At 51.3% G+C, this 230,686-nt stretch carries 205 protein-coding genes, 2 tRNA genes, 2 pseudogenes and 5 riboswitches (1 of these 214 running past the window's edge); of the genes and pseudogenes, 140 read left to right on the top strand and 69 right to left on the bottom strand.

Translation table 11 applies throughout. The features are described from left to right. Window positions 1–200 precede the first annotated feature (200 nt). The 3 genes from NSS79_RS01650 to NSS79_RS01660 all read left to right on the top strand — a co-directional run bounded on the left by NSS79_RS01650 (window position 201) and on the right by NSS79_RS01660 (window position 3,569). The gene (locus tag NSS79_RS01650) at window positions 201–896 is read left to right on the top strand and encodes a response regulator transcription factor (protein WP_342438036.1); all 696 of its coding nucleotides are present in this window, start codon (window positions 201–203) and stop codon (window positions 894–896) included. Beyond that, window positions 893–2,362, top strand: a complete 1,470-nt coding sequence (locus NSS79_RS01655) for a HAMP domain-containing sensor histidine kinase (protein ID WP_342438037.1) — start codon at window positions 893–895, stop codon at window positions 2,360–2,362. Before NSS79_RS01650 ends, NSS79_RS01655 begins: the two co-directional genes overlap by 4 nt. 85 nt (window positions 2,363–2,447) lie before the next feature. Further along, the gene (locus NSS79_RS01660) at window positions 2,448–3,569 is read left to right on the top strand and encodes a hypothetical protein (RefSeq protein WP_342438038.1); all 1,122 of its coding nucleotides are present in this window, start codon (window positions 2,448–2,450) and stop codon (window positions 3,567–3,569) included. Window positions 3,570–3,650: 81 nt separating this feature from the next. Here NSS79_RS01660 and NSS79_RS01665 read toward each other — a convergent pair whose 3' ends face one another. After that, window positions 3,651–4,037 (bottom strand): hypothetical protein, encoded by a 387-nt coding sequence (locus tag NSS79_RS01665; protein WP_342438039.1) that lies wholly within the window; start codon window positions 4,035–4,037, stop codon window positions 3,651–3,653. A gap of 174 nt (window positions 4,038–4,211) precedes the next feature. On the opposite strand from NSS79_RS01665, the gene NSS79_RS01670 reads away from it, so the two are divergent. Next, window positions 4,212–4,448, top strand: coding sequence for a hypothetical protein (locus NSS79_RS01670; protein WP_342438040.1), 237 nt, complete (start codon window positions 4,212–4,214; stop codon window positions 4,446–4,448). Window positions 4,449–4,572: 124 nt separating this feature from the next. Here NSS79_RS01670 and NSS79_RS01675 read toward each other — a convergent pair whose 3' ends face one another. Genes NSS79_RS01675 through NSS79_RS01685 form a run of 3 tightly spaced genes read right to left on the bottom strand, consistent with a single transcriptional unit; the run spans window position 4,573 to window position 7,938 of the window. Then, complete coding sequence (locus tag NSS79_RS01675) at window positions 4,573–5,655, bottom strand: mannose-1-phosphate guanylyltransferase (protein ID WP_342438041.1); 1,083 nt, start codon at window positions 5,653–5,655, stop codon at window positions 4,573–4,575. Beyond that, window positions 5,648–6,754, bottom strand: a complete 1,107-nt coding sequence (locus tag NSS79_RS01680) for a glycosyltransferase (protein ID WP_342438042.1) — start codon at window positions 6,752–6,754, stop codon at window positions 5,648–5,650. The genes NSS79_RS01675 and NSS79_RS01680 overlap by 8 nt, the downstream gene beginning before the upstream one ends. Beyond that, window positions 6,754–7,938, bottom strand: coding sequence for a glycosyltransferase family 4 protein (locus NSS79_RS01685; RefSeq protein WP_342438043.1), 1,185 nt, complete (start codon window positions 7,936–7,938; stop codon window positions 6,754–6,756). Before NSS79_RS01685 ends, NSS79_RS01680 begins: the two co-directional genes overlap by 1 nt. A gap of 187 nt (window positions 7,939–8,125) precedes the next feature. Here NSS79_RS01685 and NSS79_RS01690 point away from each other — a divergent pair, with 187 nt between their 5' ends. The 3 genes from NSS79_RS01690 to NSS79_RS01700 all read left to right on the top strand — a co-directional run bounded on the left by NSS79_RS01690 (window position 8,126) and on the right by NSS79_RS01700 (window position 10,004). After that, window positions 8,126–8,422 carry a helix-turn-helix transcriptional regulator gene (locus NSS79_RS01690; RefSeq protein ID WP_052091753.1) on the top strand — a complete coding sequence of 99 codons (297 nt, stop codon included), beginning with the start codon at window positions 8,126–8,128 and terminating at the stop codon, window positions 8,420–8,422. Further along, window positions 8,388–9,332: a DUF1861 family protein gene (locus NSS79_RS01695; RefSeq protein WP_342438044.1), complete on the top strand. Its 945-nt coding sequence runs from the start codon at window positions 8,388–8,390 to the stop codon at window positions 9,330–9,332. Before NSS79_RS01690 ends, NSS79_RS01695 begins: the two co-directional genes overlap by 35 nt. A gap of 84 nt (window positions 9,333–9,416) precedes the next feature. Beyond that, window positions 9,417–10,004, top strand: coding sequence for a 50S ribosomal protein L25 (locus NSS79_RS01700; RefSeq protein WP_038584991.1), 588 nt, complete (start codon window positions 9,417–9,419; stop codon window positions 10,002–10,004). Window positions 10,005–10,104: 100 nt separating this feature from the next. On the opposite strand, the gene NSS79_RS01705 is transcribed toward NSS79_RS01700, so the two are convergent. After that, a complete protein-coding gene (locus tag NSS79_RS01705) occupies window positions 10,105–12,429 on the bottom strand; it encodes a UvrD-helicase domain-containing protein (protein WP_342438045.1) in 2,325 nt (774 codons plus the stop codon). A 166-nt stretch (window positions 12,430–12,595) separates the two neighbouring features. Between NSS79_RS01705 and NSS79_RS01710 the strand changes: the two genes are divergently transcribed. Beyond that, window positions 12,596–13,477 (top strand): AraC family transcriptional regulator, encoded by an 882-nt coding sequence (locus tag NSS79_RS01710; protein WP_342438046.1) that lies wholly within the window; start codon window positions 12,596–12,598, stop codon window positions 13,475–13,477. A gap of 62 nt (window positions 13,478–13,539) precedes the next feature. On the opposite strand, the gene NSS79_RS01715 is transcribed toward NSS79_RS01710, so the two are convergent. Together NSS79_RS01715 and NSS79_RS01720 are read right to left on the bottom strand one after the other, a co-directional pair. Then, on the bottom strand, window positions 13,540–13,995 hold the full coding sequence (locus NSS79_RS01715) for an Imm30 family immunity protein (RefSeq protein ID WP_342438047.1): 456 nt from the start codon (window positions 13,993–13,995) through the stop codon (window positions 13,540–13,542). 11 nt (window positions 13,996–14,006) lie between these two features. Then, window positions 14,007–14,870: a Cof-type HAD-IIB family hydrolase gene (locus NSS79_RS01720; RefSeq protein WP_342438048.1), complete on the bottom strand. Its 864-nt coding sequence runs from the start codon at window positions 14,868–14,870 to the stop codon at window positions 14,007–14,009. A 554-nt stretch (window positions 14,871–15,424) separates the two neighbouring features. Between NSS79_RS01720 and NSS79_RS01725 the strand changes: the two genes are divergently transcribed. Continuing rightward, window positions 15,425–16,666, top strand: a complete 1,242-nt coding sequence (locus NSS79_RS01725) for a DUF445 domain-containing protein (RefSeq protein ID WP_342438049.1) — start codon at window positions 15,425–15,427, stop codon at window positions 16,664–16,666. 117 nt (window positions 16,667–16,783) lie between these two features. Here the strand turns inward: NSS79_RS01725 and NSS79_RS01730 are convergent, their stop codons facing one another. The 3 genes from NSS79_RS01730 to NSS79_RS01740 form a co-directional block, all read right to left on the bottom strand. Then, window positions 16,784–17,110, bottom strand: a complete 327-nt coding sequence (locus NSS79_RS01730) for a P-II family nitrogen regulator (protein ID WP_342438050.1) — start codon at window positions 17,108–17,110, stop codon at window positions 16,784–16,786. Window positions 17,111–17,316: 206 nt separating this feature from the next. Beyond that, a complete protein-coding gene (locus tag NSS79_RS01735) occupies window positions 17,317–18,417 on the bottom strand; it encodes a glycosyltransferase family 4 protein (protein WP_342438051.1) in 1,101 nt (366 codons plus the stop codon). A gap of 88 nt (window positions 18,418–18,505) precedes the next feature. Then, window positions 18,506–19,324, bottom strand: a complete 819-nt coding sequence (locus tag NSS79_RS01740) for a hypothetical protein (protein ID WP_342438052.1) — start codon at window positions 19,322–19,324, stop codon at window positions 18,506–18,508. Between the two features lie 284 nt (window positions 19,325–19,608). On the opposite strand from NSS79_RS01740, the gene NSS79_RS01745 reads away from it, so the two are divergent. From NSS79_RS01745 to NSS79_RS01870, 26 genes are all read left to right on the top strand, one after another. Continuing rightward, on the top strand, window positions 19,609–23,157 hold the full coding sequence (locus tag NSS79_RS01745) for a PAS domain S-box protein (protein ID WP_342438053.1): 3,549 nt from the start codon (window positions 19,609–19,611) through the stop codon (window positions 23,155–23,157). Beyond that, on the top strand, window positions 23,154–23,789 hold the full coding sequence (locus NSS79_RS01750; RefSeq protein WP_342438054.1) for a C39 family peptidase: 636 nt from the start codon (window positions 23,154–23,156) through the stop codon (window positions 23,787–23,789). Before NSS79_RS01745 ends, NSS79_RS01750 begins: the two co-directional genes overlap by 4 nt. Before the next feature lie 113 nt (window positions 23,790–23,902). Further along, on the top strand, window positions 23,903–25,861 hold the full coding sequence (gene pulA, locus NSS79_RS01755; RefSeq protein WP_340895310.1) for a type I pullulanase: 1,959 nt from the start codon (window positions 23,903–23,905) through the stop codon (window positions 25,859–25,861). 331 nt (window positions 25,862–26,192) lie between these two features. Next, complete coding sequence (locus NSS79_RS01760; protein WP_342438055.1) at window positions 26,193–26,519, top strand: PadR family transcriptional regulator; 327 nt, start codon at window positions 26,193–26,195, stop codon at window positions 26,517–26,519. Between the two features lie 5 nt (window positions 26,520–26,524). Beyond that, window positions 26,525–27,295 carry a permease prefix domain 1-containing protein gene (locus tag NSS79_RS01765; protein WP_340895309.1) on the top strand — a complete coding sequence of 257 codons (771 nt, stop codon included), beginning with the start codon at window positions 26,525–26,527 and terminating at the stop codon, window positions 27,293–27,295. Window positions 27,296–27,789: 494 nt separating this feature from the next. Further along, entirely contained in the window at window positions 27,790–29,274 is a 1,485-nt protein-coding gene (locus NSS79_RS01770) for a glutamate synthase subunit beta (RefSeq protein WP_342438056.1), read from the top strand. Window positions 29,275–29,401: 127 nt separating this feature from the next. After that, the gene (gene yfcE, locus NSS79_RS01775) at window positions 29,402–29,944 is read left to right on the top strand and encodes a phosphodiesterase (protein WP_340895304.1); all 543 of its coding nucleotides are present in this window, start codon (window positions 29,402–29,404) and stop codon (window positions 29,942–29,944) included. A gap of 111 nt (window positions 29,945–30,055) precedes the next feature. Further along, a complete protein-coding gene (locus NSS79_RS01780; protein ID WP_340895302.1) occupies window positions 30,056–31,084 on the top strand; it encodes an agmatine deiminase family protein in 1,029 nt (342 codons plus the stop codon). A 25-nt stretch (window positions 31,085–31,109) separates the two neighbouring features. Further along, window positions 31,110–31,985, top strand: a complete 876-nt coding sequence (gene aguB, locus NSS79_RS01785) for an N-carbamoylputrescine amidase (RefSeq protein WP_038585030.1) — start codon at window positions 31,110–31,112, stop codon at window positions 31,983–31,985. A gap of 255 nt (window positions 31,986–32,240) precedes the next feature. Continuing rightward, window positions 32,241–33,056 (top strand): transporter substrate-binding domain-containing protein, encoded by an 816-nt coding sequence (locus tag NSS79_RS01790; RefSeq protein WP_342438057.1) that lies wholly within the window; start codon window positions 32,241–32,243, stop codon window positions 33,054–33,056. A gap of 92 nt (window positions 33,057–33,148) precedes the next feature. Then, on the top strand, window positions 33,149–33,796 hold the full coding sequence (locus tag NSS79_RS01795; RefSeq protein ID WP_038585035.1) for an amino acid ABC transporter permease: 648 nt from the start codon (window positions 33,149–33,151) through the stop codon (window positions 33,794–33,796). Window positions 33,797–33,811: 15 nt separating this feature from the next. Beyond that, window positions 33,812–34,534, top strand: a complete 723-nt coding sequence (locus NSS79_RS01800) for an amino acid ABC transporter ATP-binding protein (protein ID WP_342440284.1) — start codon at window positions 33,812–33,814, stop codon at window positions 34,532–34,534. A gap of 155 nt (window positions 34,535–34,689) precedes the next feature. After that, window positions 34,690–35,136: a tellurite resistance TerB family protein gene (locus tag NSS79_RS01805; RefSeq protein WP_076111584.1), complete on the top strand. Its 447-nt coding sequence runs from the start codon at window positions 34,690–34,692 to the stop codon at window positions 35,134–35,136. 123 nt (window positions 35,137–35,259) lie between these two features. Then, window positions 35,260–35,856 (top strand): TerD family protein, encoded by a 597-nt coding sequence (locus NSS79_RS01810; protein WP_342438058.1) that lies wholly within the window; start codon window positions 35,260–35,262, stop codon window positions 35,854–35,856. A 30-nt stretch (window positions 35,857–35,886) separates the two neighbouring features. Further along, complete coding sequence (locus NSS79_RS01815; RefSeq protein ID WP_038585044.1) at window positions 35,887–36,462, top strand: TerD family protein; 576 nt, start codon at window positions 35,887–35,889, stop codon at window positions 36,460–36,462. 68 nt (window positions 36,463–36,530) lie between these two features. Further along, window positions 36,531–37,112 (top strand): TerD family protein, encoded by a 582-nt coding sequence (locus NSS79_RS01820; RefSeq protein WP_038585047.1) that lies wholly within the window; start codon window positions 36,531–36,533, stop codon window positions 37,110–37,112. Window positions 37,113–37,193: 81 nt separating this feature from the next. Then, window positions 37,194–38,498 carry a TerD family protein gene (locus NSS79_RS01825; RefSeq protein ID WP_342438059.1) on the top strand — a complete coding sequence of 435 codons (1,305 nt, stop codon included), beginning with the start codon at window positions 37,194–37,196 and terminating at the stop codon, window positions 38,496–38,498. A gap of 27 nt (window positions 38,499–38,525) precedes the next feature. Continuing rightward, complete coding sequence (locus NSS79_RS01830; RefSeq protein WP_038585053.1) at window positions 38,526–39,278, top strand: TerC family protein; 753 nt, start codon at window positions 38,526–38,528, stop codon at window positions 39,276–39,278. 213 nt (window positions 39,279–39,491) lie between these two features. Further along, window positions 39,492–40,700 (top strand): HpcH/HpaI aldolase/citrate lyase family protein, encoded by a 1,209-nt coding sequence (locus NSS79_RS01835; RefSeq protein ID WP_340895291.1) that lies wholly within the window; start codon window positions 39,492–39,494, stop codon window positions 40,698–40,700. 76 nt (window positions 40,701–40,776) lie between these two features. Further along, window positions 40,777–42,090, top strand: coding sequence for a phosphoribosyltransferase family protein (locus NSS79_RS01840; RefSeq protein WP_342440285.1), 1,314 nt, complete (start codon window positions 40,777–40,779; stop codon window positions 42,088–42,090). Beyond that, the gene (locus NSS79_RS01845) at window positions 42,074–43,234 is read left to right on the top strand and encodes a cysteine protease StiP family protein (protein WP_340895289.1); all 1,161 of its coding nucleotides are present in this window, start codon (window positions 42,074–42,076) and stop codon (window positions 43,232–43,234) included. Before NSS79_RS01840 ends, NSS79_RS01845 begins: the two co-directional genes overlap by 17 nt. Then, the gene (locus tag NSS79_RS01850) at window positions 43,231–44,064 is read left to right on the top strand and encodes an HAD family hydrolase (RefSeq protein ID WP_038585059.1); all 834 of its coding nucleotides are present in this window, start codon (window positions 43,231–43,233) and stop codon (window positions 44,062–44,064) included. Before NSS79_RS01845 ends, NSS79_RS01850 begins: the two co-directional genes overlap by 4 nt. Continuing rightward, window positions 44,061–45,116 (top strand): ATP-grasp domain-containing protein, encoded by a 1,056-nt coding sequence (locus tag NSS79_RS01855; RefSeq protein WP_342438060.1) that lies wholly within the window; start codon window positions 44,061–44,063, stop codon window positions 45,114–45,116. Before NSS79_RS01850 ends, NSS79_RS01855 begins: the two co-directional genes overlap by 4 nt. An 82-nt stretch (window positions 45,117–45,198) precedes the next feature. After that, complete coding sequence (locus tag NSS79_RS01860; RefSeq protein WP_342438061.1) at window positions 45,199–45,861, top strand: hypothetical protein; 663 nt, start codon at window positions 45,199–45,201, stop codon at window positions 45,859–45,861. An 11-nt stretch (window positions 45,862–45,872) separates the two neighbouring features. Next, window positions 45,873–46,973, top strand: a complete 1,101-nt coding sequence (locus NSS79_RS01865; protein ID WP_076111594.1) for a toxic anion resistance protein — start codon at window positions 45,873–45,875, stop codon at window positions 46,971–46,973. 435 nt (window positions 46,974–47,408) lie between these two features. Continuing rightward, on the top strand, window positions 47,409–48,215 hold the full coding sequence (locus tag NSS79_RS01870; RefSeq protein WP_076111595.1) for a formate/nitrite transporter family protein: 807 nt from the start codon (window positions 47,409–47,411) through the stop codon (window positions 48,213–48,215). Window positions 48,216–48,319: 104 nt separating this feature from the next. Here the strand turns inward: NSS79_RS01870 and NSS79_RS01875 are convergent, their stop codons facing one another. The 6 genes from NSS79_RS01875 to NSS79_RS01900 form a co-directional block, all read right to left on the bottom strand. After that, on the bottom strand, window positions 48,320–48,976 hold the full coding sequence (locus NSS79_RS01875) for a 3-oxoacid CoA-transferase subunit B (RefSeq protein ID WP_076111597.1): 657 nt from the start codon (window positions 48,974–48,976) through the stop codon (window positions 48,320–48,322). Further along, on the bottom strand, window positions 48,969–49,637 hold the full coding sequence (locus NSS79_RS01880) for a CoA transferase subunit A (protein WP_342438062.1): 669 nt from the start codon (window positions 49,635–49,637) through the stop codon (window positions 48,969–48,971). The genes NSS79_RS01875 and NSS79_RS01880 overlap by 8 nt, the downstream gene beginning before the upstream one ends. Window positions 49,638–49,774: 137 nt before the next feature. Continuing rightward, the gene (locus NSS79_RS01885; protein WP_342438063.1) at window positions 49,775–50,515 is read right to left on the bottom strand and encodes an acetoacetate decarboxylase; all 741 of its coding nucleotides are present in this window, start codon (window positions 50,513–50,515) and stop codon (window positions 49,775–49,777) included. Between the two features lie 33 nt (window positions 50,516–50,548). Then, the gene (locus NSS79_RS01890; protein ID WP_076111603.1) at window positions 50,549–51,733 is read right to left on the bottom strand and encodes an acetyl-CoA C-acetyltransferase; all 1,185 of its coding nucleotides are present in this window, start codon (window positions 51,731–51,733) and stop codon (window positions 50,549–50,551) included. Window positions 51,734–52,099: 366 nt separating this feature from the next. Beyond that, a complete protein-coding gene (locus NSS79_RS01895) occupies window positions 52,100–54,331 on the bottom strand; it encodes a TPM domain-containing protein (protein WP_342438064.1) in 2,232 nt (743 codons plus the stop codon). Between the two features lie 452 nt (window positions 54,332–54,783). Continuing rightward, a complete protein-coding gene (locus tag NSS79_RS01900) occupies window positions 54,784–54,927 on the bottom strand; it encodes a hypothetical protein (RefSeq protein WP_179091777.1) in 144 nt (47 codons plus the stop codon). 314 nt (window positions 54,928–55,241) lie between these two features. On the opposite strand from NSS79_RS01900, the gene NSS79_RS01905 reads away from it, so the two are divergent. After that, window positions 55,242–58,352, top strand: a complete 3,111-nt coding sequence (locus tag NSS79_RS01905) for an EAL domain-containing protein (RefSeq protein ID WP_342438065.1) — start codon at window positions 55,242–55,244, stop codon at window positions 58,350–58,352. 120 nt (window positions 58,353–58,472) lie between these two features. Here NSS79_RS01905 and NSS79_RS01910 read toward each other — a convergent pair whose 3' ends face one another. Then, window positions 58,473–58,892 (bottom strand): GGDEF domain-containing protein, encoded by a 420-nt coding sequence (locus NSS79_RS01910; RefSeq protein WP_342440286.1) that lies wholly within the window; start codon window positions 58,890–58,892, stop codon window positions 58,473–58,475. A 368-nt stretch (window positions 58,893–59,260) separates the two neighbouring features. Then, window positions 59,261–59,360, top strand: a riboswitch (purine riboswitch). Window positions 59,361–59,482: 122 nt separating this feature from the next. Between NSS79_RS01910 and NSS79_RS01915 the strand changes: the two genes are divergently transcribed. Further along, window positions 59,483–60,919: an NAD(P)/FAD-dependent oxidoreductase gene (locus tag NSS79_RS01915; protein WP_342438066.1), complete on the top strand. Its 1,437-nt coding sequence runs from the start codon at window positions 59,483–59,485 to the stop codon at window positions 60,917–60,919. Window positions 60,920–61,067: 148 nt separating this feature from the next. Then, window positions 61,068–62,018, top strand: a complete 951-nt coding sequence (locus NSS79_RS01920; protein ID WP_342438067.1) for a VanZ family protein — start codon at window positions 61,068–61,070, stop codon at window positions 62,016–62,018. A 7-nt stretch (window positions 62,019–62,025) separates the two neighbouring features. Here NSS79_RS01920 and NSS79_RS01925 read toward each other — a convergent pair whose 3' ends face one another. After that, window positions 62,026–62,628, bottom strand: coding sequence for a nucleotidyltransferase family protein (locus NSS79_RS01925; protein WP_342440287.1), 603 nt, complete (start codon window positions 62,626–62,628; stop codon window positions 62,026–62,028). 562 nt (window positions 62,629–63,190) lie between these two features. Here NSS79_RS01925 and NSS79_RS01930 point away from each other — a divergent pair. The 3 genes from NSS79_RS01930 (at window position 63,191) to NSS79_RS01940 (ending at window position 66,970) form a co-directional block, all read left to right on the top strand. Beyond that, entirely contained in the window at window positions 63,191–64,852 is a 1,662-nt protein-coding gene (locus NSS79_RS01930; RefSeq protein ID WP_342438068.1) for a sensor histidine kinase, read from the top strand. Then, on the top strand, window positions 64,849–65,577 hold the full coding sequence (locus tag NSS79_RS01935) for a LytTR family DNA-binding domain-containing protein (protein ID WP_342438069.1): 729 nt from the start codon (window positions 64,849–64,851) through the stop codon (window positions 65,575–65,577). Before NSS79_RS01930 ends, NSS79_RS01935 begins: the two co-directional genes overlap by 4 nt. A 124-nt stretch (window positions 65,578–65,701) precedes the next feature. Continuing rightward, a complete protein-coding gene (locus tag NSS79_RS01940) occupies window positions 65,702–66,970 on the top strand; it encodes an OFA family MFS transporter (RefSeq protein WP_342438070.1) in 1,269 nt (422 codons plus the stop codon). 228 nt (window positions 66,971–67,198) lie between these two features. Here NSS79_RS01940 and NSS79_RS01945 read toward each other — a convergent pair whose 3' ends face one another. The 4 genes from NSS79_RS01945 to NSS79_RS01960 form a co-directional block, all read right to left on the bottom strand. Continuing rightward, window positions 67,199–67,639 carry a MerR family transcriptional regulator gene (locus tag NSS79_RS01945; RefSeq protein ID WP_342438071.1) on the bottom strand — a complete coding sequence of 147 codons (441 nt, stop codon included), beginning with the start codon at window positions 67,637–67,639 and terminating at the stop codon, window positions 67,199–67,201. A gap of 20 nt (window positions 67,640–67,659) precedes the next feature. Then, window positions 67,660–68,295, bottom strand: coding sequence for an SDR family oxidoreductase (locus tag NSS79_RS01950; RefSeq protein ID WP_342438072.1), 636 nt, complete (start codon window positions 68,293–68,295; stop codon window positions 67,660–67,662). A gap of 144 nt (window positions 68,296–68,439) precedes the next feature. Then, complete coding sequence (gene odhB, locus NSS79_RS01955) at window positions 68,440–69,753, bottom strand: 2-oxoglutarate dehydrogenase complex dihydrolipoyllysine-residue succinyltransferase (protein ID WP_342438073.1); 1,314 nt, start codon at window positions 69,751–69,753, stop codon at window positions 68,440–68,442. 54 nt (window positions 69,754–69,807) lie between these two features. Then, window positions 69,808–72,675, bottom strand: coding sequence for a 2-oxoglutarate dehydrogenase E1 component (locus tag NSS79_RS01960; RefSeq protein ID WP_342438074.1), 2,868 nt, complete (start codon window positions 72,673–72,675; stop codon window positions 69,808–69,810). A gap of 484 nt (window positions 72,676–73,159) precedes the next feature. Then, window positions 73,160–73,244, top strand: a riboswitch (cyclic di-GMP riboswitch). Between the two features lie 27 nt (window positions 73,245–73,271). On the opposite strand from NSS79_RS01960, the gene NSS79_RS01965 reads away from it, so the two are divergent. Continuing rightward, window positions 73,272–73,424, top strand: a complete 153-nt coding sequence (locus NSS79_RS01965; RefSeq protein WP_081965649.1) for an anti-repressor SinI family protein — start codon at window positions 73,272–73,274, stop codon at window positions 73,422–73,424. A 100-nt stretch (window positions 73,425–73,524) separates the two neighbouring features. On the opposite strand, the gene NSS79_RS01970 is transcribed toward NSS79_RS01965, so the two are convergent. Further along, on the bottom strand, window positions 73,525–73,857 hold the full coding sequence (locus NSS79_RS01970; RefSeq protein WP_038585105.1) for a helix-turn-helix domain-containing protein: 333 nt from the start codon (window positions 73,855–73,857) through the stop codon (window positions 73,525–73,527). A 421-nt stretch (window positions 73,858–74,278) separates the two neighbouring features. On the opposite strand from NSS79_RS01970, the gene NSS79_RS01975 reads away from it, so the two are divergent. The 4 genes from NSS79_RS01975 to NSS79_RS01990 all read left to right on the top strand — a co-directional run bounded on the left by NSS79_RS01975 (window position 74,279) and on the right by NSS79_RS01990 (window position 77,406). Further along, a complete protein-coding gene (locus tag NSS79_RS01975) occupies window positions 74,279–75,301 on the top strand; it encodes a hypothetical protein (protein WP_342438075.1) in 1,023 nt (340 codons plus the stop codon). Window positions 75,302–75,319: 18 nt separating this feature from the next. Continuing rightward, window positions 75,320–75,913, top strand: coding sequence for a signal peptidase I (locus tag NSS79_RS01980; protein ID WP_342438076.1), 594 nt, complete (start codon window positions 75,320–75,322; stop codon window positions 75,911–75,913). An 86-nt stretch (window positions 75,914–75,999) separates the two neighbouring features. Next, entirely contained in the window at window positions 76,000–76,503 is a 504-nt protein-coding gene (locus tag NSS79_RS01985) for a TasA family protein (RefSeq protein ID WP_052091759.1), read from the top strand. 81 nt (window positions 76,504–76,584) lie between these two features. Further along, window positions 76,585–77,406 (top strand): TasA family protein, encoded by an 822-nt coding sequence (locus tag NSS79_RS01990; RefSeq protein WP_342438077.1) that lies wholly within the window; start codon window positions 76,585–76,587, stop codon window positions 77,404–77,406. A gap of 90 nt (window positions 77,407–77,496) precedes the next feature. Here the strand turns inward: NSS79_RS01990 and NSS79_RS01995 are convergent, their stop codons facing one another. The 6 genes from NSS79_RS01995 to NSS79_RS02020 form a co-directional block, all read right to left on the bottom strand. Then, window positions 77,497–78,471: an aldo/keto reductase gene (locus NSS79_RS01995; RefSeq protein ID WP_342440288.1), complete on the bottom strand. Its 975-nt coding sequence runs from the start codon at window positions 78,469–78,471 to the stop codon at window positions 77,497–77,499. 53 nt (window positions 78,472–78,524) lie between these two features. Continuing rightward, a complete protein-coding gene (locus tag NSS79_RS02000) occupies window positions 78,525–78,737 on the bottom strand; it encodes a hypothetical protein (RefSeq protein ID WP_340895250.1) in 213 nt (70 codons plus the stop codon). A gap of 146 nt (window positions 78,738–78,883) precedes the next feature. After that, a complete protein-coding gene (locus NSS79_RS02005) occupies window positions 78,884–79,447 on the bottom strand; it encodes a PadR family transcriptional regulator (protein WP_340895249.1) in 564 nt (187 codons plus the stop codon). Between the two features lie 6 nt (window positions 79,448–79,453). Further along, a complete protein-coding gene (locus NSS79_RS02010) occupies window positions 79,454–80,974 on the bottom strand; it encodes an MDR family MFS transporter (RefSeq protein WP_342438078.1) in 1,521 nt (506 codons plus the stop codon). Window positions 80,975–81,190: 216 nt separating this feature from the next. After that, the gene (locus tag NSS79_RS02015; protein ID WP_342438079.1) at window positions 81,191–83,029 is read right to left on the bottom strand and encodes a diguanylate cyclase; all 1,839 of its coding nucleotides are present in this window, start codon (window positions 83,027–83,029) and stop codon (window positions 81,191–81,193) included. Window positions 83,030–83,285: 256 nt separating this feature from the next. Beyond that, window positions 83,286–83,873 carry a DUF5317 domain-containing protein gene (locus tag NSS79_RS02020; RefSeq protein ID WP_342438080.1) on the bottom strand — a complete coding sequence of 196 codons (588 nt, stop codon included), beginning with the start codon at window positions 83,871–83,873 and terminating at the stop codon, window positions 83,286–83,288. A 172-nt stretch (window positions 83,874–84,045) separates the two neighbouring features. On the opposite strand from NSS79_RS02020, the gene NSS79_RS02025 reads away from it, so the two are divergent. The 3 genes from NSS79_RS02025 to NSS79_RS02035 all read left to right on the top strand — a co-directional run bounded on the left by NSS79_RS02025 (window position 84,046) and on the right by NSS79_RS02035 (window position 87,281). Further along, entirely contained in the window at window positions 84,046–84,387 is a 342-nt protein-coding gene (locus NSS79_RS02025; RefSeq protein ID WP_038585124.1) for a metal-sensitive transcriptional regulator, read from the top strand. Window positions 84,388–84,511: 124 nt separating this feature from the next. Next, window positions 84,512–84,712, top strand: a complete 201-nt coding sequence (locus tag NSS79_RS02030; RefSeq protein WP_038585127.1) for a copper ion binding protein — start codon at window positions 84,512–84,514, stop codon at window positions 84,710–84,712. Between the two features lie 115 nt (window positions 84,713–84,827). After that, the gene (locus tag NSS79_RS02035) at window positions 84,828–87,281 is read left to right on the top strand and encodes a heavy metal translocating P-type ATPase (protein ID WP_342438081.1); all 2,454 of its coding nucleotides are present in this window, start codon (window positions 84,828–84,830) and stop codon (window positions 87,279–87,281) included. Between the two features lie 69 nt (window positions 87,282–87,350). Here the strand turns inward: NSS79_RS02035 and NSS79_RS02040 are convergent, their stop codons facing one another. Then, window positions 87,351–88,271 carry a DMT family transporter gene (locus NSS79_RS02040; RefSeq protein ID WP_342438082.1) on the bottom strand — a complete coding sequence of 307 codons (921 nt, stop codon included), beginning with the start codon at window positions 88,269–88,271 and terminating at the stop codon, window positions 87,351–87,353. A gap of 205 nt (window positions 88,272–88,476) precedes the next feature. Between NSS79_RS02040 and NSS79_RS02045 the strand changes: the two genes are divergently transcribed. The 6 genes from NSS79_RS02045 to NSS79_RS02070 all read left to right on the top strand — a co-directional run bounded on the left by NSS79_RS02045 (window position 88,477) and on the right by NSS79_RS02070 (window position 94,289). Continuing rightward, window positions 88,477–89,820 carry a PLP-dependent aminotransferase family protein gene (locus tag NSS79_RS02045; RefSeq protein ID WP_342438083.1) on the top strand — a complete coding sequence of 448 codons (1,344 nt, stop codon included), beginning with the start codon at window positions 88,477–88,479 and terminating at the stop codon, window positions 89,818–89,820. A 108-nt stretch (window positions 89,821–89,928) separates the two neighbouring features. Beyond that, window positions 89,929–90,678 carry an oxygen-insensitive NADPH nitroreductase gene (gene nfsA, locus NSS79_RS02050; protein WP_342438084.1) on the top strand — a complete coding sequence of 250 codons (750 nt, stop codon included), beginning with the start codon at window positions 89,929–89,931 and terminating at the stop codon, window positions 90,676–90,678. 208 nt (window positions 90,679–90,886) lie between these two features. Then, window positions 90,887–91,801, top strand: a complete 915-nt coding sequence (locus NSS79_RS02055; protein ID WP_342440289.1) for an ABC transporter ATP-binding protein — start codon at window positions 90,887–90,889, stop codon at window positions 91,799–91,801. Beyond that, complete coding sequence (locus NSS79_RS02060) at window positions 91,798–92,535, top strand: ABC transporter permease (protein ID WP_342438085.1); 738 nt, start codon at window positions 91,798–91,800, stop codon at window positions 92,533–92,535. Before NSS79_RS02055 ends, NSS79_RS02060 begins: the two co-directional genes overlap by 4 nt. 27 nt (window positions 92,536–92,562) lie before the next feature. Beyond that, window positions 92,563–93,690, top strand: coding sequence for a sensor histidine kinase (locus NSS79_RS02065; RefSeq protein WP_342438086.1), 1,128 nt, complete (start codon window positions 92,563–92,565; stop codon window positions 93,688–93,690). Next, window positions 93,687–94,289: a response regulator transcription factor gene (locus tag NSS79_RS02070; protein WP_038585146.1), complete on the top strand. Its 603-nt coding sequence runs from the start codon at window positions 93,687–93,689 to the stop codon at window positions 94,287–94,289. Before NSS79_RS02065 ends, NSS79_RS02070 begins: the two co-directional genes overlap by 4 nt. A 395-nt stretch (window positions 94,290–94,684) precedes the next feature. Here NSS79_RS02070 and NSS79_RS02075 read toward each other — a convergent pair whose 3' ends face one another. From NSS79_RS02075 to NSS79_RS02105, 7 genes are all read right to left on the bottom strand, one after another. Continuing rightward, window positions 94,685–95,527 carry an ABC transporter ATP-binding protein gene (locus tag NSS79_RS02075; RefSeq protein ID WP_342438087.1) on the bottom strand — a complete coding sequence of 281 codons (843 nt, stop codon included), beginning with the start codon at window positions 95,525–95,527 and terminating at the stop codon, window positions 94,685–94,687. Between the two features lie 19 nt (window positions 95,528–95,546). Continuing rightward, window positions 95,547–96,308 carry an ABC transporter permease gene (locus NSS79_RS02080; protein WP_038585149.1) on the bottom strand — a complete coding sequence of 254 codons (762 nt, stop codon included), beginning with the start codon at window positions 96,306–96,308 and terminating at the stop codon, window positions 95,547–95,549. Continuing rightward, window positions 96,305–96,598: a thiamine-binding protein gene (locus NSS79_RS02085; protein WP_342438088.1), complete on the bottom strand. Its 294-nt coding sequence runs from the start codon at window positions 96,596–96,598 to the stop codon at window positions 96,305–96,307. The genes NSS79_RS02080 and NSS79_RS02085 overlap by 4 nt, the downstream gene beginning before the upstream one ends. Before the next feature lie 40 nt (window positions 96,599–96,638). Then, window positions 96,639–97,709: an ABC transporter substrate-binding protein gene (locus tag NSS79_RS02090; RefSeq protein ID WP_342438089.1), complete on the bottom strand. Its 1,071-nt coding sequence runs from the start codon at window positions 97,707–97,709 to the stop codon at window positions 96,639–96,641. A 124-nt stretch (window positions 97,710–97,833) separates the two neighbouring features. Continuing rightward, window positions 97,834–97,944, bottom strand: a riboswitch (TPP riboswitch). Between the two features lie 73 nt (window positions 97,945–98,017). Then, window positions 98,018–99,415, bottom strand: coding sequence for a hypothetical protein (locus tag NSS79_RS02095; protein ID WP_342438090.1), 1,398 nt, complete (start codon window positions 99,413–99,415; stop codon window positions 98,018–98,020). Continuing rightward, window positions 99,393–99,998, bottom strand: coding sequence for a sigma-70 family RNA polymerase sigma factor (locus NSS79_RS02100; protein ID WP_342438091.1), 606 nt, complete (start codon window positions 99,996–99,998; stop codon window positions 99,393–99,395). The genes NSS79_RS02095 and NSS79_RS02100 overlap by 23 nt, the downstream gene beginning before the upstream one ends. 79 nt (window positions 99,999–100,077) lie before the next feature. Next, window positions 100,078–101,541 (bottom strand): hypothetical protein, encoded by a 1,464-nt coding sequence (locus NSS79_RS02105; protein WP_342438092.1) that lies wholly within the window; start codon window positions 101,539–101,541, stop codon window positions 100,078–100,080. A 247-nt stretch (window positions 101,542–101,788) separates the two neighbouring features. Between NSS79_RS02105 and NSS79_RS02110 the strand changes: the two genes are divergently transcribed. The 8 genes from NSS79_RS02110 (at window position 101,789) to NSS79_RS02145 (ending at window position 108,542) form a co-directional block, all read left to right on the top strand. Next, the gene (locus NSS79_RS02110; RefSeq protein WP_342438093.1) at window positions 101,789–102,229 is read left to right on the top strand and encodes a pyridoxamine 5'-phosphate oxidase family protein; all 441 of its coding nucleotides are present in this window, start codon (window positions 101,789–101,791) and stop codon (window positions 102,227–102,229) included. A 142-nt stretch (window positions 102,230–102,371) separates the two neighbouring features. After that, window positions 102,372–103,409 carry an EAL domain-containing protein gene (locus NSS79_RS02115; protein ID WP_342438094.1) on the top strand — a complete coding sequence of 346 codons (1,038 nt, stop codon included), beginning with the start codon at window positions 102,372–102,374 and terminating at the stop codon, window positions 103,407–103,409. A 103-nt stretch (window positions 103,410–103,512) separates the two neighbouring features. Then, window positions 103,513–104,187: a response regulator transcription factor gene (locus NSS79_RS02120; RefSeq protein ID WP_342438095.1), complete on the top strand. Its 675-nt coding sequence runs from the start codon at window positions 103,513–103,515 to the stop codon at window positions 104,185–104,187. After that, window positions 104,184–105,611: a HAMP domain-containing sensor histidine kinase gene (locus NSS79_RS02125; RefSeq protein ID WP_342438096.1), complete on the top strand. Its 1,428-nt coding sequence runs from the start codon at window positions 104,184–104,186 to the stop codon at window positions 105,609–105,611. Before NSS79_RS02120 ends, NSS79_RS02125 begins: the two co-directional genes overlap by 4 nt. A gap of 71 nt (window positions 105,612–105,682) precedes the next feature. Beyond that, window positions 105,683–106,594: an ABC transporter ATP-binding protein gene (locus NSS79_RS02130; protein WP_038585166.1), complete on the top strand. Its 912-nt coding sequence runs from the start codon at window positions 105,683–105,685 to the stop codon at window positions 106,592–106,594. Further along, window positions 106,591–107,307: an ABC transporter permease gene (locus NSS79_RS02135; protein WP_076111666.1), complete on the top strand. Its 717-nt coding sequence runs from the start codon at window positions 106,591–106,593 to the stop codon at window positions 107,305–107,307. The genes NSS79_RS02130 and NSS79_RS02135 overlap by 4 nt, the downstream gene beginning before the upstream one ends. Window position 107,308: 1 nt before the next feature. Then, the gene (locus NSS79_RS02140; protein WP_342438097.1) at window positions 107,309–108,046 is read left to right on the top strand and encodes an ABC transporter permease; all 738 of its coding nucleotides are present in this window, start codon (window positions 107,309–107,311) and stop codon (window positions 108,044–108,046) included. 130 nt (window positions 108,047–108,176) lie between these two features. Next, window positions 108,177–108,542, top strand: a complete 366-nt coding sequence (locus NSS79_RS02145; RefSeq protein WP_038585175.1) for a metalloregulator ArsR/SmtB family transcription factor — start codon at window positions 108,177–108,179, stop codon at window positions 108,540–108,542. 107 nt (window positions 108,543–108,649) lie between these two features. On the opposite strand, the gene NSS79_RS02150 is transcribed toward NSS79_RS02145, so the two are convergent. Then, window positions 108,650–109,633 carry a cation diffusion facilitator family transporter gene (locus tag NSS79_RS02150; protein WP_342438098.1) on the bottom strand — a complete coding sequence of 328 codons (984 nt, stop codon included), beginning with the start codon at window positions 109,631–109,633 and terminating at the stop codon, window positions 108,650–108,652. A 229-nt stretch (window positions 109,634–109,862) separates the two neighbouring features. Here NSS79_RS02150 and NSS79_RS02155 point away from each other — a divergent pair, with 229 nt between their 5' ends. Both NSS79_RS02155 and NSS79_RS02160 read left to right on the top strand, forming a co-directional pair. Then, window positions 109,863–112,199: a heavy metal translocating P-type ATPase gene (locus NSS79_RS02155; RefSeq protein ID WP_342438099.1), complete on the top strand. Its 2,337-nt coding sequence runs from the start codon at window positions 109,863–109,865 to the stop codon at window positions 112,197–112,199. Between the two features lie 209 nt (window positions 112,200–112,408). Beyond that, the gene (locus NSS79_RS02160) at window positions 112,409–114,439 is read left to right on the top strand and encodes a methyl-accepting chemotaxis protein (RefSeq protein WP_342438100.1); all 2,031 of its coding nucleotides are present in this window, start codon (window positions 112,409–112,411) and stop codon (window positions 114,437–114,439) included. An 80-nt stretch (window positions 114,440–114,519) separates the two neighbouring features. On the opposite strand, the gene NSS79_RS02165 is transcribed toward NSS79_RS02160, so the two are convergent. From NSS79_RS02165 to NSS79_RS02175, 3 genes are all read right to left on the bottom strand, one after another. Continuing rightward, window positions 114,520–115,482 (bottom strand): L-lactate dehydrogenase, encoded by a 963-nt coding sequence (locus NSS79_RS02165; protein WP_342438101.1) that lies wholly within the window; start codon window positions 115,480–115,482, stop codon window positions 114,520–114,522. Window positions 115,483–115,767: 285 nt separating this feature from the next. Continuing rightward, a complete protein-coding gene (locus NSS79_RS02170) occupies window positions 115,768–116,274 on the bottom strand; it encodes a cytochrome c biogenesis protein CcdC (protein WP_038585185.1) in 507 nt (168 codons plus the stop codon). Window positions 116,275–116,484: 210 nt separating this feature from the next. Beyond that, on the bottom strand, window positions 116,485–116,745 hold the full coding sequence (locus NSS79_RS02175) for a GlsB/YeaQ/YmgE family stress response membrane protein (protein WP_038585188.1): 261 nt from the start codon (window positions 116,743–116,745) through the stop codon (window positions 116,485–116,487). A gap of 318 nt (window positions 116,746–117,063) precedes the next feature. Here NSS79_RS02175 and NSS79_RS02180 point away from each other — a divergent pair, with 318 nt between their 5' ends. After that, window positions 117,064–118,113: a lactonase family protein gene (locus tag NSS79_RS02180; RefSeq protein ID WP_342438102.1), complete on the top strand. Its 1,050-nt coding sequence runs from the start codon at window positions 117,064–117,066 to the stop codon at window positions 118,111–118,113. A gap of 88 nt (window positions 118,114–118,201) precedes the next feature. Here NSS79_RS02180 and NSS79_RS02185 read toward each other — a convergent pair whose 3' ends face one another. After that, entirely contained in the window at window positions 118,202–120,505 is a 2,304-nt protein-coding gene (locus NSS79_RS02185) for an alpha/beta hydrolase (RefSeq protein WP_342438103.1), read from the bottom strand. A gap of 416 nt (window positions 120,506–120,921) precedes the next feature. On the opposite strand from NSS79_RS02185, the gene NSS79_RS02190 reads away from it, so the two are divergent. The 4 genes from NSS79_RS02190 (at window position 120,922) to NSS79_RS02205 (ending at window position 124,434) form a co-directional block, all read left to right on the top strand. Further along, window positions 120,922–122,037, top strand: a complete 1,116-nt coding sequence (locus NSS79_RS02190) for a sulfate ABC transporter substrate-binding protein (protein ID WP_342438104.1) — start codon at window positions 120,922–120,924, stop codon at window positions 122,035–122,037. 143 nt (window positions 122,038–122,180) lie between these two features. After that, window positions 122,181–123,020: a sulfate ABC transporter permease subunit CysT gene (cysT, locus tag NSS79_RS02195; RefSeq protein WP_340895194.1), complete on the top strand. Its 840-nt coding sequence runs from the start codon at window positions 122,181–122,183 to the stop codon at window positions 123,018–123,020. Window positions 123,021–123,244: 224 nt separating this feature from the next. Continuing rightward, a complete protein-coding gene (cysW, locus tag NSS79_RS02200) occupies window positions 123,245–124,108 on the top strand; it encodes a sulfate ABC transporter permease subunit CysW (RefSeq protein ID WP_342438105.1) in 864 nt (287 codons plus the stop codon). A gap of 104 nt (window positions 124,109–124,212) precedes the next feature. Further along, the gene (locus tag NSS79_RS02205) at window positions 124,213–124,434 is read left to right on the top strand and encodes a YezD family protein (RefSeq protein WP_341089447.1); all 222 of its coding nucleotides are present in this window, start codon (window positions 124,213–124,215) and stop codon (window positions 124,432–124,434) included. A 175-nt stretch (window positions 124,435–124,609) separates the two neighbouring features. On the opposite strand, the gene NSS79_RS02210 is transcribed toward NSS79_RS02205, so the two are convergent. Beyond that, window positions 124,610–124,897: a hypothetical protein gene (locus NSS79_RS02210; protein WP_231578364.1), complete on the bottom strand. Its 288-nt coding sequence runs from the start codon at window positions 124,895–124,897 to the stop codon at window positions 124,610–124,612. 293 nt (window positions 124,898–125,190) lie between these two features. On the opposite strand from NSS79_RS02210, the gene NSS79_RS02215 reads away from it, so the two are divergent. The 3 genes from NSS79_RS02215 to NSS79_RS02225 all read left to right on the top strand — a co-directional run bounded on the left by NSS79_RS02215 (window position 125,191) and on the right by NSS79_RS02225 (window position 128,381). Continuing rightward, window positions 125,191–125,604 carry a GNAT family N-acetyltransferase gene (locus NSS79_RS02215; protein ID WP_342438106.1) on the top strand — a complete coding sequence of 138 codons (414 nt, stop codon included), beginning with the start codon at window positions 125,191–125,193 and terminating at the stop codon, window positions 125,602–125,604. A gap of 154 nt (window positions 125,605–125,758) precedes the next feature. Next, window positions 125,759–126,391 (top strand): NAD(P)H-binding protein, encoded by a 633-nt coding sequence (locus tag NSS79_RS02220; protein WP_342438107.1) that lies wholly within the window; start codon window positions 125,759–125,761, stop codon window positions 126,389–126,391. A 178-nt stretch (window positions 126,392–126,569) separates the two neighbouring features. After that, entirely contained in the window at window positions 126,570–128,381 is a 1,812-nt protein-coding gene (locus tag NSS79_RS02225) for an NAD(P)H-hydrate dehydratase (RefSeq protein ID WP_342438108.1), read from the top strand. Between the two features lie 88 nt (window positions 128,382–128,469). On the opposite strand, the gene NSS79_RS02230 is transcribed toward NSS79_RS02225, so the two are convergent. Beyond that, on the bottom strand, window positions 128,470–128,925 hold the full coding sequence (locus NSS79_RS02230; RefSeq protein ID WP_038585218.1) for a hypothetical protein: 456 nt from the start codon (window positions 128,923–128,925) through the stop codon (window positions 128,470–128,472). A gap of 68 nt (window positions 128,926–128,993) precedes the next feature. After that, window positions 128,994–129,893, bottom strand: a complete 900-nt coding sequence (locus NSS79_RS02235) for an SDR family oxidoreductase (RefSeq protein WP_342438109.1) — start codon at window positions 129,891–129,893, stop codon at window positions 128,994–128,996. A 167-nt stretch (window positions 129,894–130,060) separates the two neighbouring features. On the opposite strand from NSS79_RS02235, the gene NSS79_RS02240 reads away from it, so the two are divergent. From NSS79_RS02240 to sdaAA, 4 genes are all read left to right on the top strand, one after another. After that, complete coding sequence (locus NSS79_RS02240) at window positions 130,061–130,648, top strand: DUF4269 domain-containing protein (RefSeq protein WP_342438110.1); 588 nt, start codon at window positions 130,061–130,063, stop codon at window positions 130,646–130,648. A 24-nt stretch (window positions 130,649–130,672) separates the two neighbouring features. Further along, complete coding sequence (locus NSS79_RS02245; protein ID WP_340895187.1) at window positions 130,673–131,089, top strand: GNAT family N-acetyltransferase; 417 nt, start codon at window positions 130,673–130,675, stop codon at window positions 131,087–131,089. Between the two features lie 142 nt (window positions 131,090–131,231). Next, window positions 131,232–131,942: an L-serine ammonia-lyase, iron-sulfur-dependent subunit beta gene (sdaAB, locus tag NSS79_RS02250; RefSeq protein ID WP_342438111.1), complete on the top strand. Its 711-nt coding sequence runs from the start codon at window positions 131,232–131,234 to the stop codon at window positions 131,940–131,942. Next, window positions 131,939–132,817 carry an L-serine ammonia-lyase, iron-sulfur-dependent, subunit alpha gene (gene sdaAA, locus NSS79_RS02255; RefSeq protein ID WP_038585233.1) on the top strand — a complete coding sequence of 293 codons (879 nt, stop codon included), beginning with the start codon at window positions 131,939–131,941 and terminating at the stop codon, window positions 132,815–132,817. The genes sdaAB and sdaAA overlap by 4 nt, the downstream gene beginning before the upstream one ends. A gap of 25 nt (window positions 132,818–132,842) precedes the next feature. Here the strand turns inward: sdaAA and NSS79_RS02260 are convergent, their stop codons facing one another. Then, window positions 132,843–133,145, bottom strand: a complete 303-nt coding sequence (locus NSS79_RS02260; RefSeq protein WP_340895182.1) for a hypothetical protein — start codon at window positions 133,143–133,145, stop codon at window positions 132,843–132,845. Window positions 133,146–133,214: 69 nt separating this feature from the next. Here NSS79_RS02260 and NSS79_RS02265 point away from each other — a divergent pair, with 69 nt between their 5' ends. After that, window positions 133,215–133,409 carry a YwbE family protein gene (locus tag NSS79_RS02265; RefSeq protein WP_038585239.1) on the top strand — a complete coding sequence of 65 codons (195 nt, stop codon included), beginning with the start codon at window positions 133,215–133,217 and terminating at the stop codon, window positions 133,407–133,409. A gap of 276 nt (window positions 133,410–133,685) precedes the next feature. Here NSS79_RS02265 and NSS79_RS02270 read toward each other — a convergent pair whose 3' ends face one another. Further along, window positions 133,686–134,531, bottom strand: a complete 846-nt coding sequence (locus NSS79_RS02270; protein WP_342438112.1) for an HNH endonuclease — start codon at window positions 134,529–134,531, stop codon at window positions 133,686–133,688. 221 nt (window positions 134,532–134,752) lie between these two features. Between NSS79_RS02270 and NSS79_RS02275 the strand changes: the two genes are divergently transcribed. The 11 genes from NSS79_RS02275 (at window position 134,753) to NSS79_RS02325 (ending at window position 150,190) form a co-directional block, all read left to right on the top strand. Next, complete coding sequence (locus NSS79_RS02275; protein WP_340895180.1) at window positions 134,753–135,235, top strand: hypothetical protein; 483 nt, start codon at window positions 134,753–134,755, stop codon at window positions 135,233–135,235. Window positions 135,236–135,288: 53 nt separating this feature from the next. Beyond that, window positions 135,289–136,305 (top strand): LacI family DNA-binding transcriptional regulator, encoded by a 1,017-nt coding sequence (locus tag NSS79_RS02280; RefSeq protein ID WP_342438113.1) that lies wholly within the window; start codon window positions 135,289–135,291, stop codon window positions 136,303–136,305. Between the two features lie 96 nt (window positions 136,306–136,401). Then, the gene (locus NSS79_RS02285) at window positions 136,402–137,739 is read left to right on the top strand and encodes a glycoside hydrolase family 30 protein (RefSeq protein ID WP_342438114.1); all 1,338 of its coding nucleotides are present in this window, start codon (window positions 136,402–136,404) and stop codon (window positions 137,737–137,739) included. Between the two features lie 233 nt (window positions 137,740–137,972). Beyond that, window positions 137,973–141,200, top strand: coding sequence for a cellobiose phosphorylase (locus tag NSS79_RS02290; RefSeq protein WP_342438115.1), 3,228 nt, complete (start codon window positions 137,973–137,975; stop codon window positions 141,198–141,200). 198 nt (window positions 141,201–141,398) lie between these two features. Next, complete coding sequence (locus tag NSS79_RS02295; RefSeq protein WP_342438116.1) at window positions 141,399–142,388, top strand: ABC transporter permease subunit; 990 nt, start codon at window positions 141,399–141,401, stop codon at window positions 142,386–142,388. A gap of 18 nt (window positions 142,389–142,406) precedes the next feature. Beyond that, window positions 142,407–143,297, top strand: coding sequence for a carbohydrate ABC transporter permease (locus tag NSS79_RS02300; RefSeq protein WP_076113869.1), 891 nt, complete (start codon window positions 142,407–142,409; stop codon window positions 143,295–143,297). A 114-nt stretch (window positions 143,298–143,411) separates the two neighbouring features. Next, window positions 143,412–145,103, top strand: coding sequence for an extracellular solute-binding protein (locus tag NSS79_RS02305; RefSeq protein ID WP_342438117.1), 1,692 nt, complete (start codon window positions 143,412–143,414; stop codon window positions 145,101–145,103). A gap of 203 nt (window positions 145,104–145,306) precedes the next feature. Beyond that, on the top strand, window positions 145,307–147,091 hold the full coding sequence (locus tag NSS79_RS02310; protein ID WP_342438118.1) for a histidine kinase: 1,785 nt from the start codon (window positions 145,307–145,309) through the stop codon (window positions 147,089–147,091). After that, window positions 147,088–148,674, top strand: coding sequence for a response regulator (locus NSS79_RS02315; RefSeq protein ID WP_342438119.1), 1,587 nt, complete (start codon window positions 147,088–147,090; stop codon window positions 148,672–148,674). The genes NSS79_RS02310 and NSS79_RS02315 overlap by 4 nt, the downstream gene beginning before the upstream one ends. 18 nt (window positions 148,675–148,692) lie before the next feature. After that, window positions 148,693–149,529 carry an AAC(3) family N-acetyltransferase gene (locus tag NSS79_RS02320; protein ID WP_342438120.1) on the top strand — a complete coding sequence of 279 codons (837 nt, stop codon included), beginning with the start codon at window positions 148,693–148,695 and terminating at the stop codon, window positions 149,527–149,529. Window positions 149,530–149,551: 22 nt separating this feature from the next. Beyond that, on the top strand, window positions 149,552–150,190 hold the full coding sequence (locus NSS79_RS02325) for a histidine phosphatase family protein (protein ID WP_342438121.1): 639 nt from the start codon (window positions 149,552–149,554) through the stop codon (window positions 150,188–150,190). A gap of 137 nt (window positions 150,191–150,327) precedes the next feature. Here NSS79_RS02325 and NSS79_RS02330 read toward each other — a convergent pair whose 3' ends face one another. The 4 genes from NSS79_RS02330 to serS all read right to left on the bottom strand — a co-directional run bounded on the left by NSS79_RS02330 (window position 150,328) and on the right by serS (window position 161,515). Further along, window positions 150,328–151,602 (bottom strand): MFS transporter, encoded by a 1,275-nt coding sequence (locus tag NSS79_RS02330; RefSeq protein ID WP_342438122.1) that lies wholly within the window; start codon window positions 151,600–151,602, stop codon window positions 150,328–150,330. Between the two features lie 54 nt (window positions 151,603–151,656). Further along, window positions 151,657–152,559 (bottom strand): winged helix-turn-helix domain-containing protein, encoded by a 903-nt coding sequence (locus NSS79_RS02335; protein WP_342438123.1) that lies wholly within the window; start codon window positions 152,557–152,559, stop codon window positions 151,657–151,659. A gap of 200 nt (window positions 152,560–152,759) precedes the next feature. Beyond that, window positions 152,760–159,866, bottom strand: a complete 7,107-nt coding sequence (locus NSS79_RS02340) for a 5'-nucleotidase C-terminal domain-containing protein (protein ID WP_342438124.1) — start codon at window positions 159,864–159,866, stop codon at window positions 152,760–152,762. Between the two features lie 353 nt (window positions 159,867–160,219). Next, the gene (gene serS / locus NSS79_RS02345; protein ID WP_342438125.1) at window positions 160,220–161,515 is read right to left on the bottom strand and encodes a serine--tRNA ligase; all 1,296 of its coding nucleotides are present in this window, start codon (window positions 161,513–161,515) and stop codon (window positions 160,220–160,222) included. 406 nt (window positions 161,516–161,921) lie between these two features. Between serS and ssuE the strand changes: the two genes are divergently transcribed. Beyond that, window positions 161,922–162,476, top strand: a complete 555-nt coding sequence (ssuE, locus tag NSS79_RS02350) for an NADPH-dependent FMN reductase (RefSeq protein WP_342438126.1) — start codon at window positions 161,922–161,924, stop codon at window positions 162,474–162,476. Between the two features lie 264 nt (window positions 162,477–162,740). Further along, window positions 162,741–163,622 (top strand): copper amine oxidase N-terminal domain-containing protein, encoded by an 882-nt coding sequence (locus tag NSS79_RS02355; RefSeq protein ID WP_342438127.1) that lies wholly within the window; start codon window positions 162,741–162,743, stop codon window positions 163,620–163,622. Between the two features lie 538 nt (window positions 163,623–164,160). On the opposite strand, the gene NSS79_RS02360 is transcribed toward NSS79_RS02355, so the two are convergent. The 4 genes from NSS79_RS02360 to NSS79_RS02375 form a co-directional block, all read right to left on the bottom strand. Next, complete coding sequence (locus NSS79_RS02360) at window positions 164,161–165,192, bottom strand: ribonucleotide-diphosphate reductase subunit beta (RefSeq protein ID WP_076113857.1); 1,032 nt, start codon at window positions 165,190–165,192, stop codon at window positions 164,161–164,163. 615 nt (window positions 165,193–165,807) lie between these two features. Beyond that, a complete protein-coding gene (locus NSS79_RS02365) occupies window positions 165,808–168,141 on the bottom strand; it encodes a ribonucleoside-diphosphate reductase subunit alpha (RefSeq protein WP_342438128.1) in 2,334 nt (777 codons plus the stop codon). Window positions 168,142–168,347: 206 nt separating this feature from the next. After that, a complete protein-coding gene (gene nrdG, locus NSS79_RS02370; RefSeq protein WP_341089483.1) occupies window positions 168,348–168,863 on the bottom strand; it encodes an anaerobic ribonucleoside-triphosphate reductase activating protein in 516 nt (171 codons plus the stop codon). Next, on the bottom strand, window positions 168,860–170,845 hold the full coding sequence (locus NSS79_RS02375) for an anaerobic ribonucleoside triphosphate reductase (RefSeq protein WP_342438129.1): 1,986 nt from the start codon (window positions 170,843–170,845) through the stop codon (window positions 168,860–168,862). Before NSS79_RS02375 ends, nrdG begins: the two co-directional genes overlap by 4 nt. A 335-nt stretch (window positions 170,846–171,180) precedes the next feature. Next, window positions 171,181–171,413, bottom strand: a riboswitch (cobalamin riboswitch). Between the two features lie 478 nt (window positions 171,414–171,891). On the opposite strand from NSS79_RS02375, the gene NSS79_RS02380 reads away from it, so the two are divergent. From NSS79_RS02380 to NSS79_RS02400, 5 genes are all read left to right on the top strand, one after another. Beyond that, window positions 171,892–172,200, top strand: a complete 309-nt coding sequence (locus tag NSS79_RS02380) for an MTH1187 family thiamine-binding protein (protein WP_342438130.1) — start codon at window positions 171,892–171,894, stop codon at window positions 172,198–172,200. A gap of 81 nt (window positions 172,201–172,281) precedes the next feature. Further along, window positions 172,282–172,353 (top strand) — tRNA-Thr (locus tag NSS79_RS02385). 153 nt (window positions 172,354–172,506) lie between these two features. Then, window positions 172,507–173,556: a tyrosine-type recombinase/integrase gene (locus tag NSS79_RS02390; RefSeq protein ID WP_342438131.1), complete on the top strand. Its 1,050-nt coding sequence runs from the start codon at window positions 172,507–172,509 to the stop codon at window positions 173,554–173,556. A 562-nt stretch (window positions 173,557–174,118) separates the two neighbouring features. Continuing rightward, window positions 174,119–175,066: a tyrosine-type recombinase/integrase gene (locus NSS79_RS02395; protein ID WP_342438132.1), complete on the top strand. Its 948-nt coding sequence runs from the start codon at window positions 174,119–174,121 to the stop codon at window positions 175,064–175,066. A gap of 247 nt (window positions 175,067–175,313) precedes the next feature. Further along, complete coding sequence (locus NSS79_RS02400) at window positions 175,314–175,715, top strand: helix-turn-helix domain-containing protein (RefSeq protein WP_342438133.1); 402 nt, start codon at window positions 175,314–175,316, stop codon at window positions 175,713–175,715. Window positions 175,716–175,782: 67 nt separating this feature from the next. Here the strand turns inward: NSS79_RS02400 and NSS79_RS02405 are convergent, their stop codons facing one another. Both NSS79_RS02405 and NSS79_RS02410 read right to left on the bottom strand, forming a co-directional pair. Then, window positions 175,783–176,160 carry a DUF3102 domain-containing protein gene (locus tag NSS79_RS02405; protein WP_342438134.1) on the bottom strand — a complete coding sequence of 126 codons (378 nt, stop codon included), beginning with the start codon at window positions 176,158–176,160 and terminating at the stop codon, window positions 175,783–175,785. 92 nt (window positions 176,161–176,252) lie between these two features. Further along, window positions 176,253–176,471, bottom strand: a complete 219-nt coding sequence (locus tag NSS79_RS02410) for a helix-turn-helix transcriptional regulator (RefSeq protein ID WP_342438135.1) — start codon at window positions 176,469–176,471, stop codon at window positions 176,253–176,255. A 166-nt stretch (window positions 176,472–176,637) separates the two neighbouring features. On the opposite strand from NSS79_RS02410, the gene NSS79_RS02415 reads away from it, so the two are divergent. The 20 genes from NSS79_RS02415 to NSS79_RS02510 all read left to right on the top strand — a co-directional run bounded on the left by NSS79_RS02415 (window position 176,638) and on the right by NSS79_RS02510 (window position 187,819). Continuing rightward, a complete protein-coding gene (locus NSS79_RS02415) occupies window positions 176,638–176,808 on the top strand; it encodes a hypothetical protein (protein ID WP_342438136.1) in 171 nt (56 codons plus the stop codon). 106 nt (window positions 176,809–176,914) lie between these two features. After that, a complete protein-coding gene (locus tag NSS79_RS02420; protein ID WP_342438137.1) occupies window positions 176,915–177,187 on the top strand; it encodes a hypothetical protein in 273 nt (90 codons plus the stop codon). After that, window positions 177,165–177,488: a hypothetical protein gene (locus NSS79_RS02425; protein ID WP_342438138.1), complete on the top strand. Its 324-nt coding sequence runs from the start codon at window positions 177,165–177,167 to the stop codon at window positions 177,486–177,488. The genes NSS79_RS02420 and NSS79_RS02425 overlap by 23 nt, the downstream gene beginning before the upstream one ends. Before the next feature lie 966 nt (window positions 177,489–178,454). After that, the gene (locus tag NSS79_RS02430) at window positions 178,455–178,871 is read left to right on the top strand and encodes a hypothetical protein (protein ID WP_342438139.1); all 417 of its coding nucleotides are present in this window, start codon (window positions 178,455–178,457) and stop codon (window positions 178,869–178,871) included. Window positions 178,872–179,146: 275 nt separating this feature from the next. Further along, window positions 179,147–179,377, top strand: a complete 231-nt coding sequence (locus NSS79_RS02435) for a helix-turn-helix transcriptional regulator (RefSeq protein ID WP_342438140.1) — start codon at window positions 179,147–179,149, stop codon at window positions 179,375–179,377. 533 nt (window positions 179,378–179,910) lie between these two features. Further along, a complete protein-coding gene (locus NSS79_RS02440; RefSeq protein WP_342438141.1) occupies window positions 179,911–180,825 on the top strand; it encodes a hypothetical protein in 915 nt (304 codons plus the stop codon). Window positions 180,826–180,985: 160 nt separating this feature from the next. Further along, window positions 180,986–181,126: a hypothetical protein gene (locus NSS79_RS02445; RefSeq protein WP_342438142.1), complete on the top strand. Its 141-nt coding sequence runs from the start codon at window positions 180,986–180,988 to the stop codon at window positions 181,124–181,126. 128 nt (window positions 181,127–181,254) lie between these two features. Next, on the top strand, window positions 181,255–181,521 hold the full coding sequence (locus NSS79_RS02450; protein ID WP_342438143.1) for a hypothetical protein: 267 nt from the start codon (window positions 181,255–181,257) through the stop codon (window positions 181,519–181,521). A 179-nt stretch (window positions 181,522–181,700) separates the two neighbouring features. Further along, window positions 181,701–181,898: a hypothetical protein gene (locus NSS79_RS02455; protein ID WP_342438144.1), complete on the top strand. Its 198-nt coding sequence runs from the start codon at window positions 181,701–181,703 to the stop codon at window positions 181,896–181,898. Then, a complete protein-coding gene (locus NSS79_RS02460) occupies window positions 181,895–182,224 on the top strand; it encodes a cold shock domain-containing protein (RefSeq protein WP_342438145.1) in 330 nt (109 codons plus the stop codon). The genes NSS79_RS02455 and NSS79_RS02460 overlap by 4 nt, the downstream gene beginning before the upstream one ends. Next, window positions 182,221–182,682, top strand: coding sequence for a hypothetical protein (locus NSS79_RS02465; protein WP_342438146.1), 462 nt, complete (start codon window positions 182,221–182,223; stop codon window positions 182,680–182,682). The genes NSS79_RS02460 and NSS79_RS02465 overlap by 4 nt, the downstream gene beginning before the upstream one ends. After that, the gene (locus tag NSS79_RS02470; RefSeq protein ID WP_342438147.1) at window positions 182,672–183,274 is read left to right on the top strand and encodes a hypothetical protein; all 603 of its coding nucleotides are present in this window, start codon (window positions 182,672–182,674) and stop codon (window positions 183,272–183,274) included. The genes NSS79_RS02465 and NSS79_RS02470 overlap by 11 nt, the downstream gene beginning before the upstream one ends. A 2-nt stretch (window positions 183,275–183,276) precedes the next feature. Continuing rightward, window positions 183,277–183,873, top strand: coding sequence for a hypothetical protein (locus NSS79_RS02475; protein WP_342438148.1), 597 nt, complete (start codon window positions 183,277–183,279; stop codon window positions 183,871–183,873). Then, entirely contained in the window at window positions 183,873–184,169 is a 297-nt protein-coding gene (locus NSS79_RS02480; protein WP_342438149.1) for a hypothetical protein, read from the top strand. Before NSS79_RS02475 ends, NSS79_RS02480 begins: the two co-directional genes overlap by 1 nt. A gap of 282 nt (window positions 184,170–184,451) precedes the next feature. Beyond that, window positions 184,452–184,628, top strand: a complete 177-nt coding sequence (locus NSS79_RS02485; protein WP_342438150.1) for a hypothetical protein — start codon at window positions 184,452–184,454, stop codon at window positions 184,626–184,628. A 164-nt stretch (window positions 184,629–184,792) separates the two neighbouring features. Further along, the gene (locus NSS79_RS02490) at window positions 184,793–185,017 is read left to right on the top strand and encodes a hypothetical protein (RefSeq protein WP_342438151.1); all 225 of its coding nucleotides are present in this window, start codon (window positions 184,793–184,795) and stop codon (window positions 185,015–185,017) included. Between the two features lie 191 nt (window positions 185,018–185,208). Continuing rightward, window positions 185,209–186,348: a hypothetical protein gene (locus NSS79_RS02495; RefSeq protein WP_342438152.1), complete on the top strand. Its 1,140-nt coding sequence runs from the start codon at window positions 185,209–185,211 to the stop codon at window positions 186,346–186,348. 141 nt (window positions 186,349–186,489) lie between these two features. Beyond that, window positions 186,490–187,023 (top strand): hypothetical protein, encoded by a 534-nt coding sequence (locus tag NSS79_RS02500; protein ID WP_342438153.1) that lies wholly within the window; start codon window positions 186,490–186,492, stop codon window positions 187,021–187,023. Between the two features lie 132 nt (window positions 187,024–187,155). Further along, complete coding sequence (locus tag NSS79_RS02505; RefSeq protein WP_342438154.1) at window positions 187,156–187,545, top strand: phBC6A51 family helix-turn-helix protein; 390 nt, start codon at window positions 187,156–187,158, stop codon at window positions 187,543–187,545. Next, window positions 187,532–187,819 (top strand): helix-turn-helix domain-containing protein, encoded by a 288-nt coding sequence (locus tag NSS79_RS02510; protein WP_342438155.1) that lies wholly within the window; start codon window positions 187,532–187,534, stop codon window positions 187,817–187,819. Before NSS79_RS02505 ends, NSS79_RS02510 begins: the two co-directional genes overlap by 14 nt. A gap of 608 nt (window positions 187,820–188,427) precedes the next feature. Here the strand turns inward: NSS79_RS02510 and NSS79_RS02515 are convergent. Further along, entirely contained in the window at window positions 188,428–188,772 is a 345-nt protein-coding gene (locus NSS79_RS02515) for a hypothetical protein (protein WP_342438156.1), read from the bottom strand. Window positions 188,773–189,040: 268 nt separating this feature from the next. On the opposite strand from NSS79_RS02515, the gene NSS79_RS02520 reads away from it, so the two are divergent. Then, a tRNA-Thr gene (locus NSS79_RS02520) sits at window positions 189,041–189,102 on the top strand. A gap of 652 nt (window positions 189,103–189,754) precedes the next feature. On the opposite strand, the gene NSS79_RS02525 is transcribed toward NSS79_RS02520, so the two are convergent. Beyond that, window positions 189,755–190,588, bottom strand: a complete 834-nt coding sequence (locus NSS79_RS02525; RefSeq protein WP_342438157.1) for a hypothetical protein — start codon at window positions 190,586–190,588, stop codon at window positions 189,755–189,757. Window positions 190,589–190,737: 149 nt separating this feature from the next. On the opposite strand from NSS79_RS02525, the gene NSS79_RS02530 reads away from it, so the two are divergent. Continuing rightward, window positions 190,738–191,082: a hypothetical protein gene (locus NSS79_RS02530; protein ID WP_342438159.1), complete on the top strand. Its 345-nt coding sequence runs from the start codon at window positions 190,738–190,740 to the stop codon at window positions 191,080–191,082. A gap of 1,519 nt (window positions 191,083–192,601) precedes the next feature. Here NSS79_RS02530 and NSS79_RS02535 read toward each other — a convergent pair. Then, window positions 192,602–192,889 carry a phosphatidylinositol kinase gene (locus NSS79_RS02535; RefSeq protein ID WP_342438160.1) on the bottom strand — a complete coding sequence of 96 codons (288 nt, stop codon included), beginning with the start codon at window positions 192,887–192,889 and terminating at the stop codon, window positions 192,602–192,604. Between the two features lie 121 nt (window positions 192,890–193,010). Beyond that, window positions 193,011–193,775 carry a copper amine oxidase N-terminal domain-containing protein gene (locus tag NSS79_RS02540; protein ID WP_342438161.1) on the bottom strand — a complete coding sequence of 255 codons (765 nt, stop codon included), beginning with the start codon at window positions 193,773–193,775 and terminating at the stop codon, window positions 193,011–193,013. Between the two features lie 495 nt (window positions 193,776–194,270). Between NSS79_RS02540 and NSS79_RS02545 the strand changes: the two genes are divergently transcribed. Then, window positions 194,271–194,693 carry an ASCH domain-containing protein gene (locus NSS79_RS02545; protein WP_340895149.1) on the top strand — a complete coding sequence of 141 codons (423 nt, stop codon included), beginning with the start codon at window positions 194,271–194,273 and terminating at the stop codon, window positions 194,691–194,693. Between the two features lie 405 nt (window positions 194,694–195,098). On the opposite strand, the gene NSS79_RS02550 is transcribed toward NSS79_RS02545, so the two are convergent. Beyond that, entirely contained in the window at window positions 195,099–195,512 is a 414-nt protein-coding gene (locus NSS79_RS02550) for a hypothetical protein (protein ID WP_342438162.1), read from the bottom strand. Window positions 195,513–196,135: 623 nt separating this feature from the next. Beyond that, a riboswitch (cyclic di-GMP riboswitch) is annotated at window positions 196,136–196,225 on the top strand. An 86-nt stretch (window positions 196,226–196,311) separates the two neighbouring features. Here NSS79_RS02550 and NSS79_RS02555 point away from each other — a divergent pair. Both NSS79_RS02555 and NSS79_RS02560 read left to right on the top strand, forming a co-directional pair. Beyond that, entirely contained in the window at window positions 196,312–198,501 is a 2,190-nt protein-coding gene (locus NSS79_RS02555) for a collagen-binding domain-containing protein (protein ID WP_342438163.1), read from the top strand. 286 nt (window positions 198,502–198,787) lie between these two features. Beyond that, window positions 198,788–199,729, top strand: a complete 942-nt coding sequence (locus NSS79_RS02560; RefSeq protein ID WP_342438164.1) for an alpha/beta hydrolase — start codon at window positions 198,788–198,790, stop codon at window positions 199,727–199,729. 204 nt (window positions 199,730–199,933) lie between these two features. Here the strand turns inward: NSS79_RS02560 and NSS79_RS02565 are convergent, their stop codons facing one another. After that, on the bottom strand, window positions 199,934–200,482 hold the full coding sequence (locus NSS79_RS02565; protein WP_342438165.1) for a hypothetical protein: 549 nt from the start codon (window positions 200,480–200,482) through the stop codon (window positions 199,934–199,936). Between the two features lie 191 nt (window positions 200,483–200,673). Between NSS79_RS02565 and NSS79_RS02570 the strand changes: the two are divergent. The 10 genes and pseudogenes from NSS79_RS02570 to NSS79_RS02615 all read left to right on the top strand — a co-directional run. Then, window positions 200,674–200,908: pseudogene (locus NSS79_RS02570) on the top strand (alpha/beta hydrolase); the annotation flags it as partial. 503 nt (window positions 200,909–201,411) lie between these two features. Then, window positions 201,412–202,944 carry an HD domain-containing phosphohydrolase gene (locus NSS79_RS02575; protein ID WP_342438166.1) on the top strand — a complete coding sequence of 511 codons (1,533 nt, stop codon included), beginning with the start codon at window positions 201,412–201,414 and terminating at the stop codon, window positions 202,942–202,944. Window positions 202,945–203,159: 215 nt separating this feature from the next. Beyond that, window positions 203,160–203,543 (top strand): NusG domain II-containing protein, encoded by a 384-nt coding sequence (locus tag NSS79_RS02580; RefSeq protein ID WP_342438167.1) that lies wholly within the window; start codon window positions 203,160–203,162, stop codon window positions 203,541–203,543. After that, on the top strand, window positions 203,527–204,090 hold the full coding sequence (locus tag NSS79_RS02585) for a Gx transporter family protein (protein ID WP_076113706.1): 564 nt from the start codon (window positions 203,527–203,529) through the stop codon (window positions 204,088–204,090). The genes NSS79_RS02580 and NSS79_RS02585 overlap by 17 nt, the downstream gene beginning before the upstream one ends. Before the next feature lie 18 nt (window positions 204,091–204,108). Further along, a complete protein-coding gene (locus NSS79_RS02590) occupies window positions 204,109–204,975 on the top strand; it encodes an ATP-binding cassette domain-containing protein (RefSeq protein WP_342438168.1) in 867 nt (288 codons plus the stop codon). Continuing rightward, window positions 204,951–205,850 carry an energy-coupling factor transporter ATPase gene (locus tag NSS79_RS02595; RefSeq protein ID WP_341377159.1) on the top strand — a complete coding sequence of 300 codons (900 nt, stop codon included), beginning with the start codon at window positions 204,951–204,953 and terminating at the stop codon, window positions 205,848–205,850. Before NSS79_RS02590 ends, NSS79_RS02595 begins: the two co-directional genes overlap by 25 nt. After that, entirely contained in the window at window positions 205,843–206,634 is a 792-nt protein-coding gene (locus NSS79_RS02600) for an energy-coupling factor transporter transmembrane component T (protein ID WP_342438169.1), read from the top strand. The genes NSS79_RS02595 and NSS79_RS02600 overlap by 8 nt, the downstream gene beginning before the upstream one ends. 18 nt (window positions 206,635–206,652) lie before the next feature. Next, on the top strand, window positions 206,653–208,578 hold the full coding sequence (locus tag NSS79_RS02605; protein ID WP_342438170.1) for a U32 family peptidase: 1,926 nt from the start codon (window positions 206,653–206,655) through the stop codon (window positions 208,576–208,578). Between the two features lie 144 nt (window positions 208,579–208,722). Further along, window positions 208,723–210,021, top strand: coding sequence for an aspartate aminotransferase family protein (locus tag NSS79_RS02610; protein ID WP_342438171.1), 1,299 nt, complete (start codon window positions 208,723–208,725; stop codon window positions 210,019–210,021). A gap of 18 nt (window positions 210,022–210,039) precedes the next feature. Beyond that, on the top strand, window positions 210,040–210,924 hold the full coding sequence (locus NSS79_RS02615) for a UbiA-like polyprenyltransferase (RefSeq protein ID WP_038585336.1): 885 nt from the start codon (window positions 210,040–210,042) through the stop codon (window positions 210,922–210,924). Window positions 210,925–211,893: 969 nt separating this feature from the next. Here the strand turns inward: NSS79_RS02615 and NSS79_RS02620 are convergent. From NSS79_RS02620 to NSS79_RS02635, 4 genes are all read right to left on the bottom strand, one after another. Continuing rightward, window positions 211,894–212,874 (bottom strand): polyprenyl synthetase family protein, encoded by a 981-nt coding sequence (locus NSS79_RS02620; RefSeq protein WP_342438172.1) that lies wholly within the window; start codon window positions 212,872–212,874, stop codon window positions 211,894–211,896. Window positions 212,875–212,891: 17 nt separating this feature from the next. Then, window positions 212,892–213,344: a hypothetical protein gene (locus tag NSS79_RS02625; protein ID WP_342438173.1), complete on the bottom strand. Its 453-nt coding sequence runs from the start codon at window positions 213,342–213,344 to the stop codon at window positions 212,892–212,894. Window positions 213,345–213,592: 248 nt separating this feature from the next. Continuing rightward, on the bottom strand, window positions 213,593–215,473 hold the full coding sequence (locus NSS79_RS02630) for an FAD-dependent oxidoreductase (protein WP_342438174.1): 1,881 nt from the start codon (window positions 215,471–215,473) through the stop codon (window positions 213,593–213,595). Window positions 215,474–215,522: 49 nt separating this feature from the next. Continuing rightward, window positions 215,523–216,431: an FMN-binding protein gene (locus NSS79_RS02635; RefSeq protein ID WP_342438175.1), complete on the bottom strand. Its 909-nt coding sequence runs from the start codon at window positions 216,429–216,431 to the stop codon at window positions 215,523–215,525. Between the two features lie 446 nt (window positions 216,432–216,877). Here NSS79_RS02635 and NSS79_RS02640 point away from each other — a divergent pair, with 446 nt between their 5' ends. The 5 genes from NSS79_RS02640 to NSS79_RS02660 all read left to right on the top strand — a co-directional run bounded on the left by NSS79_RS02640 (window position 216,878) and on the right by NSS79_RS02660 (window position 221,391). Further along, window positions 216,878–217,081 (top strand): CsbD family protein, encoded by a 204-nt coding sequence (locus NSS79_RS02640; RefSeq protein ID WP_342438176.1) that lies wholly within the window; start codon window positions 216,878–216,880, stop codon window positions 217,079–217,081. Between the two features lie 328 nt (window positions 217,082–217,409). Then, entirely contained in the window at window positions 217,410–218,807 is a 1,398-nt protein-coding gene (locus tag NSS79_RS02645; protein WP_342438177.1) for an ATP-binding protein, read from the top strand. 118 nt (window positions 218,808–218,925) lie between these two features. Beyond that, window positions 218,926–220,200 carry an MFS transporter gene (locus NSS79_RS02650; protein ID WP_342438178.1) on the top strand — a complete coding sequence of 425 codons (1,275 nt, stop codon included), beginning with the start codon at window positions 218,926–218,928 and terminating at the stop codon, window positions 220,198–220,200. A 46-nt stretch (window positions 220,201–220,246) separates the two neighbouring features. Continuing rightward, window positions 220,247–220,909 (top strand): oxidoreductase, encoded by a 663-nt coding sequence (locus tag NSS79_RS02655; protein WP_342438179.1) that lies wholly within the window; start codon window positions 220,247–220,249, stop codon window positions 220,907–220,909. A 101-nt stretch (window positions 220,910–221,010) separates the two neighbouring features. Next, a complete protein-coding gene (locus NSS79_RS02660; RefSeq protein WP_076113717.1) occupies window positions 221,011–221,391 on the top strand; it encodes a RidA family protein in 381 nt (126 codons plus the stop codon). Window positions 221,392–221,537: 146 nt separating this feature from the next. Here the strand turns inward: NSS79_RS02660 and NSS79_RS02665 are convergent. Next, a pseudogene (locus tag NSS79_RS02665) lies at window positions 221,538–222,158 on the bottom strand (TspO/MBR family protein); the annotation flags it as partial. A 213-nt stretch (window positions 222,159–222,371) separates the two neighbouring features. Between NSS79_RS02665 and NSS79_RS02670 the strand changes: the two are divergent. From NSS79_RS02670 to NSS79_RS02685, 4 genes are all read left to right on the top strand, one after another. Further along, on the top strand, window positions 222,372–224,828 hold the full coding sequence (locus NSS79_RS02670) for a TIM-barrel domain-containing protein (protein WP_342438180.1): 2,457 nt from the start codon (window positions 222,372–222,374) through the stop codon (window positions 224,826–224,828). 353 nt (window positions 224,829–225,181) lie between these two features. Beyond that, window positions 225,182–228,271 carry a DEAD/DEAH box helicase gene (locus NSS79_RS02675; RefSeq protein ID WP_342438181.1) on the top strand — a complete coding sequence of 1,030 codons (3,090 nt, stop codon included), beginning with the start codon at window positions 225,182–225,184 and terminating at the stop codon, window positions 228,269–228,271. Window positions 228,272–228,304: 33 nt separating this feature from the next. Further along, window positions 228,305–229,090: a hypothetical protein gene (locus NSS79_RS02680; protein ID WP_342438182.1), complete on the top strand. Its 786-nt coding sequence runs from the start codon at window positions 228,305–228,307 to the stop codon at window positions 229,088–229,090. Window positions 229,091–229,210: 120 nt separating this feature from the next. After that, window positions 229,211–230,332, top strand: a complete 1,122-nt coding sequence (locus tag NSS79_RS02685) for a hypothetical protein (RefSeq protein WP_342438183.1) — start codon at window positions 229,211–229,213, stop codon at window positions 230,330–230,332. Window positions 230,333–230,425: 93 nt separating this feature from the next. On the opposite strand, the gene NSS79_RS02690 is transcribed toward NSS79_RS02685, so the two are convergent. Next, window positions 230,426–230,686, bottom strand: the final stretch of a protein-coding gene (locus tag NSS79_RS02690) for a GTP pyrophosphokinase family protein (RefSeq protein ID WP_269322562.1). It continues 435 nt past the right edge of the window; only the last 261 of its 696 coding nucleotides appear in the window; its start codon lies off the right edge, out of view; it ends in the stop codon at window positions 230,426–230,428.

Genomic DNA, 230,686 nt, shown 5'->3' on the forward strand with positions numbered 1-230,686 from the left:
GAAGCTGAGGCTAAGCTTAAGTCTGGTTTAAGATAACCTAAAAATTGGGCTCCTGACGACTACTACGTTTAAATTGGCAAGCGGGTTCGTTTTTTTGGAAGCAGGCAAGGATTTTGGTCAAACAGGCGAACAAAGGTATACTACAAATAGAACAATTGGCCAAGAAATAATTAAACCGGAAGCGGGAAGGTGAACCGAAGATGGCTAAAAAAGTGCTTGTTGTCGATGACGAGCCGGGCATTGTGAGTGCGATTGCCTATGCGCTCCGCCGTGAAGGTTACGAGGTGGACACCGCCGCTGACGGCGAAGAGGCGCTTGGCAAGGTGTCGACCTTCCGCCCGAATGCCATGGTGCTGGATGTGATGATGCCGAAGCTGAGCGGATACGATGTATGCCGCAGGCTGGAGAACCGGAAGGATATCGGGATTATTCTGCTGACCGTCAAAAATGATATCGTCGATAAAATCGTCGGCCTGGAGCTGGGCGCGGATGATTATATGACCAAGCCGTTCGAAATCCGTGAGCTGCTGGCCCGTGTCAAGGCGCTCTTGCGCAGGCTCGACAAACAAGGCGGAGAGACTCCGGGCGAGATTATCGAATACGGGGCGCTGCGCGTGTATCCCGGCCGGCGAAGCGCCGAGCTTGACGGGCAGCAGCTTGAGCTGACACCGAAGGAATTTGATCTGCTGCTTCTCCTGCTGTCCCACCCGCAGCGTGTCTATATGCGCGAAGAGCTGCTGGAACAGGTATGGGAAATGGATTACGCCGGAGGCACGCGTACGGTGGACATCCACATCCAGCGGCTGCGCAAAAAGCTGGGCGAGCCGTACCAGAATGTGCTGCAAACCGTCTATGGGGTCGGCTATAAAGCCATTCCTGCCGGGAGTTACCCATGAGGATCAGCATCAAGCTGAAATTCAGCCTGTTCCTGGCCGTGCTGCTCATTCTGGCTGTAAGTGTGCTGAGCTATTTTGTGCTGCAAGGTGTAGCCAGGAACCAGCAGCTGCAGGCTGAAGACTACCTGGACCAGCATGTCAAAACAGTGAATCTGCGGGTGAAGCAGACGTATTATACGGGTGCCCGTCTCGAACCGCAGGCATTCATGCAGCAACGGGGCAGATCGCTGGCGGTGGAGCTGGCCGGGTTCACCGGCCTGGAAGTCACACTTTACGATGCGGCGGGGCAGGTCGTTGGCAGCTCGGTCCAAGGAGAGACTGCCCCGGCAGGGCAGGATGTCTCCGGTGCGCTGGCCTATGCGCTGCAGAATAAAATTGCCTACCAGAACGCAGCGGATGATAAGCTGCTTTATCTGGCTCCTGTGCAAGGACCGGAGAAGCAGATGGGTGTTGTGCAGCTGCAGTATTCGCTGAAGAGCGCCCAAAGCTTCCAACAAACCTTACAGAACCTGTTCTTGACGACCGGTGCGGCCGTGCTGGTGCTCAGCTTTATCGTCGGCTATCTATATTTCAACCGCGCCGCTGCGGCGATCGGGCGGCTTAAGAAGGCGGCAGAGTCGATCCGCCGCGCCGAATATATCTCTGCTCCACCGGTAAAGCGGAAGGATGAGCTGGGCGAGCTGGCCGATGGCATTTATTTCATGAGCCGCGAGATTGAGAGCAGCATTGCCGCTAAGGATGAGGAGCAGCGCAAGCTGCAGCTGGCCGTCACCAAGCTGCAGGCGCTGGAGCAGCAGCAGAAGCAGTATATTGGCAATATCAGCCATGAATTCAAGACGCCGCTGACCTCCATAAAAGCTTATGTAGACCTGTTGAATATGTATGACGATGATCCCAAGCTGTTGTTTGATGCCAAGCTCAACATTGCCAAAGAAACGGAGCGGTTGTATGAGATGGTTGAGAAGGTACTGCAGCTGACAGCGCTGGAGAAATACGATTTCGAGTCACAGGCTGAACGGCTGGAGGTGGCTGAGGGCCTGCAGGATATTTGCGGGCGCATGAACGGCAAGGCGGAGCGCTACGGGCTTACGATTACGCTGGACGCCGAGCCCGCCCATATCTGGATTGATAAGGAGAGCTTTATGCATATCTTTATCAATCTGCTCGACAATGCGATCAAATATAATGTTCCGCAAGGGAGCGTTCATCTTCATAGCGAGGTCAGAGACCAGCGGGTATGGATCACCATCAAGGATTCCGGTATCGGGATTCCATCCGAAGCCCGCGACAAGATTTTTGAACCCTTCTTCACGGTCAACCGTGACCGTTCCAGAGCCTCAGGCGGGACTGGACTGGGCCTATCCTTGGTGCGCAATCTGGCGGAGAAGCAGAACGGAACCATTACCCTGCTGGAGACAGAAGGGGAAGGGGCGGCATTTGAACTGTCTTTTCCGAGGGTCTCTTAATTTACAATTTGGAAACATCCGGAGGTGCTTTGGAAATACTCTTCCGGTATGCTTGGAGCAACTTAAGCTTGTAGGGGGAACGATCATGGCTGCAAAGATAGGCGGAAAGCCGGGCAAGGCGGCGCTGTTTCTGTTGTGCACGGCAGTATTGTTGTCCACGGCGGCTTGCAATACGGGAGAAACGGAGTCCCGGCAGGTCATAGAGAAATCCGGCCAGAAGATCACCGTTCTGGACAATACCAGCGAATCCGTCTACACGAAGCTGGAGCTGGAGGGCATTGACAAGGTGGAGAATGTCCGTGGAATGGATTTTGTCAGTGAAGACAGCCTCGTTGTGGATAAGGAGAATCGCCAGCTTCCTGCGCAGACGGTTGAGGGCCAGAAACGTTATCCGCATAATCTCTATCTGCATAACCTATCCACGGGTGAAGATACTCCGCTCCTGGTAGGGGAGAAGAATTACGGCTCGGCCCTGCTGTCTCCCGACAAGAAGCATCTTCTCTACAAAGAGTTGGAGGATTTCACCGGCTTTGGCTACATTATGAATCTGGAGACCGGAGTATCCGTACAGGTGGACGATACGCAGTTCAGGAGCGAAGAGGGGAAATGGATTGATAACGGGCAGATTCTTTTTCCCGATATGGAGGGCAACATCCTAAGAGTCGATCTGAAAGGTGATCAAAAAATTGTGGTTAAGCCCGGTGCGGCGTATGTTCATGAGGTGGTGCAGTCGGGAAGCCTGATCTATTACGTCACAGGTGAAGAGGCGGAGTTGAACGCTTACAATACCGAAACGAAGCAATCCAAGCTGCTGAAGAAAAGTGTCATGTGGGTCATTCCTTCACCGGACGGGAGCAGGCTGGCTATTGTAAAACGGACCAAGCCGGGAGAGATGGTCCTGGTTCTCTGCGACACGGAGGGCAATGAGCAGTCAACACTGGCTTCGGCGCAGCAAATATTCGGAACCAGCTGGTCCCCGGACGGCAGCAAGCTGGCTTATGCACTGACTGCCGGAAACGCTGCTTCGGGTCAGGACGGTTTATTTATCACCGAAGTAGAAACGGGCGAACAAACACCGGTTTTGGCTGACATTGAAGTGGCCGACCAGCTGCGCTGGAGCCCTTCCGGCAAGAAGCTGCTCGCTTCTTCCGGCATTTTGAAGGATAATGCTTACCAGTTCATAACTTACGTGATCCGGTTAACTTAAGATGAAGATACGGGGCATCCTGCGGGATGCTTTTTAAATGAGCAGTGAAATAATGCCCTTCCCCTTCCTACTCGATTAACCCTAATAAGCAGAGTTACGCACTCTCAGCTGTTTTTTTGCCATATACACGGACATAACCGATAGGATGATAAATGAAGAATACAAGCTAAAAATGGGTAACTGATGAAGCAGATAGGCAGGCAGTGCAGTCAACAGCAGCCCCACAATATTAAACAGAACAAGCCGCAAGATAGTTGATTTGCAGAAAAGGGACAGTGCGAAGTTTATTACACTCACGATCAGATTATAAAAATATATAAACAGAAAAATACCGAGAAAATTAAACCCCCAGGAGAACCCCAGCGGGGACTCATCGTTAACTGTCGCTACTATACCTGCAAAAACCGCACTAATTCCAAGGGAGAGATAGACCGTATTCAGAAATAACTCTTTGTACGCTTTATTCATTTTCAGTTCCTCCGGAAGATCGGAATCTTACTTTCTGTAAATACTGACGCAGTGAAGTGATATAAGTTTCATCTGGACACTTACACCTGATCTGGACGTTTCCAGAGTCCGTTGCTATTTATGCTATAATGGGGGAACATTGAAATAGAGGATGATCGAAAGGGGCAACACCTGATGGAAGTTACTGCGCAAGAGGTTGCGGAGTGGATGGTCAAGGAGATCCAATTTACCGGAACCTTGTACCAGGCCGCTGCGATTGAATATGTGAAAGCGAATTTTGGCGAGCAATTTGTATTTGTGAACGAGAACGGAAATGCTTCGCTGTCCAAGGATGTGAAGAAGGCTTTCCGCAAGCTGCATGCCGGAAGGATTGCCTGGGACCGTGACGGCTTCCTGTGGGCATGGACCTAATTGCGGGAACCCCGAACATAAATAAATGAATTCATTAAAAAGTGACCGTTGCTATCAGAGCAACGGTCACTTTTTTTGAAATAAACAAGCCGGGAGCCACAGCCATTCTTACATTTGGCGGAATTTAGATATATGAAGTCATACCCTTTTCCTTGAGCAGATCGACGATGTCCTTGACGGATTGAGCTTTGTCCTTGGGGCAGATGAGGACCGCATCCCCGGTATCGGCAATGATAAATCCGTCTACATCTATCGTGGTGATCAGCCGCCCGTTCCCGTAAATGATCGAATTGCGGGTATCAATGCCTATATGGTTGGCTTTAATAATGTTGCCGGACTCATCCGGAGGGAAGATAGCGCCGAGCGCATCCCAACTGCCGATATCATTCCATCCGAATTGGCCGGACAGGACTACCACCTCGTCAGAACGCTCCAGGATTCCGTAATCAATCGAAATATTTTGAAGCAGGGGATAAATGCGGTTAATCGTCTCCGCTTCCTGATCTGTGCCAAGCGCCTCGCTGATCGGCAGCATGGTGTTGTACAGCCGGGGCAGGTAACGCTTGAAATTATCAAGGATTACGGATGTCTTCCAGATGAAAATCCCGCTGTTCCATAAATAATTGCCTGACGCGAGATAACCCTGGGCTTTCTGGAAGTTCGGCTTCTCCACAAATTCAGCCACATCATAGACCGCTACCGGACTTGCTGAGATGGGTTCTTTGTCATAAGCGATGTAACCATAACCCGTAGAAGGGAAGGTAGGCTTGATGCCGATTGTGACAATCCGGTCATTTTCCATGGCTACCGTACAGGCCTCATCCAGCGTAAGCCGGAACTGCGGTTCATCAGTGATATAGTGATCGGAGGGCAGGACGACCATTAAGGAATCCTCTTGGGCCATATGCTGTATAGAGAACGCAGCGAACAGGATACTGGCGGAGGTATTGCGGGCCACGGGTTCAATCAGAATATTGCTCTTCTGCACGCTGCTGTGCATAATGCTCTCCAGCAGCACGGCCTGGGTGCGGTTTGTCACGATGACGGTGTTCTCCTGGGGAATAATGCCCTTGAAGCGTTCAATCGTATCGTTGAGCATGATGTCATTGCCGCTGATATTGAGCAGCTGTTTGGGAATTTCCTGTCTGGACAGCGGCCAGAACCGGGTGCCCCCTCCGCCGGCAAGGATGGTCGCGTATTTATCCATGATGGGTCACCAGGTGGGCAATGGAGAAGGAAATGATGCTTTCCGAGCCTTGATTCAGATTCAGCCCGCTGCTGTGGATACCGTCATAGCAAGCCCCGGATTGTGGATCAATCAGCGGCAGATTTAAGGAATTATGCCCTGTATACCATGCATAGCATAAGTCAGCCTGCTGCAGATAAGACGGGTCCTGAAGCACGGAGGCAGCCTCACGGCAGGTCAGCAGCATTTCGCAGGCTTCAATTGGCTGCTCGTCGTAGAGAGCCGGCTCCCCGCCGCGCAGCAGCCAGCCGTGGCTGCCGATGGGCTTGTAATAGCCCTCCCGGGCAAAAGTCCGTGAAGCAAGGAAATCAAGGCTTTCTTTAGCTGTATGCTTAAGCGCAGCATTTCCGGACAGCTTGTAAGCTCTCAGCAGCGCCCAGGGAAGCATGGAATTTCCGTACGTAAGGCTGTCTTCGTACCAGTTCCAGCCGTCTCCCTTGGTGCGGTTATACTGATTATGCAGCCGGACAGCGATGCGCTCAATCAGGCCGGTGATGAAGTCTTTGGATAGAAATGCCTTTTCCTCTGCCGTACTTGGCGTATGGGGATAGGGAAAGGAGTAGGTTAACGCGCCGGGCGTTTTGATCAGATAACTGAGGCCTACGACGGCATAAGCTACGGCACGGGGCGAACCAAGCTTTTCTATATGCGGCAGCGCCTGATTGATCAGATAACGGCAGGTATTCAGCAGGTTGTCGGGCAGGATCGACGAGTAGGAAAGTGCGAAGCCAAGTGCCCAAAGCGTACGCCCCTGGCAATCCTCGGAGCCGTTGTCCTCGAGAAATGAACGGCTATAATCCATGAAGTTCCGGAAGTTGCCCTGCTCATTTTGTGCGTGATGTATGAAGGAGAGATACGTGTGAATCAGGTCGAGCGAGACGGCATCCTGATCCTTCTTATACAACAGAACCGCAGCAATTAAAGCCCGGGCGTTGTCATCGGTCGTATAGCCCTTTGAACGGTCGGGGACGCCAAACTTGGTATGCTGGAAAATCCCCGTATCATCGGTTATTCTGCGCATGTAATCCGCCTTGAACGTAACAGCAACGGAGGTTTGCATCAAATCACACTCCGGTCTGCCAGGCTCGCTTGCGAAATTTTCTCCTGAAAAATCGCAGCGTAGGATTTAGCGACTTCATTCCACATCATCGTTTGTCCCAGCTCTTGGGTCCGTTTTTCCATGGCCTCTACTTTGGCCGGATCATCCAGCAGTTCGAGGATGCAGTCTTCCAGCGAAGCTGAATCACGGAATTTTGCCAGCAGGCCTCTGCCTTCGGCAAGCATTTCTTCGGCATAACGGTAAGGGGTGGAAACAATTACTCTTCCATAACCAACGCCATAGGCAAGTGTGCCGCTTACGGCTTGATCCTTGCCGAGATAGGGGGTCAAGTAGATGTCGGACATCACCAGCGACTCAATAACTTCTTCCTGGGTCAACAGCTTATCGACAAAGAGCACATTATCGGATAGACCGAATTCGCTGACGAGGTCCGTCAGTTTTTGCCGGTACACTTCACCTGTTTCCAGCTTGACCACCGGATGGGTTTTGCCCCAGATGATATATAGTGCATCCGGGTGCTGCTTCACCACTCCGCGCATGGCCTGAATAGCAAATTCAATCCCCTTGCCGGGACTTAAAAAGCCGAAGGTAGAGAGGATTTTGCGTTCTCCGAAACCATACTGCACTTTAAGCTCCGCTCTAGGGGCTGTTTTTACATAAGGTACACCGTGATGGATACAGGCGATCTTCGAATCCTCGATATTATAGATGGAGGTCAGATCGTGCAGGGTGGATTGGGCCATCGTTACTACCTTGACACTTCCCTTTGCAATCCGGCTGATAATAAGGTGCTGCTTGGCTGTAGGTTCTCTTAATACGGTATGGAAAATAGCTACATACGGCAATTCGAGCCTTTCGATCAATGACAGCAGATATTCTCCGCTTTCCCCGCCGTAGATACCGAATTCATGCTGGATAACGAGCAAATGGGCGTCTGATTTGTTAAGCTCATCGGCGGCCTCTATATAGTCAGACAACTTATCTTGGTTAATTTCCCTCATGACCTGGTCGCTGTACTGGTAAGTTTCATTGTTGTTCATGGCGATAACCCGAGGCGTATTGAAGCCCGGCAGCCCGGTAAATTGATCTAATAAATCCTGGGTAAACGTAGCAATTCCGCATTCTCTAGGCAGGCTTGTAGATAGGAAAACAATGTTTCGGTTGTTGCTGTCATGATTTAACATAAAGAGCCTCCTAAGAATTTTTATGAAAAAAAAAGAAAATAAGGAGTTCTTATTTTCTAAAGGGAAGTGGTATAAAATTTGACTTCTGCAATTTATTTCCTTCCCATACTATAACATGACCATTTTTTCTTGTCAATTTATTGACTCTCCTCTGTTCTCCAGATATAGTGATGTAGGAGGTGGAGGAATGCCGGTTATACGCAGTAAATTAAGTGAGGTTATGGAGAAACATGACCCCAAATTATCGATCCGCAAGCTTGCCAAAGAGATTAACTACCATTTCGATTCCGTCCGGCGGATGTACAAAGACGAGATGGTGCAGTATCCCCGGGATCTGCTGCTGAAGCTCTGTACCTATTTCAATATCCAGCCCGGTGAATTGATCCGGATGGAAGCGGATGAGAACGATTGGGCAATTGATAAAGCAAACGAATATGAGGAGGAAGGCAATGACAAGGAGACCGTTCAAGACGGCAACCTGTAACGAACTGCTGGACACCTTTTATGCTAGGCTCCGTCATGTGAGCGTGGAGAAGCTGGTTTTTTCCGGTGTTGGGAAACGTGATGTATACAATATAACGGCCCCGTTTGTACATGACGGGGAGGAAGTGATTCTGGGAAGAGTTGAGGAACGGGACAGTGAGTTCTCTCAAGTCTTCTTTTTTACACTCTGCGATGGCGTTTGGATACCCCGTGCGCATACACATACCTATAATCTGCAGGACCCCTGTGTAACCCACATCAAGGGAGAACTGATTGTGGGCGGGGTTGAAGTGATTACCGCAGGGGATGACCCGCAGAAAATTGTCTCGTGGGTTACGCAGTTCTACCGAGGGTACCGCATTGATTCCATGCGCCACTTCTCGTCCGGGCCGGCATTGATGAAGGATATCCGGCTGATAGAGCTTCAGGATGGCCGGATTGGTGTATTCACTCGGCCGCAAGGAGAGAAGGGCGGAAGAGGGATGATCGGCTTCACGATTATCGATTCGCTGGAGGAATTAAATGAGCAGACCTTTCTGGAAGCGGAAATATTTCAAGATCAGTTTGTTCCCGAGGAGTGGGGCGGGGCAAACGAAGCGCATTTATTGAAGAACGGTCATGTAGGCGTTCTGGGACATATCGCCTGTTTTGACCGCTTAGGAAAAAAACATTACTACTCCATGGTCTTCTCGCTTAATCCCGGTACGTTTGAAACTACACCGGTCAAAATTATTGCCGCCAGGAGTGACTTTCCGATCGGTCCCGGCAAACGCCCGGATCTTCAGGACGTGATCTTTAGCGGCGGACTGGTACGGGGTGAGCAGGGCCGGGCGGTATTGTCAGTGGGCGTCAGCGATGCCGAAGCCTACAGAATTGAACTTCCTGATCCCTTTTTGGAGTATGAGCAATAAACGGGTGAGAATTGACTAGATTCTATGGTCGTGTTATGCTTCTAATGACAAGAATTTATGGTCGAAGAGAGCGGGAAAACAAAAATGAGTAAATTTATTCTATTGAACAATCGTACGGAAGAAACACAGTCCAACTTGAACGTCGCAAGAAAGCAAGGACGGATCCCGGCTGTGCTGTATGGTATTGGTAAAGATACTCTAAGCCTTGAAGTGGGAGAGAAAGAGCTGTTGAACGTGATTAGAACCAATCCGCGGGCAATCCTGCAAGGGAAATTGTCCGACGATACGGTGGTTCCGGTAGTTGTTCAACATATCCAGAAGGACTCCATTTCAGGCAAAGTGCAGCATATCGATTTTCAGCATGTGAATATGTCGATCAGCATGGACAGTAAGGTAACGATCCATTTTGCCGGTGAAGCTGCTGGTGTCAAAGCTGGCGGGGTACTTCAAGTTGAAATCTATGAAGTAGAAGTTCGCTGCATGCCGGGCGATCTGCCTTCTTCCATGGAAGTAGATATCAGCGGTCTGGAAATTGGCGACCAGTTGGCTGTCTCCGATCTGATCTTCCAGAAGGGCATTGAGGTGCTGACGGATCCAAGCACAGTAATGATTCAGATCAAAACAGTACATGAAGAAGTTGAAGAACCGGCGGAGACTCCGGCTCAAGTATAAGAAGACATTAATAGCCCCTTCCGGCAGCAGTGCAGGGAACTCATGGTTTCATGATTCCAGCCAAAGCTGCCTGAAGGGGCTTTTTTTTGCGAAATATCTGTTATACGGGAACTACCCGTGTGCTTTGTTCCATAGGGGAGCTGCAGAGCGGGCAGGGCTTGGAGGGTAAGTGATCCTCGGCTCCGCCGGCTTTCATCCGGGTCCAGCCCGGACAATTTGCACCGGTGCATTTCCAGACGGCAACGGTATGGGTTCTTGCCGCTGACGTTCTGGTGGAGTTGTGCTCTGTTCTGGTATACCCGCTTCTTAGTCCCGATACAGCAGGTGCAGAAGAAGCTACCGCAGAGCGGAAGGCGGACAGCATAAAGCGGGAGACCTCGGCTTTTTTGCCCCGATGCCTTGCGGGCGAGCTGATGAACAACTCTTCCCGGGCTCTTGTGACGGCAACATAGGCCAGTCTGCGTTCTTCTTCCAGCGCCGCAATGCCGGACTCCGGCCCGGCCTTCAGGGGACTGCCTACTGTCGGTTTTGCTGTCTTCCGGTCCTTCAGCCGGTCACCCTCCAGCGCGGAACTGTGGGGAAGAATCCCCTCAGAGGCTCCGATCAGGAAGACTACCGGGAATTCCAGCCCTTTGGATTTGTGGATGGTCATGAGGGCAATCCGGTTGCCTTGCTCTTTCAGGCCGGTCTGGCGGCTTAGCTCATTCCGCTCGGTAATGTTATCGATAAAATCAAGGAAGACGGTAATGTTGTCGAACCGTTCTGCTGAGGTTTCCAGCTCGTCCAGCATTTCCTTTAGCGTTTCCCGGTGCAGTGTAGCCTGATGACGCTCGTTGGCTTCAATGAAGTAATCATAGAAGTTGATGCGGATCTGGCGGATAGCCTGTACTGGAGTGACGCTGCCCAGCCCCCGGATCAGCTCCAGCCGTTCCCGCAGCTTGGTCCCTTTGAAATCCTCCATGCCGGGCATCGACAGCAGATGGATCAGCGGCCCCTGCTTGGGCTGGATGGCCTCCATCCGGCGGATATGGTCCATGCCCTTTTCGCGGTTCATATAGAGGGTCGGCAGAATATTCTCCATCGCGGCAAAGTTCCGGCGGTTCACGGACAGCCGCAGGTGGTCCAGCACGGGGGAAATCAGCCAATGCTCGTAGAGCAGCTGCCCCTCGCCGTAATCAATGTAGGGAATATCGCGCAGCAGCAGCAGCTCCAGAATCGCCCGGTTGCTGCTCGACGCCCGGTACAGCAGTGCGAAATCGCGGTATTCCCGGGAATGGCCGTCAACCTGGCTTACAATATGCTCCACAATTTGCTCGGCTTCCTCGTCCGCCGTCTGCGGGCGCAGGTACCGGGGCGGGCTGCCGCCATTTTTGGCTGCTTGCAGCGTTTTGGAGCGCCGCCGCGTATTATGCCGGATGATTCCATTGCCCAGCCCGACAATCGCCGGACCGGAACGGTAATTGATATCCAGCGTAATAACCTTTGCGCCCGGATAAAGCTTCTCGAATTCAAGAATGAACTCGCTGCGCGCTCCGTTAAATGAGTATATCGTCTGGTCATCATCCCCGACGACCATCAGATTATGCTGCGGATGGGCGATCATTTTGACGAGTTCATATTGCAGCGCATTCGTATCCTGAAACTCATCAACCATTACATATTGAAATTTATTCTGCAATTCCTGCAGCAGCGCCGGCTGCTTCCGCAGCATCCTGTAGGCAATCAGCAGCACATCGTCGAAATCAATTTTGTGATTATCCCGTTTCCACTGTTCATACAGGGCCAGGACGGCCTTCATTTCCTGCTCGGCGGTTGTAGTTTCCGGCAGATTCTCCGGCTCACCCATATTCATCTTGCAGGAAGAGAGCAGGGCAAGCAGGGTTTCCGGCGGATAAGCATCCTTTGGCAGCCCCAGCTCGCGCATGATCTGCTTCAGCAAAATGTGCTGGCGGCGTGTCTCATGGAAGATGTCCTGCCGCAGACCCTGACGCCTCAGGAAATAGAGGAAAAAGGAGTGGAACGTGCGGGCCTGCAGGCGCGCTGCGTCGTTTTCGCTCACGCCCGGCAGCACTGCAATGCGTTCGCGCATTTCCGCTGCCGCTTTGCTGGAGAAGGTCAACAGCAGCAGGCGGCTGGGGGATATGCCGCGCACCGACAGCAAATAGCCGGTTCTGCAGATCAGAACCGAAGTTTTGCCGGAGCCTGCCCCGGCCAGTGTCAGCAGCGGACCCTGGTAATGCCGCACTGCGGCGATCTGCGGCTGATTCAGCAGAATTCCGCCCTCCTCCAGCAAACGGAAATAAGCCGCATCACCGTCCTCCGGCTTCACCATGTCGCGGCTGGTCCGGGCTGAGGCGATTGCCGCCTGGGGAATCCGTTCGCCGGTAGCGCCCAGCGGTATATTATGAAATAAGAGCTTGTTCATTAGATTCACCTTCGTTTGTTTACAATGCGGGTTTGGTTTAATTTTTAGCCAGTTTACACTATACCACTGTATTTCCCTTTCTGTATAGAACAGCCGATTTATGAGATAAAAGATCAAATATCCGTTTGGCCGCTATGTTATTTTTGGAACAGAGGAGGGAACGCCAATGAGCGATAAAATGCACTTCAAAACGGTGAGAAGCTCACTGGACTATATAGAGAGGAACCTCACAGAGCAGATTACCCTAAGGGAAGTATCGGTGCACAGCAAATTTTCTACCCACCATTTCTACCGGATTTTCTATGCAGTAGTAGGGCAAACCTTGGCAGATTACGTAAGGCGGAGAAGACTTGCGAAAGCGGCAGGTGAACTGATCTACAGCAATAAGCGTATTCTCGATATCGCCCTGGAGTACCATTTTCAGTCTCAGGAGGCCTTCTCCCGAGCTTTCAAAAAAGCATACCGGCTCACCCCCGGACAATACCGGACCTATTCGAGAGAACTTAATAAAGGAGAGATCAGGATGAGTACAGAAAAGGCATTGCAGGGCTGGACCATAACCGGCATGAACGGCGGCGGCTATGATGTTAAGGTGGACAAGTCGGAAGTGCATATGGGCAAGGCATCGGCGTTGCTGCAAGCCGGTAATGCAAGCGAAAACGGATTTGTTACACTCATGCAAATATTCAGCTCGGAAGCCTACCGCGGGCAGAGGCTGAAGCTGTCTGCTTTTGTCAAAGCAGGTGATATTTTCGGATGGGCCGGCTTATGGATGAGAGTCGATGCCGCGAACGGGGAAATGCTGGAATTTGATAATATGGCCCATAGGCCAATTAAAGGTTCCAGAGAATGGAATCAATACAACGTCATTCTGGATATTCCGCAGGACAGCCATGCGATAGCTTTCGGGGTCCTGCTGAACGGCTCCGGCAAGGCCTGGGTCGATCAGTTCCGCTTCGAAGTCGTAGATGCCAAGACGCCCACGACAGATGAAGGCGGGGAAGACACCCTGCCGCTTGCGCCGGTCAATCTCGATTTTGAACAATAATAGGCTTCTGCAGCCCCTTCCCTTGCAAAGTGAAGTATCCTGGGAAAGGGGTTTTGCTGTGCTTACTTTATTTTCCCCAGAATAGAATTGGCTCTGCGCTCGAACAGCCGCGGCTTGTCTTCCTTGATTTCTTCCAGCAGGAACGCCAGGCATCTCTTGATCCGCAGGGGCATGCCGGCGGCGATGTCGGCAAATTCCTTGCGGTAGATATCATCGCCCAGTATTCTCTGGATCAGAATGATCGCCCAATTACGGCCTGTCTCCAGCAGCTCCGGCAGCGATTCCAGCAGTTGGGTCAGGTACATCTCCATTTGGTAGCTCTCCAGAAAATGAACAAGACCGAACATAACCTCCTCCTGTTCGGTATCATCATCGAACACCTTGAAAATCTGCTGGATCACAGCATCCTCCGTATCCCCAGCCAGGCCTTCCAGGGCCTGCTCAAACTGTTCGCACTCCAGCTCCGTGCGCAGCAGCCGATTGTCATACAGCAGGGCAATGCCTGGATACATGTTCATTTAGATTCCCCCTACGCCTTGTTCAAAAGATGGCGGATTCCCGCTGCCACGCCATGTTCTGCATTGCTGAGTGTGATGAAATTGGCCGTTTCCTTGAGGATTGAAGCAGCATTCTCCATGGCGATCCGGTAGCCGGCCACCTCAAACATCGGCAGATCGTTGTAACTGTCGCCCATTACAGCTACCTGCTCCAGAGCCATGCCGAAATGCTCAGCCAGCATGGTTACACCGGCCCCTTTATTAGCGTCCTGATGGTTAATCTCAATATTGTTGGCATGAGAAGCGGTGATAATAAGTCCGGGAATGGCGGCGAATCGTGTAGAGGCTTCTTTCAGAAGCTCAAGGTTCAGCGAGAACGCCAGCGTCTTGTAGATGACTTTGTCCTCTTTGCCCCAGATTTCCTCCATGTCCTCCACATAGGTCACGGCAGCCTGCTGAAACTGCTGGTCGATCATGGCCTTAAGCAGCCAGCGGAGTTCTTCCGGCACCTCGTCATCCTTAAGCTCCGATATTTTCTCCAGATGCACCCGTTTATCTAGCTCTACATACACGTTATCCTCTGTGTATACCTCATAATACAATTCGGAAATTTCGTTCATCCAGCGCAGCGCGGGAATAATATTCTCTTTGTTCAGCGGCTTGCTTGCCACAAGCGTCCCGTCAGCCAGCGTCACTACGGCTCCATTCAGACTGACTACCGGACATTCCAGCCCGGCCAGCCGCAGCTGCCGCTCGGCATCCATGTAAGAGCGTCCTGTGGCGATGATTACAATATGTCCCTGGTTTTGGGCGTGTACTATCGCTTCCCTGTTCTCCGGGCTAATGTTTCCTTCTTCGTTAAGCAGTGTTCCATCCATATCGAGTGCTATAAGCATATCGTTTGCATTCCTTCCTGTACCGCAGGTTGTCCCCTTCAAGGGCAATGAGATCGTTCCTAGTATCTTATCATTAATGTTCTGAAAATAAAAAATCCATTTTCATGAAAAGAAACCATATAGATTGAACTTAAGGTTTTAGAGTACAGGATCAGTCGCAACTACGGTGAATATTTGGACTTCCGGCCGCTGTTGTCGTAAGAATTTCTTGATCAATACCGCAATTAGCGGTGGAAATCCGAAGATTGCTTATGCTTTCGATGCTAGCTTTCCTTCGGAAAGCTTTCAGGCGGACACTACCGCTCCTCCAGTTCCAAAATCCCCCTCCGTTGCTCCTTTCCCTTATCTCAAGTTTTTAAGTTCAATCTATATAACCGTAGAAAATTGTGCAGTGCACTGCATTTTCAGAAAGGAGTTTACTCGTGGTACAATGAAAGGCAGACTAACAAGTGAACGGCCGCCGTAATCGTCAGTTCATAGGGTCACAATGTGATTGGCGGTATTTCCCTGTCCAGGGAAACAGCTGTCCGACGCTTTAGGTAAGGGGGATAAAGATGAAATCCAGAAATTTAGCTACGATATCGCTGGCTGTCATGGCCTGCGGTTTTCTGCTTACACTGTTTTTGCCGGATAATCTGGCTGTTGTTCTGCTGAGAGGCGGCTTCGAAGCCGGGCTGGTAGGGGGGATTGCCGACTGGTTTGCAGTTACCGCACTGTTCCGCCATCCGCTGGGTTTGCCAATACCGCATACCTCGCTTCTGCTGAAGAACCGGGATAAGATCATTCAGTCTCTTATCTCCGCTATGGAGAATGAGCTGCTGAACAAAGAGAGCATCGAGAACAAACTGCGCAAGATCCGCTTCGTGTCGCTCGGCAGCGGACTGCTGACGAAGTTTGTAGCAAGGAAAAAAGCAAGAGCTGACATGCTTGAGCAGCTCAGCACCTTTGTTCAGCGGCTTCCGGTAGATAAGGCGATTCCCTATCTTCAGACGGCGGTTGCAGATTACATCCGTGAAGCGGAGCTTGGTACCGCCGCCGACAGCATCGTCACCAAACTAATGAACGACGGCAAGGATATTGCCGCGCTCGATTATGCGCTTGAAGGCATCTCCGGCTGGAGCAGCCGCCCTGAGACGCGGGCGATGCTGGGCAAGATCGCCAGTGAGAAACTGGCCGAGGTGAAGCTGGGAGGGCTGAAAGGTATGGCCTTTCAGGCATTTGTCGGATTTGTGGATGCAGATATGCTGGGAGAAATGCTCCAGGGCATGCTGCAATCCGGTATCCGGGATTTCCGTGAAGCGGATAATCCTTACCGTGAGCAGATCATCCAGGAAATCCGCGTCGCCCTGTTTCAGCTTGTGAACGACGAGGCGCGGATCCTTTCACTGAAGGAATGGGCGCTCGAGGAGCTGCAAGGCGAAGCGGCTTCAGCGTTTCTGTTTAAGCAATTGGAAGCTCTGCGCGGCAAGGCGGTTGCCATGCTGGAAGAGGACCGCGGCTCCGGAGGACGCAAACTGTTTGCGCTGTATGCCTTGTTGGCCCGGCGCATCAGTACGGAAAAAGAGTGGACGGAGAGCTGGGAGGAGCGGATTCGCGCTTCATTAATCGCTTTCGTGGAAGCTAACCATTACCGGCTTGGCGTATTGGTCAAGGAGAACCTTGATCAAATGGATGATGACAGCCTGGTGAATATGCTGGAGGACAAGGTGGGTAAGGATCTGCAGTGGATTCGTGTCAACGGCGCGGTATGCGGCTTTGTCGTGGGACTTGTGCTTACAGTCATTCAGATGATCTAAAGTCAGAAGACTACAACATCAAGAGGCAGCAAAGCGTACCCTTGAACCGGAACAGCCGGAACCGGGGGATGTTTTGCTGCCTCTTTTCTATTGACCTATTGATCAAAGGGACAAGGGTTACAGTTGGTTTTTACCGTTGCTGATGGTGAAGGTTTCCAGCACAGGAAGCACGAAGATTTTACCGTCACCGAAGGAGCCGTGCTCACCTGTTCTTGCTGTTCTCATAATAATGCTGATTACATCGTCCTTCTCATCATCATGGATAACAATCATCAGCAGCTTCTTGGAAATTTGATTGTAATAGTTGGTTCCGACCTGAATTCCCTTTTGTTTCCCGCGGCCGAGCAAATCCATCTTGCTGATGGAGGGGAAGCCGGCAAGCATTAATTCAGCCATGACTTCATCCGCTTTCTCAGGTCTAACTATAGCTTTGATCATTAACATAACGATGCACCCTTTCTACAGCCAATAGTGTGTGTTGTAGGGGGTTGCCAATTTCATGATAGCGGTATAAGCAATACATTTCGTTAATGGCAACGCTTACAATATGAGTATAATATTTACTGTAGGCCATATCCTGCGAATAAGATCACTAATTTCTTGTTACACATTGTCACATAGCAGAGGAGCGCCCCTGCGGCAGACCTCTGCTATTGCGGCAAAAGCGAGTGGTACAGCTCCTCCAATTGTGATGTGGTATGCCTCCACTCAAAAGCCCGCAGGGCATCACTCCGTCCTTGCATCCCGATCTTCGCCGCCTTCGCCGGATTGCGTCCGATCATCAGTAAACGTCTGGCAAAGGGGGCGGCCTGACGGTAACGGTCCACCAGGTAGCCGTTGTGGCCTGACGTGATGATCTCACGGATGCCGCCGTTATTCGAAGCAATAACCGGAAGCCCGGAGGCCATGGCCTCCACATTGACCAATCCAAAGGATTCATGCCCTTGGGAAGGGCAGACGAAGCAATCGGCCATCTGATACAGGCTGTGGATATCTTCGTGGGCGATGTTACCAACGAAAGTTACAGATACACCCAGTCTCCGCGCGAGGGTTTTGAGCCGCTGGATATATGGAGGTTTACCCCGGCCGGCTATGATCAGATGGGAGGGCAGGCGTTTATTGAGAATGTGCATGGCCTGCAGCAGTACGGGTACTCCCTTACGGGGGATCACCCGCCCGACGAACAGCACCGTGAACACTTGCGGGAGCCTGTATAACCGCCGGAGACGCTGCCGTTCCGGTTCTTCGGCAGGTATGAACCGGGACAGGTCCGCTCCCAGCGGAATAACACTGAGTTTCTTGTCCAAGCCGGGAAAACGCCGGGAAATTCTTTGCTGCAGGGAGCGGCTGTTGGCAGCGATGCCGTCAGCCTTCGCCAGGCTGCGGGCAATTCGGCGTTCTGCCGGTACGAACGTCAGAGAGTGCAGATACAGCAGTACCGGAGTCAGGGGATGCTGGTGTTTCACGGCGGCCATCAGCAGCGGCCGGTTATCGATCTGAATCATATCGAAGGACGTCTTCTCAAGATATTTAAGTACCGAGGCGAGATAACGGGAAGGACTGCCTGAAGCCAGACGGATAATCCGGACCTGTTCAAGCTCTGCGGAGTCGGGCAGTCCTGGTGACTTGCGGCTTAGTACCGTTACCATATGCCGCCGGGCCAGCCTTCTGGCAATCGCCCAGATGCAGATCTCCACTGAACCGTTCCCCGGTACCGGGAACTGTTCCGGTGCAATAATACAGATATGCATAATATAAGCCTCCTCAAGGCCCGCTGATGGATATTGTCTCTACCTACCATATGCGGACCAAGAGTCGGAAGACACATTCCTTCAGCAATCATGCTGCGATTTGCTTGGCCGCGTCCGCAATCACACCGGCAATCTTTTGCTCAAGCTCAATGATCTTCAGCTTGCTGGCAGCCATTTGACGGTAGCCTGAGACAAGGGATGACAGGGATTGAGCGGTCAAAGCCTGATTTTGCTTGCGGATAGCTGATTTGAAGTCGCTGAAATCCGCCGATATCCGTTTGTTCAAGGAGGCTGCCACGCTTTTCTGGGACTTGATAGAGGCCTGGGGGCTTTCGATCCCCGCCAAGGTTTTACGTGCGGCGGCCATCTTTTTGGCGCGGGTTTCTTTGGCCGCTTTCAGCAGGGCTTCTTTATTGCGGATATCCTCACGGGCGAATTGAACGAGAATTTTCATAGCATCAGCCTGTGTGCGGAGCACATCCTTCAAGACCTTGTCCTTCAGCCCTCTGAGGAGGTTAATCCGGCGGTTGAGCGCGCTGTATTGATCAAAGAGAGGCTGGTAACGTTCTTTGGTGCTGCTTACGGCTGTGGACAGCCGGGTCACGGTGGACTGATCAATTTCCTTAATTTGGTTTCTGACAATGATCAGCGTTTGCGTATTGCTGTCATGCAGCCGGCGGATTTGTGCCTCACGGCTGTCATACTGGGTGATCAGGACGGATAAATCACTGTAATACCCTTTAAGTCGGGTCCTTGTTGGATCATCGGCAGTGGCGGCAGTCAGTTCAAACGAGGCTTGAATCGAAGGGGTCAGCGCCGTTCCTGATGCATTCACCGCACCTGCTGAAGATAATACTGCAAGCAGAAGTGCCAGCATTGCCAGGGAAATCTTCTTGAGCTTGTTCATCTTTTTCCTCCTTATTCTCATCCCTAATTCCGCAACAACAAAAAAGCACCCGCAGTAAAGGCAATAAAGCCTTTATTACGGGTGCTTCCGTCGTAATAGGTCACGAATGAAATATTATCTAAACTATAAGGGAAGGACAAAACCCAGTCAATATTTGTAATTTAAACTTTTTTTCATGGAAACCGGGCTGCGCGTTTATTCCGAACTTCTCTTATCGTATACTGGTTAATAATACAACAGAGAGCTGCATACGAGCCGGCTCATGACGAAGGGGGCCTTGTTTAATGGAATTGGCATATAATAGCGATATTTTGGATCAAGCCTTCATGATGTCTCCGGTAGGAATGGCCGTCCTGGCCTCAGAAAAGGACAAATGGATAAAGGTCAATTCCGCTTTTTGCAACATCCTCGGCTGCAGTGAAACGGAATTTCTAGCCGGAGCTTTATTGAGAAATAAGAGTGCGTCACACCCAGAACAGGAAGACCGGGAAGGGCTCACACTAATGAGTGTATTGGAGGGTTTTTCATACACCTCCGGTGATACCTTAAAGAGTGAACAGAGGTATCATAATTGTGCAGGACATTCTGTATGGGTTTCCCTTACCTTCGTGCGGGCTGATGCAGGACAAGACTCTTCACATATTATTGTATACGCGCAGGATATTACTGACCGGAAAATCGCTGATCAGCTGACAGTAGACAGCCGTGACTTGTACGATTTATTTCTAAAAGACGATCAGAGTATGATTTCGTTCACCTTGCCCGACGGCACACTAAGCTTCATCTCCCCCTCATCTCTTTCGTTAATCGGATTTGCCCCTGAGGAAATGATCGGCAAAAACCGGCTGGAATTTTATCATCCTGATGATATCGAGGGCATGGACAAGTCTGAGGGTCTTCTGAAGAATGACATCTATGTTCGCCGTTTACGCCATAAAGATGGGCATTATTTGTGGTTCGAAAGCTCTTTTCATGTGATCCGGGGAGAAAACAATGAAATCATCCGGATCATGGGTATTGGCCGCAACGTGACGGGCCGCAAACATAATGAGGAGGCTTTGGCCACGGCGCAAAGAGTTGCCAGAATCGGTTCCTGGGTATGGGATTTGACGAAAGGCAAGCTGTCCTTCTCGGAAGAACTGCAGCGGATGCTGAAGCATGGTATTGGAGCTTCCGAGGTCGATTACCGGACATTCCTGGAGCTGGTTCATCCGGATGACATCAACGACATGTTCACAAGGGTGCGCGAGACGCTGGAAAACGGGAAGTCCGGTGAGAGTACCTACCGGCTGGTTCTTGCAGATGGAACTCTGCTTGCGGTGCATATTCAGTGGGATACGGTACTGGGACCGGCCGGCCAGCCTGTTCAGCTTATCGGAATGATGCAGGATATCACTGAACGCCAGCAGATGCAGCAGCAGCTTAGAGAAAATGAGCGGAATTACCGGCTGATGTCGGAAAATTCACTGGATCTGATCTCGCGCCACGCGATAGAAGACAGCATATTCTTATACTGCTCTCCGGCCAGCCGCTCTCTGCTCGGCTATGAGCCGGAGGAGATGGTCGGCACCAGTGCTTTTGATTATCTGCATCCCGACGATTTAATAGTAATGAAAGAAATGATGGCAAAAAGTGAGCAGACCGGCTTCATCCCGGCGGCGGTCTACCGTTACCGGCGCAAGGATGGCAGCTATGTCTGGTTTGAGACGAACAGCAGGTATATTTTAGATGAGCAGGGCGGGATTGTGGAGATTATTGCCGTCGGCCGTGACATAACGGAGCGCAAGCAATTTGAGTCCAAACTTCAAGAGAACGAACAGCGCTATAAGTCGCTGTTTGAATATAATCCGTCAGCCGTATACTCCATGAATCTGCAGGGGGATTACTTAACCTGCAACTCCAATCTGGAGGTGCTGAGCGGATATTCAATGGAGGAGCTGGTAGGCAACTATTTCGGCCCTCTGGTGCATGAGAAGGATAAGGCGAAGACACAGTATCATTTTAATCTGGCTTGCCAGGGAATGCCTCAAAGCTATGATCTGACCCTTATTCATAAAGATGGCCATCTGGTAGAAATCAGTACGACCAACATTCCGATTATTGTCGGGGACAAGGTTGTCGGCGTGTACGGAATTTCCCGTGACATTACGGACCGTATCCGGTATACCGAGCAGATTGAGAAGCTGGGCAATGATTACACACTAATCTTAAATGCAGTCTCCGAAGGCATATTTGGCCTTGATACGGAGGGGAGGGTAACCTTCATCAATCCGGCGGGGGCGCAGATGCTGGACTTCGCCTACGGTGAAATTATGGGACATCCTTATCTGGATCACATACAGCACACAGCGCTGGATGGCCTCCATTACCGGCCGGAGGATTCTCCGCTGATGCAGGCCGTCCGTGCCGGGGAATCCCATCAGAGCAAAGATGCGGTATTGTGGCGCAAAGACGGTTCAAGCTTTCTGGCCGAGTATCAGGTTACTCCGCTGTTTGATAAAGGAGACCGTAAGGGTGCGGTTGTTGTGTTCCGTGACATTACGGATGAGAAGGAGATTATCCGCGCCAAGGAATCGGCAGAGAAAGCGGATCAGGCGAAATCGGAGTTTCTGGCGATTATGAGCCATGAGCTGCGGACGCCGATGAACGGAATTATGGGGATGACGGATCTCCTGTCAGAAACCGAGCTGGATGAAGAGCAGCGCGGATATGCGGAGATTATTAGCCAGAGCAGTACTTCTCTGCTGTATATCCTCAATGAAATTCTGGATCTCAGCAAAATAGAAGCCGGAAAAATGATCCTTGTGCATGAGCCGGTAAGTCTTGAATGGGTCTTGGAAAGCGTAACCGAGCTGTTCTCGCTGAAAGCGAAAGAGAAGAACCTGGAATTGACCTGCCAAGCTGCTTCCGATGTTCCGGAGTTGATCATGGGCGATGCGGCCCGGCTGCGCCAGATATTGGTGAATCTGGTCAGCAACGCAGTGAAATTTACTGAAGAGGGTCATATCTCTATTGAGGTGGGGACGGAATTCTGTCCTAACCAGAATAAGCTGACTCTGAAGTTTAATGTTAGGGATACGGGAATCGGAATTCCGCCGGAGAAACAGTCTCTGCTGTTCCAATCGTTCTCCCAGCTGCACCCGTCCATTAACCGTAAGTATGGCGGAACCGGACTGGGACTTTCCATCTGCAAGCGGCTGGTTGAGCTTATGGGCGGAGCGATTGCAGTGGACAGTGTGGAAGGCGAAGGCTCAAACTTCTACTTTACCTTGCCCTTGGATATTGATCATGATCCTAGTGATTTGAAGGAGGAGACGGTACAGGTGCAGACTCCATCAGTACCGGTGGTGATTAGCCTTGATGATGCCGAGCCCGATGATAATTCCCGGATTGAGGAGGAAGGAAGTGGCCTTCTGCTTACTGGAGGTCTTCCTCAGTTGGAGCCGAAATACGGTCCGCTGCGGATTCTGGTCGCAGAAGATCATCCCGTTAATCAAAAGCTTCTATTGATTATGCTGGAGAAACGCGGATATACTGCGGACCTGGTGGAGAACGGCCAGCAGGCGCTGCAAGCCGTTCTGCAGCAGCCTTATGATCTGGTATTTATGGATGTGCAGATGCCGGAGATGAGCGGGCTTACCGCAGCGGCCAGAATCAGAGAACAGCTCCCCCAGGCCAAGCGGCCCTTTATGGTGGCTGTGACTGCTAATGCCGGACGGGAGGATCGTGAAAGATGCTTGGCTGTAGGTATGGAAGATTTCATCAGCAAACCGTTTCTCACCTCCGACATTGAACGGATACTGCAGCAGCGTCAGGAGAAGACATCCTTATGAGGAGAGCACCGCGGCAGCACAAGCTGCTCGCTGAACCTTATACGCAGTGGGAACCGGGTGTTGCTTCACCCGGCTCAGCCTGCGGTCCGGCGACCATCGCCGCATTAATGGAATATTGGCGCACGCGGAAAGGCCGGACTTTTATTCCCGGAGCAAGTCATTTTGCTTCCAAAGCGGCGCATATTAATCACATATACAGCCATCATGGCGGAACACCTTGGGGAATGAGTGTGGGCAGATTTACCAAAGGCGTCAAAGCTTATATCCGGTCTTCTGCTCCTCTGGAGGCGAAGGAACGCGGACTATTCTCCGTAAGTGTGTTTAATGATATAGACCGGTACAAAGCAGAGATTGATGCGGAGCGGCCGGTGGCGCTCAAATTCGATAAATGGCTCACGTTTCGCTGGCGGGGAAAATACGCCTATGATTATCATTGGGTGCTGGGAATCGGTTATCAGGAGCCTGAGGGCGGAGCAGGCCCTGTACTTATTGTTCATGATAACGGGATGCGGCATAAGCACGGCGGGTTCACCCCCGGCCAGGCACGCCTTATCCCTTATACCGTCAATAAAGATGTTATAACCATGGTGGCTTTGGATATCAAGGAAGCTTCCATAGGGCATCAGCTGTAACCTTCAGGCGGCAGGAAGGGCAGCTTGATGAAATCGTCGAGTACAAACGTTTGCACAAAATCGGTAATTAGGATATAATTCCAATTATTAAAGGGTAAAGGAGACAGATGGCCTTGTCCGTACAAAAGGAATTGAAAGAACCGATTTATTATGGTGATCCGGCGGCTACCGGAGGAATATCCGTGTTCGCCCAGGAATTTGATGAGCTTTTCAGTTATGACGGGGATGACCTTGGCGTGACGTATACGCCTGCTTCCTCGGCCTTTTGCCTGTGGGCACCTACCGCGCAGGAAGCAGCGGTTGTGCTTTATGGCTCATGGCACGAAGCCGCCGGAGATATCTTGCCGATGATCCGTGATGTCAGGGGGACATGGCGTTTGAGCGTGGCCGGGAACTTGGAGGGCAAGTTCTACACCTATCGTGTGCGTATCGGAGAGCAGTGGAATGAAGCGGCCGATCCTTACGCCCGGGCCGTCGGTGTGAATGGAGATCGAGCGGCGATTCTCGATTTGCGCAAGACGGATCCCCAGCGATGGACAGAAGATAAGCCGCCCCTGGCTAACCCTGTGGACGCGGTGATTTACGAGCTTCATCTGCGTGATCTGTCTGTTCATCCGGCTAGCGGCATTGCCCATAAGGGACAATATCTGGGTCTGGCCGAAGAAGGGACGCGCGGACCGGACGGGATTTTTACCGGACTGGATCATATATCCGATCTCGGAGTGACCCATGTGCAGCTGCTCCCTATTTATGATTATTCCACAGAAAGTGTTGATGAGACTAAGCTGGACCAGCCTCATTACAACTGGGGTTATGACCCCAAAAATTTCAATGCTCCGGAAGGCTCCTACGCTACGGATCCGTATGATCCGGCTCTGCGAATCCGCGAGCTGAAGACAATGATCCAGACCCTGCATGACCGCGGACTGCGCGTAATCATGGATGTGGTCTACAATCATGTGTATGACGGCTATCTTGTAAATTTCACCAAGCTTGTTCCCGGCTACTATCTGCGTTATAAGCAGAACGGCAGTCTGTCGAACGGCTCGGGCTGCGGCAATGATGTTGCCTCTGAGCGGATCATGATGACCCGCTTTATTGTGGAGTCGGTGCTGTACTGGGCTCAGGAATATCATATCGACGGTTTCCGCTTTGATCTGATGGGATTGCTCGATATAGAAACCATGCAGGAGGTCCGCCGCCGTCTGGACGAAATTGATCCTTCACTGATGACTATCGGGGAAGGCTGGATCCTGGATACGGAGCTTCCGGCGGAGCGCCTTGCCAGCCAGAACAATGCGGATGCGCTTCCGGGCATCGGACAGTTCAACGACGGGTTCCGCGATGCGGTAAAGGGGAATATTTTCCGCTATGAAGAGCCTGGATTTATCGGCGGCAAGACGGGTCTCGAACAGGCGGTGAAGACGGGGATTACCGGAGGCGTCGTGTACGGTCAATCCATGGGGGCGTTCGCTGATGAGCCGCAGCAGTGTGTGAACTTCGTTGAATGCCACGACAACCATACCCTCTGGGATAAAATTGTAATTTCCACCAAAGGGGAAAGCGATGAGCGGCGCAGAGGGATGCATCGTCTGGCTTCGGCAATGGTAATGACGAGCCAGGGGATTCCGTTTCTTCATGCAGGACAGGAATTTATGCGTACGAAGGACGGGGTGGAGAACAGCTTTAAGTCTCCCGTTGAGATCAACCGCATGGACTGGGAACGCGCAGCGGCGCATGTGGAGGATATTACTTATATGAAGCAGTTGATTGCGCTAAGGCAAGCCCACCCGGCATTTCGCCTGCGCAGCGCGGAGGAAATTCGCGCACAGCTGATGTTTGAGAAGGCGCCTGCCGGGGCAATAGCCTATACACTCCGGGATCACGCCGGAGGCGATCCGGCGCTGCACTTATACGTGCTTTATAATTCAAATACAGCCGAAGTGTCATTGGATGTGCCGCAGCTTGGCGAGTGGAGCATCCTGTTCGGCGAGGATCTGGTCTCGAAGCTTGCCGGGGGCAAGCTGACCGCCAAGGGTATTGGAATGGTTGTATTGGCCGTCCAGCAATAAGTGCCAGCTGCACTGTATATAATAGTTTGATAAAAATGGATGCCACTCGGTTGAGAGTGGCATCCATTTTTTTGCGTCGATCCATATCGTCCCAATTCGGCGACTCCGTGGGCGTTATCTGCCCGTTAGGGAAGAACGCAGGTGGCAATCTGGAGAGATAACGCCGTTAGCGTCCGCAAACCGTAATAAACGGACCGCAGTCACCCAATAAGGACACTGGAGTCCGACGGCCTATTTTTTCCCAAAACTACTTTATCTGTCGTAGTAATTATGCTACAATGCTATTACTACGACAGATGAAGTAATGAGGGATAAGTTAGGAGGATGAATTGTGATCAGCAGTGATGTCATACGGGGATATAACGATACGCTCATCCTCTATATGCTTCTGGACGGAGAGTCCTATGGCTATGAGATTTCCAAGAACATCCGGAAGCTGTCGGAGGAGAAGTACATCATGAAGGAGACTACGCTGTACTCCGCATTCGCCCGGCTTGAGAAGAATGGGTACATCGATTCCTTTTTTATGGATGAGACCTTTGGGAAACGACGCACCTATTACCGTATAACTCCGCAAGGTCTGGCTTATTATCTGGAAAAATGCGAGGAATGGAAAGTTACGCAAGAGGTCGTCAACAAATTCATAAAGGAGCTGTGATCAGGATGGATACCATTAGGGGCTATTTGAACAACATGTTTACTTCCCTGCCCAGGACAGAGCAAACATATAAGCTGAAGCAGGATCTGCTGGCTAGTATGGAGGAGAAATATTACGAACTGAAGAAGGAAGGCAAATCAGAGAATGAGGCGGTCGGCATTGTCATCTCCGAGTTCGGCAACATCGATGAGCTGATTGACGAGCTTGGGATTACAGTGGGGGGAGAGGATACGCTGCTTCCTGTACTTGCTCCGGAGGATACATGGGGGTATCTGGCTGCCAAGAAGACTAGCGGTTTTATGGTGGGGATTGGTGTAATGCTGTGCATCATCGGCCCGGCACTGCTAATTCTGCTTGTTACCCTGGCGGAATTTGGTTTTCTCCGCGGGGTGATTTCGGAAGACACTGCCGGAATTATTGGCGTGATCGTGCTGCTGCTGCTGGTGGCGCTGGCGGTTGGGCTATTCATATTCAGCGACACAAAGCTGGAGCGATACAAATATCTGCAAAAGGGTTTTAATCTGCCCTATTTTTTGCGGACCGAGATCGAGCAGCGCAGCCGTGCATTTGCCCCTACCTATACCCTGTCTCTGACTCTGGGTGTATCCCTGTGTGTACTCTCTCCGGTTCCTGTCCTTGCCTGGTCTGCAATCAATGAGGATGCCAGCGGATACGGGGTCACTATTCTGCTTGCGCTCATTGCGCTGCCTGTCTTCCTGTTCATCTACTATGGGAGTATCAAGGAAAGCTTTGGCTTTCTGCTCAAGGAGAAGTAGTACACTGAGGCTCCTGAAGAGAAAGAGGAAAAACACTTCAAGAGCTCTATCGCATCCATCTTTTGGCCGCTGGTTACCGGCTGTTTTCTGATCAGCGGATTTATTTTTGAGCGCTGGGATATCAACTGGGTGATCTTCCCGGTTACAGCGATTTTGCTGGAAGAATTAAATGCTGTGTATAAAATGATTAAGGTGAAATATCGCTTTCAGCCAGCTCTGCCCATTCTCCGGAATTTTATCTAAAAAAGTGACATTGCTCATTTAGGGTATAGTGGAACAATGATAATATTAAGGCATTTCAATCCACGACAGTACCTGGCAGGACCTGTGAAGGAGGGGGAACTTGGCCTCCTCGCAGTTTTTTGCTTTGCTGCTTTACAGTGACAAATGATCAGTCGGTGACAGAGAGTAACTGCCTTTTTGGAGCCGAATGGGCAACATGCCGCCCTTGAAGTTTTCGGCGGTCAATCAGAGAGACTCGGAGGATGACAGGAATGGGTAAAGCAACCGGATTTTTGGAATATCAGCGGCAGACTCCTGCGGAGTGTGAGCCTTTAGAACGGATTAAGAACTGGAATGAATTTTCGGTGCCCCTGGAAGAGGAGAAGCTGCGGGAGCAGGGAGCGCGCTGCATGGATTGCGGAACACCGTTCTGCCATGTAGGACGGCTGCTGTCCGGGATGGCCTCCGGCTGTCCGCTTCATAATCTCATTCCGGAATGGAATGACATGGTCTACCGCGGCAATTGGGAAGTTGCGCTGAAACGGCTGCACAAGACCAATAACTTTCCTGAATTTACAGGACGCGTGTGTCCGGCTCCTTGTGAAGGTGCCTGTACCGTGGGCCTTCATGGTAATCCCGTAACGATTAAATCCATTGAAAAGTCGATTGTAGATAGAGGATTCACCGAGGGCTGGATTGTTCCCGAGCCGCCTTTGACCCGTACGGGCAAAAAAGTAGCCGTAGTCGGCTCCGGACCGGCCGGCCTTGCCTGTGCCGCACAGCTTAACAAAGCAGGCCATAGTGTAACCGTATATGAACGGGCTGACCGGATCGGAGGTCTGCTAACCTACGGCATTCCGAACATGAAGCTGGATAAAAAAACCGTGCAGCGGCGGGTGGATTTGCTGGCGGCGGAAGGCATTACCTTTGTAACCCGGACCGAAATCGGCAGAGACATTACTGCTTCGCAGCTCAAGGAAGATAATGATGCTGTCGTGCTCTGCAGCGGCTCGACACAAGCCCGCGATCTTCCGCTGGAAGGCCGCGAGCTTCGGGGAATCCATCAGGCGATGGAATTTCTGACGCTGAGTACGAAAAGTCTGCTTGACTCTGATTTGGCTGACGGTGAATATTTGTCTGCGGCCGGCAAGGATGTAGTTGTGATTGGGGGCGGAGACACCGGCACCGACTGTGTAGCTACCTCGATCCGGCACGGCTGCCGCAGTGTCATCCAACTGGAAATTATGCCACAGTCTCCATTGACCCGCCAATCCAACAATCCTTGGCCGGAATGGCCAAAAGTACTCAAAGTGGACTACGGCCAGCAGGAAGCCGCTGCTTTGTATAAGGAAGATCCGCGCCGTTACCTCGTTTCCACGAAACGTTTTGTTGGTGATGACGGCGGACATGTGCAGGAGCTGCACACGGTGCGCATCGAATGGACGCGCAATGAGCAGGGCCGGATGGTTCCGGTAGAAGTTCCGGGCAGCGAAGAGGTAATTAAGGCACAGCTGGTGCTGCTGGCGCTGGGTTTCACCGGTCCGGAAGAAACGGTGCTGAATGAGCTTGGGATAGAACGTGATGAACGCTCCAACGCCAAAGCGGAATTCGGTGCGCAGGCGACTAACGTCGAGGGTGTATTTGCCGCAGGAGACATCCGCCGCGGCCAGAGTCTTGTGGTCTGGGCAATTAATGAGGGACGCCAGGCTGCACGCGAAGTCGACCGCTTCCTGATGGGAGCCTCCAATTTGCCTTAAGTATATCTTGGATAGGTGCTTCATGTGGACGTCCCGGCGGGGCGTCCGCTTTGCGTTCCGGGGCCAAGGAAAGTTAAGATAAAAGATAAGCTATTTAAACGGGTTAAACAGAAAGGGAGATTATACGATGAAGCTGATGTTTATTTCCGATATTCATGGGTCGTTATTTTGGCTGGAGCAGGCTTTGGCAAAAGTAGAGGAGGAGCAGCCGCATACGCTAGTGATTCTGGGGGACTTCTTATATCACGGTCCGAGAAATCCACTGCCGGACGGTTATAATCCCCAGGGAGTCGCAGCGAAGCTTAACGCGTACGGGAAATCTCTGGTGGCTGTTAGAGGTAACTGCGATGCCGAGGTGGATCAGATGCTGCTGGAGTTCCCGATGATGGGGGATTATGTATTGATTCTCCACGAAGGCCGGAAAATCTATGCCACTCACGGGCATGGCTTCAGCATTGACCATTTGCCTGCACTTGCTGAAGGAGATGTATTTATCCAAGGACATACCCATCTGCCGGTAGCCGATATAAAAGAAGGCATCTATGTGCTGAATCCAGGCTCAATCTCGCTGCCAAAAAAGAATAACCCGAATTCCTACGGAATTCTTGAGAACGGGGAGTTCACGGTTAAAGATTTTACGGGCAACGTCGTTAAGCATCTCAAACTGTAGGGTGACCTTATTCTGCGCGGCATTGAGCGTAATGACGGTTTATTGTATGATGGGTAAGGAGCTTTCAGGGATCTTCCCGCTTCAAATATAAACAGCAGAGGTAAACAACAAATGTATCCTAAAGATATGAACTATACAATGCCGGCGGAATGGGGCAAGCATGAGCGGACCTTCATCTCCTGGCCGGTTCAGGCGTCCATGGTTTTTCCGGACAACCATAAATCCGTTTGTGACGGCTATGCCGAAATCATCCGTGCCATTGCTGAGTTCGAGCCGGTTACCGTAGTTGTCAATCCGGACGATCTGGGGATGGTAGAGGAACTGGAACTCGGGGCGAATGTAACGCTGCTGCCGATCCGGCATAATGACGCCTGGCTGCGTGATAACGGGCCGACGTTTGTTCTAGGTGAAGACGGCGTGCTCGCCGGTGTGAACTGGAAATTTAACGCCTGGGGCGGCAAATATTCGCCGTGGGATCTGGATGATGAGGTGGCTCCGCAAATTCTGGAGCAGCTGAAGATGAAACGTTTTGACGCACCGCTGGTAATGGAAGGCGGCTCTATCCATACCGATGGTGAAGGCACACTGATCACCACGGAGGAATGTCTGCTGAACACGAACCGCAATCCGGAGCTGGGCCGGGCAGACATTGAAGAATATGTACGGAAATATACCGGCACCGAGTCGATCATCTGGCTGAAGCGCGGCCTCAGCGGTGACGAGACTGACGGCCATGTAGATAATATTGCCTGCTTCGCCGCTCCGGGCAAAGTCATCATTCAGGTCTGCGGCGACCCGCAGGATGAGAACTTCGGCATCACTCAGGAGAATCTCCGTATTCTGGAGAATGCGGTGGATGCCAAAGGCCGGAAGCTGGAGATTATCCAGATTCAGCAGCCGCCCCGTGTGGACTATGAGGACAGCCGCCTGACGCTTAGCTATTTGAATTTCTATTTCGTCAACGGCGGCATTATACTGCCGATATTCGGCGGGACGGCTTCCGAGACAGATAAGCTGGCGGAGCAGAGTCTGGCTGCCTTATTCCCGGACCGCAGAATCCGTACGGTAAACGGTATGGCGGTCATCGGCGAAGGCGGAAACGTGCACTGCACGACCCAACAGATGCCTGCTGCAAAGTAATTTACTCGCTAGGGAGGACAGAATCATGAGAAAAGTAAAAGTAGCCGCTACACAAATGAGCTGTTCCGGCGACATTGATGAGAATATTCGCAAGGCTGACAGTCTGGTCAGAGAAGCAGCGGCTCAAGGCGCGCAGATTATTTTGCTGCAGGAGCTGTTCGAAACCCCGTATTTCTGCCAGAAGGAGAAATCTGATTATTACGTCTACGCTACTGAGCTGGAGCAGAATAAAGCAGTGAATCATTTCAAGGCTGTGGCCAAAGAGCTGCAAGTCGTGCTGCCGATCAGTTTCTACGAGAAAAAGAACTATGCCCGTTACAACTCGCTGGCGGTAATTGATGCCGACGGCACGGTGCTGGGCAAATACCGCAAGAGCCATATTCCTGACGGTCCCGGCTATGAAGAGAAATTCTATTTCAATCCGGGGGATACCGGGTTTAAGGTATGGAATACCCGCTATGCCAAGATCGGTGTCGGCGTCTGCTGGGACCAGTGGTACCCGGAAGCCGCCAGAGTCATGAGTCTAATGGGCGCGGAGATTCTGTTCTATCCGACAGCCATCGGTTCAGAACCGCAGGACGGATCCATTGATTCCAAAGATCACTGGCAGACCTGCATGCTGGGCCATGCGGCGGCGAATCTGATTCCTGTCGTGGCCTCCAACCGGATCGGCGAGGAAATTGATGAGGATTCCAGCATTAACTTCTACGGCTCCTCGTTCATTGCCGGCCCGCAGGGCAACAAAATCGTCGAAGCCGGGCGGGATGAGCAGACGGTACTGGTCAGCGAATTCGATCTGGATGCGTTGGAAGTGGGCCGGATTGAGTGGGGCATTTTCCGGGACCGCCGTCCGGAGCTGTACAGAATGATATCTTCGTATGATGGGGACTTAACCTTTTAAGGAATAATCGAACAGAAGTATATAACATGGAATAATAAGGCACTGCCAGGGAGGATTATGATCTCTTGGCCGTGTCTTTTTTGCTTTGATGGCATGTTCATGGGAGATAAGAGGGTCGTGTCTAGCGATAAATGTTACAATCTATGAATTTAGTGTTATATAACATTACACATTTGAGAAAAGTTAATTGTCATCACCACAGTGATCTGTTAAAATCTCCTTAAGTATTTTACAAAATGAGTGGGGGATTGGAAAATGGGGATCAGAAAAAAGTGGGCAATGTCAGCGTTGGTAGCATTTTTGGTCTTGTCTATGGTGGGCTGTGGTTCCAACAATAACGCCAAAAGCGGAGATGTGGCAGGAGAGTCGATCAAATTCGCAAGTGACGCCAGCTACGCGCCAATGGAGTATATGGACACGGATACGATCAAGGGTTTTGACATTGATTTCATCAAGGCGGTTATGGAAGAAGCGGGTATCGATTATACAGTGACGAATACGGGATGGGACACGATGCTTTCCAGTGTGAAGCAGGGCACGGAATATCAGGCAGGTCTATCCTCGGTATCCATTACGGACGAACGCAAGGAAACCTATGACTACTCTATCCCCTACTTTGAATCCACTAATATGATTATGGTTAAAGAGGGCAGTGACATTAAGAATGCGCTGGACCTGAAAGATAAAACCGTAGCGGTACAAGGGGCTACAACGGCCGATGATCTGATGAGCGGGATTATGGGGGTCGACAACACCAAGCTGAGACGTTTTGAAAGCAATGCGGTAGCGCTGATGGAACTGAAAGGCGGCGGAGCCGACGCGGTGGTGGCTGATATCGCCATCGTGAATGAATACATTAAGAACAATCCGAAAGAAAAAGTAACGGGCATCCTCGATAAGGAGAACTTTGGTTCCGAATATTACGGCATTCTGTACCCTAAGGGCAGTGAGTGGAAAGCCAAACTGGATCCGGCAATCAAAACTGTTATAGAGAACGGGAAGTATGCCGAGATCTACAAAACCTGGTTCGGGGAAGAACCGGATACAGCCACTCTTCTTAGCGCGGAGTAAGCAAGCAGGGAGACGACAAAGCGTGCGTAATGATTGCTATTGCGCATGCTTCTTTTTTTGAAATTTAGAGCAGAAGAGAAGGGAAGAATTCTATGGACTTCAGATTCGACATCATCGTTCATTATTTGCCGGTCTTACTGAAGGGAACGTTATTCACAATTGGAGTATCTATTGTATCTATTCTTTGCGGCTCGATCCTGGGCTTGGGGATGGGCTTTGGCAAAATGGCTCCGAAATGGTATTTCCGCTGGCCGTTCCATTCCTATATTAACTTCTTTCGTGGCACACCGCTGTATGTACAGATCCTGATCGTGCATTTTGGGGTAATTCCACTTTTTTACGGCACGACCAACGTCCTGATGACCTCATTTGTCGCGCTTTCGCTGAATTCTGCCGCCTATTCCGCCGAGATTTTTCGTGCCGGTATCCAGTCGATCGATCCTGGGCAGCGGGAAGCCGCGTTGTCGCTTGGAATGAGCAAATGGCAGGCGATGCGTTTTATCATTCTGCCGCAGGCGATCAAACGGATGGTTCCGGCGTTCGGGAATGAATTTATTGTCCTGGTCAAGGATTCCTCCTTGCTTGCGCTTATTGCCGCACCAGAGATTATGTACTGGAGCAATACGATGAAAGGCCAATACTTGCGGATATGGGAGCCTTATTTGACCGCTGCCTTTATCTATTTCATTCTTACCTATTCACTCAGCAAGCTGCTCAATTATATTGAACGGAAGGTGTAACCTTATATGACGCCTATTATTTCGGTACGGCATTTACATAAATCATTCGGTGCCCATCAGGTGCTGACCGATATTAACGTGGATATCCACGGCCGGGAGGTTGTGGTGGTAATCGGGCCATCGGGTTCGGGAAAATCGACCTTTTTACGCTGCCTTAATCTGCTGGAGGAGCCGCAAGAGGGTGATGTCATCATTGAAGGAACTTCCTTGATGGCCAAAAGTACAAGAATTAACGATATCCGTACAGAGGTTGGCATGGTGTTTCAGCAATTTAATTTGTTTCCGCACAAGAAGGTCATTGAGAACATTATGCTGGCCCCGATGCAGGTTCGTAAATGGCCTGCGGACAAAGCGCGGCAGAAGGCGCTGGAACTGCTGCAAAAGGTCGGCTTAAGCGAGAAGGCGGAAATGTATCCGGCATCCCTGTCGGGCGGGCAGGCCCAGCGGGTCGCAATTGCCCGGGCGCTGGCGATGGAACCGAAGATCATGCTCTTCGATGAGCCGACATCGGCGCTGGACCCGGAAATGGTCGGTGAGGTGCTGGCGGTAATGAAGGAACTGGCCCGCGAAGGTATGACTATGGTTGTAGTCACGCATGAGATGGGTTTTGCGCGCGAAGTAGGCGATCGTGTACTTTTTATGGAACAGGGCGTGGTGGTTGAGGAGGGTATTCCGGAACAGTTGTTTGGCAATCCTTCACATGAAAGAACTAAGGAATTTTTGTCGAAAGTACTGTGAAATTGTGGCAAACTAGAATATTGTTTTTCTATCGGTTATATTAGAATAGTAAACTTACGGATCGACAAATACTAAGAATATCTGTCGAATAGAAGGAGAGGAGGCTCTGGGATATCTTTATTTATCATACTCTATAATGATAGAAGGAGAATACGATGAGCACATTTAAAAATTGGTTGAATACAACAAAGAGCGGGTTAACGGAACAAGTTAAGAAATTTAAAAATAAAGATTTCATGAACGCGGTAGTTGCAGGCTGCGCGCTGGTTGCGGCGGCTGATGGCAAGATTGAAGAAACCGAAAAGAACAAAATGGCGGGGTATATGAATCTCAGCAATGAACTAAAAGTGTTTGACATGAGAGATGTCATTGCCCAGTTCAATTTCTACGTAAGCAATTTTGAGTTTTCCCCGGAAATCGGCAAACAGGAAGCACTCAAAGCTATTGCTAAATTCAGCAGCAAGCCGGAAATTGGACGCGTAATTGTTGGTGTGTGTTCGGCTATCGGTGCAGCAGACGGTGATTTTGATGAGCATGAGAAAGCGGTTGTGCGGAATATCTGCAGTGTACTGGGACTAAGCCCAAGCGAATTCAGTCTCTAAAACAGGAACAAATATCCACTAATCGGATGAAACGGATTGGGTTTTTTTCCGTATGAGTGGTATAACATCCAAAATGCTAGACTTACAGGCTGTGATTCTTTTCGGAAACGGAGGTACGTAAAGTTGGCTGGAATTAATTTGGTAAAAGGACAGAAGATTGATTTAACTAAAGGAAATGCCGGGCTGGCTAACGTTATTGTAGGTTTGGGCTGGGACCCTGCCGAACCTGCCCGCGGGTTCTTCGGTGCGAAGAAACAGGCGAATGTGGACTGCGACGCTTCGGCGCTGCTGCTGAGCGAGAATGGTAAGCTGACCAGCAAGATGAATTTGGTATGCTTTCACAACAAGCAGAATCCGAACAATTCCGTTGTTCATTCCGGGGATAACCTGACGGGTGATGGTGACGGGGACGATGAGCAAATTAATGTCAATCTGAAGGCGATCCCTTCCGATGTGCACAAGGTACTTGTAGTAGTTAACATTTATGATGCCGTGAACCGCAAGCAGGATTTCGGCATGATCAAATCGGCGTATATCCGCATTATCAATGCTGCCGGAAATACCGAGCTGATCCGGTTTAATCTGACCGACAATTACACAGGCTTTACGGCGCTGATTTGTGGAGAGCTTTACCGGCACGGCGAAGAATGGAAATTTGCCGCAATCGGTGAAGGTGCTCATGCCGCACATATCAATCAATTGGCTGAACGATACATTTAAATCTAATTTCGGAAAGAAGGTTTAATAACTATGGCAATTAATTTATCCAAAGGGCAAAAGATCGATTTGACTAAAAGCAATCCGGGATTGTCCAAAATCAAAGTCGGCCTCGGCTGGGATACCAACAAATACGATGGCGGCAAGGATTTTGACCTCGACGTTTCCGTCTTTCTGACAAATGCTGCAGGTAAAGTTGGGAAAGAAAGCAACTTCATCTTCTTCAACAATAAGCAGAATGAGAATGCTTCCGTTGTTCATGCCGGCGATAACCGTACCGGTGAAGGTGATGGCGATGATGAAGTGATTGAAGTGGATCTGAAGAACATCCCTGCTGATGTGGAGAAGGTTGCTTTTACCATTACCATTTATGAAGCGGAGTCCAGAAGCCAGAACTTTGGACAAGTATCCCGTTCTTATGTGCGTATCGTCAACGAGGAGAACAATGAGGAGCTGATCCGCTTCGACCTTGGTGAAGATTTCTCCGTTGAAACGGGCGTGGTAGTTGGTGAACTGTACCGTCACGGCGCAGAGTGGAAATTTAATGCTATCGGCGCAGGCTACAAAGACGGTCTTGCCGGTCTGACACGCGATTACGGACTGCAATAAAATTTACTGCAGCCAACCTAGACATCTAGACCTTAGATGAAACCATTCACGAAAGAGGGTTGATGCCAGTGACGATCAGTCTTTCTAAAGGACAACGGATCGATCTTACCAAGACTAATCCGGGTCTGACGAAGGTAGTGGTGGGACTCGGCTGGGATACGAACAAATACAGTGGCGGCAAGGATTTTGACCTGGATGCTTCAGCGTTCCTGCTGCATGAAGACGGCAAGGCCAAAGGGGCGGACGACTTTGTATTCTACAATAATCCGACCGGCGGCGCAGGCTCCTTAACCTATACGGGGGATAACCGTACAGGAGAGGGCGACGGGGATGACGAGCAGATCATTGTTGATTTCAGCAAAGTTCCTGCACATATTCAGCGTATCGGGATCACGGTAACGATCTATGATTGTGATGCACGGGCACAGAACTTTGGACAGGTGTCCAATGCATTTGTTCGTGTCGTGGACGCTTCCAGCGATCGCGAAGTGCTGCGATATGATTTGGGTGAAGATTTCTCAACGGAGACAGCTGTTGTATTCTGTGAATTCTACCGGCATGGTGCCGATTGGAAATTCCAGGCAATTGGAAGCGGATTTGCCGGCGGCCTAAGTGCTCTATGCAGAAACTATGGACTGGACGCGCAATAACAGCTTCAAAGGCTTGAAAGGCGGGATCTCTTCGATCCTGCCCTTTTTATACTCTTATCCATTTACAAAGGTGGCTTAAGAATGAATATTGAAGTGGTTAAGGGCCAGAAGGCAGACCTGACCAAAGCAAATCCCGGGCTTCGCTCTATTATCGTGGAGATTGGCTGGCAGGCTCCGTCCTCTATGGAAATTGATGCCTCTGCATTTTTGCTTGGAGAACAAGCCAAAGTGCGTAGCGATGAAGATCTGATCTTTTACAACAATCCATCTACGGCGTACATCAGATATAAGGATGTAGCCGGTACCAAATCAAGCGGTCTTAAACACTTTGAAATCGAGCTGGATACCATTCCTGCTCAGACGATGAGGATTGCATTTGCAATTACACTGTACGATGGCGAAAACCGCAATCAAATGTTCGGGCAGATGAGCGAGGCCCATTGCCGGATTCTGGATCGGGCGACGGGTATGGAGATTTTGCGCTGTAATCTTGAAAATCATTTCTCTGTGGAAACAGCTGTTGTAGTAGGAGAATTATATAGATATGGCGGTGAGTGGAAATTCAGTGCTATTGTGGCTGGATTTAACGGCGGACTTAAAGCCTTGTGCGCTAACTATGGAATTGAGGTCGAAGATGATCCGGTTCCTGAACTCCATGAACCGCAGAAAGGTCCTGCACCGGAAATGGTACGGCCATCCGTACCGCCTGTGCAAGAATCCCGGAGTATTCCGCCAGTTGTACCGCCTGCACCACCGAAGATTGAAGAGGCTTCTGTGCCGCCTCTGAATCTCAATCTCAAGAAGATTGAGCTGAAGAAAAAGGGCGATTCCATAAATTTGAAGAAATCAGCTGCCGGTCTTGGAGAAGTGCTCATCAATCTGAATTGGAATCAGAAGCAAGGCGGTGGGTTGTTCAGCCGTAAAGGGGGCGTGGATTTGGATCTCGCTTGCCTGTACGAGTTGAAGAATGGCCGCAAAGGAGTCGTTCAAGCGCTGGGAAATGCTTTTGGAAATCTTCAGCAGCCGCCTTATGTGGTGCTCGATGGCGATGACCGGACAGGCACCGTAACATCCGGCGAGAACTTGCGTATAAACGGAAGTAAGCTTGCGGAAATAGAACGAATTTTAATCTTTTCATTTATTTACAAGGGGGTTACGCACTGGTCTGAAGCCGATGGAGTTGTCACCATCACTCAGGCTGGGGGTCCGGAGATTATTGTGAATCTGGACGAGCATAACAACCGGAAGGGCATGTGCGCTATTGCATTGATCCGGAACGTAGGCGATACATTCAGCATTGAACGGCTTGTGCAATATTTCAGCGGCCATCAGGAGATGGATCAGGCCTATGGCTGGGGACTGCGCTGGGTAGCGGGTAGTAAATAATTTAATTTTTCCGGAGGCGCAAGCAAAATGGATTGGTTCAGTGATTTTTTTAGAAGTATCAGCGAGAATTATGGGCACTTTTTCTCTTGGAGCGACATTGTAGGAACGCTCTCTGACCCGGTCAGCTGGGGGATTATCGGGAGCTTGATTTTGCTCGAAGGGCTGCTATCGGCAGATAATGCGCTTGTGCTTGCGGTAATGGTTAAGCATTTGCCGAAAGAACAGCAGAAGAAGGCGTTGTTTTACGGGATATTGGGAGCTTACCTCTTTAGATTCCTGGCGATCGGATTAGGGACATTCCTGATTAAGTTTACGCTCGTCAAAGTCCTTGGGGCATTATATCTCTTTTATATCGCTTATAAAGGATTATTCAAGCGAAATGAATCCGGCGAAGGTGAAGAAGGGAAAGAACACAAAGGCACCTCTTTCTGGAAAACTGTACTGCTGGTTGAATTGATGGATATTGCGTTCAGTATTGACAGCGTGGTAGCTGCCTTCGGGTTGAGCGACAAAGTCTGGGTACTTTTCTTGGGCGGTATCCTCGGCGTGCTGATGATGCGGGGTGTGGCGCAGGTGTTCCTGAAGCTCATTGCAAAGTTCCCTGAACTGGAGCAGACGGCGTTCCTGTTAATTGCCCTGATTGCAGGCAAAATGCTTGCTGGAGCGTTCGGATTTGAAATGCCGCATTTCATTTTCTTCACTATTCTGATTGCGGTCTTTGTGGGGACCATTCTGTACAGTTCCGGAAAGAAAAAGAAAGAAATGAACAGAAACGCGTAATTTCAAGGTTTCATAGGATAAAGAGGACCCTCACAGGGAAGGTGAGACTCCCTTTTATCCCGGGTAATCGTATATGGAATAGCATGGCCTTTGCTTGTATTTGAGAGAGCCGGAAGCCGTCCCCGAGAGGACGGCATAGCCGGTTCTGCAGCTCTCTATAAGGAGAGGCTATTTGTTTTGCTCCGCTTTGCAAAACTATAAGGGGGAAGGCCTTTGAGATACTTCGATTACCTGACGCAAGAGCAAGAAACGTCATTATTCTACTCTCCGCCTGTTTCATTTAACCATACTACAAGCAAGGAACTGCTGGCTTACGCTGTTGGGGCCGCCCTCTATATGCCGGCTACCCGGTCCACTGTGGCTGAGGATATTCTGAAGCTCAGAGCTGCGGGGCTGGTGACGGTCATAATTGATCTGGAGGATGCGATAGGCGATGGAGAGGTTGATTACGCTGAAGAGTCAGTGGTAAGGCATCTTTCCTTTTTGTCGGCTTATGCCGAGAATGAGCCTGATCCCCGAAATAGTCTTCCCCTGCTATTTATCCGCGTCCGCAATCCAGAGCAGCTGCAGAAGCTGATTTTCCGGCTGGGATCGTTTATTACAATGCTCACTGGTTTTGTCTTCCCCAAGTTCTCAGTGGACAATGGTGTGGAGTACTTTGAGGCGATTGCCGATTATAACAGCTCACGCAGCTATCTTGCCCCTGTGCTGTATGGCATGCCGATTCTGGAAAGCGCCCCGATTATTTACCGGGAGACCCGGACGGACAGCTTGCTGGCCATCCGTAATTTGCTTGGCGACTACCGTGATTATGTGCTGAATGTCCGAATCGGAGCGACTGATTTTTCCAGTCTGTTCGGATTGCGCCGCAGTCCAGATATCAGCATTTATGATTTGATGCCGATCCGCGACTGTATATCGGACATTATTAATGTCTTTGGCCGGGTGGATGAGGGGTATGTCATTTCAGGACCGGTCTGGGAGTATTTTGCCGGCAAAAGACAGCAGGGGCTCCGCCCGCAGCTGCGTCAGACTGCCTTTGAGGATGCCTTCGGCAGGCAGGGCCGGGAGATGCAGCGCAATTATAATTCCAGCGCCATGGACGGCTTGATCCGTGAAGTGATTCTGGATAAAGAAAACGGGATTGTCGGTAAGACGATTATTCATCCTTCCCATCTAAGACCCGTGCAGGCCATGTATACAGTGATGCATGAGGAATATGTGGATGCACTAAGCATTGTAGAGAGCAACGATGGCAGCCGTGGAGTATTCAAGAGCGAATACTACAACAAAATGAATGAAATTAAGCCGCATCTGAACTGGGCAAGACGTATTTTACTACGATCTCAAATATACGGGGTGTTACATGAACAACAGCATTTTACCTTACTTCTACCCGAGAACGAATATACACACGTTTAATATCGTCCAGAACCTGCAGGTTACGGTAACCGAAACATCCAACCCCTTTGATATGCCGGTTGAAGCTTTATTCTCCATGGCTGCACGGATCAATAAAAAGCGTTCCTTTCTCTTTGTCAGCAAGGTGCTCGGCAAGCATATTCCGGTAATGCCCTATACGCCACTGCTTAGCGGAGCTGCGCTAGGGCTGCTTTTGTACCGGGAAATGAACGGCGGGACTAAGGCTGCCGCCAACGAGCCGATGGACAAGCTGCTGAATGCGGCGGTTCACGGCCTCATTCACCCCCTCCAGGCAGAGGAGGCCTATCATGAGCTGCTGGCCGCTCAGCTGGTGCTTCCGCAGCCGGTCGTTTTTGTAGGTTTTGCCGAGACTGCTACGGCGCTGGGTCATAGCATGTACAACATTTTTGCCGGAGGCGCGTCATATATTCATACCACCCGTGAAGACATTCCGGAGATGGCGTCAATTATCAGCTTTGAAGAAGAGCATTCCCATGCGGTTGATCATCTCTGTTATGCCCTGGACACCGCCCTGTTGTCTGGAGAAGAGCCGATTGTGCTCGTAGATGACGAAATTACGACCGGTAATACGGCGATCAACACGATCCGGGATATCCAGTCTAAGTTCCCTCGCAAGGAATACGTAGTAGCTTCCCTGCTGGATTGGAGAAGCGAAGGGCATATTCAGGCTTACCGTGATCTGGAGCAGGAGCTCGGGATTCAGATTAAGGCGTTGTCTCTGCTGCAGGGTTGTATTGATGTGAAGGGGACGCCTATGCTGGATGCTGAAGCCGGTAAAGGACAGGAGAAGCCAGCCCGTGAGGCGCCTGTTGTGACTACGTATATCCGGGACGGATTGGAGCGGCTGGCAGTAAGCTCTACCGACTCACGCGGGGAAATCAACACTTCGCCGTATCTGAAGCTTAGCGGCCGCTTCGGCCTTAGCTCGGAGGATAATGTCTGGATCGACAAGGGCGCAGCACAGGTGGCGGCGCAGCTTCGCAAACTGCGCGAGAGCCCCTCTGCCCTGGTGATGGGTGTCGGTGAATTTATGTATCTGCCTATGCGGATTGCGGCCGAAATGGGGGAAGGGGTTGCCTATCAGTCGTCTACCCGCAGCCCGATTCATCCGGATCGCCGGTCGGATTATGGCGTGCATAGCGCGGCTGCTTATCCATCGGCCACAGACACGGGGATTACGAATTATATCTACAATGTGGACCCCGGCCAATATGGTGATATTTTCGTGCTGCTGGAGCGGGATGTACCCCATAGACGGATTGAGCCGATGATGGATATTTTGAAGGGACTGGCCGGCAACAAGGTGCATCTGATTGTACTGGGCCCTGAACTGGAAGTGGAGGTGCCCGCTGATGAAGGGAACGGATAGCGGAGAAACGATCATGAGCAAAAGAATAGCCCCTCCGGTTCCGCTTGGCAGCTATCCTCCATCAGATGTTCGTTTTCTGCTTAAGGATCTCAGCAATGTTTCCCTGGAGCTGGGTACGGCGGAGCGGGAGAAAGCCATCCAGTCCGGGGTGAGCTATTCGGAGATGCTTCCTGTGGAATACCAGCCGACGGAGCCGTATATTGCATTGTTTCAGGAGACACTCCGGCACTCTGCGGTAAAGGTCGCGCAGGCGGTTGCGGTTGTCTCCGAGCTGATCGTATCCCGGCGGGGGACAGACCATACGGTGCTGGTCTCCTTGGCCAGAGCGGGAACGCCGATTGGTGTACTGATTAAACGCTATATTGCCGAACGGTACGGCGTGGATCTGCCGCACTACAGCATCTCGATTATCCGCGGCAAAGGCATGGATGAGAACGCAATTCTCTACATGCTGCAGCAGCATGGTGCGGATGCCAATCTGCAGTTTATTGACGGCTGGACGGGCAAAGGCGCAATCACCCAGGTGCTTATTGAATCCTGTGCCGATTTCTATAAGAAATACGGGATTGCGCTGAATGACGATCTTGCTGTACTTGCGGATCCGGGAAGCTGTTCGCAGACCTTCGGGACCAGGGAGGATTATCTGATCCCAAGCGCCTGCTTGAATTCGACGGTGTCGGGACTCATAAGCCGTACGGTGCTGCGGGAGGATCTGATCGGCCCGGAGGAGTTCCATGGTGCGAAATTCTATAGGGAATGGCTGGACAGTGACCTCTCCAATGTGTTTATCGAAGCGATCACCCCCCATTTCGCTTTCGTAACCGCAGATGCTGCGGCAATCGCTGCAGGCATGCTGAAAGCGCCGCCGGAGATTACCTGGCAGGGAATGCGTGATGTCCAGAGTATTCAGGAAACGTTCGGCATTGATAACATCAATCTGGTCAAGCCGGGCGTGGGAGAGACGACGCGTGTGCTGCTGCGCAGAGTACCCTGGAAAATTCTTGTCGATACTATGGATAACCCGAATCTGCGCCACATTCTGCTGTTGGCGGAGGAGCGGGGGGTTCCGGTAGAAGTGTATCCCGGGCTTACCTATTCCTGCTGCGGAATTATCCAGCCGCTGAAAGGAGGGGAAAGCGATTGATTTACGCCAGCGATTTAGACCGTACCCTGATCTATTCCCTGGGCGCGCTGCTTGTTCCGGAGGATTCACCGGGACTGGTGCCGGCTGAAATTATTGACGGCAAAACGGTCTCCTATATTTCACACGCAGCATTGCAACGCTTGAAGGAGCTCACCGCAAGTATCATCTTCATGCCAGTGACTACGCGGACTATTGCGGAGTATAAGCGGATCAACCTGTTCCAGGAGACGATTATTCCGGATTATGCCGTCACCAGCAACGGTGGCAACATTCTGGTTCGCGGAGTGGTAGATCAGCAGTGGCGGGCATTGATCGGCAGGCTGGTGGAACGCAATTCAGCTGCCGCTGAAGAAGTGGGAAAGCTTGTACGATCGGTGGTGCGTCCGGAATGGATTATCAACGAACGGTATTGCGATGAGCTGTTCTATACATTTATGGTGTACCGCGATCTCCTGCCCCTGGATGAGATTAACCATCTGGCAGAACGTCTGCTTGGGCTGGGCTGGAAGGTTTCTTTGCAGGGCCGCAAGCTGTATGTAGTGCCGGAGGCTGTGAACAAAAGCGATGCGATTGTTCATGTGCGCCGCACGGTTCATTCGGAGCCGATGGTTGCTTCGGGGGATTCCCTGCTGGACAAATGTCTGCTGGAGAGTGCGGATTATGCCATTGCCCCGAGGCATGGGGAAATATTTGCCGAGCAGCAGGCCACTCTAGTAGAATTGAACTATCCTTTTACAGAGCTGTCGGGCGTCCATGCCGGGGAAGAAATCATGCAGTATGTTCAGAAGATTTATAACAATCTAACGACATTGGGAGTTGGGCCGCAATGAAAAAGGTAAATATTTATTTCAACCGCTGGTTCTCCGTGGCTTTTCATTATATGAATCTAATACGGAATAATGAGGACGGCATTCCTGTTCAAATCTTTGCTACCCACCCCGATATCCGGCATATGTCGCTGCAAGGCGCTGACGTTGCAGGAACTGAACCTGCTCTGGAAGGGATCGAATACGTGCAGTTCTGTGTTGATTTCTGCCGCCGCAATGAGATTGATATCTTCATCCCGCGTCTGCATATGATGGATATCGCCCTGCATGCTGCAATGTTCGATGCCATCGGCACAAAAGTGCTGGTCTGCCGCGATTTGGACCTGCTGGAGATGATTCTGGATAAGGGCAAGTTCTATAGCAAGGTTAAAGATAGCGGGATAATGGAAATTCCCGATTATCATGTCGTTGATACAGCGGAACAATTCAAGGCGGCTTACGAGGATCTTGTAGCCAAAGGGCATGAGGTCTGCTTCAAGCCTACCGAAACAGAAGGCGGACTTGGCTTCCGCATCATTAATAACAGCCGCAGCCCTATAGAAGAGCTCTTCGGTTATGTGACGCAGCATATTTCGTTTGATGAGGCTTACCGCGTCCTTTCCGGAGTGGATTCGTTTCCTGCCCTGATGGTTATGGAGCTTCTGGAAGGGTATGAGTACAGTATCGACTGTCTGGCGGACGAGAACGGCAGGCTGCTTGCCGCCGTGCCGCGCCGCAAGGACAACGGGCGGCTGCGGGTTATGGAGCATATTCCCGAACTGGAGAATATTGCGAAGCGTGTCGCCGAAACCTATCAGATCCCTTATAATTACAATATACAAATGAAATACGGCGGCGGAGTTCCCAAGCTGTTGGAGATTAACCCCCGGATGTCCGGCGGGCTGCATGTTTCTTGTCTGACAGGTATCAACTTCCCTTATCTGGCGGTTAAAAGCGCGCTGGGCGGCGAGGTTCAGCCTGCCGAGTTCGCCGGTGATATACTGGCCAGCCATATAGAGCAGCCTATGATCATGAGAATACACGATGAATCCGCTATTACGGATCCCGTGAATTGAGTGTGATTTCACACGCTCACAAGAGGTGAGGACAATTTATTCGAAATCAAAAGTATTGTTGTATGCAGGAGCCGGCTATGTTGTGGCTCTGCTGACGAGCGCTTTCCTGCCAGAGCTGCTCTCTCTGCTGTTCCCGGTTGCCGGAGCTGCCATCGGGCTGCTTGGAGGCAAACGCACACGAACCAACCTGCCGGCGGAGGTGCTTCCGGCCGGGCAGGAGCCGGCAGCGATCGCCCCCGCTTCTGCTGCGGGCAGTCCTGAAGTGATCCGGGCTGCACCCGCAGGATCGGAAACCGGTGCACCACATTCCTTGTCCGGCAGAGGACAGGCTGAGGTCAGGATCGGAGCGGAATTTGCTCCGGTGGTGGAGTATCTCAGCATTTTGGAGGATATGATTATTTCGGAGGGCCAGAAGGATACGCTCGACAATGAAATTGTCGAGAAATCACTGGCACTGATCGCCAGGCTCCTGCGGATCATTCCGCTGCTTCAGGAGCTGGGCAACGGGGAGATCAACCACACGGTCCGCAGATTGGTGCTGAAGGACCTGAACGGGGTCATCAATCCTTTCCTGCGGCTGGGCGGTGAGGCCAAAACGAAAAATCGGAGAATGCTGCTGAACGGTCTGCGGGATGTCGATTCCAAAATTACGGAGATCGCCTCTACGATCGAGCATAAAGACCTGATGGAACTTCAAACCAAGGCGGAACTGATTCATCAGCGGTACAGCAGTTCCGAATTATAGGAGGGAAACCCATGTCCACGCAGTTGATAGAGCTCAAAAAAGAAGATGAGCAGAAGGTAGTTGCAGAAGCTTCCCAATTAATTGAGAAGGTAGCCAAGACCGATACCGTTGCACTGGATTCCTTAATGGATGACATCGGCAAGCTTGGGGTGAAGACGCAGGAAAAAGCGGGACAAACCCTGAAACTGCTGGATCGGCCGGTCAATGATCTGATGTCCGGCAAACGCGTCGAAGTGCCGAATATGATTATGAAGCTGCGTAATGAATGCGAGAATCTGCAGCAGAGCAAAAATGTCAGCTTTTTCGGCAAAATGCTGCGCAAGAGTCCGCTCAAGAATTATGTCTACAAATATCAGTCCGTACGCACCAATATTGATGCCATCGTGACCGGCCTGCGGGACGGACGTGATACGCTTGAAGAGAGCATTGTCAACATGCGGCAGCTGAAACGCACCTCCATGGACGAAATCTACAACCTGCAGACCAAGATTGCCTTTGGCAACAAGCTGAAGGAGCTGTTCGAGGTGGAAATCGCCAAACCGGAGAATGAATTCCGCAAGGCTTATCTGGAGCGGGGGCTGCGCAAGGTCATGGTGCGGATCCAGTCCATGACCGAGATGATTCTGCTCTATAATCAGGCTATTGCCGCTACGGATATCATCAATGACAATAATGATAAGCTGATTGATTCGGTCAACAATGCGATTGACAAGACGTCAAATCTGATCACCGTATCCGCGATGATTGCAATGTCCCTGGCCGATCAGGAAAATGTCATTTCCGCCGTGGAAGCGACGAACAAGACGATTGAGGACCAGTTCAAGGAGAATGCGCGTCTGCTTCGCACCACGACTGAGAAGACGACAGAGCTGCTGTCCAAGCCTTCCATGTCGCTGGAGGCAGTGAATCAGGCCATCGGCGATCTGCTCAGTGCCTTGGATACCTCCGAGCAGTCCAACCGCCGGATTATCGAAAGCTGCCAGGATTATACGTCCAAAATGACGACAATCAACACGCAGCTGAACAACCGCCTCGGGCTGAACGAAACCTCGCAGCCGCAAGCGCTGAAGCAAGCCGGCAGCGACAGCGAGCTGAGCAGCTTTTTGAACTGACACCTTGTCCGAGTATAGATAAACAGCTATTTTGTTCTAGCCTGCTGGAATGGTTCAGCGGGCTTTTTTGTGCGAATAGCGGTTCAGCCTCGGGTATTAGCAGCTTAAGGAGCATTCATAATAGAGCACTCCCCTACATAAGTTGTCACTAAGGCAACATATGGAGGAAGTGAGGAACTGCGGATGATTCTGGGATGTCTGATATTTGTGCTTATTGTCGTAGCCAGCAGCGAAAAGGCGGAAGCCATTGCCAAGCTGAATGATCCGGATGACGGCAGCTAGCACTGCGGCAACGGATTCTCACTAAAGAAAATTTGTAATATATTGACGCTCTGTGATTCAAGCAATTTCCAGCGGTTTATTGGGTATAATACCCCAGGAGGCTGTATCAGCCTGCCATCATCGCGGAAAATACAAGCATTAAGCGGAGGTCATATGGAGAACGAGGCACTGCTGCAGGTTGAGAAATTGGCGCTGAAGAAACAGAAGATTTATCGGCAAAGCATATTGCGTTATATCGCCAGAGCAATGCTGGCTAGCATGTTTATCGGATTCGGCGTAATTGTAGCGTTCAAGACAGGCAACTTTTTCTACATGGAGCAATCACCGATGACCTATCCGATGGCTGCGATTACGTTTGGCGCGGCCATCATCCTGATCTCCTACGGCGGAGGCGATTTGTTCACCGGGGATACATTTTATTACACGTATGCTGCCTTAAGACGCAAGATGCAGTGGACCGAAGTTGTGCGGATGTGGACCGTCAGCTATCTTGGCAATATTCTTGGAGCTGCAGCCTTTGCGCTGCTGATTTTTTTGACCGGACTGTTCTACGATTCCAGCGTCAACGGTTTTCTGCTGAATGTGGTCGCCCATAAGATGGAGGCTCCGGCGTCTGAGCTGTTCTTCAGAGCCATCCTGTGTAACTGGCTGGTCTGTCTGGCGTTTTTTGTTCCGATGTCAATGAAAAGCGACGGGGCCAAAATGTTCGCCATGGTCCTGTTCGTATTCTGCTTCTTTATTTCCGGATATGAACACAGTATAGCCAATATGTGTACCTTTGCGATTGCACTGGTGCTGGATCATCCCGGTACGATATCTTGGGGCGGTGTGGTGCACAATCTGGTGCCTGTCACCATCGGGAATCTGATTGGCGGCGGTGTATTGATGGGTGTAATGTATTACTATGTGAACAAGCCGTTTCTGGACGAGGAGCATGACAAGCCCAAGGATACGCATTAACCGAAGACCAACCAACCCGCTTCCCCAGATTGGGGAGGGCGGGCTGGTTTTTTTGGGGACGGCGGTGTTTGGAATTAGCCAAATACCGTAGGTTACCGTTTTGCTTAAACAGCAATGGCCTTCAAGTTTGGCGAGATTAACAACTTTGCCCTGGTTGCCTTTTGAACGTCTTCCACCGACAGACCCGGCGCAATTTCCTTCAGCATCAGCCCTGTGCCCGGAATCACATCGATGACAGCCATTTCGGTTACAATGGTTTGCACCACATTTACAGCAGTCAGGGGAAGCTTGCAATGTTCTAATATTTTCGGTTCCCCATCTTTGTTCACATGGTCCATGGCTACAATGACACGCTTGGCCCCGACTACCAAATCCATAGCTCCCCCCATGCCCGGCACTTTTTTTCCTGGAATCATCCAGCTTGCAAGGTTGCCGTTCTCATCTACCTCCAAGGCACCCAAGACGGTGATGTCCACATGCCCTCCACGGATGATGGAGAATGAAAGTGTACTGTCAAAATAGCAAGCTCCTGCCATTGTTGTAACATAACTTCCGCCAGAATCAATACAATCGATATTTTCTTGTTCCTTTGTGGCTTTGGGGCCAACACCAAGGATTCCGTTCTCAGCCTGCAGCATAATATGAACATTATCGGGAATATAGTTTACTGCCATGGTAGGCATGCCAACACCCAGGTTGACCACATCACCGTCTTTGAATTCCTGGGCGATTCTTCTAACAATGAATTCTCGGTTATTCATGCGTATCCCCTACCTTTACAATGGCGTCGATAAATATTCCGGGTACGTTGACATGATTGGGATCAATCTCCCCGAGCTTTACATATTCGTCTGTCTGGGCAACTACATAATCTGCCGCCATAGCCATAACGAAATTGAAGTTGCGTGAGGAGCCGTTGATCACAAGATTGCCCGCTTCATCTGCCTTATGGGCTCTGATTAGCGCCACGTCCGCTTTGAGCGGCAGTTCGAGCAGATATTCCTTTCCGTCAATATCTATTTTCCTTTTGCCTTCCTCTACAATGGTACCTACACCTACAGGTGTTAAAACACCGCCCAACCCTGCTCCTCCTGCACGTATTTTTTCAGCTAACGTGCCTTGCGGGAAGAGGTTTACCTCAGCTTCTTTGGTCATAAGGAGTCTTCCCGTTTCCGGGTTGGAGCCGATATAGGATGCACAAATCCGCTTGACTCTGCCGCTTTTTACAAGTTTATATATAGATAATTCCGTGGTGCCAGTATCATTGGAAATAATGGAGAGATTACCGGCGGAATGGGTCTCGACAAGCGCACGCACCAACTGTTCCGGATGGCCTCCGGCCAGAAAACCGCCAACCATCACCGTGTCTCCGTCTTTGACCTTCTTAACGGCGTCTTCAGCGGAGATTAATTTGTTGTTCATGGTTTCAGACTCCTTGTATATTTTTTTGAAAATATAGAATTTATATGTTTCACGCTATATATTATCCTTCTATTTCTCGCTGGAACACCCCGTCCTTTAAAAGGACGGCGTAGCCGTTTCTACTTGGAAAGCAAAGTTTACTGGAGATAGTCATGAATGACTCTTGCGTATGGCAGCGTTAAATCGGCAATAAAATGTTTGCCGCCGATATACGCCTTAACAGGAAAATCTGCCACAGGAGCATGGACGTGGGGGGTCAGACTTAACCGGGCCGGCCCTGACCAGGCGCCCTTTACTGTAATATTCTCGAGATTGTACGCCACTAACTGCGCAATTTTAGGGGTACCATCAACATCGGGAATTAATTTTAGATTCACTTGGGTTTTTGCGATGGCTGTAGCCGTGTCCTTTTCGTCGAGAATGTTATGTTTGAAAGGCATGGTTCCCATGGCCACCAGGACATGGTTATAATGTAATGTGCCAGTCAGCGTTTCAGTACCTTCAACACTCAGGCGGGGATTCGCCCATTTTTTTGGGAACCCCCAAATTTCACGTCCTCCAAGAATAGCAGGTGCGTTATCCAAATACATTTGGGCAACAAAATTGCAGGGTTCCCCCTGAAAGGTACACGGGATGACAATACCGCTCTCCTCATAGCTTCCTAGACCGGATGAATCAGGCATCTTGATCCATTCATAGGAAACGGTATTGCTTCCATCCGGCTGAAGAGGCTCCGGGACCGCCTGTCTAATCGCAGCGGGATCGGATTCATAGGTAATTATAAAAAATTCCCTGTCGATGAAGTGGTAGGGGGGACGACCATAACTAGCGCTGGCCGCAGGCATGGACTGCAGTGAAAAAATTTCTTGTGGATTCATAACAATCGGATCTCCCTTTCTTGAAGAAGAGTGTTAGATGAGTGCATTCTCAATCAGCATCGCAATTCCCATACCCGTTCCGATACATAACGAGGCTATGCCGTAACGCGCAGAGCTTCGTACCATTTCATGCGCAAGCGTAACCAATATCCTCGCTCCGCTTGCACCGACAGGGTGTCCAATTGCGATTGCGCCGCCATTGACATTCACCTTCTCCGGGTTGACCCCAAGCTCATTTATTACCGCTAATGCTTGTGCAGCGAAGGCTTCATTAATCTCAAACAGATCGATGGCATCAAGGGAGATTCCCTGATCCTTAAGAAGTGACGAAACGGCTTTGACCGGGCCCATCCCCATATATGCAGGGTCAACGCCAACAAGTGAATAACCCTTGATATAGGCCAATGGTTGTACTGCATGTTCCTTGCATTTGTCTTCCGACATAACAAGTACAGCCGCCGCTCCATCATTGATCCCCGAGGCATTTCCGGCAGTAACCGATCCGTTTGTCTTAAATGCAGGTTTTAAATTAGAAAGTTTTTCTTTGCTTGCATCTCCTCTTACATGTTCATCCTCCGAGAACCAAATATTCTCTTTTTTGGTTTTGGTCAGAACGGGAACAATCTGCTCTGCAAAAACCTGCTTTTGTTTTGCTTCTATAGCCTTGATCTGGCTCCCATAGGCAAATTCATCCTGCTCAAGTCTTGAAATGTTATATTTCGCGGCAATGTTTTCTGCGGTAATTCCCATATGATAGTTGTTGATGGGACACGTAAGGCCGTCGGCTACCACGGTGTCTATCAATTCACTGTTGCCCAGCTTGTAGCCATTTCGTGCATTCCTTAGTACATAAGGGGCGTTCGACATGCTCTCCATACCTCCAGCTAAGAGGACGCCGCCTTGTTCTGCCAAAATAGAGTTGTAAGCTAAAGCGACGGCATGAAGCCCTGAACCGCAAACCGTGTTTATTGTGGATGCAGGTACTTCAATGGGGATGCCGGCTTTTAATGCCGCCTGTCTGGCAGGATTTTGGCCAGTGCCTGCTTGAAGGACATTTCCTAAGTAAATTTGATCAATCAATGCAGGCTCTAGTTGACTTTGCTGAAGGCAGGCTGTCATCACGTTAGCCCCCAATTCCGAGGCGCTTACTGACGAAAGTCCGTTGTTAAAAGAACCGACGGCTGTTCTTAATGGGCTTACCAATGCGACTTTTTTCACAAGTTCTCACATTCCTTTCACTGTGTTTAAGAAACTTACATGCGGGTATATACCACGGTGCATGAGAGAGTGAGTGTTATGGTTTGATCGCCTTCCTTCGTCTTTATCTGGAATTAATTAACAAATCAATCGTAAGTCTATTGTTCATTTTACTCAATGTTCAAATTAATACATAAATTTACATATTGATATGTATGGGGCCTTGTATACTCATATAATGAAGTCATTCTATCATTTCCATTGTTTTTCTGGATATTTCTGGTTATTTCAGAAAAAACGAATGAAAAGTGAAAAAGAGTTCAAGTCAAAAACGCCACCGGCCAGTTATTCCGGGCCGGTGGCGTTTTGCATAGATATGTTCGCTGTCTACCATTTGGAGCCGCCAGAGGAATTTTTGCCGGATTTGCCACCGCCACCGCCCCAGGATGACCCGCCAGTCGAGCGGCCGCCGCCTCCCCAAGAGGAACTGCCAGATGATCTGCCGCCGTCGAAGCCGCCCGAAGAGGAGCCACGCTTGCGTGCCTGCTCCCGGCGCTGCTGTTCCCGCAGGATGGCCAGCTGTGCCAGGCGTTCCTCTTCTTCTTTTTGGCGTACGAGACGGTTCGCTTCCTCCACGAAGGAGGAAATCTGGGACTCGTAGGCATGTGCAACGGCTTCCAGCTCATCCAGGTTATAAGGCCGGATGGACAGCCGCTGCTCCAGTTCACCATACTCAGGGATCAGGGAGAGCTGGAATTGGCTTCTGGAGGCGATTCCCTTGCTCTGAAGCCGCCGCTGGGCCGTATCTACACGCTCCTGTCCTTCCGGCAGGAGCCGGGTGACGTTAGCTAAGCGTTGGCCCAGCATATTGAGACTCTCGCCGACATTGTCGAACTTCTGGGCGGTTTCTTCCTGAAGTTTGAGCAGCTGGTCCAGGCTATTGCGGGCATTGTCATATTCCCCCCGCTGGTCACTGGTCCAGGTTTCGATCTGCGGAACTTCTCCCGCACCCTGACGGAGCTGTGTTCCCGCAGTCTCCATTACCTCCTCAAGATGGGTCAGATGGATCTCCGCAAACCGGCTGCGGGCTTCAGAGATCCGGCTGTTCAGCTCATTACGCCGCTGAGACAACTCGCTCCAACGGCTGCGGATCGTATCCAGATCCCTCAGGTTGTTCTGGCGGATCAGGGCCTGGCGCTCTGTCATGGCAATGGCATCGCCCAGCAGGGTATCCATACGGGCAGCGATTTTGCGCACCTCATCCATGTCTCCGCTGCGCAGCGGAGCTTCAAGTGTTGCCGCGGCTACGGAGGCCTGATCCAGATTCTCATAAGGTTTGACCTTCATATTGTGGAGGGAATGCTGTTCGATCAATGCGGCGATTGTGCTGCGGGCAGCCGCCAGAACTCCAGGAAAGTCATTCAATTTGTCGTCATACGTATCGACATCCTGCAGATCCTGCTCGATCTGCGCCTGCTTCTCCTGCGCCTCCCCGGTCATATCCTGTGCGGCAATTGGGTCGAACAGCTCCAGCTCATCCGCTTTGGCGGTCTCTTCAGCCAGCTCTTTCAGATCATCGGCAATTTCCTGCAGCCCATAGCCGGTCTCCTTGACCGCACTCTGAAGCTGGAGGTTCAATTCAGGCGCTTCCTTCTTCAGTTCGGTAATCTGCTGTTTAACGTTGCGGTCAGCATCACTGATTACGGCAATGTGCTGCTCTTCTTCCTTCAGCGAGGAGCGGAAAGCTGTTTCAGTCTGCTGCAACTGTGAGCTGGCAGCCTTGAGCGCCTTCAGACGGTAGAAGGGAGGCTGCGAGCTTTGGCTGCCCTGCAATGCGGAGATCTCCACCAGCTGTGCAGACAGCCGCTTGGAGATTTCCTCGACCATTTCTCCCGTCTTGCCTTGAACAATTCCCTGGAACGGCTGTAGGGATTCCAGCGCCCGGTTCGCCCGGACCAGCAAGTCGGCCAGCTGCTCCTGCTGGCTGCGGAGCTGCCCCCGTCTGCGCAGGCCGGTGAACAGCACATACAGCACTAATGCCAGCAGCGCTATCCCAATGACAATGCCGGCCATCTTCAGCAGCCCAAGGCCTGGGCTGCTGCTGCCGCTGCCGCCGCTGCCGCCGCTGCCGCCAGTGCCGCCGAAGGAGTCCAGCTTCTGAATCATGGAACGGATTCCCCCGGCAAAATCCCCTTCCCGGGCATAAGGATTGAAATACGTGTCCAGCAGCCCCGTGATGGCTGCGGTATCCAAGGCTCCGCCTTGAGCTTGGGACCAGGAGTTAATATAGTCCTGTAGGCCCGGATTCTTGAAGTTCAGTTCAACTCTCTGGTCTCCGGCAGAGATCAGAAGGAGAACATCCTGCGGCGTCAGGCCCCAGGAATTATAGACGTCAGTGGCATAGGCGCCAGGCTCGGCGCCATCCAAAGAATCGACAGTCAGCACCCGGATGGTATAGCGGTCTCCCTCAGCAATAGCGGCAACAGTTGCCGCCTCCTGCGTCGAGAGCAGGCCGGCTTCATCGGTAACCAGTCCCTGCTGAGCGGGAATCGCTGCCGCATAGATACTTGGCATCCATAGCAGGCTGATGATCAGGAACAAGGAAATATATTTTTTCAAACTGGCACGCTCCGATCTATAGGACTATTGTTCAGTATATTATGCTGATTATTATACTATATCATTAAACATCCTAAGCTTTGCAGATGCACTTTTAAGCAATTAATGGCCCTTTTGCAGCTATATAAGTTGAACTTTAGATTTACCGAGCCGGTATAGAACGCAACTGCGGTGAATGTTTGGACTTCCGGCCGCTGTTGTCTACAGATTTCTTGATTTATACCGCTATGTGCGGTTGAAATCCGCAGACTGCTTATGCTTTCGAAGCGAGCTTTCCTACGGAAAGCTTTCAGGCGGTCGCTATCGCTCCTACAGTTCCAAACTTCCCCTCCGCTGCTTTTGCCTCTAGGTAGTTCTTTAGTCCATCTTATATATTATCAATTGTTTTTTTCTAAAATGGCACAAAAAAAGCCGCACCCCGTAATCCGGGAATGCGGCATTCTGCACGATCATTATCTGATTTGCAGGCAGAGAATATATTGTAATCTGGATTTAATTTCTTTTTGCCATTTCAAATCTCCAACTTTAACAGCAAGATTGAGCAGATCCAGATAGTCGTCAACCTGCAGAGCGGTCCGGGTATTGGCTGAGTTCATGGGTGTTCAGTCTCCTTTTAACTCCATATAGTGAATTGAATGTATTTGTATATTCAATAATGATAATCATTATCAACTGTTATTGCTATTATCCACATTTTAAGCTAAAAAAGCAATATAAATAAATTAAAAAGATGAACTGTTTTTGTAATGGACAGTTCAGCACTTTGCTCAAGCGGGGCAGTGAACTGGTATATTTGCACAATTTATCACAATTGGTCGGGTAATTTGCAGGAACCATACCATTTTTTGTCGAATACAGCTTCTTATAACTGCTCTTAGCCCGATTTTTATTTGGAAAAAGGAGAATTGCGATGAAGCGGTGTAAACTCATCCTTCTAATTAGCATTGTGCTCATGATTGCACCCCCTGCTGCCGCTCACGCTGAAAGACAAGAGATAAGATATCAGACAGAGTTGGGTTATCCGCCTTATAAATACATACAGAACGGATATCTGACCGGCTTTGATATTAACCTGACAAGCATGATTTTTGAGAAGCAGGATTATCTGATTCAGTACAGCACCGGCGAATGGGAGGAAACGTATAAACGGCTAATTGACGGAGAGATTGATACCACCGGACTTATGGCCGTTACGGAGGAGAGAAAGAAGCAGGCATTGTTCTCTAAGCCTGTGTTCAAAAGCTATATCTCTGTCTATTCGCGTCAGGCGCTGAAAGAAGAAGTGAAGCTAAGCACCTTGAAGAACTATAAGGTAGGAGTGGGCGAGGGTCAGTACTCCGAGATGGTGCTGCACGGCAAAGCAGGAGTCTCACATTACATAGAATATGCAACAGTACCAGAAGCGCTGGAGGCTCTGCAGAAAGGCGAGATTGATCTCTTGTTCGAGAACCAGGGTGTTGTCGATTATTTGATTGTTGAGCGTGGATTAACCGGTGACATTATTCGCAAAATGAGTAATTTATATCCTGAGGATATCGCTTATGGTATCAGCAAATCAGCACCGGAGCTGGTCTCCTACGTTAATGCACGGCTGGAACGGCTGCAGCGGTCCGGTGCTTTTGAGGAGCTGTACCAGCAATATTTTTTCGCTCATTCGGATGATTACCAATCCCTAGCCAATGGGAGGATCATTTCAGGAATCATCATCGGCTTCTGTGTGCTGCTTTTTGGTATTGTTCTAATAAGGGTTTACATCAGGCGTTTACGCCGGACTATCCACTCCGAGCAGGAATTTTTCGAGGATGTTATTGAGCATACCGGGATGATTGTCTGGGCGGTGGAGGGTGATAAGAGGATCGTGCGTTTCAATCAGTATGCGGAAAAGATGACAGGGCTGAAGGAGCAGGACATGCTCGGAAAAAGCCTCGATGATATTTCCGGTCTGGAAGGCAGCGCAGCCTTGCTCAGAGATCTCCTTATCAAGGCGGTGTACAAGGACTACACAGGCAACGTTGAACTGCGGCTTCCCGACCATGTGCCGGATGCCCGCTATTTCTCCGTGCGGACTACTCTGATTAAGGGGATGGATGATCAGGCTGAAGACATCTTCGTACTGGTTGGACTGGATATTGATGAGCGCAAGGAGAGTGAGCTTAAGCTTCAGCTCAGCTACGAGGAGCTGGAGTCGACCTATGAGGAGCTGGCGGCGGCAGAGGTAGAACTGCAGGAACAGCTTAACAAGCTGGGGGTCAGTGAACGCCGGTTCCGCCTGGCCTCAGAAAGCTCCGGTGCTTATATGTGGGAGCTGGATTGGGAGACAGGGGTCTACAAGCTTTCTGACCGCTGGTATGAAGTGATGGGCTACAATGAAGAAGAAATCAACTCGTTCGTCGGCGGGGTGCTCAGTATCATTCATCCCGATGACCAGGAGACTGCACGAAAGGCGAGACAAGAGCATCTGTCCGGGTTGACCCCGATTTACGAGACTGAATACCGCATGCGAACCCATGATGGCAGCTATGTATGGTTTGAGGTGCGCGGCAAAGCGATTGTCGATCCAAAAGACAGGATTGTGCTGTTCCTGGGTTCCCTGATTGACATCAGCAAACGCAAGCAAGCTGAGTTCAAGCTGAGTAACAGCTATCAGGAGCTGGAGGCGACGTATGAGCAGCTTACGGCAACACAGCAGGAACTGGTAGGACAATATGATATGCTGGTCGAAAATCAGAAGAATATGCACCGTCTGGCCTATGTGGACTCACTCAGTAATCTGCCCAACCGCCTCAGCCTGCTGGAGACGATGGAGAATTACTTCCGGCGGCCTGGCGGCAAAGCGGCACTCTTGTTTGTGGATACCGACAATTTCAAATACATCAATGACACGCTGGGTCATAAATCGGGTGATATTCTTATCCGCAAAGCCAGTGAACGGCTCCAGTCGCTTGTGGATGAAAGAGCCATGCTCTCCAGACTCGGCGGAGATGAATTTGTAATTTTCCTCAAGGATACGGATGACCGTGAAGCCGTGCTGAATTTGGCGGAGGACATCATGCGGTCATTCCGCAGGTCTTTCCTTATCGGAGAAAGCAATCTGTATATCTCTGCCAGCATCGGGATCTCCTTCTATCCGGAAGACGGAGAGACCACAGAGGAGATTCTGAAGAATGCCGATGTGGCGATGTACCGGGCCAAAGAAGAGGGCAAAAGCACGTATGTAGTCTATGATAAGTCCATGCATACCGCATTTAATGAACGGATGAACGTTGAGAAGCATCTGCGAAGTGCGATGAACAACAAGGAATTTGAGCTGCATTATCAGCCGCAGGTGGAGATCGGGACCGGGATGATTTCCGGCTTTGAGGCTTTGATTCGTTGGAACAGTCCTGTGCTTGGTTTTGTATCCCCTCTGTCATTTATCAAGATTGCCGAGGATTCGAGGCTGATTATATATATCGGGGAATGGGTCCTTAGAGAAGCCAGCAGATTCATGAAAAGCGTACATGACCGCACCGCAATTCCATATAAAATATCCGTCAACATTTCGATCATTCAGCTGCTGCAGGATGATTTCGTGGAAATGGTGCTGGACAGCCTGGCGGAAAGCGGACTTGAGCCCAGCTGCCTGGAACTCGAAATCACGGAATCCATCTTTATGGAATCCTTCGAAAGCACCGTCAGCAAGCTGGGATTCCTCAAGTCGCGCGGGATCCGCATCGCCCTGGATGATTTCGGGACAGGGTACTCTTCTTTGAGTTATTTGCAGCAGCTGCCAATTTCCACACTGAAGATGGATAAAATCTTTATAGATTCTCTGGAGGATAAGGCCTACAGCCAATCCTTTGTTCAAACGATCATTATTCTCGGCCACAAAATGGGTCTTGATGTGGTGGCTGAGGGAGTAGAGGATGCCAGACAGCTGGAATTCCTTAAGCAATTCGACTGCGATAAGGTACAGGGTTATTTAATCAGCAGGCCGGTTCCGGAGCGCGGAGTATGGGAACTGCTTGAGCCTCATTATTGAAATAGAAATAGAGATGGCTGCACAGCAAAGCGAGCCCGGGACAACACAGTCCGCGGGCTCGCTTATATTTTCACGCAGGAATAGTCTGGGGAAAGTCTCTTCAAATGTCTACTGGACGGCTTAGAAAATGATAATTTTGTTCTTGCCAGTCTTCTTCGCTTCGTACAGGGCATCATCCGCCTGCTGAAAGGTGGAGCTCTTGGAATCCTCCCCTCGATAGTCATGCATCCCGATACTCACCGTTATGGATTTACCGTCCATTTCGCTGACCGGCATGCCTGCAATCCCCTTTAAGATCCGCCCTATAATCTCGCTTGATTCCTCCAGCTTCTTGGCGGTCAGAATAATGACGAATTCCTCTCCGCCGTAACGTGCGGCAAAGTCATCTGAGCCAATATGCTTCAGTACCATTCCTGCAACCTGCTTAAGAACGATATCTCCGACCCAATGCCCATACTGGTCATTTACCTTTTTGAAATTATCAATATCCATCACCGCCAGCTGCATCGGGAAGGGGTTGCTCTGCTGATGCTCAATCAGCCAGCACGGCTGAGGAAACCTTCATATAGTTTTGTTTCAGATAAATCATAGAGACAAGCAAAGGGAGGAGCATGATCAGGGGTTTGACATGATATTCCGGGCTAAGATTTGAAATTATCAAAATTGCGTAAATATGGCTGGCGAAAATTTGAAAACTCCGAAGACAAGGGCTTCCACTTGCGGATAGCTTCCAAAACGAGAATTAGAGCAAATATAAGGGAATCCGGGATCGGCATAATGTTCGTATTTAAGCGAATTAAAATAAGGGGTTATAGCTAAAAATTCTCTAATTAAGATCTAAAGGCGAATTATTGTATGGTTTTGTCCTTGACACATTCGTGAATAATCTGTAGAATTTCTATTGGCTCATATAATAAAGTTAAGCTGTTCGTATATCCTCAAAGATAAGGTTTGGGGGTTTCTACAGGGGACCGTAAATTCCTGGCTACGAATAGGGTGCATTTTGCATACCTATGAAGTATCCGGGATTTTTGTGTTGTGGTTAATAAACTATCTATTTTCGCAGAAACGGACAATGGCCAACATGAGTACGGCGATGCCGTTTCTCCCTAGGAGGAACAGAGAAACAGATGAGTAAATATGATGTGATTGTCGTTGGTGCGGGTCCGGCCGGAATATTCGCCTGCTATGAATTGACACGAAAGGCGCCTGATTTGAAGGTGCTGCTTGTGGACAAGGGTCATGATATTTACCGCCGCAATTGCCCGATCCTTGAGGAGAAGATCAAGCTCTGTCCGCCCGCTTCGGGGCGCAAGGAATTCGCCGGCTGTCTGCCTGCCTGTTCAATTACTGCCGGTTTCGGGGGAGCAGGGGCCTACAGTGACGGCAAATTTAACATCACGACGGAGTTCGGCGGCTGGATGACCGATTATTTGGCACCCTCCAAAGTGCTGGAGCTGATCGAATATGTAGACAGTATTAACCTGGAGCATGGCGCAACACCGGTCATTACCGATCCGACAACCGAGAGCATCCGCAATATTGAGCAACGGGGATATGCTGCCGGACTGAAGCTGCTGCGGGCGCAGGTGCGCCATCTGGGAACAGAGCAAAACCTGGAAATCCTTAAATCCATATATGAATATTTGAAAACACGTATTGAAATGCTGTTCAAGACAGAGGTTCAGGATATAGTTACCGTAAAAGATAATGGAACGCACCGCATTACAGGCATTACGCTGAAAAACGGGGAAAGCCATGAGGCGGATAAGGTTATGATTGCCCCGGGCCGTGACGGATCGGCCTGGCTGACCGAGGTGCTGAAAAAACGCCGGCTGAAAATGTACAATAATCAGGTCGATGTAGGTGTAAGAGTCGAAACTTCGGATGTGGTAATGCGGGAGATCAATGAACATCTTTATGAGGGTAAATTCATTTTCAATACATCTGTAGGCACCCGTGTCCGCACCTTCTGCAGCAATCCGTCAGGACATGTTGTCGTGGAAAATCACAGCGGTGTGATGGCGGCCAACGGACATTCCTATAAGGACCCTGCACTGGGTTCGAAGAACACCAACTTTGCCCTGCTGGTCTCGCATACGTTCACGGAGCCCTTCGACAAGCCCAATGAATATGCCCGGGAAATATGCAAGCGGGCGAACGATTTGTCCAGCGGCGGTGTGATTGTACAGAAATACGGTGATATTCTCCGCGGCCGGCGTTCAACGGAAACGCGGATCAAGGAAGGATTCCTGGAGCCGACGCTGAAGGAAGCGGTACCTGGCGATCTGGGACTGGTACTGCCGTACAACACCATGAAAAGCCTGATTGAAATGGTCGAAGCCCTGGAAAAAGTAACCCCGGGTATCGCCTCCGAACATACGCTGTTCTATGGAGTAGAGGCGAAATTTTATTCGGCCCGTCCGAAGCTTACGGAGAATCTGGAGACGGAAATTTCCGGACTGTATTGCGGCGGAGATGGTGCGGGCATCACCCGCGGTCTGGCTCAAGCCGGAGCCGCCGGGGTATGGATTGCCCGGGGGATGCTGGAACATACCGGCGCTTAAAGACAATAGAATAGGTGAAGAAGGGCAGCCTCACTGCAGGAATTTCTGCGTTGAGTCTGCCCTTTTTCTATTTAGCTCTCATTTGAACTCCCGCTCATATGGTATACAATAATTATCATAATTGTAAATTCGAGAGGATGATGCAGCAATGGATTCAAAGCAGGACAAAAGCAGGGGACTTCAGGTGATAGTGTATTTGCTCTTTATTGTGTATGCATTATTTACTGTTCAGGTAATTTTGTTCAAAACTATTCCTATAACAAGCATATTTGAGGCGGACACGGCCTTAAGAAGTGTGAACTTGATCCCATTCCACACGATTTACGGATTTTTCACAGATGAATCCATCGGCAGCGATAGAATGGTGACCAATGTGTTGGGCAATATCGGGATCTTTATCCCCTTAGGCCTTGCCGCAGCTTATATAGGAAAGAGCAGGACCTGGGGATTTAAGGTTGCTTTTGTCTTCTCGGTTAGTATGGCTTTTGAAATCATTCAATATATCTTTGCGCTGGGAAGCAGTGATATTGATGATATTCTGTTGAACTGTGCCGGAGGTGTGATTGGCATAGCCTTGTATAAAGTCCTCTTGAAGATCACCCCTTCCGGAAACCAGCTCCTTGCGGCGATCATTGGATTCTTTTTACTGGCAGGCATTGGCGGAGGTGTTGTGACGGGGGTGGTGGATCGCAGCTTGCTGCCTTTTGCTGATCAGGAGATGGAATACATAGATGAGAACAAGCAGATCATGACAGGCGTAGATGAGAGTACGGCGGATCTGTTCGGCGATTTGACCGCTGCCCAGACTGACGCAATAACCCTATATAACAATCCTAAGTATAGTATGCTGAAGAAAACAGCGGAAACAACTGAACCCGGGCAAGAAAATAGTACCATTCCAGTAGGTGCCTCAACCAAAATCATTATCAGGCATTTGGCGTCTGATCAAAATAAGATTATCAGCACTTACGAAGAAGGTACGATTTCCAGCCTGGTCTCCATAGTGGAGTCATCTCCAGCCGCCCCTACAGTCAGAGTCTGGTTGGACGGAGACAGCAAACAAGCGGCAAGGATGCTGCTCGTAAATGTTCTGAAGTAAAGTGATATTACCAAGTGTTTCTATCTTCTTGGGCAAGCTGGCCTACAGCTGTAATTTGCAACCGAGGCCATAACAACCTCCAATTTTTGCTGGCGATACGTTTCTCATAGATAGAGTGCAACTGGCGGTTGGCTATAAAACTCGGAGTGGGTCTGAGCTCCATTTGGATTACATCCCGGATGCCATGAGGGGCGGCCAGCCTTAAATTACCGTGTTCATCCAGCGAAAGCCCAAGAGCGGTTGCCGTCTCAGGAAATTTGGACATGCCGTCGACAGAAGAGGTATAGGGCGGAATATCGTTAACCACATGCATTCTCGCCTGGTTTTTGACTGACCAGGGGATGGACGGATCGGCGGCCCGCAGCTGCGCTTCCCAGGCTTTTTCGGTCTCTTCGCGGATGTCGCTGCTATCATAATAAATAACATCAATATCTGCCAGCGGTGTTCTTTCCGTAAATCCATGCTGGACATCCCAGACTTTAGAGCGGACAAATCCGGCGCAGACCCAGGAATCGGGCAGCATCAGCGCTCGGGCGGCAGATAGAATATTCATCATCCACGGGTCTTCTCTCACGGCCCGCAGGAGATCTTCCTCGGTATGGATCAGCAGCATAGGTCCTCCTTTAAATAGTTGCACTAGAGCGTGTCTTCAAACCGCTTCCCCGCCAAAATCTGCTGCTGTATGCCCTAAGGAATCATGGGTACAGTACCATTTTCTGATCACACGCGGAGAAAGGCATTTACGAACGGACCGAGTTGCACTTAATTGGGGCTTTTAGCCAGTTACAGGAGGACAACGGACTCCAGCGCAGTTATTTCTCCCTGATGGCCGTTTTTAGATAGAACGCAGAGCAGATAAGGTCGCCTGGGTCCGCAAAAGAGAATAAACAGGTGTTATACTCTCCTTAGCGCCTCCTGAGTCCGTTTACGAGTAAACGAACCCGCTGCGGGCTTTTAGGGCCCCTACTTTCAATACTAAATCCCTGCTTCCCCAGAGCTCTTCCAGTTTGAAGACATGCATTAAATAAAAGCAACGGTTTTTTTATCTGATACCTCTATTATAAGGCCGAATTTACAGGCTTGGGTACTCTAACAAGACAATAGGGCGGATTGCTATTATGATTTGGCACATCTTATAATGGACCGATAGATTGACCATTGGAGGCGTGGCTGTGGAACATAACTTGACGATATTGCTGCAATTGTTCGAAAGGGCGGCACTGCTGCTGATGTGCCTGTTCGTGTTGACCCGGCTGCCGCGGTTTAAAGAGATTTTTGTCAAAGGAGCTTACGCTCCGCAGGATCTTGTGATCGTGACGGTGATCTTCAGCCTGTTCGCGATCTTCGGAACCTACAGCGGCATTAAAGTCGACGGCTCACTGGTAAATGTGCGGATTATCGCCATTATGGCCGGCGGAATTCTGTTTGGTCCTTGGGTCGGACTGATTACTGGCATTATATCCGGGGTTCACCGTTTTCTGATTGATATTGGCGGCGTGACCTCCGTGCCCTGCCTGATTACAAGTGTCACGGCGGGAATTGTCTCCAGCGTTATTTACCGCCGGACCACGGCTGACCGCCGCTGGATTGCCGGTATCCTGGCCGGGATGGGCTGCGAAGCACTGACCATGCTGCTTATTCTGGTTATGGCAGATCCTTCATCGCTGGGTGTGGATATCGTTTCGAAGATCGCTTTTCCGATGATTGTGGGGCAGATCAGTGTCGGCCTTATTGTTATGCTTGTCCAGAGTGTGGAGGGAGAGAAGGAACGGATTGCCGCGAAGCAGTCCAAGCTGGCGCTGGATATTGCTAATAAGACGCTGCCGTATTTCCGCAACATCAATCCCCAGTCGCTGCGCACCATTTGCGGGATTATCAAGGAGGACATCGGTGCTGATGCGGTAGCGATCACCGATACCCGCTTCATCCGCGCCTATGTCGGAGTGGGAGAGGAATATTACACCGAGACGAACGAGATTATCAGTGAAGAGACGAAAAAGACGCTGAGGGACGGCGAAATTACGATCCGCGATGACGATACTGAATATATGAACCGGGCAATCCGGTCGCTGATTATCATTCCCCTGAAAGAGAAAAGCGAAGTGACCGGAGCACTGAAAATTTACTATACCAAAGCCCACAAAATCACTTACTCGCTGCAGGCAATGGCGGTAGGGCTGTCGCAGATGATTTCGACGCTGATGGAGGTATCGCGGGTCGAAGGCATTAAGGAGATGGCTAACAAAGCCGAGCTGAAGGCGCTGCAGACTAGCATTAATCCCCATTTTCTGTTCAATGCGCTGAACGCGATTAGTTCCCTGATCCGGATTAACCCGGATAAGGCACGGGAGCTGATTATCAACCTGTCAGGCTATATGAGATACAATCTGGAGCTGACCGATGAATTCATTGATATCCGGCGTGAGCTGCAGCAGGTCCAGCAATATGTGGAGATTGAAAAAGCCCGCTTCGGCAGCCGCCTGGCCGTTGAGTATGATATCGACGAAGTGGAGGTGCGTATTCCCAGCCTGATTATTCAGCCGCTGGTGGAGAATGCGATTGTTCACGGGATTTTGAAAGTGAAGGGACCGGGCACGGTGACGATTTCGGTGAAAGACCGGGGAGAGACCGTGCGGATCGGCATCGCCGATACCGGAGCAGGCATCGCGCAGGAGACGATGGAGAAGGTCTACAGCGGAAGCATGCCGGATAACAAAATTGGGCTATATAACGTACATCAGCGGGTAAAGCTGATTTATGGCAAGGGTCTGATCATTCACCGGCTGGATAAAGGGACGGAAATTTATTTCGACGTCACAAAGGAGAAGCTATGAAAGCGATAATTGTAGAGGATGAAGTGCTGGCAAGGAGTGAGCTTGCCTTTCTGATCGGAGCACACAGCGATATAGTGATCACTGCCGAGTTTGAGGACGGACTGGATGCGCTGAAATTTCTGCAGGTTGAGGAAGTTGATGTGATTTTTCTGGATATCAATATTCCGTCCATCGACGGCGTGCTGCTGGCCCAGAATATCAGCAGGTTTTCGGTCAAACCTTATATAGTATTTATCACTGCCTACAAGGAGCATGCTGCCGACGCTTTCGAGATTGAAGCATTCGACTATATTCTGAAGCCCTACAGTGAATCGCGGATGAAAGCCATGCTGAACAAGCTGGAAGCGGCATTCGCGGCGCGTAGCCGTCCCAGAGAAGAAGGTCATCTTGCGGTCAGCAACAAGGTCAATCTGTGGAAAAACGAGAAGATCATCGTTGTCGATGCCGACGAGATTTATTATGCTTCAGCGCAGGAGAAGACAACGAGCGTAATGACTAAGGGAGAGGAATACAGCATGGCTCTGAGCATCAGCGAGTTCCACAGCCGGCTGCCGCAGGACAGCTTCTTCCGCTGCCACCGGTCCTATCTTGTGAATCTGTCCAAGATCAAGGAAATTATCCCTTGGTTCAATAATACGTATCTGCTCCGGCTTCGTGATCTGGACTTTGAAGTGCCGGTAAGCCGCAGCAAGGTCAAGGAATTCAGGCAGATCATGCGCCTGTAGCGGCATTTCATTCCCGCATTCGGTCATCTCATTCCCGATTTCTCTCAAGAAAGCGTTGTTTCGCTACAATGAAGGAGCAAAGAAAGCCCTTGCAGCGACAATAGAGAGAAAGAAGGAATGACTCATGACTACGGCTAAATTTGGCAGCAAGCGCTGGATGATCGTGCTGGGTACAGTGATTATGCAAATGGGACTGGGCACAATCTACACATGGAGCCTGTTTAATGCGCAGCTTGTCAGCAAATTCGGCTTTGAGCTTAGCGCTGTTTCGATAACTTTTTCCATTACGAGCTTTGCCCTTGCCTTCGCAACCTTGTTTGCCGGGAAGCTGCAGGACCGGTTTGGCCTCCGCAAGCTGACCGCTTCCGCTGGGATTATGCTGGGACTTGGTCTGATGCTTAGCTCGCAGGCCAACTCCCTCCTGATGTTCTACCTGCTGGCCGGCGTAGTCGTGGGTTATGCCGATGGCACGGCTTATATTACTTCGTTATCCAATCTGATTAAGTGGTTCCCTAAACATAAAGGCTTGATCTCCGGCGTATCAGTCGGCGCCTACGGAACCGGCAGTCTGATCTTCAAATATATCAACGGCAGCCTGATCGAGTCGGCAGGCGTATCGAATACCTTCCTGTATTGGGGCCTGGCCGTCATGATCATGGTTGTCGCAGGCTCGTTGCTGGTCAGGGAAGCTCCTGTGGCTGCTCCGGCACTGGCACAAGCAAACAGCAGAGGGGTGGATTCCTCAGCCGCAACAATTCCGGCTGCAGTGAAAGACTATACCGTCAAAGAAATGCTGCGCACCAAAGAAGCGTACCTGCTGTTCGTAATTTTCTTCACCGCCTGCATGAGCGGCCTCTACCTGATTGGCATTGTTAAGGATATCGGGGTGCAGCTGGCGGGTCTGGATATCGCTACAGCGGCCAATGCCGTTGCGATGATCGCGATCTTCAATACTGCAGGGCGCCTGATTCTTGGAGCGTTGTCCGACCGTATGAGCCGATTGAAGCTGGTCAGTGCCACACTTCTGGTCACAGCCTTGGCGATGCTAACCTTAAGCTATGCGACCTTGAGCTACGGCTTGTTCTTCGCTTGTGTGGCCACCATTGCTTTCTGCTTCGGGGGCAACATTACGGTGTTCCCGGCGATTGTCAGCGACTTCTTCGGCCTTAAGAACCATAGCAAGAACTATGGCATTGTCTATCAGGGCTTCGGAATCGGGGCGTTGTCCGGCTCGTTCATCGCCGCTTCTCTCGGCGGGTTCAAGCCTACCTTCATCGTCATCGGCGCACTGTGTATTGTAGCCTGTCTTCTGGCGGTTTCCTTAAAGCCTCCGGTGCAGAGACAGGCAAGAGAAAAAGGAATGAGCCTGAAGCCTTCACGGCATACGGCTTAACCATATACAAACATGTTGGCTTAAGAAGTACACAGACAAAGAGAATAGTTATTCGAAAAAGAGATATCCCGGCCTTTCGTGCAAACGGCTGGCGGATATTTCTTTTTTGTAGTGGTGTGGAGATAACGGAATAGAATACATCGAACCCGGTCTCCACATTGATGTGAAAGCCGGGTTCGGTATGGGACTGTGTCTGGCAATCAGCGGTCTGACTCTTTCCTGAGTTACTTATTGCCCGCTGCTTCCCGGAGCCTCACAGTCATAAGAATCGGTATTCGGATTCTCCGCCAGCTCGCGAAAGTGGCGGGGTTTATAGCGGATAACCTCTTGCGTCTCTTGAAGCTTTGCAATCTTACGGGGAATTTTATCATTGTGTTCCTCTAGCAGAGTGTACCGTTCGGATAGCGTACCCCCGCCCTGATGGGTCAGTGTCAGATAATGCCGCATTTCTTCCAGCGTCATTCCCGTAGCCTTGAGGCGCATCAGGAAACGAATGCCAAGTATCTGATCCTTGCTGTAGTGACGATGGCCGTTAGGTTTGCGGTCGGCATAGGGCAGCAGACCAATTCGCTCATAATAGCGTATCGTATCCTCAGTCAAGCCCGTCAGCTCGGCGGCCTGGCTGATGGAGGTGACGGTCTCGGGAATTTCCTGCGTAGTGATATCCATGGAAACCTCCTTGAATAATGTTACCAAGGAATTTCTCCATTCTCGTCGAAAAATCCTCCTGTCGGGCCATCCGCATCCAGCGTCGCCAGACGTACGGCAATAACCGCCGCTTGCTCCACGCTACGATGGCCGGTGAAGCCATTGAGATCGGTGGCGGTGAAGCCGGGATCGCCAGAATTAACCTTGAGCGGGGTATCCTTGAATTCCTTGGCAAAAGTAATTGTAGCCATGTTAAGCGCTGCTTTGGAGCTATTGTAGGCAAGCAGATTAAATTCGGCATGCTCGTGATGGGGATCGTTGTTGAAGGTTAAGGAACCCAGACCGCTCGACATGTTGACGATCCGCCCAGCAGGAGATTGCAAGAGCAGTGGAAGCATAGCCTTAGTTACGGCAATCGTACCGAAAAAGTTGGTGTAGAATGTGACTTTGAGGTCACTCATCGGCAATTGGCTGGGAGCAGCACCGCCTCCAAGGGAAATGCCCGCATTGTTGATTAGCACATCAAGCCCATTGTACTCCTTGGCAATAGTCTGGGCTGCTGCTGTAATGCTATCGTGGTCCTGTAGATCAAGCTGGATAAAGTGTGCATCGACGCCTTCCTTTGCCAAAGCTGCTGCTGCTTCGCTACCCCGCTGCTCATCGCGAGAGCCGATCAAAATTATATGGCCGGGGGAGAGGAATGGAGGGAATCGGATAAGCCATCAGGCGGGCAGCAATAGACAAAAGACAAAGACCGTTCAAATGATTGAACGGTCTTTGTCTTTTGTAATAGTGTGCGTGTATTAAGGGGTGCGATCACATTACCCTTCCAGCAGCAACGCTTCCGGATCCTCCAGCAGTTCCTTGAGCTTGACAAGGAAGCTTACCGCTTCGGAACCGTCCACGATGCGGTGATCGTAGGAAAGCGCGATGTACATCATCGGGCGGTTGGCGCTTCTTTCTTCGTCCAGGGCGATCGGACGGAGCTGGATCTTGTGCATGCCGAGGATACCAACCTGCGGCGTATTGAGAATCGGCGTGGACAAGAGTGAGCCGAACACGCCGCCATTGGTAATGGTGAACGTGCCGCCCTGCAGCTCCTGCAGGCTGAGCGTGTTGGCGCGTGCTTTGGAGGCGAGCTCGCCGATCCGCCGTTCGATCTCAGGGAAGCTGAGCCGGTCCGCATCGCGGACGACCGGTACAACCAGCCCTTCCTTGGCAGCGACGGCGATACCGATGTCATAATATTTCTTGAGCAGCAGATCTTCGCCGTCGATCTCGGCATTCAGCAGCGGATAGGCTTTGAGCGCGCCGATCACGGCCTTGGTGAAGAAGGACATGAAGCCCAGTCCGACTTCATGCTTCTCTTTGAAGGCATCCTTGCGGCGCTTGCGGATGTCGAGGATGGCAGTCATGTCCACCTCGTTGAAGGTGGTCAGCATGGCCGCGGTCTGCTGCGCTTCGACCAGGCGGCTGGCGATCGTCAGCCGTCTGCGCGACATGCGCTTGCGCTCCACGGCCTTGCCGTCCTCTTGCTGCGGCGCTTTGCCCGCCGCAGCTTTGGCAGGCTCCGGCTTGCCCTGCGGCGCCGGAGACACGGGCACAGCGGCCCCTGGGCCGGCTGCGCCATGGTCCTTCACATCGGCCTGGCCAATCCGGCCGATAGGGTCGCGGGCACTGACCTCGCCGAGGTCGATGCCCCGCTCCCGCGCGAGCTTGCGCGCGCCCGGCGAAGCCAGGGCCGCATTGCCTGCCGCACCTTCGGGTGCGGCGGCAGGAACGGCAGCGTCCGAAGGCGCTGCCACAGGTGCGGCAGCGGCAGGTGCAACGCTGCCTGTAGCAGGTGCCGCCTCGGGCTTGCCGCCCGCAGCGGCCTGCGGCGAACTTCCGGCAGCAGCGTCTGCGCTGCCGATCACGCCGATAGCCTCACCAACGGCTACATTCTCGCCGGCCTGGCGCAGGATGGAGGAGATGACGCCGTCCTCCTCCGCGCTGATTTCAAGATTGACCTTGTCGGTTTCAAGCTCAGCAAGCACATCCCCCTGGCCGACAGTATCGCCCTCTTTAACCAGCCATTTGTAGATCGTTCCTTCGGAAATGGATTCGCCCAGATCGGGTACTTTAATTTCGGACACAGGCCCTTACCTCCCCAAATATAATAGTTAACGTTATCGTGACACCGTCCCCTTTCAGGAGGACGGTACAGCCGCTTGTACTTGCGAATTTAGTTTCAGGGCTTCCGTAACTATACGCCGCTGCTCAAAGCTATGCACATCGGCGTAACCGCTGGCCGGGCTGGAACGTTCCGGACGGCCGATATACTGCACTTTGACATCCTGCGGGGCGATGGCGCGCAGCCGTGGTTCGGCATAACTCCAGCCGCCCATATTCTTAGGTTCTTCTTGTACCCAGATGATTTCCTGCAGGGAGCGGAAGGTGCTCAGATGAGCGGCCAGTTCCCGTTCCGGGAACGGGTAGAGCTGCTCCAGCCGGAGAATGTGCAGCCAGGACCAATCCTGTCCCTTGGCTGAATCCAGCTCAGTCTGCAGGTCGATAGCGACCTTACCACTGCAGACAACCAGCCGTTTAACCTCGCCGGGCTTGCTGCCCAGAAGGGGCTCCGGCAGGACCGGCTGGAAGCTTCCCGAAGCCAGTTCGGCTCCCGGGGAAGTGCTGCGTGTGTTGCGGATCAGGCTTTTCGGAGCCATGACCACCAGCGGGCGGGCATCCGATCTGCCGCAAAGGGCAGCCTGGCGGCGGAGCAGGTGGAAATACTGCGACGCACAGGTCAGATTGGCTACAGTCCAGTTCTCTTCAGCTGACAGCTGCAAGAACCGTTCCAGCCTTCCGCTGGAATGCTCTGGCCCCTGGCCTTCGTAGCCGTGCGGCAGCAGAATCGCCAGATTGCTGCGTTGGGTCCATTTGGCGCGTCCGGCAGCAATGAACTGGTCGATAATGACCTGTCCGGCGTTGGCGAAATCACCATACTGCGCTTCCCAGATGACAAAGGTTTCCGGGGCAAACACGTTATAGCCGTATTCATACCCGAGCACCGACGCTTCTGAAAGCGGACTGTTATACACCCCGAAGGAGGCGGTGGAGTCCTTAAGCTGATGCAGCGGAGAGAAAAGTGCCCCTGTGTCACTGTCATGCAGCACCAGATGGCGGTGCGCGAAGGTGCCGCGCTGGGAGTCCTGGCCGCTGAGACGAATCGGTGTGCCATCCTTCAGAATCGTAGCGAAGGCGAGGGCTTCTGCGAGTGCCCAGTCAACACGTTCTCCATCATTCAAAGCGTCTTTGCGGCGCTGCAGAATCCGCTCCAGCTTCGGATAGACCTGGAAGCCGTCCGGCACCGACAGCAGCTCCCGGTTAATTTCCTGCAGGTTGTCAAGCGGAACCGCTGTAGGACGCTGCGGTGTAGGTGCGCTGTCCAGTGCAACTGAGGTTTTGGCCTCTGCGTTCTTATGCTTGCCTTCCTTCATCTTATCAAAGGCTTGCTGTAGTACGCCTTCAGCTTCGGCGTTCATTGCCGTAACGTCCTCTGCCGTGATAACTCTCTCCTTCTGCAGCCGTTCCGCGTACACCTTGTATACAGTAGGATGATTGCGCACTTTACCATAAACAATCGGCTGTGTCGTTTCCGGATCATCCATTTCATTATGTCCATGGCGGCGATAGCCGATCAAGTCAATCACGAAATCCTTCTTGAACAGATTGCGGTAGGCGCTGGCCAGACGGACGGCGGCAATGCAAGCCTCCGGATCATCGGCATTGACATGCACAATCGGAATTTCATAACCCTTAGCCAGGTCACTGGCATAGTGGGTAGAACGGGAATCTTCACTTTCCGTCGTGAATCCGATTCGGTTATTGACGATAATATGCACTGTACCGCCGTTCTGATAACCTTTAAGCTTGCCGATATTAAGGGTTTCGGCCACGATGCCTTCACCCGGGAAGGCAGCATCGCCATGCATCAGCACAGCCATGGCTTTATTCGTATTTAGCTTAGGCAGACCCGGAGTGCTGCGGTCTTCCTGGGCCGCACGCGTGAAGCCCTCAACCACCGGATTGACGAATTCCAAGTGGCTCGGATTGTTGGCCAGAGTGATCCGTGTACGGACGGTTTCTCCTTCACGGACGGCGCGGTCAGCGCCGAGATGATATTTCACATCGCCGGTCCAGCCGTAGTTGATGCCCATGGAGCCTTCGGAAGGGAACAGCTCCTTGTTCGGCGAATGATGGAATTCCGAGAAAATAATATCATAAGGTTTGCCCAGGATATGCGCCAGGACGTTAAGCCGTCCGCGATGCGCCATACCCATCAGGATATGTTCGGCACCGTCATGAGCGGCAGCACGCACGATTTCATCCAGCATCGGCACCAAGGCGTCATTACCTTCCAGGCTGAAGCGTTTCTGGCCGACAAAGGTTTTATGAAGGAAAGTTTCGAACTGCTCTACCTGAATCAGCCTTTTCAGCAATTCTTTGCGCTCTGTATTGTTTAGAGGCGCGGGGGAGCTGGTAGATTCCGCCTGGCTGTTCAGCCAGCGCAGCTCCTGCTCGTCACGCACATGCCCGAATTCATAGGCAATGGTCTGCGTGTAGGCCTGGCGCATCCGGTGAACGGCATCCCAAGCAGTATGAACGTCATTTGGGGCATTCTCCCAGATCAGCGAGGCGGGCATAGCCATTAGATCCTCGCGGGTCAGATCATAGGTTTCGTACTCCAAATATTTCGCCATCGGATTGTTTCCCCGGTCCAGCGGGTCGATATTGGCGGTCATATGGCCATGTATGCGGATATTGGCGATCAGCTTGGATGCCCTTACGGCCTTTCTAAGCCACTCAGTATCTCCTGAAACCACAGGCAGCGGTGCCTGCTCGGCATCGGGAGCCAATGGAGGGGGGCCGGAAAGGGTGAAGAGATCGCGGTAATTATGCTCTACTAAAGTTGGATCTTTTACAAATTGCTCATATTTCTCTTGGATGTAACCCAGATTGGGTCCGTAATACTTGCTCCACACAGTTTCGTTATAGGGATCTTTGGCTGCCATGAATACATCCTCCTAACGGATGAACTCCACGCGCGCCAAAATTTCGCCGGCGCCCTTGTGGAGCTTCGATGTTTGCGGTTTCATTCCTCATCTTATTGTGCAACTTTCAAGGCGGGTAATCAATTCATACTTTGGTTGAATCCGTTCGCAAAACGGTATGATTCAGTGCCTAATTCATACAGAACTATTATAAGTTTGGTTTCTTAACTATATGAAAATGATGCAGCGGTGTGATTGAAATGAACGAAATAAAAATGTTGTTTTCAGTTTTCATATATACATATATAGATAAAGAGGCTTGTTCTACAATTTTTTGGGATTATCGAGTAATTTGTACAAGCAGTTGGCAAAATAATCAATTATTTTCCGTTTCTAATTATACAATATTCCCATAAATCGACACACTTTTCGTGTAAGATATTGTATAATGTTATTGCGGATAACGGTTTCATGAATTTCTAACCAGATCCTTTCATGTAAAGGATCCAGTAAAGGGTAAACCTGCCGAAAGACAGGGGCACAAAGTCTCGGGTCTAATGTAGAAATACTACGACGGCCGGACTGCCTGGGGACGCGTAATCTTAGGAGGAGATTTCTTGGATAAGTCCAACCAGGGGAACAACGGAGAACTGCAGACAGTTGATCTGGATTTAGAATGGGTCTATTTGCTGATGTCGGCTAAGCAGGCGGGCATCAAAGCGGATGAAATCCGCCAATTTTTTAATGAGAAGACTTTGCAGGCGATGTAGCGGTTGGTTGTTAAAAGTTTTTGTACATACAGAAAGGGCACAGCGGATCTCTCCGCTGTGCCCTTTCTGTATGACCGGAAGTAGAAGAAACCTGCATGAATCAGGAATCCTTCTGCTCCAGCCGCCATTTTTGATAGTCCAAGAACTCTTTGAATTCCCGCTTGCTTATACCCGAAGCCATAGCTTCCAGTACGAGCCGGGACCATTCTCCATCCAGAGGTGACTCCTGCACATCGGAAGGCTCGCCGTAAAGCAGCGCATGAATGGACACCTGAAGTGCGTCAGCGATTTTTTCAATAAATTGAATAGAGGGGTTAGATTGTATATTTCTTTCCACATTGCTTAAGTATGATTTCGCCACATCAGCCTTATCCGCAAGCTCCGAAAGAGACAAGCCTTTTTCCAGACGGAGATGGTGGATGCGACTTCCCATATTATCTGGCACGATAAAAACGCCCCTCCGTACTTTTTGTTACAGTATAACAAATAACCGGAAGACGGACAAAGCACTATAGAATCAGTTCCGGTATGAATGATCCCCCTTTTATGTCGTTTCCACTCCACATTCCCATTATTTTTATTCCCTCTGCGGTATCATTTAGATTTTTCATACGATAACGTTCGTTAAAAAGTACGATAAGCTGAGGGAAATGAAGCTAAAAGCAGAATATTAACTATAAAACGTTCTTTATTAAGAATATTGCAACAAAATGAGATTTTTGATTTGTAGGAGTAATGGCATATACTTACGTCATGGTTCTTAATAACGAACGAATAACGTTCGTCATAAAGGCTGGGTGTTGATAGATTACCTTGTTTGCAGGAAATTGCAAGCAGCTAAAGGAGAGGCTCCTGTGAGGCTTTCACGTTCTTCCCGGAATAGGAACATCCGTCGGTATACGCTTCCCCAAATTGCAGGGATCGTAGTGATTTCGGCTTATGGCATCAGCCAAATTACAACGCCTACGTATGCATTGCTGACTAACGTCGCAGCAACTGAATCCTCCAATATCACCACAGCATTTGTGTTTCCAAGCACGGTCGATCACATTGCCAACCAAGCCAGCGAAGCGATGAAGCTTGCGGTCCAGCAGCGTGAAGCGGCGAGAGAGGTGCTAGCGGAGATAACGGATAAGAATACGGACTCGGAGACCGCAGAGGGACGTATTGGAGGTATTCAAGAGGCTGCTGCACAAACGCGTGAGGCTGCGGCCGGCGCGGCTGCTTTGTTAGCTGAGCTTCAAGGCTATCTAACACGCTCGCAATTAGAGCTGGAGCAGCAAGTCAATGAAGTGAACCAGAGACTTTCTCCATATGAGGTCGATTTTAATCAATTAACAGCCTCACAAAATAACGATATCCCGGTATTCGAACAATTGCTCAGCCAAGCCAATCTAACACTGGGCGAATTTCAGGAGATGGTTAGAAAGCTAAGCTCCATCAGAAGAGTGGACGCTTATGTGCAGGCAGCCTATCATCAGGCATCGACAGCGGCCGAACAGGCTAGGAGTTATGCGGACGAAACCTCGTTGATGCATACGGAGGCCGCTGACGTGATCCAAGGACTGAAAGAGGCTGAGAAGAAGGCGAAGCTCGAAGCGGAAGAAAAGGCGAAGCTCGAAGCTGAGAAGAAGACGAAGCTCGAAGCTGAGGAGAAAGCGAAACTCGAGGCTGAGGAGAAGACGAAGCTCGAAGCCGAGGAGAAGGCGAAACTCGAAGCCGAGGAGAAAGCGAAGCTCGAAGCCGAAGAGAAGGCGAAGCTCGAAGCTGAGGAGCAAGCAAAGCCTGATAAGACTGCTGAGCCTGAAGCCCCTGCCCCGGACGCGAATCCTGACAGCATAACGGTAAAAATAGGCGAAAAGCAAGGCGTATTCTAAACAAGGCGGTGCTCTCCAGTGATACTTAAATGGACTCGTAACCTATTGATGTATGCGTTAATTCTCATTTTTCTACTTACGCTGGTATCTGCAATCACTAGCCGGATGAATGGCGGGACGCCCAAGATTCTCGGCAAGGAAATTCTAACGGTGCTCTCCGGCTCCATGGAGCCCGGAATCCAGACGGGGGCTGTCATTGCCGTCAAACCGGTGAGTGAACAGAGTCAGGGATCTTTTAAACCAGGAGATGTAATTACTTACAAAGCTCTGGATGGATCAAACAGCCTGATTACCCACCGCATTGTCAGCGTGCTCGGCTCGGGGGAAAATACCCAGTATATCACCAAAGGCGACAATAACGATGCGCAGGATGCAGATCCTATTCCTTCGAGTAATGTTGTTGCACAGTATGCGGACTTTACCGTTCCGTTCCTGGGATATTTCATGAACTGGGTAAAATCGACCGCCGGGATTATTGTCGTAATAGTTATTCCGGGGATTTTTCTGGTCATCTCGTCCCTTATTACAATCTTCAAATCGATCATGCGCATGGAGGATCCTGTAGAGGTGCAGCTTGCGCCCGGAGAATCCCCGCCTGTTACGAACGGTTGATGCTTCTCCTAACGTGGTTAGGAAAGATTCAATAAATAATTCATAACATACTCCATTCATGGAGATCCAGGAGGAGACAAATAACAATGGCAAATCTCAAAAAAACGATGGCAATGGCGATGGCGACTACAGCACTGGGGGCAACATTAATTGCCGGGGGATCCTTCGCTATCTTTACGAGTTCCGCACAGAATACAGGCAATACGTTTGCTGCTGGCACGCTCAAGATTGAACTGGATAAGAAGGATGAAGCTCAGCAGAAATATTTCAACATCACAAATTGGGCTCCGGGAGATTCTGAAATCCAGCCTGTAGTAGTTAGCAACAAAGGAACGCTTGAGCTGCGTTATGATCTCTCGCTGGCTGTAGGCGGCGACCTCGGCGGCGGAGCAACCCCGCTGGTCATTACCGCATACTCTGATGCGGCTGGAACCGTACCGCTTACCGTTGCCGACCGTGTGCTTGCTGTGGGCGGATCGGAGACGATTTATGTCAAAGCTGAGTTCCCGAAAGCAGCTGACAACAGCTACCAAGGCAAGTCGGGTACAGCCTCCATTAAAGTAGATGCAGAGCAGACTAAAAATAACTAAGCACTATAACGAACGGATCTATAACTAAAAATCAAATAAAAAGGGGGTGCCCCCCTTTTTTAATAAGGAGAACTTATTTCAATGATGAAAAAGAAAAAAATGCTGATTGCCGCATTTTCCTCCGTGGTGCTGCTCTGCGCCGCCATTGGTGGAGGCACGTATGCCTTGTTCACCAGCTCCGCCCAAAACACCGGCAACACCTTTGCTTCCGGTACGTTGTCCTTAAGTACTCACCGCAATGACGTGCCGGTTGAAGGCCCGATGTTCTATACGGCTGACTCCGATGCCGGACGTATGGGAACAGGATTGTGGGCACCGAAAGATACCCACACCCGCGCCATGCTGATCAAGAATACCGGAACGCTGGATGCCAAACTGACCGATCTGATTGCCATCCCGGAAGGAACACCTGCACAGCAGGCCGATGCGCTCGCATTCGGTGAGCAAGCGGTAGTTACTGTAGCCGCTTTGGCTGCACCAGGCGGCGTCACTCTTAATGCCGATGCACTCAATGAGGTGAACGAAGCTGCAGACCGGCTGTTCAAATCGTTGATTAACGGTCCTTCCTTCCTGAAGGCACTGGCACGCAACGGACAGGAAGCCTTCGCAATTGCCAGAGAAGCCGTGCTCGATTGGACATACCGCGTAGACAATAACGGCCAGACTGTACTGGTTAGCGTTTCCGATGCTTATGTAGGTTCACTTAAGGATTTGTACAACAGCGGGGCAGGCCGGGATGCCAACCTCCCGAACCTGATTCTTCCTGCCAAGAAGACGATGCATCTGGCCTATAACGTGACTTTTGTTGACGATACGGATCTCGGCTTTGATAATGACAGCCTGCAAGGCAAATCGGTTAACTTCACCTTCAAGAACAACTTTGAGCAGGTGAAGAATAATTAGAATCAGGAATAGAACATAAAAGGAGCGTCATCTCCGCCTTCATGAACCGGAGATGACGCTCCTTTTGGTATGCGAATGAGGATGTGAGGCTTACGGCAGCTTCCCGCCGCGCGAGCTGACATACAGGTCGTACCATTCCCTGCGCGTAAGCTCCAGCTTGTCCGCGCCCACACAGGCGGCGATCCGCTGCGGATTCACCGTCCCGATTACCGGCTGGATGGCCGCAGGATGAGTCATCAGCCAAGACAGGACAATCACTTCAGGGGTGGTGTTCTTCTGTTCGGCGAGCGTTTGGACCATTGCCGCCGTGTTCACGACACTCTCAGGCTGGCCTGTAAGTGAACGCCCGCTGAATAAGCCTTGGGCCAGTGGACCCCACGCCTGCAGCTGGATGTTCTGCGTCCTGCAGTATTCGAGGGTACCTTCGGGAAAGGTGATGTCCTTCCAGGGTTCACGGTTTACGCTGACCATGGCATCCAGCCAGCTTATTTTGGCCAGACTCATGTGCAGCTGGTTCACGACGAACGGTTCGTCACAATAATGCTCCAGCAGCCGGATCTGGGCGGCACTCATGTTGGAAACGCCGAAGTGACGCACCTTTCCCGCCGCTTTGAGTTTCCTCAGCGCTTCGGCCACTTCTTCGGGGTCCATAAGCGGATCGGGACGGTGCAGCAGCAGAATATCAATATATTCCGTGCCCAGCCGGGAGAGGGTTCCGTCGACACTCTTCAGAATATGCTCCCCGGAGAGGTCGAAGCTGTTAGAGGTATCGCCTGGCTCAATCAGCTTGATGCCGCATTTGGACTGGATAATAATCTCTTCCCGCAGTCCGGGGCGGTCTTTGAAGAGCTGTCCGAATACCTTCTCCGCTTTTCCGCGGGTGTAGATATCTGCATGATCAAAAAAGTTGATTCCAATGGACAGGGCAGCCTCAACAGCCTCATGTCCCTGTCTGACATTCCCGGCAGTGACCGGCTCATGGTCCCAGCCTCCACCCAGTCCCATGCAGCCCAGAGCAATGCGGCTGGCTGGAATCCCGCGCGTATGCAGTGGCAGCGTTTTCAGCAATAATATCCCTCCGTGAAATAGGATTAACGTTATACCGGATATTGTACACTTTAGAAACCGGTATGGTATTTTTTGTCGCTGGAGGAGCGGTGTTTCGTGCCCTCTTTATCCTTCTCTTCTTCTTTCTCCAGCTTCAGGTCTTCCAGCGGAATCGGATCCACATTTTGCTCGCTTTCGTCCAGGTCGAACAGACTGGGAGTGTCGGTTGGATACTGCTCGGGATGGTCGCGTTTGTCTCCTTGAAATTTCTTTTCTTCACTCATGTGTGAGTTCCTCGCTCTCTTATAAGTTAGGAGGCGGAGTTGCCCTATATATCCGCCTGGTGTTCAGTTGCAGTTGCTCGTTAATAAACGGTTTTGACCGGTGTTAAACAGCAAAGAGGCCCCTGAGGGCCTCCAGTGTATAACGTTTATTGCAAATCGAGCGGTGTTCCGATGTCGCTGAGCTTGCGGGCGGCTACGTCGTCATAGAGCCGCTTAAGCCACTTCAGCTCAGTGAGGCTATGCTCATATCTGCCGTACATCAAGTGCAGCGCGGACCGGGGGACGATGGAGATATGCTCCTCGTACACCTGATAAGCATAATTGACCTGATGCTCAACTTCGCGTATCCGCTCCTGCAGCAGCTTCTCCACCTTGCCCTGATCGATGTACCGCGAGAGCGCAAGAGCCATGTACAGCGGGTGAAAGACCTCATCGGTCTTCTTGATCTGCTGAATGACAAGCTGTTCGAACAGGGCTTTGCCCTTATCGGAAATCCGGTAGATGGTCTTATCCGGGCGGTCGTTGCTGGAGATGGTCTCTACAGCTTCGATATGTCCCTCCTGTGCCAGTTTATCAACAGCGTAGTACAGCGACCCCATCTGCAGCTTTATCATCCGGTCATACATGCGTTCTTTCATTACGAGTGTAATCTCATAGGGATGCCTGTCCTTCTCCAGCAGCAGCCCGAGAATGACCATCTTCATGGACATTTCCGCTTACCCTCTTCCGCCCGAAGGCTGAGTTTCCTTACTGTGATCGGTGAGCCGGTCTTTAGGCATCAGCAGTACAAAGGCCAGACCCAGCACCGCCGGAATCAGCGCCCACATAAAGGTGTGGGCAATGGAGCTGGACAATGCGCCCGTAATCTTCTCCAGTACCGGTGCCGGAATTTGCGCTCTGGCTTCCGGTGTCAGGGCGGCGCGTGGATCGCCGAACGAGGAAGCTTCGGCACCACCGCCAAAGGCATCACTAAGGCTGCTGGTGAATCCGTTGCGCTGGATAATTCCGAAGATGGTAATGCCCAGCGTCATGCCCAGAGAACGCATGAAGGTACTGGTAGAAGTAGCCGAACCGCGCTGGCGCATCTCGAAATGATGAATCGAGGACATGCTGAGCACGGAGAAGGAGAAACCTACACCGAAGCCGGTCAGCGCCATAAATACATTAAGCAGCAGGCGGGAAGTATCCGGCGACAAGGTGCTTAAGGAGAAGACGCCTGCCACAAAGCAAACGGCTGACAGCATCATAATATTGCGGAAGCTGGTTTTGGTGGTGAGCAGCCCCCCGGTCTGGCTGCCGATTACCGTGCCGATCATCATCGGCATCAGAATCAGTCCCGAGTTGGTGGCGGAGCCTCCATATACACCCTGTACATAAATCGGGATATACACGGTAGCTACGATAAAGGCCGAGCCGTAGAATAAACCGATGATGCTGCTCGTTGCAAACAGCTTCTTGCGGAACATGGCGAAGGATATAATCGGTTCGGCTGCTGTCCGTTCTATAAAGAGGAACGCAATCAGCAGTACTGCGAAGCCGGCGAATAGGCCAAGGATGACCGGGGAGTCCCAGGCATATTCATTGCCGCCCAGCTCAAGGGCGAACATCAGGCAGATGACAGAGCCTACAAGGGTAAAAGCTCCACCCCAGTCGATCCGCTGCTTGGCATGGGAGACGGATTCCTTATAGAACATGGAGATCAGAATAAAAGCGACAATGCCGATCGGCAGGTTGATATAGAAGATCCACTGCCAGCCGACATACTCAGTAATGTAGGCTCCGAGCAAAGGGCCGATTACGCTGGAGATGCCGAAGACGGCACCGAAAAGTCCGGTCAGCTTGCCTCTTTTTTGCGGCGGATAAATATCAAATACGATAGTGAAGGCGATTGGCATAAGTGCGCCGCCGCCCACGCCTTGAATAGCGCGGTAGATGCTAAGCTGCGTGATGCTTGTTGCGATCCCGCAGAGTGCCGAGCCGGCCAGAAACACGATGAGGCCAAAAATGAAGAAACGCTTGCGCCCGTACATATCGGACAGCTTGCCGAAGATCGGCGTCCCGGCCATGACCATGACCATATAAGCCGAGGTGACCCAGACGATTTTATCGAGTCCGCCAAGATCGGAAACAATAGTACCCATAGCTGAGGCAACAATGGTATTGTCCATAGCGGACATTAGAATACCAAGCAGCAGACCGACAACTACGAGTTTGAGATTGCTTTCTTTAGTGTGCATGCTTCGCAGGCTCCTTTTTGTAAAGTTAATGATTTCCTTAAGGAAAAACGGCAAGTGGAACAGAATTCATTATATTCAAATTTGAATAGGGGGGCAAGAGTTATTTTTTTAGGGGGGAATTAAGTAATTAAAGTATAGCTTTTTGTATTGTGGTCAGGATTGGGGGCTTCTAGACGAGGGAACAAAAAAAAGAGCTACGGCCGGGGAACTCTGCAACTATATAGCTGCATCTCCGGCGCTAAGCTCTCTGGCTTCAATATAGGTAATGAAAAATTCAGTCAGTTCAGGGTCGAATTGGCTACCCGCACAAGCTCTCAGCTCAATGATCGCCTCCTCCACGGACTTGGTTGGCTGGTAGGGCCTTTCCGTAGTCATGGCATCAAAGGAATCGATAATGGTCAGCATCCGGCATAAGCGGGGAATTTCTTCACCCTTAAACCCGTAGGGATATCCCTTGCCGTCATACCGTTCGTGATGCAGCTCGATGTAGGGGGCGAGATCCTTGAATTTGTCGTTGGTGAGCGCCATTTTTTTGCCCCAGGTGACATGCCACTTGACCATTTCCCACTCCTCAGGCTCCAGCTTGTCTTTCTTGTTGAGGATGCCCCACGGAATTTCCAGCTTGCCGATATCATGGATCAGCGCGCCGAGTGTGAAGTTTCTTTTGGCAAGGGCGTCGATTTCGAGCAGCTCACTGATATCCATCGCATAGCGGAATACGCGTTTGGAGTGGCGGAAGGTCTCCATATCCTTATACATAAACAGGTTCAGCTGCTGCTCGATGTCGCGTACATCCTGGCTAAAGTCAAGCTCCTGCTCCAGTGAGGAGTATGCTCCATACGTATGCACTGTATTCTTGCCCTGGCGCTTGGAATAGTAGAGAGCCTGGTCGGCCTGGTCGACGAGCTGTGATTTATCGTGGATATCGCTGGTGCAGGAGGCAATGCCGGCGGAAAAGGCGAGGCAGCCAAGCGGGAAAATTTCAACGCCGTCAAACCGGCTGTTGTTCAGCTTTTTGCGCAGCTGGTCGATGTAGACACGGGCTTGCAGGATATCGTAGGCCGGCATGAGCAGCGTAAATTCCTCACCGCCATAGCGGGCGGCAATAATCCCATGCTGCTGGGCTTCGCTCTTAAGCGTCTCACCGACAAATGCGATCAGCTTGTCCCCCTGCAGATGGCCGAAATGGTCATTATATTTCTTGAAGTCGTCAAGGTCGATCATGGCGAGCGAAAGCGGAACGCCCGATGCCCTTGATTTCTGGATTTCCTGTTCCAAAGCTTCCTCAAAGTAGCTGTGATTGAATAGCCCGGTCCGCTGATCGGTATTGGCCCGTTCCTCAATGCTGCGGTACATGGAGAACAATCTCTTGAAGGAGTAGCAGAGCAGCGTGCTCAGGCACAAGAATAGGACAAGCCCGAAAAAGCTGTTATGGACGATCAGTACAACGAGAACCAGAGAAAGAACCAATGTGCACAGATAAACGACGAAAGAATCTTTTATAATATCCTTAATCGTCTCATAAAGGGTGCCTTTATATATGATGTAGTAATATAGTCCGATCAAGAGGGTGTTACCTATAAAATAGACAGCAAGTGTCATCAGATAAGCCGGCAGTTCGTCATTGATCAGCGGTCCGGGATGTCCTCCAAACAAATCAAAGGTGTAGGAAGAAAGACAGATCATAATCGAGTAAATCGAGAAATTCGTCAGGTGTTTCCACCAGCTGGTGCTTGTGTCAAAAAAGAAAAAGATCAGGCAGTTGAGAAGAAGAACAGTCAAAGTGGTAGAGCCGCCAAAGACAAAAATGCAGGCCAAATACACCGCTGATTCCATGGTCAGTTCGTTGCCCTCCGGAGGAAGCTGCACCAGGGAAAAGGTGAGTATTAAACTGGCTCCGGTAAGCGCATAAATCCATACCCACCTTGGGGTTGGATACTGCAGAAATTCCAAATGATTGCTATACGTGAAAAGCGCTACTCCCAGAAGGGATATGAGCAGTGCATAGATATGGCCTGAATTAATATTGCCTGCAAACGTTTTAAGCTTGGTCATGATTACCCCTCTTTATTAACAAAATGTGCCTGTGTACATAATAATGGTTTTAGGGATAAATGAATAGTAATTTGCAAAGAAGCAGGCTGTTTTCAGCCTGCTTCTTGTGGAGGAATTAGTGTCCGCCGATTCTGAAACCCGAAGTAAGAGCGATAACTACGGAAGCTACAATAATAGCATTGATCGCAAGACGGGAATATTTGATGCCTTCCAGTTTCTTTTTCATGGGAACTCCTCCTTTCACTTGGTTAACGGCTTATCCCTGTACTTTGGGCAATGTTTTCAGGTCTGCAGCAGCCGGTGTCATTATCGACAGAATGTAGAGGAAAATCCCGAGATTCATCACTACATCTCCGATGCTGATCGCCTGGGTACGCGGATAAGGGCTGGACAGGGGGATGATATCGCCAAGAAACGGCAGGCGTGTTGAGGCGTCAAGCAGATAGTGCTTGGTCACCACATCGCCGCTCTGCAGCATCTCCAGATAAACCGGATCGAGTACAGAAGCCGCTTCAAAGGATACCGGCATTCTCCCTCCGTTGACGAGCATAACCAGGAAGTTAAGGAATACACCCGTCATAATGAGCCAGAATCCTTTGTTGTGCCGGTTCAACCATAAAAAAATCAGCCCAACCACATACACAGCGGTAAAGATATAACCGCTGGCTGCGGCTACAGTGGACGACCGCTCCTGAATATAATACATAAAAAATTGGAATACCAGTAGCAGCGGGAAGATCCATCCTGCCTTGAGCTGAATGTTGCTGAACTGGACGAGGCCGTGTCTTAAACCGCCCCGGAAGAACCCTACAATTAGACCAAGAATGATGCCATCGTAAACCATTACCCTACCTGCCTCTGTTCAAGAATGGAAAATATGAAATAAATGGACCCCTGAGTCTTTCATTCGTTATGTTTCGTCAAAATACCTTTTTTTAGGAAAATGATTTTTCTTGACATACCCATGGGGGGTATATTAGACTTAAGTAGCAGCCAGGATACAAGGAGGTGCGTAGATGGCGCCAAAAGAAGAGAAGCTGTCTCCTGAATCATGTGATAGCAGTTGTCATACCCCCGGAGAACGCAAGAGCCACCATTCACCGGAATTCAAGAATGGGCTCACGACCCGCCTGAACCGGATCGAAGGGCAGATTCGCGGCATCAAGGGCATGATTGAACGGGATACCTACTGTGACGATGTGCTTAATCAGCTTGCAGCAGTACAGGCTGCGTTGAATGGTGTCGGAAAGCTGCTGCTTGAAGGACATATGAAGAGCTGTATTATTGAGCGCATTGAAGCCGGTGAGCATGAGGTTATTGATGAGCTGCTGATCACGGTTAACAAGCTTATGAAATAAGGATTGTACGAAGTAGAATCAACGATGTAAAGCTCACAAAACTAAGCGTATGCTTTCGAAGACAGTTTTGTACGAAGTAGAATCAATGAAGTTAAGCTCACAAAACTTTTAGGAGGTTTTTAATATGTCAAACGTAACGTTAACTGTAGAAGGAATGTCCTGCGGTCACTGTGTCAGTGCTGTGGAGAAAGCCGTAAGCGGTCTTGGCGCTGCCGCCAAAGTCGACCTGCCTGCGAAGACTGTCGCTGTTGAATACGATGAGAACAAGGTAAGCCTTAGTGCGATTAAGACAGCAATTGAGGACCAAGGATACGATGTGGTTTAAGTCGGATGAATGAATAGGAGGCTTGGGGCGGGGGAACTTTGCAGGTTCCGTAGGCTTCAGCCTTTTCTTTTACACAATAATATACCCCTAAGGGGTATGAGGAGGCGCGGAGATCGTGGAGAAGACGACAGAATCCGGCCTGCAGCAGACAACGCTGCAGATTACCGGCATGACTTGCTCGGCTTGCGCGGCCCGGATCGAGAAGGGGCTATCCCGGATGGAGGGGGTATCGCGGGCCAACGTAAACTTGGCACTGGAGCAAGCGACAGTGGGCTTTGATCCAGCGGTAGCGGGATTGCCGCAAATTGAAGAGAAGATCCGCTCGCTGGGATACGATACGCTGAAGGAGTCGGCAGATTTTGATATTACAGGAATGACCTGTGCCGCTTGCTCGGCAAGGATTGAGAAGGTGGTTGGGCGCATGCCTGGAATCGCGGCGGTCAATGTGAATCTGGCCCTGGAGACGGCGCATGTGGAATATACACCCGGAAACATCAGCACGGCTGAGATCATGGAGAAAGTAAGCAGCATCGGATATAAGGCTGCGCTGAAACAGGACCGCAAGGACACGGCCGATCAGCGCAGCCGGGAAATTGTGCGCAAGCGGAATAAATGGATCATTTCCGCAGTTCTGTCCTTTCCCCTGCTCTGGGCGATGGCGGCGCATTTCTCCTTCACTTCATGGATTCCGGCACCGGATATATTGATGAACCCCTGGTTCCAGCTTGTGCTGGCGACCCCTGTGCAGTTCATTATCGGCTGGCAGTTCTATGTCAGCGCCTATAAGGCGCTGAAGAACGGCAGTGCCAATATGGATGTGCTGGTTGTTCTGGGCACCTCGGCTGCTTATTTCTATAGTCTGTACCTGACGATAGATTCCTTGTCGATGGCAGGCATGAGCCATTCGGTGGAATTGTATTACGAGACCAGCGCGATTCTGATTACGCTGATTCTGGTCGGCAAATGGTTCGAAGCACTGGCCAAGGGCCGTTCCTCCGACGCCATTAAAAGCCTGATGGGCCTGCAGGCTAAGACGGCGCTGGTCATCCGTGACGGTGTTGAGCTCAGCATTTCTGTGGAAGAGGTCATTCCGGGAGATATTGTGCTGGTTAAGCCGGGAACCAAGGTACCGGTAGACGGCGAGGTCGTTGAAGGGTTGTCATCTGTGGATGAATCCATGCTGACAGGCGAGAGCATTCCGGTAGAGAAGAAGCCGGGAGATACTGTCATTGGGGCAACACTGAACAAGAACGGAATACTGAAGATTAAGGCACTCAAAGTTGGCCGTGACACCGCCCTGGCGCAAATCATCAGAGTAGTGGAGGAAGCGCAAGGTTCCAAGGCTCCGATTCAGCGGATTGCCGATGTGATTTCCGGCATCTTTGTGCCGATAGTGGTCGTAATTGCCGCTGTAACCTTTGGAGTCTGGTATATCTGGGGAGCGCCGGGCCAGTTCGCCGATGCACTGGAGAAAGCCATTGCTGTACTGGTTATCGCCTGTCCTTGTGCGCTGGGTCTGGCTACACCAACCTCCATTATGGCCGGATCGGGACGGGCGGCTGAATTCGGGATTCTGTTCAAGGGCGGAGAACATCTTGAAGCCGCGCAGGGGATCAAGACCGTTGTGCTGGATAAGACGGGAACTGTAACCAGCGGCAAGCCGGTGCTGACGGATATTATTACGACAACGGGAATCGCTGCACATGGCAGAGTACTGGCCGAGAACCGGCTGTTGTCCGTTACGGCGGCTGCTGAGAAGCTGTCGGAGCATCCGCTGGCGGAAGCCATCGTGGCTGGTGCCGCGGAAAGAAGCCTGGACCTGCCGGGTGCCGAGCAGTTTGAGGCGGTGCCGGGACGCGGCATTTCTGCGGTGGTTGACGGCCAGAGCATCCGTGTGGGAACACGGCGGATGATGGAAGAAAGCGGTGCAGACACCGGGCCGTGGACCGGGCTGATGCAGAAGCTGGAGCAGGAAGGCAAGACGGCGATGCTGGTATCCGTGGACGGGGCCATTGCCGGGATTGTCGCGGTTGCCGATACCATCAAGGATACTTCGCGGGCTGCCGTAGCCAAGCTGCATGATATGGGCATTGAAGTGGTCATGATTACGGGAGACAACAAGCTCACAGCCGAGGCCATTGCCGGGCAGGCCGGCATCCGTACGGTGCTGGCCGAGGTGCTGCCGGAAGGGAAGGCTGCCGAGATCCGCAGGCTGCAGAGCGGGGGAACCAAGGTGGCGATGGTCGGGGACGGCATCAATGATGCCCCTGCCCTGGCCACTGCCGATACCGGTATGGCTATTGGTACCGGCACCGACGTAGCGATGGAAGCAGCGGATATTACCCTCATGCGGGGCGATCTGATGAGCATTCCGGATGCGATCCTGATGAGCCGCAAAACCATGACCAATATTAAGCAGAATTTGTTCTGGGCGCTTGCTTACAATACCATTGGGATACCGATTGCTGCGCTGGGCTTTCTGGCGCCATGGCTTGCCGGTGCGGCAATGGCCTTCAGCTCTGTATCGGTCGTGCTGAATGCGCTGCGGCTGCAGCGGGTCAAGCTGTAAATCTCATGATTTTCTCCACAAGGGGAATGCTCCATTCTTGGAGCAGAACGAAAAAAAAGCCGCCGGGCATTAAGCCCCGGCGGCTTTCTTGCGTCCCAGACGGTTGGTGCCAATAACTCCTGCAATAATCAGGAACGATCCGATCCAGTGATACACAGTGATGTTTTCCCCGAGAAAGACCGCCCCGGCCGCAATGGAGACGATGGTCGAGAGATTGGTGAACACACTCGTAAGGGAAGCTTCGATTTTGGACAAAATATAGGTTGATGTTAGGGTGGTGACGAGCGACGCTATAATACCCAAGTAAAGGGTAGACAAGATAAAGGTGCTGCTGCCGAGCGGTTTGAAGAAATCGCCAAGCGTGCCGCTGGACACGTGTCCGGTAAGCGAAATGATCAGGAATGTGGCGAAGCCAATTCCCATCATTAAATAGCTGAGTTCAGCGGGGCTGAAATGCTTGGAGAGTGACCGGGCCAGTACGCTGTATCCGGCAAAGGCCAGACAGGTCAGGAATAACAACACAATCCCGGTCATGTTGGACAGATTAATACTGCTCCCTTTCATAATAAAGATGAACACAACGCCGAATACGGACAGGAAGATACACAGCTTCTGCAGAAGCGTCGTGCGCTCTTTCAAGAATATAGAGGCGATGATCATCGTCACAACCGGGGTGAAAGAATAGAGAATTCCTCCCTCGGCAGAGGTGGCATGCTGGAGTCCGAATACCTGGAGGGTGAAGAATCCGAGCGGGTACATGGCTGCCAGCAGCAGCGCTTTACCAATTGGCTTGCCGCTGTAGGATATTTTGACCCAGCCGAAGGCGACCGGGATCGACATCACTATAAACGAAGCCGCGAAGCGGTAGGTCAATGTATCGAGCGGTCCGGCATGACCGAGCGCTACTTTGGTGAATAAGAATGAGAATCCGATAATAACTGCGTTAAGCACGGCAAATATATAAGCCAGCTTAAGTCCTTTTTGCGGCATAGTAGCATCTCCTTTTCGTTAACAGGACAGGATCGTCTAAACGTCTTATCTGTTACTTTAAAATTAAAGGGAAATGCCTGCCCGAACAATACTGTTTTTCCATGACTGTACCGATACAGTTCGTTGATTGCTATATAATGAATAGAGACGAATAGTGGTAACATGAACTTACAGTTAGTGTAGAAGGCCATTCAGGAGGCGCATCATGAAAAAGTATCTTTCGGTCTTGTCCGACATGGAAAACCGGATCAGAGAGGGGCAATACAGCCCGGGGCAAAAACTGCCCTCTGTGCGTAGCAGTGCAGAATTCTACGGCTGCAGCATCAGCACTATTCTGCGGGCATACGGGGAGCTGGAAAGACAACATGCGATTTATTCTATTCCGCAGAGCGGATACTACATGGTTGAAAGGTCTGAAGATGCGGGACCTGCCAGGGGCAGTGAGACGATTGATTTTGCCTCGGCCTCGCCCGATCTGAATGTGTTCCCGTATTTGGATTTTCAGCATTGTCTCAATAAAGCGATTGACAGGCACAAATACCACTTGTTCACCTATGGAGATACGCTGGGACTGGGTACGCTGCGCCAGACTCTTGTGCCCCATCTGGCCGAATATCAGGTCTTTGCCAAGGTGGGGCAGATCATCATCACTTCGGGAACCCAGCAGGCGCTGGAGGTGCTGGCCAAGATGCCATTTCCGAATGGCGGGACAGAAATCCTTGTTGAACAGCCCGGATATGATCTGTACCTGCGTTATTTGGAGGCGGAGGGGATGCCGGTGAGCGGGATTGCCCGTTCGGCAGCCGGCATTGATCTGCGGGAGCTGGAGGAGAGGTTCAGCGGCGGGGGAATCAAATTCTTTTATACCATGCCCAGATATCATAATCCGCTCGGAACCTCTCTCAGTACGGAGGAACGGAAAGCCATTGCCCGGTTGGCCGGCAAATACGATGTGTACATCGTTGAGGATGATTATATGGCAGACCTGGGTGCAGAGCGGCGCTTTGATCCTATTTATGCGTATGACCAGACTTCACATGTTATTTATTTGAAAAGCTATTCCAAAATCATTTTTCCGGGTCTCCGGCTGGGTGCGGCTGTTGTGCCGGAAACCCTGTTTAAGACATTCTGCGCGTATAAAGGATACACGGACAATTCGTTATTGTCCCAAGCAGCCCTTGAGGTGTATATCAGGAATGGCATGTATGAGCATCACAAGCACAAAATAAAAGCTCAGTATGCCGAAAGAATCAGCGCAATGTACGAGGCACTCCAGCGGCACAATACGGAAGGTCTGATTGAAGTGTCTTCGGACAGCTCCGGGATCTACATGCAGTATAAGCTGCTGGAGACAGTGAATTTGGATCGTGTGGTCAAGCGGCTCGCGCAGAGAAAGATCAGCGTCGTATCAGGCAAGGGATTCTATATGACCGGTTACGGGAATCGGGAGAAGTTTATGCGGATCAGTATTTCACGTGCCCGGCTGGACCAGATCGATGAAGGTGTTAAGGCCATTGTCCAGGAAGTGAAGCGCGGGGGCGGATGGTAAAAGTGAGGTCTGTATTCATTTGTTTATGTACTGATTTGTGTTCATAATATACTTGAAGTCCAGAAAAGAACGAAGTGCTAATAAGGAGAAAAGAGAGGCGAACAGATCATGAAACCGAATAACGAAACCCTTGAATTATTAAATCAGCATGTCTCCGTCCGCCAGTACCTGGACAAGCCGGTAAGTGAAGAACAGCTTGCTGCCATCATCGGCGCAGGCCAGATGGCTTCGACCTCCAGCAATGTCCAGGCCTATAGTGTCATTGCAGTCACTGAGCCCGGGCTTAAAGCACAGCTTGCCGTCCTCTCGGGCAATCAGGCTTATATTGAGCAGTGTCCGGTCTTTCTAGTCTGGTGTGCCGATCTGTACCGGCTGCATGAAACAACGGCACCTCATTTGCAATCAGCCGAATCCTTCGATTCCACCGAGAATTTCATTGTTGCCACCGTTGACGCAGCGCTTGCAGCGCAGAACGCTGCCATTGCCGCAGAATCACTAGGCATGGGCATCGTCTACATCGGCGGAGTCCGCAACAATATCGCCGAGTTGTCGGAGCTGCTGAATCTGCCTGAACGGGTCTATCCGGTATTCGGCATGTGTCTCGGTTATCCTGCCGGGGCCTCCGGACTTCGTCCGCGTCTTCCGCTGGAAGCTGTACTGCACCGGAACGGCTACGACAAGGCCAAAACTGCCGGGCAGGTTGCAGCTTATGACGAAGTGACGAGTGCCTATATGCGCGAGCGGACGGGCGGACAGAGTGATGCACCCTGGTCGGCTATGATGGCTAAACGTTTTGCAGAGCCGGCCCGCATGCATATGAAGGAATTCCTGCAAGAAAAGGGATTTATGCAAAAATAGCCTGGTTATAAGCTTCTTGAAGCGATGCAAAGAGCCTCATGCCAAATGCTTGCAATTTGGTGTGGGGCTCTTTGCTATGCGTTTATGAGCAAGGTGACAGTTGTCATCTCAAAGGAATGACAGTCCATACTGATCTCATTTCCCCGTTTTTTATACCATAGAAATATAGATCAGGGCTTAAGATACGGGGGGAACGGACATGGACGGTATAGACAAAGTGATCGAAATGGATGGGGTAAGTAAAATATTTCACGGAAAAAAAGCGGTGGATGGCATTAGCTTCAAGATTGGCAGGGGTTCGGTTACTGCGATTCTGGGGCCTAACGGGGCGGGGAAAACGACCGTGTTATCCATGCTGCTTGGACTGAAGGAGCAGACGGAAGGCAGCATAAAGGTGTTCGGGCTTCCGCCCGGGAGCCGGTTGGTCCGGGAAAAAACGGGGGCCATGCTGCAGGAAGTAAGCGTAATGGACCGGCTGAAGGTCCGGGAGATCATCGCTCTGATCCGCAGCTATTACCCGCAGCCAATGGCTATGGAGGTTCTGCTGCAGGCGACGGGCCTTGCCAAGGCCGATCTGCAGCGGTATGCCGAGAAGCTCTCCGGCGGACAGAGACGCAGCCTGAATTTCGCGCTGGCCCTGGCGGGCAACCCGGATCTGCTGTTCTTTGACGAGCCGACAGTCGGGATGGATATTACAGCGCGGCGGCATTTCTGGGACAGGGTGCGCGGACTGGCCGCTGAAGGAAAGACGATCCTCTTCACGACCCACTATCTGCAGGAGGCCGAGGATATTGCCGACCGGATTCTGCTGTTCAGCCGCGGCGCTCTGGTGGCGGACGGCAGCCCGGATGAGATTAAGGGGAGGATTGTGCGGCAATCCCTGTCCTTTCTGGCTGCAGGCGATCCTGAAGAGCTGCGCGGACGGCTGCGGCAATTGGCGGCAGTCGAGGAAATGTACGATAAGGACGGCCGGATTGTGGTCACGACAGAGAATACGGACGAGGCGCTCCGGGCTATTTTTACCGGCGGGCTTGAAGTGAAGGATGTACGCATCGACCAGGGCCGGCTGGATGAGGCCTTTGAGCAATTGACGATTCAACCGGAGGAGGGCGTCAAGCTATGAAACTAATTGTCAACCAATGCAAGTCCGAGCTGCTGCGGATCTTCCGCAATCCTTATTATGTTTTCTGGTCGCTGGTCATGCCGATCATGTTCTATTTCATCTTCACTAAAGTGGTGAATACAGGCATGGACGACGCGGCCCTCTGGCAGGCTCATTATCTGATGTCGATGGCGGCGTTCAGTGTAATGGGGTCAGCGATCATGACGCTTGGCATCCGGCTTGTGCAGGAGCGGACCCAGGGCTGGAACACCTTTATCCGCATTACTCCGCTGCCGTCCTATGTCTATTTCATCGGCAAAATGTTTGCTCAGATGATTATGCAGCTTTTCTCCGTGGTATGCATATTTGCCGCCGGTTATTTGATGAACGGGGTGTCCCTGACTGCAGGGCAGTGGCTGTTCAGCGGATTATGGATTGTTGTCGCCTCCCTGCCTTTTCTGGCGCTGGGCACACTTGTCGGCTTTATGAAACGGGTAGATACGGCAAGCGGTGTCAGCAATGTGCTCTATATGGGGCTGGCGCTGGCCGGCGGCATGTGGATGCCGCTGGATATTCTTCCGGAGCTGATGCAGCGGATCGGCCGCTGGCTGCCTTCTTATAATTATGGAAACGGGGCGTGGGAGATTGTACGGGGTGGCCATCCACAGTGTAGCGGTGTGCTGATTTTGCTCGGCTATCTGGCAATATTTATGTTACTATCGCTGTATATTCGAAAAAAACAGGAAGCGGTGTAATGCATGTTGTCAGGCAGGAAGTTTCGGTTGTTCCCGCAAAAATACGGTTTTTTCCCTTTTGTATGGATGTTCTATTTGTTGCTTCCGGCCTTTAATCTACAGGAGGAGCGGGGCCTAAAGCTGATCATTGGAGCAGCTTTGCTGCTGCTCTTCGCCGTGACATACCGCCAGTTATACTGGGCCGGTGACAAAGCCTTTAACTACTGGCTGGGGCTGCAAATGCTGCTGATTGTGGTGCTGAGCCTATGCTACAACCCGGTTAATTTTTTTATGGGCTTTTTCTCTTCCAACTTTGTCGGCTGGTATGCCGGTAAGAGAGAGTTCAAGATAGCCTATGTAGTTTTTTGCGGTGTGATTCTGGTACCGCTGGTTATAGCGGCATGGGGGATGAATCTGCATGACCTGCTGTTCTTTTTTCCTTTTTTAATTATCATGCTGGTCTCTCCGTTTGGGATAAAATCTCTAGGCCGTAGGAAAATACTGGAGAAACAGCTGGATCAGGCGAATGAAGTCATCGAGGAGCTGGTCAAACGCGAAGAGCGGATGCGGATCGCCCGGGACCTGCATGATACGATGGGTCATACCCTGTCGCTGATTACATTGAAAAGCCAGCTTGTCGAGAGGCTTGTCGCCAAGGACCCGGAGCGCGCGCAGGCCGAAGCCAGGGAGATTCAGCGCACCTCGCGTGCGGCACTGCGCCAGGTTCGCGAGCTGGTCTCGGAGATGCGGGCAGTTACCGTGGCCGAGGAACTGGCAGAGGCCGGGAAAATGTTGCGGGCTGCGGAGATCGCCCTTGAAGTGCAGGGGGAGGTGTCGCTGGAGGACGTGCCTGACCTGACACAAAATATCCTCAGCCTCTGCATCAAGGAGGCGGTGACGAATATAGTGAAGCATAGCCGAGCCACCCGTTGCCGAATCAGAATTGCGCTGACGGAGGGGGCAGTGCGGATCACCGTTGAGGATAACGGAATCGGCCTCACTCCTGATGAAGCAGGACGGGAACGCCGCGACGGCAACGGAATGAAAGGGATGGCCGAGCGGTTGTCGCTCGTTGAAGGCTCAATGACATTAAGCTCCAATCCGGGCGGGGGGACAGCATTATCTGTAGTGATTCCAAGGATTATCAAGGAACATAAGGAGGGGGAATTGGCATGATAGGCATTGTAATCGCCGAGGATCAGCGTTTGCTGCGCGGAGCGATGGCCTCGCTGCTTGACCTGGAGGAGGACATTGAGGTTCTCGGAGAGGCCGGTGACGGGGCGGAGGCGCTTGCGCTGATCGAGCGGCTGGAACCGGACGTGTGTCTTATGGACATCGAAATGCCGCTGAAGAGCGGGCTGGAGGTGGCGGAGCTGCTGAAAGCCAAAGGCTGCCGGACGAAGATCATTATCCTGACGACCTTTGCCCGGCCGGGCTATTTCGAACGGGGCGTAAAGGCCGGGATTCAGGGCTATCTGCTGAAGGACGAGCCGGTCGACAAGCTGGCGGATGCGATCCGGCGCGTCATGGAAGGGCACCGTGAGGTCTCGCCGGAACTGGTCTTTGGCAGCCTGCGGGAAGAGAATCCGCTGTCCTCCCGTGAACGGGAGATTCTGCGGCTGGCCGGAGCAGGGCAGACGGCCGGTGAAATTGCCGGGAGTCTGCACCTATCCTATGGTACGGTACGCAATTACATCTCGGAAATTCTGGGCAAGCTGGAAGTGAAAAGCCGGATCGAAGCCGTACGGCTGGCTGAGGAGAAGGGCTGGATTTAGGCGTTTATTATCTCTTGATATTTCTGAATGCTGCGGTGGGCGTGCTACAGGTGGATTGTTACTGGTTACGTCCGGATAAATTCTATTAAGGTTGAATGCTTAATGGAGCGGCAATCAGAGGGATTTACTACCGGTAATTCCTTGGAAAATGGAAAAAAGGCTTAGTAATTGAATAATATAGGGAGTAATTCCCTCTAAATCAATAAAAATAGGTTTTATATGAAAATAGCGGGCGTGGTTCCTTTTGTTTGTGTTGCGGAGTCCTGCGCTGCCTGAATCAGTATCGCATTCGGGTGTGGTTATCTTGAAATAACTACATATTAATATGACCAGCCGTCCCGTTCATCGGACGGCTGGTCTTAATGTACAGGCTGTTAAGCGGATATCGCTTAAGATTACTTGGCGCTCTTCGCCTGCTCTTCCCGCATCCACTGTGACAGCTGGCGCTTGAGCTGGAGGAATTCCGGCGAATCGGCGATTTCCTCGCGGCGCGGCCGGGGAAACGGGACATCGACCGTATGCAGGACGGAGCCGGGACGTCCGGAGAACACATAGATGCGGCTGGAGAGCAGCAGTGCTTCTTCAATGTTGTGGGTGATGAACAGCACGGAGCGGCGGTTCTCCTCCCACAGCTCCAGCAGCCAGCGCTGCATTTCGCTGCGCGTCAGCGCATCCAGTGCGCTGAACGGCTCGTCCAGCAGCATCAGCTCCTGCGGCGCGAGCAGCGCCCGCAGGAAGGCAGCCCGCTGCTGCATGCCGCCCGACAGCATATGCGGGTAGGCCCGCTCGAAGCCGCCAAGGCCGACCTTGGCCAGCCAATGGCGGGCGGTTTCCCGCGCCGCAGCCTGCGGCGCGCCCTTAAGCTCACCGGCGAGCAGGACGTTGTCCTCGATGCTCCGCCAAGGGAACAGCGCGGGCTGCTGCGGCATATAGCTGATCTCTCCGCGCTGCCCTGTAACAAGGTTGCCGTTCATGCTTACCGTTCCGGCATCCGGCAGCTCCAGGCCCCCGATAATATGGAATAAAGTGCTTTTTCCGCAGCCTGAGGGTCCGACAATCGAGACGAATTCCTGCGGCTGCACTGTTAAGGATACGTTATCCAGCACGCGGGTTTCGCGGCGGCGGTGGGTGAAGGTTTTGGAGATTCCATTTACCTCAAGTGCAGGCGGTAAGGTCCTGGATTCAGGAATGCCGGCTGCTTCAGTGCCGGATGGCGGGTTATCTGTAATATGCGGCATTGTCGGCCATCCTCCTTTTCTAGGAACTTTTGCGCGGTTTCCAGCGCACCAGCCATTTCTCCAGAAGCGCGATAAGTGCGAACAGCACAAGACTGAGCAGCACGATAATGGCAATGGCGACGAATACGCGGTCTGTGCGGTAAGCGGATTTTTGCAGCAGCATGTAGTAGCCGATGCCCTTGTCAGCGCCGATCCATTCCGCGACAACAGCGCCCATTACGGCATAGGTGGCCGAAATTTTAAGCCCCGAGAACAGGGCGGGCAGGGAGCCCGGAAGCTCCAGCTTGGTGAAGATCTGCCATTTGTTCGCGCCGGCCATCTTCATATAGTTCAGCATGGTCCGGTCGCTTTGCATCAGGCCGCCCATGGCGGCGACTGAAACCGGGAAGAAGCAGACAAGCGTAATCAGCACAATCTTCGGCAGCAGCCCGAAGCCGAACCAGATAATCAGCAGCGGCGCGAGCGCAATGGAGGGCACATTTTGACTGAGAATGAGCAGCGGGTAGAGCGCTCTCTTGAGCCAAGGCAGCAGATGCAGCAGCAGGGCAACAATAAGACCCACGCCTGTGCCGATGGGGAAGCCGATCAGGGTAAGGCGCAGCGTAGCCGCTGTATGTGCCCAAATGCCGGAAGCATTGCCAGAGGTTTCCCGGGCGATATCGCTTGGGCTGGGAAGGATCCATGACTCGATATGGAACAGGGATACCGAAACTTGCCATAACCCCAGAAAAAAGACGACCGCCACAAGGGGCGGCCAAATCTGTTTCCAATACGATCTCACGGCCGGTATTTCTCCGTCAGCTTGTCCATGCTGATTCCATTCGGGTTATGGGCGATTTTGATCTGGGAGATGACGCTCGGACTGCCTGCTGCAATCAGCGCTTCATGCATCTGGCGCACAACCTCAAGCAGCTCGGTGATTTCGCCCTCCATCGTGGTCTCCAGCGGGTTCACCTGATGTTTTACACCGGATTTCTGAATCACTTCGATCGCTTTGTCCACGTAAGGAATCGAATCCTCGTTGTTCGGAGTTTTGGGAATTACCTGAATGCTTAGCAATGTATTGGCCACAATATATCAATCCTCTCAGTTTAAATGGTTTCATCCTTAATCAGTTAGCTGGCAAAAATTCATTCGTAAATGTGCTTGGAACATCCAGCGGCTGATCGAGCAGCTTCAGGCCATACATCCAGTCGGCGTAATCCTGCCAGACCTCGCTCTTCTGCTCGCCCCAGCGGACGGCATCATCCTTGTATTTCGGGCTGAGCCATTTCTGGCTGGCCAGGACCAGCTTGGGATCCAGCTCGGGAACAGCTTTGGATAGAATGGCTGCGGCTTCCTCCGGCTGATCAATGGCGTATTGATAACCTTTCGAGGTAGCCTTAAGGAAAGCCTTCACCAGCTCCGGATGTTCGGCAATTTCCTTCTCGCTCGTAGTCAGGACCGGCGTGTAGTAATCGAGCTGGGGGGCATAATCCTTGAGGTAGAGCATGTCGAGCGGTTCTCCGCGCACCTCCGCTTCAATCCCGGTCCAGGCATAGAAGATCCAGGCAAAATCAATGTCGCGTTTCACGGCGGTGAAGAAGTCCGCTTCACCGATGTTCACCAGCTTCACCTTTTTCACATCTCCGCCTTCGGGGTCCATAATGGCTTTCATGGCCGCTTCTTCGGCAGGGGAACCCCAGCCACCGTAGGTTTTGCCTTCGAAATCCTTCGGTGTCTTAATATTGCGGTCTTTCGGTGCAGCGAACCCGGAGGTATTATGCTGAATGATAGCGGCGATGGACACGAGCGGCACCTTCTGCAGGCGGGCCAGCGTCAGCGCCTCTTGAGCACTGATGCCAAAAGCGGCTTCGCCCGAGGTAACCATCGTGTCGGACCCGGCAGCGCCCGGCTGCACGATTTCAACATCCAGCCCTTCCTCTTCGTAATAGCCCAGCTCTTTTGCCGCATAAAGCCCGGTATGATTTGTATTCGGCGTCCAGTCCAGCGCGACCTTGACCTTGGTCAGCTCCTTAGGAGCGTCCGTTGCTGCCCCGGCAGTGGTTTCAGGAGCAGTAGTGCTGTTCCCGGCAGTCTCTGCCGCATTCCCGCCAGAGTTCCCATTGCTATTGCCGCATCCGGCAATGGCAAAGACCAGCATGCAGGTGAGGCTGAGCTTTAATACTTTTGTGACTCCCATTTCTCTTCTTCTCTCCTTCCAGCAACCCTAGTCTTCCAAATTCTGAATAGTCCCATACAAAAAAGGCGCCCCGAGAATCGGGACACCAGTTACTTGCGCAAGGTTGTGCTTGGGCCATAAACGGCCGTAAGCGATTGACGATTCCTACGCTGGCATTATCCAGATCAGGTATAAGGGTCAGTATCTTGTGGGATACAATCTCAGCCGGCCAATTCCAGCACCCCTGGTACTATGAAGTTATAGGTATTGCTGTGTTCTTACGGTGTATTATAGACGCCCGCTCCATAGTTGTCCAGTAGCAACTCTGCTTAGCTATCAAGCTTCAGCGGCAGGCGCCAGGGCCCTTTGAGCAGAAAATGCGGCTCGGACAGCCTAAACCGCAGCTTATCCTCCCTGGGTTTTGCTTCTAAATGGAGGGTCTTCATCACGCCGTAGGTCTGGTCCGTATTCACCCAAGAGAACGAGCTGTTGTCCGCCTGCCCCGGATAGCGAATAAGGAAATACTTCAGCGTCCGCAGCTTAGCGGCATTGAAATTCACATTCACATCGACGCTGGCAGCCGTCTCGCCGGTACGTTCAATGCGGGTGAACTCTACCGGAAAGCCCGCGATTTCCGCGCGTGTGTGGAGCCTTTTCTCCTGGCCGATCTCAGGCAGCGGAATCTCTATTTCTGCAGATACGGCGTCACGATCTGAAACTTCAATATAAGGAATGAAGACCGTATAAGGCCAAGCGCCCGCCCCGGCAGTCTCACGAAACCGGAGGTCGGAAGGATAGGACATGGATTCAGGCTGCTCCAGTGCCGCCTTTTCTCCTGCCGCGTTCTCTATATAGAGACCTGATCCAGGCACCAGCGGCTCCAGTCCGTAAGAATGGACAGTCAGCCCGGATTCCGCCGTCAGAGTGGGCAATAACTGGACACGGACAAGCCCGCCGCCAAGGTCCACCGGAAAAGCAGTAATCCGCACATCCTGCTGTATATCGCTTGCGCCGAGTTCCCCGAGCTCCTCAGCTGTCTTCGGAGCGTTAAGCTGTAACGGACCAACGGTTGTGCCGCCCAGATGCAGGGTTAGAAGATTATCCTTCTTCAGTTGCACCGCTTGAGTTGAACTGTAGCTGCCGTACCACTCTCCCTCCGAGGACGAACGCATATAAGAGGTGAAAGTATAGCGGTTGCCGCCGATATCTGCCTCAAATTCGCTGACTTCAGGGACTTTCCGGCCGCGAAGCGTAATGCTCCCGCCAAGCTCTTGCAGGAGAACGGCATCCACGGTCAGACTTCCGTCCCCCACAGCAATGTCATAGGGTTTGCTCAGTACATAGATCCGGTCACCGGGGCTGTTCTCCACAACGGTGCCGAAGCCAGGAAGGAAACTCAGCGCCTTTCTTAACCCGGCCTGTACCTCAGGAGAGAAAGCGAGCATACCGGCAGCGATGAGTATTACTGCCGCTGCGGCCGCGAAGATATTCCGCCTCCGGGATCTCCGGGCGAAGGAACGGAAGGTGTGGACAGCGGCTTCGGGCTCCAGACGGGCAAGTGTACGTGCTTTGACGCGGGCGAGCGAAGCTGCCTCCTCTTCGTCTGCCAGATACAGACCTTGGTCAACCTCCGGCAGAACACTTAAGGCAAGCTCTGCATCGCTGAAGCCCATAGAATCAATCATCCCAAACAGGCGCTGTTCCTCAATTTTCATGTCTTTGGCCATGTTGCGCCTCCTTTCCCTGACTCTCAGACAGGCCTAACGCCTGCTTGAGCAGCGTCCGGCAACGGTATAAGCGGCTTTCGACTGCCTTTTTACTGAGACTGAAGGTTTGCGCAAGCTGATCAAGGCTCTCATAAAGGAAATATCTGCGCAGAAACAGACTGCGGTCCGGTTCGCCCATCTGCTGCACGCAGCCGATCAATTCACTGGCCGTCTCGCGGGAAAGAACCTCCTGTTCGGCGGAAATCTCATTCCATGCAGCTCCGGCAGCAGCTGCTTCTCCGGTTCCGCCCCGGCGCAGCAGCTTGCGTCTCAGGTCCAGCGCTTTGTATTTGGCCAGCAGGAACAGCCAGGTGCGGAAGGAGGCGCGCTCGGGCTCATAACGGCTGATTCCGCTCCATGCCGCCATAAACACATCGCTCACACATTCCTCAACATCCTCCGCGCTTCCGGTGCCGGACAGAATACGCCGGACCAGTCTTTGCACATCAGGGCCAAAGAAATCTATCGCTTCTGCGAGTGCTTTTTTATCTTTGTTTTTGAACCGCCCGGCCCATGCCAGGCTGTCATTAGGATTGAACGTCATAGGCAACCTCCGGCGTATATACTATTCATTACTACGTCGCCCGGAGGGCAAATCACTCATGCGGGTTTCCGGCAGCTTATCAATCCTTGGAATAAAATCTTTTTCTGCGGCGGCTGCGGATTCCGTTCCACAGTTCTTTCAGCGTCAGGAGGATGCTGACGAGGATCCCGGTGAAGGTGAGCAGCAGTGCCAAATATTCAAAAGGAGAGTATTCCAGCATTTTGCTCCATTCAATGCGTCCCTTCAAATCTTCAATGACCTGGTTCATCCCGTAGATGCCGCTCACCACTGTGAAGACGGTCAGAATCATCAGCAGCGTATCCCGGCGTTTAGCCTGGAATTTCTCCTGGTACTGGAACAGGTCGTTTAGGGTCATTTTGACTTCATCAAAGAGGGCGTCATTGCCGTATACTTTGCGCAGCTGGATGAAGATCTCCCGGCCCTGCGACTGTGAAATCAGCTCCAGAAAATAAAACTTGGCCGAAAACTTGTTAATCAGGAAGATCAGATTCTCAATTTCATCATAATCGTGGTTGATACGCAGCCGGGAGTGGAGATTGGAAAGCTTCAACAGGACGATTTTGTGGAAAATACTAAGGAGCAGCCCGTAGTAATACTGCCCGTACATCTGATTGACCAGTGGAATGGCTACCTCCGGTTCGGCCCGGCTCAGGCAGCAGAAGGTCTGCTCGTTGGTCATATAGTAGGTATCCGGCCCCCAGCGGTTGTACGAATGTGCCTGGCAGTACTCTTCGATGTACTCGGGATCACTGGCGCTGATATAGGGTTTTCCGTCCAGATTCAGCCCATCCAGCTGGGAGGCGCGGTAACGCAGCTCCACGCTGATTTCGTCTGCATCCTCCTGCCGGTTGAAGCCGTAAAAGGCTTGGACCAGCATTCGTTCATCAACGAAGAAGGGAAGCGTCTCGAAATAGGCCCCGTCAATTTCCGATTGGTCCATAAAGGGCTGCAGGCCATCAGCCAGATTCCTGAACACAAAATCCTCCACCTGATCGAAGGTTTTGTCCTGGCAATGGATATACGTATGTTTGTCCTGGTAGGAGACATCCTCGAGTGTGCGGAAACGGTCGGCGAATTCCAGCGCGGTGCTGAAGGGCAGATTCTCTTCCTCGATGCGGACTCTTACGGTCAGAAATCCAAGCTGAAACGGACAAATGAATACATCCGTCGAGAGTACCCGGAAGTTTACGGATTGCTGTGTCATTTCCAGCCTGCAGGCCAGATCGTTTACCCGGGAAAACCGGCGGAAGGAATCTTCTTTATCCTTGTCCCGCGGGAATAGGACATGGGCTGCGAACGGCAGATAGCTGCGCTCCATTTTCTCATGGGATACGCAGTAGCCTTCGCCGTAATAAGCATCCTCCAGCTCTTTGTTGTCAAGAAAAAAACGGGTGAAGCCGTCAAGCCCAAGCTGCCGGGCCAGGCTCTTGTCCTCACCGTCCTTGATGGAGAAGGGGAAAATAAACTGCAGTAGAACGGTATGTAGTGTAGGTTCGGTGTGTTCGGAGAAATGCTCAGTCATTAACGGTTCCACCCTTATGCACAGGATATTGACATCTTCTATATTACCCTAATTTCCAGGCTGCCAAGCTGAGCACAAATAGGATTCCTGCAAAAATGGCCAGTGCCTGCAGCCACGGCAATGACATACTTTCAGCCCTTGGGCCGGAGAAAAGCATAAGTGAGTTCATGATTTTGTCCCGGATTCATTCTGAGCCGGACGGGTACACTATAATAAGCACACATATTGGAAAGGAGCTGTTTCGTCAATGGATAACAATGAGCTGGAGCAAAATATCATCAAAGCGCTGGATGACAATAAGTTCGGTTCCTTCGGCACGATAGAAGCCGGCAACAAACCTAAGGTGCGTTATATGGCGGTATTTCATGACGGATTAAACATTTACCTCGCTACCAATCGGAAGACGCATAAGGTAGAAGAGCTGAAGGATAATCCGCATGCTTTTCTGCTGCTTGGATATGAAAAGGGCGGCGGTAAGGATGTGCTGGAGATCGAAGCAACAGTTGCCGTCACCAAGGATGAAGGCTTACGGGCCAAAGTATGGAACAAATCACTGGAGCAATGGTTCAAGGGACCGGATGATCCTGACTATGTCATTCTGGAGCTTGCACCGGCACGGATAGAGTATGTTGGCAAAAACGAAGAGCATGGCGTTTGGCAGCCTACGTCCGCAGTTAACGGCAAATAAACCTAAGATATGAAGCAGCTGGCCATCTTAAACCCTACGGTTTATAGATGGCTTTTTGCCGTCCGGAAGATAGCTGGCTTATGGTAAATCATGTTATAATTACTGGACTGAAATCTGACATCTAGAGGCGAGGAGAATGCACATGAACTGCAGTGAGTGCTCTGACATCGAACCGGTAGAGGACGCAGGAGAATTAAAGATGCGGCCCTGCCCGATTCCGCTCGCCAATGCTATAAGGGCTGCAGGCTATAAGCTGACAGGCTCAGCGGATACCGGATTAGCCGCCTATGCTTCCAGAGAGGAGCTCATAGATTTGCTGGAGCTTCTGGATGGATTGCAGAATGAGTGGGCTACGCCGCTGTCCCTATGTATAAAAGGGCATACCCGGCGTATTCCTGTGGAACGCTGGCTGACGCTGGAACAGCTGAGCGTCCGGTTTGCCAGTGATAATCTGGTCACGATCATTTCAAATCATGATTTCTGCAGCCATTTGCAGCCGATCGTGAACTTTAACGAAGAAATTGTAGGTTTTGAATTGCTGCTGCGGCCACTGCCGCAGGGTAGCCCCTTTCAGCCCTATGAGTTGTTTGAGATTGCCCGCCGGACCGGCTTCCACTCGTTTCTCGACCGGGCTGCACGAATCTCGGCGATTGAGACCGGCAAAAGACTGCTGCCCAAGGGCATCAAGCGGTTTATCAATTTTCTGCCCTCCTCTATCTATAATCCTAAATATTGTCTCACTCATACCTTCGAAGCGATTCATCGTTTGGAAGAGGACCCGGAAGATTTTGTATTTGAGGTCGTGGAGACGGAGAATATAAGCGATATCAGACATCTCCAGAGCATATTTGCCGAATACAGGCAGCAGGGCATGCGGGTGGCGCTGGACGATGTGGGCGCGGGCTACTCTACAGTGGAGGTCATGTCCAGATTACAGCCGGATTATGTAAAGATTGACCGTGGTCTGATCAGCTTCTGCGATCAGGACGACCGGAAACAGAGAAGCGTACTCGATATTGTGAACCGGGCCGGTTCCTTTGGTGCCAAGGTGCTTGCCGAGGGAATCGAACGGCGGGAAGAGTTCCTCTTCTGCCGGGACATCGGCATCGATCTGGGACAGGGGTATCTCTTCGGGAAGCCGGATGACAAGCCCCCGGCTAGTTTTGGAAACCGTGCATAATCAATACAACCTATATCCTCCCCGAAGCGCAGACGGTCATCCGCCGCCTTCGGGGATTTTATGATGTCCTGCCATTTCCACCGAGAAAGGGATTGAAAGCTAAATGAGCGTTACATTGTTATATGTTGAAGATGACCGGGAGATTGGCAGTGCGGTTTCCGCCGATCTTCGGGAACGCCAGTACGCCGTCCGCTGGCTGGAGAGCGGTGAAGGGGCAGTGGAGGCGGCTGCCGGCTGTCAGTTGGCCATTCTCGATGTCATGCTGCCCGGTCTTGACGGCTTCACCGTTGGGCAGCGGCTGAAGCGGACGTACCCGGGGCTGCCAATTCTGATGCTCTCCGCCCGCACCTCTATCGACGATAAGCTCCAGGGGCTGGAATTCGCCGATGATTATTTGACCAAGCCGTTTCACCCGGATGAGCTGGCTGCACGGATTGAAGTCCTGCTGAGAAGGAGCGGTGCTGCGGCACCTGCACCGCTAAGGATTAAGCATCTGATCGTCCATGAAGGAGAACACCTTATTCAAGAGGAGGCAAGCGGCAAAGAAATCCTGTTAACCGGCAAGCAGTTTCAGATATTCTCCTACCTGCTCCGCCATCTTGGGCAGATTCTGACCAAGGAACAGATCTATGAAGCCGTCTGGGGTGAGGCTTACATAGAGGGGGACAAGACGCTGATGGTACATATCCGTTATTTGCGCGAGAAGCTGGAGCTTGACCCGGCGGCACCGGAGATTATAGAGACGGTCCGGGGAATCGGCTACCGGGTGAGAGCATGAGGGCCAGCGGGCGCTCGCACAAACTGCGCAGCTCGCTGCTCTCCCGTTATCTGCTGATTATTGTTGCTGCGCTGCTGTTCCTGCCTGTCATGATGACGGCAACTTTTGTCGGATACGGCGTATTCAGCGCATGGACCCGGGAAGGTCCGCCTGATGAATATGCCCCTTACTCCAGCATCACCAAGCTGGAGAAGATGTGGCATGAGGAAGCGCTGGGTCTGTCGGGCAAACCGCCGGAGGCGATCAATGAGCGGATGCGGCAACTCAGCAGTGAGTATTCTTTGGCGGGGATGTTCTGGGTAGACAGCCACGGGAAAACCAGGCTAAGCCTTACGCCGGAAGATCCCGAGCTGCAGAAGCAGGTAGAGGGTGATGTTTTGCCCGCGCAGTGGAGTGCTGCAGAAGCGGTTGCCTTTATGAAAAAGAGCGTAGAGCTTAATCCGCTCGCCATTGTCGCCTTTGTAGGAGACCGTGCGGAAGCCGGAGAAGGTTTTATGGTGATGCAAATTCCGGATGCATTGAGGGATGAAGAAAGTATTGATGGGCTAAGCTCGTGGTATTTAATCGTTCTGGTTTTGTTTTTTGCCGGCTTCATTGTGGTGTCGCTGCTGTTCTTCATAGGGATCCGAACCCGGCTGCTGCGCCTGCAGACGGCGATGAGTTTCACGGGCGGGGCCGGAATTCCGAAGCCCGTTACTTCCGGCGGCAGAACGGATGAGATTGGCCGTCTGGAGGAGGCCTTTAATACGATGGTGACTGAGCTAACTGCCAGCCGGTCCAGAGAGGCGGAAGAGGAGGGACTGCGCAAGCGCCTGGTTTCGGATCTGTCGCATGATTTGCGGACTCCCCTCACCGTAATCCGTACTCATCTCCATGTGCTGGGCAAGGAAAACCTGTCGCCGCGCGGGCAGGAATCGCTGGAACTGATGGATGAACGGATTGCCGGGCTCAGCGTGCTGATCGAGAATCTGCTCTCTTATAATCTGCTCAGCAGCGGAAAGATAATGCTGAAGCTGGAGCGCAGGGACGTGCTGCGGCTGCTGCGTGAAAGTGCCGCTGCCTGGTATCCGCTTTGGGAGAGGGAAGGGTTCCAGGTTGATATTGACCTGGAGGGTGAACCTCTATACTGGACTATAGATGAGAGCTGGTTCCGCCGGATTCTGGACAACCTGTTTCAGAATATCCTGCGCCACGCCCGCTGCGGACTATATGTAGGCATTGCGCTGGAAGTCCGGGACAGCCGCCCTGTGATTGTTGTCTCGGATCATGGCAAGGGAATGATGAGCAACTCCGACTCCAAAGGGGCAGGACTTGGTTTGTCTATTGTAGAGCTGCTGCTTAAGCGGATGGAGCTGGAGTGGACGGTCGACAGCAGTGAGCAGGGTACCTCTATTGTCATTTCTCAGCGCCGGGACAAAATTTAAACGAAATTTAAACTTGCTGCCGCCGCTCTTTTAACCTTGGGACGTTATGCTAGTTACCGAGGTGAACGAGAATGAAAGAAACTGTGATTGAAACAAAGGATTTACTGAAGGAATACCGCGGCCGGGCTGCGGTGGAGCGTTTGAACCTGAATATTGGCAAAGGTGAAATTTACGGCTTTCTTGGACCCAACGGCGCAGGCAAAACAACGACCATCCGCATGCTGCTGGGGCTGATCAAGCCGACATCGGGGCAAATTAAGGTATTCGGCCAGGAGCTTCGTAAAAATAAGCTGCAGATTCTGCGCAAAGTGGGGTCGCTTGTGGAGTCCCCGTCATATTACGGGCATTTGAGCGCACTGGACAATCTGGAGGCGATCCGCCGGATTCTTAATGTGCCGAAGCAGCGGATCGCTGAGGTGCTGGATATTGTCTCGCTGACAGGAGAAGAAAAGCGGCCAGTGAAGGGCTTCTCGCTGGGTATGAAGCAGCGGCTGGGCATTGCTGCCGCACTGCTCGGCAGTCCGGAGCTGCTGATCCTCGATGAGCCGACTAATGGGCTTGATCCGTCAGGCATACAGGAGATCCGCTCGCTGATCAAGCGGCTTCCGGAAGAGCAGGGAATTACCGTGCTTGTGTCCAGCCACCTGCTGAGCGAAATTGAACAGATGGCGGATACGGTCGGCATCATCCGCCAGGGCAAGATGGTTTATCAGGACTCCATTGCCCATCTGCAGCAGCAGGCGGCAGGAGACCTCCGGCTAGCAGTATCCGAGCCGGAAGCCGCACTGGCGCTCGCCTTGCGAAGAGGCTGCGGCGGTGAAATGCAGGAGGGGCGGCTCGTGCTGCCGCGGATGAGCGATGCCAGAGTGGCGCTCCTGATTAAGGAACTGGTCGAGGATGGACATGCAATCTACCGGGTGGAAGAACGCAGACAATCACTGGAGGAATTCTTCCTGCAGGTTGTTGAGGGAGGCGCATCATGATGTGGCGGGCGCTGTCCGCTGACTGGCTGAAAATCCGCGGCAAAGGCCTGTGGTTCCTGGTCTTTCTCGGCCCCATCGGCCTGCTTGCCATGCAGGGGCTGAACTTTGGGCTGCGTTACGATTATCTGACCCAGCAATATCGTGCCGATTTATGGGGCGGACTGCTCAGCAATGTGGCCGACTTCGTTCCGGTGGCCCTTTATCTGGGGGGCACGCTGATCTGTTCGATGATGGCCAACGTGGAGCACCAAATGAGTTCGTGGAAGCAGCTCCTGGCGTTGCCGATTTCCCGGACCTCTGTCTTTATGGCTAAGCTGCTGCTCTGCCTGCTGCTGCTTACTGTCTCCTGTCTGCTGCTGGCGGCGGGTACGGTGGGCTTGGGTGTGATCCTCGGGTTCCAATCGCAGCCAATCCCTTATGCGAAGGTGCTGCAAATCGGCTTTGCTTCTTATGCTGCAGCACTCCCGGTGATCTCACTGCAGCTGTGGTTCTCCCTGTCCAGCCGCAATCAGACGTTTCCGGTGTCGGTGGGAATTACCTTGTCGCTGCTAAGCATCTTCTCCTTGTTTCTGTCGGAATGGGTTCCCCTGAGCTGGCCGGCCCTAGCCTGGAGCGCTCCCCGGCCCTGGCTGTTCAGCGGAGCAGGCTTGCTGCTTGGCCTGCTGATTCTGCTGCCGGGATCCATACATTTTGCGCGAAAGGATGTGGACTAGGATGAGAACCTTTTGGAGAGTTCTATCGGCTGAGAAGCTAAAAATGTCCAAATCTCATGTCTGGCTGCTTATTTTGCTCAGTCCGGCTGTCGCGCTGCCTATCGGAGGGCTAGCCGATATGCAGGATGATAGGCAGATCACCTGGCAGGTGCTGCTGAGTGTAATGTCGCTAATGCATTCAATGTTGTTCCTTCCCGTGCTTGCCGGCATATTTGCGGCTCTAATCTGCCGTTCCGAGCATACCGACGGCGGCTGGAAGCAGTTGTTGTCCCTGCCTGTAACACGAAGTTCTGTGTACCTGGCTAAATTCACACTGATTATGGGAATGCTGGCCGCCGTGCAGCTGCTGTTTATCGTTGTAGTGGTAGGCCTAGGGATATATCGCGGTGCGGAAGGCGCCGTGCCTTGGCAGTTGCTTCTCACCAGCCTCTTCGGCGGCTGGTTCGCCTGCCTGCCGCTGGCCGCGCTGCAATTGGCAGTATCCCAGGGCTGGAGCAGCTTCGGCGCACCGCTGGCACTGAATGTAAGCCTGACCTTACCGAATATGCTCATTTCCAATTCAGCCACCTACGGCCCATATTATCCCTGGGTGCAGCCGCTGCTGGCCATGTCTCCTTACGGTGAAGATAAGTTCGGAGCTTTTAATTTGCCGATGGAGAGCTTGATGCTGGTAGTTACAGGAAGCCTGGTTCTCTTTTTGGCGGGAGGCCTGCTCCACTTCTGGCGCAAAGCGGTATAATATCGCGTATGCTGCAGGCTGTGCTGAATCCTCTCATGGACATCCGGTGAAGTTTTTTCTATAATTAATCGTAGAAGATACTATTAACAACCAGTAACACCGGATAAGCATATTAGAGGAGGGCGAGAGCATGGAGCCAGCGGCACTTGAAGAATGCGACAACACATGCAATGGTTCGGAGCTGGAACCGGAATCTATAGCGCTGATTCTGCCGGACCGCGGAACAACGGATAAAATGGCGGAAATGTTCAAAGCGCTGGGTGACCCGACCCGGGTACGGCTCATTTACGCGTTGTCGCAGAGAGAGCTGTGTGTGCACGATTTGTCGGTCATCCTCGACATGGGGCAATCGGCCGTATCCCATCAGCTCCGCTATTTGCGTAATCTACGGATCGTAAAGCGCCGCAAGGAGGGCAAGACGGTCTATTATTCACTAAATGATGCGCATGTGGAACAGATTTTTCTGCAGACGCATGAGCATATCAGACATGAATAGATTTTCAGAGAACTTAGCTGTAAACACAAAACCGTCCTGCGCTGGCTTAGCGCAAGGACGGTTTCTTTTGTTTGCGTCAGGAGATTTCACCGTCCTGCTAATGCACGTTAAACCTTCAGGCTTCTGTGCTTCATGGACGAGTTCTCAATTTGCAGCGTCGAATGGTGAATGCCGAAAGTTTCTTCCACGAGGCTGATGGCCTTCTGGAGAACACGCTGATGATCCTTAGGGTCCTGAATCAGCAGATGGCCGCTAAGCGCATCCAGCCCTGAGGTAATGGTCCAGATATGCAGGTCATGAACCTCGACGACTCCGTCAATGCGCAGCAACGCTTCTTGAACATCATGGGTATTCACGTTAAGCGGAGTTCCTTCCATTAAAATATGGAATGCCTGTTTAATTACGCCCCAGGCTCCTCTCAGGATGAGCAGTGCGACAAGCACGCTGATGATTGGATCTGCAATATACCAGGAGAATAATTTCATGATTAACCCGGCAAGCAGAGCTCCGACCGAGCCTAGTGCATCGCTAACGATATGAAGGTAGGCGCTGCGGACATTGATGTTCTCTTGCACATTGCTTTTTCGCATTAAAGACCATGCGCTGACCAGGTTGGCCAGCAATCCGACTGCCGCAATGATCATCATTGTACCGCTTGCTACCTCCGGAGGTGAGAAGAAACGCTGATATGCTTCCCATATAATAAATCCGGCAATGATAAACAGCGTAACTCCGTTGAATAAGGCTGCCATAATCTCGAATCTGTAGTAACCGTAAGAATTTTTCAGAGAAGGGGGCTTTACAGCAAAGATCATGGCGACAAGGCTTAAGGCCAGCGAAACAGTATCGCCCAGCATATGGCCGGAGTCCGACAGCAGGGCCAAGCTGCCCGTAACCAGGCCGCCGAAGAACTCCAGCAGCATGATGCTTCCGGTAATGATCAGAGCGATTAATAGGCCTTTGAGGTTATCGGGTGCGTGAGAGTGGGAATGAGAATGGCCGGTATGATTATGTTCCGAATGATTGTGTCCGTGCTCATGCCCCGGATGTTCATACTTATGGTGGCTATCGTTGTGTTGATGATTTGTCATACAGGTACCCCTTCCTAAAATAACATATGAATAACTGCTCATATGTTAATAGTATTCGCAACTCAGCTGAATTACAAGTCCATTTTGGAAACAATTGTGATCTTCTTATCATTTTAAAAAAAGTGGTGGAGTATACGGAATCTGCATTGACACTGCAAGTTTAGGGAGAATATAATATGTGTAAGTAAACATATGAACAGATACTCATATATAGTTTTTTCCAAGGGAGATGAGTGATTTGAATGCGGTGGAGGGAAACGTAAGACGTCAGTGGGTGCTCGAGGGTCTGGATTGCGCAAATTGCGCCATGAAAATTGAGAACAAGGTGAAAAAGATTGAAGGAGTGTCATCCTGCTCCGTAAATTTCGCTATGAAGATGATGACACTGGAGACTGCCGCAGCTTATGCGGACACGGTATCCGAAGAGGCAAAGCGGACAGTAACTGCCCTTGAGCCGCATGTGAAGCTGAAGGAGGTGCAAACTGCCGGTGCAAGGAAGAAACAACAGGCTGCTGCTGTGAATTCTGCATCCTCAGAAGCACAAGGTCAAGCCCACAGTCATGCCCAGCATGAACATCAGGGCCACACTCACGGACATAGCCAGGGGGAGGCCCACGGACACAGTCACACTCATGGCAGTGATGAAGCCTATAATCATGCACATGCACAGGATGAAGCTCATGGCCACACCCATAGTCATGAGCACGGGGAAGGGGATACACGCAAAATCCTGCTGCGGCTGGGCGCCGGCGGAATTCTAGCGGCAGCCGGAATGTTCCTGCCGGTCAGCGGATTCCCGGAGCTGTTGATTTTCCTGGCCGCTTATTTTATTGTCGGCGGTGAGGTCGTCTGGTCAGCCGCAAGGAATATTGTCCGCGGCCAAGTGTTCGATGAGAATTTCCTGATGGCACTGGCGACGATCGGGGCTTTCGCCATCGGTGAGTACCCGGAAGGCGTTGCTGTCATGCTCTTTTATCAGGTTGGCGAACTCTTCCAGGGTCTGGCAGTTAACCGTTCCCGCCGCTCCATTACAGCGCTGATGGATATCCGTCCGGAATTTGCCTTTCTCAAGGAAGGGGAGAAGCTGAGAAAAGTATCGCCGGAGGAAGTAGCCGTCGGAGACATCATTGTTATCAAGCCGGGTGAAAAGGTGCCGCTTGACGGAACAATCCTCGAGGGCAGTGCAATGATGGATACGTCCGCGCTTACCGGAGAATCGGTGCCACGCTCGGCTGAGCCGGGGGCTCAGGTGCTGAGCGGCTTTATCAACCGCAATGGTGTGATTACCGTTCAGGTCACTCAAACCTTCGGGGAATCAGCGGTATCCAAAATTCTTGAACTGGTGCAGAATGCTTCCAGCAACAAGGCGAAAACAGAGAATTTCATTACGAAATTTGCCCGGGCCTACACTCCGGTTGTAGTCATTACAGCTTTGCTGCTGGCAGTACTGCCGCCACTGTTTATTAGTGGGGCCACCTTCTCGGATTGGATTTACCGGGCGCTTGTCTTCCTCGTCATTTCCTGCCCCTGCGCGCTGGTCGTCTCCATTCCGCTTGGCTTCTTCGGCGGCATTGGAGCGGCTTCCAGGAATGGCATTCTGGTTAAAGGCAGCAATTATCTTGAGGCACTGAATGATGTGAAGATTGTCGTGTTCGATAAGACGGGAACGCTGACGAAAGGGCAGTTCAAAGTTACTGGCATCTTTCCTGCGGAAGGTATTGCCGAGAGTGAGCTGCTGCGGCTTGCCGCTTATGCAGAGAGCCATTCGCCCCATCCTATTGCGGAATCCATCCGGTCGGCTTACGGCGCAGATATTCCAGGTGAAGCTATTGCCGATTACAATGAAATCTCCGGTCATGGCATAGCTGTTACTGTAGAAGGCAGGGCAGTGCTCGCCGGAAATGCCCGGCTCATGGAGCGCGAGGGAATCTCCAGCCGGACTCCTGAGGTGAGCGGAACAATTGTTCATATCGCTGTTGATAAACAATATGCAGGGTATCTGGTCATATCTGATGAAGTGAAGGACGACTCCCTTCAGGCGATCCGCAAACTGAAGGCGTTAGGCATCCGCAAGACGGTCATGCTGACAGGTGACTCCTCATCGGTAGCGGAGGCTGTCGGACGCCAGCTGGGAATTGATGAAATTCATGCCGGGCTTCTGCCGCAGCATAAAGTGGAAGCTGTCGAAAGATTGGAGAAGGAGAAGTCACAGCGGGAGAAAATTATTTTTGTCGGCGACGGAATCAACGATACCCCTGTGCTGGCGAGGGCAGATGTGGGCATTGCAATGGGCGGACTTGGCTCGGATGCAGCGATTGAAGCGGCGGATATTGTCATTATGACCGACGAACCGTCGAAGATTGCGGCAGCCATCGGAATAGCCAAGCGGACGCGGAGCATTGTCTGGCAGAATATAATTTTTGCCCTGGCGGTCAAGGCGATCTTTCTGCTGCTGGGTGCATTCGGGATTGCTACAATGTGGGAGGCGGTATTCTCGGATGTGGGTGTAACCGTACTTGCTGTGCTGAACAGCATCAGGGCGCTGCAGGCGCCTACAACAGAATGAATGTCATAGGAGTCCTGCAGCTAGCTTGAAAATTATGTGAAAAAACATGAAAATAGTATGAAAAAGTAAGCTCTTTAGATTCCATATTGTGGGACTAAGGGCTTATTTTTTGTCGTGAATGTAATGATTTATGTCTGTTTTTGCCGATATATTAGTATACATTTACAGCAATTGGAAAATTGTATCTAGTACTGCTAGGAGGACTTAAGGTGGAAGAGACAGAAATGAAGCAGGAAAAAATGAAAATGAAAGCAAAGAAAAGAAAGCCAGTCTCCGTGCAGACGAAATGGTCGCTTGTGATTCTTGCCATTTCCATCGTGCCTTTGCTGGGAGCAACCATCTTTTTTATGCAGTATTTCGGCGGTGTAACCAAGTCGGATAGTCAAGAGCTGGCGGAAAGTACTCTGAATATGAATAGTTCCCAGCTCGGGGAATGGCTGGAGTCTAAAACCTCTGCGGTGCAGGAACTGATCGCTATGCATCCCGAGTTCGATACGGCAGTGCCGGAGAGCATTTTTCCGGTAATCAGTGTGCTCGAAGACAGTGACACTCAGTCTGAAGGCTATAGCGTTATCAGTAAAGAAGGCAAACTCAGCAATATGATGGGGATGACGGCAGATTCGGGTACCTCCCCGTATTTCTTAGAGGCCAAGGAGACACATAAACCGTCAATAGCTGATATGACTTTTCTGAAACAGCTGAATAAACATATCATTACGATTATGGTCCCAATTATGGATAAGAATAACCAGTTTAACGGCGGTATTGCCTTTTCGGTTACACCGGAAATAATGATGGAAATGGCCAAAAATATCAAGGTGGGAGAAACCGGGTACGGATTTATAGTTTCAGGGGAAGGGAACTATTATGCATCCTCTGATCCGAGCAAGATCGGGAAAAATATTGCGGATTATGCAGAGAAACCCGGGACGCAAAAAGCGGTTAAAAGTATATTGAGCAAGCCTGACGGTTCGGTAACTTATAAGGGCGAAGAGGGCGAAGTTCTTATTACATATTTCAAAACCATCCCTGGCACCGATTGGAAGCTGCTGATTAATGTTCCCAAAAGCGAAGTTTACGCTAAAGTGAATTCGGCCCAGACCTTGACGACAATTTTTGTAGTCATCGTTATTTTGCTTGTCGTGGTATTGTCCCTCTACCTTACCCGGAAGATTGTTAAGCCGATTGTCGCTATTTCGGAAGTGATGAAAAGGGTGGCAGACGGACGGCTGAATGAGCGGGTGGCTGTTGGCTCAGAGGATGAAATTGGCCAGATGAGCCGGAGTATCAATCATATGATTGAATCCCTGTCCGGAATTGTCAGCAAGATCGATACAACCGTAGTGGAGGTAGCGGTATCTGCGGAAGGTCTGCTGGATTACGCCACTCAGTCCTCCAACACTTCGGCAGAGATTGCAGAGGTGATTCAGGAAGTGGCGCAGGGAATGGAGGAGCAGTTCAGAGGTTCGGAGCAGTCCGCACGGGCTACGGAAGAGATGGCGGTGGGCTTGCAAAGGATTGCTGAATCCTCCGTGAGTGTATCCGATCAGGCGGAGTCCGTAAGTGTGGAGGTCGAGAACGGCTATCATGAGATCAAGGCGACTTTTGAACAGATGAAGGTAATCAGTTCTACTGCGGGCCAGACTGCTGAACTCATCGGCACACTGACACAGCAATCGGAACAAATCGGGCAAATCGTCGATGTGATTTCAGAGATATCCAACCAGACAGGGCTGCTGTCCTTGAATGCTTCCATCGAGGCAGCCAGAGCGGGTGAGCATGGACGGGGCTTCGGAGTGGTAGCGAATGAAGTGAAGAAGCTGGCCGAGCGAACCAATACAGCGATTGTGCATATTGTTGAATTAATCAGACAAATTCAGGATTCAACAACGAATGCTGCAGTATCCATGGAGAAGAGCATTTCCGAAATCGGCGATGGTATGGACAAGATGACGAAAGTTGGGTCTGCCTTTGACCATATCCGTTCCTCCATCCGTGAGGTCTCAGTGCAGATCCAGGACGTATCCGCTATTAATGAAGAGATGTCTGCAGGCACGGAAGAAATTACGGCATCCATTTCCGATATGCTGATTATCGCCAAGACTTCCGCGGACAACGCCCAGGCGGTCGCTGAGGCCTCAACGGATCAGAAGGAGCTAATGAAGCAGGTAGTCAATTCTGCGGAATCACTGAATCTGATGATGTCCGAGCTGAAAGAAGAGATCGAAAAATTCCGTTAATCAGCAGATAAAATAAGAACAGCCCCCGGCTTCGCGCATTGCAGCGCGGCAGCCGGGGGCTGTTTCGTTTGAGCTAAGAATTAAACCTTCTCTTCCAGGTGCAGGCTTTCGATGCCGGATCGGATGATGCCGCATGAAGCATCAAACTTCGCATACTCCTGATCACTGAGATTCAGCTCCAGCAGTTCCTGAATGCCGCCCCCGCCGATAATGGCAGGAGCTCCGGCGCATACATTCTTTTGCCCGTACTCCCCGTCCAGAATCGCCGAGACGGCAATGATTTTGTGTTCATCATTCAGGATGGAGCGAGTGATATAAGCCAGAGCACTGCCGATGCCGAAATGCGTGGAGCCTTTGCGTGTGAAGATCTCCCAGCCGGCATCCTTCGTTTTGCGGGCGAGATCCTCCAGATCCAGATCCCTGAACCGCTCGCGGTGCTGCTCCATAATCTGCAGAAGCGGTTTGCCGCCGATCGTTACATGCGACCAGGCAACGAACTGGGATTCCCCATGTTCGCCGAGTGCATAGCCGTTCACACTGCGGGGATCGATGGAGAATACTTCTGAGAGCAGCGTCTTCAGCCGCGATGAATCAATAGAGGTGCCGGTGCCGATAATGCGGTGGCGCGGCAGTCCGGAGATTTTCCATACCATATAGGTGACAATATCAACCGGATTGGCGGCAATTACAAAGATACCGTCGAATCCGCTAGCCATAATTTCCGTAATAATAGCCTTGGTTATAACCGCAGCATCATCCAGGACATCAAGTCTGGTCTGACCCGGTTTGGGATTGGCCCCGGCAGTCAGGATAACGACATCCATTCCGCCGCAATCGCTTGCGGTACCGGCATATACTTTGGTGCGTGTCCCTGTGAAATCCATGCAGTGCGAGAGGTCAAGCGCTTGTGCCATGGCCCAGTCATAGGTGCGGTCGACCATCATGATCTCATCGCATATCGCCTGGTTGACCATGGAATAGGCACAGCTGGAGCCCACATTACCGGAGCCGACGATCGCCACTTTTCTCGATTTTGTTTTCAATTGCCTTCTCCTCGCTCTCTAAAAAGTATACATTTCCTATTCCTTGGTGAAGTATGCTTATATTTTAACTGATCTGATTGCAAGTTACCTGACATGAAGGTGAAAAAGAGTGTTTTTGCCGAACGTTTTTTGCCACAAATGACATGGGAGGTTAGGAATGACTGGGCAGAGTTATAGAATATTCTATGCTTGTAGCGTGCAGGTGGACTTCCGGAAATAAAAAAAGAGCATTCGTGCGGCCCTAAGGTCAATGAAATGCTCTTTTACTCATTTTATGCTTCATTTTTATCCGCGGGGCTGGGGAATAGGTGCCTTCGGCAGAGCCATTCGGGTATAGCGCTTATACATGTACACCCTCCAGTGGAGGATCATGCCAAAGGCCAGAATGAAAAATAATCCGCCTGACTGCGGTATGGATACATATCGGTTGATAAACTCATGAAGTACTGTGCGGATCAGCAGTAATCCGAGCAGAATGAAGGCGAAACTTTTGGAACGCTGGGCGTAGATCAGCCCGTCCCGTTCTTCAAAGACCGTGCTGCGCATTAGCGGATAGGCGAAAATGAACCAGCCGATCAGGAAAGCCGTAACTGCCCACCACCAGGGAAACCGGACCTCTGGTACAACGAACATGGCAAAACCTGTGGACATGCCGAGCGGCGGTATCCATATTTTACGGAGGGTTACCGGTCTCGCGCTTGCCTTCAGGCGGATAAAAATAACCATCAGCGCCATAAACACGGCCCCCAGTGTGGAGCCCACATGCAGAAGCGAGGGGTTAATATTGCCCATGATTCACTTTCCTCTCTGTGATTTGTGTCACTATTTCTCCATTATAGCAGAAATTCTGTGATGTTCAGAATCGCAGCTGAAACTAAAATTCAGGCAGGTATGCTGAGGATCTCTGATCGTCCAGACACAATAAACCCGCCAGGGTGACCCTGGCGGGTTTATTGTGTCCAAATGTTCAACTCATCTGGTCAGCTTCGATCGCCGGCAAGCTTAAGAACGGCTGCGTCCACCGACCGAACGGAGGATCAGGCTGACGATAAAGATCAGGACAATGGCACCAATCAATGAAGGGAAGACGTAGAAATCACTGATTTTTGGTCCCCAGCTTCCAAGCAGCATGCCACCGAGCCATGAACCCAGAACACCGGCAATAATGTTGCCGATAATGCCTCCAGGAATATCTCTGCCCATGATCAGACCTGCCAACCAACCAATTACTCCGCCTACAATTAACATCCATAATAAACTCATTATGCTTCAGCTCCTTTGTGTTTGTTATCTTCGATGGTTACTATTAACCTCAAGCGGAACGTTTAAACCATGTGTAAAATATTGTCTTGCTGCTTATTATCAGTATTCAAGTATGCCCCAAAAGATGCTGTTTAACCCGCCTAATGTGTTGGGTATATAAACATGTTATAGTGAAAATGAAGCGCGGATATGAGTGAACAGGGTGCTTTGCAGGGTATATAAGAAGTAAGGGAATACACCTGCAAACGATGGCTCCGAAAGCGGATCTCCCGGGGTCAAGCAAGATACGCTGCTATTACACTAAAAGGAGACGCTGCTATGGAACAGCCTAATGAAGTACTATTTTATGTGGGGACTTATAATACCAAGGAAGAGGATGCTATTCTGCTGGGGGCTTTGAACAAGGATACAGGGGAAATGAGAGTTCTGAACGGTACTAAGGGCATTGAGAATCCGTCCTATCTGGCCGTAAACCGTGCGGGAACTGTTCTATATGCAGCGAGCGAACAGGATGAGGGCGAAATTCATGCTTTTGCCATTGAAGCCGGAACCAAAGCCTTGCACCCTCTAGGCGGCAGAAGTACAGAAGGCGGTGCCCCCTGTTATGTCTCCATTCATCCGCAAGGGGATTACATATATGTCGCCAATTACACGGGCGGCAATGTCAACGTGTTCCCTGTGGGCGGGGACGGTTCTCTCCAAGAGATGTCGGCCCAGGTCCGGCATGAAGGCTCAGGGATTCGCACAGACCGCCAGGAAGCGCCGCATCCCCATTCGGTAATTCCCGATAGTACCGGCGGGCGGGTGCTGGTCTGCGATCTGGGTCTCGATCAGGTTCTGCTGTACCGTGTGCAGGACGGCAAGCTGATTACACATCGTGAAGTGGACCTGCCTCCCGGTTCAGGCCCGCGCCACCTAGCCTATCACCCCACGGAACAATGGTTATATCTGATCAATGAGCTGAACAGCACCATTACGGTATTTGCAAGCGACGAACAGCAAGGGGACCTGAGAGTACTCCAGAGTGTCAGCTCACTGCCGGAGCAGTACACAGCGGGCAGTGATGATACGGCTGCTGACATTCATGTTTCTCCTTGCGGACGGTTCCTTTATGCCTCTAACCGCGGGCATGACAGTATCGCCCTATTCCTTATTGATGCAGCTACAGGTCTGATTGAACCGGCAGACTGGGTCAATTCGGGCGGCCGGACACCGCGCAACTTTGCTATTATGGGGGGAATGCTGCTCGCTGCCAATCAGAACAGCGGCAATATCGTCTCGTTTAGAATCGACTGTGAGAGTGGCAGGCTGATTCCTACCGGCAATGAACTGGAAGTTCCTTCACCGGTCTGCATAAAAGCCCTGTAACAAGAAACAAGAATAAGGAATTGTAATAGGAATAATAGGATAAGGGCCTCTCCCTTCGCTGTTAATCAGCAAAAGGGAGAGGCCCTATTTAGTGCAATCCATTGATTTCGCCGGATCTATTATAAAATCCGATATCGTCGAGCATGATTTTATCGCCTTCTTCCTGCAGATAGAAGGTTATTTCAGTCAGCTTGCCGGGATCAAGTGCAGGCTCTTCCTCCAGGAAGGCTTCAAGCGGCAGCTCGTAGGTCTGGAACACGGCTTCCGAAAGATCACCGTATTTGCCGTCGCTTATCCGTTTTTCCAGCCAGGGATTTACCGTGAACTGGGTTTGGGGCAGCGGCAGAACCTCCATCACCTCATCCAGCGGCAGGCGGGCGGCAATGTCATTGCTATCCGTGAGTTCGACCACTACATCAGGCGAGAGGGAAGGCTTGGTATTGTCGGCAGTGCCGGTGTCCTCATCCTCATCAGCATCGGCATCGGCGTTGCGGTTAGCCAGGGAAAAGCTCAGGCCTTCTGCATCGGACTCGGCAATATCGCTAGTGACACTATCCTTAAGCGTGATGGTGTAAGCAGCTTCTTCGCCGCTGTTGACGGCACTGCGTTCAAGCAGGATGCCATGTGTTGCTTTGCTCTTCAGCTCACGGTCCCGGGCAACTTCTTCCGTCCAGCTAAGACCCGTGACAGCTGCTGTTCCCCCTAGTGCTGTGTTCTTGTTGCGGTCTTCGTCAAAAGTGGCTACCGGGATGAATTCTCCGCTCTGAAATCGGCTATAATATGCAGTATCCGGCAGCCACTTCGCTCCGCTGCGGTAATTGCGGAATAGCCCGCGATAGTCAGCCTCTCCATGCAGGGTTGTTTCCAGGAATGCGGCTACATAGACCTTAGCAATTTGCCGCTGCTCGTCTCCGTCCATAATATGTGTTCGGCTGAGGAACAATCCTGCCGGCAATGACTGATCCAAGAGTCCCCAGTCGGTATTGAACTGGCTATGATTGGCATCGGCGATATATAAAGAGCTTTTGAAAGCGGAGGAGCCGCGGGAATAACTAGAACGAATATACTGGCGGTCTCCATAGAAGTCATGTACATCCCCGTCCCGTGCGCCTTGCAGGGTCAGGTAATTGACGTCAATCAGCTTAGCCTGCTGATCGTCGATTGCCTTATCTGTGGGAGCGAGGGCAATGACCGAGGCTATCGAAAACTTTTTGGCGTCAGCCAGCACGGGATCGCTTTTGAACCAGCGTTCCGCATCGGCAGCCATGGCAACAGCCTGCCCGCCGCGGCTATGGCCGAGCAGGGCGGTCTTGGTGTAATCCACCTTGTGATAGAAAGGGTTGCCAGCCTGCTCGTTGAAGACACCAATCTGCTGGAGATGCTTCAGAATCATCCAGGTCCGCACCTTGAAGTCGTTGTCGGGAATGCCGGACCAGGCTGAATAATTCAGGAAGTTCTCATCCAGGGAGAGCGCGATAAATCCCCGGCTGGCCAGCAGCTGGCCTAAGTAAGTGTAGCCTCCGTCGGAGTAGTCCTCCATCATATGGTTGCCATGAACCATAAGCACAAGCGGGAAGGGGCCTTCACCGTCGGGCATCCAGACACGGGCATTTAACGGGAGCGAGCTGTAGTCGAATCCCCAGAATATAGTCCGCAGCTTGGGCCAGGTTTTGATATAGGCCGAGGCATCCGCAGTGGAGGAGAGAAGACCGACTTCCTTGCCGTATTCAGAACGGTGTAAGTCCTCGCCGCTGCCGTAAGTAAAGCTGCGATAGGTATAGTCACCGGGCTCTCCCGGATTTGCGGCGGGGATATCATCCTCCATCACCGTGGACGCTGCCAACACGGGCATCGCTCCGCCGTGGCTCTTGATGGGCAGTGCTATCGAAGATAAGGCGACAGCAACTGCGAGCAGCAGTCCCGAAACGATCCGCCTGCTGCGCAGCAGGCCAAATACGAGTCCCCCGAACCCGCCGAATAAAGCGGCAAGAACAGCAACGGCAGCCGCTGCTTCAATCTCCAATTCAGCATAATAGAGGATTAGCAGAACGGCGCCCGCCGCACTCAATATAGAGCCCGTAAATAACCGCGGGACAGGCAGTCCGGTCAATGCCAGCACCAGAGCCAGTATGTTAGCTGCCAGAGCGAGGAAGAGGGTCCCGGTTCCGGCCGCCAATATAATATCCGCCGGGGCACCCAGGCCGGTGGGGATGCCCAGAATAGCCGCCGTAAATATAAGAACACATATTATCCAAGGACCGGTAATTGCCATCCTCCATAGTGCTGTATCATAACGGTAAGTTTCCCTAATTCGCTTTGCAAGGCTGCTGCGTATCCTCCGGTGCAGCCGCGGTCTCCCCGGCGCCGGAGCATACTCCAAATCCATTCCCATGATTGTCTCCCCCGACATTTTGCGGTGATTTCCACTCTCTCTTTTTCCCCTATTAGATGTAGCAATCTTATTACTTTAGAGCTTTAATGACAAGTGGATCTTGCAGGAACGGCCGCCACTTGCTGCCGCTCAGCCGGAGAATGTCTGATTGCCGTCTTTTTCTAAAAAAAGGTTTGACAGGGTAAGGAGCTTTCAGTATTATGTCCTTATAACCTACTAAACGGGTAGGAATAATTGAATAATAGTTCTTACCGTACAGACGGAGGAACGCCCGATTCAGGCTCGCAGATACGTGTCTTTCAGGACCGATTTGACCTGCCATACGTGGGCCTTCCTCCGTCCTTTTTTTGTAAAAATTAGCGCATAGAGAGTTCTGCAATCATCTATTTAAGAGAAAACATGGGGGAGTGATTGTGATGAAGAAAGGGATCAAGAAGGGGCTGCTCACTGGATTTACACTATTGTTGACGGCAGGGCTTACTGCTTGCGGAAGTAATACTAACCATACGAACAACAGCGCAGGTGCAGCAACCGGTACGCCGGAGAGCACCAATGCGGCGGCAACGGCAGAAGCGACCAAAGCAGCGTCTAAAGATCCGGTAGAGCTGCTGAATGTATCCTATGATCCTACACGTGAGCTTTATGAGAGCTACAACAAGGCTTTTTCGGCTTATTGGGAGCAGGAAACTGGCCAGAAAGTAACGGTCAAGCAGTCCCATGGCGGGTCAGGCAAACAAAGCCGTGCCGTTATTGACGGTCTGGAAGCGGATGTAGTCACACTGGCACTTGGATATGACATTGACGCTCTGCAGGAAACAGGACTCATCAATGAAGGCTGGCAAAATAAATTTGAGCTTAACAGCTCGCCCTACACGTCGACTATTGTTTTCCTCGTGCGCAAAGGCAATCCTAAGGGCATAAAGGACTGGCCGGATTTGCTTAAGGAAGGTGTAGAGGTGATTACACCAAATCCGAAAACCTCCGGCGGTGCACGCTGGAACTATCTGGCGGCTTGGGGATATGCGCTCGACCACAACAATAATGACGAAGCCAAAGCACAGGAATTTGTGCAGGAGCTGTTCAAGCATGTGCCGGTACTGGATACCGGGGCGCGTGGTTCTACGACAACCTTTGTGGAACGCGGAATCGGTGATGTGCTGATTGCCTGGGAGAATGAAGCCTATCTGTCCATCAAAGAGCTGGGGCCGGACAAATTTGAAATTGTGAATCCTTCCGAGAGCATTCTGGCTGAACCTCCGGTTGCCGTAGTCGACAAGGTTGTCGATAAAAGAGGGACACGTGAGGTATCCGAGGCTTATCTGAAATATCTCTACACCGAAGAAGGTCAAAAAATAGCTGCAGAGAACTACTACCGCCCCACACTGGAAAGTGTGAAGGAGCAGTTCAAGGACCAATTCCCGGATATCAAGCTGTTTACGCTGGCTGATAAATTCGGCACCTGGAAAGAAACGCAGGAGAAACATTTCAATGACGGAGGCATTTTCGACAAGATTTATGTGCCGGGCAGCTAACAACTCTTACTTTAAGTGCGGGTCATTTAGATCTCGATGCTGGCGATAGAGCCGAAGTCTGTAAAGATACGCTTCGGATAGTTCGTCCCGTTAAGGGTGCTGATCAGCCTATAAGCTGAAGGCAGGAAAGGATGAATACGTAAATGAATGTCACTACTACGGCTGCGGTGCGGCGTAAGGTGTTGCCCGGTTTCGGGCTTACGATGGGCTACAGTGTGCTGTATTTGAGTCTCGTTGTCCTGCTGCCGCTTTCGGCGCTGCTTTTCAACTCCACCGGGCTCAGCTGGGCTAAATTCTGGGATGTAGCCACAGACCCGCGCGTCCTGGCTTCCTACCGGGTCAGCCTCGGCACTGCGGCAGCGGCAGCTTTGACGAATGCTTTTCTGGGACTGCTGCTGGCATGGGTGCTGGTACGCTATGAGTTTCCGGGGAAAAGAGTATTCGACGCCCTGATCGATCTCCCGTTTGCACTGCCGACAGCCGTAGCGGGTGTCTCGTTGACAGCACTTTACTCACAGAATGGCTGGATCGGCTCCCTGCTGGAGCCGCTCGGCCTGAAGGTTGCCTTCACGCCGCTGGGCATCACGCTTGCGCTAATGTTTATCGGCATTCCGTTTGTTGTCCGCACCGTACAGCCCGTGCTGGAGGATCTGGACAGGGACATGGAAGAAGCTGCTGCGACGCTGGGGGCAGGCCGCTGGCGGACCTTTCTGCGGATTGTGCTGCCGGAGCTGTTCCCTGCGCTGCTCACCGGCTTTGCACTGGCTTTTGCCCGGGGGATCGGAGAATACGGGTCCGTGGTATTCATCTCCGGAAACATGCCGATGAGAACGGAGATTGCCCCGCTGCTCATTATGACCAAGCTGGAGCAATTCGATTATGCCGGTGCCACAGCTGTGGCGCTTCTTCTCCTGCTGATCTCCTTCCTGATGCTGTTCGTGATTAACCTGCTGCAGCGCTGGGCCCGCAAAAGCTCACGGTAAGGGAAGTGCAAAACTTAAGCGTATGCTTTCGAGGCGATTTTTGTCGAAGCCCATTTGGTGAGGTATTGCTCACAAAAATTAAGCATATGCTTCCGAAGCTAGTTTTGTACGAAGATTAATCAAAGCTGCTTATCCTAACAAAACTTAAGCGTATGCTTTCGAAGCGATTTTTGTCGAAGCCCATTTGGTGAGGTAACGCTCACAAAAATTTAGGAGGAATAATTATGGCCGGTACTGTGCCGATGCTCGCTCCAGGGCGGAAGACCAGCGTATCCTCGCCTGCGACGAACGAATCTCCTGCGGTGAAGTGGGTGCTGATTGCCGCAGCCGGGCTGGTGCTGTTCTGGCTGATCGCCCTGCCGCTGATTGTCGTGCTGACAGAAGCGCTGAAGAGGGGCTGGGATGTCTACTGGGCCGCGCTGACTGATCCCGACGCCGCTTCGGCGCTGCGGCTGACGCTGCTGGTGGCCGCGATTACCGTCCCGCTGAATACAATCTTTGGCGTGGCGGCCGCCTGGGCAGTGACCAAATTCCGTTTTCGCGGCAAAGGCTTCCTCATTACCTTAATTGATCTGCCATTCGCCGTATCACCGGTCATCGGCGGGCTGATCTTTATTCTGGTGTTCGGCGCACATGGCTGGTTCGGGTCCTGGCTCAGCGACCATGATATCAAGATCGTATTTGCGCTTCCGGGTATTGTGCTGGCTACGCTGTTTGTGACTTTTCCTTTCGTGGCCCGTGAGCTGATTCCGCTGATGGAAGATCAAGGTACACAGGAGGAAGAAGCGGCAATTACACTGGGGGCGCACGGCTGGCAGATTTTCTGGCGTGTGACACTGCCCAATATTAAATGGGGTTTGCTGTACGGGATTATTCTCTGTAATGCCCGTGCTATGGGCGAGTTCGGCGCGGTATCGGTAGTCTCCGGGCATATCCGCGGAGAAACGAATACGCTGCCGCTGCATGTCGAGATTTTGTATAATGAATATCAATTTTCGGCATCGTTCGCGGTGGCTTCATTGCTGCTGCTGCTCGCCTTGGTAACGATGATCATCAAAAGCTGGCTGTTACGAAAAAATGCTCATTGACAGCTCTTTTGATTCCATGCTAAGTTAAATCTTAGTAAACAAGTTGGTAATAACGGGATTCGAGGCGGAGAACATCCCCTGTCCGGGGAAAGGGAGGCTGGAGAATGGCTAAGCCACTGAAAGTGGATGAGGTATGGCTGACGCGGATTGCAGGACTTCTGGATGACATGGAGTTTGGCTCATTGCACATCGTGGTGCATGAAGGTCAGATAGTACAGATGGAGCGTACGGAACGCAAACGTTTCGAGAACAGCACTGCAAATGCACGATATAGTGGAGAGACCGGAAGCCGGCGCACCGATACCCGTTCTGCGGGACGAGGATAGAAGGTATAAAGAAAGACCTCCATCAGTTGAAGGTCTTTCTTTTTTTTGATTTAACTAAGGCTTCCCATTCGTCAAAAGACAATTTGTCAGTGATATGCTTCAGTTCTGCCGGAACCTCGACAGAGCACATCAATTCCAGGCTATTGCCATCCGGGTCATTAAAATAAGTATTGCCTTAATAACGCGGTCCCCGACGGGAAGAGGAGAGGCCTTCAAGCAGTAAGACTATCGCCGTGATCACATGCATGATCCAGCCAACGATCGGAATTAGAGCGACTATCGAGGTAATAATACCAATGACGTTGCCGATAAAAGGCCCCCGTTCCTTAAGCATGATTATAACAGCCACTGCGTGCAGCAAAAAGGCGATGCCGAGCGGGACCCATGCATTGGCTACAACGAACACCCCTCCAATGATCGGCAGGGCCAGGAACGCTTCATAAGTGAAAGTCCCCCATTTCAATAATTTCCCCAGAGAAGACATGAGTGCTTCACCAATCCTTTCTTTATGATATTGTGAATATTTGGCTTTATCTCTAGGTTACCCCGGGATGCAGGCTGAGAATAATAGTATTGCTTTTCTAAACAATTTATTAGTTCTGTTACGTCAGAATTCCTTCAACGTTTCAAATCTCCGCATGTACCCATTCCGCCAGCCGGTTACCCGGCCTTGCTTGAAATCAATGCTTAAGTATATATTGGTAACAGCATTGCAGATCCTGAGACCGTTAGTAGGAACGAGAAGGGAAGGACCGTATGGATGCAGCAGAAAAAGTAGAAATTAGACATGAATGCCCCTCGGCGGAGCAATATCTGGCGCTGCGGGTTGAAGCAGGACTTAGTCCGATGAGTATAGAGGGGGCTAAGACCGGACTTCCGCGTTCTTGTTATGCAGTATCCCTCTATGAAGAGGACATGCTGGTAGGGATGGGACGCGTCATCGGGGACGGAGGCTGTTTCTTTCAGGTGACGGATATTGCCGTCAAGCCCTCCCGTCAAGGGCGTGGCTTCGGGAAGGTCATTATGGGTGAGATCAGGGCATTCCTGGATACGGTGCCCAATCCGTCGTATGTTAGCCTCATTGCTGACGGAAATGCTTCGAAGCTGTATGATCAGTATGGTTTTGTTCCGGTAATGCCTTATTCGCAAGGGATGTTCCTGCGGCGGTAACGGGCCGGAATGGCAGCTTGTAATCTTATGATAGTGAGGCTGGCCGACCCCCACCTAGCGGGGGTATTTGAATGCTGCTTCTACCCGAAGGGTTTCAGAACGCCACTATGGGATAAATTAGAATTAGGGCTTGAGAAAGCGAGGAAAACTAGAGATGGATGTTGTTGTGCTAGGTGCGTCGGGGACGCTGGGAAAAGCAATTGTACAGGAAGCACTAAAAAGAAAACACGAAGTAACCGCAGCCGTCCGCCATCCGGATTCGCTGCAAATTGAGCATGAGCGGCTGCAGATTGCCACCGTTGATATCCTGAATCCTTCCTCGGTAGCTGCCGTAGTTGGCGGGCACGGGGAGGTCATCAGTGCGTTCGGACCGGATTCCGGGCGGGAAAATGATCTGCTTGGCGCAGCGGATTCGCTGCTGGAGGGGATGCGTATAGCCGGGGTGGAACGGCTGATGATCGTCGGCGGAGCGGGCAGTCTGAAGACGGAATCGGGAGAGTGGCTGATGGACACGGCCGAATTCCCCGAGGAGCTGCGGCCGCTGGCAGCCGCACATGCCAACGCCTATGAAATCTATAGAGGTTCGGCACTTGATTATACGTATATCAGCCCGCCTGCGGTCATCGTACCGGGCCGGCGGACAGGCATGTTCCGCATCGGACTGGACCGGCTTATCGTGGATGAAAATGGCGAGAGCAGCATCAGCGTGGAGGATTTCGCCGTGGCGGTCATTGATGAGCTGGAGGAAGGCAATTTCAGCCGGGAGAGATTTACGGTAGCTTATTAGCCGAACCGGGTACAGAACAGAAGCAGTTGTAAGGCTGCTTTGAACTGAACAACAGGACAGATACAGTGCCGGGACAGTGGATTCCGGCTATGCGCAAAGGGTAAGACTTATTGCATTTTATGCCGTAAGGCTTACCCTTTATTGTTGCGATCGACATGTAGCGAAAGGGGTGCGAGTCATGGATCTGGTAACTGCTGAGCAGATGCGGCAATTGGACCGCAAAACGATTGAGGGTTTAAGCATTCCGGCGGTTGCGCTGATGGAGAATGCGGGTCGGGCCATCGCCGAGGAGGTTATCGCGCTGTGCCGTAGCAGGCACGGCGGAGGCGCAGGCGGAGAAGACCGGAACGGTGGACGGGCCGGAACGGGAGGCAGCTGGGCTGATGCAGATATAGCGGGGCGCGGCGGCTATATAAACGCGGGACCGGGTGCAGAGAACGGCAGAGACGCGGGAACGGATGTGGGGCGTGGCGGCGGAGAGGAACCGGGAGCAGGGCGTGGCAGCGGCAGAGGCGTTGCTGCCATCCAGCTAAACGGCGGCCCGGGGATTCAGCCGCCGGGATTCACGGTCAGCGGCGATGCCGCGCTGACCCTGGACTCTGCCGAAGCCGAGCACTGGCTGATTCTCGTCGGCAAAGGCAATAACGGCGGCGACGGCCTCGCCGCCGCCAGGCATCTGCGTGAGGCGGGCATCGCCGTCACGCTGGTGTACGCGGCCGCGCCGGAGTCGCTGGCCGGCGAAGCCGCACTGCAGCGGGATGCCGCTGCAGCCATGGGCCTGCCCGCCGCCGTCTACGGCGCGGACCGGCTGGACTTTGCCGCATGCAGCGGCATCGTGGATGCGCTGCTCGGCACCGGCAGCGCGGGAGCCCCGCGCGGTGCCTATGCGGAGCTGATTGCCGCCGCGAACGGCAGCGGCAAACCGGTGGTGTCCGCGGACATCCCGAGCGGGCTGAACGCGGACACGGGCGAGCTGCATGAGCCGTGCATTCATGCAGCAGTCACAGTCTGCCTCGCGTTTCTCAAACGCGGGCTGGTGCAATATCCCGGCGCGGGAGCAGCCGGGCATGTGGTGGTCCGCTCCATCGGCATTCCGGCTGCCTTGGCCCGGGAACACGGCGTGCAGGCTTGCCTGCTGACGCCGGAGGTGCTGCGGACACGTCTTCAGATCGACGTGTCGCGCCGCCGCTCGCCCGAAGGCCACAAGGGCACTTACGGGCATGTCCTGCTGGCCGGCGGAAGCCTGGCCATGAGCGGTGCAGGCCTGCTCTCCGCCCGGGCTGCGCTGCGGGCGGGTTGCGGCTTGGTTACCTGGGCACTGCCCGGCGGGCTGCTGCCCTATGTGATCGGTGCCGCCCCTGAAATGATGCTGGCTGCAGCCGGCAGCGCAGAGGATGGCACCTGGAAAGCAGGCACGGCCGCAGAGGTGCTGCGGCTGGGTGCCGGAAAGGAGGTTATCGCCGTTGGTCCTGGCCTTGGCCGGTTCGAGGGCGATACGGATTGGCTCCGCACGATTTGGGAGGGGACGGAAATGCCCCTGGTCATCGATGCCGATGCTTTGAACATCCTGGCTGATGCCGATTACAGCTCCTGGACCTGCCGGGGGCCTGTGATCTTGACGCCGCATCCGGGAGAAATGGCCCGGCTGGCAGGTCTTGCCACGGCAGAAGTGCAGCGCGACCGGATCGGTCTGGCATTGGACTATGCCCGGGAGCATGGCGTGGTGCTTGTGCTGAAAGGGGCGCATACAGTTATTGCAACGCCTGAAGGACAAGCCTATGTAAATGTCACAGGCCATCCGGGTATGGGAACCGGCGGAGCGGGCGATGTGCTGACAGGCATCATTTCCGGACTGCTGGCTCAAGGGCTGAATGCCGCACAGGCAGCGGCTTTTGGCGTGTATCTGCACGGACTGGCCGGGGAACGGGCAGCCCGCCTGCGGCATCATCCGGCGGCATTAATTGCCGGGGATATCATTGAAGCACTCTGATTGCAGGAAGCTGTGTGGAGAAGCCTGATCACACTATGCATCCTGCCGGATGCATGCCGGTCCGGCACCCGGTGCAACTGCCTGCAGGCTAGAGCAGCAGCAGGCAGAGCAGCGGGATGAATAGCGCAAATACGGGGAGCAGCAGCGGCTGCCGCTCGCCGGCTACCTGGGCGAGCCGGAATACCAGAAGTACAGCTATGCCGTAGATGCCGCAGGTCATGGCTTCTCCGCCCTGCTCCGAGGCCAGCCACAGACCTGCGCCAAAGCCGGCAGCCGCATACAGGACCAGTGACGGCCCGAGCGAAGACGAACGGAACATGCGCAGCAGCAGATCTGCCAGCAGTGCCGCCGGCAGTCCATAAGCGTAAATGGCATAAGGCACCGATATCGGCCAGCCTTCCGGCACTCCGCCTTCGTGCGGAAAGAACAGCATCAGCAGGGAGACGAGCATAAAGGTCAGACCGGCGGCGGAGAGTTTCGCCAGTGCGTACATGCCTGCGGATAGGCGGACGGACGGAAGGTCGTAATCCTTGATTTTATTCATCCTATAACTTCCTTTCAGGGTGGGATTAACGCTACTACAGCGGACTCAGGGCCTCTGCCGGCGGCAGCTCAGCTTGTGACCATGTCCCCTCCATTAACATGAATACATGTGCCTGTGACATAAGAAGAATCGGAACTGGCCAGATAGACATAGGCTCCGGCCAATTCATAAGGCTGAGCGGCACGCCCCAGCGGAGTATCCGTTCCGAAGACGCTGACCTCGGCCGCGGAGAAGCTGGAGGGAATGAGCGGTGTCCAGACCGGCCCGGGGGCGACACTGTTGACACGGATTCCGGTATCGGCGAGCGAAAGGGCAAGAGAGCGTGTAAAGGTGACGATGGCACCTTTGGTGGTTGAATAATCGATGAGCTCTTTGTGGCCCTGGTAAGCGGTGATAGAGGCGGTGTTAATGATGGAACTGCCTTTTTTCAAATGCGGAAGTGCGGCCTGTGTCAGGTAAAAGAACGGAATAATGTTGGTATGAAAGGTCTGGAGCAGCTGTTCTTCTGAAATATCGAGAATGCTCTTCTGCGGATACTGCACGCCATGGTTATTGACGAGGATATCCAGCTTGCCAAAGGTCTGTACTGTCTGCTCTACGGCCTGGAAGCAGTTTTGCTTATGCCGTAAATCAGTTTCGATCCGCAGGCAGCGGCGTCCCAATTGTTCAATGCGCCGCTGTGTGACTTCGGCATCCGAGGCTTCGTACAGATAGGCAATGGCTACATCCGCCCCTTCCCTGGCAAATGCGATGGCCGCCGCCTTGCCGATGCCGCTGTCTCCTCCGGTAATCAGCGCCACCTTGCCTTCCAGCTTTCGGCTGCCGAAGCTCTCGGGATTTTCGCTGATCGGGCGGGGGTTCATCAGACTTTCAAGGCCCGGCTGACGGTTCTGATGCTGCGGCGGAAAGGCAATGGGCTGCTTGCGGCATACCGTTTGTTCCCCATAATAGGGGTAAGTGGGATTCATATCGCGGTTATCCTCCTTGGATGCTGTCATTCGTATATTTTTATGCATGCGCCCAGGAAAGCGTGCGCTTCCGCAGTGTGAATCCGGCATTTGAAGCGGGCAATGATCAGGGGGACAAATCTGGCGTTCTATGAAAAAAATTATGATATATTACCTGGGAGGAACGTATGGCGGATCGTGTGAACTGGTTCAATCTTGCCTATTTGCAGCAGGGCACGGTACTTCAACGAGAGGTATACAATCTGCTTCAGGAACTGCGGATTATGGAGCTTCTTGCGGACTATGAACCGCTGCTTGCAGGTACGATACCTCTGGGAATTCAAGTGGAAGGCAGCGATCTCGATCTGATCTGCGAGGTACATGACCCCGTGCGCTTTACCGCCGAGGTTCACGGTTATTTCGGGCAGTGGACCGGATATTCCGCCGTAACCCGGGTGGTTGGGGGAATAACACGCACCAAGATTAATTTTTATGCCGGAGGCTGGCCGATTGAATTGTTCGGGCAAGCCAAGCCAGCGCGGCAGCAGAACGCTTGGCTGCATATGCTGGTAGAGGGGCGGATATTGGATCTGCTGGGGGAAAGTTTCCGCGAAGAAATTATTTTGCTGAAGTCAGGCGGAATGAAGACGGAACCGGCTTTTGCGAAACTGCTGAAGCTGGAAGGCGATCCTTATAAGGCGTTGCTGGACCTTGGCAGGCTTCGTCAAGAGGAGCTGGAACACATGTGCAAGAAGGCTTATCCCTACATACAATGAACAATGGAAACGGGGGAAGGAATATTGAAGTACAGAGCAATGGTTGCAGATGATTATGAGGAAGCGTATCTTTTATGGGGGAATACTACAGGCATGAACCTCAGCCAGGCTGACTCCAGGGAAGAAATTGTCCGTTATCTGGAGCGCAACCCCGGACTGAGTCTAGTCTGCGAGAATGAAGCGGGCAAAATTGCCGGGACTGCAATGTGCGGACATGACGGGCGCAGAGGGTATATGTATCATGTAGCTGTCAGCGGAGAATGCCGCGGAGCAGGAGTCGGCCGTGAACTGGTCTCCCGTTGTCTAGGCAGATTGCGGGAAGCCGGCATTGTGAAATGCCACTTGATGGTTATTGAGGGGAATGAGCTGGGCCGCAGCTTCTGGTCGGGCATCGGCTGGCAGGAACGGGACGGGATTGTTCTTTTCTCACAGGATACTTAATCAGGCGGAGAGATTTCAGAGCATCGGCCTGATAATGATCTCTCGTAAGGTGACATACCAATGTAATAGTGTAGCTTCTGCATTCGTGCAGTATAATATATGTGAGTATATTGTCGAATTTTGATAGGTGGCGATCTGAACTATGCGCTTTAAAGATGTATTCTCAATTATCGGCCCGGCGATGGTCGGGCCTTCCAGTTCGCATACTGCGGGAGCGGCCCGGATTGGCAGAGCAGCCCGCCAGGTGCTTGGTGAAATGCCAAGCGAGGCTGAGGTCATTTTCTTCGGTTCCTTTGCCGCAACCTATCAGGGGCATGGCACAGACCGGGCAATTGCCGGTGGCCTGCTGGATTTCGCTACGGATGACCACCGTCTGCCTGATTCTATCGAGCTTGCGCAAGAGGACGGGATGGAAATTTCCTTCCGGCAGGGAACGGGGCTGTTCCCCCACCCCAATACGGTTCGCCTGCGTCTTGTCGGCCGGGAAACCGGAACAGAAATGACGCTTACGGGGATCTCGATTGGCGGCGGCAATATTGAAATTGTAGATATCGACGGCTTCGGGGTAAAGCTTACGGGAATGTATCCGACAGTGCTGATTAACCATATGGACTATTTGGGAGTACTCGCGAGTGTTACCGATGTGATGCGCAAAGGCCAGTTTAATATCGGGCATATGTCCCTGGACCGCAAGAACCGCAGCGGTGCGGCTTTGACAGTGCTGGAGCTGGATGAGCCAGCCACAGCAGAGCTGCTCAAGGATCTGGCGGGCCTGCCGGCCGTGAAGTCGGTAAAGGTTGTTGATTTAAACGAACCAACGCAAGTAAAGAAAGGGAAGGATAGCTCATCATGAATTTTCAAACATTAAGCCAGTTGGCGGTACTCTGCGAGGAACGGGGTTTGGGTATCGGCCAGCTTATGCTTGAGGAGCAAAGCGCAGAGTCCGGACGTTCCACAGAGCAGGAGTTCGCCACGATGAGCCAGTACTACGGAGTGATGAAAGAGGCGGTGCACCGCGGCATGCACGAAGATACCACCTCGCGCAGCGGTCTGACCGGCCTTGATGCGCAGCGGGTTGCTGCCTACAATGCGGCAGATGAACCGTGTCTTGGCGGATCTGCCGGTACCGCGATGGCCTATGCGCTGGCTGTATCTGAAGTGAATGCGTCCATGGGCCGCATTATTGCCACACCGACCGCAGGCTCCTGCGGAATCATTCCCGGTGTATTTCTCAGCTGCCAGGAGCGGTTTGGCTGGGACGATGATTATATGGTGTCGGGCTTGTTCGCCGCCGGTGCCATTGGTTACGTGATCGCCAATAACTCCTTTGTATCCGGTGCGGAAGGCGGCTGCCAGGCAGAGGTTGGTTCGGCGATCGGGATGGCTGCGGGAGCGCTGACCGAGCTGCGCGGCGGAACCCCGGCACAGGCAGTACATGCTGTCGGTCTGGCACTCAAAAATACACTCGGCCTAATCTGTGATCCTGTGGGTGGCCTTGTGGAAATTCCCTGCATTGTGCGCAACGGCTTTGGTGCCGTTACGGCACTCGCCGCAGCGGATATGGCGCTGGCCGGCGTGCGCAGCGTGATCCCTTCAGACGAAGTGATCAAGGTAATGCTGGAGGTCGGTTCCGCTATGCCTGAGAAGCACCGTGAAACGGCAGGGGGCGGATTGGCTCAGACCCCTACCGGGCGCCAGATTATGAAGGATCTGCGGAACAAGAAGTAATCGGGCCATGCAAATACGGTATATATCAAATCATGCGGAACCGCTCCAACTGCTCCCATAATCCCTCCTGCCGGAGTATTTCCGGCTGTTTCGGACCCATAAGATCGAAATGGGGGAAGGGCTTGCGGTTGTGGATATACTGCGGCGGAAGACCATTCTCCTTACACCAGCGTTTTAGACGGGGCAAGTCACTGCAGCCTACTTTAGTCACTGTAGTAATTTCCGGAAAGCGCGGGTCAATCCAATAATGCGTCAGAAAAGCGATCTCTCCTGCAGAGACTGCCTGTTTCCACCGGGTTAATTCTTCTCTGTTAATTCCGAAGGCCATAGCTGTCCTCATCCCTATTCTTTTCAGTAATTGTTGACTCCATTATAACCTATGAAAGGGGAGAACATCATGAGCGGGCAATCCAGAGCAGACATCCGCCCCGGACTTGAGGTGGATATTGTACTCAAGCAAGACCAGCCAACAGGCAAACTTACGCATGGCACGGTCAAAGATATTTTGACCAATTCGCCCCGCCATCCGCACGGCATCAAGGTGCGGCTGACGGACGGACAAGTCGGCCGGGTTAAGAATATTACCAGCTGAATGAACAGGTCGTTGCATCCCTATCTTTAACTTTCATTAGCGCTCCTCTCGCCTGGCTACTGCTGCCCAACAGCACAGCAGCCACCGGCGGAAGGAGCGTTTATTGTTGCTTAGGCACTTGGTGTTGATCATTGGAGAGAAGAGCAAGCTCTGCTTGAATTGGACAATACAATAGAGCATGTTATAAAATGGTAAAAATTTAGGGGTGTGAGTGGAATGGAGCCGGGTAGAGCAAGCTTGATCAGCAGGTGGATTTCTAAAGCTGCCCCGCTGCTCCTAACGGCCCATAAATTCTTCTACATATTGGTCGGCTTTTGTCTGGTTGCATTGATTGCAGGCACAGACGCAGTTGTCGGGAGTGGTGTGGCCGCCTTTGGCGCGCGGCAGCAAGTGATCAATAGTGTCTCCGTACAAGCCGCAGAAATGACAAGTATAGTTGTCCCTGTTTAGAATTAACGCCCGAAAATCCTTATTGCTGTACAGGCGGCGAATCGTGCGGCGGTTCACAACTACTGCTGCATGCTCTCTGACAAGGGTCACAGCCAGCTCCAGATCGATTTCCTGGTGCCAGCGGCGGCCCTTGTCGCTATGTCCGCGCATCAGAATCATCCCCTTAAATGAAGGGATCAGGGCGGAGGCGTCCTGCGGATCGGGCTTCGGTCCGAACGGCTGCGGCGATTTCCGCCGCTGCTCGGCTCCGCGCGGACGCGTCTTTCCCTTGACTGCAGAGGTAAGGGTTGCGGCCTTACCCTCCTTGGAGCGCTCCGGCAAGGAGTGCAGATGGGTTTTGGGTACAGGCGGTTTGGAAGCTGCAGGAGCCGGGGCTGATGGGGCCGTTGACCGGCGGGACGCAGGTACAGGTCCGGGTTCGGAAGTCTGAGCTGAAACAGCGGACACAGACACCGCTCCCATTCCGCGGAGCAGTGCAGGAGCGGATCCCGCTTCGCGGGTCTTGCGGCATTCCCTGCAGGCCCCGCGGCGGGACTGGCCCTTGGAGCGTTTTCCGGTCCGCCGGCGGAATTCGGCAAGTGGTTTTAGTTTATGGCAATAGGCGCATTGTTTGGATAAAGGCTGGTTCGTATCGGTCATAGGCATGTGTGGATGATGCTTTGCCAGCGTCACCCGGTCCCCTCATTTTTTTATGGATTAGTAAAGACTTCCTGTTCAACAGATAATAACTTTAGTATAACGTAAAGTGCGTCTGTTCACACCGCAAGCATAAAAATTCGCCGATTCCCTAATTTGTGACATCTGTCTTAGCAGGGTGGAGGGAGAACCTGTAAAATCTACTCAAAGCAAGTTGAGATCGATATTTTGGGACGATGAATACGGGGGGATTAGCAATGACACAAGCCGGGAAAAGACCGGGTGCTGTAATTTTACTGTATATTCTTCAGGCTTTTCTGGGAGTCGGAGCGATAGGGGGAGGACTGATGCTGCTGGCAGACCCCAGTGGTGAAATGATCGGGATGCCGTCTTCCGTGCTGGAAAGATCGCCCTTTGAGAATTTTGCAATCCCTGGCATTCTGCTGCTGGTGATCTTTGGACTTCTGCCGCTGCTGGTGCTGTATGGCCTAGTCAAGAAGCCGGATTGGAAGTGGGCGGCCCCGTTGAATCCGTTCAGGACACTGCATAGTGCGTGGGCACTTTCGCTCTATATCGGCTTCGGGCAAATTATCTGGATTATGGTGCAGACCTACATGATGAACGCCGTATCCGTTGTCCATGTGGTCTATACCAGCTTGGGCCTGCTGATTCAGGCTGTTACACTGCTGCCTGCGGTACAGGGATATTTTATGCTGGACGGACGTGCGGAAAGACGTTAGAATGGCAGTGAACAAATAAAGGGCTTTCATTTGAGCCGGGGGAGTGCACCGGAATGACAACTATATATGATATTGCCAAAAGAACCGGTTACTCTCCAACTACGGTATCAAAGGCATTTAATAACTACTCCGATGTGCGGGAGAAGACGCGCCAGGAGATTCTGCGGACTGCCCGCGAGATGGGCTATTTACCTAATGCACATGCACGCACGCTGACTACGAAGAAATCATGGACCCTTGGCGTGCTGTTCGTAGAGGGCACAGGTGTCGGTATCCGCCATCCGTTTTTCGGCGCGGTGATTGAGAGCTTCAAGCAGGTTGCTGTGGCCAAAGGGTATGCCCTGATGTTTATCTCCAAGGATGTCGGCGGCAAGCAAAGCGGGTATTTGGAAAATTGCCGGATTCATGGCGTGGATGGAGTCGTGGTGTTTCTCTCTGATTATGAAGATCCTTATTTTCAGGAGCTGCTGGAGAGCAATATTCCCACGGTTATACTGGATTATGAGACAACGCAGTCACATACGGTCTGCTCGGACAATATTGCCGGTGCGCTGCAGGCGGTGGAATACCTGACTTCTTTGGGACACCGGAGAATCGCTCATATATCCGGGGGAGAGAATACATTCCCGGGCAAACAGCGAGAGAATGGATATAAGGCTGCAATGAAGCAGCACGGGCTTGAGGTGCAGGAGGGGTATGTTTCAGTGGGGGCTTTTTATTCCCTGGAGAGCGGCTATTCCGCGATGCAGAGTCTTCTTGAACTGCCGGAACGCCCGACAGCCGTCTTTGCTTCGGGTGACTTGCTGGCGTTAGGCGCGGTTATGGCAGCCAAGGATAAGGGGCTGGCGGTACCGGCGGATATTTCCGTTATGGGTTACGATGATATTGAGCTTGCCCGGTATGTTACTCCAGCTCTGACGACTATTAGGCAGGATACGGCTAATCTCGGAACCCGGGCGGCTGAGATCCTTCTGGCTTCGATCGACGGCAATCAGCAAGAAATGGAAGCGCTTGTGCTTCCCGTAGAAGTGGTCGTGCGGGATTCCTGCGCACCGCCAGGCAATGAATAAAAGGAAGTTCGCCTCGGTGCGCTTTTTTTTCGATATAATCGAAACCGGTTTCGATTATCATAGCATTCATAATTTATCCAAAAGGAGACAGACAAAATGACAAAGGTAAGCACAGTAGTAACTGCCAAAGAAACAGGAGAACGTTTAAGTCCGAAGGAGGGAATCCAGTTTAAAGCCCGGATTGCCGGACAGCAGGCCGATGTGCAGCTGCAGCCCGAGATAGAATTTCAAAAGATGATAGGTTTTGGCGGCGCTTTCACTGAAGCGGCGGCCTATACTTTATCGCATATGAGTCCGGGCAAACGGGCGGAGGTTATACACCGCTATTTTCACCCTGTTGAGGGATTGAATTACAGTATGGGCCGCGTGCATATTCATAGCTGTGACTTCGCACTCGGCAATTACACCTATGTGCAGGACCATGATACAGAGCTGGCTACCTTTGACATCTCCCATGACCATAAGTGGGTGCTGCCGCTGATCAAGGATGCCATGGAGGTAAAAGGCGGACCTTTCACGATGCTGGCTTCTCCCTGGAGCCCTCCGGCATGGATGAAGACGAACGGGGAGATGAATAACGGCGGTTCGCTGAAACCGGAATACGGGGATGCCTGGGCGCGTTATTATACAAAGTTCATTGAAGCCTACCGCAAAGAGGGCATTCCGGTATGGGCGGTCTCGGTTCAGAATGAGCCGGCAGCTGTTCAGACCTGGGATTCTTGTGTCTACAGCGCGGAAGAGGAACGGGATTTTGTTAAAAATCACCTCGGGCCGGTCATGCACAAAGCGGGATTGGCGGATGTGAATATCGTGATTTGGGACCACAACCGCGATATTATGGTCGAACGTGTAACCCCTATCCTATCCGATCCCGAAGCGGCGCAATATGTATGGGGCAGCGGTCTTCACTGGTACGGCGGTGAGGAATTCGACAAGGTGGCCAAGGTGCATGAGCTTTTCCCGGATAAGCATCTGCTGTTCACGGAAGGCTGCCAGGAGGGCGGCGTACGGCTTGGAGAGTGGTTCACAGGAGAACGCTACGGGCGGAATATGATCGGTGATCTTAACGCCTGGACCGAAGGGTATTTGGACTGGAATCTGGTGCTGGATGAGACTGGAGGACCAAACCATGTAGACAATTTCTGCGATGCTCCGATCATTGCCGATACGACGACGGACGAGGTGCACTATAACAGCTCTTATTATTACATCGGGCATTTCAGTAAATTTATCGCTCCGGGTGCTGTGCGGATCGGGCTGGAATCTACTGCAGAAGGTGTGCTTTCCACAGCTTTCCGCAATCCGGACGGCAGCATTGCCGTGGTGCTGATGAATGAGAGCGAGGAAGAACGTTCCCTGACCCTGGGTCTGGGTGAAGAGCTGGCTGAATGCCGGCTTGCGCCGCACTCCATCGTCACGCATGTCCTCTCGTAGGTCAGCATAAGCTCACAAAACTAAAGCAAATGCTTCCGAAGCGAATTTTGTACGAAGTCAATTCAGGAGGCATAAGCACACAAAACTAAAGCAAATGCTTCCGAAGCGAGTTTTGTACGAAGCTAATTCAGGAAGCATAAGCTCACAAAACTAAAGCAAATGCTTCCGAAGTGAGTTTTGTACGAAGTTAATTCAGGAAGCATAAGCTCACAAAACTTTTAGGAGGGCTTGTCATGAGCAAATCTTATTTTGATGCAGGCAAATTTGTGATGGAGCAATTTCACGAGAGCAAGCCGTTTGCCAGCTTTTTGCCCGGGCTCGCGGGACTCAAGGGAATTCCGATGTGGACCTTCTATGTCAACCGGGGCCAAGGGGTCTGCAGCTTCGGGGTACGGGATAAAAACTCGCCGATCATGGAATTTTCTCCGGCGAATATTTCTTATAAAAATGTAGCGTCTTCCGGCTTCCGCACGTTCATCAAGCTGGGCAATACACCGGAAATTTATGAGCCGTTCCAGTCGGCACGTCCTGATCCAGCAGCCAAGCGGACCATGACCATCCTGCCGAACGGGCTAACCATTGAGGAAGCTCATGCCGGGCATGGATTAAAGACGACCGTACACTACTTTAACCTGCCAAATGATGATTACGCCGCGCTTATCCGGCGGGTGGAAATCGAAAATACAGGCACTGAGAAGCTGGAGTTTGAGCTGCTGGACGGGTTGCCGGAGATTCTGCCTTACGGTGTGGAGAACAGCGGCTACAAGGAAATGGGCAACCTGCTGCGCAGTTGGATGGATGTATACAACCTGGAGAATGGCATTCCATTCTACAAGCTGCGCTCCAGCACGAATGATGATGCGGAAATCAGTGAAATCAATAACGGCCATTTCTATCTTTCCTTCACAGCAGAGGGGGAAATGCTGGCGCCGATTGTAGATTTCGAGCTTGTGTTTGGTGGAAATACCTCGCTTGCCTACCCGGACGGCTTCGCCGGACAGCCGCTTGCAGTGCTGCTGGAACAGCCGCAATATCCGGTGAACAAGGTGCCTTGCGGCTTCAGCGGTACAGCACGTACGCTTGCTCCCGGCGGCAAGCTGACGCTGAATACGATCATCGGGCATGTCAACGAGATCGGGAAGATCAATCAGAAATCGGCAGAGATCTGCCGCGAGGAGTATATTACATCCAAGGCGCAGGAGGCAGCCAGCCTGACCGAGGGGCTGACGGCGGATATCGCCACCCATACCTCCTCAGCAGTGTTCGATGCCTACTGCCGGCAGTCCTATCTCGACAACTTTCTGCGCGGCGGCTATCCGTTTATCTTTGACAACGGGGGAGACGGCTTTGTCGTACATCTATACTCGCGCAAGCACGGCGATATGGAGCGGGATTATAATTTCTTCTCTCTGGCACCGGAATATTATTCCCAGGGCAACGGGAATTTCCGCGATATGAACCAGAACCGGCGCAACGATGTATTTTTCCATCCGCAGGTCGACAGCTTCAACATCAAAATGTTCTACAGCCTGATTCAGGCGGACGGCTATAATCCGCTCAGTGTGCAGGGAACCAGCTTTGAAGTGCTGCCGGAGAACGCGGAGAAGCTGACCGGCTGGATTGCCGAAGCAGCAGCCGATCACCGGGAGGAGCTCGTGAAGTTATGCGCAGGCCGCTTCACACCGGGCCGCCTGATCAATTACATCGCCGACCACAACGTTACGCTGAAGGTAGACGAACAGCAATTGCTCAGCGGTGTGCTTGCCCTGTCGCAGCAGAATATAGAGGCTGCCTTTGGCGAAGGCTTCTGGTCCGACCACTGGACGTACAATCTTGATCTGGTCGAAGGTTATCTGGATGTATTCCCGGATCAACAGCAGGAGCTTCTGTTCGGGGATGAATCCTACACGTTCTATGACAGTCCGGCTTATGTGCTTCCGCGCAGCGAGAAATATGTGCTGAGCGGCGGGAAGGTCCGGCAGTACGGTTCGCTGCTGGAGGACGAGGAGAAGCTGCACAGACTGCAGCGCAAAGCCGGAGATACCCACTGGCTGCGCACGGAAGGCGGGTTCGGGGAGATTTACCGCACGAATCTGTTCGTGAAGATGATCTCACTTGCCTTGAACAAATTTGCGACCCTTGATCCGTACGGCATGGGCGTGGAAATGGAGGGCAACAAACCAGGCTGGAATGATGCCATGAACGGGCTGCCCGGATTATTTGGTTCAGGGATGAGTGAGACGTTCGAGCTGAAACGGATGATCCTCTTCTTACTGGAAGCGCTGGAGAACGGGGGGGACGGCACCGAAGCTGTAGCGCTTCCGGTGGAGATGGCGCTGCTGCTGGAGCGGGTGCATCAAGCCGTGACAATTATGCTTGCTGGCGGGACCAGCCAATTTGGCTACTGGGATACTGTGGCTTCGGCACGTGAAGCTTACCGGGAGAGCATCCGGTTCGGAATTGCCGGTGAATTGGCCGAGGTCACACTTGCCGTCATCCGTGAGGCGCTTGGCAAATTCCTGCTCAAAATTAACGAAGGCATTGATAGAGCCGTAGAAATGGGCGGCGGGCTTGCTCCAACTTATTTCCGGTTCGAGGCCGTGCGCTTTCAGCCGGTGACGGATGAGGCGGGTAAACCGGTAATCAGCGGCTACGGCTTGCCGAAGGCTGTGGTGGAAGAGTTCGAGGCCTATGCCCTGCCGTATTTCCTGGAGGGGCCAACCCGCTGGCTCAAAACGCTGGAAAGCCCGGAGCAGGCCAAGGACATCTATACCAGAGTCAAAAATACCGGTCTATACGATCCGGTCACTTCGATGTACCGGACGTCGGTCTCGCTGGAGCAGGAGTCGAACGATATCGGGCGGATACGGGCGTTTACTCCGGGCTGGCAGGAGCGGGAGTCCAATTTCCTGCATATGTCCTATAAATATTTGCTGGAGCTGCTGAAATCAGGGCTGTACGAGGAGTTCTTCAGTGAAATGAAGACTTCGCTGATTCCGTTCCTCGATCCGGCTGTATACGGGCGCAGCACCCTGGAGAATTCCTCGTTCATAGCTACGGGCGGAAATCCGGACCCGGGTACTCATGGCCGGGGATTTGTAGCCAGACTCAGCGGTTCCACCGCAGAGTTCCTGAGCATGTGGAGAACGATGATGGCCGGAAGCCGTGTGTTCACAGTAGAGGATGGTGAATTGACGCTGGCACTTGCACCGGCACTGCCGGGCTGGCTGTTCGATGAACAGGGCAATCTGTCGTTCACCTTCCTGGGGGGCACGGAGGTCACCTATCACAACCCCAAACGGGCCGATACCTTTGGGGCAGAGCGGGCGGTGATCCAGAACCTTACACTGGTCTACCGTGACGGGACCGTTACCCCTATTTCGGGAGTGCTGCTGCGCGGTGCGGAAGCTGAAGACCTGCGCCGGGGAGAGATTGTGGCGATCCGTGCAGTTATGGGTTAAAGAGACTGTGCAAATGAGGAAGGCTGAAAAGGCCTTTCTCTTTTTGTATAAAATATCTTAAATCTCGTCCTTATCCGAAAAATGAGCCCCTAAATATGAAAATTGCGGCCTTTCCGGGAAAGCGGAATACAATTACAATAAATACATAGAGCTGTAAGCGCTTTAAATATAGATAGATTGGTTTTGGAGGTCCATATCATGGAGAACAAAAGAGGCGACGGAATAAATCCGGCGAAACGTCCGCTGATTCCTGCGGCAATCGAAACCGGTTTTGGTAACAAACGGCCACTCTGGAGGAGATTTCTGGCCCAGCGCCATCTGCAGACAATGGCATTGCTCGGCGTGGTCTGGATGATCATTTTCAACTATATTCCAATGTACAGCATCATCATCGCTTTCAAGGAGTACAACATCGTCAAGTCGATTTCCGAGGCCCCCTGGGTAGGTCTTACCCACTTTAGGGAGTTTCTAGCGGATGATAATTTTGGGAATGTCATGAAAAACACCCTGGGAATCAGTTTAATCAAGCTGTTTGTCGGTTTTCCTTTGCCGATCATATTCGCACTTTTTCTGAATGAAGTCCGTTCGATCCGGTATAAGAAAACCATTCAGACGATTTCCTACCTGCCGCATTTTCTTTCCTGGGTAGTGCTCGGCGGGATTCTCGCCACATGGCTGGCGGATGTCGGGATCATCAACCATATCTTGATGGGGCTTCACTTAATCGACCAGCCCATTACTTTCTTGGCTGAGCCCAAGTATTTCTGGACCATCATCATCACCTCTGATATTTGGAAAGAGCTTGGCTGGTCAGCTATCATCTATCTGGCAGCGATCGCCGGTGTATCTCCCGAGATGTATGAAGCAGCGACGATTGACGGAGCCGGAAGGTTCCAGAAGATGTGGTATGTTACTTTGCCATCGATCAAATCGACGATCAGCATCCTGTTTATTCTTGCGGTCGGCGGTGTGATGAACTCCAACTTTGACCAGATTCTGGTCCTGCGCAATTCGCTTAATGACAGCAGAAGTAATGTAATTGATTATTATGTTTACCAGACCGGCCTACTTTCGGCGCGTTTCTCTTATTCTGCTGCTATCGGGCTGTTCAAATCAGTTATCGCTCTTATTCTGCTGCTGATTGCCAATCGAGTAACCAAAAAAATCAACGACACATCGTTGTTTTAGGCCAAGGAGGACCTGCACATGTTTGCACTGAATCGCAAAACAAAGGGCGAAGTCATCTTCGATCTAGCCAACAATGTCTTCATGTTATGTATATGTTTCATTACCCTATATCCTATCTGGTACGTGCTGATCAACGCCTTTAACGATGGCAAAGACGCCATGCTGGGCAATATTTACTGGTGGCCGCGCATGTTCACCTTTAAGAACTTCGAGGCGGTATTCGCAAGCCCCGGCATCATGCGGGCCATGTGGATTACCGTGGCTAAGACCGCAATCGGTGTAGTCGCCCATGTATTCTTTACAGCCATGGTAGCTTATGCGCTTTCCCGCAAGGATCTGATCGGAGGCAAAATTTATATTCTGATGGGTACAGTAACTCTCTTCTTTGCGGGGGGGCTCATTCCAAGCTATCTGCTTATGCGGGATCTGCATCTACTAGAGAACTTCTGGGTTTATATTATTCCAGTGTTGTTCAGCTTCTATGATCTAATCATCCTGATGACCTTCTTCAGGGAAATTCCAGACGGATTGGAAGAGGCGGCCCGGATTGACGGGGCCAATGACTGGTCGATTTTCCTGCGGATTATACTGCCGGTATCCATGCCCGTCCTTGCTACGATTGCGTTGTTCCATGGTGTGTATCAATGGAATGACTATTTTACAGGGATGATTTACATCAACAATGAGAGTATGCAGCCCATTCAGACCTATTTGTACCGTGTGGTGGCCCAGTCCAGTTCAAACCAGATGATGGTTGCCGTTCAGGGCAGCGCCCTTACCAAAACGGTAACGTCACAGTCGATTAAATTAGCGACTATGGTGGTCACTACACTTCCAATTGTATTCGTATACCCGTTCCTGCAGCGTTATTTTGTCAAGGGAATGATGATTGGCTCGATCAAGGGCTAAAAGTGACCTGTAAAACAAAGCTTCGGCACACCAAGGTAACTCCTCCAGTCGTTTCGCAACGGTTCTGGGGTTATAGCTAATAATTACACATTCTCAGAAAAGGGGTAAAAAAGCATGGGAATAAAACGTAAGCCAAAGAAAATGGTGCTTCTGCTGCTGACATTAATCATGTCACTTTCAACAGCAGCCTGTTCCAGCGGCAATGGTGAGAAGAATAACGAGGGTAAGGCTAATAACGGGAAAGCGGCCAATGCGTCAGCAACAGCAGAGGCGACCAAAGCGCCCGTATCTGCGGATGAACCCGGATGGAAGTCCGATACTTCTCCGATTACCTTTGACTGGTATCTAAATTTCGCCTGGTTCCCTAATAAATGGGGTGTAGATCCAACCTCCCAATATATTACCAAAAAAACCGGTGTAGATATTAACTTCATCGTTCCTGCAGGTAATGAAAATGAAAAACTGAATACCCTTATGGCTTCCGGTAAGCTGCCCGACTTCATCACGCTGGCCTGGAACGAAGATGCTGTTAAGAAAATGATCGAAGGCGAGCTTGTGCTTCCGCTTAATAAGCTGGCTGATGAATATGACCCTTATTTCTACAAAGTATCCGATCCAGACAAATTAGGATGGTATACGCAAGCGGATGGTAATGTTTACGGCTATCCTAATGCTTCCTCTTCTCCAGCCGACTACGAGAAATATGGCGATAAATATGTATCCAACCAAACCTTTGTTGTCCGCAAGGATATGTATGAAGCTATCGGCAGCCCAGACATGCGCACACCGGAAGGATTCCTGAACGCACTGAAGGCTGCAAAAGAGAAATTCCCTGATATCAATGGACAACCGATGATTCCGCTGGGTCTGCATGAGTTTACCGCAACCGGTAACGATTCGTTGGAGCAATACATTCAGAACTTCCTGGCTATTCCAAGAGAAAAAGACGGCAAGCTGTACAACCGCGAGACAGATCCTGAATATATCAGATGGATGAAGACACTTCGCCAAGCTAATCAGGACGGACTGCTGGCCAAGGATATCTTTATCGACAAACGTCCGCAAATGGAAGAAAAAATTGCTCAAGGACGTTACTTCGCAATGCTGTATCAACGTACCGACTTTGCAACACAGCTTGGTACACTGTATCAGCAAGATCCGAATAAAATCTATATCGCTGTAGACGGACCGGCTAACACGAACCTGGATGCGCCTACGCTGAACGGGCCTGCTATTTCCGGCTGGACAGTCACCCTTATCTCCAAAGATGTGAAGGATAAAGCCCGTGCCATCAAGTTCCTCAGCTACCTGAACAGTGAGGAAGGCAATAAAGACCTTTATTTAGGGGAAAAAGGTGTGAGCTACGATACCATCGATGGCAAAGATCAATTCAAACCCGAAGTATTTGAACTGATGAATAAAGACCGTTCTGCATTCGACAAGAAATACGGCTCCTCTTTTACCTTCTGGATGCTGATGAATACCAATATTACAGATCAATGGACACCTAAATCAGTAGAGCCTTTCAAACAGCTTGAAGACTGGACCCGGGGAAAAACACACAGTATCTCCGAGTTTGACCAGATTGATCCATTGGCCAACTCTCCAGAAGGGATTATATTAGCCAAAGTTAAAGAGCTGCGCAGCAAAACACTGCCGAAGCTGCTGATGGCTTCTTCGGACGGGGAATTTGACAAAATTTGGACAGAGTACATCGACAAACAAAAAGATCTGGGCCTTGAAAAGGTGCAGGCTTTCCAACAAACGAAATATGAAGAGAACAAGAAGAAACTCGGCATAAAATAGTAAGGTTCAAAACGCCCGCTGACCGCGGGCTTTTGGGCGTTTAAAATAAGTAGTCGTACTAACGGTGAGGTGAACGTTACAGCGTGAAACTGGGCAAGCGTACTCGGGATATATGGGAGTCATTTTTTTATTGGTGGGGGAGGCGTTCACTGCAAAGCCGCTTAATCGCCGCATATATTTTTATTATTTTGGGCCCCTGTTTAATGGTGTCCTTTTATTCGTATAAGGCGATCAACAATACTTACTTCAAGGATGCTATCGACAAGAACAGCTATCTGCTGCAGATGGAGAAGCTGCATATCAATAATCAGGTCGAAGCGATGGAACGTGCGGTTCAAATGGCCTATGAGGATAAGGAGGTAAAGGATTATCTGGCAAATACGGAAGAACCGGATCTGGTAGAGTTAGTAGATTTTAACACCAATGTCTTTACGAATATTACACGCATCCAATTTAACAATCCGAACATCGAACACTTGCGCTTGTATTCGAATAGTAATGTTCATGAGATTTCGCCCATTATCTTCCGTGAAAGCCGTGTAGCCTCTGAGCCTTGGTACCAGAAAGCAGAAAAGCTGAAGGGGAAGTTTTCGTGGTCTTTTCTAAATAGTGACCGGGATCTGCTGGAGCGTTATTACGGACAAAAACCAAAGCTTGTGCCAAAAGTATCGCTGCTGCGTGAAATGAGTATTCCAGCGGATAACCATATCGGGATGGTTCAAGTCGACATGCTGCTGGAGCGGTTTACGCCTAAGACTTATACAACTGTACAGGATAGCCAATCTCAAATGTTTCTGGTTGATGGGGAGATGCAGCTGTTTACGCGGCCAGACCACTCTTTTCTGCAAGAGAACAGGAAGATGGCTGCAGCAATTACGGAACGTCTGCAATCGTATAATAAGACAGGGAATTGGGATATTCACTATACGGAGAACGGGAAGTCTTTTCTGTTTATTAACACTCCGCTGGAACGGGTTGATGCGCACCTGCTTAATGTAGTCTCCATGGAAGGCGTCATGAAGGAGATTTCACATACACGGAATTTAATTATCGGCGTTAACATCGGTTTTATTATATTAGTGACCGTTATTGCTTACGTGCTTAATGCATTTATTCTTAAGAACTTGCGCCGCTTGACCGAAACGATGAAAAAAGTGCGTAGAGGTGAGGCATACACGGGGATTACGATCCGGGGCGGGGGGGAAGTGGGCGAACTCGCGCATCATTTCTCAAAGCTGATGAGCACGATTAATACATTAGTTGCTCAGGCCGTACAAAAGCAAGCTCTATCCAAGGAGGCTGAGCTTCGTACATTACACAACCAGATCGATGCCCATTTTCTGTATAATACACTCGAAAATATTAAAATGCTGGCTGAAATGGAGAATCAGCGTACGATCTCCGATGCACTGACCTCGCTCGGCGGCATGATGCGTTATAATTTCAAATGGTCTGGCGAGTATGTGAAGCTGCGTGATGAAGTCCGCCATATCGAAAATTACATTGAAGTGATGAATATCCGCTTCGAGTATCCTATTGTTTTGAAGCTTCGCATTGAAGCTCACTATTTAGAGCTGGAGGTGCTGAAGATGTCTTTGCAGCCTATAGTTGAGAACAGTGTTAAGCATGCCTGGACCGGAGATAAAGAGGAAATGAAGGAGAGAATTATCTGTATTGATATCTCGGAATCCGAAGGCGATATCTTTATAGCTGTCCATGATAATGGGATCGGGCTTACGGCGGAGCGGTTGGCCACTTTGAACGAGAGCGTGTACGCTGTCAAAGAAGAACAGCCGGCTGCAAGCTTTAGCGGTACGGGAGCCAATAATCCTAGAGCAAGCGGAATCGGGCTAAGGAATGTGCACCAGCGGCTGCAGCTGTTTTATGGCGGCGCTTACGGGCTGGAAGTGCAGAGTGAGCCAGGGAAATGGACTACGGTCTTCATGACGCTGCCTAAAGTTCTTTTGACGGGGGATAAACAACCATGATGAAACTGCTGATTGTAGATGATGAAAGAATGATCCGCCAGGGCCTGCAAGCGATGATCGAAAGGGAATATCCGTCGCAGTATAGTATTGCGCTGGCAGGTAATGGTGCGGAAGCGCTGGAGCTGTTCAGGCAGGAACACAGAGAAATTATTATTACGGATATCCGCATGCCGGTCATGGATGGCATTGCACTGCTGGAGCACTTGTCTGCGGAGGCAGCGCCGGGTGAAGACCCGGCTGTTGTCATCCTGAGCGGCTATGATGATTTTGAATATGCCAAAAGTGCCATCCGCTACCGTGCCAAGGATTACTTGCTAAAGCCTATCCGCCGGGATGAGCTGTTCAGTATTCTGGAGCAAATCGTTCAGGAGAAGAAGGAGCGTGAGTCCGGCGTCCACAGACTGGAGCTGGAAACGGAGGGTTTCCGCAGGGAGCTGCGTTCGGCCCGTTTGAAGGGACTGCTGATGCCGCAGAAGGTGCAGCCATCGTCCGAACAGCAAGAGGAACTGGGCCGGTTGGAGCTGCCTTTTACAGTTGGTGTACTGAATTATTATTACAGTAACGGTGCGCGAATGAAGCCGGAGGAAGTGCAGGGGATGGCCGAACGGCTGGTCGGTCCGCTGGAACAGAAATTTATCGAGATTCTGACGGATTGGGAGGGGAAGCTGGTGCTGGTCGGCAGCGGCAGGGAAGGTTTTCTGGAGCTGTCCCGGCAAGCCGGGGCCAGGGAGCTGAAGGGGCTGCTCATTGGTATAGGCAGCACAGGCCGCAGTCCGGAGGAATTCCAGACCTGCTACAAAGAAGCCTGCCGTGCGCTGCAATATACTTTCCTGTGTCCGCAGGCAAGCTTTATGGATTATACCGATATCCAGGCCGACCGGCTTAGCTTTCCGTCACCGGACGAAGAACTGCGCAAGCTGCTCAACATGCTGGGCACAGACCGTGAGAAGGAGATCAGGAATCTCCTGGGCGTTATTTTTCAGATCGAGCATTTGCCGCAATTGGATTTGGCTTACCTGGAGAGTGTGGGCCAGAGTATGAATGAACGTGTGCTGGATGAGGTGTTCCGGGTACACGGAGAGGCCTCCGTAGAGGTACTGAAGCTGTATCGTACGGTCGGTGATTTGTACAATTACCGCCATTTCCATGACTATTACCGTGCACTGGAGCATTTGCTCATCAGTATAAACGATTATATTATAGGCATTAGGACTGCTCATAGTGAACATGCCGATATGGAAGAGGCACTGACTTACATCGAGGAGCATTATTCCCGCCCGCTGAATATGGCGATGGTCAGTAATTACGTTTCGCTTAGCTATTCCTATTTCAGTGAAGCCTTTAAGGCTTATACCGGCGAGAGCTTTGTCGTATACTTGAAAAAAGTCCGCATCCGCCATGCAAAGAAACTATTGTCCGAAAACCGCATCAAGCTGGCGGAGGTGTCTGAGGCTGTCGGGTTCGAGAACAGCAAGCAGTTTGCCCGCGTATTTAAGGAACTGGAGGGCATCTCCCCGGGGGAATTCCGGATGAAGCAGCTGGAGAGGACGCCTTCCCGTGCGGATAACAAGGAATTCTATTAGCTGTTTGGAGGGTTTAAAGTGGAAGAAATACAAGGGAATTTGATTACGGTTGAGACGCTTGCGGCAGATCTCCGGAAGCTGGGAGTAACCGAAGGTATGACTTTGCTGCTGCATTCGTCCTTTAAATCGCTGGGCCAGTGGGTAGCCGGCGGACCGGTGGCGGTTATTCTCGCCCTGGAGCAGGTGCTGGGAGAGGAAGGGACGCTCGTGATGCCTACCCATTCCTCCGATCTCACCGATCCGGCCGGCTGGAGCAATCCGCCGGTGCCCAAGGAATGGTGGCAGAGTATCCGGGAGCAGATGCCGGCCTATGATCCGGACATGACGCTGCTGAGGGGAATGGGGATCATACCCGACTGCTTCCGCAAGCAGAAGGGGGTTAGGCGCAGCAGCCATCCGATCTATTCCTTTGCCGCATGGGGGAAACACCGGGATATGATTATTGACAGCCATGCGCTGGATTTTGCCCTGGGGGAGCATTCTCCCCTCGCCCGGATCTATGATCTGAATGGAAGCGTGCTGCTGCTCGGGGTGGATCATGTCAACAATACCTCACTTCATCTGGCCGAACACCGGGCCAGTTATGCCGGGAAGCAGGAGGTCACCGCCGGAGCGCCAATGAGGGTGGACGGAACCAGACAATGGGTGGAATTCAGAGATTTCAACTGGGATTCGGATGACTTCGCAGCGCTTGGCGAGGAATTTGGCCAAGTTACGGGGCGCATTACATATGGTATGATTGCCGCCTCGGCAGCTCAGCTGATTCCGCAGCAGGAGATTGTTGATTATGCGGTGAAGTGGCTGGAGAAGAAGCGGAATCTTTCCGCCGGAATGAATGAAGCACGAACAATCTGAGCCAGGAAAAGGAGAAGCGAACATGGGGACGACAACAATATATCTCACGCGGCATGGACAGACGGAGTGGAATGTCCAGCAGCGGATGCAGGGACATCAGGATTCGCCGCTTACGCCGCTTGGCGTGCAGCAGGCGGAATGGTTGAACCGTGGATTAAACAAGGTACAGCTTGATGCCGTCTACGCAAGCTCCAGTGAGCGGACCCTGCGGACGGCAGAGATTATCCGCGGAGAACGGACGGTCCCGGTAATCGCCTGCGATGAATTCAAGGAGATCCGAATGGGCGTGTGGGAAGGCTGCGAGTCTGCGGAAATTGAGCTTGCTCATCCGGAGCAGCATCATCATTTCTGGAAAGACCCGGAGAAATTCTCTGTTGAAGGCAGCGAGACGTTCCGGGAGGTGCAGGAACGGGCACTGCGGAAGCTTCTGGAGATTGTGGACAAGCATGAAGGGCAGACTGTACTCATTGTTACGCATACTGTAGTGATTAAGGTGCTGATGGCCCATTTTGAAGGCAGGGCAATGAAGCAGCTATGGGATCTGCCCTATATTTATCCGACCTGCCTGTGCAGAATTGATATTACGGACGGTGTGCCGGAAATTGTGCTGCATGGAGATACGAGCCATTATGAAACAAGCGAAGCCGGAATGGAATCCTAGCTGATTCGTGATTTGTGTTCCCGTAGATTATTAATCGAATAGAAGCGGCCAACAGGCGATGATCCGGGAATCCGGCATCGCCTGTTTCCGGTGGGCTGATCTGAATGTTGACCTGAATATATTGAAATATCTGTTCGTCACTGTTCGGCGATTGCGTTTTGTGCTACAAAGGTCCCGCCGCTCTGCCGGGTCTTAGCTTCAAGTGCGGACAGGTCGCCGTCCAGCGCCTTCAGGCCCGGGAGCAGCAGCGCCAGTCCGGCGCAAAGGAGAGGAAGCAGCCCGGCGGCCAGGAACAGTGCTGGCACGCCGTAAAGCTCGGCGACGGCTCCGCCTGCAAAAGCGCCAAAGGGCTGCAGGCTGCCGCCGATCAGGAAGCGGATCGAGTTGACCCGGCCCTGCAGGTTGCCGGGAACCAGCCGGCCATGCAGGGAGGAGCTTAACGAGCCGAAGAAGGGGCCCAGGGCTCCAGCGGCGAATACGGCAGCGAGCGCAAACGGAAAGCTCGGAATCAGGCCCCATAGCGCAGTGGAGAGCCCGATGGCTCCCAGGCTGCCCAGCATCACGAAACGTCTTCGTTTGATTTCACCCAGCAGGGAAATTATGCCGAGTCCGGTTAAGGTTCCAAGTGCGGAAGCTGTTGTTAGTGTACCCATAGCCGCCGCGTCACGGTGGAGTACCTCGCGTACATAGGGAACCATCATAGTCCAGACGGCAACGGAGCTTAAGTTGCTGATGGAGGCCATCATCATAATGGTCAACATCGCCGGAAACTGCTTGTAGAAGGTGAAGCCTTCGGCAATCTCCCGCATATAAGCCGGTATGGAGAAGGTGCCGGAGCGCGGCGATGGCTTCGGCATCTTCGGCAGGCACAGCAGGGTGGCTATAGCAGCGGTATAACAAACCGCGTTGATGCCAAGCGCCGGCAGGGCACCGCTGGCGGCGGTCAATACACCGGCCAGCGCCGGACCCAGCAGCACGGCTGCGCCCTTGCAGCCGTCGATAATGGCGAAGGCGCGCACCAGCTTCCGGCTGTCGGCGACGCCGGGAATCACTGCCATGGCCGTCGGCATGAACAGCGCGGCGCAGGCCCCGCTGAGGCTGGCGGCGGCGAAGAGATGCCAGAGCTCCAGCTTCCCGGCCAGGCCCATGCCCAGCGGCAGCGCAATCGCCAGCAGGCGGATAGCCGCCAGGCAGGCCATGAAGCGCACGCGGTGCAGCCGGTCGGACAGCGGCGAGCCCAGCAGGCGCAGAAGCAGCTCCGGAATGCCGGAGCTGAGGGCCAGTGCCCCCATAGCCAGCTTGGAGCCGGTCAGCTCGTAGACCAGCCATTCCATGGCCAGCAGGCCAAAAGCATCCCCGAAGGCGCTCAAAGATATGGTGGACAGCAAACCATAATAGCTGCGTTTTTTCACAGGATGTACTCCCCTTTCAAGGCAAACCTTACTAGATCAGTTCCAATCACTGCATCAGCTCTCCAGGTAGGCCCCGATCTGATGAGGCAGATTGTCCAGTGCTTCAAGGCGCAGACTGTACGATACGCTTTTTCCGCTGGAGTGGACAATGACGAGACCAGCTGCGCGCAGAGCGATAAGATGATAATGAATCGTGCTTTTGGACAGGCCGACCTGCTTGACGATCTCGGTGAAGTTCAGCTGTTTGCCTGCAAGCAGGCGGAGAATGTACAGCCGCGTCTCATCGGACAGCGCCCGGGTAAGCCGGAGCAGTGCGGGAGCCGGACGTCCTTCTTCCGGAGGAAGAACATCACAGGAGTAGCTGGTAAATACAAATTCATCGTACATAGCGGAAGTAACCAGAGGCCGGGGATGATATTGCGGAATAATAATCACCTGCTTCAGCTGCTCGGCAGGATACAGCCGCATGCCCTCGGTTGCCTGTTCGAAGACCTCCATATCATTCCCGCCGTTCAGCATCGCCCGTCTGGCTTCAGCCTCCCGGCCTAACCCTTCAAGGATTTCGGGATTGATTCCACTGAAATAACCTGCATCCCAGGCACGCAGAATTTCAGAGGTGAAGTTCCGCAGCTCATCAAGATTGGACGGGACGGATTGTCCGAAGCGTCCGGCAATCTCAAACAGCTCACCCGCAGACAGATCCTCGAACCAGTGCATAAAGCCGCTGACCGAACGGTCCCCCGGACAACTCCAAATATACGGCGCCAAACTGAAATCCTCGACAAGGGTAATAATCTCCCGCATTCTCTGGAGCTGCACCGGTGCAAATCTGGCCTGGACCTCACGGACCCAGAGCTTTCCTCCATCCATGGCATTATGATTCTGCTTCCAGAGAAAAGCGTTCAGGCTGGCGATACATTCATACATGGGCGCAAAGTCGACTTCTACTTTGTACATTGTTGGGGTTCCTCATTTCCTTCTGTAAATGTGTGTGGCAAGATAATTGTTCTATAAATATAGAACTATATATTTGTTTTATTATATGCGAACTAAATAATAATTTCAATATAAAGGAAAAATAAAAAAAGGCGGTTCCGCCGGACGCCATTTGCGCCTTTGGAACCGCCTTTTTATGCTGCTGTAAAAGTTGTCTTAGCTTAGTTGATGAACTGAAGGGACTTCAGAGTCTTCTCCAGCATGGTAACTGCTTCCGCGCGGGTAGCAGACATTTGTGGAGCGAATGAGCCGTCCGCTCTGCCCTGGATGATGCCTGCTGCTGCAATTTCCTCTACCGCACTTTGCGACCATGCGGCAATGTCGGCGGCATCGCTGAATTTCGCAAGCCGGGCCGGATCGGCAGTTAAGGTTGCCCCGGTGTACTTCATCGCCTTTGACAGAATGGAGGCCATTTCCTGACGGGTAATTGGACTGTTCGGTTTAAAGCTGCCGTCTGTGTAGCCCGTGATCAGGCCCGCTGCGGCTGCCGTGTGAATGGCATCGGCATACCATGCGTTTGCACTGACATCACTGAAGGCTGCTCCGCTGCTTGTAGTCGCAAGGCCAAGGGAGCGTGTGATCAGTGCCGCAAATTCCGCCCGTGTCACCTTCTGGGCAGGGGAGAACGCCGTATTGCTGGTTCCGGTAATGATCAGCTTGGAGGCCAAGAGATCAATGGCCGACTTGGCCCAGTGCCCCGTGATGTCTCCGAATGTTTTGGCTGATTTCACAACCGTGTAATAGCTGTTGCTGTTCCGTTTAATGGTGACATCGGTAGTTCCGTCAGCCTTTGTTGTAAAGAGAGAAGGCACGAAGGAAATTTTGCCCGTTGCCGGATCAAAGGATACCGCTGTTGCACTCTCGGAGTTCAGTTTCCCTGGAGCAGTGATACTCCGCTTCACATAAGTGCTTCCGAAGCTGTTGAGCGGCACGCTGTTAGTTCCCGCTTGTGCGGTAATGCTGAATTCAATGACCGGAGCCGCCAGAGTGACGGAACCGGCTTGGGAAGCCAGCGCCTGATTCACGCTGCTGAGTGTTGCCGGACTTGCCAGTAGCATGGAAACTGTAATCGTAAAGTCGGTGGTGCCAAGCTGCGCAGCCAGTGCTGTTCCGTTCAGGACACTTAACGGAAGCGAGTAGGAAGCTCCCTGTGAAGTGAACGTAAGAACTGTCGCAGGGTTGGTTGCGACCTGCTTGACCAGCACGCTGCCTGGCAGTATAACCTGTACTCCGCCTGCTGTGGCGGTAACCGGAATGACGAGCTCATTGCTGCCGCTAGGCAGTGATGCCAATTTGCCGGTCAGATCAGCTGCTGTAATTGTAGTCACCTGTGGTGCTGCTGACGGTGCCGGTGTTGCACTAGGTGCCGGTGTCGGCGTTGGCAGCGATCCGCCACCAGTGGAAGGTGGTGTTGTTGGCGTCGATCCTTTCAGATCGGTAATACGGCCTTCCGTAGCAGGGTTTACAGTGCCGGATTTTTTCAGATAGTCGGTAAAGACCTCATAATCCGGGAGGTACAGCTCATAGAACCGGCCGTCTGCCTTAGCTGTAGCCAGTGAGCGGTAGAAATCTCCGCCGCCTGCCATGAAGGAGTTCGTGGACAGGATATAGTAAGCTGCAGGGTCAATGGCAACGTAGCTGCCATCGGCTTGTTTAATATCAACCGAAACTATGCGCGCTCCTTCCTGCTCCAGAACGTTTGTAGTTGCATTGATTTTTTCTGCCGGTTTGGTGGAGTCGTAGGTATAGCGCATACCCGAAACCTGTGCGAACCGTCCTTGGTCGGTTTCAAGTCCGCTGACACTGTTCTCCAGAGAATCAATAATCTCTTGGCCGGTTACCTTGAGAGCCACCAGACTGTTGGAGAACGGCATTACAGTCAGCACTTCACCGAGTGTAATGTCTCCCTGATCAATGCCGGCACGGATGCCGCCGCCATTTTGAATAGCGACAAAGCCTTTAATCGTGGATAGATCTTCGGCAGAAATCAGCTTGCTTACCAATTCCTTGGCTTTGGCGTTAATGCCGTCGGCAATGAGATTGCCCAGATTGGTTTCTTCCTTGCGTACAACACGGGTTGTTTTTCCGTCGACAAGTCGTTCATAGACCAGAGGCACATCGGTTTTGCCGACAAGGGTCTGGCGGATTTCCGCAAGCTGCGCGTCATATTTGGCCAGCATTTCCTTAGCGGCCGTATCATCGGCGAACTTGCTTACGTCCAGCAGCTTGCCCGTGTAGTTGGTAATAACGCCGTTGTCGTCGAATTCAACATCCAGTTCGCCGAGGTTCTGGCCATACTCCCCGGTCTGTACAACCAGTGTCGGTTCGCCGTCTTTATTGAAGATTACAGGAGCGTCCAGCTTGGTATGGGTGTGCCCGCCGACAATTACGTCGATGCCCGGCACCTGAACAGCCAATTGCTGATCCATGTTGTACCCCAGATGGGAGACAGCAATGATTTTGTTGATGCCTTGTTCCTTCAGTGCTTTCACTGTGTTCTCTGCGCTTGTTTTGTAATCTTTAAAGGCAATCTTGTCACCTGGTGAAGACAAGCCCACGGTGTCCTCAGTGGTGAGTCCGAATATGCCGATTTTTTCACCATACACATCCTTAATGACCGAAGGATAAATGTGGCCGTCCAGTGCTGGTGTGGCAGTGGTGCCGCCAGTTTGATTTACAAAAATATCCTTCAGCTCGTTATCTTTGCTTGTGAAGTCGATATTTGAGCTGATGAACGGGAACTTGGCCTCATTAATAAACGTTCTTAATGCAGGCAGTCCTTTATCAAACTCATGATTTCCGAAGGTCATAGCGTCATAACCGATATAGTTCATGAATTCAAGATCGGCCAGTCCTTCGAATTTCGTAAAATACAGTGTGCCGGAGAATACATCCCCTGCATCAAGCAGGATGGAGTTCCCGGTCCGTTCTTGCTTGATCGCTGTCATCCGTTTAACTACAGTTTCCAGATGGCTGTGCGTATCGTTGGTGTGCAGAATGCGCAAAGAGAAGTCTTCGTCCGGTGACGGAGTTCCCTTCAGGTCCGTGATACGGCCCTCGACTTCGACATTGACCGGTTTATGCTTGTTCAAATAGGACAAGAGAACTTCGAAATCCGGAAGACCAAGCTCATAATAACGTCCGTCTGCCTTGGCAGCAGCCAGGGCACGATAGAAGTCTCCGCCGCCTGCCATGAAGGAGTTCGTGGACAGAAGATAGTAAGCGCTCGGATCAACCGGTGCGTAGGAGCCGTCAGCCTGCAGGATATCGACGGATACGATACGTTCCCCGGTTTGTGTTACTTTGCCTGTTATGGAATCCACAATTTCAGGTGTTTTCGTGGAATCATACGTGTATTTCATGCCGGAAACCTGAGCAAAACGTCCTTGGTCGGAGCTCAGGCCGCTGACCGAGTTCTCCAGTGAGGAGATGATTTCCGAGCCCGTTACCTTGAGCGCAGCAAGGCTGTTGGCGAAAGGCAGTGTGGTCAGCACTTCGCCCATCGTGATGTCGCCTTTGTCGATGGCTGCACGGATGCCGCCGCCATTCTGGATGGCCACAACGCCCTTAATGGAAGCAAGGTCGCTTTCCGGTACAAAATTCGGCATAAGCTCTTTGACTTTTTCCGCGATACTGTCGGCAATCATGTTGCCGATCGGTGTTTCTTCCTGACGCACAACACGTACAGACTTACCGTCGATGGTGCGGTTGGTGTAGAGGTCGACGTCAGTCGAGCCTACGACTTCGCTGCGGACAGCTGCCAATTCAGCGTCGTAAGGAGCAAGCAAAGCTTTGGCTGCAGCATCCTCGCCGAATAGATTAACATCCAGCAGTTTGCCGTTGTAGGCGAGAATTTCACCGTCTTTATCAAAGGTTACGTCCAATTCGCCGAGGAATTGGCTGTATTCACCGGTCTGCACGATCAGTACATTCTTGCCGGTTCCGGCATTAACAATTGGCGTAGGAGGATTATCCACCTTCGTATGCGAATGTCCGCCAACGATAATGTCAATTCCGGGAACAGCCTTCGCCAGTTCCTGATCCACAGTGTAACCCAGATGGGTAACGGCGATGATCTTGTTAATTCCCTGGTCCTCCAGCATTTTAACTGTGTTTTTGGCGCTTTCCACATGGTTCTTGAAGCTGATTTTATCACCTGGCGATGCCAGTCCAACGGTGTCCTCGGTTGTTAGGCCAAAAATACCGATTTTCTCGCCGTAAATATCCTTGATGACCGCAGGATAAATGTTGCCATCCTTGGCCGTGCTCAGGGACTCGTCGGTTTCCAGCGTTCCGATCGTATTGTGATAGAGCTCCGCGAGTTCACTTTTCTTCGTAGTGAAATCGATGTTGGAGCTGGCGAACGGGAATTTGGCTGCCGTCACGAAGTCCTTCAGCACTTCCGGCTGATCCTTGTTCAGGTCGAACTCATGGTTGCCGAATGTCATCGCGTCATAGCCGATGTTGTTCATGAACTTGATATCTGCCTGCCCCTTGAACTGGGTGAAATATAAGGTGCCGGAGAACACGTCCCCTGCATCCAGCAGCACCGTGTTGCCTGTTCGTTCGCTGCTAATCGCCGACGTGCGTCTGGTTACATTCTCCAGGTGGCTGTGCGTATCATTTGTGTGTAGCACACGCAGGTTGAAAGTGTCGATACCGAAGTCAATTTGAGTCAGCAGCGGGTCATGGTCGCTTACCCGTCCTTCTTCTTCCTGGAAGTCGGCATTGATGTGCACGATGTCGAGTGTGGATCTGGAGGCCAGCTTATTGTTGACCAGCATGTGATCCAGCGTTTGGGAATTGCCCTCATAAATATAGGAGTAGCGCTCTCCCAGAGGCAGGGTGTCGATCAGATTGGTCAATGCGCTGCCCTTCAGGACCTTTAGTGTATTCGAGAACTGGAAGTCATTCAGATCGCCAAGAACGACGATATTGGCATCCGGATTCTTGGTCAGGACATCTGACACGAAGCCATTTACCACGTTGGCGATTTCCGCCCGTTGGGTTTCACTTGCCTTAACCGGAGGCTGTGTGCCGCCATAAAGGCCAGTATCGCCTGTTTTGGAATTGAAGTGATTAGCGATAACCATAACTTTTTCATTGTTAAACATAAATTCGGCCGCAAGCGGCTTGCGGGAACTCTTGAATGCGGAGTGGGTTGGATCAATCCGGCCCGGATTCAGGCTGAGTCCGCCGTCTTTAGTGTAAGCAACTGCTGTTGTTGCGTCACCTTTGCTGGCTGATCCAGCCAGTTTAACGCGTGCAGTGTTGTAAATAAATCCGGCACGGATGTTAGCGCCTGGTGCACCGCCATCCATGTTGTTTGCAGGGGAGATGTCCGTATAAGCATAGACTGGACCGCCTTGTGCTGTGATGGCGTCGATCAGCGCTTTGTAGCTCTCAGCTGCATCGACATTGCCGCTGTCCGCGGCACCGTCGTTGTCCTGGATTTCCAGCAGGCCGATGATATCCGGTGTTTTCAAATTGCTTACAATGGATTTAGCCACATTGTTAATTTTAGTGGAGGAGTTGGATTTGGAGAAATTCTCCACATTAAATGAAGCGACCGTCAATTTGTCCACTTCGGCTGTCAAAGCGGTAGTTTCCCGTTCCTTGGAGGTTCCCGGGTTTACCGCAGGCAGTTCGGCATCCGGACGTACTTTGAAGTTTCCGTAATCATAGCCGAGAATACCAGTGATGTTGCCGGCAAAAACCTGCCCTGTTTTGACCGGGCTGCCTGGTTTCTTGGCAATCAGAATCCGCTGGGGATTATAGTCCGCTCCTGTAAGGACCAGACCGCCCGCCGGAGAGCTGACTTCTGTCGTGCTGGTACCGTTGTTTACGGTAACCGGAATTTCATAATCATAAGGTCCGATAATCTTTGGGGTATTGAGCTGAACGCGCATGCCTTCAAGGCTCTCGTAGAAGTCGAGCGCATATTTGGCAGGTTCAAGCTCTTTGGTCAAACCGGCCGAAATGACAGCAGTGGGAATAGCGCGGCCACCGGTGCCAAGAACGGTAGCAGCGGGAAGAGCATTTCCGGAAGATATGACTTTTGCCTGAGCTGCGGCAATTTCCGTAGTTAGCAGATCGGAGGCACCATCATATCCGCCTTCCTTATATTCCTTGACCGTTCCGTCCACGAGCACGGAATCACCAACCTTCACCTTGTTCCCGGGAAGGTAGACCATGATCGCCTCGGAAGTGCGGACATCGCTGTCTGGCGTCGGGTTCTGGATATAGAAGGTGCTGCCGCTTGTGTAAGTCACAATGCCCGGCACGCCATTCACCAATTGACCAGTATAAGTAGAGGATTGGACAGTGCCCTGGATCTGGGGAATCGTCAGTCCGCTCACTGCGTCTTTCGTTGTATAGTTAAACTGTGAAATATCGCTGTCGGGTTTGCCTTCTTCTTTAGAGAAAGCTTTGATCAGGATACTGTCATCCTGCAGAACAATCGGGGCATTATACCATGCGTAATCTGCTAAGGCGTCAGTGCTGCCATTTGCATATACACTGTAGTATACGCTTGCGGTTACACTGCTAGTAGTAAGGGCAAGTTCAGTTCCCTTGCCCACGAGCAGGCCGGAAGCGATGGATGCGGCAACGGCCGGAGATTTGGGGTCGACTACCCCGGAACCGGAACTGCGCGGATCTGGTGCTTGTGTAGTAATAAAGTCGGTAGAGTTCTGGTTAGTATCTAATCCGCGGTTGCCTGACGGCAATACAAGGGACTGTTGGCGTGTTGCTGCGGTTGCGTTGGTCAGGGCAGGAGCCGCCGCTGTACCCTCAAAAAAGTTAGCAGTGCCGTATCCAATAAGGTCAACCTGGGTATCGGTACCGTCCAATAAATCGACTTTACCGTTGGTGGCACTCAGATTGATAAGCGAAGAAGGGATGAGATCGGGGGTAGGCAAGGCATCTCCAGTATTTCCTCCTGCGCCCATGATCAAATAGTAACCGTTGGCTGGAAGGGTACCGGCGAGAGGGATGTTGTTGGCGCCGAATGATCCGGCACTGCTGGCATATCTAACCTTCCAGCCAGTCAGATCGACAGCTGTATCGGTCGGATTATAAAGCTCAATGAAGTCATTTTTGTACTTGGCTCCGGAGTTTCCTCCGCCGCCATATACCTGAGAGATTACGGGTGAGCTGTTATCCCCGGCCGCAGAAGCGGTCTGTGGTGCGGGCAGGGCAATACCGGTAATGAGCAGCATTGAGAGTGCCGCAGACCACCATTTTCTTTGCCTTGTTGAGATTTTCATTTGTTCGAATCTTCTCCTCTCGTTTACGATAATCACTCAACCTAACCTAACTCTATCATTTGTTCATTAAATGATAGGTTGTCTACCATTAAATATATATTAAACATAGTTTGAATAACATAGAAATATTGGGAATTTCGGTTCAGAGCACAAAAGACGATGATATTTTTCTCGTTCAATCCAAAGAATTGTGTTGAATTTATGAAATGATAGGTTTGCGACTGTCTTTTTCTGAGTTAGTTAGTGTTATCTATATGTTATGTTTATGTGAAGAGAACGTAAAAATGCCCCCGGCCGTGGTAAGGCCAAGGGCATTTGTGAAACGATAAAAAGATTTGCAGGATCGTATTCTGCTATTTCTCTGTCTGTGCCGGAGCAGGGAGGGAGTCTAAGCCCCCCATATAAGGCTGGAGCGCCTTTGGAATATAAATCGTTCCGTCCTCCTGCTGATGGTTCTCGAGCAGCGGAATCAGAATCCGCGGCGTAGCCACTGCGGTGTTGTTCAAGGTGTGACAGTACTGCAGCTGTCCGTCCTCATCCCGGTAACGGATGCCCGAACGGCGGGCCTGGAAATCGAGCAGGTTCGAAGCCGAATGGGTCTCCCCATAAGCGCCTCTGCTGGGCATCCAGGTCTCGATGTCGTATTGCTTATGCGTTTTCAGCGCCATATCACCGCTGCAGACGGCCACGATCCGGTAAGGCAGCTCGAGCAGCTGCAAAATATGCTCGGCATTCGCCAAAATTTCCTGCAGCATTTGCTCCGAGACCTTGTTATCGCCTCTGCATAACACAACCTGTTCGATCTTCGAGAACTGATGCACGCGGTAAAGGCCGCGCACATCGCGTCCCGCTGAGCCGACTTCGCGGCGGAAGCAGGTGGACATCCCGGCTAACCGCATAGGCTCCGCAAGATCGACAATCTCATCGCTATATAATGAAACAAGCGACACTTCCGAGGTTCCGGCCAGCCAGCGTTTTTCACCGGTCAGCTCATAGGTCTGATCCATGCCGCCGGGGAAAAATCCCGTCCGCTCCAGCGCCTCCGGCCGGACGATGACCGGCACATCCATTGTCGTGAAGCCGCGTGCTGCCAGCACATCCAGGGCCAGCCTCTGCACAGCGAGATGCAGGTTCAGACCCGCGCCTTTCAGCACATAGCTGCGTGGTCCGCCAGCCTTGACGCCACGCGGTATATCGATGATATCATGCAGTTCGCCGAGCTCGACATGATCGCGTGGCACGAAGCCGAAATCCGGCAGCGCACCGGTCCGCCGCAGCTCCACATTCTGGCTGTCATCGTCGCCGATAGGCGTATCGCCCGATACTGGGTTCGGCGCGAGCAGCTGCAGCTCTCCGCAGCGGCGGTCCGCCTCCGCCAGATCAGCTTCAAGCTTGCCGAGCAGGGCGTTGATCTTCCGCACATGCTCCTTGGCAGCTTCTCCGCCCTGGGTGTCACCTTGCCGCAGCAGCTGTTCCACTTCTTTGGTCAGCGTATTGCGCTGCGCCCGGTGCTGCTCCGTGTCCCGGCGCAAAACCCGCCGCTTATCGTCCCATTCCAGCAATTCATCCAGCGGGAAATCCACCTTTTTCCACACTGCCGTGTTTCTTACGAGTTCCTCATTCTCCCTGATCCAGTTCATGTCCAGCATACCGCTTCGCTCCTTTTGGTTTAAAAAAATGCGAAAAACGCCCTCATCCATGGGACGAGGAGCGTCAGCTCGCGGTGCCACCCAGGTTGACCGAATCCCTGTAAAGCTGCTTCAGTAGCGGAATTCAATCCTCTTTGGTCTTCGCGGTAACGGGCGAAACCCGGTAAACTTAGGGAACAAGTAAATGCTCCGGTCGCAGACGCCTCGCGGTTGGATGCCGTTCATTGGCCTGGTCGGGATATAGTATTGCCGCTTATTATATCCCATGATTCTGCGGGGTGCAAGGGTAATTCCTGTTTGACATTAATCCTTGCTCTTTGATAGGATTATTACTAATTTAAAGTATTCAGGCTTGAGATCAGGTGCATCTTGCATATATTGTGAAATGAACGGAAGAGGTGGAGAAATGGGCAAAATAGTTGTGATCAACGGAACGCCGTCACTGGTATCACGGATCAACGCGGTTATTGAATATGCAGAGGCGGATTTACGCGGGCGCGGGTTTGAGGTGGAGCGCATTAATGTCGCTGAGCTGCCGGCGGAGGATTTGATCCATACCAAGTTTGAAAGTGAAGCGATTGTCAAAGCCAATGGTCTTGTAGCCGAAGCAGATGCAGTAATCGTGGTTAGTCCGGTGTATAAAGCCTCCTATACAGGGGTGCTCAAGACCTTCCTCGATTTGATCCCGCAAAAAGGGCTGGCCGGCAAAATCGTGCTCCCGCTCTTTATGGGCGGCAGCCTGGCACATTTGCTCACCATAGACTACGCACTGAAGCCGGTATTGTCCGTGCTGGGCGCACGGCATATTCTGGGCGGCGTATATGCCGTGGACTCACAGGCTGTGCGGAGTGATCAGGGCATAGTTGAACTGGCCGAGGAACTCAAGCTGCGGCTGAACAGCGTACTGGCAGAGCTGGCGGAAGAGACTGCGCATAAGGCGGCCCGCAAGGCCGGAGAGTAACCGGCTGCGCGAGCCACGCCTGTCGTACAATAATATAAAGAGCTCCTTTTATCCGGTGGATAGAAGGAGCTCTTTTGTATAAGGTGAAGTTACGCAGACCTGAAATATTTTCCTGTAGTAGGGTGATTTTTAGCGAATTCAGCATATTCAATACTTGCCATGTGAAAATTTATATTGGTTTAAGGAGTTTGGAGGGAATAAACTTTTCTTATTTGAAACGTTTATAATTTAGTATAATTACAAATTATTGGAGGTTAGTTAGGTATGAAGAAAATCTTTCTTTCATCTGTGCTTACTTTAAGCATGCTCTTAACATTTGCTATTCCGCTTTCTGCTGCACCGTCGATTCAATTGGTTATCAATAGTGAGGTGGTACATTCAGAGGCTCCCCCTGTTTCTGTCGCAGGAAGGACTATGGTTTCTTTGGCTTCATTGAAGCCGCTAAAGCTTAATTTAGTCTGGAACACGGACAAGAAGACGGTGACTGTCAATGCTCCTGGGGTGAAAGAAAGGCTTGTACTTACGATCGGTAAAAAAGAAGCTGCTTATGGAGAAAAAACACTTACTTTGGATGTGCCTGCTCAATTAAACAAGAATCGTGTTGTTGTGCCTTTGCGTTTTATCAGCGAAGCCTTTAAAGCAGAGGTGGAGTGGAAAGCGGAGAAGAACACTGTCATTATTCGAAGTGCTGACCAAGTAGAAACATATAAGAAGCTGTATCAAGGTACGGATTTGGTGGCGGCACGTAAAATCGCGGTAAACCTTCCTTCGAATGATGAAAATACGCTTCAGAATACCGAGGAAAGTGTTTATTATCAATATATTTTCCCTGAAGGGGAGGCTTTAAGATACTACTCTGTTGTAGGCAATTTACTCACTTATTATGAAATTAAGGATGATGTTAAACATCTAGTTTGGGAAGGTATAGAAGAAGATTCAGGGAAGTATACGAAAGAAAAAGGGAAACGACCACCGGTAGACAAAACGCAATATTATTTTTTGCAAGAACGTGTGGATCATAGTGTCACATATGGTAAAATAGGGGCTGAGAAGTCGGTAACGCAAGCTTTACCCAAAGGTCATACGGTATTAGCGGATATTATTGTACCTATTTTCGGTGAAGTAAGGAAAGATCAAATTAAATAGATTATTCACTTTATTTTGGACGTCCTGAGCAATAAGGGACGTCCTTTTTTATGTTTTAAGTTTTCTATTCCGTAAACTTCAGGAAGTTAGTAGGCTAAAGAACAACAGGAAAAGAGCAGGGGAACAGGCTCATACTATTGGATCTAAGGTGGAAAGAACGGCCACCTTAGATCCAATAAGCACGGCTGGACCGCTACTCCCGTCGATAACTAGAGCACCCCTGTCAAGGCGCTCTACGTTCCTGTCGTTCGTTTTACGCAGCCCGCGGAGCGCATTGGGCTGTGGGCTGGATCAAAGAAGGATGAAAAGGGCAGGCAACATAAGCTGAGTGCACTTTGTGCAGCAGAATTGCCGCATTTCAGACACTAATCGGATTTGACTGCATTTTGTACAGCGGAATAAGGCTCATCCGGCTCAAAATGGCTTTTTTCAGGCAATCGACTGCATGAAATACAGCAGATGGTCTTTTTGGGCTGAGATCGGGTTAATCTAGTGCACATTCTGCATTAGATTAGCGTAGCCCGCCATTTCGCCGCATTTACAAATCGTCGAACCCGTTGTCGTCGCCGACTTTGCCGTAATTGCGTGACTTGGCTTCGAAGAAATCGGTTTTGGTGGCGTTCAGCGCTTCGTCGGAGAAAGGCTTAATCCAAGGCATGCAGTTGACGTCCACGCCTTTATAGGCTTTTTCCATGCCCATCAGGGTCAGGCGTTTGTTAGCGGTGTATTTGATATAATCGCTCAGCTCGTTCATGTCAATGCCGCGCACGTTGGTGAGCGTGTAGTGACCCCAGTTGGTTTCCAGCTCTACGGCGCGGTCGATGGTGCGGTACACATAATCCATATTCTCCGGAGTGTTGAGCTCTGGGAAATCCGCGAGCAGCTGCTTGAACACTTCCGCGAAGAAGTAGCAATGCTGGTTCTCGTCGCGCTGGATGTAGGAGATCATCTGGCTGGTTGCCATCATCTTCTGGTCACGGGCCAGATTGTAGAAGAAAGCAAACGTGCTGTAGAAGAAAATCCCTTCCAGAATGAGATCGGCTACCAGCGCACGGAAAAAGGTTTCCTTCGACGGCTCGTCGCGGAACTCCTGATAAATATCGGAAATGAACTGGTTGCGCTCCAGCAGGACCGGATCATGTTTCCAGTATTCGAAGATTTCCTTCTGCTCGCTGTCCGAAACGATGGAAGAGAGGACGTAGGAGTAGGATTGGTTGTGCACAACCTCCTGCTGTCCGATGATCGCGGAGATCGCCTCCAGGGAAGAGTCGGTAAAATACCGCTTTACGTCGCCCACAAACATGGTCTGCATGGAGTCCAGCACCGCGAGCAGGGAGATGTTGATCTTGAACACACGCTGTTCTTCAGCTTCAAGCATCGGGAACTGCTGGGCATCCTTGGACATCGGAATTTCATCGGCGATCCAGTGGTTGAGCAGCAGCACCTTGTACAGCTTATACATATGCGGCATGCGGATATCGTTCCAGTTCAGAATGCCCGAGCATTCCCCGTCAATGATGCGGGTAGACATATTCGGCGCTTCTGTATTAAAAATCTTTTGCAGTTGCATTTATATTCCCTCCTATATTTTGTGCTCAAACTGTGGATGGGTTCCCGCCGCCATGCCCTCTCGCCGGAACGGGCTTCCAAATGGAGAGAGGGAGCAAGCTTCCTGGCTCCTAAGGGGGTAACGGGAAAGTCACCCGGTAATTTTGTATGAATGGTTCTATTTATTCTTATAGAGGGAATTCATGTCGCTATTATGGGCTGTTTATCAAATAGAGCCCTTTTGTGAAAATTTAGCGGGCAGAATTCCCGTTCCTTGTGGGATTTTCAATCCAGGGGCACAGGTAGCGGCAGGAATTCCCGTTATTGATTAAAAATGGGTAAAAAATGGTATGCTGCGCATTGAACAAGGAAGAGAAAGCCTGAATTGGTCAACCGCCAATCTTGATATTGGGACAACGTTCGCGCAGCTAACTGGTGAATGCTTACTTTAAAAACCAGCGCTTAGTCACGGAGAGGAAGTTTGGAATTGGAGGAGCGTTCGCGTTCGCCTTTATACTCGGATTTCAACCGTAAATGCGGTATAAATCAAGAAATATGAGTATAACAGCGGCCGGAGGTCCAAACATTCCTCGCAGTGACGGTTATTGCGCTGGGTTTTAAAGTTGGAATGAAAGGCTTAGCTCGCGCAAGATTCACACTCTTCTATGGTTAATGCACGGCTCCGCACATAATACGTCGACTTGAGTCCGCCCTTCCAGGCGTTCAGATGCAGGTTCAGGAAATCGGTGGCCTTGATGTCCGGCGTCACGTAAAGATTAAAGCTCTGGCCCTGATCGACGTGGCGCTGGCGGGCTGAGGCCATGCGGATCGACCAGTTCTGGTCAATCAGGAACGCCGTTTTGTAGTACCAAATCGTCTTCTCGGACAGATCCGGTGCCGGGTTGGCGATCTTGTAGGTTGTTTTCTCCTCGTAGGAGAGCAGCTCGTACAGAGGATCAATGCTGGCTGTGGAGCCGGCGATGATCGAGGTCGAGCCGTTTGGAGCAATCGCGAACATCCAGGCATTACGTACGCCGTCTTTAGCTACTTCCTGCTGCAGCTCACGCCACTGCTCAGTTGTCACATATTTGCCTTCCTGCTCGCCGCTTGTATAACCGCGTGAGTCGAAGTAGGCTCCGGTATCCCAGTCGGAGCCGGCAAACTTCGGATAGCGGCCCTTCTCGCGGGCCAGCTCCATGCTGGAGCGTACCAACAGATAGTTAATGTGCTCATACAGGTGATTGTTGTATTCTACGGCTTCGTCGGACTCCCAGCGAATGCCCTCCAGCGCCAGCAGGTGATGCAGGCCGAAGGTGCCGAGGCCGACTGCACGGTATTGGCTGTTTGTGTACTGCGCCTGCAGCACTTCGATATTGTTAATGTCGATGACGTTGTCGAGCATGCGTACCTGAATCGGCACCAGACGCTCCAGCACTCCGGCCGGGATGGCGCGTGCCAGGTGGATGGAGTTCAGGTTGCAGACTACGAAGTCGCCGGGAACCTTCGAGATAACGATCCGGGTCTGGCCGTCTTTGGTAACCAGCTCTTCACTCTCAATGACCGTTGGCGACTGGTTCTGCATAATTTCCGTGCACAGGTTGGAGGAGAAGACCATCCCCTGGTGCCGGTTCGGGTTGGAGCGGTTCACCGTATCGCGGTAGAACATGTAAGGTGTGCCGGTTTCCAGCTGTGATTTCATAATCCGCTTCATGATGTCGATAGCCGGAACCGTAATGCGGGACAGCTCCAGATTGGCGGTAGCTTCGGCATATTTGTCGCGGAATGCGCCTTGGCCAAGCTTTTCGTCATAGAAATCCTCAAGGCCAAGTGCGCGGCCGTTCTCATCTTTCCAGCCCATTACCTTCTTCACCTCATGCGGGCAGAAAAGGTTCCAGTGGCCGCGCGCTTCTACGGCCTCCATGAACAGATCCGGCAGGCAGACGCCGTGGAACACGTCATGCGCGCGCATCCGCTCGTCGCCGTTGTTCAGCTTCAGGTCGAGGAAGGCGAGAATATCTTTATGGAAGACATCGAGGTAGACGGCAACCGCACCTTTGCGTGTGCCGAGCTGATCGACGCTGACGGCGGTATTGTTCAGCTGGCGGATCCACGGGATAACACCGGAGCTGGTATTCTTGTGGCCGCGGATATCGGAGCCGCGGGCCCGTACCTTGCCGAGGTAGACGCCGATGCCGCCGCCCATTTTGCTCAGCCGGGCTACGTCGGTGTTGGAGTCGAAGATACCTTCGAGTGAGTCGTCAACGGTGTCGATGAAGCAGCTGGAGAGCTGTCCGGCAACCTTTTTACCAGCGTTGGACATCGTTGGCGTAGCAGCCGTCATGTAGATGTTGCTCATCGCCCAGTAGGCTTCTTTGACCAGATCCAGACGTTTCTCTTCCGGCTCTGTATGCATGAGGAACATAGCGATAATCATATAACGCTCCTGCGGAAGCTCCATCACACGCCCGTCAAAGTCATGAGCCAGGTAGCGGTCGGACAATGTAAGCAAGCCGATGTAATCGAACAACAGGTCGCGTGTATAATCAATGCAGCCGCCAAGCTCGGCAATCTGTTCTTTGGTGTAGTGGGTCAGAAGCTCTTCACGGTAGATGCCTTTCTTCACCAGATCGGAAATCAGCGGGTACAGCTCGCCGTATGGCTCATCCGGGTATGCTTTATAGCGGCGGTTAACCGCGGCTTTTTTGTATAGGGTCGTTAAAAGCGAGCGAGCGGCAGCGAACTTCCAGTCCGGTTCTTCTTTGGTTACGAGCTCAAGGGCACTCATGGTGAAGGCGCTGCTGATTTCTTCTCCGCTGACCTCGCTCCGGCGAAGCTTGGACTGTACCCCGCGCAGCAAGGTTTCTTTGCTTAATTGCTCAAGGCCGTTCAGGATACGGTCGGCGTAAACGGAGAGGCGGATTTGATCAAAAGCCAATTGGCGGTTGTCGGGTTTCACTACGAGTTCTGGCATAGGGGGTTCATCCTTTCATATTTGGGTTTAATTTTCAATATTAAAAATTGATATATTATAGCGCAGAAAGCGGCCAGGAAATGGCGGCTCAGCCGGCATTTCAAAGCTGCCTTCGAAGCAGGCGATAGATCGTATCGCCTGCTAGAATCCGAGTCTGCGGAAAACAGAAGCTTAAAGTATACCATGAAATTTATATTTCCAAAAAGCTAAAGTACAGCAGGCTGCCAATGGATGACTTCCTTGCCGGCAAGGCTGGCCGGAATGTCGATAATCCGCTGGTTGCTGCTTCCCCGGTAGGGAAGGGTAGTATCTTTAAGCTCTTCTACAAATCGTCCGTCAATCACTACATGGCACAAGGCCAGCAGATTCCATTCCGGCGAGCCCGGAGAAGCTGTCAGCTCTTCATACGTATAACCGGTATAAATCCAAATTGAGAAATCCGGCAGCACAGCGCGAAGCTCATGAATGAAGCCTGCAGCCTCTTCTGCCGAGAAAAAAGGGTCCCCGCCGGCCAGCGTCAGGCCGTCCAGCAGCGGGTTAGCGGCAATTTCAGCGATAATCTCACGCTGCCGCTCCAGGGTGAACACTTCACCGAAATTGAAATTCCACGTTTTCGGATTGAAGCAGCCCGGGCAGCGGTGGCGGCAGCCGCTGAGGAAGAGGACGGCCCGCATGCCTTCTCCCTCATTAATTGATTCCGGGTAGTAGCCGCAAATATTCATAGATGCTTAATGCGGTCTCTTACTTCGGCCTGCTTGGCGGCGTTGAAGCGGGTCTGGTAGTCGCCGGTCAAATATCCGGTTACCCGGCGCAGGCGGCGGATATGGGTATCATGCTCATGAGCGCCGCAGGAAGGGCAGTTCGTGCCGATAACCCCTTCATAGCCGCAGCCGGAGCAGCGGTCAATCGGGTGGTTAATGCTGAAATAGCTGATTTCCTGCTCCAGCGCATAGCGGATGATTTTGACAAAAGCTGCCGGGTTGCTGCGGGCATTGCCGTTCAGTTCCACATAGGAAATGGCTCCGGCGTTGCAGTATTCATGGAAAGGGGCCTCAAGGCTAATCTTCTTGGCCGCACTGAGCTCGTAATACACTGGAATGTGGAAGGAGTTCGTATAATATTCGCGGTCGGTTACGCCGGGAATAGAGCCAAGCACCTTGTGGTCCACCTTGGTGAATTTGCCGGACAAGCCTTCGGCAGGTGTTGCAAACAGCGTGATGTTAAGATCAAGTTCTTCGCTCTTACGGTCGCAGTACTCGCGCATATGGCGGACAACGGCGAGCGCTTTGGCATGGACCTCCATGTCCTCACCATGATGTTTGCCGTACATGGCTTTCATGCACTCCGCCATACCGATGAAGCCGAGTGACAGACTACCGTGCTTCAGCAGCTCGCCTACGCTGTCCTCAGAAGCAAGCTGTTCGCCGCCTTCCCAGACGCCTTCGCGCATCATGAAATCGGAGGCTTTGGCTTTCTGGGCCGCCTGAATCCGGAAACGGTGCAGCAGGCCTTCCAGTGCAATATCCATATAATGATTCAGGTCGTCGTAGAAGCCTTCCTCGTCGGGAGCAAGACGGCGGCCTGTCACAGTGCCGTGAGCGAGGCCCAGACGGACCAGATTCAGGGTGTTGAAGGACAGATTGCCTTTGCCGGAGCAGTGATTACGTCCGAAACGGTCACCCAGTACCCGGGTGCGGCAGCCCATCGTAGCAAATTCAGTGTCCGGGTCAGCCGGATCATAGTATTGCATGTTGAGCGGAGCATCCAGATTGGCAAAGTTCGGATACAGTCTGCGCGCGGAACATTCGGCTGCTTTAAGGAACAGCTCGTAGTTCGGATCGCCCTGCTGCTGGTTGACGCCTTGCTTGCATTTGAAGATTTGGATCGGAAACACCGGTGTTTCTCCGCTGCCGAGGCCGTTCATGGTGGCAGTCAGCAGGGAGCTGATCACAAGCTGGCCTTCGGGGGAGGTACAGGTGCCATAGTTGATGCTGGTAAAAGGAATCTGTCCGCCGGAACGGCTGGACATCGTATTGAGATTATGTATCATACTCTCTGCTGCCTGCAGTGTTTCGCTTTCGGTTTCTTTCTGCGCAAAGCGGAAGGCCCGTGGATACTGCTCTGCCAAATCGCTGCGGCTCATCGTGATTTCGCCGAGGTGATCACCGGCTTGGCCTTCTTCAAAGTATTCCAGTCCCTTGCGGAACAGCTTGGCGAAGGATTTGGTCACATACGGGGCAAGATCGTAATCCAGTTTATTGGCGGATACGCCGCCGTACTGGGCATTTTGCTGGGATTGGAAAATAATCGCCACCAGCGACATTGCGGTCATAATTGAGTTCGGAGGACGGACACTGCCGTTGCCGGTATTGAAGCCTTCGCGGAGAAGGCGCTCAAACGGGATGAAGATGCAGTTGGTCGTTCCGATGGCGTATTGATCCAAATCGTGGACGTACACGACATTATCCTGAATAGCCTGCACGAGCTGTGGGGGCATCGTGAAGTTGCGGGCATACCACTTGGAATATTCACTGCCGAATTTGCTCATTTTGCCGGAGAAGCTTTCTCCGTTCAAATTGGCATTCTCGCGCAACAGATCCAAATCCCGGCTGTCGATAATATCCCGTCCCAAATGAATAACTTCCTCCAAAAGAACTTCCTGTGCAGCTTGTCCACCGTTGTACCGTTTCTCCAGCAGCGTCATTGTCTAGCTCTCTCCCCTCGGTATAGTAAGAACGAAGTATATACTTCCTGATAGCAGTAAAAAAGCATCTTCCGCCGAGGAGGCGGAAAATGCCCGAATGCGTACGAAATATCCTTACCAGGATATTTGCCGGTTGTCTTGATGAACATACAAGCAGGGGACAGGGGTAATCTCTGTCCTGTTCTTATATATTCCGCAGAAGCCGATACCTGAAGGCGATAACGGTTTATCGCCTTCAGGTATCGGCAGCCTTGGCTCCTTAAAACACGGGAAGGCTATGTCTGCTTGTGCAGGCCGCATTGCGGACACCTCACCTGGTCCTCGCAGGCATGAATGATGGTGTCGGCGAAACAGGCAGGTCTCCTGGCTTCCGGTGAATCTTCCGGCGCCTTCCCGAGAGCTTTGCCGCCCCTCAGTGGCTATTGCCGGTAGACGCTGCTTCGCGGGCTTCAGAAAGCCTGCAGGCATCCGGTTACAGTGGCGGGACCACAGCGGATTTGCACCGCGTTTCCCTATTAAGCTTCAGCTCCCTATGAAAGAGCGAAACACCTGTTTCCACTATATTTTGTTGTCGTTAGATAAAAATAACCCAATATGTTGTGTTTGTAAACCATTTTTTGAAACTCCGCGCGGGGAGCGGGTTCCGCGGTTTTACTCACAAATGATCCACAGTTAGTCCACAGGTAATCCACAAGTTGGGTGCAAAAAGTGTCTGGATAAAGTCATAAATTGTCTTAAAAGATGCCACAAAGACTCCATAAATATTGTGAGCGTGACACTGGAGTGCCTGCTGGACAAAAACGGGGGGATAAAGGGCTACGGATGGTGGGGGTTAAATAGAGATGAAGCGTAATAATACCTTTCAACAAGTGGTTTGGAGGAGTCATAATCCTCGCGGCGGTTTGTGGGTACGCGGCGGAGTTGCTACAATAAGAACAGGCCGGAGACATGTATCAGGAGTTTTAGGTTTCTAGTCCAGAATGAGTTACCACGAGGAAGTTTCCATAAAGGGTTTTTCTTTACAGCATATTAAGGAGGGATTCAGGATGGCAATTGGCGAAGTAACCGTAATTCCGATCGGCACAGGCAGCACGAGTCTTAGCAGCTATGTGGCCGATATGCAGCGTGTGCTCAGGGGAGTGGAAGGAATCACTTATGAGCTTACATCCATGGGGACGATTATCGAAGGGCCGATCCCGCGGATTCTCGCTGCCGTAGAAGCGCTGCATGAGTCGCCTTTCGCTGCCGGGGCGCAGCGGGTATCCACGTCGCTGAAGATTGATGACCGCCGCGACAAGCCGTCTACAAGCCGCAGCAAGCTGCAATCCGTTGAACGCAAGCTGCATGAGAATTGAAGCCCAGATGTTGTAAAAAAATGTTGCGTTTTTGGCTGGAAGTTGTATAATATTTTTTGTTTGACAGAAAAAATGCTTTAAGCTGGTGTAGCTCAGGGGTAGAGCAACGCACTCGTAATGCGTAGGCCGGGGGTTCAATTCCCTTCACCAGCATCCTGCGTTAAAATTCCCCGTTATATCAACGTTTGTCGGCGTTGAATGTAACGGTTGGACATACGATAGGCCAACGTATTCCCGGTGTTATTCCGGCGGTGCGTAGGCGCTGATTTACGAAGCCTCCTACGGTAAAATGTGGGAGGTTTTGTTATGTCTATTGATCCGCGATTAGGAAAGAAAGCCGTCATTAACTCGAAGAATAGCCGCGTAAATAAGTCACCGGTAGTAACGACGCTCGAAATGGCATTCGACTTGTTTTATAGCGCAAAAAGGTCGGAGGGGTTGCGGGAGCGCACGTTATCCGACTACCGGAACTATTGGCGTTACTTCAATGAATGGCTGGCGAAGTTTAGCTACGAGATTACCGACGTTACACAGATTAATGCGGAGCTGCTGCGCGAGTATCTCGGCTATATGACGCACGACCACAAGCGCTATGAAGACGTAGAGGACCGGCAGAAGGACGGCAAGCCGCTGTCCATTGCGACCGTTACTTCCAGGCTCCGGGCGTTGCAGACGATGTGCAAGTTTTGGGCGGACGAAGATATCGTAAACGAGAACGCGGCAGCTCGCGTTAAGGCACCGCGCCATGATACGGAGGATAAGACAGTGTTTACGGACGCACAGCTCGACGCGCTTCTGGCGGCTCCAGATACGGGCAGCTACGTCGGCATACGCGATCGGACGGCTATGCTAACGCTCGCAGATACGGGCCTGCGCGTTAATGAACTACTCTCGTTAGAGACTCCGTATATAGACTTCTCCGCGCGCTGTATCCGGCTTCCTGCGGCGTTGAATAAGAACCGGAAGCCAAGAATTATACCGCTGTCGCCGGCGGTCTTACGGGAGCTGCTGCGGCTTATACAGGAAACTAGCGCACACTTTGAGACGTCATTTGTCTTCGTGAGCAATTACGGGGAACAATTGAAGGCGGACCACTTCCGGAAGCAATTACGCAAATACGCGACGATGGCCGGTATTGATACGAAGGAGACGCGCATATCTCCGCACCGGTTCCGCGATTACTTCTGCACGAATTACCTCGTCAATGGTGGGGATTTATTTACCCTCCAGCGTATCGTCTCGCATGCTGATGTGAAGACGACGCAAGGGTACGTCCGGCCGAATGAAGGCGCGATAAGGGACAATCACGCGCAGTATTCGCCGGTGTCCAGGCTTAGTAATAAACGACGGAAATAAAAATAACGCTCGACTCCGGATAATCGGGGTAGGGCGTCATCAATTATTAGTTAAAATAATCAAAATAACGAGCAAGAGGTAGTAAATTGATAGAATTATTATATAAACGGTAGATTATTACTGAATATCAAAGATACTGTACAGCAAATTGTGGTATATAATTAATTTTACCCAAGATAAGCGGCCAGGGAGGTGTTCTTCCTGACAGTATCTGATACGTTAATTATTATGCTAACTGCAATGACTTTTGTTGTTAACTTATTCTCTGTAATAGTTGTAATGGCAAAGAAAAAGTAGCCGCAACCTTCGACCGTGGCGACTACTCTCACAACTACATTTTTTGAGCACCCTTATCTTGGTGCAGAGCCGGTAGCGCTGACAACGTTATCGGCTTTTGTAGTTTTCATTGTACGCTTTTTCGGCGAACGTTACAACGATTCCGTATATATTTATTTATTAAATTTATATTGCGTTGCGAATAAAAAGGGAATAGTAGTGATTCTTTGCTAAATAAACATGCTTCCCGTACAATCGTGTTGACACATACGAGGAGGCTGCATATATGGAATACAAAGAGAAACGGAAGTTGATACTTGAGGTGCGTCAAGAAAAAGAAAAGTTAGACATGCACTCTGCGATAGGGCTGTTTATAAAGTCGCGAAAACTAAAAAACCTTACAGGTAATACGACCGCCTCATACACGCAGTCACTTGGGAAGTTTTATAGCTTTATTGAAGAAAATGATATCGGAAAGATTAACGAAATAATAGTTGAGGATATACAGGAGTTTGTTCAAACGAGAATGGACGAGGGGAACAGTGCACCAACGGTCAACAAATACATAAGGAGCCTTCGAGCGTTCTTTAATTACCTCTGCAGCGCTGGATACTTGACAGAGAATCCTATGGAGCCAATCGACAATCTCGCCGAAGAAAAGCGTATCTTGCGAACCTTGAGTCACGAGCAGGTGAGCGTGCTTCTTGACGTACCGAATAATTCGACTCCGGCAGGCTATCGAAATTATGTATTCATGCTTCTGATTCTCGACACGGGCTTGAGGTTAGAAGAAGCAATAACTTTTGGAACAGAGGACGTACATTGGACGGAGCGCGTTATAAAGGTATATGGGAAGGGCCGTAAGGAAAGATTAGTCCCATTCAGTGATGTGCTTGCCGTACATATGCGTGAGTACCTTGAGTTACGAGGTGAAACGGATCACTCTGTATTCTTTGTAAATGTTGACAGCCAACCACTAAAACGGCGTACTATTCAGGAGGAGATTTCCGACTACGGGAAACTAGCCGGAATCAAAGGTGTTCGTGTATCATGCCATACGCTGCGCTATACTTTCGCCAGAAACTACGTGCTGAACGGCGGCGATGTGGTGAGTCTTATGCGGATTATGGGCCATAAATCGTTACACATGGCGCAACTCTACACGGAGATGTTTCAGGCGGATATTTCGAAGCAGCACGGTAAGTACTCACCAGTTAGCTCAATGTTCAACTAACGCAATCAAGCCGGAAAACCCACGCGGGCCGACCGGCTTTTTCTACGTTATCCTCGATGGGCACCACCGTTACCGCGCCGCGATTGACTGCGGGATTGTACTCGTAGTAATTACGAGGCATTTCGGATTAACCGACGAAAGGAAAGAGGAATGCGCGTACACGTTTAATACGCTACACCGAGATATATCGAAGAAGGAGAAGCAGGAAGCCGCCGTAACTTTGCGTCGGGCAGGCAAGAGTTACCGGTTGATTGGCGAGTGGTTAGGCGTTCATAATACGACGGTTTTAAACTGGACGCGAGATGTTAGCGAATGTTCAGGTGCTGATTTTTCAGCGGCTGAACAAACGTCAGACTCAGCGGACGGAAAATCGTATCCGGCAACGCTCGCAAGCACTCCCGCAATCACTGAACGCGCTGAACGCATACAAGCCGCACATGAGTCCGGACTTACTATCCGAGACATTGCGCAGCAAGAAGGCGTATCTGTCGGAACGGTTCACGCGGACTTAAAACGCGAGATTGTACGCGAAGAATTAACGGAAGAAGCCACGCACATTCCCGCCAAGCCGACGATCGACATGCGCGTGTTTGAGTTAATCGAGTATGCGGCGCGCAGGACACATATACCGCACGTTCTGCCTGCGTAAGCCCGCGAATTAGCCCCGCTAGAGCCTCCGGAGGGTAAGCGTAAGGTTACGGGCTATAAGCGCTAATTCAACGGTAATTCCCCGTAAGAAAGACCGCCTTGACCTCGCGTAGTTCTCGTACGGTCATTTCGTCGACCGTTTTCGTTGCGCCAGTTGACGAAATTGTGTGCGGGCGTTTGCGATCTTCGGGGGAAACCAGCGCTATCTCGTACAGTAATCGGAGCCCAAGGTTCCCCACGTGGGGAAGTTCGTCAGGCCTGACGCGTGCTATCACCTGCAGAAACCGGTCCGCCTGTGAGGTAGACATCTCAATCTCGCGTAACCATACCGTCCACCCACCGTGCGATTCCGCTAGCTTCTTATCCTTTACGTGCTTCAACCTCCGCCCGATTTCGAATATAGCTTCGCCGGCTATGCGTTTATATGCGTGGATTTCTGTGGTCAACGTGGGGAGATCGGATGAGTGTACGAAATGCCTATTAATAGGTTTATTTATTTTTCACAAGCTATGCGGTAAAAAAGAAAAGACCGCTACCGTTATTCGGCGCGGTCCTCTTCGTCTATGTATTCGATCAAGTCACCCGGTGTTACACCAAGCTTGCGGCAAAGTTTGTCTAGCGTCGGAAAGTCAATCCGATTATTCGCGTTGTTAGCAAGCGCCTTGACTGTGTTCCGATTGATTTCGGTAATTTCCACAATATCTTTCTGTTCGTATCCCCGTGCTTTCATTAGCTTATCAAGCGAAAATCTAATCACAAAAATTCCTCCAAATAAATAATCGTAAACTAGTTGACATGATTACGGACTGGTGGTATTGTGTAATCAAGACAATAAGTAATCTAGTTTACAAGGTATCTTGTTACAATGTTTAATACGCAGATTATACCATAACGTTTCAACATTATAAAGGAGGATTCCTGCAATGCCCAATCTTATCTCACTAATTACCGTTGAAGTTTCCCCGTCACCATCCCGCGCAGGTGTTCGCGTTGCACCTCGTAACCGGCGCGCAATGCTTAAGGCTGCGCTATGGCCTACCGTTAAAGCGGTCGTTACTATCTCCGCGATCCTATTCCGCGAGTTGTTTCTGTAATCGCCTGACGAGTAGCGCCTTTGCGGGGCGCACGAAACCGGGAAGACCCGGTCGCGGATTCCGCACTCATATAATAGCCGACGGGCTTAAAACGCGGAGGTCATTCATGGCACAAACGTTTGAAATTGGATACGCACGCGATCACCGGACCGGAAACTTCATCGTCACAAAGATTGACTACGCATTCCCCGCAAACAGTAAATTCCGCCGTCAACAAATTGTTGTTCTTCCCGGCGCATTCTTCCGCGCATTGCCTTCCATTGATCGTAGATCCGTCGCAAATGTCATTGAAATTACCGCTAACCAGGCGCATGAACTCGGCTTCATCGTCCGTGTAGAAACGGAGGTAGTCGCCTATGAACAACTCATCGCAATCTAAGTACTCGCGCATTAAGGTCCGCTGGATTCCGGAGGACGGCGGTGTAGAGCCGGAAGATAGCCGGGGTATTCTCGTAGCCGATAACGCTGCCCTCTACCGTTCAGAAGACGGTCGCACAGCGCTGGGCATCGTTGAACCTGCGGATAAGGCCGACTCATACCGAATCAAAGGCGCTGACCTAGTTTTGTTGTCGCGCGAATCCTTGCCGAAGCTGGCGGACCGTCTCAGCGGTATGACCGCACTGCAGTATCTGCTTTCGCTGGTGCCGCGCTTTGACTGTCCGGATGAACTACACGTATGACGCCGGGCCAACACTGGTACTCGTGCGTTTTCGACCGCAGGGGCCGGCGCATCACAACCAACGTTTACACGGACCGGCCGCTAACCGGTGCCGAGTTATTACCGCTCGCCGTTGAGAAAGCGATTGTACACGCGCGGGCTCTTGGAGTGACAGCTCTGCACGGCGAATATACCCCGGCAGGGTATGAATATCGCGGATTGATATGAAGGAGGTGATTTGATGAAATGGAATAGAAGGATTGTCCGCCGGGAACGTAGACGCCTTTACGTACTACAGGCCGGCGACATTTACGCTGAGATTAACTTACGGCCGCAGGGTGTGCGGCTTGGATAACGTTGTGTATCCACATGGATACATTTACCTTCGATGATGGCGCGCCAACGCCGGAGAAGCTGCTGTACACAATATGTATACCCGGGTATACCGGACCGCCGATCGCGTCAACGATTGACGGCCTATGTTTAACTTAGGGTGTAGTTTCAACCGACACCCTTTCCGCGCCTACCGGTTACAGACGGAGGATCGCCACGCGGATAACTCGGGGACACCGTGTCCCTAACCCCGTACCGTGCGCTAACACGGATCGTCATGCGGGTAAAGTCCTTCTCAGCGTCACAACGTAGTTTTGCAGAACTACGCGTAACAACCGTATGTAGCGCCAAATACTGCGGTTCATATCCGGCCACTCAGATAAGGGCGCGCCAACGCCCAATGTGTGGCCGGATTTACTTACGCCAATTACTGTACCTGCGGGTGTGGCAATCTGCAGACTACATTAACATATAGCGGATGGCACCGCCTTGTACTGCGGGCAGCCTCGGGTAACAAATCGGGCAACGCGGACTGCCTGTCCTTTATATTACAATAGTACGAACGTATGTTTAATAGGTTCCAAAAATTTATAAAATAGTTCTAGTTTACATACGCAGTATATTGGGTTATTTTTATCCGAAAGGAGGTGGCGATATGGAACCGGGCGAAGGTGCACTCGAATACATGCGCGAGATCACTGAGGGCATGACGCTGGAAGAGGCGCGCGACCTTTATCGGAACATGATGCGCACGCCACCGGACGACGCGAAGGTTAAGCGGTGCGCGACGTGTAACTACTACTTCCGCGATAAGACACGGCCCGGCAACGCCAAAGTGTGCGGACCATCGTGCAAGACCGTACGAAAGACGGAGCAGAAGGCGGACCAGCGCGCAAGGCAGCCGCAAGCACCGAAGAAGCCGCGCCGATACGATGAAGAGGCGATCATGCGGCGTTTATGGAACCGCGAGAAACCGTACGACCCGGACAAACTGGCGCAGATGTACGCGGCCAGGGAAAGACGGCGGAATATGGGCGGGAAAAAGAAGCCGATACGCCACGTAGAATACTGAAATTTAGCTGGCGACATAATACATAAGTGAGAGGGCCGACAAAAGGCTCTTTTTATTTGCGGGAAAACGTACCAAAACACCCGTTTTCGCGGGCAATAAGGGGAGACGGCGTTTTTATTTGTGGTAAATGCACTGCGATACCTATATTTTGTTGAGTTCCATGACTATGTACATTGAAGAGATATCGGCTTCGTATCGTCTGCCCGGCGGTATGAAGGCTTTTTTATTAGGAACAAGTAAGAATAAAACGCTACTACATTGAGGGGAGGATAAGCATGAAATTAACACCTGAAACAATCCGCGTATGTAGAGTTAATTTAGGTTGGACGCAGGGTGACCTTGGGAAACGCTCCGGGATTTCTGTACCGTTGCTAGGCGCTATCGAACGCGACGAACGTCCATTGCTTCCGCATGTCGAATCTAATATCAGAAAGGCAATTCCGTTAACGGACGAGCAGATCACCGAAATTATAACCATTCATAGAAAGATTAATGCGGGGAAATAGTTAGCGCGGTAACCGACGCCAGAACCTCCGCAGATTTATGTTAAGACACTACAGCGGTCATAGTAACTGCGCTTATTAACGCGATTATCCGTTAAGGTAGCCTACGGGGAACAGCGCCCCTACGTCTCGTATCCGTCCAAAACCGGGACGAATCCGAACACATCAAACCTATTTTATCCGCGCGTATTATAGAGGTTATAACTATATATTCGGACGCGCGATCTTTTTAGCGCGAACGGGCAAGGAGCGAAGCGACGCGGCAGCAAAGCACTTATGCTCAACGACCGGTGTCAACACCGGACGGGAGCTAACGGTAATAGGCGTATCAATCAGTACACGTATACTAGAACCGCGCAAGTTTTAAAGAAAAGAATGACTGATATAAGAGGGATAGAAACCCGCGAAAACCCGAAACACCGCGCTACGTATGGGCTGCGGGGTTTTTGGTGTGTATCTGAAAACCAGTATATTTTAGGTGTTTTGTATCTGAAAACCAGCCTGTTATTTATTTCACAAAGTATAGGAGGGGTTAAATGACAGTCGATAGACTAGCAGAGCACCGGAGGTGGGCGAATCTCACTCCTAATGTAAAGCGCGGACTCATCGGAGAAAAGGCGCGGCTTGAAGACGAACTCGGCGAACATCTCGTGCATTATGAGCTCACTCTCAAGCCAACGGAGGCACAAAGACGCGGCCGTCAAGCGATCGGTCAGCTCGGAGCACACGCGGAAGAGAACGGCGGATTTGTATTCGCGCTGTTTAATGGCTGCATGACGGCAGCGGAGCGGTTTCCATCGCTTTCACAATCGGACCTGGCGCGCCTAATGTTTATCGGTACATACACCAACTATGACGGACGCCTGCAACATGACAACGGCCGCCCGATCGACCGCCGTAACCTCGAAACGCTACTTAACATGAGTCGTGCGCGGTTCTTGGAGTTCTTCAAAAAGTTGATAGCGGAGGGAATCGTAACAGACGGCGACGAGCACGGAGACATCTACGTTAATCCGTCTATCTTCTATCGTGGAGCATTAGCGGATGCGGGCTTCAAGCTAGACGATTACCGGCATACGCGCTTATTCCGTGGAACCGTCCGCGACCTCTACGAGAGATATAACGGCCGCACGATTAAGCAGCTCGCACTCGTGTACGCGGTCCTTCCGTTTGTGAATTTCGCGTGTAATATCGTCAGCTTCAATCCGGAGGAGAGCGACGAGGAGCGTATCAAGCCAATGGACTTGGATAGACTGGCCGCGCTGCTTAACTACAGGGATACGCAGAGCTTACGGAAGGGGCTCGAAGCGATCACGCTCGACGGAAAGCCGGTCTTTTACCTGCCGCACAATATCCATGATAAAAGGAAGCGGCGCATAGTCGTTAATCCGCGCATTGTGTTCGCGGGATCAGCCGAGAAGTTAGCGGCAATCAAAGTGCTATTCAATTAACGCAGCCGTCCGCACGATATGACGTTAAACTGCTCGGGTTCCATGCGGGAAACAATCCACGGCACACCGCTAGGCCGACGAATGGGAAATGACGATGAATAACGCTTTATGGCGCGATGCTGCCGGCAATATCCAAGCATACACGGAATCTCGCGATATTATGGCGAAGTTAAAACGAAGCTACGACTTTCCGATCAGCGCTACATATCGGCGGGAAGGTGCGATTTATGCGCTACAGTACCGCGTACCGGCCGAGTATAGCCGCACGATCCGGCGCATGTTCGGTGTTCAAATCACGTAATAATCGCCTGAAATAAGGCTCGCTAATGTTCGGAGGTACAAACACCTTCCGGGCTTATTTGGCGTGCTGATTTACGGCGTTTCGTACGGAGAAATCGACATATATGCACGTAAAAGGGGAGACGTAGTATGCACATTGTCCACGAATTAAAAATCGAAGGTGAAACAGTAAACGAATGCGTCAGCGTATATGATTCGGCCGCCGCAGTTAAACCGCGCGAGTCGTTTCCGCGCTCGTATCCGGTGAATCTCCTGCGCGATCCATTCCAGTCCGCAGCCGAGTCGCTATCTATCGGCGCAGCAAGGGCGCAGAAGCTCGACAAGAACGCGCGATTAACCTTCTCGTCCAACGTGCCGAAGGTCGCGGAGATGTTCGCGGAGGAGTGGTCGCGGTAATGAATGAACGCCACGAAGACGCGCGTCTTTATTGCCCGTACTACAAATCTGACAGTACCTGTGCGCTGCTGCACGCCATGACCAAAACGGATAAACGATGTAAGGCTGCGCGCGGAGAGGATTCGATACCTTGCCGATATCTAAACACACAAATAGCAAGACGATAAGGAGCGATGAGCATGAGCGGCAGCATCCGCGTTCTCTCAATTACGCCGATCGAGTATTACCAGCGCATAGTCCGCATGCTCAACGAAGACACCGGCCAACAACGGGAAATGACCTACGGTGACAGCGTGTCTGACCGCTTGATACGCCGCCGGGCTCCGCTGCTATGGCAGAAAGCAACACCAATAAAAACAAAGGGGCAAGTTAAATGACACTATATCCAAAGGTTAACACGTGGAACGGCGGCATTGGAACCGGAGACGAGTTGGAGGTCGGAACAAGTCTCGGTAAGAGTACCGCATCAACCAAGCCACGAAGAAAGCCGCACAAGCCAAGCGGACGCATGACCGGCTACGTTAAGATGTACGACCTTACGAGGGGCTTTGGATTTATTCGCGCCGGACGTGACGACTACTTTTTCCATCGCTCGGCGTTCGGTCCCGGTCTCGACTATTTGGTTCTCGACGAGACGGTACATTTCGACCTTTCAACTGACCGCGCCGGCCGTACCGTAGCAAAGAACATCACGCTCGTATGATGCGTCCTCTAATCATCGTCGAGACAGCCGCCATTGAAACCATGACGTTTCTGTCCGCACAGCTTTACGGCGAAGACGGCCACTTGTTAGACTCGCTTATTTATCCTTGGCCGGAGCATATACCGCCGGATATCGCGGTTGAAGCCGTACGAGAACTGGCGGAAGCGCACCGATTTGAAACGGTCGAGTTATGGACCGCAAATGTCGGAATTTTCGCGGCGTGCTTAGCGATGCCCGGCGTAGGTGCCGCGATTAAGCATCCGTCAGATACAGCGTCGGCACGGAGGGCAATCGAGGATAACAGCGCTGTTCTGATAGAGCTATATGATATCAAACCAGTATCTCCGGACGAACCTCTGCTTTCTTTGCCGCCGTTGCCACGCTGGCGCGCAGTGATTGCGGGCTTTATTCGTATCATACTAAAAACAATCGAAGGAGACGGTAAATATGAAATTTAAACTAATCGAGAAGGTTATGCAAGAACGCGGCGAGGTACAGGCACAGCAAAAGGCGTTCCAGGACGAATACCTGACGGCCCGCGATGAATTGACAGAAACAAAGGCGCTATACGAGCGTACCCTGACGGAATCTGTATCCGCAGGCCAGCGCCCGGACGATAAAGCGTTAGACGCACTGTCCGATAAGATTTCCGAGCTGACCCGGAAAGCTGAACGGACGGGCCGGGCGTACGAGGTCACCACGCACAGCCTGCGCCCCAAGACGGCAAATGACGAAGTGATTAGCGCCTGGAACGGTGAGTACCTCCATCAATATACAACCCAAGTAATCGCGCCCAAAATTGACGCAGCGAACGCGGCTCGTGACGCATACATTGACGCAGTCCTTGCAGTCAGGGAGGCCGAGCAAGCTTATGAGACTGAGCGCATGAGCGTCGTGTTTACGTTGGACCCACGTAATGACCTGCATAACACAGTAATCTACAAGCTGCACAAAATTAACCCCGCGTCTGCAATTTTGCTAAACAGTGATGATCTGCATTCCATCAACGGTGGTCACCGTCCGGCGGCCTATAGCACTGGGGGTAAGTGAGTATGAAATTCGCTAAACTCCGCGAGATGGAAAAGCTCTCGAAAGGCAATCCGGCGAAGATGGCGCAGTACATCGCGACTAAACGTGAATATGACGATACAATCGCGGCTATGTTCACGCAAGACGCACCATTTGAGTTCGTAGGCCATCCAAATGAAGGCTACGTAAAGGACGCCGAAGCCCACGCAGCTACGACCGGAGACGCTGACGATATCAGCCGTGCCGCCATCCTTCGCGACCGGTACGAGGCGTACGAGGACGACAAGACCGCGCACCTTGATTTACGTACGACGGCGACGAGCCTGCGCGCGAAGCTACAGAACGGCGATGAGCTCACGCCGAAGGACGTAAGGGACGCCTGGCGGCTCGCGAAGTTGAACGCCTCGATTGATAATGTGGCGCTGTACTCCCGCATTAAGCGCGAACAGGAGAACCCGTCGGAACGGCCGCCAGCACCTGCGGAAGTTAAGGTAACGGCCGAGGACGTAGAGGCGGCGAGGGCAGCAGCGCAAGCGAATCCGAGTCCGGCGGTAATCGCCCGGTATGCAAGCGCAAAGAGAGAATACGAAGCACAAACGGAAGTAGGAGCTGCTGAATAATGAAATATTCACTATACATCGCTGCAGCCGCCGACGATAAGCGCGCGGCCTATTCGTATGTGCTTGCTAACTACACCGACATTATCGCTAAGGGAACGTATTTGACAGCCGGAGAACGCCGGTTTGACGATTCCTTTTGCGGACATGTCGCTTTGCAGCGCTCACTACGGGAAACAGCGAGGCAGGACGGCGTATTAGACGTTACCGTTGTACTCGATGCCGGAGGTTTACAGGAGATCGGGCTTGAGCTGCTCGACGTCAGCCCGCAACTACTGCGGATTTATTTCTCGGCGTAGTCCTAGAGGATATTGCGCCGGGTAACGTCGGGGCCGTCAGAGTCGCCGGATTCATCAACGCTAATACGTGGGGGTTGAGCACTGCACCTGGCGATAAGTATACGGTCAGCGGCGGCGTACTTACTCCGACAAGCGGCGCGGATTACGTGGCGATCTGCACGATTGCGGATACGCTGCTTCTACGCTAACGGAGATTGCTGCGAAATCATAATTTTTTTGAAGGAGGAAAATGTTATTTCATGTCGAATCATTTGTTCACTATGGATAACTGGAGGTTTTAATATGGGACATGGATGGCATACAGTTGGAAAAGAAGAATTGAGTAGAAGGCCTTGTTCTTGCGGAAAAGGATTTATTATTGTTTGGGAGATAGAGGAGGAAAGCGACTGGCACGCTCATAACAGATTTGACAAATATACAGAGTATGCTTGTCCAGATAAATGTTACTCCAAAAAATAAAAACCTATTAATTTTTGATAAATTAACATTCGGACCATACTGTGAAATAAACATTTTTAGCTATTTTAGAAGAAATTGTATTTTAGGGCTTTTTTTACTCATGTTTTTGTTACCATAATTCGTACTGCCTGATATACTAAAGTGAAAAAAAGGCGGTGCGTATAATGGAAGATTTCATTATCATAGCAGAATTCGGATTTACTGAGGTAGAAATTGATTTTATCCGGAATCAGTTCTCCTTTACTTTAGATGATGAAGATTGGGGATCGATCACCCTTGCAGACGACGAAGAGGAAGAAGGGAGTAATATATTAAAACTTCCTTCGGGAAGAAAAGTATATTTGCCGGACGAATTATTTCACAGAGAAACATTGGCTGCAATCGACTAAAAAATTTGGACCACACTACGCACTAACTCGCATCCCTAAACGCAAGCCCTTCGCTCCCACGCGCGGGGCTTTTTATGCTGCGTATTTAATCGGGAGTGGCACACCAGCCCGCAATGAGAATGCGGGCTAAAACACGGGGAGCGCCGGTTAATCGCCGGCCTCTATTTCAACATACAAGGGGAGATTATTATATGAGTCTATGCGTATCAATCTATTCGGGCGGTCAAATCTACGTATTCGCAGACGGACGAATCTCAGCAAGCAGTAACGGGGTCGATTACCTAGTAACGGACACCTACCCGAAAGCGCGCTGTATCGGGGATAAGGTCATTTTTACAACGGGAATGGTGGCGATCGCTGAACAGTTTTTCCAACTCGTAAAGCCGTCCAGTACTCTCCGCGAAATCCAGCGAATCGCGAGACGAGCGTATAACGGTTTCAAGAGTGAGAACGAAGGCCGAGCGGAGTACAAGGCGCTTGAGCACGGTATCGAGTTCGGCGTCGCAGTCCACGATATCACAGCGGGCAAGGCGAGATATACACAGCTTTCGTATCACAATGACTTCGAAATCAATACGCAAATCCCGACGGAGACGGACATCTTCGCATGGGGCGCTAACTCTGCGTTAATCCTTCCGGAGCTTGAGAAGTTGTTCCAAACAGGCGAAGACGTAGCCGAACTCGTTAAGGTGGCATTCTCGCGGGTATCTGACGTCAACGTAGGCGGTAAGTTACACGCGTTCTTTTTTGATGGACGGAATATCATCGTTCCTAAAAGTTCGCTATGGATACGGAGTAAGACACAGTACCCTACGTGGCCTAGCGATAAGGTCCCGAGTACGGCGGATATGGCAGGGAACGTAGTCGCGCGCTCAATTAAGTTGACGGGCGAAATGACTGATAGTGAAGTTATATCAACCGTTATCCGCGCTAGTAGAATTATTGGTAACGAGATCGAGGGCGGCACGATAACCGGCGCCAAGATACAAACGTCAAACTCCGTATATCCGCGCGTAGTAATCGATCCGACGTCCGTAGCGTTCGGCGTATATGCTAGCGCAGACAGCGGTATTCAGATTCCGGCGTATGATGGCGGCGTGAGTAAGATTATTTTCAATGCAAACGGGAATCAATCCGTCATTTATAACTCACCGGCATCCGGATTCGTGTTTAATGGCTACGGACGTTCGACAATTAACGGTGACGGAGTGAAGTTGGACCCGGGGAATGATTTTGTTCGAGTTCCGTCGTGGTCATCCGTGTACTCTGAGGGCTCACACACCACGTTACAAGAAGAAATTAACGCGTTGTGGACAGCAGTGGCGGGATAAGCTATTGTGACACACTAGCTTCACAGTTACAATCGCATCCAAAAGCGACGAAGAAATGATTACAGTCTCGTAAGTTTGACTATCCTATCGTGCGCCTCTTAGATATACTTAAGGAAATTACTATATTTAGGAGGTCGCGGCATGAAAAAGAAGGTTATCGGTATTGCGGCTGCTGCGCTTTTACTCGGTGGCTCTATCGGCTATACAGCTAGTTCGTCATTAATTGGTGCCAAGGTAACGGGAGTCTTTTCAGTAGAACAAAACGGTAAGAAGATCGCAGACGCGGTTATCATAAACGGATCGACCTACGCCCCGGTGCGCGCTATCTCTGAGGCGACCGGAACAGGGCTGGCGGTAGAGGGGAAGAAGATAATAATGAGTGAGACGACTACAGCAGTAGCAGAGACAGTTTCCGCTACACCTGCAGATTTACAGGAGAAAAAGGCGAGCGCAGAGGCAGATATTCAGCGCTTAGAAAGAGGGATAAAAGACATTGAAGAGAATGTGTTACCGGGATTACGAGACCAGGCGCAGGTTTTAAGCACTAACGGTGCAATAGGAGAAAGAGCAAAGCAAACACTAGTGCAATATGAGAAGCAACTTAAGGAGGATAAGGCGGAACTTACCTTCCTTCAAGCCCGGTTAGCTGAGATTAAGGCGCAGCTCGGCGAATAACATACGCTCGGGTTCAAGATGAACCTAACCTTATACGCACACATTACGGCCGTCCATTGGGCGGTCTTTTTGTAGTGTACGAAATGCCTATTAATAGGTTTATTTATCTTATTCAGTAAAGGGGAAATCAGTATGAAATCACTATCAGCGGGCCAGCACACGGCCGTCCAATACCTGTCACTTCCGAAAGCCGCGCGCCCTTCCATTGACGAGATCGCATCCGCTGCGTCCGTAAGCCGCTCGACCGTTTACGCGTGGCAGAAAGACTCGGACTTCATTGCGGAGCTCAAGGCGCAGATTGTCCGCAATAACCTCGACATGCTGCCGGAGTTGGTCGCGGCACTGCCCGAGATTGCGATCCGTGAGAAGAACGCAGCTATGGCAAAGCTGGCGTTACAGGTTCACGGTATGCTGACGGATAAGGTCGAGGTGCAGGCGCAGGTAAGTCCGCATGTTACCGACGTGGATGCGCTAAGAGCCCGCATCGAGGCGTTGAAGGTGCGGCAACATGGCGAAGAGTAAGCGTGGCCGGCCGGTTGCTCCGATGGATGCGCGCCATTACCAGGCGATAGCGCTGCTCGTGGATGGACGTATGAGTTACTGTGAGATAGCGGATAGTATAGGCGTGAACAGACGGACGCTCCAACGCTGGAGACAGCGCAAGGACTTCGATAGGGAGCTGCGTAAGTTAGAGACGCGGATTGCGAATGAATGGCGGAGGGCAACGCGTGAACGTATGCGCCTGAGAACAGCGCAGGATATGACGTGGTTCTTCGACGCAATCGGTACCGTGTAACGTTGAGTCCGTTTAATAGATCGGCCGTGTTATCGTGGCTAAACGCTGCGGTGGCGCGGCCTTTTCTGCGTTTATATCGGGACAATTAACGTCCCGTTATCGGACAAAAGGCGATTTCTTCTGCACGAGGCTCGCACCGGACGGCCCCTCCGGAATTTTCGGGGGTCACCGCTGCCGGCCGCTTGTTTGCGCTGCATATTCGCCTGCATAAACGTAATCATTACGTATGTATAATTTACCAGCGCTGATATGCGTAAAGCCGTGCGGTTGTAAGGATCGCGGAGTCCGACCGCTGGAAATGTATATGCAACGTATAAGGCCCGTTTATGCAACGGAGAGACAAACGTAGGCGGGGCGCGGGTTTGAGGTATATACGCAGGGCCTACGCAGTAACTATACGTTGGTTGATAAATGTATAACGTATGCAATACGATTATATGACGCTGCACTGCGCTAAAATTTCCCCAAGGCCCCCATCGCCAGGACCGCATTCTGCTGCTCACTAACTCCGCGAATCATTTTTTATCTCGGGGTGTCAATAAATGTAAACAGGCGTAGCCTTAGCGGATCGATACCCGTTAGGACTACGCCTTTTCAATTGCCTGTTGCTATATCTTCCGTCTCAACGGGTTAATAGGCTGGTTCAATGACGGGAGTTTCGGGCTTAATGGCATTTTAGGTAATCCAAAGGCTCTTGCTATCTGTGTTACCGCACCGGGAGGTGTGTTTATAGAGGCGTAGGCAGAAAACTCACAGACGAATAAGCGGTCACGCTGTCTAATGTGCAGTTTAAGAATATCACGAACTTGTACGACTGACTTAGATGTTTGAACTGTCCAGACCGATAACTGAACACGTTCTGCAATACCGATCAAACTAATGGCTTGATGAAGTGCGTGATATTGATCTTCTGTGGCATTAATTAGATCATAACAGACTAATAATGTTCTCATTTAACAACCCCCATCTTTTCTACATATTGTGATTACAAAATAATTATATCCCAATATATAGTGATTGTACATGCGAATCAGAAAAATATATCTGTTAATGATCCGAACTGTTCGTATTTTAAAGAGGACGAGGAAATAAACGTCAAAACCTTGTAAGGCGTGCTTTGATTTCGCGGCCAATCTGCGGTATAATAGGCGGTACGTAGGGCTTCGTGAAATGCGTAGGTCATCGTATGAATGTCCGTAATAGGCTGCGTAAGGCATCCGAAGTTATAACGGGGAATTAACGCACTCGTAATGCGTAGGCCGGGGGTTCAATTCCCTTCACCAGCATCCTTAACAACTCAATCATGGCGCGGCTTCTTGGAATTTCGGGGGGCTGCGCTTTTTTTGATTTTTCTACCATTCTTCTTATTTTTACCCGAGTAAAGGGGGATTTCTGAGTCGCGCTGACCTCAATTGCCAGGCAGGTAATTGTTTATTACTTAAATGTAGACTACGTACTCTGCATATTGTGTAGGATAAGAAGATTTTGGGCACGGGTGGCAGCGCTGATAACAGAATGAACTCAAGGAGCGTACATAATATAAAGCTTTGTTTTGAGTCAATTTCATAAAAAACTCTTTCTCGGCATAAAAAAAGCCAACACTCGCTGTGAGATAAATAAATTGGCGAATTAACAAAAAAACCGCTCTATTAAAAGGGCGGTTTCTCATGGCATATCAATTCTACATTACTAAACTCATTGAAAAAGTTATTTTACCCCACCGTACTCAAACTGGAAGGCATTTACCAACCGCTACACCTAGAAACAAGTGTAATTTAGCTTCGCTCAATTGGAATGAATGCACCTAAAATTTCACATGGGAATTTAGAAGCCCGGTATCCTAGGGAGAGGGGGTGTGCGTGATGGCTTTTATATTCCTGAGTCTTACAAGTTTTTTGAACGGGTCCCTGGCTTCTTTGATTTTCGAAGTTTTTGTTAATACTTAATAATATACCATCCGCTAAATGTAGAATAATTCAGACCATTACCATAATTGCGATTAGCTGTTTGCGGGTTGCGAATTGAAATTCCGCTTGCATCTCTAAAATCAATTGCAGTTAAGCCTCTTTTGTGTGACCAGCCGCCGTCAGCATCTTGTCTATACCAGTGATAATCATAATTAGGAGCAATTACCAATGCTACTTTGTACTCCCGATAACCTGGAACTTCACTATAACTAGAACTACGAATAGATTTACTCAGGTAAGGCATATCAGCTTGTGCAGCATTAATTATGCTTGTAGTTGTTAAGCTTGAGAAAATATTCCCAGCCTTTTCACCTGGTTGAAGTTTGTGCCCAGAATAAGTAGATATGTTTAACATATAAGCATAGCAATTGGCCTTATCTGTTAATGGTGCCCAAACACTAATATCATAAGGATGTTCGTATCCACCAGTTACCATTGTTTCAAGTAACTGCAATCCTACGGACTTTTTGGAATCCTCTTTTGGTTCAGATGAATTTTGACTATATTGCGTTTCATTGATTGGTATATCATTGTTTGGTAAAACTGCTTTATTTAATGTGGAATCAAATCCTGCAGGTCTATAATTGACTTCTAATTGCACTTCTTCAGGCAAGCTGTTAAACCATTCCAACCACTTTTCCGGATCGGGATTAAAAGATGCTAAAGGATCAACAGATGATTCCAGTTGATGGGTTGAAACATTTAGTGAATCTTTTTCGTTATTACTGGTACTTGCAAATACTGGTGTTGTAAGCAAAAAAACCATTATTACCGTTGTGAGCAAAGACAGCAGCTTTTTCATTTAGAAACCTCCTGATTTTTTTTTAACATACCGAACTCTCCATTTCCCCCCTTTTTTTAAATTATATTTATTAGTGTGTTTTACCTTTTTATGGTATAATTATTTTCTAAATATTACCAGTAAAATAATGGTAAAAAGGAGGGGTTCTAATGACACTAGCAAAATGCTTTAAGTTCTCAATGACATTATTATTCATTTTAATTATTTGTTCAGCATGCCAAAGCAACAAAGAAGAAGGGCCAAGGGAGTACATTTCGTATGATGAATTAAAAAGCTTAGCTGAAAAAGGCGTATCACTGAATTGGGGGGATTTCGACAAGTATTCCTTTGAGGATATCGGATCAGGAATATATATAAGAAAGTACAAAATCGAAGGAGGACACCAACTGTTAATTAAGGGGAAAAGCCTAGAAAGTCCACCTGACAAAATTTATATTGTTAATCAAAATGGTAAGGAGCTAGAACTTACTCAAGATAACTTGAGCGAATTGTAAGACTTGAAGTAAACACCTTGAATATATGTAAGTCCTATTATAGTCAATCGTGGTGGATCGGATCGACTATGAACGACTACTGCTATACTGTTCTGGACTTAGAGCCACAAAGCACCAAGCAGGCAGACCTATTTGTACAATCCAGTGTTCCTGCGCTGGGGATGGTCGCCGGATGCTTAGTCGGCAGGCCCGTGTTTGCGGTTCTCATCCAGCCCTCTTTCGGTTATTTCAATATATTGACCAACGGGTTTGTCCCAAACTAGGCGACCTGTTTGGAACATTGCTACACTAACGGTTTTTCTAATGGTTGTATGGGGCTTATATTGCGTGGTTTGGACATACGGTAGTTCAGCAACTGAGACAGTCCCAGTTGCTGATTAAAGGGGATTAGGTTTAAGTTGCTTTACGGGACCGCTGCTAATTTTAACGCATTACATAGCTGTTTTCACTCTACGAGCTGCTGTTAGGCGCTGTTAGATAGATAGTTCTCCATGGATCGCAGATCCGGACTTTTGAACTTATGACCTCCTTAGTTGCTTTAACACGATCCGGTTTGCCCCGTTTGTTCAGTCGGGCAAAAGACCATTTCTCTTTGCCGACATTCATCGAAAATGTTGATGAACGCGTTGAAGAAACCGAATGCTTGTTGAAATTAAGGGAGGGGGGCGGCAAATAATCCATAAGTAGATTGACGATTTTATCTACATCACTGCCACTGAACCCACTATAATCCAATCAATATCCGTACAGACAGAAACGTGGTCATAAAAAAGTTTCAAAACCTCATTGATAGTTGTTATCATCATTTAATAATTTATGGCTAGTCATACATAGTTAAACATTAACATACAGGCTCATTTGCTATATAAGCACTAGTCTGAATAAGCACACCCATTAAAACTTTCAGGTCCGACACGGTTAACGTTTACAGTGCTGTTCACAAATAAGGAATAGATGATCTCAGCTGCTGGAGCCGGATTGTAGTCAGAGCCTATTAAGTAAAGCGGGAACAAATTAGTAGGTGTTGTTGCACCGGGATTTAATTGAAGCCGGTTTGAAGCAACTATGGGATCGGTAGCTGCACTCCCTAATAGGGCCCTGAGATCCGGCAGTGGTTAATCCAATCTGGCCAATTAATACATTTTGGTTTGCTGTCAATCCTGCGCCATTCATGCTGCCGGCAATGCTAGCGTTTTGAGAAGTCCGAGCATCGAGTAAACGTGTCATATATCTAGCCTCCCATAGTTTTTGAGATATGGTATGCAGCTATTCCGAAGAGTTCGTCCGCAGGGAGGCAATCATTTAGAGACGGCTAGCCGCCAAGAGTTGTAATACATCCTTCACTAGCTTGTCTCATTGGGAACTGCGGGATTATGGCGGTCAGGATGAATGAGTAAACGGATTCCAGAGGGGACCACAATATGTAGAGATTGCACAGCGGGGGATATTAGTTACACGACAACAGTTATTTTGAGGGAATGGCATAGGAGAAGGGAGGGGAATTCCCTCCCTCCTGTCATTAAATAAAAAACGGGAGTAAGAACAAAGCAGTAATGGCGCCAAAAGGGATCCGTCTCTGGATAAAGCGGCGTCTGGGGAAAAACCCTGGATGGAACCCGAATTGTCTGTAGGTAGAGTTTTGCGCAGGCATACCCTGAAACATCTCATTTGTGGGAATAGCAAGAGTAACGAAATCCTGGTCTACATGGGCAATAAACCCATCATGAGACTGACCATCCGTAGTAGTTACACCAACGTACTTATTCATGCAACTCCAAGCGACTTGTTGATAATTATTTGCTTCCATAAAATAATACCTCCTCAGATAAATACATCCTGACAACAGTCTATGGACTATAACCTACATTGTTGACGGCGAATGCCCATTAATTATTATTTGATGTATTACATTCTTAAGGAGGGAAAGTTCATTGGTTTTCTTCTTTGAAATTAACGATAATGTCACTCAATTGTTTAGGGTTTACAACCTTATGAGAGAACTCTACTGACCCATCCAAACCAATAATTCCATATTCTCCTTCATCATAAGGGAATATTCTATCTTTAAAGTAGACGAGTCTAGACGTTAATTTTGGTTGCTCCCCCCAGAGAGTATCTATGCCTGTATCCAAAAATTTGGCCAAAGGACTAGACGAGTTTTCCTGAGTTTTAGCCGACATCTGACCTTCCCAAACAAGGCTCATGTATCCATTCTTTAACTCGTAATAATAAACGCTATCGCTGTGTATGAAATACCACTTAGAATAGTCATTTTCAGTATAAATAAAACTAGTCATAGGGCCTTCCGGATGCACAGTGGAATAGTAAAATTGAACCCGCGGCAAACCAATGACGGCTAACCTTGCTTTAGCCAGATCGCCGCTGTTCAATTCTTTCTGAGTCTCCGGATTTGGAGAAATAATCACAATACCGTTATTCTTCGAATCCCAATGAACAAGCGTTCCGAAACTTCCGCTCATGAACCGTAACGGGACATAAACGGTGTTCTTTTCAACAAAAGGCGGCGTATCTAATTCTAGTTTTTCCTCATTCATCCTCGCAACACCGCTGCCGACGGCAAGGCTCAATGTGTCCGAAGTATGCGGGTCAACAACCAAAACCGTTTTGGATTTGCTGTTCCAGCTCACCTTATAGCCCAAAGACTGCGCAGTGCGAATAGGAACATAACTCACGTTCTTCCTGACCAAAGGAGAAGTTAGCTCATCCTGTACGGCCCCGTTTACATTTAGTTTGAGGGGGTTAGCAGCATTCGCTGTACCGCCGATTGAAAAGATAAACATTACAGTGAAAAACAAAAAATAATGTTTTTTTCAAGTTGATCCATCCTTTTCTTTTTTTTAGTTAGACTTGCTGATTTGGAAAAAGTTGCAGCATCAAGCAAAGCCGGAGCCTTAACCTTAGAATAGGCAGCCAGCCATCTTCCATTTCTTCTACCGTCGGGGGGGAACTTTACAAAACCTTATTGAACCTTATAATGAGAAGTGAAGCGCCGCAAAGATTATACAGAACCTAATTGAACCTTACAGATAGGTGTGGGTTACGCTCATAATGCTTAAGCCGGGGGCGAATTCCTTCACCAGCAGCTCAAAAAAACTATATGCGGCGCGGTTTTCCGGATTCCCGGTGGGCTGCGCCTTTCCTTTGTTGCAGAAAGGGGGCAGGATGTTATGCGATGTTTGACTATACGGCAGCCTTGGGCGACGCTCATTGCTCTTGGTGAAAAATCATTCGAGACCCGTTCCTGGAGAACAGCTTACCGGGGTGAAATCGCCATTCATGCCGGTTTGAAGATTGATAAGGAAGTATGCTTACGGGAGCCTTTCCGATCGGTGCTCGCCCGTCATGGTCTTACGGCGGACAATTTACCTGCCGGAGTGATTATAGCGACAGGATCGCTGATAAACTGTTATGAAGTTACAGCTGGTATGGCTGAAGAAGGCTGGCCCTACGGCAGCGAATATATCTTTGGAGATTATAGGGAGGGACGGTTTGCCTGGGAACTGACGGGCGTCACTCCGCTGGAGGACAACATTCCGGCCAAGGGCCGGCTGGGCTTCTGGGAGCATCCTGTTCCGCAAAGGGAGCGGTGAAGCGCTTATGGAATTTCAGAATCGGCAAGTCTAATTTGGATAGACGGAAAATATTATGACGGTACCGGCGGTTCGTTGGAATACAGGTATGAATGGGATGCTGCCCGGGTATCTTTTTAAATATAGGGCTTTGTGTATCTTATCTCTGCCGGAGCCAATCAGGTGTTCAGGAAGGAGCGTATGCATAGGAAATGGGCAGTCTTCTTATTGCGTGGCTTTGCATGTTATGTTTATTTCTTACGTTTAAGGATAAGGTAAGCCGGAGGATTCTATATCCCGTGGCGCTTGTAGTTATTTTCGGCACATTGGGCTATTGGAAGGTTTTAATGTAATTTATAGCGGGTACTTTACAGGTCTTGCCGACTCCCATGGCGAGGCCTGTTTTTTTCTTCAACGCACCAAAGTCTATAGGCTTGCTTGAGGGCCGGATTTGATTTTGTACTGTTCCTCATAGCTGTGGTAGCCGGAGATATCGAGTCCCAGGTATTTGCGCATATGGATAGCAGCCTGTGCAGCGATGACGTCATCCAGCAGCAGCATCCGTTCATGATATCCCCGGCATATAAATTTGGCCTCGATGCCGACCTGGAGCCGCTGCTGTTCATAGACCTTAACTCCGCGTTTCCTCATTTCGGCGCGCACATCCCTCAGATCGGCAGTAACCGCATTCGCAGCAGTACGGAGAACATCCATGTATGGGGCGGGGGTCCGCAGTTGTGTCGACATAATGGCTGAATCCCGTTCAAAGGCTGATAAAATCAGCGGAAGCAATATATAGGATTTGACCAGTGTATTATCGTTACTCTCCGCTCTATGCATAAATTCAATCACCTCTAATAAGAACGTATATTCGTATTTTAACCGATTATTCAAAAATTAATCAATGGAATTTCTAAACAGTTGAAACAATGTGACATAATTCACAAAATAATTATAAGAATTATTTTATATTAAAATTGAAATAATAAATATTGAAAAATAAAGCTTATTAAAAAGGAGAATTGTGATGAATTATGAGGGAAGTCTCCGCCGCGGATTATTGTTCGGGTTGTTTCTAAGTGTTCCACTATGGGTGTCCATGATCGGCTGGGTTCAGCTGTTATAAAATATACAAATTCTAAGTCCGGCTGTTGCCCGCTGACTTATGTAAATTGACAATGACTAAAAACTGCTGCCAAGAGCTGGCGACAGTTTTTTTGCCGTTTCGACAAAAGTTGAAAAGTGGTTCGAATATACTAATTTTTAATATTAAAAATTTGTTTCATGTGATTGGTGAATACAACTAAACCCTTATGCGATGCGGGATTGAGGACTTTTTCAGAGAATCTATCAAAAAAAATAAGGAATAGATTGACAAACGGAGGGGTGAAGAGATAGACTGATTCTAGTCCGAAAGTAACAAAAGTCATAGACTACATAGAATGCAACTGTTACCAACTTCTCATGTATAATCGCAAACCGTTCGAAAGAGCGGGACGCAAAGTCAGGAATCTACAGCACTCTAAAGGTGCCACGATCGTCCGGCCGCCATGAAGCTAACCCTTCTTGGCGGTCTTTTTGTTGTTACGGGCTAATCTGTGCATTCATAGAATAGTTACATAGGAGGTACATATCGTTGTTGAAGAAAAGATCAGTAGCCTTGATTCTGACGGGGATTTTAACCATCGGCAATATGCTTCATCCGAGGATCAATGTAGAGGCGGCGGCAAGTATGCCGTACACCCCAACACCGGTGCTGGGAGTCGCCGGGAATTTTAACGCCTTTATCTTTGGAGATTTCGCGCAAAGCAATGACCAGATCCATGGACGGCTTGCTGCTGCAGGGAACATTACTCTTCAGGGATATGGAGTATCCAAGGATGCTGCGGGCGGAGATGTGTTTATCGCCGGCAAAGACATCGACTTTTCAAATGGAACAGTTTATGGCACCTCTGTGTATGGAGGCAGCATGAAAAGTTCAGGAGCTGATCTTAAAGGAGGTACGCGGCAGGATCATCCGATTGATTTTCAAGCTGAGGAGCAATTTTTGATTCAGCGTTCGAGTGAACTAGCTGCTCTGAAACAAACGCAGCCCTTTGTCAGAGATGGAGGGAAAATGACGATTAACGCTCCGGATTCCTTTAATGTCATTCATTTGACTGCTGCGGATTTGGCGGTTACCAACGGTCTCCAGTTCAACATTGCAGGAAATGCCACGGTAATTATCAATGTAAGCGGGAATAAGGTCGTCATTCCGGATTTTCAAATGTGGAACGGCAAATCTCACAATGTGCTGTTCAACTTCTACGAAGCTTCTTCTGTAGCTAATGGGAACACAACCATTGAAGGCACCATGTTAGCGCCGCATGCCTTTGTGGCGTTCAGCCGTGCTGAGCTGCATGGTACCCTTATTGCAAAAGGATTCAGCGGTTATATTCAGATGCATCATCATACCTTTGAGGGAACGGTGCCGCCAGTCGGCCCGACACCAACACCGAAGCCGACACCAACACCGACGGCGACGCCAACACCGACGGCGACGCCAACAGCGACGCCAACACCGACGGCGACACCGACGCCAACGGCAACGCCGACACCGACGGCGACGCCAACACCGACGGCGACGCCAACACCGACGGCGACGCCAACACCGACGGCGACACCGACGCCAACGGCAACGCCGACACCGACGGCGACGCCAACACCGACGGCGACGCCAACACCGACGGCGACACCGACGCCAACGGCAACGCCGACACCGACGGCGACGCCAACACCGACGGCGACGCCAACACCGACGGCGACGCCAACACCGACGGCGACACCGACGCCAACGGCAACGCCGACACCGACACCAACGGCGACGCCAACACCGACGCCGACGCCAACACCAGCGCCAACGCCGGTGCCAACGCCGACACCAACACCAGCGCCGACACCAACACCGACGCCGGTACCAACACCAACGCCGGTACCAACACCAACGCCGGTGCCGACACCAACACCAACACCGGTGCCGACACCAACACCAACACCGGTGCCAACACCAACACCAACGCCAACACCGGTGCCAACACCAACGCCAACACCGGTGCCAACACCAACGCCAACACCGGTGCCAACACCGACACCAACACCGGCGCCGACATCAACACCGGCGCCGACATCAACACCAACACTAACACCGGTGCCAACACCAACGCCAACACCAATACCAACGCCGACACCAGCGCCGACAAGTGTAGTGCCAACGGTAGAACCAACGCCAGCGCCGACAAGTGTAGTGCCAACGGTAGAACCAACGCCAGCGCCGACAAGTGTAGTGCCAACGGTAGAACCAACGCCAGCGCCGACGAGCGTAGCGCCAACAGTAGACCCGACGCCGGCACCGACGAGTGTAGCGCCAACAGTAGACCCGACGCCAGCACCGACGAGTGTAACGCCAACGGTAGACCCGACGCCAGCGCCGACGAGTGTAGCGCCAACAGTAGACCCGACACCAGCGCCGACACCAACGGTGATTGGTACGAATGACGATCAGGAGATTACGATTGATGAGGATCCGCTGCCTTTGGGCCCTGTGACCACACCTTCGCCTGTGCAGCCAACGCCGGAGACTACTCCAGCGACTGATCCAGTACCTGCTCCGGTACCGGATGAAGAGATTATTCTTGATGAAGAAATTCCGCTGGGGCCAGTGGTTACAGCCGAGAGTCTGCCGCAGACGGGCGAAGCCAGCCCGGCACCTTATTATATTACCGGTCTCGCTATTGCCGGAGTAGGTCTGCTGCTGAGCAGAACGGCAAAAACCAGCAGACGAAAACGCTGAGGCTTTCATTGAATCACACTCGGGCCAATAACAGTCCAGACGCCATGTTCTAAACATAATTCAGGCCGCTTACGGGAGAGGAAATCCCGGAAGCGGCCTTTTTATAGGGTGTTTCCTAAGTTTGGAGGGTTATTATACAACAAATCGTTTAGATTTAATCCATCTGTTATATGTACATTTCTCGCAGGCGAGGCTACCATGTTATACTATGCAGAAATCATTGCGGAACCCGCATGATTGTGACTGGAGTATCCCACAGCTACGAGAAGGAAAGGTGAGAATATTCATGTGGAGTGTAATTATACTGGCGATTATTATCGTCATTGCCGGAGGATTGACCTATGCGGGTTTCTTTTTCTATGGAGTGGCGATCCATCGGGCGCCTAAGGAGTTTTTGGCGAATTCACCCGCGCTGAAGGTAGATCCGCCGGTGGCCGGAGCATCCTGGGGAGAAGGGGCGGAGTGGATCGCCCGGCAGAGCTTCCGGAATGTCGACATGAGCTCAGAGGATGGACTGAAGCTGCGGGGTTATTATCTGCCGTCAGAGCGGGCAGCCGGACGTACAGCAATCGTTGCCCACGGCTATTCCGGCAAAGCCAAGGATATGGGGGCCTACGCCAAGATTTATTATGAAAACCTGGGCTATAATGTGCTGATTCCCGATGCCAGGGGACATGGTGAAAGCACAGGCAATTACATAGGATTTGGCTGGCCCGAACGCCGGGATTATGTAAAGTGGATCGAATACATCATTGAAGAGAATGGGCCGCAGGCGCAGATTGTGCTGCATGGGGTGTCTATGGGCGGAGCAACGGTGATGATGACCGCGGGTGAAGAGCTTCCGCCGCAGGTGAAGGCGGTTGTTGCCGACTGCGGGTATAGCTCGGTCAAAGCACAGCTCTCTTATCAGCTCTGGCGGATGTATCATCTGCCAAGCTTTCCCTTCGTGCAGATTGCCAGTCTGATTACCCGGCTGAAAGCAGGCTATTTCTTCGGTGAGGCATCAGCGCTGAAGCAGGTGCGTAAGGCACGGGTGCCGATCCTGTTCATCCATGGTGATGCCGATAAGTTCGTACCCTATGCCATGATGGACAAAGTGTACCAGGCATGCCGCAGCCCCAAGGACAAGTTTGTAGTGCATGGCGCAGGGCATGGACTTTCTTATGATACGGATAAGGCGGGATATGTCAGCAAGGTAAGTGAGTTTGTTAACCGGTACGTGAAGTAGTCCAATAACCCCGGAAAGTAGACGCGCCTACGTTCGGGGGTGTTTATTCCCTGAGTCGATCGAGTGTATTAGTTATGTACCTGTTAATGTATTGCGCAATGTATTCACATGATCATTAAAGTATCATCTCTCTATCGCTTTGTACTTTACGGTAGAAAGATGATACTTTTAAGAATGAGGGGAGCATATTGATAAAAAGATGTTCTAATCAGTTTCATTGTAAGTGATTGCTTTTGAGAATAATTCGAACTGTTTGTCTTTGGTGTATTTATTTGTTATTTGAGCTTCATAAGTGTACGAGAGCCCATTATGACGGGCATATATTAATAATGAATCATTAATTTCTGTATAGAGAAGCTCGAGACCATTTACAGTTTTTGTGTTCATGTTATTAGCAAGTTCTACTTCAATGTCGCTTACAGAAAGTGTAGATACTTTGTCGCCCTCATATGGACCATAAAGCAACTCAATGCTTTTATCATAGGCTTCTGCTTTCTCTTTTTCACCCTTATTGTCGGTGTAAGTTAGTATAACTGTATTTTGAGGGAGTTTATCGGTTTCCAATCCCTTTTTAACAACTATTTCCTTAATATCCAAACCAGCAATTTTGGGTGTTTCGGTGAGAGGACTAAGCTTCTTAACTTTTTCGTTAGCTTTCGCGAGATCAGCATCTCCAGATGAGGAACATCCTAAAATTGAAGCCAGTGTAAGTACCAAAAAAATGAATGCTACTGTTTTGCCTTTTTTAATCATATGCCCTCCTTAGAGTCATTAAAAACTTAAACTTATTTAATTGGATTTACAAAATCCCATACAAAACGACTTTTGTAAAAGTTTACCATCTATAGTATATCACAAGTATAGTGAAAATATGTCGATTATTTGGATGTTTTACAGGATCTAAAGCCCTTTCTTTACCCGGATGAAGGCTGGGGATTTCCGGTGAGGCCTCAGCGCTGAAGCAGGTGCGTAAGGCAAAGGTGCCGATTATGTTTATCCACGGCGATGCAGACAATTTTTTTCGTGCCTTTCCACATGAGGAATGAGTTGTATGAGGCTTGTAACAGCCCAAAAGAGAAATTCGTGGTTCATGGAGCGGGGCATGGACTTGCGTATGACAAGGATAAGGCCGGATACATCGGCAAAGTAAGCCAGTTTGTTGCCCGTTATGTACATTAGTTCCGGATCAACCCCCGGAAAGTAGACGCGCCCGATCTCCGCAAGCTGCGGAGATCGGGCGCTTATATGTTCCACATATGGCGGCGTTCCTTGCAACGGGGAACGGCACGTCCATATCTTCTCGTATATTTAATCCCCCGCCGTTTGTGAGCGAAACGGGCGTCGTAATTCCCTGTTATTTCCAGAAGCCGTATGGCGAGAATAATCCTTCCAAAACGACAAAAGCCCTACCTCTCTTTTGTCCTTGCGGCTCCGTGACCGCGCCAGTGTGAATCGGAATGCTATGTTCGAATTTAGTCTCATAAAAAGGAAGAGTCATGCAAGAAAACGTAAGATTTTGTGTCCAAAATGCCGATAATAAATAGAAAGTAACCAATCGGCCTGACATCTTCTTGATGGGGATGTATATACACGAAAACAAATATTATTTTATTATATCACAGAGTATATAGTAATGCAAGTATAACATAAGCAGCAGGGTAAGGCTGGAAATGGGGGGACAGATGAATATATACGGGGTGTTTTTGAAGAAGCAGATCAGAAATTATTTTTTTGGCTCCGTGATTGCCGTGCTGGCGGTGGGAAGCCTGTTGCTGCTCTCTTCGCTGGAGATAAGTGCGGTGGAGTATTCCCGCCTGCTAATCGTATTGCTGCTCTCTTTTTCAATTATGGCAATCACGGAAGTCAGTGTGTTCATGAATCAACTCAAACCGATACGGACTGCAATGAAAGAACGGCGGCCTACGCTGGCCATGCTGGAGGAAGCTTATCTCTACACCCATCGAATGCCCAGAAATGCAGTACAGCGGATTCTAGGCCCGCATCTTCTCGGGTTATCCTTGCCTGCGGCCCTAATGACCTTCTGGATGATTCACACCGGATTAATCAACCTCCCTTATTTCTATCTGCTGCTGGCCATGGTCGGGGCAACTCTGGTGGCGTGTATGCATGCGCTGATCGAATTTTTCCTGACCTGCTCGGCCATTGTTCCGCTAATTAAAGAATTCAGAAACCGGGCTTTGGATATGTATAATGTGGATTTCTCGCTGGAAGGGCATGTATTTGTAGCCATCCGCCCAAAATTTCTGATCAGCTGTATGCTGATCGGGACGTTTCCGCTGTTTCTTTTCATCATGGCAACACATATCCGCATGGACAGCCTCAACAGCAGTTCGCTTGCCGGCTTGCAGAGTTATTGGGCTTGGGCAGGGATGGTGCTGATGGTAGGTACATTATTCTCCTCCATTGCCGCCTGGCTCCTGACCAACAGCGTTCAACACCCGATCAATGAACTATACAAGGCAATGAATAACGTCAAGGACGGGCGCCTCTTGCAGGTGCAGGATGAATATTCCGATGAGTTTTCCAAGCTGGTGGCCGGTTTTAATATGATGGTGCGGGGGCTTCAGGCCCGGGAACAGCAGAACAGACAGCTTCTGGACAGCTACTTCACCACGCTTGCCGTAGCTCTGGATGCGCGTGATTCCTATACTGCGGGACATTCACTGCGGGTGGCGGAGTACTCGGTCATTATTGGACAATTGGCGGGGCTGACGGGCCAAAGGCTCGATGACCTGCGGAAATCAGCTCTGCTGCATGACATCGGCAAAATCGGTGTGCCCGACAATGTCCTGTTTAAAGAGGGAAATCTTACAGATGAGGAATTTGATCAGATTAAGAGCCATCCGGTGCTTGGGGAAAATATTTTGCGGCAGATTGAGCCTGTGGAGAAGATGGCGCCCTACATAAGTGGAGTCCGCTCACATCATGAGCGTTACGACGGCAAAGGTTATCCGGATGGCCTTGTCGGAATGTCCATTCCGCTGCATGGCAGAATCATCGCCGTAGCCGATGCCTACGACGCCATGACATCGGACCGCCCCTACCGGAAAGGGATGGATCATGAACGGGCGCTGGCTATTCTGGAACAGGGCAGAGGGAGCCAGTGGGATCCTGAATTCGCTGGATTATTCCTGGCATACTTCGGGAAGGCGGCAAGTTCAGAAGAAGCGGATGTTCCCGGAAGGGCGGGGTGAAACGGGCAAGCAGGGTGTTGCTTGCTGTTTATCCTAATATTTCTTGCGGAAGCGGATACCATCCAATTTATGGAGGTATCCGCTTCTCGTTGAGTGCCTATTTTGTGAACTGGTCTTTAAAACCGACAATTAACGACTACATTCATTGAAGGATTGAGGGTAGACCGTTATAATTATTAAGTCTGGATTTTAATTAAAAAATAAGGGAGAATTTTATGAAACGCGCAGATGTGCTGCTGGTTTCCATCGTGCTCATTGCCGCTCTCGCTTTTCTTGCACCGAGGTGGTTTTCAGACGATAAAGGCGGCCCGGGGAAAAATCTTGTGGCCAATATAATGGTGGACGGCAAGCTGTTCAAGACGGTTCAGCTTACAGAGGAAGATCAAACGGTAGAAGTCCGTACCGATCGCGGGTATAACCTTTTAAAAGTGCATGATTATGGTATTGAAATGTATGACGCCGACTGTCCCGACAAGGTATGCCTAGGTTTTGGGTTTATTACCTTGCCCAAGCAGACGATCGTCTGTTTGCCGCACAGGGTATTAGTAGAAATTGCAGGCGCGTCGGGAGGAGATGATATAGATGCCTATGTCCAGTAGTGAGTCTTCAACAGCCCTGAAAAGAACGGTGATTGTAGCACTCTTTGCTGCGGTCGCGGTTGTGCTGAGTATTGTGGAAGCCCAGATTCCACTCGCAGGGATGGGGCTGATGCCCGGTGCCAAGCTGGGATTTGCCAACATTATGATTTTGACCTGCATTTATTTTTTGCGCGCACGTGACGCATTTGTACTTGTAATCCTCAAGACCTTGCTTACCGCTTTTTTGCTGGGTACCTTCTCAAGCCTGCTGTTCAGCTTATTTGGCTCTTTGTTCAGCTTTGTAGTCATGTACCTGCTCGTCCGGTTTGGCGGGAAAAGGCTCAGTGTTATTGGGATCAGTATTGCCGGCGGACTGGCCCACAACACAGGGCAGCTGCTCGCCGCTTCCATAGTGTTGAAATCATCGAGCACGTTCTACTACTTTCCGATGCTGCTGATTACCGGAGTGGTGACGGGGATTGTCGTCGGTTTCGCGGTGCGGTATGTGGTAGCCTCGTTATCCAAAATATCGCTGTTTGAAGAGTTCTTGGGCGGAACGGGTCACTAGCTGGGAAGGATGACTAACATGAATGAATTTAACAATGAGCTGGGAGCTGGAGCGGAACCGCCAGTGATCTCACTGGCAGGCGTATCGTTTGGATATAACCCGGAGCACCCGATCCTCCAGAATATTACACTGTCTATCCAGCAGGGGGAATGGGTAAGCATCGTGGGGCCGAACGGCTGCGGCAAGTCAACGCTGGTCAAGCTGCTGAATGCCCTGCTGCCTAAAAGTGCCGGAGAGATCTTCGTCTGCGGCCATAAACTGCAGGAAGAGAATATTGGAACGATCCGTCAGTGCATTGGCATGGTGTTCCAGAACCCGGACAACCAGTTTATCGGGGCAACGGTAGAGGAAGACATCGTATTCGGCCTGGAGGGGCTGTGTTTACCCTACGCGGAGATGGAGGAAAGGCTGAAATCCTATGCCATGAAGCTGGGGATCGGCCATCTGCTGGCCAAACATCCCGGCGAGCTGTCGGGAGGCCAGAAGCAGCGGGTCGCCATTGCCTCCATTCTAGCCATGAAGCCAGGCATCGTCATCTTTGACGAGGCCTCTTCCATGTTGGACGAAGGAAGCCGGAACGAGCTGATGGGCATTCTGCAGGATATGCGCGCGGAAGGGAACTATACCCTGCTCATGATCACACATGATGCCGATGAAATCCTGGCCTCGGATCGTGTACTGGCCCTGCACGGGGGCGGGCTGGCGGCAGATGTAACCCCTGCGGAATTGTTCCGGAATGAAGAGCTTCTGGAGAAGTGCCACCTGCGGGAGCCGTATCCTTGGCTGCTTGCCCGTGAACTGCAGAACCTGGGGATCAAGGTGGATGTTCCCGCCAGTGAAAAGGAGCTTATAGAGACATTATGGCCATACAACTACAACAAGTAAGCTACACCTACGCGGACCGGAGCCTCTGGAGGCAGACAGCGCTGCACGGGATTAATCTTAACATCCCCAGCGGATCGATGGTGGGCATTGCCGGGGCAACCGGCTCGGGAAAATCGACACTTCTGCAGCTGTTCAATGGAATCCTGAAGCCGACGGAGGGGACGGTCAGTGTCCTTGATGTGACTATCCGTGCCGGCGAGAAATCTCCGAAGCTGCTTCCGCTGCGCCGCCGGGTCGGTCTGGTCTTTCAGTTTCCCGAGCAGCAGATGTTTGAGGAGACGGTAGAGAAGGATCTGTGCTTCGGCCCGCTTAACTTTGGCATGAGTCTTGAGGAAGCCAAGGAGCGCACACGCAAGGCGATGACAGACATGGGGCTGGATCTTGGACTGCTGGAGCGCAATCCGTTCCGTCTAAGCGGCGGACAGATGCGCAAGGCGGCCATCGCTTCGGTGCTGGCCATGGACCCGGATATCGTTGTGCTGGATGAACCGACAGCGACACTCGACCCGATCAGCCGGGCGGAGCTGATCGGGCTGCTGGAGCGGCTCTGCCGTGAGCAGGGCCGGACGATTATCATCGTGACGCACCGGATGGATGAGCTGCTTCCCTATGCCGACCGCTGGGTGCTGCTTAAGGAAGGCGAACTGGCTTTTCAGGGCAGCAGCCAGGAGCTTGCTGCCGATTCGGATATTCTGGAACGCTGCGGCCTGACGGTGCCGCAGTCGCTCCGCTACTGGCGGGCGGTTGCCGACCGCTTCGGTCTTGCGGGGGAGAAGCCCCGGTTGACCGCGGGCAGCCTCGCCGAGCTGATTGCTTCGCTGCCTGGAGCAGCGGAAGGCCCGGGCCTTGCAGGAAAGAGGGATAGCTATGAATGATCGGCTGCTGCTCGGGCGCAGCATTGAGACCGGCTCCTGGGTACACAAGCTGGATGCCCGGGCCAAGATCATCGGGATGATCTTATATTTAGTTGTTATTTTACTGTCGCATTCCTGGATGGCGATGGCGCTGCTGGCCGTATTTTCGATAGCGGTCATGTCATCAACCCGAATATCGCTTAAATATTTCGTCAAGGCGGCCAAGCCGCTGCGTTATTTAATGTTGTTTATCTTTGTCGTTCAAGCCCTGACCGTTAAGGAAGGCGATGCGGTTTTCTCTATCGGCTCTTTTTCGCTGCATGAAGGCGGGCTGCGGCTGGCCGCGTTTTCCGTCATCCGCATGTTTTTCCTGATCACCTTCACGGCCTTGCTTACCTTCACTACAAAACCGGCGAAGCTGAACCGGGGTCTGGAGGGCATCCTGACCCCGTTCAAAAAGCTGGGGCTGTCGCCGGAACGCATTACGCTGATGATCAGTATCGCTCTGCGCTTCATTCCGACGATTCTCGACGAATCGCAGATCATCATGAAGGCGCAAGCCTCACGCGGAGCCGACCTGAAGGAGCTGCCGCTTAAGGAAAAAGGGCGGATGCTCGTCTCGCTGCTTGTGCCGGTAATCTCCAGCGCCTTCCGGCGCGCTCAGGATTTGGTCTATTCCATGGAAGCCCGCGGATTCCGCATGGATGCGCCGCGCAGCCGGTATCAACGCCTCAGGTGGGGCTGGGCCGATACTGTTTTTGTCGCTATGTTCATCATCATGGGAGTTGCAGTAGCATTATTGTAATTTTAGGGGGAAACAAAAATGGCACGTTATTTTAATGGTAAGGAAATCGAACTGCTGGCACCGGCGGGAACGTTTGAAATTTTCAAGGAAGTGGTGCAGTCAGGATGTGACGCAGTCTATTTTGGCGGTCCTGTGCTGAACATGAGAATGATGCGTAAAGGCTACAACCTGTCTCATGAGGAGATTATTGAAGCCCTTGCGATCGCCCACAGCCTGGACAAAAAAGTATATATTACGGTAAACAACCTGTTCAGTGAGGACGATGTGGAGGAAGCCAGAGAGTATCTTCGTTTTCTCGACGGAGTTCATCCCGATGCACTGATCGTTCAAGATATGGCTGTGCTGGAGCTGATCCGCGAGATGGAGCTTACGCTTCCGGTTCACGCCTCGGTGATGATGAATGTGCACAATCTGGAGATGGTTTACGCGCTGCGTGATCTTGGGGTAAGCCGGGTGGTGACCTCGCGTGAGATGGATCTGCAGACGGCAAAGCTGCTGGGTCAGCGGAGCGGCATGGAGCTGGAGTATTTCATTCACGGCGATATGTGCTCTGTGCACGGGGCGAACTGCTACTTCAGCTCCCAGGTCTTCGGCATGAGCAGCAACCGGGGCAAATGCATGAAGCCTTGCCGCTGGGATTACCGGATCAAGAAAGACGGCTATGTCTTCCCGGCTGAATATCCGCTGGCTGTCAAAGACATGTTCATGTATGAGCATCTTCCGGAGCTGATTGAGTCAGGCATTACTTCTTTTAAAATTGAGGGCCGGATGCGCGACAAAGAGTTCATGGTGATGCTATCGAACAGCTATGCTGAAGCCATTGACCGTTATATTGAGGATCCAATCGGTTTTGACCGTACCGTAGATACCAAGATGCTGCACCAAAACCGGAAACGTGACTTTTCCACCGCGTATGCTTTTGGCAAGCCGGGACTGGCAAACATCAACCGCCGCTATGAAGGTACAGGCAAATTTTACAGCACTGGCAAGGTATTCAGTACACCTACTGCAGAGCGGGAGCTATCGGCGGACCGGGTAATGCAGCTGCGTGAGCGGCTTGCGGAAGGCAGACGCAGTGAGCAAAGTAAACCGGAGCTTGCAGTACGCGTGAATAATATGGAGCAGGCCCGTCTGGTGCTTGAGCTGGGTGTAGATCATTTATATCTGCCAGGTGATGTATTTGAGCCGGACCGTCCGTTTACGAAGCAGGACATTAAGGAACTTGGCGTATTAAAAGGAAAGACAAAGCTCTACCTCGGGATGCCGCGGATGATGACGGAGCTGCATTTTGATCAATACGATCATCTGCTGAGCGGGGAACGCCTGCCGATTGACGGGCTGCTGATTACGAACCTTGGAGCGATTCGCCGTTTCGCCCAGACGGGATACCCGATGATCGGGGACGCCAATCTGAATGTATACAATCATCTTTCTGCCGGGCTGTATGCCGGACTGGGACTGGCTAAGCTTACGGTTTCACCGGAAATGACGATGGAGCATTTTGCATCCTTTACCTCCCGCTGCGAGTTGCCGCTCGAAGTTGTCGTTCACGGCACACCGGCGCTGATGTACATGGAGCATGATCTGTTCGAGAATACCGAGGTGATGGAGCCGATTGGTGAAGAAGACAACCTGTATGTAAGCAATGAGGTACTGGTGCTGAAGACGGATAAAGGCGAGAATCCGGTGTATCGTGACCAATATGGCCGCTGCCACCTGCTGTTCTCCAAGGAGCTTTGCTATCTGCCTATGGTGGAGGAGATGAAGGGCCTTGGTATTGCCAGCTTGCGGATTGAAGGAGCGACCTATAGGGTGGAAGAGCTGCGCGGTATTATTAAGGCTTATCAGGCAGCAATCAACGGTTCTTTGGAAAAGGAAGAGCTGCTCGGCGGTTTGAAGCCGGTGTACGCAGGTTATACCCTGGGTTCGCTGCAGTTTAATTGATATTTAAATTTTTAAGGGTTTCTGGATAGCAATTTTAACGATAAATGCTAGAGTGATAAGTTATTTTTTTCACAAACTCTTGTACTGATTTATTTTCCATATTAAGAGAGTTATAGAGAAGCAGCAGAAGGAGAGGGACCATAGATGGAACAACAGCAATTCATTGGAAGAGATGGGGTAGCCGCTAAAAGAAAGCAGTATTTCTATCCCTGCACCGCACACTTTTACCGTGATGCCCCGCAATTGGTGCGCGGAAGCATGCAGTTTGTCTATGATGAGAACGGCAAGCAATATACGGACTTTTTCGCCGGGGTATCCGTCGTGGCCTGTGGTCACTGCAACCCGGCGATTACAGCCCGCACGATCAAGCAGCTTCAGCAGCTCCAGCACACGTCCACGGTCTACCTAACACAGCCGGGTGTGGACTTGGCGGAACGGCTCGAACAGCTGCTGCCGGGCAGCTTGCGCCGGACCTTCTTCGTCAACAGCGGCTCAGAGGCCAATGAAGGGGCTTTGCTCCTGGCCCGAATGCATACCGGACGCAAAGGGTTCATTGCCCTGGAAAGCGGGCTGCACGGCCGGACTAATCTCACGATGAGCGTCACCGGCCTCCAAATGTGGAGAACCGACAAATATCTGGATGAGGACGTAACGTTCATTACACGCCCGTATGATCCTGAACTTACGCTGGAAGAGGCCGGGGCGCGGTCGCTCCAGAACCTCGAACATGTGCTGCAGGAGAAAGGCAGCCACATTGCTGCGATGATCGTCGAACCGATTCAGGGCAATGGCGGCATGATTATGCCGGTCTCCTGGTATTTCCGCGAAGTCAAGGCGCTGCTGGACCAATACGGTGTGCTGCTTATTGATGATGAGATTCAGACCGGCTACGGCCGCACCGGAGCCATGTTCGCCATGGAGCATTTCGGTGTGGTTCCGGATATCATCAGCATGGCCAAGGCGCTGGGCAACGGGGTTCCGGTGGCTGCCTTCGCGACTACGGATGAAATTGCCGCCTCGTTGAACCGGCCTTCAGCCTCTACCTTCGGAGGCAATCCTGTTTCGGCGGCTACGGCATTGGCCGTATTGGATTATATTGAGGGCGAGCGGCTGGCGGAGCGGGCGGCAGAGCTTGGAGAGCGGCTGAAGCGCAGTCTGCAGCAGCTGCAGGAGCGTTATCCGGCACTGATCTCCGACGTGCGGGGTACCGGCTTGATGCTAGGGGCGGAGCTGGCTGGCAGCGACGCCGTTCCTGCGGCAGAGCTGACGGACGATGTGCTGGAAGAGATGAAGGACCGTGGCTATTTGATCGGCAAAAACGGTGTGAACCGCAATGTTCTCGCCTTTCAACCGCCGCTGATCGTTACAGCGGAGGATATTGATGGTATGATAAAAGCACTAAATGAAGTGCTGCTTCAAGCCTCACACCCTCACAGGAAATGAAGATAAAGGAAGAATGATATGGTTATATTGAATGCTTTCAAAACCACCGCGCTCAAGCTGAAAATGTTCAGCGAACTGGTTATGTTCTCGCATACGCTCTTTTCGCTGCCGTTTGCGATCATCTCGATGGTGTGGGCTGCCGGGGGATGGCCCTCCGGCCATATGATGCTGTGGGGGCTAATTGCCTTAATCGGGGCACGCAACGGCGCGAACGCCTTTAACCGGCTGGTGGACCGCACCTTTGACAAACAGAACCCGCGCACGGCGCACCGCCATCTGCCGCAGCGGCTGCTCGCGGAGAAGGAAGTCATCCTGTTCATTGTCATCAACTACGCGCTGTTTATAGTCGCTGCCGGGATGCTGAACTTGCTTTGTCTGCTGCTGTCGCCAGTGGCCATTGTCCTGATCTCTACTTACTCCTACACGAAACGCTTTACCTTTCTCAGCCATCTGTACCTGGGCTTCGTCATTGCCTCGGCACCGATCGGCGCCTGGTTCGCTGTGACAGGGAATATTGCTTTTACGCCGTTTGTGATTGGTACAGTCGTGATGCTCTGGATTGCCGGCTTTGACATCATTTACGGCACCCAGGATATCGACTTTGACCGGCGGCACGGGTTGTGGTCGATCCCCAGCTTCTTCGGACTCGAAAATGCACTGCGGATCTCCAAAGGCCTGCATTTCATTATGATCCTGCTGCTGCTGTTCCTCTATCTCTGGCGTGATCTGGGCTGGATGTATCTTGTGGGCATCGGTATTGCCACGCTGCTCCTGATGGCGGAGCATAAGATCATCAAGCCGTCGAACCGGAAGCTGATGAAGGTGGCTTCTTATAATTTGAATCAGGTGATCAGTATGGTGATATTGCTGTGTACGCTGATTGATTATTTTTACGTTAGCTAGGGGTATGGAAGCGGCGGGCGATTAGGAGAGGCTGCGCTCCAGTGAATGTTTGGACTTCCGGCCGCTGTTATGTTTGGATTTCCTAATTTTGTTCCGCTGTCTGCGGTAGAAATCCAAACATAAAGGCGGGCGCTAACGCTCCTCCAGTTCCAAACTTCCCCTCCGCTCCGCGTCCTAATCCGCCTTGGCACCCCGTAAGGCTAACACAAAAAAAACAACATGCCTACCCAGCGGGGGGTGGCAGAAGAGCGCGGAAAGCTTAGGCTGACGCGCTTTTTTTGCGTGGGGAAGGAGGATTCAAAGCAGACAGCTTTCCATTATTCCTGTATCCGGACTAAGGAGACGCTATTCACCTGATCTTAGCTCATTTTCTTTGCACGCGGACTGGAGAGACCTTATTCCCGCAGGAAGCAGCAAAATGGTCTTCGAAAATGCAATATAACTGCACTACGGTCCGATAGAGCACGGATGTTGAGCTAATTCTCGAAATAACGTCGCTGGAGTCCGATTGCTAATCACAGCAGCACTTTGGACAACAAAGAAAAGAAGTTGAATATAGGCGAGTGTCACTGCTAAACACGCTCACGCACGCACGCTCATGTACGCTCAGGTAGACTCACGCACACACATGGACGTTCAACGCTCACGCACGCTCCTGCACGCTCACACACACTCATGCACGCTCATGTAGACTCACGCATGCTCATGGACGTTCAACGCTCACGGACGCCCATGGACCACAGTACGCTCAGCACACACACTGTGCTGCGTTTATTTTTCAGCATAGCAAAAAGGCCAAGGATACTAATCCAGACCCAGTTTGAGTATGTGAGGATGCGAAGAATAGTATGACAGTTGAATACATACAAAAGAGAGCCCGCGCTGTGGGGCTCTCTTTTGTATGTGGAACATAGTATTTAGGGTAATGGCTTACTCCATTCAGCATCCATTGGATCTCTAAGCCGGACTTCAGCGGTCACGTCCCGCGAAGTACTGCAGCAGTGTCTCCAGGTCGGCATTCGCCGGATAGCCGGAAAGTTGCTGCACTATGGCTGAGGCCTGATCCAGGTAATTCTGGCTGACGTCCTCGGTACGGGATAAGGCATCGCTGCGGTTGATCAGCTCCAGTACCCCGGCGACTTCCTTCCCGGATGAGCCGGGGCCGATCCTGCGGATGAGAGGGGCCAGCTCCGGGTCCTGTAGTGCAAAGAGAGTGGGCAGGGTTACCTGACCATTGCGAAGGTCACTTCCGGCCGGTTTGCCAAGCACCTCGGCAGATTGGGTGAAGTCCAAGAGATCATCCTGGATCTGAAACGACATTCCGAGCGCTTCACCGAAGGCATAGAGAAGATTCGCGACTTCTTCAGTGCTTTCAGCGGACAGTGCGCCTACCCTGAGGCAGGTGGCCATCAGCAGCGCTGTTTTGTTACGTGATTTCTCCAGGTACTGTTCAAACGTCAGATCATAATCGTAGGCATGCTCCATTTGCTGGTATTCACCCAGGCATAATTGAGCGGTGGCTACGGAGGATAGATCATGGACGTAGCGGTTTTTGTCACCTGTGTATTTGCTTAAGAGCTCAATGACGCGGGCGGACATATAGTTTCCGATGTGCACAGCGGATAATACACCGGTTTTGGTATGAAGCGCTGCCCCGCCCCGCCGAAGCTCTGCATCGTCAATGATATCATCATGAATTAAAGAGGCCGCGTGAATAAACTCAGCAGCAGCGGATAATTGCAGCGCTCTGCGGCCTGGGGACTTGCGTCCGAAACGGCTGCCCACAATGACCATCAGCGGACGCAGGCGTTTTCCGCCTGAGCCGATCAGCTCAAGAATACTTTGGGCCAGCTGTGACTTTTTCGGCACATCCCGGTCACGGACTACAAGGTTTTCAATTTCGCGGTTAATTTCATTAATGTCTATATTCAAGGCTTCATGCAGCTTCATAGTAAGATTCCCACCTGTCAAATGGCTTTGCTTGTGCGGTTCTGCTGCCTTTGCTCTTGGAGAAGGAATTCTTCAATTCCTGCAACCGGATTTTGATCCGTGAAGTCTCCATTTGCACGCCGTATCTGCATTTTTTTGATCGAGGGAGCCAAATATGCAACCAGATCCAGCTCGCGGCATTTCACCGCAAACTGAAGGTAGAAGCTGTATAAGTAGTCTCCATCCAAAATGTTGCGGGTCAGGCCGGGATGATGTGGGACACAATCCATATGGCGCCCTGCCGCCATGGTAAGAATCGTGTAAATACCTAGCAAATGGACTTTGCGGTTATATTCCAGATCATGGCGTTCCAGTACCGGGAGCAGCTGCTCACATTCTGCCGGAGAGAGATGCAACTGAATTCCGGCAATCGGTGACATTTCAGTCTGTAATAGCCGGAAGGTATCTTCAATGAGTTGTTTGTTCACCATATTCTCTCCTTCTTGTCGGTTTTGCCGGAAGAAACCATAGCCTTGATTATCCCTACAAAACCATTGTTTAAAACAAAGACAGGCATTTGCTTGAATCATTGCCTGCCTGCTTGCTGGAAGATCAAATACAAATTAGGACGTGAAAGATACTTTCACCTGTGTAAATAAGGAGAGTAATGTGTCCTAGGGACACATTACTCTTATGAACATCATATTCAACTGCAGCGGTATTTCATTCCTGCCTAACGTCAGTCGGTATACAGATACCATCGCCGGACGAGCGGTATCCTTTTCCACTGCTTTTTGAGCCAAGGAAGAACGTAGTAATCCAGACCGAAGATGCTGCCGGATCCGCCGATTGTGGCGATTGCCGCACCAACATACCAGAGCATTTCCGTCGACGCCATCTTCGTAGACCAGATCATGACGGCCATACCGATGGTAGCGATCGAAGCAATTGCTGTGAACAGACCTACGATAAGCATAATACCAAAGACGATTTCGGCACAAACCATACCGATTTGGAACCATTTAGCCAGGAACGTATAAGTTCCGTCATTGTTGTAGAACATTAGATCCATGAACCAGTTCGTAATATCATATACGAAGCCTGGAACCGGCAAAGCTTCAACCGCTTCTTTGGCTGTCGTAACTGCAGAAGCAGCCGACTGTGCATCCACTGTATCTTTTACAGCATCTACGGCAACGCTGGCCGATGATGCGGCATCTGTAGCGAACGGTGCTGCAGGGATCAGGAAAATCTTATCCGGATCTTCCCATATCTTCTTCAGCTTGTCGATACCTTCATACAGCCACATACCCCCGAGAAGCATGCGGAGCGGAACGAGCCAGAAGTTCGGCGAACGTTTGGAGAAGTGGCCTCCGAGGAAGCTCTTGCGGTTTTCCACATGGAAGAACTCATGCATCATATAAGTCCAGACTTTGTTGAAACCAACAACCTGGGACAGGTAGAACATATTGATAAAGTGTTTGGAGAGCATAGCCATAAAGCCGGTAAGCATAAACAGCTTGCCTGGGAGGCCGACGTTGGCCACACCGTAGCGGCTGCCTATGGAAACCATTGTACCGTGGAAACCTGGTTTGTAAGCCTTCTTGGCAGTTCCTTTGATGTCGGCGGTAATGTTGCCGGCAATGACTGGAGCTGCTTGTTCGGCGTTCTCAACCATTTGCGGTACAGGACGTGTTTCGCCTTCAGGGATGAAGAAGATGTTATCCCCTACAACGTATACGTTCTTGTGGTCTACACTTTCAAGGTTTTCGTTCGTTACAATCCGCTTGCGTCCTTGTTGCTGAACTTCAAGGTTGCCAACGATTTCCGAGCCTTCAACACCGGCTGTCCAGACGATGGTCTGTGCATCCACGATGTTTTTCTCACCGAGAGCCACACTGCCCTTGCCTACCTCGGTGATCTTGGCGCCTGTAACGATTTCTACATTCATCTTGCGAAGGCGGGCTTCTGCTTTCTGGATCAGCTTATCCGGCAGGATAGGCAGAATCTTAGGAGCCATATCGGCTACAATCAGCCGCACTTCAGATGGGTCGATGTAGAACTCTTTGCACAATTCTTCGCGTTGTTCGGCCATTTCCCCAACCAGCTCGACACCCGTAAAGCCGGCGCCGATAATAACGAAGGTCAGCATGGAACGGCGTACAGCCGCATTTTTTTCTTGAGCCGCTTTGGTATACATGTCGCGGATTTGACGTTTGAGCGCAACCGCGTCGTCATAGGACCAGAAGGAGAAGGTATTCTCTTCAGCTCCCGGTATCCCGAAGAAAGTAGGTTTGCTGCCTGTGCCGATTACCAGGTAATCATAAGCATAGGTAGCTTTGTCGGATTTAAGCTTCTTGTTCTTGAAATCAATGTTGCTGATCTCATCAAGAACTACATCTACTTTAAGACCTGCAAAGATTTTCTTCAGATCAATCTTAATTGAATCCTCGGGCGCGCGGTTCGCTGAAACCTCATGCAGCTCAGTCAATAGAGTGTGATAGGGATTCCGGTCGATCAGTTTGATTTCTACATCTTTGTCGTTCTTAAATTTCTTTGCCAGTTTCTTAGCCGTGAGTACGCCGCCGTAGCCGCCGCCCAAAATGACTATTTTCTTCAAGAGAAACTCACCTCATTCGTCTGATTAGCTGCAAGAGGAGTGCGAATTATTATTTCGCGCCTTCGAGTGCTTTTTCTGCCAGTGTAAAGTATTCACCTACGTGGATAGATACGCCGGAAATGGCATCTGTTTTGCCTTCGGCATCCAAAGTAGGAGCAGCACCTTTGTTTTCAAGGAAATACTTTTCAGCCAATGCGATTTCTTCATGCCATTCAGCAGAAGCCCCGCCGGCTTTCATGCCGTATTTGCCGTCTACAGAGAATTGTTTCTTATCGTCGCCAGCAGCATTCAAACCGCTGAATTTAACAGCAACAACATTTCCGTTTGCAACAGTCAGGTCAACTGTGGATTTCCAGCCGGATTCTTTATCCATTTCGCCTTCTGCATGATATCCGCCATCTTTGTAAGCACCAGCTTCGGCAGGACCGGCAGCAAGTGCAGCTTGAGCAGCAGCGACAAAGTCATTTACATGTACGGATACACCGGAGATTGCATCTGTATGTCCTTCAGCATCAACAGTGATTGCTGCTGGATCTTGTTTTTCGATCAGGTAAGCCTCGGCTTTAGCTGCTTGCTCATGCCATTCGGATTGAGCCCCGCCCTTTTCAACCAAACCGTATTTACCATCTTCAGAAACTTTTTTCTTCAGATCGCCTGCGTTTTTAACGTTAAAAGCATTCCAATCAGCTTTGGTGATTTTTCCGCCTTCTACAGTCAGCAGGGCGTAGGTTTGCCAGCCGGTTTCTGCATCAGCTTCAATAGTTCCGAAGTAAGTACCGTCCTTGTATTTTCCAGTCTCTGTTCCAGCAGTGTTGCTGCCGGAGTTGGTAGCTGGTGCAGTAGATTCTACAGGAGCATTTGTTGGTGCAGCGTTGTTAGCATCATTGTTGTTGCCACAACCCGCGAGCAGAGTACCGAGTACAAGAGCGCTCGACAAGATTACAGAAGCTTTTTTCATTTGATATGACCTCCAAAAATAGTTTAAAATATATATATTAAAATGTAAAACATTTTAATAGTCGTTGGAAGTGACAAAAATCACTTTATAAATGACATATGTCACGTGTACCCAAGGCTTTAGACCCTAGTTGTAGCATTACCTTGACATATATCGGTCAGCATTAGAAAAAAATTTAGACATCTTGTTTCTACTTCGATGGCATTTTAGCACAAGGGAAGAAAATATCATGTGAAAATAATCACTTAATGAACAAAAAATTAATTTACATTTGGATTATATCAATTTTTAAAATATATTGATACCCATTTTAAAAGACTATTATGTGACAAAATACGACTTCATTCCGCAGACTGTCCAGATTCATCTCCGGGGAGCACGGTTAAGTATTTACTAGACATGAGCTTCTAAACGATACCTAAATAAGGATAAGGAGATGACATGTAATGGATAACAATGTGGTTAAAGGAAAGTGGCTGCAGCTTAAAGGTGAAGCCAAAAAGCAGTGGGGCAAGCTTACTGACGATGATCTTGACGTAATTGACGGCGAGAAGGATAAACTGGTCGGTAAATTGCAGGAACGTTACGGACATACCAAGGATGCTGCAGAGGCGGAATATAACACCTGGGAGAAGTCGTTCCGCAGCTAGCGGACAATCAGGCCTCGTGACAGGGTAATCCCATATTCATGAACAGGCGGTGTCTTATGGACGATTCAGGATGCAGAGATGTGGACACAAGCCGAATATGACCTGGAAGAGCCTACTATAGAGCTGGAAGAGAGCTGAAAGACAGGAGCGCAAATCGCATTTGATTTGCGCTCCTGTTCATTTGCGCTCTTCTTTAATTGTAAGAAACTAGCTTCGCGCATTGTCCGGATATACAGCAATAAAGCTGTAGTTTCATGAATTCAATTCGCCACTGTGATAGTATAGATAAGGATGTTTGCTATTACATAAATGATGTAGGAGTGAAGCTATGGAGTATTTGAAGATATTTTTTATAAACACAGCCCTTCTCATAACATTGGCTTATCTGGCGAATTTAATATATAAACACACAATTACATATGCTCCGGAACGGGTTAAAAAGGTTAGTTGGGTGCTGCTCGCTATCTTTGCCGGCTGGATCAGCTCCTTCTTCGGGTACAGACTGGAAGAGCACGTTATCTTTGATTTGCGGTTTGTGCCGCTCATTATTTCTACTCTGGCTTACCCGCATCCCTTCATCCTTATTATTATTGGTGTAGGAACCGGGCTCACGAGGTTAACCTTCGGCATTAATGAAGCAGCAGTGGTAGGAGTGCTGAATTTATCTATCCTGGGTTTCGTCTGCGCGGGCCTGAGCTTCTGGATACGGCGTACCACCGCTTCCATGATGAACAAAGGGCTAGTCACTATTATCGTAGTTAACCTAATGAACGTAATCAATATCACCATTTTTGGAGTTATACCTGCCCGGGAATACATAACGGATATTATGCCGGTTACGTTGCCCGCCGGGCTGGGTCTAAGCATACTGTTCGCGCTGATTATCCGTGACTTCCAATTAGAGCTGCTGCGTAACGGACAGGTTGTCAGAGCGAATGAGCTGCTCTCTGCCCAGACGGAGGAGCTGCATAAGAATAAGATCGTATTGGAGAAGAGAGCTGAGCAGCTGATGATGGCCTCCCAGTACAAGTCGGAGTTTCTGGCTAATATGTCGCATGAGCTTAGAACACCGCTGAACAGTATCATTAATCTATCACAATTAATAGAAGAAAATGAGGCATCGCTGACTCCGGAGGAAATGGCCGAATATGCCGGGATCATTCACCGTTCGGGGGAGGATTTGCTGACGCTGATCAATGATATTCTGGACATGTCGAAGGTAGAAGCAGGCAAGCTTGATATTCTTAAGGAAGATTTGAATGTCAGTGAAATCCCTGAACTGCTGGCTGTGCAGTTCAGTGTATCAGCCAGACAAAAGGGGCTGGAGTTCAACATCGAACTGCATGATGACGTGCCGCTGGTCATTCATTCAGACCCCCAGCGGGTGCAGCAGATTCTCCGTAACCTGCTCTCTAATGCCATTAAGTTCACAGTGTCGGGGCATGTCTCCTTAACCATCCGCACACTGGAGCGTAAGGAGGGGGCGCTCGAGCGGCGCTGGATTGTTTTTGACGTGGAAGACAGCGGCATCGGAATAGCCGCAGAGAAGCATGATATCATCTTTGAAGCCTTTCAACAGGCGGATCAGACTATTGGAAGGAAATATGGCGGAACAGGGCTGGGACTGTCCATCAGCAATGATCTGGCCAGACTGCTTGGCGGATTCATCACTTTACAGAGCCAGGAGGATCAGGGCAGTCAATTCTCCCTTTATTTGCCCTTGTAAGGCTCCGCGCTGCGGTGGAGTTCTGCTCCAATTTAATTTGTGATTTTGGTGTATTGACAGGACGATGATGCGGAGTAGAATGAAGCAAACGCCGCATCTAAGGAGTGTTAATACCCCCATGAACATCATGAGAAACAGGCTGCCCGGCATTCGCCCAAAGCGTATCCGTAAAGCCTCGGTACAACGCAAGAATCTGCAGATCGCTACATTCGAGGGGATACCGTCTACTATCTTCCAGGTGCTGCTGCAAGGTCAGTTTCTGACCGGCTTTCTATTATATTTAGGAGCCACCTCCAGCCAGATTGGTTTTGTACTGGCGCTTACTACCCTGGTCAATGTTGCGCAAATAGGCGTAGCCTTTCTGATCCAGAAGCTGCCAAGCCGCAAGTGGGCTATGGTAACTTTTATCGGCTTGCACAGATTGCTGTGGGGTTCAACCGGACTTGTACCGTTCATCTTTCCTAAAGAGCATTGGGTTATTGCATTTATAGTGTTATATACAATCGCTTTCCTTGCTAACACGGCGGGTGGTGTGCTGTGGAGCTCAGTCATCAGCGATCTCGTCCCTGCCCGTGTGAGAGGCCGGTATTTTGGCATCCGCAACACCTTCCTGAACGCTTTGGGGAGCCTTGTGATGTATGGCGGCGGGATTGTTCTTGACCGGTATCCCGGCGGGCATGGCTTCCTTATTTTATATATCGTGGTATGGATATTCTCTATTTCGAACATCATCGTCTTCTTCTTCTATCCGGATGTGCCTTTTGAGAAATCAGAGGAGAAGGACTTTCTGCCGATGTTCAGGAAACCGCTACATGATACGCTGTTTATGAAATCAACCTTATTTCTGTCCGCCTGGCTGCTGCTGCAGAACCTTACGGTTCCGCTTTATTCCTATGTGATGCTGCAGCTTCTCCATATCAATTATGAGACCTTGTCGCTGCTGAACGTGTCGCAGACCCTCTTTATGATGGCCAGCTTCTACGTGTGGGGCAATTTGAATGCAAAATACAGCAATAAGCGCCTGCTGCTCTGGACACTGCCGATTATCGCGACATCCTCGCTGCTGTGGGGTATGCTCTCCGTGCTCCCGATGCTGCCGGTTCTGTTTGCGGCCCATATCGTATTCGGCATGGGGGTAGGCGGCTTCAACCAGCTGGCCTTTAACTTCATTATCGGGGATACGCCGAAAAAGGAACGGCCAATGTATATGGCAATGTATGCGGCGCTTACAGGTCTGGCTGCTTTTTTCGGGCCGCTGATCGGGGGCAGAATTTACGAATGGATCGCTGAATGGCCCCGCTGGACGCAGGTCTATGGCATGCAGCTGGTTGTCGGGGTGCTGATGATCGCCCTGGCGCTGCTGCTGGGACGCCGTATTCTCAGAGATGAATAGACTTATCATATAAACATTTGCAGTGCCACAGCAAAGGAGGGATTACGTGACTAGAATAGCCGTAGTGCTGGGAGCGACCGGTTTGGTAGGCAAGGCAGTTACCGGGGAACTGCTAACCGGGGATTGGGATGAGGTCCGGGTGCTGGTCCGCCGTCCGCTGGAACTGCAGCATCCCAAGCTGAAGCAAACCAGTATTGACTGGGAAAAGCTTGGGCAATATAAGGAACAATTCAGCGGGGCCTATGCTGTCTTCTGCTGCCTGGGCACCACGATTAAAAAGGCAGGCTCACAGGAGCAATTTGAACGTGTGGATTTGCAGTATCCGCTTGCGGCCGCTGCAATTGCCAAAGAATGTGGTGTGAGGCAGTTTCTGGCGGTTTCCTCCATGGGGGCCAGCGCCAAATCTCGCAATTTCTACAGCCGTACCAAGGGCCGGACGGAAGAGGGGTTAATCGCCGCCGGGTTTCATGGCCTGCACCTGTTCAGGCCCTCATTGCTGCTGGGAGAACGTCAGGAATTCAGGCTGGGAGAACGTGCTGCTGCCGTGGTGATGAAGGCACTTGATTTTGCAATGGTCGGCAAAGCAGCGAAGTACCGGGCTATCCCCGGTGCCAAAGTGGCGAAAGCAATGGTGAATATTGCACTTGCCAACACAGGCGGCGTACATGTTTATCCCAATGATGTGATACATGTTATTGGTCGCCGCTAGAAGGGAAGTTTGCATTAAACAGAGTGCAGCACGTACAATGGGACATAAATTCATATGTACATCATGACATTAATGTCGTGTACCCACAGGAGGAGCATATCATGAGTAAAAAACAGGTTGCTACAACCAAAGCCCCAGGAGCCATCGGGCCATATAGTCAGGCGATTGTAGCCGGAAACTGGGTATACACTTCAGGACAGCTGGGTCTGAATCCGGAAACTGGAGAACTTGCGGAAAGTGTACAGGAGCAGGCACGCCAGTCGCTAAGCAACGTGCAGGCCATTTTGGAAGAGGCCGGCGCATCGCTGGATCATGTTGTGAAGACGACCGTGTATCTCAAGGATATGAATGACTTTGCAGCTGTGAATGAAGTGTACAGCAGTTTCTTTACAGAACCTTATCCTGCCCGCAGTGCGGTTGAAGTTGCACGACTGCCGAAGGATGGTCTTGTGGAGATCGAAGCGGTAGCGCGCAAAAAATAATGGGCCTTATAGTTGTTAATTACGATAGCTGACTGAACGAAATCAAATGAATTCAAAAACCCGTTGCCGGTACAAGCAGGCAACGGGTTTTTTTTGACCAGTGAATGGGCTGTAAACAGTCTGTTGTTGAAACTCCGGGAACCGCGTTAATAGCTGCTCCGGCGGCGCGAAGTAAATATCAGCCAAATGCTGTAGAGCAGCAGGAGTCCTGCCGCCACTGAAGCGGTCACGAATACATTTCCGGTGTCTCTGTGCTCAAGGGCAATCGCGATAAATGCCCAGACGAAGACCAGTGGATAAATGCTGTCCCGGTGAGGGAAACTGACCATTACAGCAAGCAGTACGCCTACGCAGAGCATGATAACTGCCCAGGCGGGATCACTGAGTCCGAATCCGCCCCAGTTGTTCTTCTCCAGCACGACGCTGACATTTACAATTGTGGCAACCGAGATCCAGCCGAGATAAATACTGAAGGGCAGCTTGATCAGCCATTTTTCGCCTGTGGTCGGATCGTTGACGCTGCGGGTTTTACGATAGATGACGATTAGTGTAATCAGCATGAGCACCATGGCAACCAGCGACAGCTCGATGTAAAGATAATGCCAGAGGAACAGCCAGCCCATATTAAAGACGCAGCTCAGCACAAACCAAATGCCCAAAGAGTTAACCGAATCCCGTGACCCGGTGCTCTCGCGGAATTGATATACGATAAAACCGGCGAGCAGGAGATAGATCAGCGACCAGATGGAAAAAGCATAACCGGCCGGTGTGAAATAGGTATGATACTTAAGTAAATTGTATAACGGTGAAGTCTGAGTCTACATAGAATATACCCGCTTTATCAGCGGTTAAGACTATATTACCCAAAAAAATGACTTGCAGGTCATAAAGCTGCGGATAGCCGTCCGCATAAGCGGGGTAATAGAAGTAGAATAGGAAATTTTAACAAAGCGGCAACAGCCGGAGGGGGATAAGAGGCGATGGAGAGCAGCGAAGCAATACGTCCCGAAAAAATGGGTCCGCTTGTTATGAAAGAAACCTGGAATACCCCTGGGAGCATTGAATCCTGGGAACGTTCAGAGAATATTTATATCGTCCGCGGGGAGCGCGGCGGGATTGTATTTGTTTTTTTGAATGATGAAATGTTCCGGATGAAGATGTTTCGCAGCAGCGTTCCAGATCTGACAACATCTGCGGCAGTGCTGGCGGAGAGCTGCGTGCCGCATTTGTTCCCGGTAGAAGAGACAGAGGATGCACTGATCTTCACTACCAGTGCGATTCGGCTGATCCTTGAGAAAACCTCGTTTCTTCTCCGTGTGGAAAATATAGAGGGCAAGGTCATCATGCAGCAGAACCTGACAAGCTGGAATCCGCGCGGGGCCAGTCATGCCGAGTATGATATGCAGCCGGATTCGCATTTTTACGGGCTGGGGGAGAAATCCAGCTTTCTCGACAAACGCGGGGAGCGTTATACGAACTGGAATACCGATGTGTTTGCGCCACATTTGCCGGAGATAGAAGCCCTGTATGAGTCCATTCCGCTGATTATTCATATGCATGGCGACCTCTCCTACGGATTATTCCTCGACAATACGGGACGGAGCGATTTTGATATGCGATCCCATGGGGTTGCTTTTACGATCGGCTGCTCCACTGGAGCTTATGATATCTACTTTATCAATGGTCCCGAAATGAAGGATGTTGTAACAAGATACACTTCGCTGACCGGACGGATTGCGCTTCCGCCTAAATGGGCGATCGGCTACCACCAGTCGCGTTATAGCTATATGAACCAGCAGGAGGTGCTGCAGCTTGCCCGGACCTTCCGTGAGAAGAAGATTCCCTGCGACGTCATTTATCTGGATATTCATTACATGAATGAATACCGTGTCTTCACCTTTGATCCTGTAAACTTTCCCGAGCCGGAAAAGATGATATCGGAGCTAAAGGAGCTTGGTGTGCGGATCGTACCGATTGTTGATCCCGGCGTTAAGAAAGACCCCAATTACGAGGTGTACAAGCAAGGGGTTCTCGAAAAGCATTTCTGCCGCAGGCTGGAAGGCGATATATTCTTCGGCGAGGTGTGGCCGGGCATCAGCGCCTTCCCTGATTTCAGCGACAGCCGGACGGCTGAATGGTGGGGCGATCTGCATAAATACTATACCGACCTCGGCATTGACGGAATCTGGAATGATATGAATGAGCCAGCGGTGTTTAATGAGAGCAAAACGATGGATCTGGATGTGATGCATTTCAACAACGGGCATCCGATTACACATGAGGAATACCATAACCTGTATGGGATGATGATGTCCAAAGCAACCTATGAAGGCTTGGCGGAGCATATGGGGGGAGAGCGCCCCTTTGTGCTGACCCGGGCCGGTTATGCCGGGATACAGCGTTACGCCGCGGTATGGACGGGGGATAACCGCAGCTTCTGGGAGCATATGGCGATGGCGATACCTATGGTGCTTAATATGGGACTCTCGGGACTGGCCTTCTCCGGGCCGGATATCGGCGGCTTCGCCCACCATACCTCCGCGCAGCTTCTGGTGCGCTGGACACAGATGGGCGTTTTCTTCCCCTATTGCCGCAACCATTCCTCCATCGGTACCCTGCGCCAGGAGCCATGGTCGTTCGGTGAGGAGGTCGAAGGCATTCTCCGCGAATTCATCGGCCTGCGCTACCGCTGGATGCCGCATATCTACAACCTTTTTCATGAGGCGGAAAGCTGTGGGCTTCCCGTGATCCGGCCGCTGATTCTGGAGTACCCGCGCGACCCCTATGTGACCAACCTGTGCGATCAATTTTTGCTCGGGGAAAATGTGCTGATCGCCCCTGTCTACCGCCCGGATACGGAACATCGCTCGGTATATTTGCCTGAAGGGTGCTGGCTGGATTATTGGGATGGTGAAGTTCATGAGGGCGGACGCCATATCCTCGCAGATGCACCGCTGAACATTATGCCGATGTATGTGAAGGCCGGAAGTTTTGTCGCCGAAGGTCCGCTCAAACAATACGCACTCGAAGAAACAGAGGAAACGGTGGTATTTCACCTGTATGGTGCGGAAGCCAAGGAAGGATTCTCGGCTGCTTTTACCCTGTATGAAGATGACGGGCACAGCTTCGGGTACAAAAGAGGGCAATATTCGCAAATCAACGTACAGGCCGCCGGAGAAGCAGGGGCATTGCGGATAAGCTGGTCTTATGCAGTCCGTGAATTTACGCCCCGCAGGGAGATGCTGCGCTTCGCGCTCTGTTATCCGTTTTTCTTCACCCAATCGGTGGAAGGACTCTCCGAAATCAGTCTGGAGCAGCTTAAGGAAGGACGGCGGGGCTGGGCACGCAATGGCAGGAGCGGTGCGGTGATTATTCAAGTGGACGAAGACCCGGAAGGCGGGGAGCTGCGGATGGACGTAGCAGAGCAGCAACCGTAACACTTTAGAACCCTTTGATACGACTTGAACCCGCCTGCTGGCGGGTTTTTTTCAATTACGGACGGTGCCGGAATATAAAATCTGCAGAAAATATACAGAAACGTTTTTAAATCAGGACTTTTTCGTATAAGATGAAGGGATGAAGAAAAAAACTTCTGGAATAATGGGGGATTATGTATTTCTTCCGTTAAGGTTCACATCTGTTGATTCAGTTTAAAATATATTTCTCGCAGAGAAGGATTCAGCCTTCTGCAAGGTTAGAAACGGATTCCGTCCTTTAGGGCGGCAAAGCCGTTTCTTCTAGCGGAACCGGCTGGCGCTTTCTGTTTGCATAAAAAGACAGGAGATCACCAATGATTAAGCATCTGTATGCAATATGGTTAGGGGACGTATTATTCTGCTTCTCCGGCGAAACTTCAGAGCCGAAAGTTGACGCATGGACACGTGTGGTCAAACGGCTGGAGCTTCGGGGAGGAGGACGTCCTTTTGCGGGTGCTGCGCTGCGGCTGGCGGAAGTGAAGTATCCGGCCGCTGCCTCTGCGGAAGGGAGGACAACGCGGCGCGGACTGCCGGGGCGCACGCTGGAAGGGCTTGCCTTGGCCCCGAAGGACGCCTTTGAGCTGCTGCTGGCCTGGGACGAGGAAATGTGCCGTGTACAGGGAGTGGAGCCTGGCGGTGAACTGCGCTATTGGGCGGCTGCAGCCCGTTTTGCCCTTGAACTGATGGGTACAGGCGGGATTGTGCCCGGTGCAATGCCGCCGAGGCCTATAGGCTCGCGCCGCCGCGGGGGGGAGCAAGCCGCTGCGGCCTGCTGGTCTCCGGCCTTTCGGCAGGAGGCGGATAAGGAGTTCTTTCTGCAGATGGCAGCTTCCATGCCGGTGCTGGCACTGGGAACCCATGTTGCGGAGGAGGGGGACTTGTCGTCGCGTGAAGAAGCGGGAGCGTACGTGTTGTATTCTTTTCTGCAGGCTGTAATGACGGCCGAGATCAAAAAGGTTATTGCGGGAATGGAAAGCGAGCTGGGGCCATACAAGGCGAATTATCGCCGTGGTTATTCACCGCTGACCGAGCTGTGGTGGAACAGCCTGCTCACCGGCAGCCGTGATATCCCGGTCCAGGGGACTCCGGCCGAGGTGGCGGACCTCCTTGCTGCTGTAAACGGTACGGCTGAGAATGAGATTCCGAACTCCGGGGCGGAGGAGGTCCACAGCGGCCAGCTTAGTCTGGGTCTGCGCCTGGAGCCGCCTGCGAACGAAGGCGATGCCTGGAATTTAACCTTCTGGGCGGAGAACCGGGAAGAGGGAGAATTCTGGATTCCTGCGGCGGCAATCTGGAGCAGCAGGGAACGGGAGTTCACTTTATGGGGCAAGCGCTACCGCAATATTCAGCAGCAGCTGCTGGCAGCACTCGGCCGGGCCGCGAAAATATCGCCGGATATTGAGCGTGCGCTGGCCGGACCGGCCCCGGATGGAGTTCAACTGGAGCCGGACCGCGTTTATTTCTTTCTGAAGGAGAGCGTGCAGCAGCTGCGGGAGCGGGGAATTACGGTGCAGATGCCATCCCGCTGGAGCCGTGAAGGCCGGCGGCGGATCGGAATGAAGATGAAGATGCAGCCGCCCGCCGGCAGCATAGATGGTTCAACCCAGCCTTCCCTTGGCATGGAAGAGCTGATTTCCTTCCGCATTGAGGCCTCGCTGGGCGATAACACGATCAGCGAGGAAGAGCTGAATGCGCTGGTGGAGGCCGGAGTGCCTTTTGTGCGCTTCCGGGGAGAATGGATTGAAGTTGATCCGAAGGAGATCCGCCAGGTTCTGCGATATATGAAACGCAACGAAAGCGGAGAAATGTCGGCGGCGGACTGGATGCGTCTGGAGGCCGAGGATGGTGACGAGCGGCTCTGGAAGGGAATGTCGGTGACCGGCATGGAAACCTCCGGCATGCTTGCTTCGCTCATGCATGGCGATGTTCTGCGGGGCCTTCCGCTGCGCTCTGTGCCGCCGGGTCTTCATGGAACGCTTAGACCTTATCAGGAGCGCGGCTTTCAATGGCTGGCTGCGCTCAGCGGTCTTGGCTTTGGGGTATGCCTTGCCGATGACATGGGCCTCGGCAAGACGGTACAGGTCATCACCTGTCTGCTGGACCGCGCCCTGACTGCTCCGCCGGAGGAGAAGCGTGAGCCGGTGCTGATTCTCTGCCCGACCTCGCTGCTTGGTAACTGGCAGCGGGAGCTGCAGCGGTTCGCACCATCGCTGAGTGTGCATATTCACCACGGGGGAAGACGGGTTCGCGGGGAAGGTTTCATCGACTTGGCCACCAGCCATGAAATCGTGCTGACCACTTATCATCTCGCAGGCCGGGACAGCGAGGATCTCGCAGGCGTCCGTTGGTCGACTGTTGTGCTGGATGAAGCGCAGTATATCAAGAATCACCGCACCAAGCAGGCACAGAGTGTGATGAAGCTGTCAGCACCGCATCGTATTGCGATGACAGGCACACCAGTGGAGAACCGGCTTGGCGAGCTGTGGTCCATTTTTCACTTTTTGAATCCGGGGTATCTGGGGACTTATCATTCATTCCGCCAGCGGTATGTATCCGGTGAAGGCGGAGAGCGGCTGCGCGAGCTGCATCGCCTCGTCTCGCCTTTCCTGCTGCGGCGGCTCAAGAGTGATCCGGACATTTCCAAGGATCTGCCGGAGAAGCTGGAGCTGAAATCTTATTGTCCGCTTACAGAAACGCAGGCGGCGCTGTATCAGGGTGTAGTGGATGAAATGCTTGGTGTCATCGGGGAACGCTCCGGCATGGCCCGCCGGGGGCTGGTATTGTCATCATTGACCAAGCTGAAGCAAATATGCGACCATCCGCAGCTGTACCGCAAAGAGGAGGGCCGGACCCAACGCAGTGAGCATTCCGGCAAAATGGATGTGATGTTCGAGGTGCTGGACAGCATTGCCGAGCTTGGAGAATCCGCACTTATTTTCACCCAGTATGTAGCGATGGGCGAGCTGCTGGTCAGCAGGCTGGCGAAACGTTACGGCTCGCCGCCGCTGTTCCTGCATGGCGGCATCCCCAAACGGGAGCGCGATGAGATGGTGCATGCCTTTCAGGAGGGGGAAGGGCCGGCGTTTTTCGTACTATCGCTCAAAGCCGGCGGTGTGGGTCTGAACCTCACAAGGGCCAACCATGTCATACATTATGACCGCTGGTGGAATCCGGCGGTAGAGAATCAGGCGACCGACCGGGCGTTCCGGATCGGCCAGCATAAGAATGTGCAGGTTCATAAGCTGATCTGCCAGGGAACGCTGGAAGAACGGATTGATGAACTGATCGAGCGTAAAAAAAGCCTGTCGGAGCAGGTTGTCGGTTCCGGAGAAAACTGGCTGACAGAGATGTCCAATCATGAGCTTAAGGAGCTTATCGAGCTTCAGGGACAGGACTGGATGTAGACGAACAAGCTTGGCATAAAGGAGGAATGGGCAATGAGTGAACTGCTGGAACTGCGGCTGGAAATTGAGCCTGGGGTGGTTAAGGCGACGGGAACACAGCTATCGGCCAAAGCGCCGGGGGGGCAAACCAAGCGAAAGGCCGCTGCTGCTGCTGCCGCCCAAGGGCAAGCGCCAACGACGGTTCTCTCTTTGGAAATTCCGCGCTGGTCTGATGAAGTGAAACAGGAAGTGCTGATCCGGCTTGCGGAGCACCCGGGTGAGCTGTATGGCCTGCTGCAGGGCAACCTGAGTGGAGGCCTGGCGGCGATGAAGCTTCTGCCCGGCGATGAAGAACTGGCGTTGGCCGGACAGAAGCTTTCAGGGCCGGAACAGATGGCCCTGCTGGGATTGGTCAAAAAGCAGCTGGAAGAGGAACCGCTGCTGGCGTTTGAACTGCGCGGTTTGGACAAAGAGACGCTGCTGGCCGGAGTTTTTGCCCTTTGGGCGGAAGAGGAAGCGGAGGACAGCGAGGATGCCGGACCGGCCCCGTCCGGCCTGCTTGCAGCCGAACTGGCCCGGCTGGAGCGCAAAGGGCCGGCTGTCCCGACGGGAGAATGGCTGGCCGAAGCGGCTGCTGAAGGCTCGCTCCACCAGCCGGGTCCCATGTTTCATGAAATCGCAGCCCGGCCGTTTCCGGCTTCACCGGCGGTTGCGAGGCCGACCGAAAACTGGGGTACCCTGCTCGACAAGACACCCCGTGCTGGTGAGGGGCTTGTGCTCATCATGCAGCGCGTTGCAGAAGCCGCTGCCCGCAGGGCGGCAGGGCTGGGTAAGCTGTAAGGCTGCTCTGGTTGCTCTTAATTAACAATATTTTCATTGCGGAATGAACTGATCGTAACCTAATGTTCCTGCTGAGGTCTTATGATAACAGGACAAACAGGAAATGAGGGAGAGCTTAACTTGAGAGTTTATAAAATTCTGGCTTCTCTGTTCATAGCAGGAACGCTTCTAATGTCTGCCTCAACCATCGGGGCGGCACCGGCGCAAAGCTCCAGCATCGCCTTGAAGGGATATCCGGACAATTTCCAAATGACAGGCGTGAAAGAGGGCTGGGGAATCACGCTGGGCGGAGTGTGGCATACAGCGGACGGTGCGTTAAGCTGGAAGCATCCGCTTAGCAATACGGTGCCCATGCCCGGTAATGATGTCCAGCTTGGCAAACTGGCGCATTACTTTACGGGTGACAATGAGGCGTGGATTCTAAGCGCCTATGGCCCGCACAAGCCTACAACCCTTTTTCATACGCTAGACAAGGGAAAGTCCTGGAAGACTATTCGCCTTCCGGTGAAGAAAAGCTGGGAGCAAGGATACGCCAGCGGGTTTATGCATTTTCCCGATAAGCAGGGCGGGTATATTCTGCTATGTTCCGAACCGGCACTTGGCATGATGGAGAAGTCGTTATACCGCACGGTGGATGGAGGGACAAGCTGGAGCAGAGTGGGCGATCTTACCGCAAGCATTGCTTCCTATCCAACGGGCATAACCTTCCGGGATAGCGATAACGGCTGGATAACCTCCAGTAATCACGGACAGAAGTCCATTCTTACCTTTAGAACTGCTGATGGGGGCAAGAGCTGGAAGCCGGAGAAACTCATCTCCCCGCCAGCGCTTTCGGGGTATGCGTATAGCAACAGCTACCCTCCTGTCTTTTCCGGCAAGGATAAGAAGGATGGGGTGCTGCCACTGGAAATTGTCCTGAACGGTGTTAAAAGCATGGTCTTTTACACCAGCAATAATGGCGGAGAGACTTGGAAGCATGGCCCCGGCATTCAAGGGGTTGAAGCGTCAAGGACAGCTTGGCTGAATGCCCGTTTCGGCTGGGCGCTGCAGGAAGGCGGCAAGCTGCTTGCTACAGACGATGGCGGCGTTAGCTGGAAGCAAGCTGCCAAAGGTTCAGCGTTCGATAAGGCAACGGAGATACAGTTCTCTACGTCTCGAACCGGCTGGATTTCCGGGCCGGAAATTCTTTGGAGCACGGCAGACGGGGGCCGCACTTGGAGAAACCTGCTGCTTCCTTCTTGAGAATAATAGAAAGGCAGTGCCGCAACAGCTCAGCTGTAGGGCACTGCCTTCTTTTATTACCTTTTCAGCCACGTTCCATAAACAGAAATGGCATTACTCCCCGGACGGGGGTTCACCCGCACTGCTTCCCTCGGATAACTCAAGAATCTCCCGGCGCAGGCGGAGCATTTTTTGATCCAGCTCATCGGCGGCACGTGCGGCTTCTTTCAGTTCCTCGGCGACATGCGACGGAAGCTGCTTATCGAATTTGTAGTAGAGGATATGCTCCATACTGGCCCAGAAATCCATGGCAAGTGTACGCAGCTGGATTTCCGCTTTTACCCAGTGGGTTCCTTCCAGCAGCACAAGCGGTAT

The sequence above is a fragment of the Paenibacillus sp. FSL L8-0436 genome (assembly GCF_038593025.1).
GTDB lineage: Bacteria > Bacillota > Bacilli > Paenibacillales > Paenibacillaceae > Paenibacillus_AQ.

Coding starts and splice junctions, on each gene's coding strand:
- NSS79_RS01660 (WP_342438038.1), top strand. CDS start 2,448: ATGGCTGCAAAGATAGGCGGAAAGCCGGGCAAGGCGGCGCTGTTTCTG.
- NSS79_RS02275 (WP_340895180.1), top strand. CDS start 134,753: ATGACACAAGCCGGGAAAAGACCGGGTGCTGTAATTTTACTGTATATT.
- NSS79_RS02360 (WP_076113857.1), bottom strand. CDS start 165,192: ATGCAACTGCAAAAGATTTTTAATACAGAAGCGCCGAATATGTCTACC.
- NSS79_RS01870 (WP_076111595.1), top strand. CDS start 47,409: ATGGAGAACGAGGCACTGCTGCAGGTTGAGAAATTGGCGCTGAAGAAA.
- NSS79_RS01690 (WP_052091753.1), top strand. CDS start 8,126: ATGCCGGTTATACGCAGTAAATTAAGTGAGGTTATGGAGAAACATGAC.
- NSS79_RS01960 (WP_342438074.1), bottom strand. CDS start 72,675: ATGGCAGCCAAAGATCCCTATAACGAAACTGTGTGGAGCAAGTATTAC.
- aguB (WP_038585030.1), top strand. CDS start 31,110: ATGAGAAAAGTAAAAGTAGCCGCTACACAAATGAGCTGTTCCGGCGAC.
- NSS79_RS02645 (WP_342438177.1), top strand. CDS start 217,410: ATGGAGTATTTGAAGATATTTTTTATAAACACAGCCCTTCTCATAACA.
- NSS79_RS02420 (WP_342438137.1), top strand. CDS start 176,915: ATGGCACAAACGTTTGAAATTGGATACGCACGCGATCACCGGACCGGA.
- NSS79_RS02455 (WP_342438144.1), top strand. CDS start 181,701: ATGAGCGGCAGCATCCGCGTTCTCTCAATTACGCCGATCGAGTATTAC.
- sdaAA (WP_038585233.1), top strand. CDS start 131,939: ATGAATTTTCAAACATTAAGCCAGTTGGCGGTACTCTGCGAGGAACGG.
- NSS79_RS02310 (WP_342438118.1), top strand. CDS start 145,307: ATGGTGTCCTTTTATTCGTATAAGGCGATCAACAATACTTACTTCAAG.
- NSS79_RS01685 (WP_342438043.1), bottom strand. CDS start 7,938: ATGTTAAATCATGACAGCAACAACCGAAACATTGTTTTCCTATCTACA.
- NSS79_RS02390 (WP_342438131.1), top strand. CDS start 172,507: ATGTCTATTGATCCGCGATTAGGAAAGAAAGCCGTCATTAACTCGAAG.
- NSS79_RS02475 (WP_342438148.1), top strand. CDS start 183,277: ATGAAATTCGCTAAACTCCGCGAGATGGAAAAGCTCTCGAAAGGCAAT.
- NSS79_RS02480 (WP_342438149.1), top strand. CDS start 183,873: ATGAAATATTCACTATACATCGCTGCAGCCGCCGACGATAAGCGCGCG.
- NSS79_RS01715 (WP_342438047.1), bottom strand. CDS start 13,995: ATGAACATGTATCCAGGCATTGCCCTGCTGTATGACAATCGGCTGCTG.
- NSS79_RS01920 (WP_342438067.1), top strand. CDS start 61,068: ATGGATTCAAAGCAGGACAAAAGCAGGGGACTTCAGGTGATAGTGTAT.
- NSS79_RS02040 (WP_342438082.1), bottom strand. CDS start 88,271: ATGCCGCAAAAAGGACTTAAGCTGGCTTATATATTTGCCGTGCTTAAC.
- NSS79_RS02590 (WP_342438168.1), top strand. CDS start 204,109: ATGAATGAATTTAACAATGAGCTGGGAGCTGGAGCGGAACCGCCAGTG.
- NSS79_RS02285 (WP_342438114.1), top strand. CDS start 136,402: ATGACAAAGGTAAGCACAGTAGTAACTGCCAAAGAAACAGGAGAACGT.
- NSS79_RS01730 (WP_342438050.1), bottom strand. CDS start 17,110: ATGTTAATGATCAAAGCTATAGTTAGACCTGAGAAAGCGGATGAAGTC.
- NSS79_RS02530 (WP_342438159.1), top strand. CDS start 190,738: ATGACACTAGCAAAATGCTTTAAGTTCTCAATGACATTATTATTCATT.
- NSS79_RS02450 (WP_342438143.1), top strand. CDS start 181,255: ATGCACATTGTCCACGAATTAAAAATCGAAGGTGAAACAGTAAACGAA.
- NSS79_RS02240 (WP_342438110.1), top strand. CDS start 130,061: ATGGCGGATCGTGTGAACTGGTTCAATCTTGCCTATTTGCAGCAGGGC.
- NSS79_RS02120 (WP_342438095.1), top strand. CDS start 103,513: ATGAGCGTTACATTGTTATATGTTGAAGATGACCGGGAGATTGGCAGT.
- NSS79_RS02355 (WP_342438127.1), top strand. CDS start 162,741: ATGAAGAAAATCTTTCTTTCATCTGTGCTTACTTTAAGCATGCTCTTA.
- NSS79_RS02125 (WP_342438096.1), top strand. CDS start 104,184: ATGAGGGCCAGCGGGCGCTCGCACAAACTGCGCAGCTCGCTGCTCTCC.
- NSS79_RS02625 (WP_342438173.1), bottom strand. CDS start 213,344: ATGGTGAACAAACAACTCATTGAAGATACCTTCCGGCTATTACAGACT.
- NSS79_RS01700 (WP_038584991.1), top strand. CDS start 9,417: ATGAGTAAATTTATTCTATTGAACAATCGTACGGAAGAAACACAGTCC.
- NSS79_RS01945 (WP_342438071.1), bottom strand. CDS start 67,639: ATGGATATCACTACGCAGGAAATTCCCGAGACCGTCACCTCCATCAGC.
- NSS79_RS01650 (WP_342438036.1), top strand. CDS start 201: ATGGCTAAAAAAGTGCTTGTTGTCGATGACGAGCCGGGCATTGTGAGT.
- NSS79_RS01875 (WP_076111597.1), bottom strand. CDS start 48,976: ATGAATAACCGAGAATTCATTGTTAGAAGAATCGCCCAGGAATTCAAA.
- NSS79_RS02235 (WP_342438109.1), bottom strand. CDS start 129,893: ATGAATCCCACTTACCCCTATTATGGGGAACAAACGGTATGCCGCAAG.
- NSS79_RS01940 (WP_342438070.1), top strand. CDS start 65,702: ATGACTACGGCTAAATTTGGCAGCAAGCGCTGGATGATCGTGCTGGGT.
- NSS79_RS01655 (WP_342438037.1), top strand. CDS start 893: ATGAGGATCAGCATCAAGCTGAAATTCAGCCTGTTCCTGGCCGTGCTG.
- NSS79_RS02425 (WP_342438138.1), top strand. CDS start 177,165: ATGAACAACTCATCGCAATCTAAGTACTCGCGCATTAAGGTCCGCTGG.
- NSS79_RS02015 (WP_342438079.1), bottom strand. CDS start 83,029: ATGACCAAGCTTAAAACGTTTGCAGGCAATATTAATTCAGGCCATATC.
- NSS79_RS02260 (WP_340895182.1), bottom strand. CDS start 133,145: ATGGCCTTCGGAATTAACAGAGAAGAATTAACCCGGTGGAAACAGGCA.
- NSS79_RS02565 (WP_342438165.1), bottom strand. CDS start 200,482: ATGATTAAAAAAGGCAAAACAGTAGCATTCATTTTTTTGGTACTTACA.
- NSS79_RS02220 (WP_342438107.1), top strand. CDS start 125,759: ATGGATGTTGTTGTGCTAGGTGCGTCGGGGACGCTGGGAAAAGCAATT.
- NSS79_RS01825 (WP_342438059.1), top strand. CDS start 37,194: ATGAATATTGAAGTGGTTAAGGGCCAGAAGGCAGACCTGACCAAAGCA.
- NSS79_RS01725 (WP_342438049.1), top strand. CDS start 15,425: ATGAAATCCAGAAATTTAGCTACGATATCGCTGGCTGTCATGGCCTGC.
- NSS79_RS02415 (WP_342438136.1), top strand. CDS start 176,638: ATGCCCAATCTTATCTCACTAATTACCGTTGAAGTTTCCCCGTCACCA.
- NSS79_RS01935 (WP_342438069.1), top strand. CDS start 64,849: ATGAAAGCGATAATTGTAGAGGATGAAGTGCTGGCAAGGAGTGAGCTT.
- NSS79_RS02100 (WP_342438091.1), bottom strand. CDS start 99,998: ATGACGTTCAATCCTAATGACAGCCTGGCATGGGCCGGGCGGTTCAAA.
- NSS79_RS02325 (WP_342438121.1), top strand. CDS start 149,552: ATGGGGACGACAACAATATATCTCACGCGGCATGGACAGACGGAGTGG.
- NSS79_RS02445 (WP_342438142.1), top strand. CDS start 180,986: ATGGCGAAGTTAAAACGAAGCTACGACTTTCCGATCAGCGCTACATAT.
- NSS79_RS02315 (WP_342438119.1), top strand. CDS start 147,088: ATGATGAAACTGCTGATTGTAGATGATGAAAGAATGATCCGCCAGGGC.
- NSS79_RS02295 (WP_342438116.1), top strand. CDS start 141,399: ATGGAGAACAAAAGAGGCGACGGAATAAATCCGGCGAAACGTCCGCTG.
- NSS79_RS01900 (WP_179091777.1), bottom strand. CDS start 54,927: ATGAACTCAGCCAATACCCGGACCGCTCTGCAGGTTGACGACTATCTG.
- NSS79_RS02090 (WP_342438089.1), bottom strand. CDS start 97,709: ATGGGAGTCACAAAAGTATTAAAGCTCAGCCTCACCTGCATGCTGGTC.
- NSS79_RS02000 (WP_340895250.1), bottom strand. CDS start 78,737: ATGAGTGAAGAAAAGAAATTTCAAGGAGACAAACGCGACCATCCCGAG.
- NSS79_RS02045 (WP_342438083.1), top strand. CDS start 88,477: ATGAAAAAGTATCTTTCGGTCTTGTCCGACATGGAAAACCGGATCAGA.
- NSS79_RS02110 (WP_342438093.1), top strand. CDS start 101,789: ATGGATAACAATGAGCTGGAGCAAAATATCATCAAAGCGCTGGATGAC.
- NSS79_RS02070 (WP_038585146.1), top strand. CDS start 93,687: ATGATAGGCATTGTAATCGCCGAGGATCAGCGTTTGCTGCGCGGAGCG.
- NSS79_RS01865 (WP_076111594.1), top strand. CDS start 45,873: ATGTCCACGCAGTTGATAGAGCTCAAAAAAGAAGATGAGCAGAAGGTA.
- NSS79_RS02435 (WP_342438140.1), top strand. CDS start 179,147: ATGAAATTAACACCTGAAACAATCCGCGTATGTAGAGTTAATTTAGGT.
- NSS79_RS02680 (WP_342438182.1), top strand. CDS start 228,305: ATGAGTGAACTGCTGGAACTGCGGCTGGAAATTGAGCCTGGGGTGGTT.
- NSS79_RS02560 (WP_342438164.1), top strand. CDS start 198,788: ATGTGGAGTGTAATTATACTGGCGATTATTATCGTCATTGCCGGAGGA.
- NSS79_RS02495 (WP_342438152.1), top strand. CDS start 185,209: ATGAGTCTATGCGTATCAATCTATTCGGGCGGTCAAATCTACGTATTC.
- NSS79_RS02300 (WP_076113869.1), top strand. CDS start 142,407: ATGTTTGCACTGAATCGCAAAACAAAGGGCGAAGTCATCTTCGATCTA.
- NSS79_RS02610 (WP_342438171.1), top strand. CDS start 208,723: ATGGAACAACAGCAATTCATTGGAAGAGATGGGGTAGCCGCTAAAAGA.
- NSS79_RS01990 (WP_342438077.1), top strand. CDS start 76,585: ATGATGAAAAAGAAAAAAATGCTGATTGCCGCATTTTCCTCCGTGGTG.
- NSS79_RS02305 (WP_342438117.1), top strand. CDS start 143,412: ATGGGAATAAAACGTAAGCCAAAGAAAATGGTGCTTCTGCTGCTGACA.
- NSS79_RS02335 (WP_342438123.1), bottom strand. CDS start 152,559: ATGTACAAAGTAGAAGTCGACTTTGCGCCCATGTATGAATGTATCGCC.
- NSS79_RS01705 (WP_342438045.1), bottom strand. CDS start 12,429: ATGAACAAGCTCTTATTTCATAATATACCGCTGGGCGCTACCGGCGAA.
- NSS79_RS02020 (WP_342438080.1), bottom strand. CDS start 83,873: ATGGTTTACGATGGCATCATTCTTGGTCTAATTGTAGGGTTCTTCCGG.
- NSS79_RS02150 (WP_342438098.1), bottom strand. CDS start 109,633: ATGACAAATCATCAACACAACGATAGCCACCATAAGTATGAACATCCG.
- NSS79_RS02115 (WP_342438094.1), top strand. CDS start 102,372: ATGAACTGCAGTGAGTGCTCTGACATCGAACCGGTAGAGGACGCAGGA.
- NSS79_RS02575 (WP_342438166.1), top strand. CDS start 201,412: ATGAATATATACGGGGTGTTTTTGAAGAAGCAGATCAGAAATTATTTT.
- yfcE (WP_340895304.1), top strand. CDS start 29,402: ATGAAGCTGATGTTTATTTCCGATATTCATGGGTCGTTATTTTGGCTG.
- NSS79_RS02550 (WP_342438162.1), bottom strand. CDS start 195,512: ATGCATAGAGCGGAGAGTAACGATAATACACTGGTCAAATCCTATATA.
- NSS79_RS02580 (WP_342438167.1), top strand. CDS start 203,160: ATGAAACGCGCAGATGTGCTGCTGGTTTCCATCGTGCTCATTGCCGCT.
- NSS79_RS02535 (WP_342438160.1), bottom strand. CDS start 192,889: ATGGAAGCAAATAATTATCAACAAGTCGCTTGGAGTTGCATGAATAAG.
- NSS79_RS02130 (WP_038585166.1), top strand. CDS start 105,683: ATGAAAGAAACTGTGATTGAAACAAAGGATTTACTGAAGGAATACCGC.
- NSS79_RS01905 (WP_342438065.1), top strand. CDS start 55,242: ATGAAGCGGTGTAAACTCATCCTTCTAATTAGCATTGTGCTCATGATT.
- NSS79_RS02430 (WP_342438139.1), top strand. CDS start 178,455: ATGGAACCGGGCGAAGGTGCACTCGAATACATGCGCGAGATCACTGAG.
- NSS79_RS01695 (WP_342438044.1), top strand. CDS start 8,388: ATGACAAGGAGACCGTTCAAGACGGCAACCTGTAACGAACTGCTGGAC.
- NSS79_RS01845 (WP_340895289.1), top strand. CDS start 42,074: ATGAAGGGAACGGATAGCGGAGAAACGATCATGAGCAAAAGAATAGCC.
- NSS79_RS02030 (WP_038585127.1), top strand. CDS start 84,512: ATGTCAAACGTAACGTTAACTGTAGAAGGAATGTCCTGCGGTCACTGT.
- NSS79_RS02635 (WP_342438175.1), bottom strand. CDS start 216,431: ATGAAAAAAGCTTCTGTAATCTTGTCGAGCGCTCTTGTACTCGGTACT.
- NSS79_RS02225 (WP_342438108.1), top strand. CDS start 126,570: ATGGATCTGGTAACTGCTGAGCAGATGCGGCAATTGGACCGCAAAACG.
- NSS79_RS02525 (WP_342438157.1), bottom strand. CDS start 190,588: ATGAAAAAGCTGCTGTCTTTGCTCACAACGGTAATAATGGTTTTTTTG.
- NSS79_RS02395 (WP_342438132.1), top strand. CDS start 174,119: ATGGAATACAAAGAGAAACGGAAGTTGATACTTGAGGTGCGTCAAGAA.
- NSS79_RS01815 (WP_038585044.1), top strand. CDS start 35,887: ATGGCAATTAATTTATCCAAAGGGCAAAAGATCGATTTGACTAAAAGC.
- NSS79_RS02600 (WP_342438169.1), top strand. CDS start 205,843: ATGAATGATCGGCTGCTGCTCGGGCGCAGCATTGAGACCGGCTCCTGG.
- NSS79_RS02510 (WP_342438155.1), top strand. CDS start 187,532: ATGGCGAAGAGTAAGCGTGGCCGGCCGGTTGCTCCGATGGATGCGCGC.
- serS (WP_342438125.1), bottom strand. CDS start 161,515: ATGCTGGACATGAACTGGATCAGGGAGAATGAGGAACTCGTAAGAAAC.
- NSS79_RS02230 (WP_038585218.1), bottom strand. CDS start 128,925: ATGAATAAAATCAAGGATTACGACCTTCCGTCCGTCCGCCTATCCGCA.
- NSS79_RS02190 (WP_342438104.1), top strand. CDS start 120,922: ATGAAGAAAGGGATCAAGAAGGGGCTGCTCACTGGATTTACACTATTG.
- NSS79_RS02615 (WP_038585336.1), top strand. CDS start 210,040: ATGGTTATATTGAATGCTTTCAAAACCACCGCGCTCAAGCTGAAAATG.
- NSS79_RS02365 (WP_342438128.1), bottom strand. CDS start 168,141: ATGCCAGAACTCGTAGTGAAACCCGACAACCGCCAATTGGCTTTTGAT.
- NSS79_RS02060 (WP_342438085.1), top strand. CDS start 91,798: ATGAAACTAATTGTCAACCAATGCAAGTCCGAGCTGCTGCGGATCTTC.
- NSS79_RS02290 (WP_342438115.1), top strand. CDS start 137,973: ATGAGCAAATCTTATTTTGATGCAGGCAAATTTGTGATGGAGCAATTT.
- NSS79_RS01805 (WP_076111584.1), top strand. CDS start 34,690: ATGAGCACATTTAAAAATTGGTTGAATACAACAAAGAGCGGGTTAACG.
- nrdG (WP_341089483.1), bottom strand. CDS start 168,863: ATGAATATTTGCGGCTACTACCCGGAATCAATTAATGAGGGAGAAGGC.
- NSS79_RS02185 (WP_342438103.1), bottom strand. CDS start 120,505: ATGGGAATGGATTTGGAGTATGCTCCGGCGCCGGGGAGACCGCGGCTG.
- NSS79_RS01770 (WP_342438056.1), top strand. CDS start 27,790: ATGGGTAAAGCAACCGGATTTTTGGAATATCAGCGGCAGACTCCTGCG.
- NSS79_RS02215 (WP_342438106.1), top strand. CDS start 125,191: ATGGATGCAGCAGAAAAAGTAGAAATTAGACATGAATGCCCCTCGGCG.
- cysT (WP_340895194.1), top strand. CDS start 122,181: ATGAATGTCACTACTACGGCTGCGGTGCGGCGTAAGGTGTTGCCCGGT.
- NSS79_RS02670 (WP_342438180.1), top strand. CDS start 222,372: ATGGAGAGCAGCGAAGCAATACGTCCCGAAAAAATGGGTCCGCTTGTT.
- NSS79_RS02175 (WP_038585188.1), bottom strand. CDS start 116,745: ATGAGTTTATTATGGATGTTAATTGTAGGCGGAGTAATTGGTTGGTTG.
- ssuE (WP_342438126.1), top strand. CDS start 161,922: ATGGGCAAAATAGTTGTGATCAACGGAACGCCGTCACTGGTATCACGG.
- NSS79_RS01750 (WP_342438054.1), top strand. CDS start 23,154: ATGAGGAGAGCACCGCGGCAGCACAAGCTGCTCGCTGAACCTTATACG.
- NSS79_RS01885 (WP_342438063.1), bottom strand. CDS start 50,515: ATGAATCCACAAGAAATTTTTTCACTGCAGTCCATGCCTGCGGCCAGC.
- NSS79_RS02660 (WP_076113717.1), top strand. CDS start 221,011: ATGAGTAAAAAACAGGTTGCTACAACCAAAGCCCCAGGAGCCATCGGG.
- NSS79_RS02595 (WP_341377159.1), top strand. CDS start 204,951: ATGGCCATACAACTACAACAAGTAAGCTACACCTACGCGGACCGGAGC.
- NSS79_RS02485 (WP_342438150.1), top strand. CDS start 184,452: ATGGGACATGGATGGCATACAGTTGGAAAAGAAGAATTGAGTAGAAGG.
- NSS79_RS02170 (WP_038585185.1), bottom strand. CDS start 116,274: ATGGGCAATATTAACCCCTCGCTTCTGCATGTGGGCTCCACACTGGGG.
- NSS79_RS01665 (WP_342438039.1), bottom strand. CDS start 4,037: ATGAATAAAGCGTACAAAGAGTTATTTCTGAATACGGTCTATCTCTCC.
- NSS79_RS02380 (WP_342438130.1), top strand. CDS start 171,892: ATGGCAATTGGCGAAGTAACCGTAATTCCGATCGGCACAGGCAGCACG.
- NSS79_RS02640 (WP_342438176.1), top strand. CDS start 216,878: ATGGATAACAATGTGGTTAAAGGAAAGTGGCTGCAGCTTAAAGGTGAA.
- NSS79_RS01970 (WP_038585105.1), bottom strand. CDS start 73,857: ATGGGAAGTCGCATCCACCATCTCCGTCTGGAAAAAGGCTTGTCTCTT.
- NSS79_RS02620 (WP_342438172.1), bottom strand. CDS start 212,874: ATGAAGCTGCATGAAGCCTTGAATATAGACATTAATGAAATTAACCGC.
- NSS79_RS02105 (WP_342438092.1), bottom strand. CDS start 101,541: ATGACTGAGCATTTCTCCGAACACACCGAACCTACACTACATACCGTT.
- NSS79_RS01915 (WP_342438066.1), top strand. CDS start 59,483: ATGAGTAAATATGATGTGATTGTCGTTGGTGCGGGTCCGGCCGGAATA.
- sdaAB (WP_342438111.1), top strand. CDS start 131,232: ATGCGCTTTAAAGATGTATTCTCAATTATCGGCCCGGCGATGGTCGGG.
- NSS79_RS02205 (WP_341089447.1), top strand. CDS start 124,213: ATGGCTAAGCCACTGAAAGTGGATGAGGTATGGCTGACGCGGATTGCA.
- NSS79_RS02340 (WP_342438124.1), bottom strand. CDS start 159,866: ATGAAAATCTCAACAAGGCAAAGAAAATGGTGGTCTGCGGCACTCTCA.
- NSS79_RS01790 (WP_342438057.1), top strand. CDS start 32,241: ATGGGGATCAGAAAAAAGTGGGCAATGTCAGCGTTGGTAGCATTTTTG.
- NSS79_RS01830 (WP_038585053.1), top strand. CDS start 38,526: ATGGATTGGTTCAGTGATTTTTTTAGAAGTATCAGCGAGAATTATGGG.
- NSS79_RS02005 (WP_340895249.1), bottom strand. CDS start 79,447: ATGTCCATGAAGATGGTCATTCTCGGGCTGCTGCTGGAGAAGGACAGG.
- NSS79_RS02155 (WP_342438099.1), top strand. CDS start 109,863: ATGAGTGATTTGAATGCGGTGGAGGGAAACGTAAGACGTCAGTGGGTG.
- nfsA (WP_342438084.1), top strand. CDS start 89,929: ATGAAACCGAATAACGAAACCCTTGAATTATTAAATCAGCATGTCTCC.
- NSS79_RS01710 (WP_342438046.1), top strand. CDS start 12,596: ATGAGCGATAAAATGCACTTCAAAACGGTGAGAAGCTCACTGGACTAT.
- NSS79_RS02025 (WP_038585124.1), top strand. CDS start 84,046: ATGGCGCCAAAAGAAGAGAAGCTGTCTCCTGAATCATGTGATAGCAGT.
- NSS79_RS02375 (WP_342438129.1), bottom strand. CDS start 170,845: ATGACGCTGCTGGAGAAACGGTACAACGGTGGACAAGCTGCACAGGAA.
- NSS79_RS01765 (WP_340895309.1), top strand. CDS start 26,525: ATGGATACCATTAGGGGCTATTTGAACAACATGTTTACTTCCCTGCCC.
- NSS79_RS02675 (WP_342438181.1), top strand. CDS start 225,182: ATGATTAAGCATCTGTATGCAATATGGTTAGGGGACGTATTATTCTGC.
- NSS79_RS01740 (WP_342438052.1), bottom strand. CDS start 19,324: ATGAACAAGCTCAAGAAGATTTCCCTGGCAATGCTGGCACTTCTGCTT.
- NSS79_RS02650 (WP_342438178.1), top strand. CDS start 218,926: ATGAACATCATGAGAAACAGGCTGCCCGGCATTCGCCCAAAGCGTATC.
- NSS79_RS01855 (WP_342438060.1), top strand. CDS start 44,061: ATGAAAAAGGTAAATATTTATTTCAACCGCTGGTTCTCCGTGGCTTTT.
- NSS79_RS02440 (WP_342438141.1), top strand. CDS start 179,911: ATGACAGTCGATAGACTAGCAGAGCACCGGAGGTGGGCGAATCTCACT.
- NSS79_RS02280 (WP_342438113.1), top strand. CDS start 135,289: ATGACAACTATATATGATATTGCCAAAAGAACCGGTTACTCTCCAACT.
- NSS79_RS02095 (WP_342438090.1), bottom strand. CDS start 99,415: ATGGCCAAAGACATGAAAATTGAGGAACAGCGCCTGTTTGGGATGATT.
- NSS79_RS02465 (WP_342438146.1), top strand. CDS start 182,221: ATGATGCGTCCTCTAATCATCGTCGAGACAGCCGCCATTGAAACCATG.
- NSS79_RS02135 (WP_076111666.1), top strand. CDS start 106,591: ATGATGTGGCGGGCGCTGTCCGCTGACTGGCTGAAAATCCGCGGCAAA.
- NSS79_RS01795 (WP_038585035.1), top strand. CDS start 33,149: ATGGACTTCAGATTCGACATCATCGTTCATTATTTGCCGGTCTTACTG.
- NSS79_RS02605 (WP_342438170.1), top strand. CDS start 206,653: ATGGCACGTTATTTTAATGGTAAGGAAATCGAACTGCTGGCACCGGCG.
- NSS79_RS01720 (WP_342438048.1), bottom strand. CDS start 14,870: ATGCTTATAGCACTCGATATGGATGGAACACTGCTTAACGAAGAAGGA.
- NSS79_RS02075 (WP_342438087.1), bottom strand. CDS start 95,527: ATGCCGCATATTACAGATAACCCGCCATCCGGCACTGAAGCAGCCGGC.
- NSS79_RS02470 (WP_342438147.1), top strand. CDS start 182,672: ATGAAATTTAAACTAATCGAGAAGGTTATGCAAGAACGCGGCGAGGTA.
- NSS79_RS01670 (WP_342438040.1), top strand. CDS start 4,212: ATGGAAGTTACTGCGCAAGAGGTTGCGGAGTGGATGGTCAAGGAGATC.
- cysW (WP_342438105.1), top strand. CDS start 123,245: ATGGCCGGTACTGTGCCGATGCTCGCTCCAGGGCGGAAGACCAGCGTA.
- NSS79_RS02180 (WP_342438102.1), top strand. CDS start 117,064: ATGGAACAGCCTAATGAAGTACTATTTTATGTGGGGACTTATAATACC.
- NSS79_RS01780 (WP_340895302.1), top strand. CDS start 30,056: ATGTATCCTAAAGATATGAACTATACAATGCCGGCGGAATGGGGCAAG.
- NSS79_RS02515 (WP_342438156.1), bottom strand. CDS start 188,772: ATGAGAACATTATTAGTCTGTTATGATCTAATTAATGCCACAGAAGAT.
- NSS79_RS02490 (WP_342438151.1), top strand. CDS start 184,793: ATGGAAGATTTCATTATCATAGCAGAATTCGGATTTACTGAGGTAGAA.
- NSS79_RS02460 (WP_342438145.1), top strand. CDS start 181,895: ATGACACTATATCCAAAGGTTAACACGTGGAACGGCGGCATTGGAACC.
- NSS79_RS02545 (WP_340895149.1), top strand. CDS start 194,271: ATGCGATGTTTGACTATACGGCAGCCTTGGGCGACGCTCATTGCTCTT.
- NSS79_RS02140 (WP_342438097.1), top strand. CDS start 107,309: ATGAGAACCTTTTGGAGAGTTCTATCGGCTGAGAAGCTAAAAATGTCC.
- NSS79_RS01675 (WP_342438041.1), bottom strand. CDS start 5,655: ATGGATAAATACGCGACCATCCTTGCCGGCGGAGGGGGCACCCGGTTC.
- NSS79_RS02145 (WP_038585175.1), top strand. CDS start 108,177: ATGGAGCCAGCGGCACTTGAAGAATGCGACAACACATGCAATGGTTCG.
- NSS79_RS01735 (WP_342438051.1), bottom strand. CDS start 18,417: ATGCATATCTGTATTATTGCACCGGAACAGTTCCCGGTACCGGGGAAC.
- NSS79_RS02505 (WP_342438154.1), top strand. CDS start 187,156: ATGAAATCACTATCAGCGGGCCAGCACACGGCCGTCCAATACCTGTCA.
- NSS79_RS01680 (WP_342438042.1), bottom strand. CDS start 6,754: ATGCAAACCTCCGTTGCTGTTACGTTCAAGGCGGATTACATGCGCAGA.
- NSS79_RS01880 (WP_342438062.1), bottom strand. CDS start 49,637: ATGAACAACAAATTAATCTCCGCTGAAGACGCCGTTAAGAAGGTCAAA.
- NSS79_RS02500 (WP_342438153.1), top strand. CDS start 186,490: ATGAAAAAGAAGGTTATCGGTATTGCGGCTGCTGCGCTTTTACTCGGT.
- NSS79_RS01985 (WP_052091759.1), top strand. CDS start 76,000: ATGGCAAATCTCAAAAAAACGATGGCAATGGCGATGGCGACTACAGCA.
- NSS79_RS02265 (WP_038585239.1), top strand. CDS start 133,215: ATGAGCGGGCAATCCAGAGCAGACATCCGCCCCGGACTTGAGGTGGAT.
- NSS79_RS02585 (WP_076113706.1), top strand. CDS start 203,527: ATGCCTATGTCCAGTAGTGAGTCTTCAACAGCCCTGAAAAGAACGGTG.
- NSS79_RS01745 (WP_342438053.1), top strand. CDS start 19,609: ATGGAATTGGCATATAATAGCGATATTTTGGATCAAGCCTTCATGATG.
- NSS79_RS02010 (WP_342438078.1), bottom strand. CDS start 80,974: ATGCACACTAAAGAAAGCAATCTCAAACTCGTAGTTGTCGGTCTGCTG.
- NSS79_RS01840 (WP_342440285.1), top strand. CDS start 40,777: ATGGCTGCACGGATCAATAAAAAGCGTTCCTTTCTCTTTGTCAGCAAG.